Source organism: Cloacibacterium normanense (genome assembly GCF_003860565.1).
Lineage (GTDB): Bacteria > Bacteroidota > Bacteroidia > Flavobacteriales > Weeksellaceae > Cloacibacterium > Cloacibacterium normanense.
On record NZ_CP034157.1, the window covers coordinates 1,325,699 to 1,556,384 of the forward strand.

The following is a 230,686-nucleotide window of genomic DNA, read 5'->3' on the forward strand; positions in this document are numbered from 1 at the left end:
TAAAATCATTAGAATTTCTAGAGTCAATAAAATCAGTTCAATTGCCGATTTTATTTCTTTGAGATACGGAAACAGTAGATCTTTTGGCGCACTGATTTCCATCGTTTGTATTCTCGCGATTATTCCATATATCGGAATCCAAATTAAAGCGATTTCTGATACTTTTCATCAGATTACCCTTTCTGAAAATTCTGACAATGTTTTTACCGATACTGCAACGTATGTGGTGATTCTCATTGCTATTTTTTCATCTTATTACGGAACGAGATATGTAGATGCTTCAGAAAAAAGATTGGGAATTATTTCTGCTGTGGCTGTAGAAAGTTTCTTAAAATTGATATTCTTTGTAGTCCTCGGTTTATTTGTAACGTATGGCGTTTTCAATGGTTTTGAAGACATCTATGAACAAGCTCAAAAATTTGAAGATTTCGTTGCTAAAAATACTTTTAACGGATTAGAAGGTAGCATTAATTTTGCGATTACTTCTCTCCTTTCCATGTCTGCCATTTTCTTATTGCCAAGACAATTTCACACCACAATTGTAGAAAACAGAAAGGAAAAACACTTAAAAACAGCCATTTGGTTATTTCCACTTTACCTTTTGATTTTTAATTTTTTTGTATTCCCAATTGCATGGGGCGGAAGAATTCTGTTTGAAGGTCAAAATGTAAATCCAGAGCTTTTCCCCATTCTTATTCCTCAAAAATTTGGAAATATATTGGTTTCTGTAATGGTATTTTTAGGTGGATTGAGTGCCAGTGTTTCTATGATTATTATTTCGAGTATTACGCTTTCTGTCATGCTTTCGAACAACGTGATTATTCCTTACGGTTGGATTGATACTTTCAAGAAAAATCCAGAAAATTTCAACACCAAAAACATTGTCAACATCAGAAAAGTGAGCATTTTCATGTTGATTATTTCTGCGTTTTTATTCTACAAATACCTCATCATTAAATCCAGTTTATTCTCAGTAGGTTTGGTTTCATTTGTACTCATTGCACAATTGGCACCTTCATTTTTTGGAGCTATATTTTGGAGAAGAGGAAGTTATTACGGTGCAGTAACGGGAATTATCGCGGGAGTTATTATTTGTTATGTGAATTTGATTATTCCACAATATATCCAGACCATTAACACAGAATTCTCATTGGATAATTATAGAATTCTTGAATTTTTTAAAATACCCTATTTATCTACCATTGCACAAGTTTTTTTCTGGAGCATTTTAGTCAATTCTTTCCTTTTTGCCGTAATTTCTGTAAGTGTAAAAGGCAATTACAGAGAGCGAAATTTTGCAGAAATTTATATTGATATAGACCAATACATTCAAAATCATGAAGGAGCTTACATCTGGAAAGGAAAAGCGAATATTTCTGATATTGAAAAAATTCTGGTAAGATTTTTAGGCGAAAAAAAAACCAAACAAGCGCTGAAAATCTTTAACACAAAATATAATATTACCGATGAAACCGATACTGCTGACTCACGTTTGATTAAATTTTCAGAAAACCTTTTGGCGGGAAGAATCGGTACTGCTTCTGCTAAAATTTTAGTGGAAGGCGTCACCAAAGAAGATAAAATTTCTTTGCCAGAAGTACTCAATATTTTAGAAGAATCTAAAGAAAACATCACCCTCAATAGAAAACTCACCGAACAGTCTAAACAACTCAGAAGACTTTCGGAAGATTTGCAAGTTGCCAACACCAATTTGATTGAAAAAGACAAACAAAAAGATGATTTCCTAGATTCTGTTGCCCACGAACTCAGAACGCCCATCACCGCAATTAGAGCTGCCAGCGAAATTCTGTTAGATGATGACGAAATCCCTACCGAAATTAAAAAAGAGTTCTTAGGAAACATCATTTCTGAGTCTGACCGATTGAACGAAATCATCAATGATATTCTGTATTTAGACAAGTTAGAATCAGGAATTATTCAACTTAATATCCAGAAAAATAATATTGTAGAAACCTATCACAAAGCATTGAAACCTATTGAGCATTTGATTCAACAGAAAAATATTCACCATTCTGAAATTGATTTATTGAACCAAAAAGAATACGAATATGATGAAGCCAGAATGATTCAAGTTTTTCAGAATATTTTAGGAAATGCCTACAAATTCACGGATGAAAGTGGAATGATTCAGACTAAATTTATAGAAAAAGATGGTCAACTGAACATCAGCATTTTCAACACGGGTAAAAAAATCCCTGAAGAAGATATAGAACTTATTTTCGATAAGTTTTATCAATCCAAAAATCAAAACATTAGAAAACCCATAGGAACAGGATTAGGATTAGCCATTTGCAAAAAAATTATTGAAGCGCATAAAGGCGAAATCTCCGCAGAAAATAAAGAAATTGGAGTGGTTTTTAACATTAAACTAAATTCGTAAAAATGAAAAAGATACTTATAGCAGACGACGAACACAAAATCATCATGACCTTAGAATACACCTTCCGAAAAGCAGGTTATGAAGTCTTCATCGCAAGAGATGGCTCGGAAGTTTTAGAATTATTAAAAGAGGAAACTCCAGATATTATTTTACTCGATATCATGATGCCCAATGTTGATGGTTACACCACGTTGCAAGAAATAAAAAAACAAGAAAAACTTAATCAGTGTAAAGTCATTTTCTTATCTGCAAAAACCAATCCTGCAGACATCGAAAAAGGATTGAGTTTGGGAGCTGATGCTTATGTTACCAAACCTTACTCTATCAAGAAACTGGTTCAGCAAGTAGAAGAATTGTTAGCTTAAAATTTAAAAAAATCTACAAAATATTAATTGTTTCAGTGTAAAATCTGAAATCTAAATTCAAAAAATCTAATGTTATGAAAGCGCATGAAATGTTCTTGAACAGTATTGAAAACAAGGAACAATTTTGGGCAGAACAAGCCGACCAAATTCATTGGTTCAAAAAACCTCAAACGATTCTTTCTCAAGGAGAAAACAACTATCCTGTATGGTTTGCAGATGGAGAGTTGAACGCATGTTATCTCGCCATAGACAAGCACATAGAAGATGGTTATGGTGACCAAGTTGCCTACATTTATGACTCACCTGTTACGGATACGAAACAGAAAATTACTTTTAATGAGTTAAAAGAAAATGTATCAAAATTCGCAGGAGGTTTGCAATCGTTAGGATTAAAAAAAGGTGATAATGCCATTATTTACATGCCTATGATTCCTCAAGCAGCTTATGCTATGCTCGCTTGTGCCAGATTAGGAATCACTCATTCTGTAGTTTTTGGAGGTTTTGCGCCTCATGAATTAGCCATTAGAATAGATGATTGTAATCCAAAAGCAATTATTACTGCAAGCGCTGGTGTAGAAGTAAAAAAGAGAATTCCTTATTTGCCTTTCGTGAAAGAAGCTTATGAAATGGCTGCCCATAAACCTGAACATATTGTGGTTTTTGACCGTCAACTTTGGGGCAATAAAGTAGATTGGGAAAATGAACCTCAACTGACTAATTTTCAAGAATTGTTAGAAAAATCAGAACCTGCAGATTGTGTCCCCGTAAAATCTACGCACCCACTTTATATTCTTTATACCTCAGGAACTACAGGAAAACCGAAAGGTGTAGTTCGTGATACAGGTGGTTATGCTACCGCACTTAAATTTTCCATTGAAAAAATTTATGGAGCAAAACCCGGCGAAGTTTTCTGGGCTGCTTCAGATATTGGTTGGGTAGTTGGTCACAGTTACATTATTTACGGACCGCTCATCAACAGAAATACCTCTATTATTTTCGAAGGAAAACCGATTATGACGCCAGATGCAGGAACTACTTGGAGAATTCTCTCTGAATACAAAGTTTCTGTGATGTTTACCGCGCCTACTGCTATTAGAGCGATTAAAAAAGAAGATCCAGATGGTGAATTCATCAAGAAATATGATTTATCCCATTTCAGAACCCAATTTTTAGCGGGTGAAAGATGCGATGTAGCCACGTTAGACTGGTACGAAGAAAAAGTTGGCATCACTCCTATTGACCATTGGTGGCAAACAGAATCTGGTTGGCCTATGTTATCACTGATGCGAGGCGTAGAAGACGATGGCGTAAAACGTGCTTCCGCTGGAAAACCAATCCCAGGTTATGACATTAAAATCTTTGACGAAGAAGGTTACGAACTAGAAGCACACCATGAAGGTTATTTGGTGATAAAACTACCGCTTCCTCCAGGAGCTTTAATGGGAATTTGGGGAGATTATGAAAGATTCCACTATGGTTATTTAGCAAAATTCCCAGGATATTATTTTTCTGGAGATGGCGCCATCAGAGATGAAGACGGATATATTTTCATTACAGGAAGAGTAGATGATATCATTAATGTAGCAGGACACCGACTTTCTACTGCAGAAATGGAAGAAGCCGTTTCTGGGCACAAAGATGTTGCAGAATGCTGTGTAGTAGGAATAGAAGATGATTTAAAAGGTCAAATTCCTTTCGGGTTGGTGGTTTTAAAATCTGGAACTCAAATTTCTGAAACCGAAGTGGAAAAAGAAGTCGTAGCATTGGTTAGAGAAAAAATTGGAGCAGTTGTCGCATTGAAAAACATTGTCGTGGTAAAACGTTTACCCAAAACCCGAAGTGGGAAAATTTTGAGAAAACTTATCAGAACCATGTTAGACGGAAAAGAATTCCAAATTCCTTCTACCATAGATGATGAAGCAATCATTGATGAACTTAAAGAAAAATTCGATGAATATAGAAAATAAAGATACTTTCCTTACAAAAGGAATATAAAAAAATTAAATTTGATATGAAAAATTATGTAATTCACGATTTGCCTGATTATTTCAAGCAGTACAAAAAATCAATCAAGAATCCTAAAAAATTCTGGGACAAAATTGCGGATGAAAACTTTGTTTGGTATCAGCGCTGGAACAAAGTGGTAAAATTTGACATGGAAGAAGCCAAAATCGAATGGTTTAAAGGTGCAAAACTCAATATTACCAAAAACTGTTTAGACCGACATTTAGCAGAAAGAGGTGATAAAACCGCGATTATCTGGGAATCTAACGATCCAAATGAAGAAGCACAATATATTTCTTATCGAGAACTTCACGAGAGAGTTTGCAAAATGGCGAATGTGCTAACAGAATTGGGCGTAAAAAAAGGAGACAGAGTTTGTATTTATTTACCGATGATTCCAGAATTGGCGGTTACCATGTTGGCTTGTGCTAAAATGGGTGCTGTACATTCTGTTATTTTCGCTGGATTTTCTGCTTCTGCGGTAACTTCTAGAGTGAATGACTGCGAAGCAAAAATGATTATCACTTCAGACGGAAGTTACAGAGGAAACAAAGCTATTGACCTAAAAGGAATCATCGATGAAGCCGTAGAAAAAACACCTTCAGTAGAAAAAGTATTGGTGGTAAAAAGAACCAACACCGAAGTAAAAATGAAAGAAGGAAGAGACGTTTGGTTAGATGATTATTATCCAAAAGCTTCTGCTGATTTCGTTACCAAAATCATGGATGCAGAAGACCCATTATTCATTCTTTACACTTCTGGTTCTACAGGAAAACCAAAAGGAATGTTGCACACTACTGCTGGTTACATGGTTTACACCGGTTATACTTTTAAAAATGTTTTCAATTATAAAGAAAATGATATTTACTGGTGTACTGCAGATATTGGTTGGATTACAGGTCACTCTTACATTCTTTACGGACCTTTAACTAACGGAGCAACTACGGTTATTTTTGAAGGCGTTCCTACTTATCCAGAGCCAGACCGTTTCTGGGCTGTGATTGAAAAACACAAAGTAACACAATTCTACACTGCTCCTACTGCGATTCGTTCTTTGGCTAAAGAATCTTCTTCTTGGGTTGAAAAACATGATCTATCAAGTCTTAGAGTGATTGGTTCAGTTGGTGAGCCTATTAATGACGAAGCTTGGCACTGGTATAATGACCATGTTGGCAAGAAAAAATGTCCAATAGTAGATACTTGGTGGCAAACAGAAACAGGCGGAATTATGATTTCTCCGCTTCCTTTTGTTACGCCAACTAAGCCAACTTACGCTACGCTTCCACTTCCGGGAATTCAACCTGTTTTAATGGATGAAAAAAGAAATGAAATTACAGGAAATCAAGTAGATGGAAACCTTTGCATCCGTTTTCCTTGGCCGGGAATTGCCAGAACAATTTGGGGCGACCATCAAAGATACAAAGAAACCTATTTTACCGCTTTCCCAGGGAAATATTTCACAGGTGATGGTGCATTAAGAGACGAAACAGGATATTATAGAATTACTGGTCGTGTAGATGATGTGATTATCGTTTCTGGTCATAATTTAGGAACTGCACCAATTGAAGACAGCATCAACTTACACCCTGCTGTTGCAGAATCTGCAATTGTAGGTTTCCCTCATGATATTAAAGGAAATGCATTGTACGGATTTGTCATTCTAAAAGAAACTGGTGAAAGCAGAGACAAAGACCACTTGAGAAAAGAAATCAATATGCTGATTTCTGACACCATCGGTCCAATCGCTAAATTAGATAAAATACAGTTTGTTTCTGGCCTGCCAAAAACACGTTCTGGAAAAATTATGCGAAGAATTTTAAGAAAAATTGCCGAAGGAGATTTTTCTAATTTTGGAGACACTTCTACCCTACTCAATCCAGAAATTGTAGACGAAATAAAAGATGGAAGGATCAACTAATGATTATTGTTAATTTTTGGTCAAACGAAAACCTCTCATTTTTGGGAGGTTTTTATTTTCCGTTCAAAATTTTTACATTTGTACTATGAAAATCGCTTTCCTCGGACCACAAGCTAGTTTTACACAGCTTGCAACTTCACAAATTTTCCCCAATGAAGAACTTCTGCCACAGTCTAATATTTTAGATTGTTTCAAGGCAGTTCAAGATGATTGGGTAGAAAAAGCCGTAGTTCCCTCGAAAATTCTATCGAAGGAACAGTTTCTATGACGCTGGATTATCTTTATGATTTTGACGGAATTTTTGTGGAAACAGAAGTAGTGATGCCCATTTCTCATCAACTGATGATTCATCCAGACAATACAGAAATTGAGAAAATTTATTCTCATCCTCAAGCTTTGGCACAATGTTATCATTTTTTGGACAAAGAATATAAAGATGTGATTAAGCAAGAATTCGGTTCTACTGCTGCTGCTGCAAAAAGAGTGGCCGAAAATCCTGAAAAAAAATACGCTGCGATTGCCAATTCTTATGCCGCAAAATTATACGGACTGAAAATCATTCACCAAAATATTCAAGATATAGAGCAAAATCACACCAAGTTTATTGTGATTTCTAAAAAAGGAGAAAGATTGAACCTTTCCCAAAATAAAATTACCGAAAAAACCTCTCTTATCATTACTTTGCCAGAAGATCATGCAGGAGGTTTGCATCAAGTTCTCTCTGTTTTTGCATGGCGAAAAATGAATTTAACCAAAATTGAAAGCCGAACCCTGAAAACTGGATTAGGAAATTACTTTTTCTTCATTAATGTGGCGAATGAATGGCATCCTGTCTTGTCTAATAACGCCTTAGAAGAACTGAAATCTCTAGGTACAGAAGTGAAATTTTTAGGTCACTATAACGAATACTTACTAGAAATTTAAACCATTGATTTTTAGCATATTAAATTTATAAATTATAGAAATTTTCAATCTAAATTTATCTAAAAACACTTTCTAAAATCTTTAAATCGCTGTAATTTTGTTTTGAAAATTCAGCGATTTTTTATTGCTGTTTCATCACGGAAGTTTAACCTTAAAACTTAAAAAAATGTCAACTTTAATGAAAAGAAATCCAATGACAGGGTTAAATAGTTTCTTTGATGATTTTTTTACCAAAGATTTATTTAACTGGAATGAAAAAAACCTTACAGAAATGGGATTTACCATGCCTTCTGTAAACGTGAAAGAAACCGAAACCCATTACGAAATTGAAATGGCGGTTCCAGGATTGAAAAAAGAAGATTTTAAAATTAACATCGATCGAAACATTCTTACCATTTCTTCGGAATCTCAAACCGAAAACGAAGAAAGAGATGAGAAGAAAAACTACACCAGAAGAGAATTTAATTATCAATCATTCACCCGTTCATTTACCATGCCTTCTGATATTGTAGATGTAGAACACATCGAAGCAAAATATGACAATGGCATTCTGAAATTGGCGGTTCCTAAAAGAGAAAACGCCAAAAAAGAAGTGAAAACCATAGAGATTAAATAACAAATGAAAACGGTGAGAAAATTTCTCACCGTTTATTTATTCTTCTAGAAGTTTCTGAATATCTTCTATCAATAATTTTCTGTCTGGCTGGAATTTGCCTTTTAAACTCGCATTTTTTCCTTCTTGATCATCATAATTCAGTCCAGAATAATAAAGAATCGGCATGCCATCTTTTCCAAATCTGCATCTCACATTGCCTTCTTTGTCTACCAAAGCCAGCATTCCGCTGTGATTAAGACTTTCTGACTGGTCATCTTTATCGCCTACATAAATATCAAATTCATTGGCTAAATCACCGATGTAATCTCTATTTCCCGTCAAAAAATGCCAACTGGGATTGGTAACTCCAAGTTTTTTGGCATGTGCTTTTAAAAATTCTGGCGTGTCATTTTCTGGATCTATAGAAATGGAAATAATCCCAAAATCTTTGCTCTTAATCGCTTTATCTACGAATTTCAGATTGTTATTCATAATCGGACAAATTGTAGGACATCTCGCATAGAAAAACTCTACTACAAAGACTTTTCCTAGCATATCTGTATTTGAAATTCTACGATTATTTTGGTCGATTAATTCAAAATTTGGCGCCTTCATTACCGTATGAAGACTTTTCTTGAAAAAGTAATTTCCTGCGATAAATGCCAGAACAATAACCACTAAAGCTATCATTTGGTACACCAGCATTTTATTCATTCCAAAACCAGACGCTTTTTTAGGTTTCGTCATGTTCAGAAATTATTTTGCGTATTTTTTAGGATTTTTTTTGAATTCTTCTTTGCAAAGTTTATTACAGAAACCATAGGTTTTTCCTTTATAAACAGCAGTATCTTTTAAAAACTGTGCTGTTTTCATTCCACAAATTGGGTCTTCTTCGTTCACCACTTTTACGTCTAATTTTTGGGTCGTTTTTTTATGGTCATGAACTTTTTTGGTTTCTGGAGTTTGTTGACAAGAAGATAATATAGAAATTGCTACAAAAGCAATGGTTAATATAGATTTCATTTTTTGATTTTTTTAAAGTTAAAATTAATTGAATAAAAGTACGAAAATTAATTTCAAACTAAAGGTGGATGAAAAAAATCAGGGTAAAAATCTTGAAAAGTAAAATTAAAGTGATGGATGAAAACTTTCGTTTTTGAAAAATCCTGATGCTCTTGTTCTTGTATCGCTAAACTTTCCGTAGGAAGAAATAATTGTAAAAACTCCACTTTCTGAATTTTAGTTGACTGATTTTCAGAAGATTTTGCCATTTCGTGTTTCAAGTAGCATTTTCCGTTGCATCGCAAATCAGGTTCAGATTGGTTTTCGCAAAGTTGAGTAGAAATATAGTTGTAATTCACCGCATAATCTAATAATGGCAGCACAGAACGCACTGACATCACCAAAAATAAAAATATGGCAATTACAATTCTCATTTTTTAAAGAATGACAAATTTAAGGAATTTTAAATATAACTCTTTGTGATTTTTGTAACTTTGAAGTGCTACACACATAGCGTTCCTACGGAACGCCTTTCTAGGTGTTCATTATTTCTACAAACCTTTCGTTCCTATGGAACTTTATTTTATTTGGGGAAATTTTCTACACATATAACGTTCCTACGCAACACTTCATAGAAATCCAATCTTTCATCATCTAGCTTCCAACATCCTTACTAAGAATATTTTCCCTTCCATTTTTTCTGCAATTCTTCGCGGATTTTCCTTTCTGTAGCGTTTTCGCCAGGAACATAGAATTGCGTTCCAGAAATTTCATCGGGCAAGAATTCTTGGTTTACAAAATTTCCTTCGTAAGAATGCGCATATTGATATTCTTTGCCATAATCTAAGTCTTTCATCAGTTTGGTTGGTGCATTTCTCAGATGCAACGGAACTGGCAAATTCCCGGTTTGTTTTACGACAGCAAGTGCAGCATCAATCGCTTTATAAGTAGAGTTAGATTTCGGTGAACAAGCCAAATAAACGGCTGTTTCGCTCAAAATAATTCTAGATTCAGGATTTCCAATGACATTTACCGCTTGAAAGCAATTATTAGCAACCGTCAAAGCATTTGGATTCGCCAAACCAATATCTTCAGCTGCTAAAATGAGCATTCTGCGTGCAATAAATTTCACATCTTCTCCACCTGCAATCATTCTGGCAAGCCAATACACCGCTCCATTTGGGTCAGAACCGCGCATAGATTTGATAAACGCCGAAATAATATCATAATGCTGTTCTCCATTTTTATCATAAAGCGCCATCGTTTCTTGCAAAACAGAAAGCACATCTTCGTTGGTGATTTCTTTTTCTTTTACATTTTTGAATTGATTGAGAACCAATTCTATAGAATTAATGAGTTTTCGAGCATCGCCACCAGAATATTGAATCAGCGCTTCTTTTTCTTTGAGTGTAAAATGCGTTTGTTCTTCTTCATTATATCTGGAAAGGGCTATTTCTGCGAGTTCTTCTAATTTTTCAAAACTTAGAGACTTCAAAACATACACTTGTGAACGAGAAAGCAACGCCGAAACCACTTCGAAACTCGGATTTTCTGTAGTAGCTCCAATTAATACAATCCAACCTTTTTCTACCGCATGAAGCAATGAATCTTGTTGAGATTTGTTAAAACGGTGAATCTCGTCTATGAACAAAATCGGTGATTTCCCCGTGAAAAGATTCTGTTTTTTGGCATCTTCTATCACTTCTCTCACTTCTTTTACTCCAGAAGAAACCGCCGAAAGCTTGAAAAATTTCCTTCCAGAAGTAGAAGAAATAATTTCTGCCAAAGTAGTCTTTCCAGTTCCGGGAGGTCCCCATAAAATGAGAGAATTGAGCGTGTCATTTTCTAGCATTTTACGGATAGTTCCGTTGTTTCCAGTAAGATGTTCTTGCCCTAAAACTTCGTCTAGTGTTTTAGGTCTGAGTTTTTCGGCTAAAGGAATATTTTTGTACAAAATTTTGGGGTTTGAGATACAAATTTGAGAAAATTTTTAGGATTTTCTATTTGAATTTGATTTTAAATTCCGTTAAAGTATAAAATCTTTAAATTTCGGCTAAAGCCGAATGGAATTTTCTAAAAAAAGAAACGGGCTAAAGCCCGTTCCTATTGATATTTTTAAAATTCGCAAATTTATTCTTTTTACTATTTCTAAAATTTGAAACCTATTCTTTTTAAGAAAGTGAAAAGAAGAAAAATGGTGAAAAATAGCCGTGATGCTGCCATTGTTTGAGCTCTTTTTTATGTTGGCATAAGCTTTGGGAAAAAAAAGCGAGTGGCTGCAGCACGAAGACAAGTGAAAAAATACTGAAAACGTGTGCTTCTAAAAATTTTAACCCATAATGTGAAAACCACCGTCTACATGACGAATTTCGCCTGTAATTCTAATGTCTTTTCTGAATAAATGCACTACTTCGTGGGCTAAATCTTCGGGATGTGCATTTCCTAGAGGGCTGATTCTATTGGCTCTTTCTACATCTTCAATTTTTAGCGTAGCATTTCCTGCTTTACTTCCCATATATGGTGAAAAACGAACACAATTTGCTCTAATGCCGAAATCTCTTCCTAATTCATAAGCCATTTCAATCGTGAGTCTTTCTAATGCTGCTTTTGCAATACTCATATTGATATAAGGAAAGAATGAAACCTTCTCTGCTGCAATGTAACTTAAAGTAACTATAGAAGAACCATTTTGTAAAACTTTGCTTTTCAATAATGCGTGAGAAAGGCTTATTAAAGAAAATGCAGACACCGTCATGGTATCATTAAATTCATCTGCTGTAACTTCCAGCATGGGTTTTACAGATTTCTGACGAATGGTTTTGTCCATAGCAATCGCATGAAGAAAACCATTAAGCTTAACATTCTTTTCATTTAGAAAATCTGTGAGAGCCTCTAAACTTTCTGGCAAGGTAATATCTAATGGAAAAGTTAGCACATTTTCTCCTAATAATTTTTTACAAGCATTTTCAAAATCATTGTAAGATTTATTAAGAAAACTTTCTGCTTTTTCTGAAAGATTTTTATGAAATGGAGTTACGCCTAGACCTGTACACACTACGTTTCCGTTATTTTTGATGATTTTTTTGGCAACGTACATAGCGAGTGAATTTTCGTCTGCGATTCCTGTAATTAAAAAGGTTTGATTAGTAAACATAATAAAATAGGAGGTTTGAAATAATTGATAAAATTTTAATACACGTCTGAAATTCTAGACTTTATATAAGGCTGCTCCCCAAGTCCAACCAGAACCTACGGCTGCAAAAAGTAAGGTATTCCCTTCTTTTATTTTTCCGCTTTTATAGGTTTCGTCTAAAACTATTGGGATGGTTCCCCCAGAAGTATTGGCATATTTATCCATATTGGTCATTACTTTTTCAAACGGAATATTTACTTCCTCAGCTACTTTTTGTAAAATTCTAACACTTGGCTGATGTGGAATCACCCAGTCAATATCATTTGCCGTTAAGTTATTATCTGCTAAAACTTCGTGAATTACTTCTGGCAATACTTTAGTCGCTGTATTAAAAACTTCTTTGCCATTCATCTGGAAATAGTGAAGCCCTTGTTTAATGGTTTCTTCACTTGCCGGAATTTCACAACCACCAGCTGGAATATTAAAATGATATTTTCCTTTACCATCAGCATGAAGTTTAAAATCTATAAACCCTTTGTCTTCAGTAGTTGCCGATAATAATACCGCTCCTGCTCCATCTCCAAAAAACACAGAATCTTTACGTGACCAATCTGTAATACTCGAAAAAACATCAGCTCCTATCACCAAAACATTTTTATACATTCCAGTTTGTATAAATTGGCTACCAATGGCTAAACCATAAATTCCGCCCGAACAAACTGCCGAAATATCAAAAGCGACAGCATGAGGTGCATTTATTTTTTCTTGTACGAAACAAGCCGTAGAAGGCGCTTGTCTGTCTGGTGTAGAAGTAGCTACGATAATGAGGTTCACTTCTTCAGCTGTAATTCCAGCATCTTCTAGTGCAATTAAAGCCGCTTTAGAAGCCAAATCGCTGGTTACTTCACCTTCCACAATCCTGCGTTCTTTAATTCCTAAATTTTTAAAAATCCATTCATCATTAGAACCTACTGCTTCAAAAAAATCATTTTTTATCACTTTTGGCGGAGTATAAGAACCCGTCCCTTTGATATACGCTCTCTTCATAATCTTATTATTTTATAAACAAATGTCATGATAAAAACTGTAAATAAAAAACATTAACGCATTTTTTTATCATTTTAAAACCTAATTAAACAAATTTTTATAAAATTCATTGCTAATACTCTAAATTGAAATAAATAATTTAAAAATCAAGTTTCAGGAAAACTTAAAAAAAACTTACATTTGTATTTTATACCTCATGCTGAATAAAATTCTCATATTTCCGCTCATTGTATTGATAAAAATTTATCAATATGGAATTTCTCCATGGTTGGGAAAAAATTGCAGATATGAACCTACTTGTTCGCATTATACGGTGGAAGCATTAAAAGTTCACGGACTTTTTAAAGGAATTTATCTAAGTGCAAAGAGAATTTCTAGCTGTCATCCTTGGGGTGGAAGCGGTTACGATCCTGTACCGCCCAAAAAAGAACATCAACATTAAAAAAAATACTAACAAATCAATAAAAATATATGAATTTAGCTACGCTATTATATTTCACTTGGGATCCTTCTAAAGGAATAGAAATCGGGACTTTTACCTTACATTATTACAGTTTAATGTTTGTTTTAGCCTTCGGAATTGGTTACTATTTATTTGTAAAAATGTTCAAAATAGACCACGAAAGCGAAAAAAGTTTAGACACCATTTTCACTTGGACTTTAATCGGAACGATTCTCGGCGCAAGATTAGGTCACGTAATTTTCTATCAACCAGAATTATTTAAACAAGATTTCTGGAGTGTTTTCTTGCCAATTCAGACGGTTCCAGAATTCAAATTCACGGGATTTTCGGGACTTGCAAGTCATGGAGCTGCAATAGTTTTGGTTATTTCTACCATTATTATTGCGATAAAAGTTTTGAAGAAAAATCCACTTTGGTTATTAGACAGATTAGCCATTACCGTGGCTTTAGCTGGATTTTTTATCAGAATGGGAAATTTTTTCAACTCAGAAATCGTAGGAAAACCAGCACCAGATTCACCATTTGCCGTATTATTTCCTCAACAAAGTATGGAATACGGAGAAATTGTTCCACGGTATCCTACTCAGTTGTTCGAAGCATTTTCTTATTTAGCATTATTTTTTGTAATGTGGGGAATTTATCTTTACACGAAGAAAAAATACAGTCAAGGTTGGCTTTTCGGGTTTTTCTTTGCTGTACTTTGGACCATCAGATTTTTAGTAGAATTCTTAAAAGAACCTCAAGGAGAAGAAAAAATCACCCTTGGAATTCTCAATACAGGTCAGGTTTTATCAATTCCATTAGTCATTATAGGATTAGCGGTAATGCTTTATTCTAAAAATTTCAAATACGAAGATAAATTCTAATATCATAAAAAAGGGAAACAGTAAATTGTTTCCCTTTATTTTTGTAAATATTTAAAAACTTCGCCAATGTGCTGAATGACATCTGAAGCAAGCATCGCTTCTTTAGAATGTTTTTCTGCGGTGAAATCCGCAGCTTTCCCATGAAGCCAAACTCCAAAAATCGCTGCATTTTCAGGCGAATAACCTTGTGCTAAAAATGAGGTAATAATTCCCAATAAAACATCTCCACTTCCACCTTTTGCCAAGCCAGAGTTTCCTGTAATGTTATAAAATACGTTTCCTTCAGGAGTGATGATTTGGGTGTGATGACCTTTGAGAACGATATAAATACCCAATTCCTTTGCCTTTGATTTGGCCAATTCTAATCGTTCAAAAGAATCTTTGGATTCTCCAAAAAGTCTAGAAAACTCTTTAGGATGAGGCGTGATAATTGAATTTTTTGGAATTAAATTTAAATTTTCTGAATTTTTAGAAATCAAATTTAACGCATCTGCATCTAAAACCAATGGCTCATTATAATTTTTGAGAAAATGCATTAATTTTTCCTCAGTTTCGTAATCTGTTCCCAATCCAGGACCTATTCCATACGTGAAATCATTCTCTACTGTAAAATTTTTAATAAAATCTTCTCCTCCGTATAAATACATCGCTTCTGGACAAGTGGTTTGCAGAATTTCGTAACCGCATTTTGGCGCCAAAATATAAGTTAAACCGCTCCCGGAAAACAAGGCTGATTTCGTGGCCAGAACCGCAGCTCCAATTTTCCCAAAACATCCCGCTACAATGCATGTTTTGCCATAATTTCCTTTGTGAGAAGTATCTTTTCTTTTTTTATAAATTTTTCTTACGATTTCTTCGTCTATAATATAATGTGGCGTTTCAGTATTTTCTATATATTTTTTACTGATTCCGATTTCTAAAATGTGAATTTTACCGCAATATTCGCTGATTTCTGGATGCAAAAATGATTGTTTGCAGAACTGCAAAGACAAGGTTTCATCTGCTTTGAAAACAACCGCATTTTCGGGAATATTCTCATCGGCAAAGACTCCTGAAGGAATATCAATCGCTATTTTATGAACATGAATTGGGTTGAGTTTTAGAATAATTTTGGCTATTTCACCTTCGATTTTTCTGTTCAATCCTGTCCCGAACAAAGCATCTACAATGATGGAATCTTCATTAATGAAACCCTCATTAAAATCTGTAAAATCTAGAATTCTGATTCCTAAAAATTCTTTTAATCTATGGTAATTGATTTCCGCATCTTTCGAAAAACCTTTCTTACTTTTATCAATGAATACATCTACATCAAAACCTTTTTGATAAAGCAATCTGGCCATTGCGAAACCATCTCCTCCATTATTTCCGTTGCCACAAAAAATAAGAATATTCTGCGTTTTAAGATATTTATGGTGAATAAAATCTGTGCAAGCCATCGCTGCTTTTTCCATTAAATGAACAGAAGCAATGGGTTCATTTTTGATGGTAAATAAATCTCCATTTTTAATTTGAGCAGCTGAAAAAATTTTCATAACAAGGATTGTGTTTTACAAATTTACAACAAAAACTAATCAATATAGAGACTGTTTTTATCTAAAATTTTGAACAAATTTCAAAGAATATTTAGATTAAATTTTTACATTTGTTAAAATATAAATTATAAAACTATGGGATTAATAAAAGAATTTAAAGAATTTATTGCTAAAGGAAATGCAATGGATTTAGCAGTAGGAGTAATCATAGGTGCTGCTTTCGGAAAAATCGTTAGTTCATTGGTAGATGATGTCATCACTCCTGCTTTACTAACACCAGCTCTAAAGGCTGCAAACTTAGAAAAAATCCAAGAATTAAAAACTGATGGTGGAATTTTATATGGTAATTTCCTTGCTGCTGTACTCAGTTTCTTGATTATTTCTTTTGTCATCTTTTTATTAATAAAAGTAATTAATACGATGAAAAAGAAAGAAGAACCAGCTCCATCTGCACCTGCAGGACCAACACAAGAAGAACTTTTAGCAGAAATAAGAGATTTATTAAAAAACAAATCATAAATTTCATAATAAAGAAACTCCGAAAATTTTCGGAGTTTCTTTATTATGAAATTTTTAATATACTTGCAACCTGCATCGCCAATTCTTCACCAATTCTGTCTTGCGCTTCTAAAGTAGACGCTCCAGTATGAGGTGTTAAAGAAATTTTAGGATGAATAAGAATTTTTTCTGATGGTGTAGGTTCATTCACGAAAACATCTAATCCCGCAAAAGAAACTTTACCAGCATCTAAAGCTTCTATTAAGGCTTCTTCATCTATTACGCCACCTCTTGCACAATTGATTAACGCTACTCCATCTTTCATTTTAGCGATTTCTTCTTTGCCGATAATCGCAGATTTTTGAGCAGGAACATGAAGCGTTATAAAGTCCGCTTGTTTTATCACTTCTTCGAAAGATTCGGTTACAATTTCTATATCGATATATTGATTGTTATAGAAATCTACTCTTACACTTGTTTTATCGATCATTACGTCAGAAGCGATGACTTTCATTCCCAATCCAAGCGCGATTCTTGCGACTTCTTGACCAATTCTACCCAAGCCAACAATACCAATCGTTTTTCCTCTTAATTCTAACCCTTTTTCGTAAGATTTTTTAAGTTTCGCAAATTCTGTTTGCCCCGAAACTGGCATTTTTCTATTAGAATCTTGTAAAAATCTGCATCCTGTAAATAAATGTGCAAAAACCAATTCTGCAACGCTTTCAGAGGAAGCAGCTGGTGTATTGATTACATGAAGTCCTTTTTCTCTAGCGTATGCTACTTCTATGTTATCCATTCCTACTCCACCTCTTCCTATGATTTGTAGAGATGGGCAGTTGTCTATGATTTCCTTAGTCACCTTAGTTGCACTTCTTACCAAAAGTGTTCTGATTTTTTCTGCATTAATGTAAGAAACAAGTTCTTCTTGAGGAACTTTTTCTGTAATTACAGTAAAACCTTTTTCTTCTAAAGCATTGATTCCTGACAGCGTTAACCCATCATTTGCTAATACCTTCATTTATATTTTTTTTTTAGATTAATCATTAAAATTTTAGAATCTATAAATTCTTGTTGCTCAAAAATTTTGTCTTTAACAAGAATTTCAGCAGCAGCATTTGTATTTAATGCTCCAATATCTGATTTTCAAGTTGCAAAGTTAGAGAAAATTATAGATATTAAATCCCTAATTAATAAAGGTTTTTTAAAAATTTTACGCACAAAAAAAGCTATGTAAAGTATAAAGAATTCAAATTTCTAAAATCAATTCTTTATCTCGTAGATTATCATTAAATTTGAGAATTCGAACAATTATGGAAGAAAAAGTAGTTTTAGTTACCGAAAATGATGAAGTTCTAGGCTTGATGGAAAAACAACCAGCACATATCAATGGTTTGTTGCATAGAGCATTTTCTGTATTTTTATTTAATTCAAAAGGCGAAATGCTTCTGCAGAAAAGAGCCGCCGAAAAATACCATTCTCCCAATCAATGGACGAATGCATGTTGCTCCCATCCTAGAGCGAAGGAAACCTATGAAGAAGCAGCCAAAAGAAGATTAAAAGAAGAATTGGGAATAGATACCGAAATTTCAGAAAAATTCTATTTTATTTATAAAGCAGATGTAGGTGGAAATCTCTGGGAACACGAATTAGACCATGTTTTTGTAGGAAATTATGAAGGAGATTTTCAATTGAATTCAGAAGAAGTAGCCGAAGTAAGATACATTTCTATGGAAAAATTAGACCAAGAAATGAAACAAAACCCTGAATATTTTACTGAATGGTTTAAAATAATTCTAGAAGAGTACAAGCATCATCTTTAAGGTAGAGGTAAAGGTAAAGGCAAAGGTTAAAAATTAAAAAATATCTTTTATCAAGTTAAAAAAATAAAAAATGGATAAAAAAACAGCGCTGTATAATAAGCACGTTTCTTTAGGAGCTAAAATGGTTCCTTTTGCAGGTTTCGAAATGCCTGTACAATATTCTGGCGTTACGGAAGAGCATTTTGCCGTACGCGAAAAAGTAGGAATTTTTGATGTTTCACACATGGGACAGTTTTATGTAGAAGGTCCAGAAGCTAAAAACTTACTCCAATTTATCACATCTAACAATGTAGAAAAACTGACGAACGGACAAGCACAATATTCTTGTCTACCGAATGGAAAAGGCGGAATAGTAGACGATTTAATCGTTTATAAAATGAATGACGAAAAATATTTTGTAGTCGTTAACGCTTCTAACATCGAAAAAGATTGGAATCATTTTTCTCATTATAATGAAAAATTCGGGGCTCAATTAAGCAATATTTCAGATGAAACTTCTCTTATCGCGATTCAAGGTCCGAAAGCTGTAGAAACCCTTCAAAAACTTACCGACACCAATCTTTCTGAAATTCCTTATTACCATTTTACGGTGGGAACTGTTGCTGGCGTAGAAAACGTAATTATTTCAAACACTGGCTATACTGGTAGTGGCGGTTTTGAAATTTATTTCGGAAATGAAAATGCAGAAAAACTTTGGGACGAACTGACAAAAGCAGGTGAAGAATTCGGACTAATTCCTTGTGGATTGGCTTCTAGAGATACTTTGAGATTAGAGAAAGGTTTTTGTCTTTACGGAAATGATATTGATGATACTACGTCTCCATTAGAAGCTGGATTAGGCTGGATTACTAAATTCGACAAAGAATTTGTAGATAAAGAATTCCTTTTAAAACAAAAAGAAGAAGGCGTTTCTAGAAAATTAGTAGGTTTCGAAATGCAAGAAAAAGCCATTCCTAGACATGATTATTTGGTGGTAGATGCAGAAGGAAATGAAATCGGAAAAGTAACTTCTGGAACGATGAGCCCTTTGAAAAAAGTGGGAGTTGGTCTTGCTTATGTAGCTAAACCTTACTTCAAATTAGATTCTGAAATCTTTATTCAAATCAGAAATAAAAATATTCCTGCTAAAGTGGTAAAATTACCTTTTGTATAAGGAAGTTTTTATAACATACTCAAAAAGCAGTTCTTTCCGAACTGCTTTTTTATTTTAATTTTTATGGTTGATGTTGATAGCAATAATCATTTCCTATCCTCGTGAAATGTTTACATCTTTTTCCCGCTTTGGTAATTCCTTTGCACTGATTTTTAGAATTTACTCCATTAACCGTCTTAGGTTTAGAAACCAAATGGTAAGCAGATGAAATTGGAGGTTTACAAATTTTACAAGGAGATAATCCAAGTTCTATTGCTTTACTCAAAGAAACTCCAGAAGATACATTTTTCACCATTCTACATGATGACATATGGTATTTATTTCCTGAAGGTGTTTTGTAAACCGTTTGAGCATTCAGATTTAAGCTAAAGAATAATATTAATAAAAGAAATTTATTCATTTATATTTTAAAAAACTATTTAATTCTTCAATATTTTTCTTGTCACTTCCTATAAAAATCTCTTGATTGATAATAAAAACGGGGCGTTTTAGAAAACGATAATCCTCTAAAATCAATTTTTTAAAATCTTCTTCTTGTAAAGATTTCACCTCTATATTTCGCTCCTTGATTTGAGTAGATTTTTTGCTGAAAAGTGCTTCATAAGATTTTGACAAGGCATACATTTCTTCCAATTCTTCTTCAGATACAGCTTTTGACTTGATTTCTCTTTGTTCAAAATCCGTTAAATCAAATTCAGACATGATTCTTTTGCAAGTGCTGCAAGTCTTTAAAAAATATACTTTTTTCATCTTTCAAAAATAAGATTAATCTCTATATTTCAAAAATTATTGAATATCTTTATTCAAATTTTAGAGCAAATGAGCAACAAGACTATTTTTCAGTTTATTTCTGAGCCTGGAGATGTAAATTATGGCGGAAATGTACACGGTGGAAGCGTAATGAAATGGATAGACCAAGCTGGCTACGCTTGCGCAAGTTCTTGGAGTTCTAGTTATTGTGTCACGGTTTATGTAGGTGGAATCAGATTTTTTTCACCTATCAAAATTGGTCACATTGTAAAAGTAGAAGCCGAAGTGATTTACACCGGCAAAAGCAGTATGCATATTGCCATCAATGTATTTTCTAGAAATATAAAACGCAAAGAGTTTGAGAAAAAAACGCACTGCATCATCGTTTTTGTGGCAGTAGATGACGAAGGAAACACCATAGACGTTCCAAAATTCATCCCTGAAACTGAACAGGAAAAACAAATGGAACAATACGCCATCAAACTGATGGATCTGAGGAAACAAATCGAAGACGAAATGAAACCGTTCTTGTAAAAAAAACTCCTTTCAAAAATTTGAAAGGAGTTTTAATTTATTGTTTTGAAGAATAATTATCTTGCGATATTTACAGCTCTTGTTTCTCTAATTACCGTCACTTTTACTTGACCAGGGTAAGTTAACTCATTCTGAATTTTTTCAGAAATGTCATAAGAAAGTTGATGAGCCACTTCGTCTGTTACTTTTGCAGACTCTACCATCACTCTCAATTCTCTACCTGCTTGAATCGCAAATGCACTAGACACTCCATCAAAGCTTAATGCAGCAGCTTCTAAATCTTTTAATCTTTGGATATAAGATTCTAAAACTTGTCTTCTTGCTCCTGGTCTTGCTCCAGAAATTGCATCGGCTACTTGAATAATTGGTGATAATAAAGAAGTCATTTCAACTTCGTCATGGTGCGCTCCAATCGCATTTACTACTTCTGGATTTTCTCCAAATTTCTCTGCCCACTGCATTCCTAAAAGTGCGTGAGGAAGTTCTGATTCTTGCTCTGGAACTTTACCAATATCGTGTAATAAACCTGCTCTTTTTGCTAGTTTTACGTTTAAGCCTAATTCAGCAGCCATAGTAGCAGCGATATTTGCCACTTCTCTAGAGTGCTGTAGTAAGTTTTGACCATAAGAAGAACGGAATTTCATTCTACCTACGATTTTAACCAACTCTGGATGTAAACCGTGAATTCCTAAATCAATGATGGTTCTTTTACCTACTTCAATGATTTCTTCTTCAATTTGTTTACGCGTTTTTTCTACTACTTCTTCTATTCTCGCTGGGTGAATTCTACCGTCTGTTACCAATCTGTGAAGTGATAATCTAGCCACTTCTCTTCTTACTGGATCAAAACAAGAAAGCAAAATTGCTTCTGGAGTATCATCTACAATGATTTCTACACCTGTTGCAGCTTCTAAAGCTCTGATGTTTCTACCTTCTCTACCGATGATTCTACCTTTTACCTCATCCGATTCTATATTAAATACAGAAACTGAGTTTTCAATTGCTTGTTCCGTACCGATTCTCTGAATGGTTTGAATCACAATTTTTTTCGCTTCATTTTTAGCGTTTAATTGCGCTTCTTCCATGATAGATTGTACGTGAGCCTGAGCTTTGGTTTTCGCTTCGGCTTTCATAGACTCTACGAGTTCTGCTTTTGCTTCTTCTGCCGAATAGTTAGAAATTTTTTCTAACATTTCTACTTTTTGAGCAATCGCAACGTCTAATTCTTGTTGTTTTTTCTGTACGATTTCGTGTTTTTTATCGTACTCTGCTTTTTGTCTTTCTAAATCTTTTTCTAGTTTTCCAGTTTTAGAAAGTTCGTCATTTAGTTTTTGTTCTTTGTCTCTAATTCTTTTCTCAGCTTCTTGCATTTTTTTCTCACGACTGTTAATGTTTTCGTCATGCTGAGATTTGAGTTCTAAGAATTTTACTTTTGCTTGAGCTTCTTTTTCTTTTTTTATAGCTTCAGCCTTTACATTCGCGTTTTCTATAATGTTTTCGGCGCTTTTTTTAGCATCTTTCACGATGAATTTAGCTTTAGAGTTTAGGGAACTTTTTGCGAACAACGTTCCTGCAACCAAACCTAAAATCAGGCAAATAGCACCGATAATAATAGTGGTTAAATACATATATATCGAGTTTTAATTGTCAATATTTTGTAGGAAGCTGGAAGTTAGATGCTGGAAGTTTTTAAACTCATCTATAATTCCATTTTCCAAATTTTATAAAATTCTAATAAACATCCATCATCATTACATCCTACATCCATCAAAAATAAAAAAACCTACAACAGTTCAGTGATATAGAGTAAACTCCTAATCAACACGATTTGAACTGTTTTCTATGCTCTGTAATCTGCGTAAAGCAGCACGCCATTGCAAAGACATTCGTTCGGTAATTGTTTAGCGTTGAGTTTACCTGTAATGTGTTAGAACTATTGTAGGCAAGTTTTTATAGAAAAGTTTTTACTTTTCTAGTTCGTCTAATTGCTGATTAATTTGCATTAATCTATCATTAGTATTTTTTATAATTTTTTCTGAGTTAAGTTGATGTACTTCTGCATTAGCTCCTAATTTTAGGGCGCACATTGCGAGTGCATCTTGTTTATCCTTAACATCAAAATTAGCTTCAAATTCTCTAATCATTCCTTCTATCTGTTTCCCTACTCTACGAAGCGTTTCTTCTTCGGCAGCAGGAACATTAAGAGGATAATTTCTTCCGGCAATGTTTATGGTAATTCTTCTTACTTCCATTACAAGCCACTATTTTGAAGTTGTGCAATACAAGCGTCTATTTCTTTGACCAATCTATTGATATGATTTTTCATCAATCGATTGTGGTCTGGATTGCCAGATATTGCTGAGATTAATTTTATTTTTTTTTGCTCTTCTGTTAACTCCTGATTTCTCTTATGCTCTTCTTCATATTTAACTTTCAGATTTTCAAAGTCTTCTGAGAGAATAGCATGCTTTTCTAAAAGATTTTGATAACTTTTATTCATCTCAAAAATCTTTTTTTCAAGTAAAGAAAAATTATTCTCTAATTCTTTAAGCATTTCAGGTGTTAGTTCTAACTTATGCAAAAATATAAAAAAAATAATCAGTTAAACAGAAATTTAATAATAATTTAAAGCAAAACTTTAAATAAAAAAAGAAGACTCCTTAGAATCTTCTTTAAATCAAATATTTAGAATAATTGTTCTTATTCAAATTTCAATACAAACATGAATGCTCTGGTTTGCATCGTAGAGATTGCTGCCGTCCAATAAGGCGGTGTTCCAGCGTTATCTGCTACAATTTCGTTATTAAAGGCAAAGGTTCCTCTAAAAGCTGGTGTTAACTTAAATCTAGAGAAATAAAACTGGATTCCTGCTTCTGCGCTCCATGCAAAATTATGGGTAGTACTTCTGAAAATTCCTTGTTGATTGTCATCTGTAGAACTAGAATTAGACTGTAAGTTCACCATATAATTAAGTCCAGCTGCTGCATAAGGTCTAGAATTATACCATCTGTCTGCATGAATTTCTAGCATAATCGGGATGTCTACATACGTAGATTTCACTCTTCTTACCATATCTGCTTCAGTAAGCGTTTTTGGTGTAAAAGGATTACTAGCATCTGCAGCATATTGGTCGTTTGATTGTGTATTAAAAGTAAGTTCTCTTTCTACAAATTGTAAACCTGGCTCTATTCTTAAATCAAAGTTGTCATTCAATCTCATTCTCCCAATTAAACCAGCTCCAAAACTGTAAGTAGGTTTGGTTTGAACAAGATTTACTTTATCTTCCATTCCATATTTCGTGTCTAGAACGAGTTTATAATCAAATTGGTTAAGATTTAAATAAAAACCATAACTGTATTGATAAGAATCTTGCTCTTGCCTTCTGTCTTGTCTATCTCGGTTTCTAAATTGAGCTTGAGTAAACAAAAACATTCCTAAAAAAAGGAGCGAGAATGTTTTGATTAACGTTTTTTTCATGGGTGATTATTTGGTCGCTTTATAAATGGTAGCTATCCCTAAACTTAGTTTTTTATATTCTACTTTCCTGTATCCTGTGTCTAGTAAAATTTGTTTCATTTTTTCACCAAAAGGAAAAGCATTTACAGAATCTGGTAAATACGTATATGCTCTATTATCTTTAGAAACTAATTTACCGATTTGAGGTAAAATATTTTTGAAATAAAACATATAAAATGGTGCTAAAAACCCTTCTACTTTTGAAAATTCTAAAATGTAAACACTTGAATTTTCTTTCACTACTCTTCTTAGTTCAGCTAAACCTTTTTCAAAATTTTCGAAATTTCTTACTCCAAATGCAACGGAAACTGCATCGAATTTATTATCCTCAAAAGGAAGATTTTCTGCATCTCCTTTTTGCATTGATATTTTTTGGTCTAGATTAAGTTTTTTAATTTTATCAATTCCTACGTTCAGCATTTGCTGAGAAAGGTCTAAACCTACAACATCCGCTCCTGTTCCTTTTTGTACAGCTATGGCAAGATCACCTGTTCCTGTCGCTACATCTAGTACGAGTTTAGGAGCATCTTTATTCATCCATTTTACTAAAGTATTTCTCCAAAGTACGTCTATTTTCATCGATAAAACATGATTTAATAAATCATATTTTGGAGCGATGTTGTCAAACATATCTTCTACTTCAGTTTTTTTACTTTGATCGGTATTGTATGGTTTTACTTGCATCTATTTATGTAATAAGTATTGAGTAATATTTTTAGCTAACTTTTTCTTGAATGTTTTATTGATAATTTTCTTTGTAGAACAGTTTAAAATCTTCTTTTCTATAAATTTTAGTTCTGGATTCTAATTTATCAATATTTTTAATGACTTTATCATAATCTTCGTCTACATTATAATAAAAATCTTCTATGTATAATTTTTTATGCTTGGTAACATGGCCAGGAAGTTTTACGCCGTCCATTTCAAAAGTACTCGCCATTAAAAGGGAATCTTTATTCGGAATATAGCCATAAAACTGACGGTGTACAAAATATTCTTCTCCGGCAATATTCAATAAACCTCTGTATTGTGAAACATTAAAAGCTGAATCAAAAAGAAGCTTCTTTTTATCATCAAAAACCTTAATGCTGTTTTGTTTCCCTCTGTTAAGGTCTACTTTTACAAACTGACCAGAAGTAATGATTTTTTCTTCGCCGTTATTAATCTTAAAATAAAAGGTTTTAGTAGTAGGATTATCTACTAAATATTCATTTTTCTTTGCTAAAAATAAATAATAAATTCCGAAGGCAATCAGCATTACACTTGCCGAGACAATAAGCCCAATAAGAGGAGCATTTTTTTTCATATTTAAAAAAATATTGAGAATTGCAAAGTTAATAATTATTTTCTATGCGTTTGTTATGATTTAATTTATAAATTTGCCCCTTAATTATAAATGTAATATAGAAATTATGCCAAGTTCAGTAATTGTAGGTTCAGGTAGTTGCATTCCAGAAAGAGTAATTGATGGCTCTCATTTTATCAATTCTAAGTTTTATACAGACGCAGGAGATTTTATTGATAAACCCAATGAAGAAATTATTAAAAAATTTGTAGACATCACAGAAATTGAAGAAAGAAGATATCTGAGAAATGACCAATTTAACTCTGACTTAGGTGTACAAGCTGCTAAAGAAGCCATTTATGATGCTAAAATAGAAAAAGAAGACCTAGATTATATCATTTTCGCGAGTAATTTTGGAGAAGTTTCTGCTAACGGAATGGCGAATTTCATGCCGAATATGGCGGCAAGAGTAAAACACAAATTGGGCATTAAAAACAGAAAATGCATCACTTATGATATGATTTTCGGTTGTCCAGGTTGGGTAGAAGCGATGATTTTAGCAGACGATTTAATTAAACTAGGAAAAGCAAAAACCATTTTAGTTATCGGTGGGGAAACATTAAGTCGTGTTACTGACCCATTTGACAGAAATAAAATGATTTTCGCAGATGGAGCTGGAGCCGTAGTTTTACAAAAATCTGAACAAGAAAACGTGGGAATTATTGCTACCAATACCGTTTGTGATAATGCAGAAGAACTTTTGTATTTAGAAAATTCTCATTCTCTTAATCCAGAAGCAGATCAAGAAAAAATGTACATCAGAATGCATGGTCGTAAAATTTACGAATATGCCCTTAAAAACGTTCCTGCTGCGGTAAAAGAAACAATTGATAACGCAGAAATTGGCATAGAAGACATTGATAAAATCTTAATGCACCAAGCCAATGCAAAAATGGATCACGCTATGGTTTCTAGATTGTATAAATTATACGGAAAATCAGAATATGACGAAAATGTGTCACCTATGACCATTCAATATTTAGGAAATTCTTCAGTAGCCACTATTCCTACCATGTTTGATTTAATTGCAAAAGGAGAAATGAAAGGTCATTCTTTCAAAAAGGGAGGTTACGTAGTAATGGGTTCTGTAGGTGCAGGAATGAACATCAACTGTATTGTTTACAAGATGCCTTAATCAGAATTTTGAAACAAAATATAAAAAACTTCGACTACTCTACTTGTCGAAGTTTTTTTATGAAAAATTATTTATGAAAACAAATTTTATAATATTACTCGCTGTATTTTTCATCATCGAAATATATGTTTATCAAGCGATTAGAAATATTACTACCAATAATTACATCAGAATCGGGTATTGGGTTTTTACACTTTTGGCTTACGGAATCATCTTATATTGGATTTTAACATTTAATAAAGCTTCTAGAGACCACCAACAAATTCAACTAATGGTTTCTGCGATGATGATTTTCGTTCTTCCGAAACTATTGTCTGTAATATTTTTATTGATTGGAGATTTTACCAGATTTGTAGAATTTGGTTTTAAATATTTCACCGCTAAAGAAAACTATTTCCCAGAGCGCAGAAAATTCATTTCTACCACCGCTCTTGCAGCTGCAGGAATTTTCTCAGCATTGGCAATAGATGGCATAATTTTCGGAAAATACAGACACACGGTAAGAAAAGTAAAATTGAGATTTAAAAACCTCCCCGAAAGTTTTAAAGGTTATAAAATTGTACAAATCTCGGATGTTCACAGTGGAAGTTTTTTCAATCCTCTAAAATTACAAAAAGCAATTGACCTGATTAACGAACAAGATGCGGATGTGGTTTTATTCACCGGTGATATGGTGAATAATTATGCAGATGAATTCAAACCATTTATTCCGCTTTTTAAAAACATTAAAGCCAAAGACGGAAAATTTTCTATTTTAGGAAATCATGATTATGGCGATTATGGTGCTTGGAATTCTCGAGAAGAAAAAGCGCAAAACATCCCAAACCTGAAAAACTATCAAGCCGAAGCAGGTTTTAAACTTCTGCGCAATGAAAATATTGCTTTAGAAAAAAATGGAGAGAAAATTTATCTTTTGGGTGTAGAAAATTGGGGAATTAAACCTTTTCCACAATATGGTGATTTAGACAAAGCTTTGTTGGGCGTTCCAGAAGATGCGATTAAAGTTTTGATGAGCCACGATCCAACTCACTTTGACGAAGTGGTAAAAAAGCACAAAACCAATGTTCACCTAACCCTTTCTGGTCATACTCACGGAATGCAATTTGGTTTAGATTTGAAAAACATCAAATGGTCGCCCGTAAAATTCAAATACAAAAAATGGGCTGATTTATATGAGTCAGAAGGAAAATATCTCTATGTAAACAGAGGTTTCGGAGTTATTGCTTATCCTGGAAGAGTGGGCATCAACCCAGAAATTACCGTTATAGAATTGGTATAATTTATTTTGAAACGCAAAGTTTTATCTATCCATTGTTTTTTTGAAGAAATCAAAGGAGCGAATAAATTCGCATAAAGCTCTCGCTTAATCAATTCGCTAAAGCGAATAATTCTTTGCTTACTTATTCAGTATAAAAAGGGTATAAATCTTTGCGTTTTTTTTAGTTGAATTTTAGAAAAAGAAATCCTTCATTCTGGTAATGGCCAAATCATTTTCTTCTACAAATTTTAGAAACCGATCAAGTTTTTCTTCCATTTGTACGCCAAGATTGTATTTTCTGTAAAAAGACAATCCAAACTTTTTATCATTGAGCTCTACAAACTGCCAAGAATTTAGATAAATCATCACATATTCTTCTTTTTGCAGCGTTTCCGTCACCATATTTTGATAAAATTTCATGGGAATCATCTGAAACGTAAAATCATTATACGGAAGTCTGGAATAAGGCGAAACACTTTCTGGTATCACCATAATTTCATGTTCTTCATAGGCAATTTTTCTTTCTAAAGTATTCTTAAAAAAGAAAATATTAGAAAAATCCATCGGTGAACGATAAATAAATTGCATGGATTTCAGTTTTTCAGAACTTAGCCTTTTTTCTGGAAACTGTCTCATTCCTCTGATGGTTTTCCCTGTCAGTTCTTCTAAGAAATCTTTAGCCGTTTCTATCTCTTTTTGATAAGAATATTTATTAAGCAAGCCCAATTCATGACCTTTTTTAGCAATGGTTTTTAAAAGTTCTGGTAACTTTTCCGCCAAAGAAATTTCCACAAAAAAAGTAGTGTGAACTTGATATTTTTCTAGAATTTCAAGAATTTTCTGTGTTCCATCAGTTGTAATCTTTAATAGTTCTTCTTCTGTAACTATTTTTTGGTAAGAAACTGGAATTTCGGGAGCGATGATGTTAAAAGTAAGTAAAACCATATCGTAAAAATAAAAAACTTTGTCTACAATCCGCAGACAAAGTTTAAAATTATTTTGTGGTGAAGAATTTAAGTTCTCTAAAACTCTACCATTCTAAAATCCTATCACTTGATTATTTTCCCAATTTCACTTTCAGGTTTTTAATCATATCTTTGGTCATTTCTGTAATGCCAAAATCATAGGTTAATCCCCAATCTTTTTTCGCCACAGAATCATCTATAGAAGCCGGCCAAGAATCAGCAATAGCTTGTCTGAAATCTGGCTCATAAGAAATCTCAAATTCTGGAATTTCTTTTTTAATTTCTGTTGCCAATTCTTTTGGTGTAAAACTCATTCCGCCTAAATTATACGAACTTCTTACCGTAAGATTTTCAGATGGAGCATCCATTAATTGCAATGTTGCATTTATCGCATCATCCATGTACAACATTGGCATGGCTGTATTTTCAGAGATGAAAGATTTGTATTTTCCTTCTTCAATTGCTTCGTAGAAGATTTCTACTGCATAATCTGTAGTTCCACCACCAGCTGGAGTTTTCCAAGAAATTAAACCTGGATATCTGATACTTCTAATATCTACTCCATATTTTTCATGGTAATATTCGCACCATTTTTCTCCTGCCATTTTAGAAATTCCGTACACCGTTGTAGGATTTAGAACCACATCTTGGCCCACATTTTCCTTAGGAATTCCTTTCCCGAAAACCGCAATAGAACTTGGCCAAAAAACTTTTTTTATCAAACCTTCTTTCGCCAATTCCAGAAAATTAAGAAGCGGTTCTACATTCAGTTTCCAAGCAAATTGGGGCTGTCTTTCTGAAGTTCCAGACAATAAAGAAGCCAAATGATAAACAGTAGTAATTTCGTAATCTTTACAAACTTGTCTTACCAATTGCGTGTTAGAAACGTCCATTCTTTCATAAAATCCCGCAGAAGTAAGCTTTTTGTCCCATCTATCCAATCCAGAAGCAATCACATTTTCTGCGCCATGAATTTCCACTAATCTATTGGTCAGTTCGGTGCCTATTTGCCCTAAAGCACCAGTAATAAGAATTTTTTCCGTGTGCGTATCGGTTTCCATTTTTAAATTTTAGGATTTTCACAAATTTAGAAAAATTAAAGGGTTATTAAAAATATTATGCCTAAAATATTTTGGGCCAATTTTGTTGTCTTTTGAAAAACATTTAAAATTTTCGATTATTTTTGATAAAAATATTTCACAATGAAAAATCTACTTTTCCTTATACTCTTTTTAGCGCAAACTGTTTCTGCTCAGTTCACTAACATTTCTATTGTCAAAGAAGTCAAAGCAAAAGAAAAAGGTTTGGTAGTTTCTGCGCATCCATTGGCAAGTGAAGCAGGTGCTCAAATTCTAAAAAAGGGTGGAAATGCCTTTGATGCTGCGATTGCTACGCAATTTGCTTTGGCAGTAGTTTATCCACAAGCTGGAAATATTGGTGGTGGTGGATTTTTGGTAGGTTATACCAAAAAAGGTGAAAAAATCGCATTGGATTATAGAGAAACCGCTCCAAAAAATGCATCTAGAGATATGTATCTCGATGAAAAAGGAAAAGCCAATACCGATTTATCACAAAACGGAAGATTGGCAGTCGGTGTTCCTGGTTCGGTTTCTGGGATGTTTTACACGCATCAAAAATTCGGGAAATTACCAATATCAGTTTTAATTCAACCTGCCATCGATTTAGCACAAAAAGGTTTTGCCATTACAGAAAGAGAAGCGAATTTACTTAATGACACCCGAGAAGATTTTCTAAAACACAATTCACATCCAACAGCTTTTACCAAAGAAATTCCTTGGAAAAAAGGAGATATTTTAGTTCAAAAAGAATTGGCTCAAACTTTAAAATTAATTCAAAAACAAGGTCAAAAAGCTTTCTATGAAGGAAAAAACGCTCAACTTTTAGTTTCCGAAATGAAGCGAGGAAACGGAATTATTACCCTTGAAGACCTGAAAAATTATAAAACCAAAGAAAGAATAGCATTACAATTCGATTATAAAAATCACGAAATCATTTCGATGCCGCTTCCTTCGAGTGGTGGAATTCTTTTGGCTCAAATGCTTAAAATGAGCAGTTTTGAAAATTTAGAAAAATATCAACAAAACTCTCCAGAAGCAGTTCAAGTTATGGTAGAAGCAGAACGCAGAGCTTTTGCAGACCGTGCAGAATTTATGGGAGACCCAGATTTTATAGAAGACAAAACCCAAATGCTTATTTCTGAAGAATATTTAAAAAATCGTTGGAAAAATTTCAGTTTTGAAAAAGCTACCCCAAGTGCAGAAGTTGGGAAAATTATTGCTCAACCCAAAGAATCTACCGAAACTACGCATATTTCTATTATTGATAAATTTGGAAATGCAGTTGCTGTGACAACTACTTTGAACGGTTTATACGGAAGCAAAGTCGTGGTAAAAGGTGGCGGATATTTCTTGAATAATGAAATGGATGATTTTTCTGTAAAACCGGGCGTTCCTAATATGTTTGGCGCAGTTGGTGGTGAAGCCAATAAAATTGAGCCCAATAAAAGAATGCTTTCTTCGATGACACCAACTATCATTCTAAAAAACGGAAAACCATACATCGTGGTGGGAACTCCAGGAGGAACTACGATTCCTACTTCTGTGTATCAAAGCATCGTAAATGTGATTGATTTTAAAATGACTCCCAGTTCAGCGGTGAATTCTGCAAAATTTCATCATCAATGGTTGCCAGAAATGGTTTTTGTAGAGAAAAATTTTCCTGAAAACACTTTGAAAATTTTAGAACAAAAAAATTACAAATTTGAAAAACGTGGCGGAATTGGCAGAACAGAAATGATTGTTATTGATGAGAAGGGCAATGCTACTGCTGTTGCAGACAGTCGTGGTGATGATTCTGTTGCCGTAGAATAATTATTTTCCCGCCAATTTTCTCAACATTCCATTGAAAATTAAACCATGGAATGGTAAAACCGAGTACCAATATAATCTTCCCGATAAACCTAAAGGACGAAAGGTTGCTTCTTGGTACAACTCTCCATTTTTAATATAGAATTCTAACCAAGCTTCACCAGGAACTTTCATTTCGGCGAAAAGTAAAAGGCGTTTTTCTTCTTTGTTGGCATATAAAACGCGCCAAAAATCTACAGAATCTCCTGCTTCTAATTCGTTTTGGTTTCTTCTTCCTCTTCTCAATCCTACTCCACCGATTAATTTATCTAAAAAACCTCTGATTTTCCAAAGAAAATTAGCATAATACCAACCTGTTTTTCCACCAATACTGAAAACTCTTTCCAACGCCAATTCCTCATTGTCTACTTTCATAATTCTGAAATCTGTAAAACAACCTTTCTCTGGAACTTCTAAATATTGCCAAACATTTCGCTTGTGAAACTGATTCGTGAACGAGTCATACCAACTACTCAACACGTCATTTTGCTTGATTTTGTCAAAAGCCATGTTAATTGCTTCTTTGTAAGAAAATAAATGAATTCCTAAGTCCGAAGCCAAAGAATTTTGTCTTGCAATGACATCAATCTTCATGCTGTCTACCAAATTCACCGCCAAAGAATAAGTGGTAGAAGTAATAAAGTATAACCAATACGAAGACAATTTAGGCGTCATCACCGGAACGGTATAAATCCACCGTTTCAGACCTCTAACTTCGGCGTATTGAAGCAACATTTCTTTATAAGTAAGAACATCTTGACCTGCAATATCGTAGTTTTGATTGTAGGTTTTTTCTACACCGATAACTTTGGTTAAAAACTGAATCACATTTCTGATGGCAATCGGTTGACATTTTGTTTTCAACCATTTTGGAGCCACCATAATCGGCAGTTTCTCTACCAAATCTCTGATAATTTCAAAAGAAGCACTACCAGAACCTACAATAATTCCAGCTCTGAGACAAGTTAAAGCATACTTCTCACTTTTAAGCGCTTGTTCTACATTTTTTCTGGATTGAAGATGTTCTGAAAGTTTTTCTTCATTGATAATTCCAGTGAGGAAAACGACTTGCTTTACTGAAGTTTTTTCTAATGCTTTTCTGAAATTTTCGGCAGAAATTCTCTCTTTTTCTGAGAAATTTCCACTACCAGAAGACATAGAATGCACCAGATAATAAGCAAAATCTATATCTTGTGGAATATTTAGTAAAGAATTTTCATCTAGAAAATCATTTTCTATAATTTGAATTTTTTCAAGATGATTTTGATAGAGTTTAAGGCTTAATCTTTTTTGGTCTCTTACAGAACACACCACATCATGACCTTCTTCTAACAACTGAATGAGAAGTCTTTTCCCGATATAACCTGTGGCTCCTGTAAGAAAAATTTTCATAATTTAAAGATTTCTTCTAAAATTTTAAAACGACTTTCAAAAATAAATTTCACTTTATTTTTCACATAAAAACCTGCCAATAAATCACCTAATATTCCCATTGGTAATTTGAAATTGACAATATCCGTCATTTTCACTTTTCCATCTTCTGTAGCTTCGAAATGATGTTCGTGATGCCACATTGCATATGGTCCAAATCGCTGTTCATCTACGAAAAACTTTTGGTCTTCAAAATGCGTAATTTCTGTAATCCAATTGCTTTTTACCATTGGTAAAATTCCAATTTTATAGGTAATTATTTGACCAAGATACGTTTTATCTGGCGGATTATTGGTGATTTCAAACTGCATTTCTTTCGGCGTAATTCTGTCTAAATTATTAGGATGAGTAAAGAATTCCCAAGCTTTTTCTAAAGAAATAGGAAGAATCTGTTCCGAAGTAAGTGTATAAATTCCTGACTGCTTTTTTATATTGATTTTCATCTTTGAATTTTATTTTAAATTAAGATTTTACAGACATTGATAATGAATAGTTCCATTTTCTTCTAAAATATTCAAACAATAAAACGCTTCCGTAAAGCATCGAAAAACAGTAAAAACTGTCTTCTAAAGGCATGGTTCCCACTCTAATTCCTAGGTTTTCATTATTATCATAAAAAACCACTGGATTTTCTGAATAACTTCCCGTCAAAGCGGAATTAACAAAGAAAAACGGCACATAAATCAGCACAAAACTGATGTAAAACTTTCGTGCATATTCCCATTGATAAAAAATTTGGAAAATCATCAATAATGCAAACAAACCAAAACTTGCTGCAGTGTAAATTCTATCTAAATTGGTGGCAAAAACACTTGCACTTACAATTAATAGAAGAACAGAAATCCATTGTGTCAATTTTTTGGTCAACTGCAATTTCGGGAAAAAATATTCTAAAGAATAGTGAATAAAATTGCTGGAATAAGGAATAAGTAAGAAAAATAACCATTCTTCGAGTGGCAATTTAAACCATCTGATTCCCATTAAATATTCATCATTAAATCCCCAAACATTTTGGTACGCAAAATAAATATCCCATAAAATGAAGAAAATCCCTACTGTAATGATTGCCAAAAAATAAGGCTTCCAAAAACGGATAAAATTCATCCATTTTTTCTCAAAACTGAAGATAAAAGGAATGCTGAAACTCAAGATATCTAGAGCTATGTAATAATATTGTTGCAAAACTTTGATTTTAAATTAATGAATAATTAATCAGTAAATTCAATAAGAAAAATGGATTAAGCTATTTTTGAATTCATTGCTTCTCTGAAATATTTCAAAGGCACGAAAAGCATCCCGAAACACTCTCCTTCTTCTTTCCCAAGATGTTTATGGTGCATTTTGTGCGCTTTTCTCAATCCACGTAAATACCAGTTATTGGTTTTATCAAACCATTTAAAACGTCTGTGAATGAGAACATCATGCACTAAAAAATAAGCCATTCCGTACAGTAAAATTCCTAGTCCTATGAAAAAAAGATAGTTGATTCCATTTACCGTTCCGAAATAGAATAATAGAATACTGGGAATCGCAAAAATCACAAAAAAGAAATCATTTTTTTCAAAAACATGAGGGTAACCTGGTTGGTGATGATCTTCGTGAAAATACCAACCTAAACCATGCATAATATACTTGTGCGTGAGCCAAGTAATGCCTTCCATGGTAACGAAAACGCCTAACGTGATGAAAAAATATTGCAATGCTTCCATTTTTTAATTTTAGATTTTTAGATAGTTTTTGATGAATTTCACTAGATTTTCATCGTCTGAATTTTTATAGTTTTTAATAATGAAGTTACGGTCTGCTTCTATATTTTTATTGTAACCCAAAAAACTTGGCGTTTTTTCTTGAGAAATTAATCTCATCAATCTGATTTCTATATTGTTGGGCTCTTTTTTAATTGCATCTTCAAGCAACTTTTTCCCTTTATTAAAATAAGAATATTTATTCAAAGGATTAGATGCGTGTTTTGCCATAAAAAAATTACCTACCGCATAAAATGCCATATAAATAGGCTTTTTAGTTGTATCATACGCATTTTTAGATTTTGAAATAAGGGTTTTACTTACTTCTTCTGAGTTTTCTCCTTTTTGAAGGTAACCTCTTAACTCTACTAAACTTTGCGCATTCACGAAACTGCAAAACAATAAAAATATAAGAACTAACTTTTTCATAGATTTTAAATTTATCTTACGAAGTTAAGATTTTTAAACAAAATCATCTCTCCGAAAAGATAAACTTTTCTCGCATTGGAAACACTGATTCTTTTGTGCATCAATATTTCTGGCTTACATTTTTTAATTTTCTTGAATAAATTCGTGTAGTATTTATACGCCATAAAAACCGCTAATCTAGAAGACATTGGCAACATTTTAATCCCGATTAAAGAATGTTCAAAATCTTTAGCAATGTCTTTTTCGATTTCTAATTTATCTTGTTGAGAAAAATTTCTGAAATTCACATTCGGGAAATAAGTTCTTCCTAAATCTGTATAATCTGCAGAAATATCTCTTAAAAAGTTGATTTTTTGGAACGCCGCTCCTAAACTTTGCGCAAAAGGTTTCAGTTTTTGATATTCTTCTTCATTGCCATCTACAAAGACTTTCAAACACATTAAACCTACTACTTCTGCGCTTCCGTAGATGTATTCATTGTATTTTTCGTCATTCAAATCCTTGATATCACCCAAATCCATTCTCATAGAATGCAAAAACGCATCTACCAAATGCTGAGGAATATTTTTTTCTCTTTGTGTAGTACAAAAAGAATGAAGAATAGGATTGAGAGAAATACCATTATCTAGGGCATCTCTGTAGTTTTTCTCGAATTCATCTAGCAATTTTGCTTTGTCATAATCATGAAAAGTATCTACAATTTCATCTGCAAAACGCACGAAACCATAAATATTATAAATATGCTGACGAATTTCTGGCTTAAACAAAGTAGAAGCTCTAGAAAACGAAGTACTGTATTTTTCGGTAACCATTTTCGAGGTTAATCCAGAAATGTGATTAAAAATTTGAAAATTATTCATTTTTCTTGTGTTTTGTGTGGTTTAAAATTGAGTCTAACAAGATTTTTCAATAGATTAATTATTCTTTAGAATATAATCTGTCACTACTTTTCCAGAAATCAATGCAGGTGGAACTCCAGGTCCTGGAACAGTTAATTGCCCTGTATAAAAGAAATTTTTCAATTTTTTATTCTTAATCGTTGGTCTTAAAACCGATGTTTGTAATAAAGTATTTGCCAAACCATAAGCGTTTCCTCTACAAGAATGATAACGCTCTTTGAAATCTTTTACACCGAATGATTTTTTGAAAACGATGGCATCACTTAAATCTTCTCCTGTGCATTTTTTAATTCTATCGAGAATCAACTGGAAATATTTTTCGTGAATCTCTACGTTGTCTTCTAAATCTACCGCAACTGGAATGAGGAAAAACCCAACTTCCTTACCTTCTCCACAAAGGGAATCATCAGTTTTGCTCGAAAAATTAGCATAAAACAATGGCTGTTTTGGTAATTCTTTGGTGTCATAAATTTCCTTCGCATGTTCTTCAAAATCAGTATCGAAAAACAAATTGTGGTGCAATAAATTTTTGACTTTTCTATTAAAAGCAACGTAATACAAAAACGAACTCGGTGCGAAAGTTTTCTTTTGCCAATAATCTTCGGAGTAGTTTCGGTTTCCGTTCAAGAGTTTTTCGGTGTGAGAGTAATCTGCTCCCGAAATGAAAACATCAGCTTCATAAACTCCGTTTTGAGTTCTGATTTTTTTGGCTTGATTATTTTCATAATCTATTCCAATAACTTCTTCATTCACATGAAATTCTACGCCTAATTCTTTGGCTAATTTCACCATTCCAAGCGCAACTGCATTGAAACCGCCTTTAGGATACCAAGTTCCCAGACCGAAATCTGCATGATTCATAAAGTTGTAGAAAGCGGGAGTTTTATTCGGTTTTGCTCCTAAAAAAAGTACTGGAAATTCTAAAATACTTCTCAATTTAGGATTTTTGATTTCCTTTCTTACTTGCTCAGAAATATTTTTGACAAATAAATTTAGTCTTTTAGCACTTTCTACAGAAACCAATTCTAGCAATGATAAACCTGGATTATACACCAAATCCTGCATCGCAATTCTATAGTTTTCTTGAGCTTCGTCCATGAATTTATTCAAATGTTTTCCGCTGCCTGGTTCAATTCTTTCGAAAGTTGCAATGATTTTTTCTGGAGTATCTTCGATGTCGATGTAATCATTTTCGCCAAAAACCACTCTATAAGCTGGCGAAAGTTTTTCTAGCTCATAATAATCTGAAACTTTTTTACCAAAATCTGCAAAAAATCTCTCGAAAATATCTGGCATCCAATACCAACTTGGGCCCATATCAAACTTATAGCCATCAATTTCCATCATGGAAGCTCTTCCTCCTAATTGTTCATTTTTTTCTAAAACCGTCACTTTGTAACCCGCTTTTGCCATATAACAAGCAGAAGCTAGCGAAGAAAATCCGGAACCAATAATTACTGTTGTTTTCAAGGGTATTTAATTTTTTATATTGATGATAATGCTTCTTCTAATTGATGTCCAAAATAACTTTTTTTGGTTTCTAAATATGATTTATTGATATGATTAGCCTTAATATTCAGTGGAATTCTCTTCACCAATTGAATATTACTGTTTTCCACAAAACTTAATTTTTCGGGATTATTCGTTAAAAGGTTGATTTTTTTAACGCCTAAAATATTAAGAATTTCTATTGCCACATTAAAATCTCTGTCATCTGCTGGTAAACCCAACTGAAGATTAGCTTCTACCGTATCAAGACCCAATTCTTGCAACTGATAAGCCTTTATTTTATTGATAATCCCAATATTTCTACCTTCCTGACGAAGATATAAAATAATCCCTCCATTTTCATCTATATATTTCATAGATGCGTCTAATTGTTGACCACACTCGCATTTTTGAGAATGAAAAATCTCTCCCGTAATACATTCTGAATGAATTCTTACGTTTACCACTCCGTTAAAATCTGTATTATCAGAGATTAATGCAATGTGTGGCATCCAATCTTCTTGTGATTCTGAAAAGGCTACAATTTTGAAATTCCCAAAATCTGTAGGCAATTTTGATTCTGCTTGTATCTTGATCATATTATCTATTTTTTAAATCATAATTATTGTACAAATTTATACTTTATTTTATTAAGTAGTAAAATATTTTACTATTTTTGTCATTAATAAATTCTATTGAATTAAATAAACTCTTGAAATTAAGCACAAAAGCTTGTTAATAAAGGAATACAAACCGATTTAAAAAAAATTGAAATATGAAAAATAAACCAATCAACTCAGAAAAAATTTTATCCGACTACGGAAATTATCTACTTACCCAAGGAGAAAGACCCAAAAACATCTACGTTTTTGCACAAGAAAATCACTTTGATGAAAAAGAATTTTATCAATTCTTTTCAAGCTTCGAACATCTGGAGAAAGAAATTTTAAAGCATTTTTTTCAAAAATCTTTAGAACTTTCTCTAGAAATCGAAGGTTATGAAGACATGAGTGCTAAAGAAAGATTACTGAATCTTTATTTCATCTTTTTTGAAAACCTTACCATGAATAGATCTTTAGTTCTTATGATTTTAGGAAAAAAGAATCTTTCTACACTACAAAAACTCCATGAACTAAAATCTGAACATCAAAAATTTATTAAAACATTAGACTTTAATGACTTAGAAATTTTAGAAAAAGCTAAAGATTCTATTAAAAATTTCAATGAAAAATCTAGAGAAGAAGCGCTTTGGTTACATTTTCTCTCTATCATTGAATTTTGGCAAAAAGACGAATCTCCAAGTTTTGAAAAAACAGATTTATTCATCGAAAAAACCATTGACACAGGCTTTGAATTCTTAAACAATGAACCTTTGAAAAAAATCATTGACTTAGGCAAATTCTTGTGGAAAGAAAAATTTCAAAAATCGTAAAAAATGAAAACCCTCAATAAAATTCCCACGGGAAAAATAGAACGCGCCAGCAATTTACTGAAAGCCGGCGCAAAAGTTGGCGTAAATTACATTAAATATTACGGCAACAAAATCACCAAAGACGAAGAAGAAGCCAAAAAAATTCTAAACGAAGACAATGCTGCAGACATCTATGACAGTTTAAAGGAATTGAAAGGTTCTGCGCTGAAAGTAGCACAAATGCTGAGCATGGAAAAAAACATCATGCCACAAGCTTATGTAGAAAAATTTTCGCTTTCGCAGTTTTCGGTTCCGCCACTTTCTGGAGCTTTGGTTAAAAAGACTTTTAGAAAATATTTTGGTAAAAATCCTGAAGATATTTTTGATGAATTTTCGCCAGAATCAGTCAATGCAGCGAGTATTGGTCAGGTTCATAAAGCCAAGAAAAACGGTCAAGAATTGGCCGTAAAAATTCAATATCCTGGAGTTCAAGAAAGCATTTCCAGCGATTTGAAATTGGTAAAACCTATCGCAATGAAGATGTTCAACATCAGAAAAGAAGGTTCTGAATCCTATTTTAAAGAAGTAGAAGATAAATTGTATGAAGAAACCAATTATGATTTAGAACTCTCTAGAAGTGAGCAAATTGCGCAAGAATGCGCTCATTTAGAAAATATAAAATTCCCGAAATATTATCCAGAATTTTCATGTGAAAAAATCATTACGATGGACTGGTTGCACGGAAAACATTTCTCTGAATTTATCAAAACCAAGCATCCACAGAAAACGCTGAATAAAATCGGACAAACACTTTGGGATTTTTACATGTATCAAATGCACGTACTTAAGCAAGTTCACGCAGATCCACATCCTGGAAATTTTTTGATTTCGGAAAAAGGCGAATTAATGGTGATCGATTTCGGTTGTGTGAAGGAAATTCCAAGTGATTTTTATGAGCCTTACTTTGAATTGGCAAAAGTGGAAAACTTATTGAATCAAGCGTTTTTTGAACAAAAATTATATGAATTAGAAATTCTAAAAGCAGAAGATTCATCTGAAGAAAAAGTGTTTTTCAGTAAACTTTTCCATGAAATGTTAGAATTATTTACCAGACCTTTTAATCAAGAGTTTTTTGATTTTTCAGATGAGAGTTTCTTCCAAGAAATTGCAGATTTAGGTCAGCGTTATGCTAAACTCAGCGATTTAAAAAACATGAATACCAATCGTGGTTCTAGACATTTTATTTATCTGAACCGAACGTTTTTTGGCTTATATAATATGATGCACGATTTAAGAGCTGAAGGAATAGAAATTAATCATTTTAAAAAATTTATGGTAGAAAATGCCTAAAAATTTGCCCTCAAAAATCTGTGAAGTTTGCGGTTTACCTTTTAACTGGCGCAAAAAATGGAAAAAAGACTGGGAAGAAGTGAAATATTGTAGCGAGAAATGCAGGAAAAACAAATCTAAAATTTTCAAATGAAAGAAAATCTAACCATTAAAGATATTGATAGAATTATAGAAATGGCATGGGAAGACAGAACGCCATTTGAAGCCATCACTTTTCAGTTTGGGATTTCTGAAGCTGAAACCATCGCTATTATGAGAACTGAACTGAAAAGAAGTTCCTTCAATCTTTGGAGAAAAAGAGTGAATTCTGGCATTAGTCAAAAACATCTCAAGAAGAGAAATCCAGAAATTGAAAGATTTAAATGTACCAGACAGAGAAGCATTAGTTTAAATAAAATATCAAAGAGATAAATGAGATTTTAGATGTAAGATTTTAGATTTTAGATTTAAAACCTGTGAAAAAAAATAAAACAAAAAATTAAAATAATATGAAAAATATAGTCATTATCGGTTGTGGAAGCGGAATAGGTTTAGCTACCGCAAAACAATTACAAAACGAAGCTCAGGTCATTGGAATTTCTAGAACAGAAACTCCAGAATTGAATAATGTAAAACTTCATTTTTATCAAAAAGACATTCTAACAGACAGTTTAGATGATGTTTCTTTTCCTGAAAAAATTGATGGATTGGTTTATGCACCTGGAAGCATTAATCTGAAACCTTTCGGTAGATTATCTGATGAAGATTTCAAAAAAGACTTTGAAATTAATGTTTTGGGAGCTATTAAAATCATTCAGAAATTATTGCCAAATCTTAAAAAGTCTGAAAGTGCAAGTGTGGTTTTATTCAGCACCGTTGCAGCAAAATTAGGGATGCCTTTTCATTCTTCTATCGCCGCAAGTAAAAGTGCTGTAGAAGGTTTGGTAAAAAGTTTAGCTGCAGAATTTTCGCTTCAAAAAATAAGATTTAACGCAATTGCTCCGTCACTTTCAGACACCAATTTAGCCACTGCTTTATTGGCATCACCAGAGAAAAGAGAAGCCGCTGCAAAAAGACATCCCCTACAGAAAATAGGAAATCCTGAAGAAATTGCAAAAATGGTTGTATTTTTACTTTCTGATTCTTCTTCTTGGGTTACCGGACAAATTTTTGGCATTGACGGAGGAATGAGCACTATTAAATTATAAGCAATATGGAAACCAGTTTTTTAATTAATCTCCTTTTAGAAGTTCAGGAATACGAACATTCTAAGTCGTTTAAAAATCATGCTACGATAGAAGATTTCAGAATTTGGCTCAACGAAAAAAAATATACAACAGAAAGTCCGACCAAACTTTTTAAAAATGAAAACCACGAAGTAAGTTTCACCGAAAATGAAATTTGCAAACAGGTTTTGCTTTTGGGCAGATTTTCTAAACAAATGATTCGCAAAGGTTTAAGCGATTTTCCGACTTTAGCGAATGAAGAATTTACTTACCTCTACAGACTCAAAGACGAGCCTTCTTTGACCAAAATGCAACTCATCGAAAGAAACGGTCACGAAAAACAAACGGGAATTCAAATCATCAAAAGACTTTTAGACGATGGTTTGATTCAAGAAACCGTGGATGAAAATGACAAACGTGCCAAAAGATTGACTTTGACCAAAAAAGGAGAAGAAGCCTTTCATCAATCGGTAGAAAAAGTCAATACCACTTCTAGAATTCTTTCGGCTAATCTTAAAAATGATGAAAAAACAAAATTGCTAGAATTACTGAAAAAAGTAAACGATTTTCATTACACTTTGTACACAGAATACAAAAACTCTGAGATTAAAGAACTCCTTCATTTGATAGAATAAGCATGGATAAAATTTCTATTTTTTGGTTCAGAAGAGACCTTCGTTTAAAAGACAATCACGGACTATTTCAAGCATTAGAATCGGGAAAAAAGGTGCTACCGATTTTTATTTTTGACGAAGATATTTTAGATTTATTAGAAAATAAGTCAGACAAGAGAGTTGATTTCATTGTACAAGCTTTACAAACCCTGAATTCTTTTTTAAAATTAAAGAATAAAGGCATCAAAATCTTCAAAGGAAAACCTCTTGAAATCTATAAAAACCTCTCACAGAACTACGAAATAAAAGCAGTTTACTGTAATGAAGATTATGAACCTTACGCGATAAAAAGAGACCAAGAAATTGCCGATTTTTTGAATTCAAAAAACATTGCTTTTCATCAGTTTAAAGACCAAGTTATTTTTCACAAAGACGAAATAGTAAAAGCCGATAAAAAACCTTACACGGTTTATACTCCGTATTCAAAACTTTGGCTCAATGAAATTCAAAAAGTTGATTTACAAGGATTTCCATCAGAAAAAAAACTAGACAATTTACTAGATATTCCATTTGAAGAACTTAAAATTGAAGACATTGGTTTTCAAAAAACAAATTTAGCATTTGAAATTCCAGAAGCAGATCTTCACATCATCAAAACTTATGAAGAAACTCGAAATTTCCCTGCAGTAAAAGGAACTACACAATTAGGTGTTCATCTGAGATTTGGAACCATCAGCGTAAGAAAATTAGCCAAAATTGCCAAAGAAAATAACCTTACCTTCCTGAAAGAATTGATTTGGAGAGAATTTTTCATGCAGATTTTGTATCATTTTCCGAAAGTGGTCAATCATTCTTTCAAGGCAAAATATGATGCGATTCCTTGGGAAAATAATCCTGAATTTCTGGAAAAATGGAAAGCTGGAAAAACAGGATTTCCTATTGTTGATGCAGGAATGCGAGAACTGAACGCTACTGGTTTTATGCACAACAGAGTTAGAATGATTACCGCGAGTTTCCTCATCAAACATTTGCTTACCGACTGGCGAATTGGCGAAGCCTATTTTGCAGAAAAATTAATGGATTACGATTTAAGTGCGAATAATGGAAACTGGCAATGGTGCGCAAGTTCTGGCTGTGATGCCGCTCCTTATTTTAGAATTTTCAATCCAGATGAACAACAGAAAAAATTCGATCCAGATTTTAAATATATTAAAAAATGGATTCCTGAATTTGGAACAAAATACTATCCAAAACCTATCGTAGAGCATAAAAAAGCCAGAGAAAAAGTACTGAAAGTATACAAAGAAGCTTTAAATAATTTAGACTAAAATTCTTTGTAAAAGACAAAAATTAATAAACCACAAAAGAGACAAAAGATTTCTTTTATTTATAAGCTCTTCAAAAGTAAAAAAAACGAAATGTTTAACTTTTTTTACTTTTGAAATACTTGTTTTCAATCATTTCTTTTGTCTCTTTTGTGGTTTAAAATATAATTTTAAAAAATTGTCATTTATTAAACTAAAATTCTTAAACTTTTTGGGAGCACTTTTACTTTAACAGGAGATGAAATTTGGTTAAATTCTCCGTCGAGATGCCACAAATCTGAATCTACAGAAAATTCAATTTCTGGAACTGACAAATAATGAATGTACTGATTGTGAACCAATTTTTTGGTAAACATTCTGTAGGCAAAAACGCCAGAATGCGAGAAAGGAAACTTCTTTACCAAAGCAATTTCTAACAAGCCATCACTTTTACTTGCATGAGGAGCAATGTAGGCGTTATTCCCGAATTGACGGGTGTTTGCAACGTTGAGCATCAAATATTTTCCGTCAAATTTTTTATATTTTTCTTCGAATTTGATGGAAATTGGTTGGTATTTAAAAAAAGTCTGGATAGAAGTTTTGATATAATTTTTGAAACCTCTGGAAGTCTTTTCAAAAGCTTCAATAACTGCTCCATCAAATCCTACTCCAGCTACATTAATCGAAAATCTTTCGTTTACCGTAAACGTATCTATTTCTTTGAAATTCTTTCTCTGGATTTTCGCTAAAAGTTCGTCTAAATTTTTAGAAAACTTGGTTTCATTAGAAAAACCGTTTCCACTTCCTGCTGGGAAAATCCCGAGAATTTTATCCGTGTGAATTAAATTTTTCGCTACCGTAGAAATGGTTCCGTCACCTCCAATAGCAACGAAAACATCTACTATTTCAAAATTTTCCTTGATGAAATCTTCAGTATCTTGAATGGATTTAGAAATTAAATACAACGGATTTTCAACCTTTGCTTGTAAAGAATTAAGAAAAGGCTGATAATTTTTCTTTGCAGAAAAAGGATTGATGATAAATGCTACGTTTTGCATGGGTGCAAAAGTACGGAATTATACCGATTAGTAATTTATAATTATTTAATTAAAATTAAATCAATAAATTATCTATCGGCATAAAACCAAGTTAAATCTCATTGTATAATTGATTTGGATTTATTTAATGTTATTCCTCGAAATAAATTCTGGTTTTAAATAAGGTTTCAACTCAGAAAACGGAATAGAAATTTCTACTACTCCAGCAGCATAAGCTGTAATTTCGTATTGATTGTACACAAAAGTGATGTTTTGGGAATCAAAATAGAAATTGTTATTTACAGGAATTTTATCGACTAAAAGCATTTCTTTTTGGTCTTGATTTTTAAAATTTTTCATTAAAATTTTATTCCAATCTACTTTATTGATATCCTTAAAAACATCAGAAAGTTGAATTACTGTATTAGTTTTTAAGTCAAAATTTTTGAACAATATATTATAGTAACCATGCGCTCCACCAGAAAAGCCATCATTTTCATAGGAAATAGTAAGAACATCATTTTGATTAGAGAAGACCTTCATATAAGAATTTTCATCCCAAATTTGCTCAAAATCTGGAGTATATTCTTTAGCATCTTCTTGACCTTGAGAAAAATAAGCTTCTTTTTGATTTACCAATTCTTTCTGCAATTTTTCTTTAGAATAAGTCTCTAATCTGATTCCAGATGGACTATAAATACTGTCTAATAAAGTTTTATTATGAAGTGTAGGAAATAACAGAATGGTAGAAGAAGTTCGTAATTTCAAAGTTTTTGCTACAGCAATAGAATCTTGCAATTGAAGAGAATCTACTGCAAAAGGTAAATTTTCAGAAGCCAATTCATTGGCATTTTCTGGAATAATTCCTTTATTTCCTGTAGTTTTTGGGCTGCAAGAAAAGAGTACGAAAGCAGTAGCTAAAGCTAGAAAAATGGTTTTCATGGAATTCATATTTGTGAACTTAAATATAGCAAAAAACCGTCCAAAGATTGAACGGATTTGAAATTATTGATAAAATATTGATTTTAAGCGTCAATATTTGCATAGATTGCATTCTTCTCGATGAATTCTCTTCTTGGTGGCACTTCGTCGCCCATTAACATAGAGAATACGTTATCTGCTTCTGCAAGGCTTTCTATGGTGACTTGTTTTAAGATTCTGTTTTCAGGATTTAAAGTCGTTTCCCATAACTGTTCTGGGTTCATTTCCCCAAGACCTTTATAACGCTGTACTTCTACTCCTTTTCCATCTGGAGCCATTTCTAATGTTTTTGCTTCTCTTTCTTTCTCGTTGTAAGCATACATTTTCTTATTTCCTTTTTTCAATAAATATAAAGGCGGTTGTGCAATGTAAATGTATCCTTGTTCAATGAGTTCTTTCATATATCTAAAGAAGAAGGTAAGAATCAACGTAGAAATGTGAGAACCATCAATATCAGCATCGGTCATGATTACAATTTTGTGATATCTTAGTTTTGCCAAGTTCAAAGCTTTAGAATCTTCTTCAGTTCCTACAGAAACACCAAGAGCAGTATAAATATTCTTGATTTCGTCATTATCATAAACTTTGTGAAGCATAGATTTTTCTACGTTCAAGATTTTACCTCTTAATGGAAGAATCGCTTGGAAATGTCTATCTCTACCTTGTTTAGCGGTTCCACCTGCAGAATCTCCCTCTACTAAGAATATTTCTGAAATTTCAGGATCTTTAGAAGAACAGTCAGATAATTTCCCTGGTAAACCAGAACCTCCCATTGGAGATTTTCTCTGAACCATTTCACGAGCTTTTTTCGCAGCTTGTCTTGCTTTTGCAGCTAGAACTACTTTTTGTACGATTTGTTTCGCTTCATTAGGGTTTTCTTCTAAGAAATTAGTAAGCATTTCGCCTACAATTTTATCTACCGCACCAGAAACTTCTGAGTTTCCTAATTTTGTTTTGGTTTGCCCTTCAAACTGAGGCTCCATCACTTTTACAGAAATAATCGCTGTAAGACCTTCTCTAAAGTCATCACCCGTAATTTCTACTTTTTCTTTTGCAGGAAGACCTAGTTCATCAGCATATTTCTTTAAAGTTCTAGTAAGAGCTCTTCTGAAACCTGCTAAATGCGTTCCACCTTCGTGAGTATTGATATTATTTACGTAAGAGTGTAAATTCTCGTTGAATGAAGTATTATAACGCATGGCTACTTCTACCGGAATATCATCACGCTCACCTTCCATGAAGATTACGTGTTCCATGATTGATTCACGGTTTCCATCAATGTAGGCAACAAATTCTTTTAGACCACCTTCTGAATGGAACGTTTCAGTTGGGAAACTTCCATCTTCATTTTTTCTTCTTTCGTCTGTTAAAGTAATGGTAATTCCTTTGTTTAGGAACGCCAATTCTCTTAATCTAGCAGCTAAAGTATCATAATTGTACACCAATTCTTGGAAAATGCTTCCATCTGGCTGAAAGAAAACTTCAGTTCCTGTAGAAGTAGAAGTTCCTATTTCTTGTACATCTGCTAATGCTTTTCCTTGAGAATATTTTTGTTGGTATAATTTTCCGTTTCTAGAAACAGTAGCGATAAGTGAAGTAGAAAGCGCGTTCACACAAGAAACTCCAACTCCGTGAAGACCACCAGAAACTTTGTAAGAATCTTTATCAAACTTACCACCTGCACCAATTTTGGTCATTACTACTTCTAGCGCAGATTTTTGTTCTTTTTGGTGAAAGTCTACAGGAATACCTCTACCATTATCTTTTACAGAAATTCCGTCTCCTTCGTGAATGGTTACTGCAATGGTATCACAATGACCAGCCAAAGCTTCGTCAATAGAGTTATCAACTACCTCATAAACCAAGTGATGCAAACCTCTAACACCTACATCACCAATGTACATAGAAGGTCTAAGACGTACGTGTTCTATTCCTTCTAATGCCTGAATACTGTCTGCTGTATATTGTTTTTGACTCATAATAAATGCATTCTGCTTTCTGCTTTTGGCTTTCAGCGAGTTTATTTTATATAATTTTTGATTAAATTTTTGCTTTTTTCAAAGACTTACAAATATCGGAAAATTTAACGAGATACGAAAGTAAAACAAAAAGGAAGTTTTCCACAGAAAACCTCCCCTTAAAAAAATATAATTTGATTTAGGATTTAACTCAAAAATGCATCTACTTTTTCGGCGCATTGCAAACCTTCACTAATTGCCCAAACTACCAAAGATTGCCCTCTTCTTGCGTCTCCACAACTGAAAACTTTCTCTTGGTTGGTGGTATATTCTCCTTCTTTGCCTATTAAGTTTCCTCTTGGGTCTAGGTTTATTTCTAAATCTTCTACAATTCCTTTTTGTTCTACGTGCAAGAAACCCATTGCCAAAAATGCCAAATCACATTCTATGGTAAATTCTGTGCCTGGTTTTTCTGCAAATGTGGTGTATCTTTTCGTAACAGGATCTTTGCTCCACTCTATTTCTACGGCTTTTAAACCTTTTAGATTTCCTGCTTCGTCTTTTATAAATTCTTTGGCATTAATCGCCCATTTTCTGGTGCAACCTTCTTCGTGAGAAGTGGTGGTTTTCAGAATCATAGGATACATTGGCCAAGGCATTGTTTCGTCTCTTTGAGAAGGCGGAGTTGGCATAATTTCTATTTGATGAACTTCTGTTGCACCTTGTCTATTGGCTGTACCGATACAATCTGAACCAGTATCTCCACCACCAATAACCAACACTTTTTTGCCTTTCGCATCTATATTATCTTCTGTAAAAGCAATATTGCTCACTTTTTTGTTGTTTTGACGAAGATATTCCATCGCAAAATAAACGCCTTTTGCATCACGATTTGGGATAGGTAAATTTCTAGGAACGGTAGAACCCATCGCTAAAACAATGGCGTGAAATTCTCTTTTGAGTTGCTCCGCAGAATAATCTTTGCCTACCAAAGTATTGGTTTTAAATTCAATTCCTTCTGCTTTCATTAAGTCGGCTCTTCTTTTTACCACAGATTTATCTAATTTAAAATCTGGAATCCCGAACCTCAACAAACCGCCAACTTCAGATTCTCTTTCAAAAACCGAAACAGAATGCCCTAATTGATTCAATTTTTCGGCTGCTGCTAAACCAGAAGGTCCAGAACCGATAACCGCTACTTTTTTGCCCGTCCTTTTTAAAGGAAGCCTTGGTTTTACATAGCCTTTTTGATAAGCAATTTCGATAATATTTTTTTCTACTTCTTCTATGGTTACTGGCAATTCATTGATTCCCAAAACGCAAGAACCTTCGCAAGGAGCCGGACAAATTCTGCCCGTAAATTCTGGAAAAGGATTGGTAGTGCTTAAAATATCGTAGGCTTTTTTCCATTCTTCTTTATACACTGCATCATTAAATTCTGGAATTACATTCCCCAGCGGACAACCACTCATACAGAAAGGAATTCCGCAATTCATACATCTTGCAGCTTGCTTGTTCAATAGTTCTGATGATGGCAAATGCTGAAATTCTTTATAGTGCTGAACTCTATCTGCTACTGCATCTTTAGTTGGTAATTCTCTTTTATATAATAAAAAACCGTCTGTTTTTCCCATTTTTTTTAAATTTTTGTAATTCTGATGATTTGCATTAAATACTTTGGAATAAATTCCAATGCTACGAAATCGTTCGTTTCTAATTTTCATTGGAATGAATTCCAATGCTACGAAATCGTTCGTTCCTACGGAACTCATCAAACGATTTCAGACAATTTCAAACCCATTCAAACTTTATTAATTCTAAAATTCAACACCTTGTTTTTCCAACACTTTTTTGTAATCTCTAGGGAAAACTTTCACAAAATATTTTAAATTTTCTTCAAAATCTTGCAACAAATATTTTCCTAAATCACTATCAGTTTCCTTCACGTGTTCTTCCACTAGATTTTTGATGGTGTTTTTATCTTTTTCCGTCAAACCTTCTAAATCTGCCATATCAGGATTGAAATTTTGTTTCAACGTTTCGTTCACATCCCAAATGTAAGCGATTCCACCACTCATTCCAGCTCCGAAATTTTTACCAACTCCACCCAAAACTACCACAGTTCCACCAGTCATATATTCGCAACCGTGAGCTCCAACTCCTTCTACAACAGCAGTTGCACCAGAATTTCTTACGCAGAAACGTTCTCCTGCCATTCCGTTGATGAAAACTTTTCCACTGGTTGCGCCATATAAAGCTACGTTACCAATAATGCTATTTTCATTGGCTTTGAAAGTAGAACTTCTATCAGGATGAACCACCAATTTACCACCAGAAAGTCCTTTTCCGAAATAATCGTTTCCGTCGCCTTCTAATTTCATCGTAATTCCTTTATTGCAGAACGCCCCGAAACTTTGTCCGGCAGTTCCTTTGAAATTAAATCTCAAAGCATCTTCTGGCATTCCTTCAGATTTATAAATTTTGGTTAATTCGTGAGAAAGAATCGTCCCAACCGTTCTATCGGTATTGATGATATTGAATTCTGCTTCACATTTTCCGTTACTTTCGATGGCATTTTGAGCCGCTTCAATCAACTTCCAAGACAATGAATCTACCAACTCGTCTTCTTGAGGTTCAGATTTCGTAAGAGGCAATTCTGTGTCCATTTTTTGTAAAAATGCACTTAAATCAACGGTTTTAGCTTTCCAGAATTTTAAATCTTCTCTTTTGGTTAAACATTGGTATTGCCCTACCATTTCATCAACCGTTCTAAACCCTAAAGAAGCCATAATTTCTCTGGTTTCCGTTGCCAAAAACGTAAAATAATTCACCAAATGATCGGCATTTCCTGTGAATTTTTTTCTTAATTCACCGTTTTGTGTTGCGATACCAACTGGACAGGTGTTTTCGTGGCATTTTCTCATCAAAATACAACCTTGAACAATGAGTGCAGAAGTGGCAATTCCCCATTCTTCAGCGCCCATTAAAGTTGCCATTACAATGTCTCTACCCGTTTTTATTTGTCCGTCAGTTTGTACGGTAACTCTTTGTCTTAATTTATGTTTAATTAAAGTTTGATGCGTTTCTACCAAACCTAATTCCCAAGGTAAACCAGCGTGACGCACCGAACTTAACGGAGAAGCACCAGTTCCTCCATCATAACCAGAAATCAAAATATGGTCTGCTTTAGCTTTTGCAACACCAGCTGCAATGGTTCCCACTCCTGCTTTTGATACCAATTTTACAGAAATTCTAGCGTGTCTATTCGCATTTTTAAGATCGAAAATCAACTGTGCTAAATCTTCGATGGAATAAATATCGTGATGTGGCGGCGGAGAAATTAAACCAACTCCCGGTGTTGAGTGACGGGTTTTCCCAATCCAAGCATCAACTTTGTCGCCAGGCAACTGTCCGCCTTCTCCTGGTTTTGCACCTTGCGCCATTTTAATTTGAATTTCATCAGCTTCCGCTAAATATCTTGCTGTAACTCCAAATCTTCCTGAAGCAACTTGTTTAATCGCCGAACGAAGATTTTCTCCTTTTTCGTTGAGTTGATAACGGATTTCGTCTTCGCCACCTTCTCCAGTGTTACTTTTTGCACCAATTCTATTCATTGCAATCGCTAAAGTAGAATGCGCTTCGTAAGAAATGGAACCGAAAGACATTGCACCGCTCGCAAAACGTTTCAAAATATTTTCTACAGGTTCTACTTCTTCAATTGGGATAGCAGGTCTATCGTTTTTAAATTCTAATAAACTTCTAAGAGTTGCTGCATTATTGGTTAAATTATTGGCAGCTCTTGAATATTTTTTGAAGGTTTCGTAATCGTTATTTCTTGTGGCTTTTTGTAATAAGTCAACGGTTTGAGGATTGTACATATGGTACTCTCCTTTTCTTTTCCATTGATAAACACCGCCTTCATTTAAGACAGGTTGTTCAAATTTAGGAGCATAAGCATCAAAATGTTTTACCAAAGCTTCTTCTGCTAAATCATCGAAACCAAGTCCTTCAATTCTAGAAATTGCGCCAGTAAAACAAGTATTTACCACTAATTTATTTAAACCAATAATTTCAAAAATCTGCGCTCCTTGATAAGACATCAACGTTGAAATTCCCATTTTTGAGAAAATTTTCAGCAAGCCATCGCCAACAGATTTAATATAATTTTTCTTTGCTTTTGGATAATCTTCGCCTTTAATTTCGCCAGAATTCACCATTTCTCTGATGGTAGCCAAAGCCAAATAAGGATTAATTGCAGTTGCACCAAAACCGAGCAAAGTTGCAAAATGATGAACTTCCCATGCATCGCCCACTTCTACCACCAAGCCAACTTTTCTACGAACTCCCATTCTTATTAAATGATGATGAACCGCAGAACAAGCCAATAAACTTGGGATTGCAGCGTGATTAGAATCTATGGCTCTATCTGAAAGAATGATCACATCAAAACCATCTTGCACTGCATCCATCGCATATCTACAGAGTCTGTCGATACCTTTTTTCAAACTTCCTGGTTTTCCGTCTGCTTTAAAATAGGTTTGTAAAGTTTTCGCTTGAAAATCTCCTGTATCAATACTTCTTAATTTTTCTAACTGAAGATTGTCTAAAATTGGATTATCTAACGTTACACTGTGTGCAAATTTTTTGTCACCCGTTAATAAATTTCCGTTTCCACCGATAATGGTGGTTAGAGACATAACCAATCTTTCACGAATTGGGTCGATTGGCGGATTGGTAACTTGTGCAAATAATTGTTTGAAATAAGAACTTAAATGTTGTGGTTTTTCGCTTAAAACTGCAATTGGAGAATCAAATCCCATAGAACCGATTGGTTCTTTGCCAGACTCTGCCATTACTTTGATTACTTTTTCTATATCTTCTCTAGAATATCCGAACGCTTTTTGGAATTTAAGAACATCTTGCCCTTGAATTCTGGTAAATCTCATTCTTGGTTCAGGAAGCTCATCTAATTTAATTTGCTTTTCTTCTAACCATTGTTGATACGGTTGAGAAGTACAAATTTCTTTTTTCAGCTCATCATCATTAATGATTCTTCCTTTATTTAAATCAACCAAAAACATTTTCCCAGGCTGCAATCTACCTCTTCTTATGACTTTTGCAGGATCTACAGGAAGCGCACCAGATTCTGAAGCCATCACAATGGTATCATCACTTGTTACGCAATATCTAGAAGGACGAAGTCCATTTCTATCAAGAGTTGCCCCAATTACTTTTCCGTCTGTGAAAGAGATAGAAGCTGGGCCGTCCCAAGGTTCCATCACACAAGCGTGAAAAGCGTAGAAATATTTTTTATAATCCTCCATATGCTTGTCTCCGTCCCAAGCTTCAGGAATGAGCATCATCATTACGTGTGGTAAACTTCTACCAGAATGCACCAACAATTCTACCATATTATCTAAATATGATGAATCTGATTGATTGGGTTTGGTTAAAGGCAAAAGCATATCCATTTCTTGTTGAGTGAAATATGGACTTTCTAGATTTTTTTCGCCTGAACGAAGCCAGTTTAAATTTCCTTGAACGGTATTAATTTCGCCATTATGTGCTAAAAAACGGAACGGTTGTGCTAAATTCCAATTCGGGTTGGTGTTTGTAGCAAACCTAGAGTGTATCATTCCGAAAGCGGAAGTGAGTTTAGGATCTGTTAAATCTTTGAAATAATTTCTAATTTGTACACTTCGCAACTGTCCTTTATAGATTAATTTTCTACAAGACATAGAAGCTACATAGAAACCAATTGGGTCGTTTTGGGTAATATTGGCAATTTGGTGAGAAATATAATTTCTAAAAATAAACAATTTTCTCTCAAAATCATCATCTGAAGTTACATCAAATGGTTTTTCAATGAAAATCATTTCCATTACTGGTTCTACAGATTTCGCTGTTTCACCAATCTCGAAATTATTAACAGGCACAGAACGATAACCTAAAATCTTATAATTGAGTTTTTCCGCGGAATTATAAATAACTCTTTTGCATTCATCTCTTAGCGCATCATCTTTAGGAAAAAACAACATCCCTAGTCCATAATCACCTACATCTGGCAAATAAAAACCATTCTCTAGCGCTTTCTCATAAAGAAACTCGTGCGGAATCTGAATTTGAATTCCCGCACCATCACCAGTACTCTTCTCATAACCTGTTGCTCCTCTGTGCTCCATGTTTTCTAACATGGTAATAGCATCAGAAACAATCTTATGGCTCTTCACTCCTTTTAAATTGGCCACAAAACCAACTCCACATGAATCAAAATCAAACTGTGGTAAATATAATCCGTTTTTCATCCCCATTAAATTTTAGGCAATGCTACGAAATACATATTATAATTCATAGCAATTATTTTAATTTGCGAATATTTTAAATAAATATTTCTATTTTAATTAAATAAATTAACATTATTACAGTTAATATTTTTAACTTGATAAAAATAATTTATCTACAAATATAGCAAGTTTAAATAAAAAAAGCACTCCAATTCGGAATGCTTTTAGATTTTTTTTATTGATTTGATATTAAATTAATATGATCATCAATTTTTCGTCAATTTTTTCTACCTTGATTAAATTATTCTTCGTTAAATTTTTTGTGGCTTTATCCCATTTTTTTCCTGATAATTGAGATTTTTCTTTAACTATTGACAAATCCATTGCTTCTGATTGCGAATTCAATATTTCTAAAATCACTTTTTCGTCTTCTCCTAATTCTATAACTGTCACTTTTTTCTCTGGTCTCATTTGTGGGAAAAACAATACTTCTTGAATAGAAGCATTATTGGTAAGGAACATAATGAGTCTATCCATTCCAATTCCTAAACCAGAAGTTGGCGGCATACCATATTCTAACGCTCTTAAGAAATCTTGGTCTATGAACATTGCCTCGTCATCACCACGCTCAGAAAGCGCCATTTGAGACTCGAAACGTTCTCTTTGGTCAATTGGATCGTTCAACTCTGAATATGCATTGGCAATTTCTTTACCACAAACCATTAATTCAAAACGTTCGGTAAGACCTTCTTTGCTTCTGTGTTTTTTGGTTAAAGGCGACATTTCGATTGGATAATCGGTAATGAAAGTCGGCTGAATGAAGTTTCCTTCGCATTTTTCTCCAAAAATTTCATCAATTAATTTTCCTTTCCCCATCGTTTCATCTACTTCAATCCCGATAGATTTTGCAAAATCGCGCAATTCATCTTCAGTTTTTCCAGTGATATCAAAACCTGTGAATTTCTGAATCGCTTCCGTCATCGAAACTCTAGGATAAGGAGCTTTCCAGTTGATGGTATGTTCACCAAACTGAGATTCTGGAGTTCCGTTAACTGAAATCGCACAAAATTCTAACAATTTCTCAGTGAAATCCATCATCCAGTTGTAATCTTTGTACGCCACATAAATTTCCATCGCAGTAAACTCTGGATTGTGGGTTCTATCCATTCCTTCGTTACGGAAATTTTTAGAAAATTCGTAAACACCATCAAAACCACCAACAATTAATCTTTTTAGATACAATTCGTTCGCAATTCTCATATATAAAGGAATATCAAGAGCGTTATGATGTGTAATGAAAGGTCTAGCAGCAGCACCACCAGGAATGGCTTGTAAAATTGGCGTTTCTACCTCAAAATAACCTGCATCATTAAAGAACGTTCTCATCGCATTGAACAATTTTGTTCTTTTTACAAAAATTTCTTTTACGTGAGGATTTACGGTTAAATCAACATAACGTTGTCTGTATCTTAATTCAGGATCATTGAAAGCATCGTGAACTACTCCATTTTCATCAGTTTTAGCTAAAGGAAGCGGACGAAGAGCTTTGGTTAACAATTTGAAATTCTTCACCATCACTGTCATTTCTCCCACTTGCGTTTTAAACAACTCTCCTTCTATACCAATAATATCACCAATATCTAAAAGATGTTTATAGACTTCATTATAAAGCGTTTTATCTTCGCCAGTACAGATTTCATCACGATTAAAATACACCTGAATTCTACCTTCAGAATCTTGTAATTCTGCGAAAGAAGCCTTCCCTTGAATTCTTCTAGACATTAATCTACCTGCGATTTTCACTGCTTTTCCTTCAGCAAAATCGTTCTTGATAGACTTGGTAGTATCCGTAATTTTATATTCATCTGCTGGGAATGCGTTTATTCCCATTTCGGTCAGTTTCTGTAATTTCTCTCTTCTGATGATTTCCTGTTCTGATAAAGACATTGTTTTTCAATTTTTTGGAATTGCAAAAATAAGGATTTTTTTACGAATTTTTAAATTTCTTAAAAATTAGCTTGGTCAAGAAAAAAGCAACCCAAAAAGGTTGCCTTCTGTTAAAATCACAATTGGTACAATTGTTTATTTTTTTAGGGTGAGAATATATTTCACCATTTTTTTAGCATTTTCTTTATCCATTCCAGCGTGAGCAGACATAGGAACTTCTCCCCAAACTCCGCTACCACCGTTAATGATTTTATCTGCTAACATATCAATATCCGCTTCAGTATATTTTGCCGCTACTTCTTGATAAGAAGGACCTACTAATTTAGCATCTTCTTTATGACAAGTAAGACAATCTGAACCTGCGATTAATGCTTTACCTTCTTCTTCAGGAGTTGCAGCAGCTGTAGCAGCAGTTTGCTCTGTAGGTTCTGGCAACATTACATTTGATTCTTTTACTGGCTCTTCTTTTTTAGAACAAGAAACCGCTACTAATGCACCGAAAGCTAGTGTTAAAATAATTCTTTTCATAGATATAATATTTTATTTATTTTAATTTTTTCAAATTTAGTGAATAAAGCCTTCTCTTTTTTCAAAATGCTAAAAATCATATCAGATTTTTTAAAAAATTTATTCAAAGCATAATTATTAAAAAAAACTTATTTTTGTGAACCAAAAATTAGAAATGAACGCTTCACAAAACAAAAAAATAAAATTCGAAGAATTGGGTCTTAAAAATTATCTTGAGGCTTTTGAATATCAACAATCTTTAATGGATAAAATCATTGCCATTAAAATCAAAAATAGAGAAAACGAAGACCAAGAACCCGAAACTACTCCTAATTATTTACTGTTTGTAGAACACCCACATGTTTACACTTTAGGAAAATCTGGTGACGAGCACAATATGCTTGCTAATGAAAGTAAACTAAAAGAAATTGACGCCACTTTCGTAAAGACCAATCGCGGTGGAGACATTACCTATCACGGTTTTGGTCAACTTGTAGGGTATCCGATTTTAGATTTAGACAACTTCAAATCAGATATTCATTTATATATGAGAAATCTGGAAGAAGTAATCATCAGAACCATTGCAGAATACGGTTTAAAAGGCGAAAGAAGCGTGGGCGAAACTGGAGTTTGGCTAGATGTAGGAAAACCTTATGCTAGAAAAATTTGTGCATTGGGTGTTAAAACTTCAAAATGGGTGACTATGCACGGTTTTGCCATCAATGTCAATACAGACTTACGCTATTTCGAATACATTATTCCTTGCGGAATCAAGGACAAAGCAGTTACTTCCCTAAAACGTGAACTAGAAAGAGAATTTACACCGGCAGAAGTAGAAGAAGTAAAAGAAAAAATAAAGAAACATTTTCAAGATGTTTTCGAAGCGGAACTTTTTTAAGTTTCGCTTTTTCTTTTTAAAAAATCTTCGCTCCTCTGTAAACTTCTGTTTGAGATTCCATCAGTGGAGCTGCGCTTTGTCTAAAAGTAAAAAGATGTTCTGTTCCTGCATGTAAATGATGATGTTCTTCGGTTTCCCAAAGTTCAATTAAGAAAAAAGTGCCTTTATTTTCTCGGTCTTCTATTAAATCATATTGAAGACAACCTTCTTCTTTTCTGGTTTCTATTACTAATTTTTTCAATAATTCTATCGCATCAAAAAGATGATTTTCTTTGAATCTAAATAATGCTACAATGTATAAATTCATAACTTCTGAATTATTTTTAATAGGGCAAATGTAGAAATTTGAAACTATAAACTAAAAATTTCAACAATAAAAAAGCCTTCAAATACAAGAAGGCTTTAAAATTCAATTCATATTAAGAAGATTATTTTTCAATAATTATTTTTTGAGAAAAATTAACTCCAATTCCTTCTCCTTTTATAATATAAATACCATTTGAAAGTCTAGAAGTATCAACTGTATTTTGGGATTTAAGATTCTTTTTCTCAGAAATAACCAGCTTTCCAGTAGCATCATATACCGATATAATTGTCTCGCCAATTGCTAATGAATTTGATTTTATAAAAATTTCATTTTTCGCAGGATTAGGATAAATCTGAACCTCTTTATTTAAAGTAACTTCTTCACTAGTAAGCGAAGATGAACATTCTGCTGGATAAGTAAAATCTTCTACTTGATCATTAAGAGCTGCAATCATATTGGTGCTATTAACAGGGGTAATAGATTTCTTAAGTCCTGCACTTGCTTTTACACCTAAACCTCTTTTTGCAAAAACTCCCCAAATCATACATTTATCAGTTCCTTCAGTTGTACTAAGTTCAGCTTGCAAAATAGCATCTCTACCATCAATAAAAGTGGGTGAACAAGCAGTAACCTTCATAGCATCAGTTACCAACTGCAAAACTCTTGCGCTACCAGAATTAGGATTTGCTGTAACATCTGAGCTATAGCCATATTTTTCTACATATTTCCAATGTAAATCCCATAGCATAGTTGCCCACACAAAACCAATAGAATGCACATTACTAGAACCATCAGAAAAAGACATTCCATTGGTTCTACCGTATGTATAATTATTAATTGTAAAATTAGGCGAATATTTTGCAGGGCGAATTCCTAATCCATTAGTAGCTTCTGCAGAAGAAAATGTACCAACTCCTCTTGGAACAGAAGCAGTATCGCCTGGTTGATTAGTCATCATTAAAGCAAGAAAATCTGACCATCCCTCTCCCATTTGTTCATTAGAATTATATTGATTAAGACAAGTTGCTGTTGTCCCTATAAGCCTGTTAGAAACTCCATGTCCATATTCATGGGCTATAATTCCGTTATCTAAATCTGCATCTATGTAAATATGTTTTGTTTCATCATCAGAAATAGTAACATTAACAGGCGTTCTTGATAATTGATTTGCAATTGCTACACCTTCCGAATTTTCAATTAATATTGAAGGAATTGTAACTGTGGTGTCAACTCCTCCCATTTGCCCTATATAAGCAGAAGTGGGTGCATTATAAATAATTGCAGCAACAGCTCCATTATTTTGAGCATTTTTAACCTTTACTGTAAAATTACATGACCCTCTTTGTATTAAAGCTATTTTACCATATAAATTTTCAGAAATCGCAGTACAACCATCCACAGGAGTTGTTAGAGCAACATTAGCTGTAATTCTAGCATTTGTTAAGGCAGGACCGAAAGCTGCATCTTTAGTGTCGGGCTTTCTAGATGCAAATGTAGAAGGCGCATTATACACCAATCTGTTTACACTAGCAGGATCCCAAAGATACATTTGCATTCTTGGTGATGAGCCATCTGCTGGAGTTGCAAAATTAGCATTATTCAATTTCTGAGTAGTAGCTTCGCTAGCATCTCTAGCTTCTGCATTTACAGCATCATTTCCACTTCCTAAAGTTGTAAAATTTGTTGTTTGAAAATTTCTCCAAGTCTCGTTAAACCCAAATTTATACATTATATCATGAATTTTATTATTCATATAAAATAAATTGGTTACTGCAGCATCTTTATATGTAGTATGATACTGAGTTAAATCAATAGGGAAATCGAATATTCTAGAAGCTCCACCATCAGTAGCATTTTCCACAGAAGCAGTATTAGTATTAGTTACATCTGTATAAGCATAAACATTATTACCCCTAGTATAAGTATAATGATTAGTTCCATCAGAATGCCAACCTTCTGGCGAAACTGTAAGATCCCAAGGATTAGTAACAAGAGTTCTTACCCCAAACGAAGGGGCTTCTACTGGCAATGCATATACTCTGTATGAAGCATTATCTGGTGACAAAAAAGATAGTGTAGATTCAAAAGGTTTATTTTCTGGCTTTACAAATTTGTTAATTTCATGTTCCTCATGTTTATCGTGATTACCATCAAAACGACAAGAAAGATTAAGATTTTGCTTTTCAAAAATTTCACCACTAGTTGCATCTGCCACAATACTCCAATAATTAGAAGAACCTTCTTCTTCAAACTGATATAAATATGCTAATTTTAATTCATTGTCGAGTGGAAAATATACTTTTTTAAAAAAAACAGAATTAGGCTTTCCTTTTTCTGACAAACTATATGTGCCTTTTTCAATTGAAGCATTATTTAAAACCTTAGAAAAAATAATCTCTACATTATCTGCTTTTTCTTGTTTTGATACAATAGAAGATTTATAAAAATTTTCGTTTATTGATAATAATTTCTCATTCTTAATCAACACATTTCCGTAAGAATTATACACTGGGACTCCCAAAAAAGTCTGTTGAACTTGCAAAACTGTAGATTTCATACTGGTAGAATAGTCTTCAGTTTTAATTGCAAATTCTTTATTCGCAGATTTTAAACTTCGATATTTGGCAGAATTATTAAAGTAGTTTTTTAGAATTTCTTCATTCTTTTGTGCCGCCAATAAATTACTGCAAAGCAATGCACCAAAAGTTAAATAGTAAATTTCTTTTCTCATAATTTTATATATATTAAGTATAATAGATAAGCATTAATTGATAAAATCATTGTCTTTTTTTTTATTGTGAAATAAAAACTAAATCTCAGTTTATTTAAACTATTAAATAAAAATTAAATCAACAAGGAAAAAAAAGCAATAAATTTTGAAGCTAAAAAAAGCAAAAACAAATTATATCATTTAGTGAATTTAAGAAAAAACACAATAAATTCACAACTAATTTCATCATTACCATGCAATAATATGATTTTTATTTGACAATTTATAGAAAAAAATCAATTTATGAAATTCGCAATTTTTAACAAAAAAAATATTATATATTAAAATTTTTTATCTTTGTGAAAATTCAAAAAGTAAAATGGCAGAATACAAATTAATCCTTCCAAGCATGGGAGAAGGCGTGATGGAAGCTACTATTATCAGTTGGTTATATAATGAAGGCGACACCGTAAATGAAGATGATTCTGTGGTAGAAATTGCTACCGACAAAGTAGACTCTGATGTTCCTACACCAGTTTCTGGGAAAATTGTAAAAATTTTAAAACATAAAGACGAAGTTGCTAAAATTGGTGAAGCAATCGCTATTTTAGACATTTCGACTCCGCTCAATGGAACAGCAGGAGAAGGAGAAGCTGCTCCAGTTGTAGAAACTCCGAAAATAGAAGAGCCTAAAACTGAAGCTCCTGCTGCTGAAGTAGTAAAAGAATTAGAAAAACCTTTAGCTACCACTTCTACTCCTCAAGAATTTTCTGGAGATGTTTATCTTTCTCCACTCGTAAAATCTATTGCTCAAGAAGAAAATATTTCTGAAGCAGAACTTAAAACCATTAAAGGTTCTGGTTTAGAAGGCAGAATCACCAAAGAAGATATTCTAGCTTTTGTAAAAAATAGAAGTGATGAAAAGGTTGAGGCAAAGGTAAAGGTTGAGGAAATTTCTCCATCTCTCCAACTCTCCAATTCTCCCACTCCAACTCTCCCACTTTCTACAAATGAAGGTGATGAAATCATTCCAATGGATAGAGTTAGAAAAATCATTGCAGATGCTATGGTTAATTCTAAGAGAACTTCGCCACACGTTACTTCTTTCATAGAATCAGACGTAACCAATGTGGTAAAATGGAGAGCTAAACATAAAGATATTTTTGAAAAACGTGAAGGCGAAAAATTAACTTTCATGCCTATTTTCGTGAAAGCTGTGGTAAAAGCCATTCAAGATTTCCCAATGATTAATGTTTCTGTAGATGGTGACAAAATCATCAAAAAGAAAAATATCAACATCGGTATGGCAACTGCTTTACCAGACGGAAACCTAATTGTTCCTGTAATTAAAAACGCTGACCAATTATCACTTTCTGGATTGGCAAAAGCAATTAACGATTTGGCTTACAGAGCAAGAAACAAAAAACTTCGTCCAGAAGATACTCAAGGTGCTACTTACACCATTTCAAACGTAGGAACTTTCGGAAATCTAATGGGAACGCCTATTATTCCTCAACCGCAAGTTGCGATTTTAGCAATTGGTGCAATTGTAAAAAAACCTGCAGTTATCGAAACCAAAGATGGCGACATGATTGGCATTCGTCAAATGATGTTTATGAGTCATTCTTATGACCACAGAGTTGTAGACGGTTCTCTTGGCGGAATGTTCCTAAAACACGTTCATGATTACCTACAAAATTGGGACATGAATACAGAAATTTAAGAGCCAAGAAAAAAGGAAAAAGATAAAGGAACCTTCGAAATTTTTCGGAGGTTTTTTTGTGGGTTCCCCTCTTTTAGAGGGGTGTCAATCCGCTTTAGCGAGATTGACGGGGTGTTTTAGAAGCATTTCCCGCTTTCCGCTATATCTTTTTCTTGTAACCGCAATTCCCAATCTAAGAAAAAGGATGTCGCTGCAATCGGGGCTAGTTACATTTTCGTCAAAAAATTGCTATTTTTGAAAAAAAAATAATAAACCATGAAAAAAATAATTACTTTATCATTTTTAGTAATCATTTTAGTAAGTTGTAATAATAGAATTGCCATTAAGTATGATGATAAAAACCATCAATTAACAAGTTTAGAGAAAAATTTTGAAAAAAAAACAAGTCCATTTCTCAATATAACTTTTGAAGACTACTTTAAATCTGATTACATTAAAATATATGTTGATAAAAAATTAGTTTATGACAAAAAAATTAGCACAAGTGATATTTTAGGTGTTGCAGATTCTTATGAATTAGAAAAGGATTTCAAAGAAGTAATTATCTATATCAATAATCAAAAAATTATTTTAACTAAAGAAAAAACTCTTGACTATAAAAATATTTATGTCAATAAACTTCCAAATAATAAAATAGAAATACTCATTTCAAAAAAGTTCCATATTTACAAGTAAAATTTTTCAATATGAATAACTTCCAAATCCGTAAAGCAACACCAGAAGACACACAAACCATCTTTGACTTAATCTACAAATTAGCTGTTTACGAAAAATTAGAAAACGATGTTATCACTTCAGTAGAAGAACTTCGCACCAATATTTTTGAGAAAAAATTTGCAGAAGTGCTCATCGCAGAAGAAGACGAAAAACCAGTTGGTTTTGCACTCTATTTTCATAATTTTTCTACGTTTGTTGGCAAACCAGGAATTTATCTAGAAGATTTATTCGTAGAACCAGAAACTCGCGGAAAAGGTTACGGAAAAGCACTTTTAGTAGAACTCGCAAGAATTGCCAAAGAAAGAAACTGTGGTAGATTAGAATGGAGCGTACTCGATTGGAATACGCCTTCTATAGAATTTTATAAATCTCTAGGTGCAAAACCAATGGATGAATGGACGGTGTTCCGTTTAGACAAAAGTGGAATAGAAAATTTAGCGAAATAAATCTAAATTCAGACATTAACACATCGTCAAATCAACAAATTATCACATCATTATTGTGTATTTAAAAAAGTTTCAATACTTTTGCACCTCGAAATAATTAACAAATATTTTTAACATTATGAACAATTACGAAACTGTTTTCATTTTAACTCCCGTTCTATCTGACGCTCAGGTGGAGGAAGCAGTTAAAAAATTCGAAGACTTCTTAAAAGAGCACAACTGCGAAATCGTTGCTAAAGAAAATTGGGGTCTTAAAAAATTAGCTTATCCTATTCAATTAAAAAAGAATGGATTCTACACTTTGATTGAATTCAAAGGTGAAGGTACTGTAGTTGCAGGTTTAGAAACTGCTTTCAAACGTGACGAGAGAGTAATCCGTTACTTAACTACTAAACTTGATAAGCATGGCGTAGAATACGCAGTGAAAAGAAGAGCTAAAGTAAAAACTGCTAAAGCTTAATTTTTAACCCTTAAAAAATTTACAAAAATGGCAATCGACGACATGGCAAAACAAGCATCAGCTGGAGGTGAATCAGAAGTAAAATTTCTTACTCCACTTGATATCAATACTAAATCTGACAAAAAATACTGTAGATTCAAAAAATTCGGTATTAAATACGTAGACTATAAAGATGCTGACTTCTTATTACAGTTCGTAAACGAACAAGGTAAAATTTTACCAAGAAGATATACAGGTACTTCTCTTAAATATCAAAGAAAAGTTTCTGCAGCAATCAAAAGAGCTAGACACTTAGCTTTAATGCCTTACGTAGCAGACTTATTAAAATAATTATTAACAAAAAATAAATTGTTGGTTTTAGTTTTACTAAACCTAACTTTTTAAAACAAAAAAGGACAACAACAATGGAAATTATCCTAAAAAAAGACGTAGAAAACTTAGGACTTGAGTTTGATACAGTAAATGTAAAACCAGGTTATGCAAGAAACTTCTTAATCCCTCAAGGTTATGCACTTCTTGCAACTCCTAAGAACAAAGCTGCTCTAGAAGCTACTTTAGAAGCTAGAAAAGAAGAAGAAGCTAAATTAATCGTTGCTGCAACTGCAATCATCGAAAAATTAAAAGCTACTACCATTTCTATCTCTGCTAAAGCTGGTGCAGGTGATAAGATTTTTGGTTCTATTAACAATGCTACTTTAGCTGAAGAATTAGCGAAAGCTGGTGTAGAAGTAGACAAAAAATACATCAAAATCCCTGGAAATACTATCAAGAGAACAGGTAAATTCTCTGCTAAAGTAAGACCTCACAGAAACGTAGAATACGATTATGAATTCGAAGTTGTTTCTGATGTAGTTGCTGAAGAAGCAAACCCTGAAGCTTAAAATTCAGACTTATAAATATTAAGAACGCTCTCAAAATTTTGAGAGCGTTTTTTTTATGCTTTTCATTTCACAAATAGATAATATATCTAGACTTTATTGAAAATTTGGCAATTTATAAATTGTTGCTCTCATCACTTTTGATTATTTTTGAGTTTAAACATTCCTTATGAATTTCAACACCGAAAATCTTGATAAAGAAACACTACTCCACCTTTACAAAGCAATGGTTTTACCCAGAACCATAGAAGAAAAAATGCTCATTGCTTTACGACAAGGTAAAATTTCGAAATGGTTTTCTAGTTGGGGACAAGAAGCCACTTCTGTAGGTTCTGCTCTTGCGATGAACAAAGAAGAATACATCTTAACCATGCATAGAAATTTAGGTGTTTTTACTTCTAGGGAAATTCCACTAGATAGACTTTTTTCTCAGTTTCAGGGAAAAATGAATGGTTTCACCAAAGGAAGAGACAGAAGTTTTCATTTCGGGACTCAGGAATTCAAAATTGTGGGAATGATTTCTCATTTGGGTTCGCAAATGGGAGTTGCAGACGGAATTGCTCTTTCTCATTTATTGAATCAGGAAGAAAAATGCACACTGGTTTACACTGGTGATGGTGGCGCTTCTGAAGGAGATTTCCACGAAGCTGTAAATACTGCCGCTGTTTGGAATTTGCCAGTCATCATCGTCGTTGAAAATAATCAGTGGGGACTTTCTACTCCATCTCGTGAACAGTTTAGATGCAAATCATTCGCAGATAAGGGAATTGGCTACGGAATAGAAGCCCATTCAATCAATGGAAATAACATTTTAGAAGTTTACCAGACTTTCAAAAATTTAGCAGAAAGCATCAGAAAAAATCCTAGGCCTATTTTGGTAGAGTGCAATACTTTTAGACTCAGAGGTCATGAAGAAGCTTCTGGAACGGCCTATTATCCAGAAGGAATGATTGAAGAATGGACAAAACAAGACCCAATTGCTAACTATGAACAATTCTTACTTTCTGAAGGAATTTTAAATCAAAATTTGATTGAAGAAATAAAAGAGTCCTATAAAAAACAAGTTGACGAAGCACTTGACCAAACCATCGCAGAACCAGAAATCATTCCGAATAAAAAAACGGAATTAGAAGATGTTTATGCGCCTTTTGATAATCAAGAAATCTTACCACAAAAATTACAAAACAGAGAAATAAGATTTATCGATGCGATTTCTGAAGCCATAGAAATTTCCATGAAAAACCATCCTAATCTTGTTTTGATGGGACAAGATATTGCAGAATATGGCGGCGCTTTTAAAATTACAGAGGGTTTTGTTGAAAAATTTGGTAAAAAAAGAGTGAGAAATACACCATTGTGCGAAGCAGCGATTGTAGGTTCTGGTTTGGGACTCAGCATTAATGGCTACAAGTCTATGGTAGAAATGCAATTTGCAGATTTTGTAACGGAAGGTTTCAATCAAATCATCAATAATTTGGCAAAAACCCATTACAGATGGAACCAAAATGCTGATGTAGTGGTAAGAATGCCAACTGGAGCGGGAACTGGAGCGGGACCTTTTCACTCTCAAAGCAATGAAGCTTGGTTTACCAAAACTCCAGGACTGAAAATCGCTTATCCTGCGTTTCCTGATGATGCAAAAGGTTTATTGATACAAAGTTTTGAAGACCCAAATCCAGTATTGTTTTTCGAACATAAAAAATTATACAGAAGTCTGAAAGGAAACGTTCCAGAAGGCTTCTACACTACTCCATTTGGTAAAGCCAGAAAAGTAAAAGAAGGCGAGGAACTTACGATTATTACTTACGGTTTAGGAGTTCACATTGCTTTAGAATTTGCAGAAAAAAATCCTGAAATTTCTTTAGAAATTATCGATTTAAGAACGCTGGTTCCACTCGATACTGAAACCATTTACGAATCAGTGAAAAAATGCAATAAAGTGATAATTCTGCACGAAGACACTTTAACTTGTGGTTTCGGGGCGGAACTTTCTGCATTGATTTCTGAACATTGTTTTGAGGATTTAGACGCTCCTATTTTACGTGTAGCTTCTATGGATACACCAATTCCATTCAACAAAAAGCTAGAAGACCAATTTATGCCCAATGAAGAATTGGCAGAAGCTGTAGAGAGAATTTTGAAATATTGAGAAGCTAGAAGTTTGATGTTGGATGTTAGATGTTAGATGTTAGATGTTAGATGATGGATGATGGATGATGGATGATGGATGATGGATGATGGATGATGGATGTTGGATGATGGATTTCGGATGTTGAAACTCGGAACTGTTTTGCGTGAGCGATTGCAGCGGAAATCCCACAGTGAAAATGGCGCGAGCGAAGCGAGCGTTAGTTTTCACGAGGAATTGCAGCGAAAAGCGCGGTATTTTTTTGCATGGAAAAAGCAAGGGAAAAATACACGCCCAAAAAATTGTAACTTTGGCTTGATATTTGAAAACTTCCCTTAAAAAGATTATTATGAAAAAATATATTTTAGCAGCAGGATTAGCATTGGGTTCGGTGGGAATTATTGCCACTACCACACAATCTTGTATGACAATTGCCACTACAGTAGGACTTTCGGTTCTTAAAAAGATTTTAATTGGTGGCGTTTCTAAAGGTTTAGGAATTTTTAAAGATAAAAATAGTTTCTTGGGCAATGAATTGATTAATGCTGCACTTCCACAACAACTGAAAGACATTAATTCTACTCTAGAAAAATTAGGATTAAGCAATTTGGTTCAGAAGGAAAAAGGCTACATTGCAGATGCAGCTGCATTTGTTGCACCGATAGCAGAACCTATTTTAATCAATGCGATTAATGATATGACTTCGGCAGAAGCTCAACAAATTGCACAAGGTGGAAGCGGCGCTGCTACAGCTTATCTTAAACAAAAAACCAGTGCACAACTCATGGCCGCGATTGCGCCAAAAGTAGATGCGAAACTCAATGAATACGGTATTGTAAGAAGTGTAAATCTTGCTTTACAAGGAAATAATTTGCTTGGCGGTTTGTTAGGAAATCAAAATTCTAATTCTTCTGCAAGTTTAAGTTTGAGCAATTTAGCAGCTGAACAAATGGTGAATGGACTGTTCAACATTGTAGAAAATTACGAAAAAACCAATCCAGAAAATCCTATGAATATTTTGAAATAGAGGTTTTCAATATCATGATATGTAAAATCAATTGCGAGCTATTGCAATTGATTTTTTTGTGTATTACTTTTGACAAAATTTAAAACACAATGACGGCAAAAGAGCAAGGAAAAAGGCTTCTGAAGTATATAACTAAAGAAAGAAAAGATGTTCTCAATATTTACTTTTATGCCATATTAAGTGGTCTGGTTCAGTTGAGTTTACCACTGGGAATACAAGCCATCATCAGTTTTGCGATGGGTGCAACTATGGTTACTTCTATTTATATTCTCATTGCATTTGTAGTTCTCGGAACTTGGTTGGTAGGATTTTTCAGGGTTAAAGTAATGGAAATAATTGAAAAAATTCAACAAAAAATATTCGTAGAATATGCCATCTCTTTTTCGGAAACTTTACCAAAAATAAAACTCGAAAAGACCAATCAATATTACTTACCAGAACTTATCAATCGTTTTTTTGACACCCAAAATTTACAAAAAGGAATTTCTAAAATTCTGCTCGAAATTCCGACTGCTATTATTCATATTTTATTTGGGATCATTCTACTCTCTTTTTATCACCCATGGTTTTTAGCTTTTGGAGCAATTGTATTGTTAGGAGTCGTTTTGATTTTTAATTATACTTCAGAAAAAGGGATAGAAACAAGTTTAATCGAAAGTGATAAGAAATATTTTGTCGCATCTTGGTTAGAAGATATTGCCAGTTCGGTAAAATCTTTCAAAACCAATAAACACACCAACCTTCACCTTAGAGAAACGGATGACAGACTTCTGGATTATCTAAGTTACAGAACGCATCATTTCAAAGTTCTATTATTTCAATATAAAACCATTATTTTCTTCAAAGTTTTGATTACACTGGTTATGTTAGTAATCGGAACCTATCTATTGGTCAATCAAAAGCTAAATATTGGTGCGTTTATCGCTGCTGAAATTGTAGTGCTTACCATTTTAACCGCAGTAGAAAAACTCATCAAAAGTTTAGAAAGTTATTATGATGTCATTACGGCGCTCAGCAAACTTTCTAAGGTTACAGATTTACCGCTAGAAAATGAAACAAACGACATTATCCATATCAAAGATGATATTCAATCTATTGAATTTAAAAATGTTTCTTTTGGTTTTGGAGATGAAGACATTCTGAAAAATTTAAATTTCAAAGTTCAACCAAGTAGCATCAATGTGATTTCGGGAGAGCTTTCTTCAGGAAAATCACTGCTCATCAATCTGATGTCTGGGATTTACGCCCCTACTTCTGGACATATTTTATACAATGATGTTTCTTCTAAAAATTTAACTCAAGACCAAATCAGAAGAGGAATCAGTATTCACACAGATGATATAGATGTTTTCAAAGGAACAATACTGGAAAATATTCAACTGGGAAATGAAAAAATAACCGTAGAAAAAATCAATCATATTGCTCAAAAAATAGGAATTGATGATTTCGGGACTAAGTTTACCAACGGATTTTTGACCAAAATTCAAGATGGAAACTCTCAACTTTCTTACAGCAATAAGAAAATAATCCTTCTGCTAAGAGCTCTTGCTACGGATAATAAAATCATCATTTTAGAAGATCCTTATGATGGACTTTCTAAAGAAATCAAAGAAAAAATGATAGCGTTTTTACAAGAATTAGCCAAGGAAAAAACCATTATTGTGGTTACTCAAGATGATGACTTTATCCAAAAAGCTCATCAACATTTTCACATGATTAATGGTCAATTAGAAACTAAAAAATAAAACGATGCAACTCAAATCACTCGAAAATATTTATCATATCAATAAGAAATCAAATGTTGCCAAATGGTTTTTATTTACTTTTTTAGCATTTGTTTTCATTATGTTTTTGCCTTGGACTCAGAATATTAAAACTCAAGGAAATGTTAATACTTTATTTCAGGAACAAAGACCTCAAAAACTGAACTCTCCTATTCCTGGAAGAATCATCAAATGGTACGTGAAAAACGGAGATGTCGTAAAAAAAGGCGATACCATTCTTCAAATTTCTGAAATTAAAGACGATTATCTAGACCCACTTTTGGTAGAAAGAACTCAGGAACAAGTTCAAGCCAAAAAAGGTGTGAGAGAATACTATAATGCCAAAATTTCTACCACAGAAAACCAAATTGCAGCCATTTCTACTGCTAAAGATTTGAAACTGAATCAAATTAAAATTAAAATTGCTCAGTTACAGAATAAATTAAAAGCAGAACAAGCCGAACTTACCGCCGTAAACAACGAATTAAAAATTGCTCAAGACCAGCTTAATCGTCAGAATAAAATGTATGAAGAAGGTTTGGTTTCTCTTACTCAGTTGCAACAACGAAATGTAAGTTATCAGAATGCTCTTGCCAAGAAAACGTCTGCGGAGAATAAATTGGCACAAACCCAACAAGAAATCACGGCTCAAAACATAGAACAAAACGCTGTTATTCAAGAATATACAGAAAAATTAAGCAAAACTGAAGGCGATCGTTTCCAAAGTATGGGACAAGTTGCAGGAAGCACTGGTGACATCGCAAAATTAGAAAATCAAGTGGCAACCTATAAAGTGAGAAAAGGTTTGTATTACATTTTGGCAACGCAAGACGGACAAATTACACAACTCACGAAAGCCGGAATTGGCGAAATTGTAAAAGATGCAGAAACCATCGGAATTATTGTTCCGAAAACGATAGATTACATAGCAGAAATTTATGTAAAACCTGTTGACTTACCGCTGATTAGAGAAAATCAAAAAGTAATGCTCACTTTCGACGGATTTCCTGCGATTGTTTTCTCAGGTTGGCCTAATTCTAGCTACGGAACTTTTTCTGGAAAAATTATTGCCATAGAAAATTCCATCAGTGAAAACGGTTTGTTTAAAGCGATTGTTGCCGAAGATAAAACTCAAAAAAGATGGCCTCCCAACATGAAAATCGGAACAGGAGCCAGTGGAATTGCCATTCTGAATGATGTGCCGATTTGGTACGAAATATGGAGAAATATCAATGGTTTTCCGCCAGATTATTATCAAGTAAACACCCAAAAGAATGAGAAAAAATAAAATTTTATTGCTTATTTTTCTTTTCACGTCTTATCATTTTTTCGCTCAAGATTCTATTGCTTTGAGCTATGAAAATTATATTTCTTGGGTTCAAAAAAACCATCCAATTATTAAAATTTCTGATTGGGAAAAAAATATTGCTCAAAATAATATTTTGAAAGCCAAAGCTTTACTTGACCCAAATATTTCTGCAAAAATTGGCGAGAAAAAAATAGACAACACGCTTTATTACAGTCAAAAAAACATAGAACTGAATCTCCCAACTTGGTACGGGATAGATTTCAACATTGGCACCAATGATTTGACTGGAAATAAACTAAATAATGAAGAAACAAAAGGCGTTCTGAATCATGTAGGAATAAGCATTCCGCTTGCGAGAGATTTGGTTTACAATAAAAGAAGAACTGCCATTCAGCAATCGAAAAATTTCAGCAAAATGACCTTTTACGAGCAAGAAATGCTCAAAAATGAAATCCTTTTGGAAGCAAATTTCAGTTTTTGGGAATGGGTGAAAAATTACGAAATTTTAGAATTGAACAAAAAGGTTCTTGACCTCAACAAAAAAAGATATCAATTGGTCAAAAAATCATTTGAGTTGGGAGAAAGACCAGCCATAGATACCGTAGAAGCTTTCACGCAACTGCAAAGTTTCGAAGCCAAAACCATAGAATATCAGAACAAGTTTAATATTTCTACCATAGAACTTTCACAATTTCTTTGGAAAGAAAACGGTGAAAATTACAATCTTCCGTTATTTACCAAACCAAGTGAACAACTGAACACTCAGTTTACCCAAGATTACTTTATCATCACCGAGAAACTTTTACAAAATATTGATACACAATATGCGCTGAATTATTATTTTGAAAAATCTAAATCTTTGGAACTGGAAAGGAAACTAAAATGGCAAAATTTTCTTCCTAAAATCAATTTCAATTACAATTTGTACAATAAAGAGTTTAAAAATCAGGACATTCTGCCACTTTTTGACAACAATTATCAATATGGTATAAAATTGGAGTTACCCATATTCATGAGAGAAGCTCGTGCTGATTATCAAAACATTAAGCTGAAAATTCTCCAGAATAATGAGAATATAAAATTTAAAAATCAAGAATTAAAAACCAAAATACAGACTTACAATGCAGAAATGAGCAATTTCTTATCTTTAACTCAAAATAATGAATCGCTCATTGAGAATTATAAAAGGCTTTTAAAAGCCGAAGAAATTAAATTTTCTAATGGTGAAAGTTCACTTTTCTTAATTAACAGCAGAGAAAACAAACTATTAGAAACTCAAGAAAAATTTCTAGAACTGAAAGCCAAAACGATTAAAACTTATTTTAAACTGAACTGGCTGGAAAACAACACTTTAAAACAATGATAGAAGTAACAGGAAACGAACCATTTGATGAACAAGCAGAATTTTATGCTTCTTTAAAAATAAATTTAGAGAAAAATCACAATTTCCCTGAAGATTATCTTTATAAATTCATCATTGTCAATAATCAAGAAAAGCTTACAGAAATTTATAAGGTTTTTGACGGCACCAAAAATACTTTTTCTACCAGAGAAAGCAGTAACGGAAAATACATCAGTATTACCATACAATGTTTCGTACTGGATGCGGAACATGTGATCAGACTTTATCAGGAAGTTGCCAAAATTGAAGGCGTAATTATGTTGTAATAATAGTGGATGAAGGATGATGGATGATTTATAAATTTTGAAATTTAACTTATGAAAATTTTAGTAACAGGAGCCACTGGTTTAATCGGGAAATACTTAGTTCGAAAACTAAAAGAAATAGGTCATGAAATTGTAATTTTGACCAGAAAAAAAACGGGAAAACCTAATGAATTTCAATGGAATCCAGATCAAAATTTCATAGAAGATGCTGCTTTTGAAAACATAGAAGCCATCATTCATTTAGCGGGTGCTACCATTGCCAAAAGATGGACAAAAGAATACAAAAAAGAACTTTACAGCTCTAGAATTAATGCTGCTAATCTTCTTAAATCTTACTGCGAAAAGCATCAAATCAAACTAAAAAGCTTTATCTCAGCTTCTGGAATTAATTATTACGGAACGTATACCAGCGATGAAATCCTCACTGAAAACTCTCCCATCAAAAAACTAGATTTTTTGGCTGAACTTTCAGTGGATTGGGAAAAATCTGCTTATCAATTTTCTGAAATTTCAGAACGTGTGGTTTGCTTAAGAACAGCAATGGTTTTGGCAAAAGAAGGCGGAAGTTTTGTTCCATTGAAAAAATTGACGGATTTCAACTTGGCTTCACCTGTAGGAACAGGAAAACAATGGATGAACTGGATTCACATAGAAGATTTGGCAAATATGTATGTAGAAGCGATAGAAAACCCTCAATACAATGGAAGTTACAACGCTGTAGCAGATGAAACCGTTACCAATGAAACTTTCATGAAAAGCATGGCTCAAAAATCAAATAAATTTTTCTTGCCTATTCCTGTTCCAGCATTTATGATGAAACTCATTATGGGAGAAATGTCTTCTATTATTTTAGAGGGAAGCAGAGCGTCAAACGAGAAAATAAAATCCACAGGATTTACTTTTAAATACCCGAATTTAAATCATGCCTTGGAAGATTTAATCAACCAATAAAAAACTTTAAATCAAAAAAGCGAACTCTTTCGAGTTCGCTTTTCATTTATTTTATAGAAATTTTTCTAACTTTTCTATTTCTCTTGCGATGATAGCTTTATTATCTTTTATCACAATTGGTCTTTGCAAAAGTTTAGGATAATTTGCCAAAATAGAAACTAAACCACTATCAGAATACGTTGTTTCTGAGAAATTTTCTTTCCACAAATCTTCATTTTTTCTGATAATATTATGTATTGAAGTATCTAATTTAGATAATAAATCTTCTATTTCTACTTCAGACAATGGATTTTCTAAGTAATTTCTTACTTCAAATTGTAATCCTTTAGATTCTAAAAACTGTAAGGCAGCTCTAGATTTTCCGCAGCGATTATTATGTAAGATCGTGATCATAAATTTTGGATATTAGATGTTTAATCAATGTTCTCTAATTCTCAATCATTCTACAACGCTACTGCTTAAAAAAGTCCGTGCAATTCTGCTTCTATTTTCTCTAAAATATACCCGAAATCTTCTGGTCTTTCTACAAAATCTAAATCATCAACTTCTATAATAAGTAGTTTTCCTTCTTTGTAGTTAGAAATCCATTTTTCGTATTTTTCGTTTAGTTTAGATAAATATTCTATGCTAATGCTGGCTTCATAATCTCTTCCTCTTTTGTAGATTTTCTTTACTAAATTAGGAACATCTGACTTCAAATAAATTAGCAAATCTGGTGCCGAAACAAAGGATTTCATCAGATGAAACACAGAAGAATAATTGTTAAAATCTCTTTCGGTAAGTAAGCCCATATCATTTAAGTTTTCCGCAAAAATATACGCATCTTCGTAGATGGTTCTGTCTTGAACTATATTTTTACCACTTTCTCTAATTTCTTTTACCTGGCGAAATCTGCTTCCTAAGAAATAGATTTGGAGCGCAAAACTCCATTTGCTCATGTCTTCGTAAAAGTCTTCTAAATATGGATTATGATCTACATCTTCAAATTGCGCATCCCAACCATAATGTTTTGACAACATGGTAGTTAGAGTAGTTTTTCCCGCGCCTATGTTTCCAGTAACAGCAATATGCATCGATTCTATTTTTCTATTCCGTAAAGATAAAGTTTGTCTTCTATGAAAGCCAAAAAATGATTGCTGTTTTTTTCCACAATGATAAAATTTTCTTTAGAAAATACAGGATAGAATAATTGAGCTGGTGTGTAGAGTGAAATGGTATTTTTTTCTATCACGTAAATTTTATCATTTACGCGTCTTAATCTTTTACCATTTTCTATATCGATAGAATATTTATGAGCACCTTTGAGTTCATAAACGCTGAAACATTTTTCTCTGAGTAAGTATAATTGATTTTGATACACGATAAAATCTACCACAGTACTCAAATCCATGTCAAAAGGAAAGATATTGATAATTTTATCCTCTCGATAATTGTACTGTATCAATTGCTTTCGAGCTGAATCTAACACCCAAATAAACTGTAAATCTTGCGAATAAACCACTTTTACATGTCCAAATTTTTGGTATAGGTTTAGATACTGAATTTCATTAAGATTCTGGTCTAGAATTTTAATTTCCTGTCCGTTTTCTGAGAACAGAAAAATATTCAGAGGATTTTCAACCGATTGTATTTTAAACGGTTGCGGAAACATGACTTGTGCTTTTTTATGACCAAGAGAATCATATTTCAGAATACTCAAATCGCTATTGCGATACACATAAATGTTCTCATAATCATCTATAAGAACATCTCTAATACTATCTTTTATGATAATAGGAAATTCTTTTTGTGCAAAAAGTGCAGCACAAATAAATGTAAAAATAAGTGATAATCGTTTCATGGCATTTGTGTTTGTAAAATGTATTGTCAAGAAAAAACCAGAAACTTTCAGTATGAAATTTACTTTATTTTTACTTCATAAATCTTGTCCCAATTTTTTCCTGTAACAAGCATGTTTTGTCCTTTGAAGGCAATTCCGTTAAGAACATCATCTGTTCCTGTGTTGTGTTTTTTCACAATTTCTGAGAAATCTATTTTTGCCAAAACTTCTCCTGATTTTGGATTAATTTTTAGAATAATTGGTTTTTGCCAAACATTAGCGTAAACAAAACCGTTATCATATTCTAATTCATTTAATTGGTCATACACTTCAGTATTTCCAGCTACAGAGATGTATTTCACCATTTTAGAAGGATCATTTACATCTAAGAAATATAGATTTTTAGTTCCGTCTGAAGCGATAAGATTTTTACCATCATACGTTAAACCCCAACCTTCTCCCATTACATTAGGATAAGGAAATTCTGACAAAAGTTTAAGCGATGATTTATCATAAATAAAACCTTTTTTATTTTGCCAAGTCAACTGATATACTTTGTTTCCTACAATAGTGCTTCCTTCAGAGAAAACATCTGCTGGTTGCGCAGTAAAAGTTGTAGCATTGGTTTCACCTAAGGTATATTTTAAAATTTTAGATTGTCCGGTTTGTCCATCACTTTCATAAATGGTGTTTCCTTCTAACTGAAATCCTTGTACAAAATTAGCCTTATCGTGAGGATATTCTGCTACGATTTCATAAGTCAATTGCGCTTCTGGATTTTTGGCGAAAACATTTATGGTAGCATCTTGAGTCAATACTTTTCCATCTCTGGTAATATTGATGGTTACCGCATTATCTCCTAAAGTAAAAAATGCTGGATCTACTACTAAATCGCTGGTTTCTTTGTCTCCAAAACTGATGCTGATGCTTTCTGCGTTTTCTGTAACTTCTTTGGGTAGGTTTATTTTATCCCCGAAATGATAACCTTTGGTTTCCATTTCTGTATTATAGGTATTAAGAGCGTCTAAAATCTCTTTGTCTTTATTACATGAAGTCAATAAAAATAGGGCAAATATACTTACGAAAAGTGTTTTTTTCATTCTTAAATTATTTAGTTCAAAATTACAAAAAAAGCACCACTCTATAAGAATGATGCCTAATATTTAATAAATTTTAAGAATTTTTAGTTTTCAACAAAATTTTTCAAAGCCTTGTTTAGGATTTCGTCCCAACCGTTTTGGAAATTTTCTTTCTTAAAATCAGCGCCTAGATGATCAAAGTTTTCTAAACCTTTGTGTGTAAGAGTAACCAAGGTTCCGTTGTTTTCTGGCTGAAGTTCCCATTTTACTAACGTTTTATCATGGGTATAATCAGGATATGTCCAAGAATGTTTTAATTTTTTCTGAGGAATAATCTCTACGATTTCGCAGTGATGGTGTAATTTTTTATCTTCTCCTTCAAAGAAATTAAAAGCGGTATGCTCTTTTAATTCGAAGTCTGGTATATTAAAATACCATTCTTTCATCTGTTCTCTATTCGTAATCGCATCCCAAACTTTTTCTATTGGTGCGTTTACTTTTACGCTGATTTTAACATTATCGTGCATAGCGTTATCATTTTTAAGATTGAACAATTATTTATACTCGAATTTACAAAAAATATCTTGATTAATGTTGCTGAATTTTATCAGGGTCATCATAGTTCACCATCCATTGAATACCAAACCTGTCTTCCCACATTCCGAAATATGCTCCCCAAAAAGTATCTTGTAATGGCATCGTTACATTTCCTCCTTCTGAAAGTCCGTTAAATAATTTTTCTGCTTCAGCTCTTGATTGTGCATTGAGTGAAATTGCAAAATTATTTCCTTTGGTAATTGTATGAATTCCTGGCATAGAATCGCTTCCCATCAAAACAGTTTCTGTAGAAATAGGAAGTGTAACGTGCATGATTCTGTTTTTATGTTCCTCAGAAAGTGGTGGCATTCCTTCTTGTGGAGGCATTTCGCCGAATCTATTCCACATAGGAATTTCTCCTCCTAAAACCGATTGATAAAACGTGAATGCCGCTTCGCATTCTCCATCAAAAGTAAGATAAATGTTTGCTGTAGCCATAGTATTAATATTTGTAGATTGGGTTTAAAAAATTAACAAAATAGGATTGACTTTCCCTTTTTTATCTATGTTGGTCTATTAAAATAGAATTTCCATCAGGGTCTGTTAAGACGATATATTCAGGACCTTTTGTGGTTTCATTTGCCTCTCTGTCTACTTTCATTCCCTTTTCTTTCAGTTTTTTCTGAATTTCTCTTACATCAGTAAAAGGATTAACTTCTGATGCTGATTGATCCCAACCTGGATTAAAAGTAAGTGTATTTTCTTCTATAAACCCTTGAAAAAGTCCGATAACTGTACTTCCGTTTTTTAGAACAATCCAATTTTGGTCAATATTTCCAGCTTTGTAAGTGAAACCCAGTTTTTTGTAAAATTCAACAGACTTTTTAATATCTTTTACCTTAAGACTTATTGAAAATGCTCCTAATTCCATATTTTTTTGATTTGAAGTATTATTTTCTTGAGCAAAAGCTAATTGCGAAATCAACTGAAAACTAAATAATATTTTTTTCATGTTTAAACTCCAAATTGTTCTAAATGGTGATTGAGATGTTTCGCAAACATATTATTCCAACATTGAGCCGTCATTTTTCCGAAATTAATATTTTCTTTTCCTTCAAAAGCTTCTCTTCCCAATTGTTGCACACGCTGAATATTGCCAATCAATTTGGCTTTTTCTTCTTCAAAGTTTCTTTCATCTGCAATGATAAAAACTGGACTTGTTGGCAAACTCTGTTTATAAGGAATTTCGTTGGTGATTTTCGATTTTACAAATCTCGAAAGTAAAAATTTAGCAATAAAATTAGGCTTTGGAAATTTTTCAGGCGTAAAAGTTAGGTCATAGGCTACATTCAAATGTGCTAAAACTTGGTCTACACTCATTTTGCCCCATTTTCTTTGGGTTTCTGGTGTTAAATTATTGATTCTATTGATGTACTCTTGTGCATCTTTTGCATCAAAAACGTTTTGCATGGATTTTATTTTTAAAGAATCTCAAAGTTAATTGAAATTTCTAAAACGCCTACCAAAAGAATCTTAAAAATATGATAAAATTTAGAAAATAAAAACCGTTTTTGACTTTAAATATCACTTCTGATGCGGCTTAAAGTCTCCTGAGAAATTCCCAAATAAGACGCAATCATTCCGAGTGGAGCTCTTAGAATGATATTAGGATTTTCTTCAAGCAATTGAATGTATTTTTCTTTTGCCGTCATATATTGCAGCGAAGAAATTCTGCGCGACATCTCTATCATTAAGTTTCCTAGAATATATCTGCTGAAATTTGCCGCAGTAAGCGAAACCGAACATAATTCTTCTAATTTATTGAAATTACAAGTGGTAATTATAGATTTTTCTAACGTTTCTATGTTATTTCGAGTAGGTTGGTTTTTAAAAAGAGTATCTATATTAGCCGTAATCTTTCCTTCTGAATAAAAATTAGTGGTAATATCTTTTCCGTTTTCGTAGTAAAACATTCTTAGCAAACCTTCATCTACAAAGAAAACAGTATGATTGTATTGATTCTGCTTGCTCAATATTTCACCTTTTTCAAAGACTTTCGTTTCACATTCTTCATTTAAAAAACGCTCTATTTCTGCATCTACCTTAATGTGCTTATTAAGTTCTTGAATTAATTTCATGAAAACCAAATTTCTGGCAAAATTACACAAAAAAGGCGTTTCAGTAAACTGAAACGCCTTCGAATAAACATTAATAAAAAAACTATATGGATTAAACGAACCTCTGGTCGTCATAATCTTCAGAGAGATGATATTCTTTGAACAGCATTTTGATTTTGATTTTCAAAGCTATCCAACCTAAAAGGAAATAAACCCAACCTAGAATAAACAAGTGCCAGAAATATTTTTGGGTTAAATAATCGGAACCTTTTTCTACCACCATAATTTTCAAAGCTTCTAAATATGGTGTTAAAGGAATAATTTTAGTGAAATAAGTAATGAAATCTGGCATCGCATAATTTGGCCAAGTAAATCCACTGATGATAAACGCAGGAGAAGCAATTACCATTAAAATCTGAGTCGCTTTGAGCGCATCTGGAACCATAATACTTACCAAAACGCCTAAATTGGTTGCTGCTACTACAAAAATTGCTGTTATCAAAAAGAAATTCATAGCGTTTTCTGGAGCTGGAATTTTAAAATACAAGCTACACAAGTAAAAGAATAAAATATTTAAATTGGAAAAAATCCAAACGGGTAAACATTTAATCGCCATTACCAAAATCGCATATTTGTGTTTCCCTGCAAAATCTTTTATAAAAGAATCTCTTTTAAATTCCTCGGAAAACGTAACTGCCATCGCCAAAAGAATAACTTGCTGTAAAACCACCGCCATCATTGCTGGCCACATAAAAATTAAGTAATTACTCGTGGTGTTAAAAAGCGTAATATAATTGGCTTTATAAGGTTCTATATTGGCTTTTGCTTGGTCTGCATTCATTCCTTTTTTCTGCAAAGCTTTCATTTCGGCACCTGCTGAAAAAGTTCCTAAGGTTAATTGAATCGCTTTTGAAGCAAAATTAGCGGTTAACACATTCGAAGTATTGAGATAAACGTTAATTTCTGGATATTTCTTTTGCAGCATATTCGCCTCGAAACGCTCCGGAATTATAACAACTGCTCCTGCTTCTGTTTTGATGATCTCATCTTTCAAAATCGCTGGTTCATCTACATAATTCAGCACTTTAAGCGTTTGATTATCATCTAACATGTCAACAATTTGGTTAGACAAAGGAGTTTGGTCATGATTAATCACAATTACAGGAATATCTGTCACTTTTCCCTTTTCGTAGGTAAAACCTAACAAAAGCGCGTAGAAAATGGGAGCCATAAAAAATACAGAAAGCATTGTTTTGTTCGTGAAGAACAAATGAAACTCTCTTTTTAAAAGGTATCTTAACTGTTTCATTTTTTCTAAATTTTATTTTTTTTAACCACAAAAGAGACAAAAGCTTTTCCGTTTTAAAGTTTTCCAAAAGAAAAAAAACTTTTTTTACTTTTGAATTGCTTATTTTCAAACATTTCTTTTGGAGCTTTTGCGGTTTTTAGTTAAGATTATTTTAAAGTTACGCTAGAATTCACCAAAATATTATTCACTTTTGCTCTATCTGTAGGAATTACTTTAATTTCGTAAACCGCATCTTCTGGTTGATAATCAGGGAATGCTGTGGTAATATCTGCATATTTTGTCAATTGTTTGATGGAAACTATTTTTCCTGAAAACTCTTGATTTCCGTAAGTAGATTTCATATTAACGGTCATTCCTTTTTGATATTTAGAAATTTTACTTTCTGGAATGGTAAAACGGAAATAAGTAGAGTTCGGAATGTAACCGTTGAACAAAGCATAACCTGCAGTTGCCAATTCGCCTACATTTAAAGAAATGGTTTCAATTTCCATATCATTGGTTGCGATAATATATCTTTCAGAATAGGCAACATTGGCTTCTTGGAGAACACCTCTCGCTTGGTTTTCTTGACCGATTGCCATTTCTATTTTTTCTAATCTTGTACCGATTTCTACATCATGTAATTCTGCATTCACTGCGTCATATTGAGCTTTTGCGCCTTGTAATTTTGCGAAAGCCTCATCATAATTTTGTGGAGAAAGCAAACTGTCTTTGTACATATTTTGCGCTCTTTTAAAAGATTTTTGAGCATATTCATATTGTTCTGCTAACCCTTTTTGTTTGGCTTTTAACTGACGAAGTTGATCTGCGGTTGCGCCGTTTTTCGCCATTTGTGCTTGTGCAGTTGCTGCAGCAGTGGCTCCTTTTGCTTGAGCAATTTTCGCTGAAACTTCGGGAACGTCTAACATTGCGAGGGTATCTCCTGCTTTTACGGTTTGTCCTTCTTCTACATAAATTTTTAAAATTCTACCGGTAACTTTTGGCGCGAAAGAAACAACTTCTTTTTTAGTTTTTCCTTCGGTTAATTGTTGTGGAGTTTCGTTTTTACAAGCTCCTAGAGAAAGTAAGGTTACTAAAAATAAAGATTTTACAATATAGTTTTTCATTGGATTAAAATATTTAATTGATTAATGTTTATCGTTTTATAGTTTTTCTAAGTTTAAATTTTGAGTAGATTTCATTAGTTCTACTGCTGCTCTTCTTTGGTTGAAAACAGCAGTTTGATATTCTAATTCTGCGTTTTCTAAATCATTTTCTGCCTCTATCAATTGCGTAGATTTAATCAAACCATATCTGAATTCTTTTTCGGCTTGTGTCATTGCATTTTTAGCAATTTGTTTCGCCTTCGCTTTTAAGTCTACTTGCGCATTTGCAATGTTATAATTGGTTTGATTATTGGCTAAATTGAGTTGTAATTTTCTTTCAGCATCAGATTTTTTACTTTCTAAAATCTCTCTTTCTATTTTTGCTTTTTCTACTTCGTGTTTTCCTTCATTTCCATCAAAAACATCCCATTTAAAACCAATTCCCGCTTGAAAAATTGGCAATAGATTAAGATTAGTCAAGTCATAATCTAGCTTTGCGCCAGTTCCCGGCATTAATTCTTTTGATGAAGAAAGATTGGTATTATAAAATCCCATGTAGGAAAGCGAAGTCATGGCTTGAACTTTCGGAATCCACCACGTTTTTTCTGCTTTTATTTTGGCATCAATGGCTTTAATCCCAAAATCCAAAGCTTTTAATTCTGCTCTATTTTCGATGGTTTCATTGGTAAGCAAATAGTCTATTTTTTCTAAATCAGGATGGATGAGAGCAATTCTCTCTTTGTCAATTCCCGTTAAAACATTTAATTGCGTAATCAGCAATTCCTTTTTGCCTTCGTATTCTACCATTTTAGAATCCAAAGTAGCTTGTGCCAATTCTATTTTTTTGTAATCATAAGGAGTGATTAAGCCATAACCTAAAGCTTTTTCTGCTGTTTTTTTATTGGCATCGAGACGTTTTTTGCTTTCATCTAAAACTTTTTTAGATTCTATTACAAGTGCAAATTGATCATACGCTTTAGAAATCTGAGTAATGACTTCGTCTTGATTTTTGACTTGTAAAGCTTGAGTGGCATTATTTTTCTCGGTCAAAGCTTGTTTCAGATATTTTACTTTTCCGCCAGAATAAAGAAGCGCTTTTGCTTCAACTTTTGCGGCTGCATCAAAACCCGACAAAGTAAAATTATTATCAAAAGTTCCTTCTGGAAAAACCGCACCCGGAAAAATAGGTTTAATCGCAGGAATGGCAATTTCTGGTGAAAGGAATTTTGCCGTAGCATTTAAATATTCTCCTTTTCCTGAAATTTCAACTTTGGGTAAGAAAATGTCTTTTAATTTTTGTTGGTCTAATCCATTTGCTTTAGACTCTAAGTTTTGTTGTTCTATGGCAGCATCTTTGGTCATCGCTGCGTCTACTAATTCCTTGAATGAAGGAGCAGTTTGCGCAGAGAAGGACAAGGGAAAGCCCATCATTGCTGTAAAAATTAATGTTTTATAGTTTTTCATTTTTAATGTTTGTTTACAGATGCAAAGTTGCGACGATTGAAAAAATATTCCTTTGACATTTGTCAAAAAATAAAATCGCCCACAAAAAATTTTTGGGCGATTTCATTTTCAATTATTCATTAATGGAAACCTTCGTTCCCTGTGTATGCGCATTCATTTGTGGCGCGTAATAATTCTGCATCGTAGTAATTCCGTTGCTGAACGTTCCCGCTGCATTACAAATATAATCATACTCAAAAACGTATTTTCCTTTCGGCATGTATTCGATGTAGAAATTGGTAGATGCATCCTTAGTTACCTGGTAATAACCCAAATTATTCTTCCATTGATAGCCAGAAAGTACGTCAACCGGCTCAAAACCTGCGGCTCTCATATCTTTCAAATGAATAAATTCCATATTTCTATCGGTGTTCAGAATCATTCTGACCGTTACTTTATCCCCTATTTTTAGTGGCGAATTTTCTGTAATTTTCTGCAATTCTTCACCGTTTACCGTTTTCACTTTTTTGTACAATTCTTTGGTGATGGAAATATAACTTTCAGAAGATTTAATTTTGTCTAAATACTCATAATATTGCCAGAATAAACCACCTTGAACAATTCCAGCTCCTGGTTTTGTAATGGTTACTGTGGCTAAATTTTTATCTAATTTATCTGAATTTACCGCAGATTTTACATAACCAGTTGCTTTTGTATCAGGATTTACCAAATCTTTTCCTCCCCAAATTATCGTGGCTTTATCATTTTCCGCAGAAGTCCAAGATTTTCCAGAATTGAGAATCGTATAAATCACTTCGGCGGTACTTCTAGAAGTATCCCAATTCGAAACTTCTTTCTGTGTAATCAGCCAAATTTTCATTTCTTCTACAAAATTTTGGTCGGTATTCAATTTATTGAACGCTTCCAAAGCACCAGCGTGATTTACGGTTTTTGAGGAATACCAACCCCAATCGTTGAGATTTTGTTTCCAATACACCCCTTGAGTTTCGCTTTGTACAGAAGTTTCTTTCAGATAAGTCATTAATTTTTTAGAAACATCTTTTAAATTATACGCATCAAAAATCAATGCCGCTCTATGTAATCCAAAGAAAGTAAAATCAGTAATTTTAGCTGTTTTAGCTTTTGAAATCAATAAATCTTTCATTTTCTTGCCATCACCTTTAAACGGAAATTCTTTTTCCCAATAATGACGAGCATCCAAATAATCTAAAACATAATTACTCCAAACATTGCTTCGACTACGCTCAGCAACCGCCTTTACATCGAAATATCTGCTCACTTCATTATCCACAAATTTCACCAATTGAGAAACCATTTCTTTTTGTTCCGAAGACTGATAATCTGCTAAATTCCCTTTCAACCATTCATTAATTCTACCTAAATTTTTCAAAATATACAGCGAATTGTAGTAGGAACTTGGGTAACCAGCGTACCACGAAAAACCGCCATCAGGATTTTGCAATTTTTTCAGTTCGCTCCAATCCTCATTGATGGAATTTCGCATGGTATTGGCATCAAATAATCTTGCCAATTTCGCCATTTGTTCGGTTTCGTTTTTAGCATCTAAAACCCAAGGCGTTTCTTCTAACAATAATTGTTTCAATTCTTGGTTTTTCTCCAAATTTGAATTGAGTAAACCTTTGGCTTGATACTCATCAAAAACAGTTTTCAGTTTTGGATTGGCTTTGAAAATTTCAGACGCCAAAACATCAGCAAACCATTTATTGAAAACCACATCGGCAGAAAGATTATTATCATTCTTGAGACTTGGCAACGCAAAAATCACTTCCCAAATTGGGTTCGTAGTTAATTCTAAAGTGTTTGAAACATTCGTTGCTGTTTTAGAAGAATTATTTTTCAGATTTTCTAAAACAAAGGTCTTGGTTTGACCTTCTTTCACAAAAACCGGAACTGCATCTGTTACCAACATTCGGTTTGGCAAAACTGCGATTGCTTTTTGTTCACCATCAGAAAATTGACCAGCTTTCGCAACATTTTTAATGATAATAGAAGAAACTCCATTCGGAACTTTTACATTCCATTGAACGGTTGTGCTTCCATTTGCATTGAGTGTAAATGATTGTTCTACGTTGTAACCAGCAGCTGCATTTAACTGGTTAATTCCAAATTTTTCAGTAATATCTTCATTGGTAAAAGCGTCTAATATTTGCAAATTCGCAAAACCTTTGAGTTGTTGAGTCGTTAAGTTGCTCAATTTAGCTTTGAAAACCAATTCATCACCTTCTCTCAAAAATCTAGGATAATTAGGTGTTACCGAAAATTCTTTTTGGGTAACCACCGTTTTTTCTAAAGTGGCAACTTGCGCATCTTTGGTATGAGCTAGAAACATCAATTTCCATTGTGTAAGAGCTTCTGGAGATGTAAATTCAAACGATACATTTCCGTTTTTATCCGTCATTAAATTTGGATAAAAAAATGCGGTTTCATTGAGATTGGCACGAACTTTAACATTTTCTAAGTTTTCTTTTTTCTTTGCATAGCCAAGTGAAACCACTTCTTCTATATCCTTAGTTTTTACGGAATCTGTTACAGCTTCTGACTTCATTGAAGCCATTCCTCTAATTTTGACATTTGAGGAAGGAACTGCACTTTCAGTTATTATGAGACCAGCTGCTCTTCCTCTTAACTGATAAGTAATTCCTCCATCAAACCAATCAAAATCCGGTCTATTCACACCGAAATTATCAAAATATTTTAGTCTTTTGCTGTAATATTTTTGGTCTAAACTTTCATTGATGCCGTATTGAGAAATCCAGTAAGGTTTGCTGTAAAGACTTTGCCAAGAATAAGTATTTACCGCAAATTGGTCTAAAGATTTATCATACATATTTGCCAAAACTTCGGCAGTAATCTGATCGGTGAACGAAGTCGAACTGCCAGAAATTTTCACACTCCATTTTTCTTTAGAATTCGGTTGTAATTTATCTCTAAACGTTACCAATTCTATTTTAAAAGGCTTTTTATCCGAAGAAATTTTCACATCTTGCGAAACAGTTTGCACATCATTGAAAGCAATCATTTGAAACTGAACATTCAGATTTTCTATGCTAATATCTTTCGGAAGTGGAACTTCGTAAACTAAAATTCCGTTTTTAATCGGTAATTGCTCAAATTGCGTTTTTCCATCACCGTTTTGAACATATACATTGACCATAGCATCTGGAATGGCTGAATAAACGTAGAATTTAGCCTTTTCAGTTCTGTTGTATTCTGCTTTTGCAAGTAAAACTTTTAAAAATGGTTTTTGATTTTCTGCAAGTTTGGTTTTATCAAAAACTTCAAAAATTTTCTCCGTTTTGATGGTATCTTTTCCTTCGATGTTAAAGAGTTCTAGTTTGTATTTTCCAGCGGAAAGTTTTCCTAAATCTAAATTGGTAATTGGTAATTGGTCATTAGTATTTGGACTTTCTATTCGTTCAAATATTTTGCTTTCAACTTTCTGTTCTTTTTCAGATTTTTCAAAATAATCATGTGGGAATTTCTGTACAAAAACTTCTTTGCTAAAGAAAGGCGCATTCTGAATTTCACTCTCAAAATTGGTTCTAAAAACTCTTTCTTGAGGTGATAATTTTGACAATTTTGCGGTGTAACTTTTCTTTAAAATCTGGTCATTGTAATTTTTAGTTTCAACTTTAAATTTTATATTTTCGTCTGTAAAATAATCTGTCACACTGAGCGGAGTCGAAGTGTTGGCTTCTGAAAGTGAAATATAATGGGAAACCGAAGCCACTTTTAGATTGGTTTGGTCAGATTGTGTTTCTCCGTTAATATCGGTAACAGAAGCATTGATTTGATAATTATCAATCTGTATTCCTTCTAAAGTTTCATCTTTTTTGAGGTCAATTTTTATGGTGAATTCCCCTTTTTCATTGGTTTTTACTTCACCAAGAATTGAGTTCTCGTTATCATTTCCACGAGGATACCACCAGAAATATCTCCAACGAATATTCTGTTTTTTGATTTCATAATTTACGGTAGCATTATTGAGCGGAACTCCCGAAAACATCATCGCTTTTCCTTGTAATTCTATGGTTTGTCCGTACTGATATTCTTGTTTTACCGGTTCAAAACTTACTTCAAATTTCGGACGTTTATATTCCTCTACTCGGAAACTTTTATAGCCGTCCATCACATAATCTGTGACTTCTTCATCGTCATTATCAACTTCTATAGAAAATTGTCCGTTCAGTTTTCCTTGTGGAAGCGTAAAACTTCCGTTCACAGAACCAAATTCATTGGTAGTTAAAGTTTGCGTAGAAATTTCTTCGCCATTTGTATCTTTCAAAGTGATATTTAATTTCACTTTTGGTGTTACTTTTTCTTTATTGGTTTCACTGCTAAAAGCGGTTCCAATTACTTTAAAATAAACAGTTTGTCCAGGTCTGTAAATCGCTCTGTCTAAGAAAATTTGCGCTTGTTCTACTTCATTTCTAGTGTTAAAAGAGGTATCATACTGATTGCCATAAACTTGCAAAAGATTCACATCATTGGTAGAAGGTTGACGAACCATAACATAGCGATAATAGCGTTTTTTATCATTTTCTGGAATTTTGAAACCAGCTTTATCATCTGTAACTCCCGCAGATTTTTCTATATTTTGTTGAGCAACATATTCATAAAATTCTAAGTTTTCTTTTGGCAAAATTTTCCCATTTTTTCTGAGCACCAATTGCAATTCATTTTCGAAAATTTGTTGGTCTGATTTATTTTTAAAAATAATTCTAGAATTAGCGGCAATAAAATAAAAATGGTCTTGAACATTGCCATCTACCAAATATTCTCCCACGTAAATTCCCGAAGGAAGTGGCGCAATTTCCAGCGAAGTTTTATGAGAAGTGTAATCTTTAAAATTTTTCAGCGGAAAAGTTTCTTTTTTTACCAAAGTTTTCTTGAGTTGAGAAAAATAATCTTTGTTCCATGAATTATAAATATACTTCAAAAAGCCTTGATAATCAGATTTCACTTCATAAATATTGAGCGAAAACTGTGACGTATTTTTGTATTCTGCAACCAAATGAATCGGTTGGTTCGGCAAAGTGGACGTTTCAAATTTTATATTAACAAAAGGCTGTTTGATTTGATTTTCTTGATTTTTGATGTTTTCTAAAAATTTAGATTTTGGATAGGCTTTTTTCACTTTTTCAATCCAAGAAAGCGCTTCATCAAATTTTTGTTCTCCTTGAAGACTGGAAATGATTTCTTGAGCAATTAAAACCTTATACTCGTCTTCTGTTGCTGAATTATAAAGAGAAATTAATTGTTCTTGTTTGTTTTTACAGTTGGTAAAAGCACATTCATCATTCAGTTTTTGATGTTTGAAGTACAATTGCGCATTTCCTGAATTTATAGCAATTAACGCATCATAAATTCCTAAAATTTTAGGCTGATTTTCTTTCAGTTCATTTTTAGTAAAATAACTATTATCTTGAAGATAATCAATATATTGCATTGATTTATAATCAAAAAATGTAGGGAAATAAGCAATATCTTCTACTCCATCAAAAATCTCTGCATATTTTGAAATCGTGATTTTTTGTAACGCTGCATCTTGTTTTGAAATTTCAGAAAAATATTGGACAAAATAATTTTTAAAATCTAATTTGCTCCATGTTTCGATTTGAGAAAAATCTTGCTTTTCGCCAGTATTTACATTCGTTCTTTGGTTAATTTCCCATTGATTTTCATCGTAATAATCTTGAAAAAAGTCTCCCAACAATACTTGAAAAACCAATTTTTGTTCGCCTTTTAATTTCTGGTCAAAAGATTCTAATTTTTTAAAAAATTGAGAAGCGGTGTCATTTTGAGTATCATCTTCGGTAAGGTCTGTCACGCTTAATTCCGCTTTCAAAGATTTAATCAATTGAATCGCGTTGTCTTCTGAAATCGCACGTTTCTGAATGTCTAAAATGAGCGGAAGATTAGATTTATAAGTTCCTTTCTTATAGTTTTCAGAAATTTTCTTCCATTGTTGGTCATAGTATTTTTGAGCTTTCATAGGAGTTATATTCCAAATGAGGAATAGTAAAATGAAGATTTGGGTTAGTTTTTTCATAATCAAAAAAGATTTTTATTGCATTAGAATAAAATGTCACGAAAAATCAAAAATAGATTCTTCATTTCGCTTTGCTTCATTCAGAATGACAAAGTGTTTTTATATTTGCTTAATGAACGTTATAAATTTACTAAAAAATATTCTACTAAAGTCGCAGATTTATGTTTCTCTTTGCGCAACGCTATTAGGCGTTTTCATCTTGCAAGAGCAAGAATCTTACCAAAATACTTTAGCATTCATCCTTTTCCTTACATTTTGGAATGGATATTTTTTCACCGTTTATCACAAAAGAAAATTTGCAAAAATTTGGAATATTTTAGGATTTGTTCTTATCAGTTCCATTCTTTTGAAATATTTTGACCTGAATTTTTACTTGAAATGGCTGATTGTTTTAATTCTTGGTTTTATTTACAACGCAGATTTTTTGAACATTAATCTTCGACAATTTTCTTTGGTCAAAACTTTTTATGTGGGATTTATTTGGGCGCTGACTTTGGTCTGGTTTCCTCTGAAAGAAATGAATTGGGCGTGGTTTTTTATTATTTTTTTCTATACTTCTGCCATTACTTTTCCATTCGAAATTAGAGATTTAAAACGAGATGATTTCACAACTTTACCTATGAAAATCGGCATTCAAAACACCAAATATTTGAGTTATATTTTTTTATGTTTGAGTTCAGTTTTGACAATATATTTCCTGAAATTTGAATTTGCATTTTCGCTGTTCTTAACCTTTACCTTTGCCTCCATCTTAATTTATTTTTCACATCAAAAACGTGCAGATTGGTATTATTCTTTTTTAATGGAGAGTTTAAGCCTAATGCCGTTTTTAATTCTCGTTTTATTGAAGTAATTTTGCTACATGATCATCAAAAATCTGAAAATATTCAATTTCAAAAATCACAGTGAAAATTCATTCGATTTTTCGCCAGAAATCAATTGTTTCGTGGGAAATAACGGCGCTGGAAAAACCAATATTCTGGATGCACTTCATTATCTTTCGATGGCAAAAAGTTTTCTGGGAAATCTTGATGCTCAAAACATTTTACAGGACAGTGATTTTTTTGCGATAGAAGCAGAAATTCAAGGAGATGAAAAAAATGACATCATCAAAGTGCAATTGCCCAAAGAAGGTAAAAAAATCATTAAAAAAAATGATAAAACCTACGAAAGAATTGCAGACCACATTGGATTTTTGCCAAGTGTAATGATTTCTCCCTATGATGCAAATCTCATTTCTGATGGCAGCGAAAGCAGAAGAAAGTTTCTAGATGCCATGATTTCTCAGACCGATTCTGATTATCTTTTTGCTTTGATTCAATACCAAAAAACGCTTCAACAAAGAAATGCATTACTCAAATATTTTGCTAAAAACAGAACTTTCGACCTCGATTCTCTAGAAATATACAACGAACCTTTGACCAAATTTGGAACTCAAATTTTTGAAAAAAGACAACGATTCGTTGCATCAATTCTTCCTACAATTCAGCATTTTTACGAAATTATTTCAAAAGGAAACGAAAAAGTTACCGTGATTTATGATAGTAATTTGAATGAACAAAATTTTGAAGAAATCTTAAACGAAAACCTCGAAAAAGACAGAGTTCTCACTTATACTTCACGAGGAATCCATAAGGATGATTTGCGCTTCGAAATGAACGGAAATTTGATTAAAAAATTCGGAAGTCAAGGTCAACAAAAATCTTTCCTTATTGCTCTGAAATTAGCTCAAATCAAAAGAATTAAAGACATCACGAATAAAAATCCTATTCTTCTTTTGGATGATATTTTTGATAAGTTAGATGACAATAGAGTTTCTCAGTTGATAGAATTGGTAAACCAACAGAATTTCGGACAGATTTTCATTACAGATACACATAGAGAACGTACAGAATCTGTGGTGAAAAGGATTAATGAAGAAAGTAAGATTTTTCAGATTTAAGAAGTGACTCAAAAATGAAAAAGAAAAGAGAATATCAAAGTTCTGAATTGGTGAAAAGTTTTGCCAAGTTGTATGGTTTTGAGGATAAATTATTGGCTTTACAAGTCAAGGATTTTTTGAAAAACTATTTAGACGAAGCATTTTTCAAAGAAATAGAAAGCGTAAATCTGAATGAAAAAATTCTAGAAATCAGAATAAAATCTCCACTTTTCAGAAATGATTTTAGAATGAAAAAGTCATTTTTCCTCAAGAAATTTCAAGAAGAATTTGGCGCCGACCAATTTATGGATGTGTATGTTTTGTAGTATCGGAAATTAATTTTTTGGCTCTTTCGTCTAACACAGAACGAATTGGGAAAAAGAAAATCAGCGGATTTTTGAAGAAATATTTAATGATGCTTCGGTTAAGGTTTCTCACCTCACCAAAGTTCACTTTTCTAGAACGGAATGCTAAAACCATAGACAATCCAAAGCTTACTATAAAGTTTAAGAAACCAATCAAAAATACCGTTACAAAAGCAATAATAAACGTTTGGGTATCGATGGAAAATTCTTTTCCGTATAATCCTAATGCAAAATTTCCTGCCGCGAAAGTAATGTGACGAATATCTAAATCCAGTCCAAAAAACTTACCGATGGTAGCTGTAGAACCTAAGAAAATCCCTAACCAAAGGTTAGACATAATTCCCGCCCAATTTTTAGAATAATATTGTGAAAGATTTTCGGCAAAATTTCTTCCGAAAAGGTAATGGATATAAGGATTTTTGGCAATTCTCTCTGGTATTTTATAGAAAACAGAGGTGTTTCCTACATTTCCTGCAATAATCCCCGAAATGAAAAGATAAACTCCCGCTAAAGCAGCATGCAATAAGGCTTTAGAATGAAATGGGTCTAAATCTTTGAGCAAAGTAGAAGATTTTTCGATGGCAAAATTCTGTCCAAAAAGAATTTCTAAACCATAAATAATGGCCAACGCAATCGGGAAACTCAACAATACATTTCCTACAAACGCAATGAACTGACTCCTGAATAATTTGGAAACCAAATGGGCAAAATCTAGATAATTTTTAGAATTATTTTTTCCTTCAGAAAGCACTTTAGCCATCGTTGCAGCAGTCATGGCCGGTTGTTTTGTAGCCAGCGTGAAATTCATTAAATAAATCATAATGAAACCCATCGCATAATTAAATGAGTATAAAAATGCATGGTAAAATTCACTACCTGGAACATAAGCATATAGCATTTTTATTACACAAAGCGCACCTACGATAATTCCGCCACCACTTGCTTTTTTGAACATTTTAAGATATTCTTTTGGCGAAGTCGTAATGTAATTGGTTCCTGTTTCTGCGGTATGTGTAGTAATGAGATGCGAAAGCAATGTGGTGCTATCATTGAATAAATCTCGGATGTTATTACGGTGAGATTTATAATCTAAAATATTGATAACCAAATTTTTAGACTTTCTTATTACGTCTTTTTCATCATCAATGACTAGAAGTTCTAAAATTTCTGAAATACGTTGTAATTGTTGACGAATTTTCAGCAAAGACTGATTGGTTTTACCAGAAATTCCGTATTTAGAAGCATTTTTGAACGCTTTGCTGATGAAAGCAAAACATTGCTGAAGGTAAATTTTAATTTGCTTATAATGACTGTCTTTAGAGGTAAGAACGATGGCTTGATTCTTTTTGAAATCGCTGATAAGAATGTCTAATTCATCTTGTAATGCCAAAAATGGATTGTCGAAATTTTTATATTCTGGAGCCATTTTCAGCACATCTACATCTAAAGCGTTTCCAATAGCTCTCCACGCCAAAATATTCATCGAAAAAAGAAGTTCTTTTTTCACTTTTGGCTGTAGAATCATGCGGTCGATTTCTAACATTCTGAAAAGTTCGTCAGATTCTTGTCTAGAAACTTTTTTGATGAATTTAAAATCAGCATTATCTCTAAAAAAGACGTTTGAAATAATGTTAGAAATAGTATTATCATCTTCTACTGGCGGTAGAAATTTCGACAAAATTCTTTTTCTTAATTCCGGAAAAAATGCGTCTTCTGAAAGAATATTGGCTTCGGTAAGAGAAAGGTTAAAAGCTCTTCCCATAAAGACAGTATTGATGTAATACACCAAGTTTTGTCTTATTTCTTCGTGTTCTTTAAGAAAAGTTAAAAAATTAGAGAAATTTTCTTTTTGTAGAGAATGAAAAAGCTCTGTAAGAGGTTTTAAATCACGCGTTTCGTTCTTGATAGAAAAATATTTATCAAGAATCTCTGCTGAACTTTGCGATGTATTGAATTGAAACCTCACGAATTGTCTTTATTTATTCCAAATTTACGTAATTCATTTGTCTCATCACCCAAGAATGTTTTCTAGAAAGATAAGAACTCGGATTTTTCGGGTCATATTTTTTAGGATTTGGAAGACAAACTGCAATCCAAGCTGCTTCTGACTTGGTTAAATCTGCCGAAGATTTCCCAAAATAGTAGTGACTTGCTGCTTCTACACCGAAAACACCTTGTCCCATTTCTATGGAATTCAGGTAGCGTTCTAAAATAATGTCTTTGCTCCAAACTTTTTCTATGATAAAGGTGAAAATAGCTTCCAGACCTTTTCTTACGTAACTTCTGCCGTTCCAAAGGAAAACATTTTTTGCGGTTTGTTGAGAAATGGTACTTCCTCCTTTTAATTTTTTTCCTTTTTGATTATCGGCAAATGCTTTTTGGATGGCTTGAAAATCAAAACCATTATGTCTGTAAAAATTCTGGTCTTCGCTAGCAATGACAGCCTTTTTTACGTTTCTTCCCATTTCATCAAAGCTGATGTAATCTCTGTCTAGTTTTTGATATTTCACCAAACCTTCTATTTGCGTAATGGTAATAATCGGATTAAAAAATCTTCCCCAAATAATAGAAAAAATGCTGATGATGGCAATGGTATAAAATAGTTTCTTAATAAATTTCCACATAAAAATGTAATCTATAATAGTTGATTTAAGTTGCAAAAATAACGACTAATTCAGTTTTTTCATATACAATAATGAATCTTTTGGAAAAATCTCTGGATGAAAAATTTTTATATAATCTTTCAAAACTAAATCTGCTCTCACTACTCCACTTTCGAAATAATCATTGGCAGAGCCTTTTTCTCTACCAGAAATCGTGTAAATATCGCCTTTTTGGTAGACTTTCATCTTCGCATAATTAGGATTGATTTGGAGTAAATCTTTCTTGTTTTTATGATTTCCTACATTTACCCAAAATTCTGCATTTTCGGCTCTAGAAAAGACTTCTTCGAAGCTTTTTGGGGTAGATTTAGATTCTGAATTATCCCCGAAAATATATTGGGCATTTGCATCTTTTATAAAATGTGCGATTTGAGAGTTTCCACCTGCTACAAACCATTGATTTCCGTAGATTTCATTGGTTAAAACTTGCAGTTTATTCGTAGATTTCGCTGCTAAATTCTTATACGAATTATAATATTTTTCAATTTCTGAATATTTTTCTAATGCTTCTTTTTCTTTACCGAGAAGTTTACCGAAAACCTCTATTATTTTTGCTTTTTCTAAAGGTTTCTCTTCTAAATATTCATCAATAAAGATAATTTCTATTCCGTTTTTCTTTAAAACTTCGTAAGTATTCTCGAAACTGGCAACGTAATTGGTGAAAATAGCATCTGGTTGATACGCGATGATTTTTTCTACGTTGTATTTCTGTTCGTTTCCGATGTTTTGAATTTTATTTTCTTGGATTCTTTTCTGTATTTTCTCTGAAAAAATATATTCTGGACTAGAAACCCCAATGATTTTTTCTTCTGCGCCTAATTCTGTAATGTATCCCACTAAACTTGCGTTGAGCAACATAATTTTTTGGTACGGCAATTTAGAATGAGGAATTTTATACTGATGTTTTCCTGATTTTAAGAGTAAAAAATCGCCATTTTCTTTGAACTGAATGTTTTTAGAAATGACAATCCAATCTGTGGACAATTGATAAGTTTCTTTTTTACAAGAAATTACCATCAATAACGCAAAAAAAGCAAAAAAATATGATTTCATTCTTCAAAGAAAGCAAAAAAGCATTATATTTGCAAACCGAATTTCGGCCTCGTGGCGCAACTGAATAGCGCATCTGATTACGGCTCAGAAGGTTACAGGTTTGAATCCTGTCGAGGTCACAAAAATCCCAAGAAATTTCTTGGGATTTTCTTTTTGGAATTAATTCCAATTTTATAAAATCAATCGTTCTTACGGAACTCTATTTTCAAAATATTATCTCTATTTTTGCGTTAACAAATTACTATTTCTTATTACGGATTACTTATGTCTTTAGAAATCAAAAATCTTACAAAAAAATTTGGCGAACAAACTGCGCTTCACAACATCAATTTAGATATTCACAAAAACGAAATCATAGGACTTCTAGGACCGAATGGTGCAGGAAAGTCTACCTTGATGAAATCTATTGTTGGTGCTCTAAAAATAGAGGAAGGAGAAATTATTTTTGATGGAAAAAACATTACCGAAAACGAAACAGAAGTAAAGAAAAACATCGGTTTTTTGCCAGAAAATAATCCACTTTATTTGGAAATGTATGTGAAAGAATATTTGCAATTCGTGGCAGATATTCACCAGATTTCTAAAGAAAAAGTAGATGAAATCATAGATTTAGTAGGCATTACTCCCGAAAAATCAAAGAAAATTTCTCAGTTATCGAAAGGATACAAACAGCGTGTTGGCTTAGCTCAAGCGATTCTTCATGCTCCAGATTTATTGATTCTAGATGAACCTACCAATGGTCTTGACCCGAATCAAATTCTAGAAATTAGAAATGTCATCAAAGAAATTGGCAAAGAAAAAACCGTAATTCTTTCTACTCACATTATGCAAGAAGTAGAAGCACTCTGTACCAGAGTGATTTTGATTCACCAAGGAAACATTGTTCAAGATGCTGATATTGCAGATTTCAAAGGGAAATTCAATAATTTAGAAGAAGCTTTTGCTCATTATACCAGCGTAAAAATAGAAGACTAATCGTTTTCTATTTTTCTTTTGTGTGCAAATTTCAGCATTTTCACACTCGATTGTCTGAAAAGCAATACACCGATGGAAATTCCGACTGCCAAACAAAACAATAAAGAAGCGGTAAGAACCAAATTGTGAAAAGTATTATCTAAATCTTGAGGATTTCTGACTAATCCGCTTTCGTCTGTCAATCGAATGAAACCCAACATGGTTTTATATGCGTACATTCCGGGAATCATAGTAATACAAGCTGGCATGGTAAAAACAATTGGCGGAGTGTGAACTCTATGCGCCAAAACAATTCCCAATAAACCTATAAGCACTGTTCCGGAAAGTGTAGAAGTTATTAATCCTAAACCAACTCCTTCGTACAAAGTAAAACGCAAAGCATGACCTAACCCACCAAGCAACCCTGCGATTAATAAAACTCTGTTTGGAGTGTTAAACAAACTTCCAAAACCAATGGCTACACAAAATGCGAAGCTAAAATCTTTTATGATCAGTAGAAAAAAATCCATTTTAGTAAAAATTATTAATTCCAAAAATAAGAATGCTCAAAGCCATTCCTGCAGCAATACACAATAAAAGAAATCCCGAATAAAAACCTCTTGCAATAGCTGTAGCGACGTATCCTTCGATTAAATCTATAACAGCATTCACCAATTGAACACCCGGAACCAAATACAGCACTGAAGTAGCCAAGGCTTTTTCGGGGAGTGCTCCTATTCCGTAAAAAACATTGATGGAAGCAATAAAACTGGTAACAAATGCTCCTCCACTAATTGCTAACATCACATTAAATTTTCGTTTTGAAATTTCTTGTCTCGCAAGTATTCCTAGCATAGAAGCAAAAAATGCAAAAGTGGCATCTATAAAATCTCCTTTGGCTAAAATACAAAGAGATGCACAAGCAATTCCTACTCCTAGAACAATTTGAATTCGTTTATGATGAGAAAGTTTCTTAATTTTTTCAAACTCTCTTTTCACATGTGGATAATCTAGATGATCGCTCACCACCTTCCAAGAAAGCAAACTTATTTCGTTGAGAATCCCGAAATGAACACCATGACTTGGTAATCTTTTATAATGAGTGGCGGTTTCAGAAGGGTTGTTTCTCATTTTAGTAGTGAGAATAATACCATTGAAAGAATAAAAGATTTCTATATCTACCCCGAAAACATCTGCAATACGTTTTATATTTCGGTCTATTCTACCACAATGCGCACCTGCAACCATCAATGTAGAGCCTATATCTAAGAGTAAATCATTATATTTTTCGATTAAAGGTTTCTCTTGCAACATTCCTGATTTCATCTTTAAGTTTTTACCGCGCAAAGTTAGGAATTCCTAAAACGAAAAGATTAAAATTTAAACCTATTTTATATCATAAAAAAACAGTTGCAATTTTCATTGCAACTATTCTGCTAAATCAATAGCGTATTCAAAGAGTTGTTTTTTTTATTATAATTGTTTTTATAATGTAATATTAACTACACCATAGTCTATGGTGAGAACTGGTTCATAAAAATTTAAAGGAGAGTTATCACCACTACCAATGTAAAGAATAATTCCATGGTCTATGATTTCTTGTGTAACGACTATTGGTGAAAGTACCAATTCGTCTCTTACATAAGGAAAACTACTTGTTTTGGTTTTTTTAAACATTAAATCTTTAATTTTTCTTCCTCCTGTATAATTTCCTGTGGAAGTATTGACTACAGCATTACCTGTATATGCTACAAATCGAGAAGCTTCTGAGTTAGAGGTAGTTTGTTGGTATTTTAAAGAAATATTAACGGTAATAGAATAGCCTAATAATTGCTGTGGAACATTAATTTTTTTATTGACATTATCCCAAATCACAAAATTATTTGGAGCGCCAGACAATGGATTATTGATAATAATATCATCACCTAGAGCAGAGTAATCGCAATCAAAACGTCTTAGTCCAGGAGAAGAAGGAGCAACCATTGCATTAATAAGATAAGGAAAAGTATCCATATCATTTAGTACTGCATTAAGTGGCTTAATCACACTATTGTAAATATTTGTGAAATTCACTTGACCTAATCCAGACCATTTGGTACCATCCCAATAATAAATTCCTTTTCCTGTAGTTGTATTGGTATTATAAGCAAGTAAACCCTCTGCAATAGTTGGGGAAATTACGGGTGACTTAAGATTCAAATCTGTAATATTAAAGTAAGGTAAAAGAAAACCTTTATCACTAGAATTGAGATGAAGTACTGAAGATTCATGAGGCTCTGTAGTGTTAATTCCTACCTGTGAGAATGTGAGAATAATGGAAAACACTCCCATTATAAACATGTAGAGTTTTGTTTTCATCTTTGTGTTTTTTGTACCTTAAAGTTACCCTCATTTACTAACAATTAAAATACTACATTCTACGTATTTTAAAAAAAATTCCCACCAAATAAATTGGAGGGAATTTTCAAAATAAACTATTAAAACAAAACTATGACAGTAAGAATTTTCAGAATTTAATCTTCAATTCTTTATCTGTATATTTTTAATCTAAATGTTTTGGCGTAAAACCATCTTCACTTAGTTCTTTGTGTACATATTCTGCTTTCATTTCTGCTTCGTAATCTATCTTTTCGTGCTTGCCCATTCTTCTAAGAATAGAATCAAAAATAGAATATACTACTGGTACAATAATTAGCGTAAGGAATAAAGATGATGTTAAACCACCAATAATTACCCAAGCCAAACCTTTATTCATCTCTGCACCTGCGCCGTTTGCTAATGCAATTGGCAACATCCCGAAAATCATCGCAATAGTTGTCATCAAGATAGGACGAAGACGTGCGTGGTTGGCTTGTATTAAAGCATCGTGAGTATTAACTCCTGCTGCTTTTCTGGCATTGGTAAAGTCAACAATCAAAATTGCATTTTTCGCTACCAAACCAATCAACATAATCATCCCCAACATGGTGAAAATATTCAATGAATTACCTGTAAGTGCTAAAATGAGCATTACCCCAATCATCGCCAACGGAATTGAAAACAATACTACAAATGGATATACAAAAGAGTCGTACAACGATACCATTACCAAATAAACTAAGACAATAGCCGCTAACAAAGCAATACCTAATGTACCAAAACCTTCTTGTTGGTTTTCCATATCACCACTCCAGATGTAATCTACTCCTGCAGGTTTATCTTTACCATCCATAAATTGGTTTGCCCATTCGTTTGCAACATCTCCTACAGGTCTTCCTACCGCTTTAGCTTTCACTTTTACAGACGGAGATTTGTCTCTACGTTCTAGTAAACTAGGCCCTGAACCCATTTTAACATCAGCAAACTGACTCAAACGAATTTGCTGTCCTTGAGAATTAGTAAAAATTAAATTCTTAACATCTTCAATAGATTTTCTGCTATTATCAGCAAAACGAATATTAATATCATATTCATATTCTCCAGCTTTAAATTTTCCGTCTGTATTACCGTTGAATGCTGTTTGCATTGCTTGTCCTACACTCGAAAGATTTAAGCCCAAAGACGCCATTTTATCTCTATCTAAATTTACCTGAACTTCTGGATTACCTGTATCCGTAGATAACTCTGCATCTACGGCACCCGGAACTTTTTTCAATAAATTTAAAATTCTTGTTGCTTCTTTTACAGCCGTAGCATTATCAGGAGCGGTAACTACCATTTCTATAGGAGCATTTTCTGCACCCATTATACCAATAGGAGCTGTTTTAAATTCAACTCCTGTAAATTTTTCTTCTAAAGCTCTTTTTACTTTTGCAGATTTAATATCTGTGCTTTCAGAACGCTCAGATTTATCTATTAAATTTACCTGAACTTCAGATTGATAAGTAGTAGCTTGTGCTCCACCAAAACCAGTAGATTGTTGACCAACAGTGGTAATTAAATCTACCACATCTTTATCTTTTCTTAAGAATTTTTCGACTTCTAAAGTAATTTGGTTTGTTTTCTCGATGGTTGCATCTTTTGGCAATTCCATTTGAACCAAGAACTGTCCACGGTCTGTTTTCGGGAAGAATTCTCCACCAATATAACCGAATTTCACTAACATGAAAGACATAATCAAAACAACAAAAGTAATTACTACGGTAAATATTCTTCTAAAAGTAGTTCTAAGAGACCATTCTAACAAGCCTGTAATCCAATGTGTAAAGTTATCTAATTGTTTTTCGAACCAAAGAATGAATTTTTCAAAAGCATTTTTACCTGTAAGATGTTGTAATTTTCCAAATCTTGATGACAACCAAGGTATAATGGTAAAAGAGGCCAACAATGATAATAATGTTGCAATAACCACGGTTACACAGAATTGTGCCAAGATATTAGCTACAAGACCTGTACTCATCGCAATTGGCAAAAATACTACCACAATTACCAAAGTAATAGCAGCAACGGTAAAGCCAATTTCCGCAGCACCATCATACGCTGCTCTAATTTTGCTTTTTCCCATTTCCATGTGACGATAGATATTCTCTAGAACCACAATCGCGTCATCTACCAAAATCCCCACAACTAACGAAAGTCCTAATAAACTCATCAAGTTTAAGGTATATCCCATGAGATACATGCCGATAAAAGCTGCAATTAATGAAGCCGGAATAGAAACCATTACAATAAATGCATTTCTAACACTATGCAAGAACAACAACATTACAATAGCCACCAAAACAATAGCTAAGAATAAATCGAAAATAACGTGGTCTGCAGATTCTAATGTAAAATCTGTAGTATCATTTACTACTTTTAATTTTACCCCTTGAAGTTTATATCCATCTTCTACTGTTTTTATTGTTTCTTGAATGCTTTCTGAAACCGCTACAGCATTAGCATCAGACTGTTTTTTAACCTGCATTAAAATAGTAGGAAACTGGTTGAATCTCGCTAATTTTTCAACATCTTTTTGAGCATCAAAAACAGTTGCTACATCAGAAAGACGAACTTGGGCTCCGTTTTTATTCGAAACCACAAGATTGCTCATTTCTTCTACAGATTTATATTTACCAGATAATCTAATGGTAGATTTATTAACTCTGGTTTTTAAACTACCTGTAGGGAAATCTAAGTTTGAAGTAAGGATTGCCTGTTGCACTTCCCCAATAGAAAGTCCGTAACCTTGTAATTTTTTATCATCAATATTTACCTGAATTTCTCTCTCTTGTCCACCAACAAGGTCAACTTGCGCCACACCATTTACACGAGAAAAAATAGGTTCTATTTTTTTGTCTAAAAGGTCATAAAGTTCTTTATTATTTAATTTATCAGACGAAATACTCATGGTGATAATAGGCAAATCATCCAAAGAGAATTTATTAAGAGAAGGCGCATCTACATCATCTGGAAGGTCTGCCAATATTGCATTTACCTTACGCTGTGCATCATTAAGCGCATAATCTACATCTGCACCATTATTAAGCTGAACCATAATAACAGACAAACTTTCGTACGAAGAAGATTCTACTTTTTTTACGTTTTCTAAAGAACCTACCGCATCTTCAATTTTTCGGGTAACAGATGTTTCTACTTCACTAGGAGAAGCTCCTGGATAAACGGTAGAAATAGTTACTATATTGGTTTCAAATTTTGGAATGAGCTCGTATCCCATCATAGAATAGCTCAAAAGTCCTCCTAACGTTAGCAATGTAAATAATACAATAACCAACGATGGTCTTTTAATCGATATTTCTGCTAACTTCATACTACTTTATGATATTAATTTTAGAACCATTATCTAGGTTAATTTGTCCACTGGTAATCACTTGGTCTCCATTTTTAAGACCGTTTAAGATTTGAACTTTATCGCCGTACACTTTTCCAGGCGTTACTTTAATCAATTTAGCAACTCCGTTTTGAGCTACAAAAATTTGTCCAGAACTCACTCCGTTTACGAATGCAGTAGCTGGTACCGTTAACATATTTTGAGTTTCGGCACCATTATTCGTTTGGAAAATTGCAGTAGCATACATCCCAGCTTTTAAGTTTCCTCTGTTTTGAACTTCAATTTCTACAGGGAAATTAAGTGAAGCATCACTTTTTGGAGCAATAAATGTAATTCTACCACTGAAAGAATCTTCTGGTAAAACATTTACATTAATAGCAACTTGTTGTCCTAATTGAATTTTCCCAACCTGACTTTCATCTACTAAAACAGAAAGTTTCAAACTGTTGATATTTACAATCTCAAACATTGGAGTGCCAGGAGAAACCACAGTTCCCGGTTCTACCATTTTTTTATTAATAGTTCCGCTAATTCCTGCGCGGATGCTGGTATCACTAATTCTAACGCTTTGAGCTCTTACAGCAGCTTGAGCATTTTTAAGTTGCAATCTTGAATTATCTAATTGCTGCTTAGTAACACCACCAGTTTTATAGGCATTTTCGTAACGTTGATTGTCTATAATAGCGTTTTGCAAGTTGTTCTGAGCCTGAGAAACATCTACATCTATAGCATCTCTTTTGATGGTTGCCAAAGTTTGACCAGCACCTACTCTAGTACCTTCTTTTACCAAAACACTTACAATTCTACCAGAAATTTCAGAAGATTGATTCATTTCTTGTTTTGGAAGAAAAGTTCCGTTTGCTGTATAATCTGTATTAATGCTTTCGTATTGAACGGTAATAACATTTACGTTAATTTTATCAACTTCTTTTGCTACTTCCGCTACTTCCGCTTCTTGTTTACTCTTATTACTTGAAATTTTATAAGCAGCCAATCCTACTAAAACCGCTGCAATAACAATATATATTAAAGTTTTTTTCATTATAGTTTATTTTAAATAATTTTTAAGTTCTCCTTTTGATTTGTAGTATTGTACTTCGGCAATTTTATAATCTAAAATCGCTGTTGTGTAGTTATTTTTAGCTTGTACCAAAGAATTTTCGGCATCTAATAAATCTGTAAGCGTTGCCAAACCGTATTGATAATTACTTTTTGTATCTGCTAAAACATCTTCTGCTAATTTCACATTCGCTTTTTGGCTTTCTAAAGTTGCAAGGCTATTTTCAATCTGAGCTTTTGCGTTTTGATAAGCTTGGTCTAGCCCAAGTTTGGTATCTTTAATATCTATTTCGAGTTTATCAATATCAATTTGATTCTGCTGAACTTTTGCTTTTGTAGCAAATCCATTAAAAATAGGAATATTAATACCCAATCCTATTGCAGAATAATCTGACCACATTACTCCTTTTGAACTCCCATTCGTTAGAGGAAACTTCTCTCCTAATCCTTGCCAATTATAGTTAGCCGTTAGATTAACTGTAGGATAATAATTTGCGATAGTTGCTTTTTTCTGATATTCAAGAAGTTCTTTATTTTTTAGCAAAACCTTTACTTCTGTTCTTTCGTCAGTATTTACAGTTTCGTCTAAAAGATGTGGAGTTACAGCCATATCTTCTTGCACCAATTGTATTTTGGTTTCAATAGGCATTCCCATGTAGAATTTCAAAGCATTTTCGGCTTGCGTAATTCCATTATTACTTTGTTTTATGTTAGTTTCTATGTTGGTAAGGTTAACATTAGTTCTATCTAAATCTATTTTTTTTGATAAACCGTTATCATACAAACTCTTAATTACATTTCTTACTTTCTCTGTACTGCTATAGCTGCTTTCTAAAGTATTTTTCTGCTCTTGAGCAGTAAAAACCTGAAAATACGCGTTAGAAACCCTTTCAATAATCTGCTCTTCGGTAAGATTGGCATTCAATTGATAAAATTCTTTGGTAGATTTTGCCGCTTTTAAACCAATAAAAACTTGTTGATTAAAAAGCGCTTGTTGCAACTGAACTCCCGCCACAGCAACCCAAGGCTGTCCCATTTTGAAAGTTTGCCCTCCAAGTGCAATCTCTTGGATTATTGGATTGTATGTAATATTAGCATTCCCTGTTACTTTCGGGAGCGCACCTGCCTTTGCTTCTAGAATTTTTGCATCTGCATTGGTAATATCTAGCCTAGATTTTAGAGCATCTGCTTTATTTTGCAAAGCAAATTCTATAGCTTGTTTTAAGGTAACAGTCTGCTGAGAGTACGCTAAAGTACTTGCAACAGAAAAAATACCTATAGCTAATTTTTTCCACTTTATCATTTTAAATGTCATAATTTATTTTTAACTTTTTAGACGTTTGTTTACAATTTTTACTTTATTTTTTTCTTTCTTTTTTCAGATTACGAAAATCTTCCTTAATAAACCTCTTGCTTCATTATTTAAATATTACTGTATTGATATTTTTCTTTTAATTCATTTAGTCTTTGTTTGCCTTCATCCGTAACTATTGCATCTAAGTATAATAATTTCATAGCTACAGAAAGTTTCTTTTTATTTTTTTCTTCTGTAAAAAGTGGAGAAATTTCTGCTGAAAAAAAGAGTGTAATTAAGAATTTAATGTATAAATCTATGGAAATACCTCTCCTAAAATAACCAATTTCAACACCTGTTTCATAATCTTCTTTTAAAATTTTAATAATCCTTACAGAAATAGAAATTTGGTGAGAATGAAAAATATCCGGATAATACTTTAATAATTGTATATCGAATATATTCTTTTCTTTACAAGTTATTTCATCCATTCTAGCACCAGAAACAAGAAGAGATTCAATAGGACATTTATATTCTTGTCTTATTCTATCTACCTCATCAAGTCCTTCTTTTGACATAAAATCTAAAACATCACAAATTAAATTTTCTTTATGGCTATATTTCTGATACAAGGTTTTCTTAGAGATAGAAAACTCTTTTGCAATATCGTCCATTGTTAATGTTTTCACGCCATATATATGAAACATCTCAAACAATTTTTCTAAAAAATATTTTTTATCATCCATAATCGGGTGCAAAGATAGAAAACGGAAACTAAAAAACAAAAAAAGTTTCCAAGTTTTTATCTATTTCGTTTTAGATAAAATCTATCACAAAAAAGAGTGAATCCTAATTAAACATGATTAAAGTTAAACTTCTTATCACCGAAAACAGTGATATTATTAAAATAACAATTTTTGATGAAAAAAATGATATTTATCATGTATACATTTGTATCGCTAACCAAAAATATTTAATCATGAAAAAAATTATTTTAAGTGCTTTTGCACTTGTTGCTTCTGCAACTTTATTCGCACAAGCAAATTCTGATGTAACCACTCAAGTAGGAAATCTTAATTTAGCTACAGTAAATCAAGTGGGCTTTTTAAATGGCAATGTACTAGATCAATACGGAGATGAAAACACAGCCGCTGTTGGTCAAAATGGAGCATTAAATTCTAATTATACGCTTCAGTGGGGAAATAAAAACGACGCTATTATTTCTCAAGTGGGGCTCATGAACAGCAATCAATCATACTCAATTGGAAATAGAAATTCTGTAAATGTAGACCAATTTGGCTGGTTTAATGAAAGTTTAATCATTCAACAAGGTAACAGAAATTCTGCAGAAGTAGACCAAGTAGGTATTGCAAATTCTAGTGAACAATACCAAACTGGAAATAGAAACTCTGCTTCTACCAACCAATGGGGAACTGCAAATTACAATATGCAAGACCAATGGGGAAATAGAAACAAAGCTGTGACATTACAAGTTGGATTATCTAACTCTGCCGAACAATGGCAATACGGAGATGACAATAACGCTAGAAGCAAACAAACAGGAACCAACAACATGTCTCAACAACAACAAATGGGCAATGATAACGTTGCAAGAGTAGTTCAAGATGGTTCAAATAATTACGCTGGACAAGGGCAATACGGTAATGCTAATTTTGCTAGATCAAAACAAGTAGGTGATGCAAACTATAGTTTACAGCTACAATATGGAGACAATAATGAAGCTAGAGTAAGACAAACTGGGGATGATAATATGGCATTCCAAACTCAGCTTGGTTTTGGAAATTATGCAAAAGATATTCAAACTGGTAATGATAATCTTTCTGTAGTAAATCAAACAGGTGGATTCCACTATCATCTTGGAACACAAATTGGCAATTCTAATGCTATGTTTATTAATCAATCAAACTAAATTTAGCACATTTATAATTGAATATGAGAGACAAAAGTCTCTCATATTTTATTTAAAATAGATATTTATATTATATTTTTTATTATATTTACATTAAACAAAAACACAAACCATGAAAATTATAATTTTAGCTTTCATCCTAATATTTGCATTATCTGTTCCCGCTCAAAATCTAAATTTTGACAATATGGATAGTGCTAAACTACTTTCATTATTACAATCTGAAAATTTAGACAGTAAAAACACTATTAGTGAACCTAATATTGTGAGTAAAATCTTACAAATTGGTGATAAAAACATTGTAGATGTAACTTTATACCCTGATAACAAATTAAATTCTACGCAAATTGGAGACTATAACACTTTAATTTATCAAGAATTTTACCCACAAAAAAATAATTTCGAGCTAAACGTTACCACTCAAGGTAACGGGAACTACTTAGATATTCTAGGAAGAAACAGTATTTCTGATGGTATGATCATTAAAACCTTTGGAAATAATAAAATGATTTTCATAAGAAACTTCTAAAAATTAAACTTATGAAAAGGTTAATTTTATTTTACATATTCATTAATATGATTTTATTTCAAAAAATATCTGCTCAAGAAAATATAGAAGCAAAAATAAATCATGAAGAAATAAATAATTTCATCAAAATAGAAAATGTAGCCATCAATAATTCTGAACTCCATAAAGAGTTAGAATATTTATTTATTGGTATTAGAAAAAATAAACAAGGGAATATTTCATCTAACAAACAAAGCGGAAAATTCTCTATCCCCCCTAAAAGCACAAAAAAACTATCTGAAACAACCATCAATATTGATCCCAGTGATGAACTGAAATGCTATCTTTACCTAAAAGATGAAAACAGCAAAGCTTTAATTAGCAAAGACAGCCTAATGTTTAATGTAAAAAAAAAACTTTAGAACTCGATAGCAGCGACCCGAAAATATTTTTACAAAATCTTACAATAGACGAAACTAAAACAAGAGCGGGAAAAGATTTTTATGATAATTTCTACATAAAAATCAATCAAATGAATAAAAAATACAATAAGACAATCTCCATTGTAGAGCTGCCTACTTTTGCAAGAAATACCCAAATTCAAATTTTTGTAGAAGATAGATTAATCAATCAATTTATTGTAAATCCATCTGAAGAGTTTTTAGAGAATCAAGTAAATTTTACAATCAATATACTTGATGAGCTTTTTGCCAATGACCAAAATTTCAAAAAAGAATTTTCCTACTAAAAATTAAACAAAATGAAAAAAATTATCGCCTTATGTTTTGTTTTAGCATTTGCCGAAAATAATGCTCAACAGTTTGTCTATAAACCTTTAAACCCTAATTTCGGAGGAGAAACATTTAATTATCAAATGTTACTAAGTTCTGCTAATGCTCAAAATCAATTTGATAATAATGATAACACTTTACGTGATTTTAATATCAATAGTTTAGATAATTTTACAGAGTCTCTTAACCGTCAATTATTAAGCCAATTATCTCAAAAAATTTTCCAAGAACAATTTGGCACAGGAGATTTAAAACCTGGCGTTTACAATTTCGGTTCACTTTATATTGAGATTACCAATGGTTCTGGTGGTCTGTACATTAATATTCTAAATACAACCACTGGTGAACAATCACAAATCTTTATACCTCAATAATATGAAATGGACACATCAATTTTTATTTTTATTTGCCACAGCTTTTATTACAAGTTGTGCCACTTTACTTAAAATACCCGATGGTAAATCTGATCCAAAGCTAGGAGAAAAAACAAATCTGCAATTTCCAATTAAAAAATTACCACCTCCAAAAGAAAAAATTGTGGTAGGAGTTTATAAATTCAGAGACCAAACTGGCCAATACAAACCTACAGAAAACGGCAGCAGTTTTAGTACAGCAATTCCGCAGGGAATAACTTCTATTCTTATAAAAGTTCTAGAAGACAGTAATTGGTTTATCCCTATAGAAAGAGAAAATGTAGCCAATTTATTAAACGAAAGACAAATCATAAGAACTACAAAACAAGAGTATAGCCAAAATAATAAAAACAATAGCAACCAACAGTTGCCCCCATTACTCTTTGCGGGTGTTTTGTTAGAGGGCGGTGTAATTTCTTATGACACCAATGTTTTAACTGGAGGATTAGGCGCTAGATACTTTGGGATAGGCGCCTCTACACAATACAGACAAGATAGAATATCTGTTTACCTAAGAGCGGTTTCTACCATGAATGGAAAAGTTTTAAAATCTGTGTATGTAGATAAAACTATACTCTCTACCACTTTAAACGGAAGTATTTTTAAATACGTAGACACAGAGAAACTTCTAGAATCAGAAGTAGGAATCACCCAAAACGAACCCGTACAAATTGCAGTAAAAGAAGCTATTGAAAAAGCAGTACAAGCACTAATCATCGAAGGAATTCAAGACAAAATATGGGAGCCAGACCCTAATTCCATAAAAGAAACAGATGCGGCAATAAACGCAATTAAAGAAGAACAAAAACAAGTGGACTTTTTAGCAAACAAAGCTAAATATTATGATGTAAAAGGAAAACACTACTCTATCATTGGAATGGTAGAAGCAAATACTCTTCAAGGAGATTACGAATCTCCCACCACTACTCCCGGTCTACGATTTGGCATAAGATATAATTTTAATAGATTTTGGAACATAAATCTTTCATCTGCTTTTATAACCTTGGAAAACAAAGAAATCGTAAGACGCAGATACCAAGCTACTGACCTAAATTTAGAATATCTAATGCTTCCTGCCAATAAATTCTCACCATTTCTTTTTGCAGGAGGAGGTTTTATAGTTAATAGAGAACCAATGAAATTTAAGTATCAATTAGGTGGAGGTTTTGAATATTTCTTAAAAAATTTCTCTATAAGATTACAGTCACAATATGATTTAGGTTTTGATGATGATTGGGATACTAAAATAAATGGAGACTTAAACGATAGAGCTTTACGATTTGGACTAGGAATCTCCTATCACTTCAGAAAAAAATAATAATTATGAAAAATTTCTTAAAATTAACCATATTTCTGGTTGCATTATTTAGTTTATTTTCTTGTAGAGAAGATTTAATTTCTAAGACTAAAACAGCCACACTAAGAGGTGTAGTAACGGCAAAAGAATCAGGAACTCCGCTTTCTAATGTTAGAATCACCACTTCTCCCATTACAGAAGCAGTGACAACGGATGCTAGTGGAACCTTTGAAATTAAAGATATTCCACTTGGAGATTATTCATTAAAAGCAGAAGCTGATGGTTACGTTACAAAAGCAATGGGGATTTCTATAAAAACTGAAGGGCAAATATCTTCTGTGGCAATAGAATTATTAGATGACAAAACCCTCAATTCATCACCTGCTATTCCTGATTTAATTACTCCTGCTAATAATACGGTAGATCAACCTTTAAGTATTAACTTTTCATGGAACTGCTCAGATCCTGACACCAAAGATATTTTGAAATACACACTTATTTTAAAGAATAGCAGCAATACAGATGTAATTGAAATCAATGATATTAAAGAAAAAAATTACGAAGTTAAAAATCTAAAATATGGAACCACATATTTTTGGCAAGTTATTGTAAATGATGGAGTAAACACCCCTGTTTATAGCGTTAGTAATAAATTCACCACCTCTAATTCTCCTTTAAATAGGCTTCATTATGTACAAAATAACAACGGAAAACTCACTTTAGTTTCTAATAACTTAGAAAACAACAATCTTTTTACTTTAAAAGAAAATGCGTGGAGGCCAAGAAAAAACAATAGCGCTAACTTAATCGCTTATCTCAAATCCGTTGCAGGAGATATCCATATATTTACAAGCAAACTAGATGGTTCTGCAGAATTTCAAGTAACTAAAATTCCTATAGGAGGATTTAATTCTAAAGAATTAGACTACTCTTGGAACCAAGGTGGAACACAATTAATCTATGGCAGTTTTGACAAATTGTATAAAATAAATAAGGATGGAACGGGAACCACTTTAATTTACACAGCGCCTGTAGGAGAATTCATTACTGAATGTGATTGGAGTTACGACGAGGCTAAAATTGCAGTTAAAACCAACAATATTAATGGCTACAATTCTAATATTAGAATCTTAGATATGGTAGGAAATGTGTTGACAACCATAGTTAATAATAGTATAGGTGCAGTAGGCGGAATAAACTTTTCGGTAGATGGAAAAAAATTCATTTTCTGTCAAGATGTTTCTAATTATCAAGATTCCAGTTATAGGCAACTAGACACTAGAATTTTCTTATATGAATTTACTACATCTACCCTTACAGATTTGTCTGATTTAAGTAAAAAAACATTAGGAACCAATGATTTAGACCCTAGATTCTCTCCTAATAATGCAGAAATAATCTTCACCAACACTTCTAATGATGGTATTTCACCAAAAAATATACAAAAAATATCACTAGACTTGTCTCTTCAGAATTTACAAAGAACTACATTGTTTACTAATGCAGAAATGCCAGACTGGCAATAAACTCAATAAAAAAAGCCTTTCTATCATGTGACAGAAAGGCTTTTATATATAGAGTGAGTGTGTTTCTAAATCATATTATTCTGCATTGCAAATCTTACAATACCAATTGAATTTTTCACATTAAATTTCTGAATAATTTTTTTTCGATGTGTTTCTACAGTATTTATACTTATGAATAACTCTTCTGCAATTTCTTTACTATTATAACCTTCACAAATAAGTCTCATAACATCTTTTTCTCTAATTGTTAGTAAACCTTGAACCATTTTTACCGAATTTTTACATGGGCTATTATCAAAATATTCTGAAAAAAAACGCTCTCTTATTTTTACATCTAAATATATTTTACCACTCACCACAGAATCTATAGAATTAAGAAGTTCCCCGTTATGAGATTTTTTTTCTAAAAAACCATGTACCCCACTTTTATAGAGTCTTCTAATCTCTTTAATATCTAAACCATCATTTAGAACAATAATTTTAAGATTTTTAAATTCATTTTTAATTTGTTCTATCAAAAAGTGAGAATTAGGACTCATCATACTAATGCCAAATAAAATAATGTCAGCATTTACTCCATAAAGACATTCTAGTAAAGAACCTTCATCACTATGAGAACCTACAACACTATAATTTGGCTGTGAATTAATAAAAAACTGCAAGGCTTCATTAAAAAGCTGTTGTTCTTCAAAAAGAAAAATACGAGTCATCATTTTGTGTTTTTATGTTTGGTCAAATTTATATTTAAATAACCAACAAAAAAAATGAAAACCCTCACAAAATCTTAAAATCATACAAAATACGTATACAAATTTAACATTTCATTAAGATTACTGCTTTATTTTTTTTGTTCAAAAAAACACTTTTTCTAATTAAAAAACCGAGACAAAATCTCGGCTTTATGTTAGTTTAAATAAATTTCAAATTTTCCAAATTCATGAATTTTTTCAAGCAATTGATTATTAATATTAATCGTTTGATGCAAGGCTCTCGCTTCTACAAAAGTATTGTCTAAAGGATTCTGGAGAAAAACATTCAATTTATGTTCTCCTTTTTCTGCCAACAATTGTGTTTTGAAAAATTCTATATCTGTTTTATTCAGTTCATTTACAGGAATAATCAGCGACAAGGATTTAGCATACTTTTCGAAAGCATCTTTCAAATCCATAATATCTGTAACATTGGTAAAAACTCTGCCTTCACTTCCTTGTGTAAATTTCATTTTTACGATGACAAATCGGTCTTTGGCAATTTTTTCACGCAACTTCATATAATCTCTATCACCTAATCTGAAACTGTAACTTCCCGTGTAATCTTCTAAGGTCAAGAAACATATTTTTTCACCAGAATTTTTCCCATCTCTCAAAATCATTTCGGTAATCAATCCAGAAACCGTGTATTCTCTAGCATTATCAAACATTTTTTGTCTTTCTTTCCAATCTTTTGGCGCTTCAAAAAGACTTCCTGCAGGAAATAATTGTTCTTTGAACGCATCAATTTCGTCTAAATTCAAGAAATTGAAGTTTCCTTTTGGTTCAGCTTTTTTAGCAGAAGATTCTTCTACCAATTCTTCATCTTCTGAAACATCTAAACTTATATCAATGCTTTCATCATCGTCTGATTCCTCATCTAAAATTTTGGCTGACAAGTCATTTGGAGCAATTTCATCTTTTTTATTGTCTTCTAAAACGAAATTTTTAGAAAATTCTCCATTGATAAACTTATACTGGAATTTATATTCATCTAAAGGATGCGCCGAAAGATAGAAACCGATGATTTCTTTCTCACGATTGAGTTTATGCATATTTTGCCATTCTGCACAAGGTAAAAGTTTCGGTCTTTCAATCTGAACCTCATCTGCAAAATCAGCAAAAAGTGAATTCTCCACCGAGTTTTTATTATCTTGAAACGATTGTCCGTAACGCAAAAGCTTTTCAATATTGGTTCTACCAACATTATCCACATCGAAATATTGCGCTCTATGATAAGAATCTAATTCGTCAAAAGCACCTGCAATCACCAAACTTTCCACCACTCTTTTATTAACTTGCGAAGAAGGCATTCTTTCAAAAAAGTCATAAATATCTTTGAATCTTCCGTTTTGTCTTTCTAAATATATGGCTTCAGAAGGGGCTTCTCCCATTCCTTTAATCGCTCCCAAACCAAATCTGATTTGTCCTTTTTCGTTCACCGCAAATTGGAACTGAGATTCATTAACATCTGGCCCTAAAACATCTACCCCAATCGTTCTACAATCTTCCATAAAAAGTGTAATTTGCTTAGTATTGTTAATGTTATTACTCATCACACTCGCCATATATTCCGCAGGATAATTAGCTTTGAGATAAGCAGTGTGGTACGCAATTAAGGCATAACAAGTGGAGTGAGACTTGTTAAACGCATATTCTGCAAACGCTTCCCAGTCTTTCCAAATTTTATTGAGTTTTTCTTCGTTAAGATTATTCTTTTTTCCACCTTCTATAAATTTCGGGTACATTTTATCCAGAACATCTTTCTGTTTTTTACCCATTGCTTTTCTTAGCGTATCAGCTTCACCTTTGGTGAAATTCGCCAATTTCTGAGAAAGCAACATTACCTGCTCTTGATAAACCGTGATTCCGTAGGTTTCTTTTAGATATTCTTCGGTTTCTGGTAAGTCGTAAACAATTTCTTCCAAACCGTGTTTTCTGTTGATGAAATTTGGGATGTATTTAATCGGTCCAGGTCTGTACAAAGCGTTCATCGCAATTAAATCCGCAAAAACCGTAGGTTTCAGTTCGCGCATGTATTTTTGCATTCCCGCACTTTCATACTGGAAAATCCCAATCGTTCTCCCTTCTTTGAAAAGTTCGTAGGTTTTTTTATCATCCAACGGAATTTCATCCGTATTGATTTCAATTCCGTGACGTTGTTTAATAAGTTTTATTGCATCTTTAATGATGGTTAAAGTCCTTAAACCTAAAAAGTCCATTTTCAACAAACCAGCACTTTCTGCCACCGAGTTATCAAACTGAGAAACCAAAATTCCTGCATCTTTTGCAGCAATAGAAATCGGAACTAAATTTGAAATATCTTCTGGCGTAATAATCACTCCACAAGCATGAATTCCAGTATTTCTGATGCAACCTTCCATTTTCTGTGCCGAAGCCAAAACTTGATGACGAGAATCATTCGGATTCGCTAAAATCGCCTTCATTTCTTCGGCCAAAGGTTTATCTTCTGGTTTTAATTTTTCTGGTTTATTGAGTGCTTTTGCAATATTCATTCCCGGAGTTTCAGGAATTAATTTCGCAATCGCATTCGTATCAGGAATCGAAACATCCAGAACTCTTCCTGCATCTTTAATCGCTGATTTCCCTCCCAAAACCGAGTAAGTAATAATCTGCGCCACGTTCATTTGTCCATACTTTTCAATTACCCATTTGATAATAGCATCTCTACCTTCATCATCAAAATCGATATCAATATCGGGCATTGAAATACGCTCTGGATTCAAGAAACGCTCAAAAAGTAAATCATATTTAATCGGATCTACATTGGTAATTCCTATGCAATACGCAACTGCAGAACCTGCTGCAGAACCTCGACCAGGACCAACTGAAACGCCCATTTTTCGGGCTTCATTACAGAAATCCTGAACAATCAAGAAATAACCTGGATAACCTGTATTTGCAATTACTTCTAGCTCAAAATCTAATCTTTCTCGAATTTCATCGGTAATTTCTTCGTATTTTTTCTTTGCACCTTCATAAGTCAGATGTCTTAAATAAGCATTTTCGCCACGTTTTCCCCCGTCTTTTTCGTCTTCTTCACTTTGAAACTCTTCGGGAATATCAAATTTCGGAAGCAAAACGTCTCTTTTTAAAGTATAAGGTTCAAATTTTTGTAAAAAGTCTTTGTATGCTTCAAAAGCATCAGGAAACTGACGAAAAGTTTGTTTCAATTCTTCTGCATTTTGCACAAAATAATGGTCATTCGCTAAACCTTTTCGTTTCCCAAAACCTTTACCAATAGGCGTAGAAACTCTTTCTCCGTCTTTGATACAAGTAATAATATCCTGAATTTTAGCATCTTCTTTTTTGGTATAAAAAGTTTCATTCTGTGCTAAAATTTTTACATCATGTTTATCGGCTAGTTCTAATAAAACTTCGTTTAAGTGCTCTTCTTCTTCTATGTCATGATTCTGAATTTGCACATAGAAATCTTCTCCAAACTGCTCTTTCCACCAAAGAAAAACTTCCTCTCCTTTTTGTTCCCCGAAATTTAAAATCGCATTTGGAACATCTCCGTAAATCCCTGCTGTAACAGCGATAAGATTTTCTTTATATTCGGCAATTTGTTTCTTAGAAATCCTTGGTACACCAGCATAATAACCGTTGGTATAACCTAAACTCGATAGTTTTGCTAGATTTTTATATCCTTGAAAATTTTTCGCCAAAAGAACCATGTTTGTTCTTCTGTCTGGATCATCTTTGGTAAATTGTTTTTGCTCTGGTCTTTCTGAAATATAAAATTCACATCCCAAAACTGGAACCAAAGGTGTTTTAGTAAACACTTCACCTTTTTCTTCGGCTTCTACTTTCTTTTTTTTGAGGTCGCCGTTGTATTTTTCGACTTCGGAAACAAACTTAAAAGCACCCATCAAATTCCCTAAATCTACCATTCCAACTGCCTTAAAATCGTTTTCGGAAGCTACTTTTATCAGTTCATTAAAATGTGAAGTTGCTGCAAGAGTGGAATAAATGGTGTGATTATGAAAATGGAAATAATCGCCAATTTCCACTTCTTTGGTATCTCCAAAATCAACAGTAGATTTCTTTTTCTTAGAATCTGCAACTTGTCTTCTGATGACAATATCAAACGGTTTAATTGGCTCACTCCAAATTTTCTGAAATTGCTGAAACTGAGCATCAGTCCATAGCATTTTCTCTGCAGGAATAATGCGTTGTCTCGCCATTTCGAAGAAAATCTGCGCCGTCGCATTTACGTCTGCCGCAGCATTGTGCGCTTCATCAAATTGGTAACCGTATAATTTTTCGAAAAGTTCACCTAATTTTGGAGATTTGAACCTTCCTCCTCTTCCTCCTGGCAAAGCACAGAAATCGGTTCCCAATTCCATGGTATCAGCCTTTGGAATTTCTTGAAGATTATTTTCGATTTCTTTTCTAAAAAATTCTGCACCTACAATTTTATAATCAAAATCAATGTTGTGACCAACACCAACTTTTGTTTTCTCTAATGCTTTTTTAAATTCTTCTAAAACCCATGCCAAATCCTTTCCTTCTTCTTTGGCCATTTTGGTAGAAATACCGTGAATTCTGGTCGCGTTAAAAGGAATATCATACCCTTCAGGTTTAATGATATAATCCTGATTTTCAATTAATTTACCTTCATCATCATGCAATTGCCACGCAATCTGAACCATTCTAGGCCAATTATCTGAATCTGAGATGGGTGCGTTAAAATTTTGGGGTAAACCAGTAGTTTCCGTATCAAAAATCAAGTACATTCTTTAGAAAATTTGTTCAAATTTAATCGAAAAAAAATTAAAAAAAATATATTTATTTATAATTTCTATTGACTAACAAAATTAGAGTCTTAACAATTTATATCTTTGCAAAAACTACGAATTATTATGAAAAAAAATATATTTATTTTAACTTGTCTTTTCCTAATCAGCAATTATTACGGACAAAACACAAGATTAAATTCTATTTTAGCTAAGGATAGAATAGAAAATAATAATAGGCTTTCCTCTTTTCTAAAAAATTCTTCTCAAAAATTTTCAAAGAGTCAATTAAAAGAAATTATTTCCACTCATGCTGGATTTGCAGGCAACATTCCTCTTTTTTGGGAATCTGAAGATATGCGTGCCAATAAAAGCGCCAATATTCTTTCCCTACAAAATGGAACCCTCACTGGTTTAAATAATATTTCGATCAATGGTAGCGGTCAGAAAATTCTAGTTATGGATGGAGGCAGAGTTTTCGAAAAACATAACGAATTTGGAGGACCAACTAATGGAGGAAACAGAATCTTTGATCAAGAAAATGGAGAAATAGCCTATGCAAGTCACGCAACAAACGTTGCTGGAATCATTGGAGCAATTGGGATAGGAGATCTTTCTAATCCATATGGAACTTCTGGAGCAAAAGGCGTACTAACTAATGTAATGATTGACAGCTATAGCTTTAACAATACTACAAAAGGAAACAATTATCAAAAACTTGCTGCTTCAAATGCTAATATCTCCAATCATTCTTATGGTGTAAATGTAGGATGGAACTATGTGTCCACTCCATTTTCTATTTACACTACTAAAGGCTTTTATTGGGTTGCTAATTATGAATTAAATACTGAAGATACATATTCTGGAGCTTACAGTTTGAGAGATAAAAGTTTTGATGAAATTGTTTATACAAATCCCAATCAAATCGTCATCAAATCTGCTGGAAATTATTATGGGACCCATCCTAGCCAAAATACTTTTCTTCCAAAATTTAAATATGATAATTTATCCAATACTTATGTTCCATTTGACGCAGCAGATGTAATTCCCGCCGCAAATTGTAGCCAAGGGTACAACTGTATAGGTGAAGGATCTTTAGCAAAAAATATTATAGTCGTTGGTGCAACTAACCAATTAACCACTGCTGATTACCAATATACCACTTCCAATGATGTAGCCAAAGCAAGCTACAGTAGTGCAGGACCTAGAAAAGATGGAGCGATAAAACCTGACATTTCAGCAGTAGGAAGCACTATGGCACTTGCAAGTTACTCAAACGCAACCACTTATAACACTTATGGATTAGGCGGAAACGGAACATCATATTCCGCGCCAATAGTTACTGGAATTGCTGGAGCTTTAACAGAGGTAAATAGAATGTTATACAACAATAACAGCTTCATTTTTAAAGCAGATGAAATGAAAGCTTTATTAACCCATACTGCAAATGAAGCAGGAAATCCTGGACCTGATGTATGGTATGGTTGGGGATTTGCGGATGCCACAAAAGCAGCTCAACTTCTTATAGACAAAAAAGACAATAAAGCATTTTTTGAAAGAAATGTATTAAACTCTGGGGCTAAATTTACTAAAACAGTAACTGCTAAATCTGGAGAGCCATTAAAAGCAACAATATCATGGATAGACCCAGCTGCAACTCCTTTTTCTACAGATTACGAACTTCAAAATAATCATTCTTCTATGATTATTAACGACTTTGACCTGAGAATTATAGATACAGTAACCAATACTATTTATTATCCTTGGAAATTAGATATTAGCAATCCTATGGCACCTGCTACCCAAGGTGATAACACTGTTGATAATGTAGAACAAATTATTATTCCAACTCCAATTGCTGGTAGAATGTATAGATTAGAAGTTTCTCAAAAAGGAAATTTAGTAGACAACAACCAAAATATTTCTTCTCAAAATTACGCTATCATCATTACAGGTTTTGATTCTTCTGCATCTTTACAAACCTCCGAAAATTCAAAAGAGAAATTAGTGACTGTTTATCCTACAAAAACTAAAGATATTGTTAATATACTTATTCCAAAAGGTGCTAAAACAATTGATATTTTTGACTTATCAGGAAAATCTGTTCTAAAAACAGAAGCAAAAAGTTTCCAAACCATTGATGTAAGCCAATTGCCAAAAGGTACTTACATTATCAATGTGAAGACCGACAAAAATGTAAGCTCTCACAAGTTTATTAAAGAATAATTTTGAGTCATAAAAACTCCTAAATCATTGAAAACGCTAACTTTACGAGTTAGCGTTTTTTATTTTCAATCAAAAGAGAGAATGCTTATATTTGTTTTCTATGGAATCTGACTTTACAACAAAAGAAATTATTTCAAAAGAAATTTTGCTCAAGGCATACACTCAAATGATGCTGGCAAAATCAATGGCCGATATTTACGAAGAAAACAGAAATATTTGCAAGTACGTACACAGTACTTCTAGAGGCCACGAAGCCATACAATTGGCTACGGCTTATCAATTATCCAAAGAAGATTGGGTATCTCCTTATTACAGAGACGAATCTTTATTATTGGGAATAGGCTTCACTCCTTATCAATTAATGCTCCAATTATTAGCAAAAGCAGAAGATCCTTTTTCAGGAGGTCGTTCTTATTATTCGCATCCAACCAGTAAATTAGAAGGACTTCCTAAAATTATTCATCAAAGTTCTGCTACAGGAATGCAAGCTATTCCAACCACTGGTGTTGCTCAAGGAATCAAATATATTGAAGATTTCAAACTTCAAAACTTTGAAAAAAATCCTGTTGTCATTTGTAGTTTAGGTGATAATTCTGTTACAGAAGGAGAAGTAGCCGAAGCTTTTCAATTTGCAGCACTTCATCAACTACCTATTATCTTTTTGGTTCAAGATAATGAATGGGGAATAAGCGTAACCAAGGAAGAAGCCAGAACTTCTGATGCTTATGATTATGCAGCAGGATTTGTAGGACTGAATAGAATGAGAATTGATGGAACTGATTTTGTAGAAAGTTTCATTCAGATGCAAAAAGCGGTACATTTTGTAAGAGAAGAAAGAAAACCTCTTTTGGTTTGTGCTAAAACGGTATTGATTGGGCATCACACTTCTGGAGTAAGAAGAGAATTTTATCGAGATGAAGCAGATTTAGCCAAGCATAGAGCAAAAGACCCGGGAATTATTCTCAAAAAATATTTATTAGAAGAAGGTTTTAACGAAGAGACCTTATCTCAAATAGAAATTGAAGCCAGAAAACAAATAGAAGAAGACTTTAACAAAGCCATTCTCGCGCCAGACCCAAAACCAGAAACCGTAAAAGAGCATGTTTACGCTCCTACTCCTATCACCGAAGAAAAAGGAACCAGAATTCCTGAAAATGGAGAAAAAATTCCAATGGTAGATGCAGGAATTCATGCCATACAAGAATTAATGCACAAACATCCTGAAGCATTACTTTATGGTCAAGATGTAGGCGGAAGAATTGGGGGAGTTTTCAGAGAAGCGGTAACACTTCAACAAAAATTTGGGAACAAAAGAGTTTTCAACACCGCCATTCAAGAGGCATACATCATTGGTTCTACTGTAGGAATGAGCGCAGTAGGTCTTAAACCTATCGTAGAAGTACAGTTTGCCGATTATATTTATCCAGGGATTAATCAATTGGTGACAGAAGTTTCTAAATCTTGCTACCTCAGCAACGGAAAATATCCTGTTTCGAGCATCATCCGAGTTCCGATTGGAGCTTATGGTGGTGGCGGTCCTTATCACAGCGGAAGCGTAGAGACCATGTTGGCACAAATCAAAGGAATTAAAATCGCTTATCCAAGTAACGCTGCAGATTTTAAAGGCTTGTTTAAAGCTGCTTTTTACGACCCAAATCCTGTCATTTTCTTAGAACATAAAGGTCTTTATTGGAGTAAAGTTCCAGGAACAGAAGAGGCAAAAACCGTAGAACCTGCAGAAGATTACATTTTACCTTTCGGGAAAGCCAATATTGTAAAATTTGCCAATGAAGAAGAAATACAGAAAGGCCGAACTCTAGTTGTTGTTACCTATGGAATGGGCGTTTATTGGGCCAAAGAAGCCGCTAAAAATTTTGAAGGAAGGGTAGAAATCATCGATTTGAGAACCATCAAGCCGATAGATGAGGAATTGGTTTTCGAAAGGGTTAAATTACACGGAAAATGTATTCTTTTAACGGAAGAAGCTCTCAACAACTCTATGATGGAAGCTTTCGGGGCAAGAATTTCTAAAAATTGCTTTAAATACCTCGATGCTGCAGTAGAAATCATGGGTTCACTGGATTTACCTGCTGTTCCCATCAATTTGATTTTAGAAAAAGAAATGCTTCCCAATGCAGAAAAACTAAGCCTTAGAATCAATGAGCTTCTCCAAAACTAACATTATGGACATATCAGATAATTTTTTACTCGATTTTTTTAAAGATATTCCTAAAACGGAACTTATTAGTATTTTCGGATTGATAAATAGAAAAAAACTCAAAAAGAATGAAATCTTTATAGAAGAAGGCACATTTTATAACAAGTTTTTTTATATCAATAAAGGATTGGTGAGAGGTTTCTACAGCAATGCTGATGGAGAAGAAAAAACCATTTTCTTTCGTTGGGAAAAAGAATTTGGCGCTGACCCAGAAAGTTACTTTAACCATAAACCCTCTAAACTGACTTGGTGCGCCATGGAAGAAACAGAAATTTTTGAAATCAATTTTCAAAAATTCGAAGAATTAAGCAAGAGAAATGTTGGCCTATTAAAACTCAGAATAATGGCGAGCAAAAAATTACTGAATAGAATGTATGAAAGATTAGAAAGTTTTATTCTATACAGTCCTGAAGAAAGATTCCAACATTTATTGGAGACTCATCCTGATTTATGCGAAAGAATTCCTGATAAATATTTAGCCTCATTTCTAGGCATTACACCTGTCTCTTTGAGCAGAATTAAAAAAAGATTAGAAAATTAACATTTGTTAATTTTTATTTTATATTAATCATTTACTTTTGCAGAAAGGAGAAACACAAATGACTGAAAAACAATCCTTTACAAGAAAGCCTTCTGTTATAGCAGAAGGCTTTCTTAGTTTTATATAGATTCATTGTGTTGCGAAATATCCAATCCTAATTCTTCGGAGGTTTCTTCTACTCGAAGTGGAATAATAAAATCTGTAATTTTATAAATCACCAAGGCTCCAAAAAAGGTAAACACAGACACCAAAAGTAGCGCAGTCATGTGATGTGCAAAAACGCCTACTCCACCATGCAGAAGACTCGCGTTCTCTCCTCGAGCAAAGATAGCGGTGAGTATCATCCCCATAATTCCTCCGATTCCATGACAGGCAAAAACATCTAAGGTATCATCTACGCTTTTCAGTTTTTTCCAGTTGACCGCCATATTAGAAACAATTGCCGAGATAAAACCAATAAATATACTTTCTGCAATGCTTACGTAACCACAACCTGGTGTAATCGCCACCAATCCTACTACTGCACCAATACAAGCTCCTAATGCTGAAATCTTTCTTCCATTAATTCTGTCAAAAAATATCCAAGTCATCATCGCAGAAGCAGAAGCAATGGTGGTAGTTCCAAAAGCCATCGCTGCAGTGGCATTAGCAGCTAAAGCTGAACCCGAATTAAACCCGAACCAACCAAACCACAACATTCCTGTTCCTAAAATCACATACGTAATATTGGAAGGTTCATGGTGGTCATTTTTTCTTTTACCAATCATCAAAGCGCCTGCTAAAGCTGCAAAACCAGCACTCATGTGAACTACAGTTCCGCCCGCGAAATCTTTAATTCCAAAAAATTTAACCAAGAATCCGTCTCCGCTCCAAACCATGTGAGCCAAAGGTGCATAAATGAACAGTGAAAACAGCACAATAAATAAAAGGTAACTTACAAATCTTACTCTCTCTGCAAAACTTCCTGTGATAATAGCAGGAGTAATCACTGCAAATTTCATTTGGAACAATGCAAAAAGGATGAAAGGAACAGTAGGAGCCATTTTAGAATGTGGCAAAACGCCTACTTGGTTAAAAAAAGTAAAACTAAAAGGATTGCCTATGATTCCGTAATGTTCTTTGCCAATATAAAATCCTAGAGAATCTCCGAAAGAGAGCGAAAAACCAACCACTACCCAAACTAAACTAATGACTCCCAGTGCAATAAAACTCTGCAACATGGTAGAAATTACATTTTTTTTGCCCACCATTCCGCCATAGAAGAAAGATAAACCCGGCGTCATCAAAAGGACTAAACCCGATGAAGCCAATAACCAAGCAATATCTGCTCCTACTAAATTATTTTCTTCTAAAAAAACTCCCGAACTAGCATCTGGCAACTTTGTTGGCCAGAATAAACTTACCATTGCTACTATCGCTGTAATGATAAAAGCAATAACCCAACGTTTTTCTACTTTCAATAACATATTTTTCTGTTTTAACCCCTACAAATGTAAACATTTTATTTAAAAAAATATATCTTTTGAAACACAACCCATATATTTTTATATTAATTTTTAATATTTATACATTTTAAATACACTATACCCCTATAATAACATCACAACAAAAAAATAATTTTCTTTATAAAAAGATTCTTGGCTTTGCTGCGCTTCGTTCAGAACGACAGGAGTCTATGAAACGGATTATTTTTATCACAAAGTTCACTAAGTATTGGTGAAATGATTTCGTTTTTAAGTTCTCTAAGGAACATCATAGATGTTCTATGAAGTTCACAGGTTTTTCTATTTACACTTTAAAAAAAATTTTTCTCTTCATAAAGATATTCTTCACTATGCTGCGCTTCGTTCAGAATAACAAGGTTCTGTTTTGTAATTATGAATTATAAATCTATGAGTACAGAATAATGTCTACATAAAAAAGCCACAGCACTTCCTGTAAAGAAAGCGTTGTGGCTTTGTGAATAGCATCTAATAGAAAGAAGCTTAATGGTCTTTAGAAAAAATCTTTCTAATATCATCGGCGTTTATGCCCAGATAAGCACCTACTTCTTCTACAGTTACTTTCTGATGCTTGAGTTTTCTCTTGGATTTTCTTATTTCCCTCAAGATTCTTCTGCAATGCCCGATACTGTAATCAGTAATTGCTTGAACGTCATTAGCGTTCATAATCAATTTTACTTTCATTGTGTTCTACATGGCTATTAAGCTCTATTATTTACATAATGGAGCGGTTGATATTCCGTGATGACAGTTAAGAAAATAAAATAGGCTAAATGCTAAGAAGTAAGCAAGAAATAAAACGAAGCAGTAGAAAGAGGTTTATAGTTAGTGTTTTTCATAATTAAATTTTTCAGTTTTGTAAATGTCTTATGACATAAAAAGGGTTTAAGGATTATGTATCACCTGCTCTTTGTTGTACACATTATTTTACAACGGGTAGTATAAATTATTAAGTTTTATAAAAATAAATTAGTGCATAATCTTTTCCGTGCATAGGTATTTTAGAATACTTGCACGATTTATTAAAAATCTACAATTTGTTTTATTTCCGTTACCTCAAAGAACTTATACTACAGTACATTCTCTACTGTTCTTTCAAAGGTAAAAAGAAAAATCTAAAATATGGCGATGTATTTTTCCACAATTACATAGAAGTAGCATGAATAAAGGGTTTTCTAAAAATTAGGATAAAAGCTGATTGCTTTACAGCACTTTACAAATCTCTGTAAACCACGATAAACACTGGGCAAACCACGATAAAAGACCTCACCATTAATTAATTAAACTACTGTTTAAACACACCGTTTAAACCCCTATGGATAAAGGATTACTCGAAAAATGAGCACTCCGTAAAATGATGCGAAAAAACCCTATTTACAGCCTCTATTTTCATAGAAGAAGACTTCTTTTCTACTTATTCTTTCTCTAAAGTAAGGATGCCCCAATCAACAATTTTTAAGCTAAAGAAATATCCCCCATAGTGACAAGATATTCTTATAAAACCACTGGTTCTATACCCCAATTTTTAGTCCTTGTAAAAATGACGAATCCATGCTCATTAAAAACTTCACCATATTCTATTTTTTTGACACGAGATTGACACGAGATTGACACGGGATTGACACGGGACTGACACGAGACTAGAATAAGGAAGAATTGAAGTGTTTTTTAAATAGCCTATTGTCTTGTTAGGTTATGAGACAAAACAGACTTAAACGAACATTTTGAAACAAAACGAACTATAAGTTTTTATCTGCACAAAATGCACTTATTAGAATAAAAAGAATCAAAAAAAACAAAGACGAACCAAACGAAACATGGCATTTGGAGAGGGTTTATTGCTTATCTATCTTTGTGGAGTAATGCATTGGCCAATGGTTACCCAAATCATTTATTAACACCCAAAAAACAAGTATTATGGCAAGAGAAATGTCCATTTTAAAACTTCGAGGGAAACTCGATGGAATGAGTTTCTACAAGAACTCAGAAGGCCACTTTGTAAGAGCGAAAGGTGGCGTAGAACGCAACAGAATCATGAATGACCCTAACTATGAAAGAACGAGGGAAAACATGAGTGAATTTGGCACTATTGCCAGTAGTGGTAAATTACTAAGAAACAGTATTTCTATACTGATGAATCGTGCAAAAGATACCAGAACCAGTAATAGAATTGTAAGTCTGATGTCTACTATAAAAAATTTAGACAACCAATCTCTAAGAGGACAACGCAAAGTTGCTGAGGGGATAAAAAGCGTAGAAGGAAAAAGAGTTTTAGAAGGTTTTGATTTTAATAAAAACTCACCTCTTGGCATTTTATTTAAAGCTCCCTACACGCTAGATGTAGAGGCTGGCAGTGTAAATATAGCCCTTTTTAATCCTAAAGAGCATTTATTACTCCCTGAGTATGCAACACATGTTTCCTTAAGCATCGCTTGTGCGAGTTTAGATTTTGAACTGCAACAATCTGAAGTAGCGTATAGTGAAGTGCATACCATAGCGATAGATGCAGATGCCGCCCCTCTGGAAATAGGATTAGAAAATCTTCCTACCCTAGAAGGAACTTTATTTTACCTGTTACTGGTAGAGCTGATGCAGGAAATAAATGGGCAATTGTATCCTTTGAAAAATGGTACTTACAATGCGCTGAATCTTATTAAGGTAGTATAACCTATCTGTAAGATTTTTCATAACGAATTAAATAAAATGAATTAAGCAGACCTATGGTCTGCTTTTTTTGTGAGATCATAACTTTCTTTTCCCTGCGTTCTACAAGTTCAGGCACTGGGCTTCGTGAACTACGTTCGCAGACCTTTGGTCTGTGCTCAGGCAAGGAGTTGGAAATAAAAAATCTTTTTCCCCGACCCTAAAGGGAGAGATTTTTCTTGGTATTTTTGGGTGGAAATTATTAACCATAAAAAGCACGAGGTTCGTGCTTTTTTTATTTTTTATGGGGTGTATTTTTTTAGCGTGAGCTCACGGATTACAAATCCGGGAGATCGGGTGATGTGTTTACTCTCAACTTCGGCAAAGTTTGGAACTTTTTTAACTTCTTCAACTTCGGCAAAGTTTAAAACTTTGCCGAAGTTTTCTTTGCCGAAGTTTTCTTTGCCGAAGTTCTCTTTGCCGAAGTTCTCTTTGCTGAAGTTCTCTTTGCTGAAATTCTCTTTGCCGAAGTTTTCTTTGCCGAAATTCTCTTTGCTGAAGTTCTCTTTGCCGAAGTTTTCTTTGCCGAAGTTCTCTTTGCCGAAGTTTTCTTTGCCGAAATTCTCTTTGCCGAAGTTCTCTTTGCTGAAGTTCTCTTTGCTGAAGTTCTCTTTGCTGAAGTTCTCTTTGCCGAAGTTAAATTTCCACAATTCTCTGGTGACAAAATTTAAAATTATCAATGTCTGCAAAGTTGGAACTCTTTTTTAACTTCTTAAACTTCGGCAAAGTTTGGAACTTTTTTAACTTCTTCAACTTCGGCAAAGTTTAGAACTTTTCTTAACTTCTTCAACTTCGGCAAAGTTTAAAACTTTGCCGAAGTTCTCTTTGTTGAAGTTCTCTTTGCTGAAGTTCTCTTTGTTGAAATTAAATTTCCACAATTCTCTGGTGACAAAATTTAAAATTATCAATGTTTTCAAAGTATGAAATTACTTCTTCTCTTTTTAATTCTGTTTTAGAGTTTGATAAAATAATTTTATAGGAAGAAAAATCATACTTTTCTAATTGCTCATTAATATCTAAAGAATTTTGATGAATATAAATTATACAGTTTCTAAGATAAACCTCATCCGTTATTCTTATTCTTTTAAAAGGGGTCTCAAATAGACTACCATGTCTATTATAATATTTATTAAAACCTTGTGTATAACTACTCATTAATTTTGCAAATTGCTTGCTAACAATAGAATGTAACGCATGAATTCCCTCAGTTCTTATTTTAGTGTTTTTATTCTGAGAATCAAAAAAAGTTTTTAATTCTACTTCTGGTTTTATTCTTACCAACAAGTGAAAATGATTTTTCATAAGGCAATAAGCATAAATATCAGCAACTGGCAATAAAAATTCTTTTGCCTTTTTTAAAAAATACAAATAATTATCTTTGTTTTTATAAACATCTTCACTGTTAATTCCTCTGTTATAGATGTGATAAAAAAATTCTGGCTCAAGATGGTCTCTTCTTATTTCCATTTTAGTTTTATGATTTTAGTTTTTTTTAATCAACTTCGGCAAAGTTTGGAACTTTTTTTAACTTCTTCGACTTCGGCAAAGTTTGGAACTTTTTTTTAACTTCTTCAACTTCGGCAAAGTTTTAAACTTTGCCGAAGTTCTCTTTCCCGAAGTTCTCTTTGCTGAAGTTCTCTTTGCCGAAGTTCTCTTTGCCGAAGTTCTCTTTGCCGAAGTTCTCTTTGCTGAAGTTCTCTTTCCCGAAGTTCTCTTTGCTGAAGTTTTCTTTACTAAAGCTATTTAAGTTTTAAACTTCGGTGAAGCAAATATCATCTATTTTCTTCATCAGTTCATCTGTTTTGGTAAGGGCGTAGATGATTTTTTGGTAATGAAGAATGTCTTCATAAGAAAGTTCTCTTTCTTTACGGTCTTTTAGCCATTTTTGTGCAGGTTGATAGCCTCCGATGTAGAAATTCCATGCGGTTTCTGGTACGTTGTCGAAATACTGGGTTTCGTTGATGAAGACTTTTCCTGTGAGGTTTTCAACTTCTGGAGCGCTCTTAACTTCGGCAAAGTTTGAAACTTTGCCGAAGTTTTCTTTGCCGAAGTTCTCTTTGCTGAAGTTCTCTTTGCTGAAGTTCTCTTTGCCGAAGTTTTCTTTGCCGAAGTTTTCTTTGCCGAAGTTCTCTTTGCTGAAGTTTTCAGTTTTTACAAAAGTAGGTTTTGCTACTACGTTATTTCCTGCAATAGGATATTTGGTTTGTAGGTCTTTATTGGCTATTTCTTCTAAAAGATGGAGTTTTCTAATTTCTGAACCTAGTTGTACTAAATCCCAAAAATTCTTTTGAATAGTGGACAAGTCACGACTTGTACCTACAGCATCTGGAAAAGGTACTCTAGGGAAATCTATTTTTAAAAATTCTTTATAGGTTTCTCTGTATTTTGGGGAGTGTAAAACGGCGTAGATGTAATCTAAAAGATTGAGTGGAGAAAAGTTTGTTTTTTTACTCTCAGCTTTTGAGGCGTTCTCAGCTTTTGAAGCGTTCTTAGCTTCAGGAGTGTTCTCAACTTCTGAAGTGTTCTCAACTTCGGCAAAGTTTAAAACTTTGCCGAAGTTCTCTTTGCCGAAGTTCTCTTTGCCGAAGTTCTCTTTCCCGAAGTTCTCTTTGCCGAAGTTCTCTTTCCCGAAGTTCTCTTTCCCGAAGTTCTCATCATCTATGCATTTCATTCCGAGTTTTGCTTCTATCTCTGCCAGAATTTTAGGATTGAAATTAGGGATTCTTTCTCGCTCATCAAATGCAGTCGGTTCTTGGTAAATGTAAAGTGGAAGAATAAAAGGTGACCTTTTCATTGCAGAAAAAACACTTTGGTCTGTAATAAATTTTGAAATAAATAAATCTGAATAAAAATCTGGTCCACCTTGTGCTGGTTTATTTGAAATCAAAGCAAGATTTTCTCCAATTAAAAAATGTTTCATTGTATCAAATCTTGGATAGCAATGGAATCCTTTAGATTTACCAGTATAAAATGTCCATCTATCATCAAAAGGGCGATATGATATTTTCAAAAACTTGCCTTTATTTGGATAGTTATCATTTAAATCTTTTTTAGCAAAATTTACTTGCCAATCTCTTACATCTTTTCCTAAATTAAATCTTCTTCTTGCAGATTCATCATCTAAACTTAAAAATTCTTCAATTGTATTTTGAACTTATTCTTTTTTAGAATGTATTGTAAAATTATCTCTAGCTGTTACAATTCCTACATTGTTTAAAGTAAAAAAATCAACAATAGAAAATCCTTTATTATATATGTTTTCTGCATCAAAATCTTTATTTACCATAAAATACATAGGTGCTTTATTAGGTAATTCTTTATAATCAATAGTTTTAATAGAATTTTGATTTAAAAAATCATACTTATCATTTCGCTTTCCATATAAATCAAAATGAAAAACTTTTCCTAATTCATTTTTAGCCTTTTTATTGGTTTTTACAAAAAGATTAATGGAAACACCTTGCATAATATCAAATACATTTTGGTCTGCACTTCCATCTGGTGCAGTTTCTTTTTTCTTGCTGTTTCCATGCAAATCGATGGTGTAAATTTTATCAAAAGTTTTTAGCAAATTCCAACGCATACCTCTAAAAGTTGGGTTATCTAAAAAACCATGAGGATTGATAAAAGCAACGATTCCTTCTCCGTTTTTTTCTACTAAATATTGAGCAAAACGAATGAATTTCACATAATCATCATTTATCCATTTCGGATTTCTTTCTTTCAATTTTTCTTTTCCGCCTGGTTCTTTTTTGTAATCTTCCATCAAATCCATAATCCAATCACTTTTATTAGAACTTTCGCCAGAATACGGCGGATTTCCAATCACGCACATTACAGGGGTGTCTCGCTTAATTTGGTTTGCCAAAGTAGATTCATCAGAAAGCCAACTGGCGAAGAGTGTTCCTGTATCTTTGTGGTGTTCTTCCAGAGAATTGGTGAGAAAAATATTAAAACGCTGGTCTTGGTTGGTTTCGTAACCTGTTTCAGAAAGCAGCATATCTAGTTTAAGATGCGCCATAGAATAACTCGCCATCAAGAGCTCAAAACCATTAATTCTAGGAATGAGGTCTTTTTCTACATATTGAGGCCAAATTCCCTCATTAATATTTTTAAAATTCTCTTCGTAGATGTGTTTTATGGTTTCGGCTAAAAAGGTTCCGGTTCCTGTTGCTGGGTCTAGAACTTGCACTCTGTGGAATTCTTTATTATCTTGTATGTATTTCTGTGTACGTTTATCAAAATTTTGTGTATCTACTTTTTTCTTAATTTTAGAAGTATCTGCCAAACCTTGAGACAATCCAAATTCAGATTTCAGCAAATCATCTACTGCACGTACAATAAATTGCACCACAGGTTGTGGAGTGTACCAAACGCCACGAGATTTACGGAGTTTTGGGTTGTATTTTCCCAAGAACGTTTCGTAGAAATGAATAACGGGGTCTTCTTGTCTGGTAGATTTACCGAAGTTTTTCATAATGTCCTTCACATCAGAAGCGAGGAAAATCTGCACCAATTCTTCCACAATCCATTTGAGACGTATATCTAAATCAAAACCTGCAATATGCTGAAAAAGTTTCCTCAAAAAAGGATTAGATTTCGGGATAAGATTGGCGGCTTCTATCCTATCAAACGTAGGCAAAGTAGGGTCGTGATAACGTGCCACGAAAAGTCCGTAAGCAATGGTTTGAGAATAGAGGTCTGCAAACAACTGATTGTCTATATCATGAATCAGCATATCTTTAAACGCTGTTCTTTGCTGTACCAATTCTGTGTTTTTTTCCGCCAAATCGTCTTCGTCTAAAGCATTGTGAATGACATCTGCCATTAACAAAGCTTTATTAGCCATCATTTCTGCTAGTTTTTCAGAATTTTTGATGGTTTGCGAGACTTCTTGTCCAAAATCTTTGATGAGATGAATGAATGTTTCAAAGTTTTTCTCATGTGGAACGATTTCGTTCATCAAGATTTCGCCAAGAGCGATTTTGGTTTTCAGTTCGCCATTTTTATAGAATTCAAAATGTAGATAATCTGTAATAATTAGATTTTCGAGTGCGTTTCTATAACGGTCAAACTGTGGTTTATTTTTCTTATGGTCTATTCCTAATTTTAAGTCTTTGGCTTCTATGTAACCAATGGGCACTTCTTTTTTGGAAACAATATAATCTGGAGCGCCACATTTTTGGCGGGTTGGCTCATTAATTACGGCAAATTCTTTGCCTAGAATCTCCTGAAGCAGAATTTGTAAATCTCCACGATAAGAATGTTCGGTTGCATTTCCTGCAAAATATAATTGAGAAAGTTTAGAAAGGTATTGATTAATCATAGTTATTATTGAAGTGCATAAAATTAATGAAAAGTTTTTAAAAAATGTTATTAGAACAAGAAAAAGCACAGCGTAGATTGCTGTGCTTGTATTTATATGCTCATGGATCGGAAGTTTGTATTACATATAAAACATTTTGTCATTTTGAGCGGAAGAATGAAGCGAAAAATCTTTTTCATAATGTAGAGATTCTTCACTTTGCTGCGCTGCGTTCAGAATGACAGGGTTATGTTTTCAACATTCGGATTATAAATCCTAGACACTTGCTAGATACTTACAGGATAAAGGCAGGACACTTGCTCTTTTCGGTAACTCAATTTCCAACTATTTTAGTTATTTTTGCTAAAATCTTTCTACAGAAAATGCCTGAACATATCCTACAAAGAATAGAAGAATTAAGAGAAGAACTGCATCAGCATAATTACAATTATTATGTGTTAGATGAGCCTACGATTTCGGATTTTGAATTTGATGCCAAACTCAAGGAACTGCAAGAACTAGAAGCAGCGCACCCAGAGTTTTATGACCCGCATTCTCCTACCTTGAGAGTAGGTGGAGAAATCACCAAAAATTTCCCTACCGTTCAGCATCAGTTCAGAATGTATTCTTTGGACAACTCTTATGATTTCAATGACTTACAGGATTGGCACACCAGAATTTCTAAAATTTTAGAAACCGAAGATATAGAATTTGTCGCCGAACTGAAATATGACGGCGCTTCTATTTCCATTTTGTTTGAAAACGGAAAGCTTTCTCAAGCGGTAACCAGAGGTGATGGTTTCCAAGGCGATGAAATCACTGCCAATGTGAAGACCATTAAAGACATTCCGCTTCAGTTGCAGGGAAATTTCCCAGAAAGATTTTACATGCGTGGCGAAATTTATCTTACGCACAACAACTTCAACAAAATTAATGAAGAGCGATTGGCAGAAGGTTATGACGCTTTTATGAACCCTAGAAATACTGCTTCTGGAAGTCTGAAACTGCAAGATTCTGGTGAAGTGAGAAAGAGAAATCTTTCGGCGGTGCTCTATCAATTTGTGAGCGAAAACAGTCCTGCAGAAACGCATTTCGAACTACTTCAACAGGCAAAAACTTGGGGTTTCAAAATTTCTGAAAACGCCAAACTCTGTAAAAATATTCAAGAAGTACAAGATTTCATCAATTTCTGGGACGAAAAACGCAAGAACCTGAATTTCGACATTGACGGAATTGTGATCAAAGTAAATTCCCTAAAACAACAGCAATTATTGGGTTACACTGCCAAATCTCCCCGTTTTGCAATGGCTTATAAATTTAAAGCCGAAAAAGTAGAAACAGAATTGCTCAGCATCGATTATCAAGTGGGAAGAACTGGTGCAGTAACACCTGTTGCGAATTTGGCTCCCGTTCTCTTGGCTGGAACCATTGTAAAACGCGCTTCTCTGCACAATGAAGATATTATCAAAAAACTGGATTTGCATGTAGGCGATTTTGTCTATGTAGAAAAAGGCGGAGAAATTATTCCGAAAATTGTAGGCGTAAATCTAGAAAAACGAAATGTTTTTGCTACAGAAATTCAGTATGCAACGCATTGTCCAGAATGTGGCAGTGAGCTGATTCGTTTAGAAGATCAGGCTGCTCATTTTTGCCCTAATGAAACGCATTGTCCACCACAAGTTGTGGGAAAAATGATTCACTACGTTTCCAGAAAAGCTTTGAATATAGAAAATTTAGGCAGTGAAACCATAGAACAACTCTACCGTGAAGGTTTACTGACCAACATTGCAGATTTTTACACTTTGCGCAAAGAGCAATTGCTTCCGCTGGAAAGAATGGCGGAAAAATCTGCCCAAAACATCATTGACGGCATAGAAAAATCTAAACAAATTCCTTACGAAAAAGTATTGTACGGAATCGGTATCAAACATGTAGGAGAAACGGTTGCCAAAAAACTAGCGAAGAATTTCCCAAGCATTGATGATTTAAAAAATGCCACAGAGGAAGAACTTTGCCAAGTTGAAGACATTGGTTCTAAAATCGCGGAAAGCATTGTTTCTTATCTTCACAATTCAGAAAACTGGGAGATGATAGAACGATTGAGAAGTTATGGCGTTCAACTGGAAAAAGGCGAAAACACCACAGAAGTTTTGAGTACTGTTTTAGAAGGTAAAACTTTTCTTTTCACTGGGAAACTTTCGCTTTTCACGCGTGAACAAGCCGAAGAAATGGTAGAAAAACATGGCGGAAAAAATATTTCGGCGGTGTCTAAAAACCTCAACTATTTGGTAGTTGGAGAAAAGGCAGGAAGCAAACTCAAAAAAGCGCAAGACATCGGCACGATTACGATTTTAGATGAACAACAGTTTTTGGATTTGATTGAAAGTTAATAACAATCTTTTCTATCACAAAGTTCACGAAGAACAGTTGATGTGTTTGTGTTTTTGAGAACTCTAAGCAACATCAAAGATGTTGTTCAATATTCTTCAATCGCAAAGATTTTTTATTTTGCTTAATCTTTTAAGATAGCAAAGTTGGCGAAATTCATTCGCTGTGAAGCGATATGTGAAGCAGATAATTTTCTATCACAAAGTTCACGGAGAACAGTTGATGTGTTTGTGTTTTTGAGAGCACTAAGCAACATCATAGATGTTGTTCAGTATTCTTCAATCGCAAAGATTTTTTATTTTGCTTAATCTTTTAAGCAAGCAAAGTTGGCGAAATTCATTCGCTGTGAAGCGTGCGCTTTTTACATTCGCTAGCGAATTTACTCTTTGGTTCCTTTGATTTTATTTTTAGCTGTGAAAAAATTTGCTTTTTTAAAATTCTACAAAAAAATTGCATTTGAAAATAAATAAAAAGCTCAAGAAAATTCTTGAGCTTTTGCTTTTAAATAGAAACTTTAACGGCTAATTCATAAAAATGAGAATTGGCAAGTTTCTTTAATCTTTCTTTTAAACAAGGAGAATTATGATAATCTCCATTAAAAATAATCACGTTTTGAGCATTGAGTGTGTTTTGATTTTCGCAATCATAATTTTGTTCATGTTCGGCTGGAGTGTATTTTTCAAAAAACTCATCATTAGAATAAAAAACCGTATAATCCTCTGAAAGTTCTACATTGAACGGCATTTTCTTTTCTACTAATTTTGCTTTATCTGAAAATTCTGGCTCTATTTTTCCGTCATGATATACAATCTCTGTGAGTTCGCCATTGGTTTTTTGGGCAAACTCTTCTGCTTGTTTGTAGTTTCCAAAACCCGTATAGATTTTGAAATTTCCTACCATAAATTCTAATATTTTTTTCCCGTAGTGCATTTAATTTTTAATTTTTTAAATCGTTATACTCAATATTTTTAATTTTTGCTTCTATTTTTTCGGCTTTTAGGTTTTGTCTCAGTAAACAAAATAAGCTCATGTAAATATTGGCTATCCAAACCAATGAAAATCCTGCAATGAGATATCCTCGCCAATCTTCAAAAAACAAGGTGAAATTTGTGATCAACAAGAAAAATATCGTTACATAATGACTAAAACAATACTCACAAGTAAAGAGATAAAAAAACTTTTTCTCCCAGAGTGAAGTTGCGTTTTTTACTCTTTTTTGACAATATTCTCGCGGTTCTCTGAAAATTTCTTCATGCGTAACTGTCCACGCAATACAAGCAATAGGTATCGCCAGAATAAACAGTTGCAGTATGTGATTAAAACTAAGCATGATTCTACAGTACAAAATTAGATTAAACAAGCACTTAGTATTTTATAATATTTTCTTGATTTTATATAGAATTAACATTTGACAATAATCATAAAATTCCTGCACTAGTTTGTAGTAAATTTGTACAAATATTTACCTCATGGAATTGCACATTGATAGAACGTTTAAGTATTATTGGCTCATGTTTAAAAAGCATGATTTTGCTTCTGGATTAACGGTTTTTCTAGTTGCACTTCCCTTGTGTTTGGGCGTAGCATTAGCTTCTGGAGCTCCCCTTTATTCAGGAATTTTATCAGGAATTATCGGTGGAATTGTAGTAGGAGTTTTGAGCGGTTCAGATTTAGCGGTTTCTGGTCCTGCTGCTGGTTTAACAACTTTGGTTTCCGCTTCTATCATTAGTCTAGGAGATTTTCAAACCTTTTTATTGGCGGTAATTATTGCTGGACTTTTCCAAATAATATTAGGCGTTTTAAAACTAGGCGTTTTTGCCAGTTATTTCCCAAGTTCTGTGATTAAAGGAATGATGGCTGCTATAGGAATTATCTTGATTTCTAAACAAATTCCATTGGCTTTAGGATATAATCAACCTGATTTTTGGACGAGTGGTTTTGTACAAATCTTCACTTCTAAAAATTTCTTTGGAAACTTAGTAGAATTTAATTCTCATATTACCAGAGGTGCGGTTTTTATTTCTGTGATTTCTTTGGCGATTTTAATTCTGATGAAAAAGCCACAGTTTCAAAAATTCAATAAAATTCCTGCTCCACTTTTGGTGGTTATTTTTGGAATATTTATCAATTTTTTAATGAATTATTTCGGTTCTTCTTATGCTTTGAAACCTAATCAATTGGTGAATATTCCAGAAAATATGTTTGCAGAAATTAAATTTCCTGAATTTTCAAAAATTCTGAGCAATCAAGAAATCTGGAAAGACGGAATCCTTATAGGAATTTTGGCAACGCTAGAGACTTTGCTTTGTATAGAAGCGATGGATAAACTAGACCGTCACAATAGAATAACCCCTGTAAATCGTGAATTGATTTCACAAGGAATTGGCAATTTTCTCTGTGGACTTTTAGGCGCGATACCTATGACTGCAGTAGTAGTAAGAGGTTCTGCAAATATAGAAGCTGGCGCAAAAACTAAAGTTTCAGCCTTCATGCATGGAATATTTTTATTGCTCTCTGTATTGCTGATTCCGTTTCTGATTAACATGATTCCGTATGCTTCTTTATCTGCTATTTTGATTATTACAGGTTTTGGATTGACAAGAATTGAGATTTATAAACACCTCTTTAAACTCGGTTTAAAACAGTTTATTCCGTTTATCGCAACCATTATTATTATTCTTGTAACAGACTTACTCATTGGAGTTTCTATCGGTTTATTGATTTCTATTTATTACATCATCAAAGAAAATTTCAAAGAAAACTACGAAATAGAAAAAACACATTTTCAAGGTATTGACCAATATAAATTGAAACTTCACAGCAATGTAACCTTTATCAATAAAGTGAAAATTAAAAATGCTTTGGATAAAGTTCCTGCTTATTCTGTATTAACTATTGACGGCTCCGAAGTTCATTTTATAGATCATGATGTTTTAGAAATTATTTCAGATTTCAAAAATAAAGCACATGACAGACACATCCAGCTTCAAATGATAAATATAGAAACCGTAGAAACTGCTGCAATTTCTCACTAAAAAAGCCTCCAAAAACTGAAGGCTTTCTGTCTAAAAATCAAATACTGAAAATATGAAGTAATTTTGTCTGTTTAAGTATGGTTAGTTTTTACAGCAAGTTCGTATACATTTCCTCGCATTAAAAACTTTATTCTTTCTCTAGTCGTTACGGTATTTACACCGCTTTCATCTGTGATAATGATTCTATCTCCTGGTGCAATATTTTGGTCAGACAAAATATCTTCTGGCAGCATGTCATTTTCTGCTTTTTTCATGTCAAAAAGAATTTGGTCTGCCATTTCTTGAAATCCTTCTGCATCAGAATAAAGCACTCTATAATTGGGATGATCTGGTAATTCTACTTTAAAAGGTTTTTTACTTTCCACCAACTTCGCCGAATCATTCGGTGTAGGATTATCAGAACCATCTGTAAAACCTACTTCTACCAATTCACCTTGGTGTTCATTAGCATAATTTACCGCATCTTCAAAAGTTGCAAAATTGGTGGTTACTGTATATTGGTCAAATTCATAATGCTGTAATCTATCTTCGGTGTGATGTGTAGTCATTTTGTAAAAATTTTGTGATTTGGTTAAGGCAAAGATAGATGGACACGTCTCCAAATTTTTATACAATTATGTTAAATACTTTCAAAATTGTGAGATGATGATATTTTTTGATTAATTTTAGGCTCTCATTTTAAAAATATGAATTAATGCTTAAGAAAACGTTTATTATAGCGACATTATTTCAGGCTGCTGCTTTTTTTGGTCAGCAATACGGTGGAATGTGGATTCCAACTGAAATTAATGAAAAAGAGATGAAATCTCTGGGAATGAAAATCAAAGCCCAAGACATTTGGAACACTGAAAAACCGAGTATTAAAGACGCTGTAGTTCAGTTTGACGGAGGTTGTACTGCAGAAATTATTTCACCGAAAGGTTTATTATTAACCAATCACCACTGCGGTTATGATAATATCCAAAGCCATTCTACCGTAGAAAATGATTTATTGACCAATGGATTTTGGGCAAAAAACATGGACGAAGAATTGCCAAACCCTGGCGTTACCGTAGATTTTGTTACGGATATTAAAGAAATTACTCAAGATATTTTAGGCAATACTTCTTCATTAAGCGGAGCAGAATTGACTAAAAAAATCAATGAAAATATAGACGCTTACAAGAAATCTCAAAAAATAGAATCTTACCAAAGTATTATTGTAAGACCTATGTTTGCAGGTAATAAATATTATGCATTTGTAGTAGAAACCTATAAAGACATCAGATTAGTAGGAGCACCACCACAAAGCATTGGTAAATTCGGTTCTGATACGGATAACTGGGTTTGGCCAAGACATACTGGAGATTTTTCTATGTTTAGAATTTATGCTGACAAAAACAACAAACCAGCGGAATATTCTAAGGACAATGTTCCTTTTACGCCAAAACATTTCTTACCGATTTCTGTAAAAGACATTAAAGAAAATGATTTCACTTTCGTTTTCGGATTTCCGGGCAGAACCAATGAATATTTGCCAAGCGTAGCGATTGAAAAAATCATCACAGATACCAATCCAGCGAGAATTGAGGTAAGAGACATCGCGCTAAAAACGCTAGACGAAAAAATGCGTGCAGACGATGCTACCAGAATTAAATATGCTTCTAAATACGCTTCTGTAGCCAACTATTGGAAAAAATGGATTGGCGAAACAAAAGGTCTTAAAAAATCAAATGCTGTTGCCAAAAAACAAGCTTATGAAAGTTCATTAGTAGCTAAAAATTCAGAAATTAAATCGTCTCTTGATGAATTTAAAAAACTGTATGACCAACAAGCGCCTTATGCTTTAAACAATGCTTATTACAGCGAAATTCTAAGAAATGCTGAAACATTAACGTTGGCAAATCAGTTTTATGCTTTTGTACAAAATTATGAAGCAGGAAAAGTAGATGATAAAGCTGTAAAAGGTTTTAAAAACAGACTTTCTGGCTTCTACAAAGATTATGACGGCGAATTAGATGCTAAAGTTACTGCTAAACTTTTGGCTTTATATGCAAATAAAACCGCACCAGAATTTTTACCAGAAGGTTTTACTCAATTCAAAGATGTGAACCAAAATCTTCAAGTTCTTGAAAACTGGAGCAGAAATTCTGTGATTTCAGGAAGAAATTCAGTAAACGGAGCTACCGTTTATTCTAATATTGACCAAGTTTTCTCAAATCTTCCAGAATTGGTAAAAACTCTGAAAGCTGACCCTATTTATCAGACTTTAACCAAAATGAGAGAAACTTATGTAACTAAAGCAGATGCTCAATATGTAGGTTTACAAAGCAAAATAGACGCTTTACAAAAGAAATATTTAGCGCAAATGATGGCTACAGATACCGAAAGAAAATTTTTCCCAGATGCCAATTCTACACTGAGAGTGACTTACGGAAAAGTGAAAGGTTCTAATCCTGCAGATGCGATTTCTTACCACTACGAAACTACTCTAGATGGTGTAATGGAAAAATATGTTCCGGGCGATTATGAATTTGATGTTCCACAAAAATTAATTCAGTTGTACAACACCAAAGATTATGGCGATTACAAAAATGCAGCTGGAAAAATTCCATTAGCATTTACGGCAACCAATCACACCACTGGTGGAAACTCAGGAAGTCCAGCTCTTGACAAAAAAGGAAACCTTATCGGTTTAAATTTTGATAGACAATGGGAAGGTACGATGAGTGACATTAATTTTGACCCTAGATTCAGCAGAAATATTATGGTTCAGACCAAGTATATTTTATTTATCATCGATAAATTTGCAGGAGCAAGATGGTTATTAGACGAAATGAAAATTGTAAAATAGTTTTCGATAAATATTTTAGTAAGAACGCGCCAAAAGGTGCGTTCTTCTTTTTTTTAAATCTAGACATAAAAAAAGCCTCAGAATTTCTTCTGAGGCCAAACACAAATGATGAAATTTACTCTTACCTCTGTAGAGTTATACAAATGTAAGTCTATTAAATTTTTTATTTGTTACACTATAATTAATTGATTTTATAGAATTTACAGTTTTAATATCCAAAAATTTCTTCTAAACTCAGTTCTTGAAAATCTCCTAAGTTTTCAATCGCAGAATGGTCTAAATTTTCTTTTTTACCCATTATCGCAACGTTATAAGAGATGGGTTTTATTTCTTGATTGTAAAATTGAGTTAAATCTTCCAGCTGTAAACTTTCTATTTCGTGGTAAATTTTTTCTCTAATATCATAATCTATTCCTATTTTTTTAAGATTTAAAAAATTAAAGAAAATATTGGTTCTGGTAATTCGGGTAGATGCAATTTGTTTCAGCGCAGAATTTTTAGCATTATTAAATTGCGTAGGAATTTGAGGCAAATCTTGCATTAAATCCGCCATCGCCTCTACTGCTAAATGCAATTTATTGGCTTGTGTCCCAATGTAACTTACTACATAATTATGTCTATCCAAATAAGTTGCGGTAGAGTAATTTACATACGCAGAATACGCTAAACTCTTGCTTTCTCTGAGCTCCTGAAAAACAATAGACGACAAACCTCTGCCAAAATATTCATTAAAAACATTGATTTTTCCGTAATTTTTGGTATTCAGTTGAGAAGCCCTACCAATTTTACTCATTTCCATTTGCACCATATCATAATTGGTAAAGAAAACTTTTCCTTGAGTTTCCAGTTCTTGATAAATTTTCGGCTTTGGAATGGTGAGTGTTGCTTTTTCTAACAAAGGTTGAATTTTTTCCTTGAACCCATCAAAATCTTTACCGTAGAAGAAAATTTCATAAGGTAATTGTGTCAAATTTTTCACTTTTTCTGTGAGATTTTCAATTTTAATCGCTCTTAATTTTTCTTCAGAAATCACATCTCTGAATCTAGAATTTTCACCAAATTTAGCATAATGACTTAATGCCGTCATGATTCTTGACTTGTCTTTTTTAGCCACATTTCTGCTTTCTAAAATCAATTCTATCGTACTTTCATAGACTTCATTATCAGGTTTTACTTCGGTAATCCAATGTTTTAAAAGTTCAAAACCTTTGATTAGATTTTCCTCAAAACCAGTGAGCGAAATAATCATTTGGTCGTCATACGTTTTGAAATCATTGCTGATTCCCAATTTAAAAAACTCTTGACTTAATTGATCCGCCGAAAAACGAGAAGTTCCCAAATATTGCAAAACTTGCACCGCTAAGAAAAGCTCTTTATCATGGTCAGTTCCGATTTTATAAATCAAATGCAACTGCGCAATGTGATTGTACTTATTTTTGACAAAACTGATTTTTTTATCTCCTATTTGAGTTTCTTCGATGATGCTTTTATAATCAATAAATTTCGGAGTAATTTCTGAAGATTTTTGGCGAAGAATTTCGGTCAAAAACTCAGATTGTGCTTTTCTATTGATTTTAACAGGTGTAATTCCCGGATTTTCTACTCGGATAAGATTTTCGTTTTCTCCACGTAATTTTTTAACGATAACATAATTTTTTTGGAAGAATTTTTGTGCAAAATCTACCACTTCTTGCTTGGTAATTTTCTCAAATTTCTCAATTTCTGAAAGTTCTTCTTCCCAAGTTCTGTCATTGATATAAATTCCGTAAAGCGCTGTTGCTAAACCATCTGCAGTTTCCAGATTTCTGATTTTTTGCAATTTCATATCATTGATAATCGCAGGAATAAGCCAATCTGGGAAATCACCATTTTTCACTTTTTCTATCTCTGCCAAAAGCAATTGTTCTGCCTCTTCTAAAGATTGATTTTCCTTCGGAACAATCATGAGCGAGAACAATCCGTACTGCTTAAAACCCAATTCATAAGCATAACTTCTGAGTGCTTTGTGTTTTTGGTTGATATTTAAATCTAGCAAACCTGCTTCGCCAGAATTGGAGAGAATTTGAGCCACCATTTCTGCCAAATGCTCTTCTTTGGTTCCATAAGAATCTGTTCGCCAAGCAATGTTTAATCTAGGCGCAGAAGGACTTTTTACAATTCTTTCTACAATTTCAGTTTGAGGTTCTTCTATAATTTTTTCTTTCTTCGGAAGTTCTTTGTATTCAAATTTTCCAAAATATTCATCGACCAAAAGAATGGTTTCTTCGAAATCTAAATCTCCCACCAAAACCATCGCCATATTATTAGGCACATAAAAATCATTGAAATATTGATGAATAGCCTTCATAGAAGGATTTTTCAAATGCTCAGATTTCCCCAAAGTGGTTTGTTGACCATTAGGATGCTTCGGAAAAAGGGCTTCCATGAGTGCATAATTTACCAACCTCACATCATTGTCTTGTGCACGATTAAATTCTTCATAAACCGATTCTAGCTCAGTATGAAAAAGCCTTAAAACAAGACCAGAAAAACGCTCTTTTTCTATTTTGAGCCATTTTTCCAATTCATTATTCGGAATGTTATTTTTATAAACGGTTTCGTCTAACCAAGTGTGAGCATTGGTTCCTGTTGCACCCAGAGAAGAAATGACTTTATCATATTCATTCGCAATAGCATATTGACTGGCTTCTTGAGAAATTTCGTCGATTTTTCTATAAATTTCCTTCTTTTTTTCTGGGTTTTGTTCTGATTTGTGTTGTTCGTACAAATCAGAAATTTGGTCTAATAAAACTTTTTCTTTTTCCCAATCCAGCGTTCCTAATCTGCTCGTTCCTTTGAACATCATATGTTCTAAATAATGCGCTAATCCTGTATTGTCTGATGGATCATTATTGCTTCCTGTTCTTACTGGAATATAGGTTTGGATTCTAGGAGCATCGTCATTTTGAGCCAAATAAACCGTTAATCCATTGTTTAATTTGTAGATTCTTACACCCGTTTCGTCTCCTTCTACTTGTTGGTAAGTGTACCCATTTTTATCTGTAAAATTTTTAGTTTTTAATACTAATTTCGTCTGCATTAATTTCTTATTTCTTAATTATTTATTCGGATATTTCTGAATGAGAGCCTGTAAAATCGCCCAAGTTTCTATATCTATTTTTCCATCGTAATTTTGTGGTCTAAAATGATATTGGAAAGCCTCTATAGTCTTCTTAGTAGCATCATCCCAAACTCCAGTTTCTGTAATTCCATAGCCAAATTGTTTTAGGGCAATCTGCACTTTCATCACAAAAGCCATTTCATTGATTTTTGCATTAAATTCTTCTGGAATAATTTGAGATTGGAAACTCTGCACTGTAGCATCATCATACCACATTCCTATTCCGTATTCGTCATATAATTTTTTCCAAGGAAATAATGGACCTGGATCTTGTTTACGAGTTGGCGCAATGTCTGAATGCGCTAAAACATTCGTAGGCGGAATTTGATAACGCATTACAATATCTTGAACCAAAGCCGCTACTTTTTTCACTTGATGCTCAGGAAACGGAACGAAAACTCTTTTTCCGTCAACTACTTTAAAACCTTCATTCACGATTTCTATCCCGATAGAAGTATCATTAAGCGTTGCATCTTTTCTCCATGAACTGATTCCTGCGTGATAAGACCTTTTATTTTCGTCTACCAACTGATAAATTTCTATATCGGTAGAATCATTCACCAAATAGTGAGAACTTACGGCTTGAGTGGTTAAAACCCTCACAGATTTATCATGATCTAAAGCTGTGTAATGTAAAATCACATATTTCTGTCTAAAATTTTGTGCAACGGCAGGAAAATGATTTCTGGTTACTTTATAACCTTCTGGTTTTGCTCCTACCAAAGAACCATAACTGATGGTGTTATCATTTTTAGTTGGGTCTGCTATATTTACTGTAAAATAATCGCCATGTACATCATGTTTTATCTCTGATTTGGGAGGATTTGGTATCGTAGATGTCGCAGGTTGAGGTAAATTATTGGGTTTTGCAATTTCTTTTTGTGAACCACAAGAAATTATTAAAGATGCTAAACCTATGAAATATAATGAATTACGCATTTTATTGATTTTTTAAAAGATTATTTATTCAAAAATACGAAAATTTTTAGCATTTTTTTTTGGTTATTAAGGAAAACTGTCCTATATTTGCACTCGCAATTACGGAAGAGAAGTTCTTAAAAGAATTTGCAAGGAGGGTTGCCGGAGTGGTTAACGGAGCAGTTTGCTAAACTGTCGACTCGCAAGGGTCGCAAGGGTTCGAATCCCTTACCCTCCGCAACCAAGAAATTCGGGGTGTAGCGTAGTCCGGTCATCGCGCCTGGTTTGGGACCAGGAGGTCGCAGGTTCGAATCCTGCCACCCCGACAAAAAAAATCGAAAATTTTAAGAAAATTAAGGTTCGTAGCTCAGTTAAATTGAGCATTCCGATTTTAATCGGAACGGTCTCGAGAGAAACCTTTTTAAAAACTTCGGGTGCGTAGCTCAGCTGGATAGAGCATCTGCCTTCTAAGCAGACGGTCTCAGGTTCGAATCCTGACGCGCTCACGAAAGAGAAATCAGAAATGGTTTCTCTTTTTTTTTGTTCTTAAATCAAAAAAATAACCAAAATCTCTGCTAGATAAAGAATCCCGATTTAGAAAATCGGGACGGTCAAAAATTATTAATCCATTAAACACTCATCAAAGAGAAATTAGTAATAGTTTCTCTTTTTTTCTTTATATTTACTTCATGTGTTTTACTTATATTCTTTATTCTGAATCTTTAGACAAATTCTACATCGGTCATACTTGCGAAAGTATTGATGAAAGATTAAGAAAACACTTGTCTGATCATAAAGGCTATACTTCTAAAGTCAAAGACTGGAAAATAATTTACTCTGAAATTTTTGAAAATAAATCTGACGCTTACAAAAAAGAATTAGAAATAAAATCTTGGAAAAGTAAAACCAAAATCAAAAAATTAATCGAAAATTCAGCTGGATAGAGCATTCCGATTTTCTAAATCGGAACGGTCTCAATTCAAAATAAAAATTACGCTCACGAAAGAGAAATCAGAAATGGTTTCTCTTTTTTTTGTTCTTAAATCAAAAAAATAACCAAAATCTCTGCTAGATAAAGAATCCCGATTTAGAAAATCGGGACGGTCAAAAATTATTAATCCATTAAACACTCATCAAAGAGAAATTAGTAATAGTTTCTCTTTTTTTCTTTATATTTACTTCATGTGTTTTACTTATATTCTTTATTCTGAATCTTTAGACAAATTCTACATCGGTCATACTTGCGAAAGTATTGATGAAAGATTAAGAAAACACTTGTCTGATCATAAAGGCTATACTTCTAAAGTCAAAGACTGGAAAATAATTTACTCTGAAATTTTTGAAAATAAATCTGACGCTTACAAAAAAGAATTAGAAATAAAATCTTGGAAAAGTAAAACCAAAATCAAAAAATTAATCGAAAATTCAGCTGGATAGAGCATTCCGCTTTTCTAAATCGGAACGGTCTCAGGTTCGAATCCTGACGCGCTCACGAAAGAGAAATCAGAAATGGTTTCTCTTTTTTTTGTTCTTAAATCAAAAAATAACCAAAATCTCTGCTAGATAAAGAATCCCGATTTAGAAAATCGGGACGGTCAAAAATTATTAATCCATTAAACACTCATCAAAGAGAAATTAGTAATAGTTTCTCTTTTTTTCTTTATATTTACTTCATGTGTTTTACTTATATTCTTTATTCTGAATCTTTAGACAAATTCTACATCGGTCACACTTGCGAAAGACTTGATGAAAGATTAAGAAAACACTTGTCTGATCATAAAGGCTATACTTCTAAAGTCAAAGACTGGAAAATAATTTACTCTGAAATTTTTGAAAATAAATCTGACGCTTACAAAAAAGAATTAGAAATAAAATCTTGGAAAAGTAAAACCAAAATCAAAAAATTAATCGAAAATTCAGCTGGATAGAGCATTCCGATTTTCTAAATCGGAACGGTCTCAATTCAAAATAAAAATTACGCTCACGAAAGAGAAATCAGAAATGCTTTCTCTTTTTTTTGTTATTAAATCAAAAAAATAATCGAAAATTCAGCTTGATAGAGCATTCCGATTTTCTAAATCGGAACGGTCTCAATTCAAAATAAAAATTACGCACACAAAAGAGAAATAAGAAATGGTTTCTCTTTTTTGTTTTATATTCGTTTTGTTTTCAATATTTTTGAAATATGAAAAATTTGATAATCATTGGCAAGGTTTTTCCAGAGCCTAATTCTACAGCTGCCGGTTCTAGAATGATTCAATTGATGGATTCATTCTTAACTCAAAATTATCAAATCACCTTTCTTTCCACGGCTTCTATTTCAGAAAACAGTTTTGATTTGAGTTCAAAAAATATTCAGTTTCAAAACATTATACTCAATGAGAACAGTTTTGACGAACTCATCAAAAATCAAAATCCAGATGTAGTTGTTTTTGACAGATTCACTACCGAAGAACAATTCGGGTGGAGAGTTTCCGAGCAAGTTCCGAATGCCGTAAAAATTCTTGACACTGAGGATTTACATTTCCTAAGAAACGCCAGAGAAAAAGCTTTTAGACAAAATAAATTTTTAGAAAACTCAGATTTAATCAATGATGTTTTCAAACGTGAAATGGCTTCCATTTTAAGATGCGACCTTTCCCTCATCATTTCCGAATTCGAGATGAATTTACTCATCGAAAAGTTTAAATTTGACGAAAATATTCTCTTTTACCTTCCACTTTTTGGAGAAGTTAAAAAACCTAAAACTTCTTTTCCAGAAAGAAAAAATTTTATCAGCATCGGTAATTTTTTGCACGAACCGAATTGGCAAACAGTTCTTCAATTGAAAAAAATTTGGAAAAACATTAAAAACCAACTTCCAGAAGCCGAAATTCATATTTATGGTGCTTACGCAAGTGAAAAAGTCTTTCAGTTGCACAACGAAAAAGAAGGTTTCATCATCAAAGGAAGAGCCGAAAATGTGGAATATGTTTTTAACCAAGCAAAAGTTTTACTTGCACCCATTCCTTTTGGAGCTGGGATTAAAGGAAAATTGTTCGAAAGCATGCAATTTGGATTACCCAATGTTACTTCAACAGTTGGCGCAGAAGCAATGCAAGGAAACCATGACTGGAATGGTTTTATTACCAATAACGAAACAGAATTCATAGAAAAAGCAGTTCTACTCTATCAAGATGAAAATCTTTGGCAAATATCCCAAGAAAACGGATTCAAGATTATAAAAAACAGATTCAAAAAAGAATTTTTTGAGCCCCATTTCATTCAAAAAATCCAAGAAATTTCTGAAAATTTAGAATCACACAGAAACCTAAATTTCTTAGGTCAAATTCTTCAACATCACACTTTACAAAGCACTAAGTACCTGAGTAAGTGGATTGAAGAAAAGAACAAAAAATAATCCCACAAAATTTCCGTATTTTTACGCATTAAAGTGAAAATATGCCGCAAAAAATCACAGAATTAGCTCAAGAATTGGGAGTTGCCACAGAATCTCTTAAAAACTTCATCGAAGATTTTGATTTAGACCTTTCAGAATGTCTTTTTCCAAACCTTGAAGTAAAGGATGATTTTGCCAAATTCGCTAGAGAAAACGTTAAGTTTTTGAAGAAATACGAAAAAGACTTAGTTGAGGAAAAATCTTCTACTCAAATTGCTTCAGAAATTCAACAGCCCGTAGAAAAAGTAGAAGCCATTATCAAAAAAAATAAACCCAATTTATTTGAAAACGGCTTGTATAAATCATCGGTTTCTAGCTTTGGTATAGACAATAAATTAGGCGGAAATTACAGTTTCGTTTATGATTATTTCGGGCATATTACCTCATTAACTCAGCGAGATTTCATTGGCTATAGAGATTTATATTTCTACATCACAGAAATGCTGAATCCTTTTATTGATGAGACTCAGACCAAAGATTGGGGCATCCAAAAACCTGCCGGAATCATTTTATACGGTCCACAAGGAAGTGGAAAAATTTTCTGGGCAAGAAGAATCGCCGAAATCATCAATTATGAGTTCAAAGAAGTCATGAATTCTTATTTGAGAACCAGTTTTATCAACGGAAAAAGAAGTGATTTCAATGATTACTTAACGGCAATGATGAAGGAAGATAAAGTCTTGCTATTTTTAGAAAACTTCCACGAAATTGCTCAAGAAAAACCCATTGACGACAGCATTTTCTCTGAAAATAAATCTACCAAAGACATTATTCTTCATTCGATTCATAAATTTGTAAACGAAGATTTATTGATGGTAGTTGCCGCTAATAATTTAGTTGGAATAGACAATGAAGTTTTTGCACCAGGAAGATTTGACATAAAAATTCCAGTTTTCCCACCTAATGAAGATGAAAGAGCACAAATGATTATGCAATACATGACGCTCAACTTATCTGAAGACGCTATTCTGATGAAAATTTTAAAACACAATGGTGCGGACAAAAAACCATATTGGAGTGACTATGCAAAACGCATGAAACTCTTTAGCAATACCATGATGATTGATTTCACCCAAAGTGTAAAAAAACGTCTCAGAAATGTATATTTGCGTAAGAAAACTCATGCTTGCAAAATTGAAAAATCAATTCTAGAAGCCAGTTTCATAGAATGCGCCAGTAAATTGACCGATGAATATTTAAACGAAGTTCAGCAGTTCATCAGAGAAGTTTCAGCCAATGATTATGATGTCTTTGCAGCCAGAATTGAAGCCATGAAAAAAGAATTTCAAGCTTATATTATTAAAGAAAAACCACACAGAAAAATAGGTTTCAACGTAGAAGAAGATTAAAATGGATACAGAAAATTTAAAAATTCAGATAAAAACATTTTTTGGTTTAGAAGAAGTTCTTGCCGAAGAAATTAAAAAGTTAGGTGGAAGAAAAGTAGAGGTTAAAAACCGCGCTGTAAACTGTGAAGGCGACCTTGGTTTTCTATACAAAATCAATTATTCAGCAAGAACCGCTGTTAAAATTTTGGTTCCTATTGCAACTTTTAAAGCATGGAATGAGAATAAATTTTATGACAAAGTTTTCGATTTTCCTTGGGAAACCGTGATGAGTGTAGACCAAAGTTTTGCTATAGATTCTACGGTCTATTCTGAAACGTTCACACATTCACAATTTGTAGCCTTGAAAATGAAAGATGCGATTTGTGATTATTTCGTGATGAAAGAAAGACGCAGACCAGATGTAGACCCTAAAAATCCTGACATCAAATTTCACCTTCATATTGACAGAGAATTAGTAACGATTTCTTTGGATTCTTCTGGAGACCCTTTATTTAAGCGTGGTTACCGAAAAGAACAAGGTGAAGCTCCGATTAACGAAGTCTTGGCTTCGGGAATGTTGCAATTGGCTGGTTGGGACGGAAAAGGAAATTTTCTTGATCCAATGTGCGGAAGTGGAACACTTTTGATAGAAGCAGCGATGCTCGCAATGGATTTACCTGCGCAAATTTTCAGAAAGAAGTTTGCATTCCAAAATTGGAAAAATTATGATGCTGAGTTGTTTGCAAAAATCAAAGAATTTAGAATCAACAGAATTAAGGAATTTACAGGAAAAATCGTAGGTTATGATATTGATGCAAGAATGCTCAACGCTGCTAGAATCAACATAGAAGCCGCAGAAATGGAAGATATAATTGAAGTAAAAAAACAGAATTTCTTTGAATCTGAAAAAGATATGTTCCCGCTGTTAATGGTTTTCAATCCGCCTTATGATGAGAGAATTGCGATTAACCAACCCGATTTTTACAAGAAAATTGGTGATACTTTTAAACAAAAATATCCAAATACTTTGGCTTGGATGATTTCTTCTGATTTAGAAGGTGTGAAAAATGTAGGTTTAAGACCTTCCAGAAAAATAAAATTGTTCAACGGAAAATTAGAATGCCGTTTCTTGCAATACGAGATGTACGAAGGCACGAAGAAAATTCATAAATTGGAAAAATAGCATCTCGCAGATTGAGCAAATTTGGCTGATTTAATCTGCTTAATCTGCAAAATTTGCGAGAGAAACAAAATTATTAAATTTCTTTTTTTGAGGTAAATCCTTATCTTTACACAACAATTTTCAAAAAATTCCATGCAAAATACAGCTTTACAATTTAGCGAAGTTATTCATCAATGTCGTGATTTATTTTCTAAAAAATTACAAGATTACGGTGCAGCTTGGCGTGTTTTAAGACCGAGTTCTATTACTGACCAAATTTACATTAAAGTCAATAGAATCCGTACTTTACAGATGACAGACGTAAAAATGGTAGATGAACACGAAGAAGATGAATTTATTGCGATTGTGAACTATTCTATTATTGGTTTGATACAATTAGAGAAAGGTTTTTCTGAAAATTTAGACGAAGACAGAACCGAAATTCTGAAATTATATGATGATTACGCTCAAAAAGCAAAAGATTTAATGCTTCGCAAAAACCACGATTATGGTGAAGCATGGCGCGAAATGAGAATTTCATCCATCACCGATTTAATTTATCAAAAAGTTCTTCGCACGAAACAAATTGAAGACAATCAAGGAAAAACTCTGGTTTCTGAAGGTTTAGACGCTAATTATTATGACATGCTGAATTATGCAGTTTTCTGTCTCATTAAAATGATGGAAGAGAAAATTTGAAAACGTTTGTCATTTTGAGAGAAACAAAGTGAAGCGAAAAATCTATTTTAAAAAGATTCTTCATTTCGTTACACTGCATTCAGAATGACAAAAAAACCAAACTAAAAAAAATGAAAAGAATTTTAAGATACATTATTGCCATTATTTTCATTGCATCTGGCTTTGTGAAAGCGATAGATGTGAAAGGTTTTTCTTTTAAACTCGAAGAATATTTTTCGCCAGACGTTTTTAATTTGACTTTTTTACAAAATTTCACGTTAGAAATTGCAATTTTAGTAGTCGCATTAGAATTGATTTTAGGATTAATGCTTTTGTTGAAAATGAAGCTAAAATGCACACTTATTTCGTTAATTGCATTGTGCGTTTTCTTTGCATTTCTCACGTTTTATTCGGCTTATTATAACAAAGTGACAGATTGCGGTTGTTTCGGAGATGCCATCAAATTCACACCATGGCAAAGCTTCTGGAAAGACATTACGTTACTTTTCGGTTTAATTATTCTTTGGTTTTTAAATAAAAAATCAGACACATTAAATAATGAAAAAGGATTTCTAAAAATACCATTCCTTGGGATTGGAATTTTAATTTCCGCTTTCATCATTTACTACGGAATTGCACACGAACCTTTGATTGATTTCAGAGATTATAAAATTGGGACTGATTTAAATCTTGAGAAACAAAAAATCGCGGCTAATCCTTCGGAATACAAAACTTCTTATACTTTAAAAAATTCAAAAACTGGCGAAGAAAAAGTGGTAGGACAAGACGATTTCGTGAACCAAAAAGAATATTGGGAAGAAGGAACGCCTTGGCAAATTCAAAAAGGGAAAGAAGTTTCTGTTTTGGTAAAGCAAGGTTATCAGTCTTCTATTGATAAATTTAAATTAGAAGACGAAAACGGAAATGATGTTTCTGACCAAATTCTTCATTTACCGAAAGTGTATTTGATTTTTAGTTATAAACCAAAGGAAATTTCAAAAGAAGATTTTCTAAAATATGAAAGCTACATTAAAGCTAATGAAAAGGCTTTTGGAATAACAACCGAAAAAGGTATTTTCAAAACAATTCCTAATTTAACAATGGACGGAACTGCCATCAAAACCATTGCAAGGAGCAATCCTTTCGTTTTGGTTTTAGAAAATGGTAAAATAGTAGAAAAGAAAAGTCTGGAAGATTTTTTAAAACATTAAAATTATAAATAAAAAATTTTGCGCTCACTGCGAAAAACTTTGCGACTTTGCGTGAAAAAAAATAAATAAAATAAAATGAGAAAAACCAACAAATCCATCGCAGGATATCATTTATTGATGATTCTTTCGGCTGTAGATTATAAATTTCATTCAGGCGAAGAAAAAGTCATCAGAGAATATCTAGAAGAAGAATTTCCGTTCCATGTGAATTTGGATAACGAGTTAGAAGTGATTTCTGCACTTCAACCTAGCGATTGGAAAGACCATTTTGAGTTTCAAGCACATTGTTTCCTAGACGATTCTACCGAAAAAGAACGTAAAGAATTTAAACAATTTGCAAAAAAACTCATCAAAGCAGACTCAACTGTTTCAGAAAGAGAGCATGATTTCTACTCTTTGATGAAAACCATTTGGAAAATGTAATTGGTAATTAGTAATTGGTAGTTGGTAATTAGATTCTAGATTTATTTTAAGTAAATCTCCGAAAATCAATAAAATCTACGAAAGAAATTCATTAAAACTGATTCAATTCATACCCTCAAATTTCTGTAAATCTTTAAAAATTCAGAAATTTGTAAAAATTTAAATTTAACCTCAACACTTTATAAAAATGAGAAAAAACATCGTAGCAGGAAACTGGAAAATGAACAAAAATGTGATTGATGCTCAGCAATTAATGGCTCAATTATTAGATTATAAAAAAGCAAACGCTACCAACTGCGAAGTTTGGATTGCACCGCCTTCATTGTACTTAATGATGGCAAGAGATATTTTCGAAAATAACGAAGTTGGTGTTTTTTCACAAGACATGAGCGAATACGAAAGTGGCGCTTACACCGGTGAAATTTCTGCAGATATGTTGCAATCTATCGAAGCGGACGGTTCTATCATCGGACACAGCGAAAGAAGACAATATCATGGAGAAACCGATTCTCACTGCAATAGAAAAGTAAAATTGGCTTTAGATAAAGGTTTAACTCCTATTTATTGCAACGGAGAAACTCTAGAACAAAGAAAAGCTGGTCAACATCTTGAAGTGGTGAAAAACCAAACTGAAACTGCTCTTTTCACGCTTACTGCTGAAGAAATTAAAAAAGTGGTAATCGCTTACGAACCAGTTTGGGCAATCGGAACTGGCGAAACAGCTTCTCCAGAACAAGCGCAAGAAATTCACGCACACATCAGAAGTTTAATCGCTGCGAAATACGGACAAGAAGTAGCTGATGAAATCTCTATTCTTTACGGAGGTTCTGTAAAACCAGACAATGCGAAGGAAATTTTCTCTCAGCCAGACATTGACGGTGGTCTAATTGGTGGAGCGGCTTTGAAATTAGAAGATTTTTCTAAAATTATTGAAGGTTTTAATCAATAAGAGCCAAGTAAAAATAGCCAAGTAAAAAGTAGAAGTCGGGAATTATTCTCGGCTTTTTTTGTAGCACACGTTTTGGGATTTTTCCACTTTTCTACACGCTGTCCGTTGCAATCTTTTTAAAAATTTTGCCAGCACACAACCCTTTCTGCGTTCAAACGCAAAAAGGGTAACCTTACAAAAATTTTAAAAAAGGATTTCCACTACCATCGTGGCTAAAATTCACGGGCAGTTTATCTTTTCACTTTTCTAAACTACCCCGTCTTCAAAAATTATAAATTTTTGAATCCACCCCTTCAAAGAAGGGGAATTTTGTGAACGTTCAAAACTTTGAAAACAATCGACGCTCGCTTCGCTCGCGCCGAAAAAAAACTTCCAAAAGCGAAGCGTCTCAAAAATCTCAAAACTTTTTTGTGAACTTTGTAAAAATCTTCGTGAACTTTGTGTTACAAAAAAATCATTTACTTTAAAAACATAAGACTTCCAAAAGCAAAGCGTCTCAAAAATTTAAACAAACCTTATCCACGTTGTGACAAACTTGGAAAACTTGGTGTTACAAAAAATTTACGAAAAAACTTTACCCTATTACGTAAAACAAATTCCGTAGATTTGCAAATCTCGTAACCCGAATCTCGTAACTCGAAACAATAAACAAATGCAAAACTATACAGAATTCAACTTCAAAATACAACCGCTAGAACCTTGGAATGAAATCTTAATGGCAGAACTTATCGAAATAGGTTTTGACAGTTTCACCGAAGAATTAGAAGGCATTTTGGCTTATATTCCAACGGATTTGGTCAACGAAGAGAATTTCAAAACTCTAGAAATTTTCAATAACGAAAATGTGAAGATTTCTTACACTTTCCAAGAAATGCCGAACATCAACTGGAACGAAGAATGGGAAAAAAACTTCTCTCCAATTAATGTAGAAGACAAAGTTTTAATCAGAGCAGAATTCCACGAACCAAATCCTGCGATGGAAGAAATCATTATTCAGCCGAAAATGTCTTTCGGAACGGGACATCACCCAACTACGCATCTCATGATTCAGCAAATGCTGGAAATGGATTTCAAAGACAAAAAAGTTTTGGATATGGGTTGCGGAACATCCGTTTTAGCGATTTATGCCAAAATGAAAGGCGCAAAAGATGTTCTCGCAATTGATATTGACGAATGGTCAGTTGAAAATTCTAAAGAAAATGCTGAAAGAAACAACGTAGAACTCAGAATAGAATTGGGAACGGTTGAAAATTTAGGCAAAGAAAAATTTGATATTATTTTAGCGAATATCAATAGAAATATCTTGATTTCAGACATCCCAACTTACGTAAAAGATATGAACCAAGGCAGCGAATTATTGCTTTCTGGCTTATGTTTCTTTGATGTAGCAGATATTTTGGAAGTTTGCACAGAACAAGGTCTTAAACTCAAAAACAAACAACAGCGCGAAGAATGGTGCAGCTTGCTTTTGGAAAAATAAATTTTTAGAAAAACGCTCAAATGAATTTGAGCGTTTTTTTATTTCCACATCATGTTCAAAATCATTAAATTTGCGTTTTTACAAAACATATATAGAAAGCATTATCAATATGACTTCACAAGAAATACGCCAACAGTTTTTAGATTTTTTCAAAAGCAAAGGACACTTAATTGTTCCTTCTGCTCCAATTGTGCTGAAAGATGACCCTACTCTGATGTTTTCCAACTCTGGAATGACGCAGTTTAAGGAGTATTTCCTTGGTTACAAAGAACCAAAAGCACCTAGAATTGCCGATACTCAAAAATGTTTGAGAGTTTCCGGTAAACACAATGATTTAGATGATGTAGGTCGTGATACGTATCACCACACCATGTTCGAAATGTTGGGAAACTGGAGTTTTGGAGATTATTTCAAAAAAGAAGCCATCGATTTTGCTTGGGAATTACTGACAGAAGTTTATAAAATTCCAAAAGAAAACCTATATGTAACCATTTTTGAAGGAGACGCTTCAGAAAATTTAGAGCGCGACCAAGCTGCTTATGATTTCTGGAAAGCACACATTTCAGATGACAGAATTATCAATGGAAACAAGAAAGATAATTTCTGGGAAATGGGCGAATCTGGACCTTGTGGACCTTGTTCAGAAATTCACATAGACCTACGTTCTGAAGAAGAAAAAGCAAAAACTCCAGGAGTTCAGTTGATTAACCAAGATCATCCTCAAGTTGTAGAAATTTGGAATAACGTATTCATGGAGTTCAACAGAAAAGCTGATGGAACTCTAGAAAAACTTCCTGCGCAACATGTAGATACAGGAATGGGATTTGAGAGACTTTGTATGGCGTTGCAAGGTAAAAAATCTAATTATGACACCGATGTTTTCACTCCGCTGATTGCAAAAGTAGAAGAACTTTCTGGCAAAAAATATGAAGGAATTTTAGAAAACGAAAAAGATATTGCGATTAGAGTTGTGGTAGACCATATTCGTGCGGTTGCTTTTGCCATTGCAGATGGTCAGTTGCCTTCTAATGGTGGTGCTGGTTACGTAATTCGTAGAATTTTGAGAAGAGCGATTTCGTATTCTTACAGATTTTTAGATATGAAAGAGCCTTTCTTATATGAATTGGTGGCTGTTCTTAAAAATCAAATGGGCGCTTTCTTCCCAGAAATTGTGAAGCAAGAAAAATTGGTGACCGAAGTGATTAAAGAAGAAGAAAATTCTTTCTTAAAAACCATCGAACACGGTTTGGTTCGTCTAGATCACATTATCAAAGATACCATTGCTAAAAACGAAAAAGTATTACCTGGAGCCGAAGTTTTTGAATTGTATGATACTTATGGTTTCCCTGCCGATTTATCTAGAATTATTGCAGAAGAAAAGCAATTAACAGTTGATGAAAAAGGCTTTGATGAAGAAATGGAGAAACAAAAACAACGTTCTAAAAAATCATCTGCGCAAAAAGTGTATGACTGGGTAATTTTAGAAGAAAAACCAGAAACGTTCGTAGGATATGACCAAACTTCTTCTGAAACTTATATTACAAGATATAGAAAAGTAGAAAATAAAGACGGAGAATTCTTCCAAATTGTACTGAATAAAACGCCTTTCTATCCTGAAGGTGGTGGTCAGGTTGGTGACAAAGGAATTCTTATCCCAAGTTATGCAGAAGGTTTTGACCTTACTAATCCTGCTGCTTTTGACAGAGAAAATTCAACTGAAATTTTAGAAGTTTTAGAAACTAAAAAAGAAAATAATCTGATTATTTCTTTGGTGAAAGAATTGCCAAAAGATGCTGGAGCGCTTTTCTACGCAGAAGTAAACACCGCAGACAGAAAAAACACTCAAGCGAATCACTCAGTAACACACTTGTTGCACGAAGCTTTGAGAGACGTTTTAGGAACTCACGTAGAACAAAAAGGTTCTTATGTAGGTCCAGAATATTTGCGTTTTGACTTCTCGCATTTTTCTAAAATGAACGAAGAAGAATTAGCTTTGGTTGAGGAAAAAGTAAATGCTAAAATCAAGGAAAACATTCCATTACAGGAATTCAGAAATATCCCGATTCAGGAAGCGCTAGACAAAGGAGCGATGGCACTTTTCGGGGAAAAATATGGTGACAATGTAAGAATGATTCAATTCGGAAGTTCAAGAGAATTATGTGGTGGAACTCACGTAAAATCTACTGGCGAAATTGGGCATTTTAAATTGGTTGCAGAAAGTTCTACTGCTGCTGGAATTAGAAGAATAGAAGCAATTTCTGGTGATAAAGCATCGGAATATTTCAAAAATTTAGAAAACCAACTGAAAGAAATTTCTGTATTGTTAAAATCTAAAGATTTAGTAAAATCTATCGAAAAATTGCTGGAAGAAAACGCAGCTCTAAAATCTGAAGTTGAAGCTTTGAAAAAAGAAAAAGCAAAAGGCGAAATTAATGATTGGAAAAACGCTTTCGTACAAAAAGGCGACAAACAATTATTGGTAAAACGAACTTCTCTTGACGCTGGTTCTGTAAAAGATATTGTATTCCAATTGAAAAAAGAAATTCCAAATTCTGTAACGATTGTGGTTTCTGACGCAGGCGAAAAACCAATGATTACCGTTGGTGTTTCTGCAGATTTAGAAGCAAATTATCATGCAGGAAATATCGTAAAAGAACTCGCAAAAGAAATCCAAGGTGGCGGTGGTGGAAACCCAGGTTTCGCAACTGCCGGTGGAAAAAACCTTGCAGGAATTGAAAATGCTTTGAATAAAGCAATGGAAATTTAATTTTACGAAAATTTAAAATATTTTAACCCTTTCAAGAAAATTGAGAGGGTTTTTTAATAAAAATTTGTGATTTTATGAGCCTTTGTGTAACATTTTAATCCATAGTTTTGTCTTATTAGAAAAAACCAAATGAAAAAAACTTTATCGGCGCTATTTCTCCTTATTTTTACTTTATATTTTTCTCAAAATCAACTTCAAGTTATCAATGCTAAAAATCAAAAAGCGGTGTACAATGCTGCTGTATATTGTGATGATGATTTGCTTGGAAAAACTGATGCAAATGGGAAATTAACTTTCAAAACCAAATGTAAAAAAGTAGAAATTTTTGCCAATAATTTTGAAGATAAAGAAGTGAGCGTACAAAAAGAAATGAAAGTTTCTTTGGCGCCAAGTAAAGAAAAAACGGGAAACATAGACAAAGTTATTCTCACCGATAAAAGCGACGCAAAAGCACTAAAAATCCTAGACGAATTCAATAAAAATTACAAAAAAAACAGTCCACAAGCATTAGATTCTTATCAATTCAAATCATACAGTAAAATTTCGATTGATGTAGATAAAGATTCACTTTCTACTTACAAAGAATTTTTAGCAAAAAGAGAAGATTCTCTGGCTAGAATTGAGAAAAGAACATTCAAACAAAAAGACAAAGAAAAGAAAGATTCTCTTCTAGGAGAAGATTTTGTGAATGCAACCAAAGAAAGTCAGTTTTTCCTTTGGGAAAAAGCTTCTGAACATAAATTTTCTAAAAAATATGGCGAAAAAACCAATATTTTAGACAACAGAATGTCTGGTTTTCCGAACCCAATTTATGAAGCTTTGGCATTGAACATTTCTTATCTCAATCGTATTCCAAGACAGTTAAGTCCAGAAAATCGCAACATTTATCGTTATTATCTTTCAGACACTATTGAAATTGACAATAGAAAAACTTATGTGATTAAATTCAAAGAAATCACCAATAAATTGAAGCAAAATCCGAGAAAATACAATGGTAAAATTCACATTGATGCAGAAAATTATGCTTTAAAAAAACTGGAAACCAGCAGTAAAAAACGAAACGAAGGAAGCGGAACCATCATTTGGAAACCTATTAACAATAAATGGTTTTTGGTTTCTGAAAACCTGAAAGTAAAAATGGGCGACTCTCGTTTTGAAACAGCCAAAAAAGACAGTGTGAAAAAAGACGAAAAGCAAAAGTTCAAAACCAAAAAATTTGGTAATTTTCTGTATGTAAAAAACCAATATTTTGATTTTGAAACCAATATTACTCAACAAAAAAGTGATTTTTCTGGCTATTCTTTAGAAGTGAAAAATGCTGACGGAAGCTTGCTTTCTCAATACAGAACCGATTCTCTAACTACAAGAGAAAGTGCAACTTACAACAAAATAGACACCCTCGTAAAAAAAGCAAATATTGAAAAGAAAGTGAGCCTTTTCACCAATTTAATGAAAGGAAATTTCCGTTATAAAATGCTGGATTTTGATTTAACAAAACTCATAAAATTTGATCAATACGAAGGTTTACGATTAGGAACTGGTGTAAAACTCAACGAAAAATTTTCTAAAACTTTTTCTCCCGATGCTTATTTTGGTTACGGTTTCCGAGATCACACTTGGAAATATGGAGCAGGTTTAGATTTCAAAATTTCACAAAAAAGAACTTCTATTTTCAGAATTCAATATTTTGATGATGTTTTTGCGGCAGGAAGATTTAGCAATAATTTGTGGGATAATTTCACAAAAATGCAAGATTTGGATTTAGATTTACATAACGCTAATTTTTATAAAAATCAACAAATCAGCACTTCATTTTTATATGATGTCACCAATTCATTAACTTTTAAATTAGCTTTAAATAAAGAAAAACAAAAAGCACTTTTCGATTATCAATACAAAAATTTTGCAAATAATTTCGAGAATTTCAGCACTACTCTATCTCTGAAATATTCGCCAAATGACAAAAATATAATGACACCTGGTGGAAAATATACTTATGAAAAAAAATTCCCACAATTTTTTGTGAATTTTGAAAAAGGACTAGAATCTTTCGGTGGAAAATTAGATTACCAAAGACTTGATGCTCTTGCTATTCATCAATTCAGAAGCAAAATAGGCGTTACCAATCTTAAATTTTTTGGTGGAATTTCTTCAGGAACAGCTCCTATTTGGAAAAATTTTGAATTGGCAGGACAAACAGACATTTCAACAGAAAAATTGCGAGGTAGAATTAATACGCCTTCTAATTTAGGTTTCGTAACGATGCCTTCTGGAACTTTTTACGCCGATAAATTTGTGGCTTTTCAGGTTTCTCAATTGCTTCCTTTCAAATTTAGAACTTTGGGGAAAAATCTATCTTCTTTGCAAATAGAGTATCAATCTGCGGTTGGAAATTTCAAAAATCCTGAAAATCATCAGTTTAATTTCCAAGTTTTAAATCATAATTATCAAGAAGTTGGATTGGTTTGGAATAGATTTTTGGGAACAGGTTTAGGTTTAGGATTTTCCTATAGATTAGGCTATTATCAAACTTCGGAGTTTAAAGATAATTTTGGATTACAGTTGAGATTTGTAAGTTTTTAGTTTAGCAAAATTTTTAAACCACAAAAGACACAAAAGAAATTATTTTAAATTTTAGTATTTCAAAAGAACAAAAAGACTTATTTGTTCTTTATTTGTTTGGAATTTTACTTCTTTAAAATTGGTTAAAAACTTTTGTTCCTTTTGTGGTTAATTCATTTTCCACAATCCCAATTTTTTATTTCTGGCAGATTTTTCAGCTTTGGTAAAAACTTCTACAAATTTTACATTTGGTGGAAATGTAGAAACCACAGCAAAACCATTTTCTACTAAATATTGATTGAGAAAAACTCCATTTTCTAAATAAACATAAGCTAAAACTCTTCCGTATCTGTCTGTTTTTTGAACATCAAAAGTCAGTTTCACCTTTTTGTTTTTTAAAAGTTGTGTAACGAAAATTTTAGCTTCGGTTCCGAAATATTCTTTACGAACTTTCACGCCTAGGTTTCTAGTTTCTGGCGCATCAATGCCAATTAATCTGATTTTATATTTTTCTGATGATGAAGTAGTGACTTAAAAAGTATCACCATCTGTAATTTTAGAAACTTTGTACCAAGTGTTTTCTTGTAATTGAGCTTGAGCAAAGAAAAACAGAAAAGTAAAAAGGAAAATGAGTTGGGTTTTCATTCCACAAAACTAGAAATTTTAAAAATAAAAACAGTGGCCTACAATCTAAATAAAACCTTATTTTTGCACATCTAAAGATTTTAGTTTTGATTACAACAGACCAACTTAAAGATACACAAAAACGCATCGAAGATTTGCATAAATTTCTTCAAATTGAAAAGAAGAAACTAGAAATCATCAACGATGACGAAAAAACGGCTGCTCCAGAATTTTGGGACAACCCAAAAGAAGCGGAAGGCTTCCTAAAACAACTGCGTTCTAAGAAAAAATGGGTGGAAGAATATGAAGAAATTCATACTCAGTTTGAAGATTTACAAGTTTTGGTAGAATTTGCCAAAGAAGATGCGGATTCTGAACAAGAATTAGATGAGCAATTCCCTCAATTAGTTGAAAAAATTGAAAATCTAGAGTTCAAAAACATGCTGTCTAATGAAGGCGATGAACTTTCTGCCGTGCTACAAATTACTGCAGGAGCTGGTGGTACAGAATCGTGTGATTGGGCTTCTATGCTCATGAGAATGTATCAAATGTGGAGCGAAAAACAAGGCTATAAAATCCGTGAACTGAATTACCAGGAAGGCGATGTAGCTGGTGTAAAAACCGTGACTTTAGAAATTGACGGAGAGTATGCTTTCGGATATTTGAAAGGCGAAAATGGAGTTCACAGATTGGTGAGAATTTCACCATTTGACAGCAATGCAAAACGTCATACCAGCTTTGTTTCGGTGTATGTTTATCCTTTGGTAGATGATTCTATAGAAATTAATATTAATCCAGCAGATATTAGCTTTGAAACCATGAGAGCTTCTGGAGCGGGTGGACAAAACGTAAACAAGGTAGAAACTGCAGTACGTCTTCGTCACGCTCCTACTGGAATTATTATTGAAAATTCAGAATCTCGTTCTCAGCTTCAAAACAAAGAAAAAGCGATGCAACTCTTAAAATCTCGTCTCTATGAAATGGAATTGGAAGAAAGAATGAAAGCCAGAAACGAAATAGAAGCAGGAAAAATGAAAATTGAATGGGGAAGCCAAATCAGAAACTACGTAATGCATCCTTATAAATTGGTAAAAGACGTGCGTTCTGGCTATGAAACTTCGGATGTTGATGGCGTAATGAACGGAAATCTCACTCCATTTTTGAAAGCTTACTTAATGAACGAAGGAACTGCGGTTTCTGATGATGATTTTGACTTGTAACATTTCTTCTGAAAAACAATGATTTATAAAAATTATTTTCTAATTTAGTAGCAAATTAAAGAAAGATGAAAAAATTGTATTTACCATTATTGTTGGCAATTTCATTTGTTTCTAAAGCTCAAATTTTAGATTCTACAAAAGTTGAAAAAGCAGCAGTTTATTCTTTAAAAATAGCAAATCCTATTGTAAACAAATCTTTGTTTTTTAAAGAAACTCAAAATGAAGGGAATGACATCCAAAGAAATTTGAATCAACTTAATTCAAGATTTACCGTTAATCCTTATCAAATTCCAAAAACCATTACCAATCCTAATGGTGTTGCAACGCCCAAACAAGCTATTATTTCGGGATTATTAAAAGGAATAACAAGATAAAAAAAAGGAAGTTTAAAAATTTAAACTTCCTTTTTCTTTGAAAAAAATATTTGTTTGATAAGCGGAATATTCGCCAAAATGATGATTCCCCAAATCATTAAATCTAAATTTTCTTTTACCCATTCTATTTTCCCTAAGTTGTAGCCTAACAATCCTATTACACCTACCCAAAGAAATGCTCCAATCATACTAAAACTTAGAAAAGTAGAATATTTCACTTTGGTAGAACCACATAAAAATGGAACGATTGTTCTAATTACGGGAACAAATCGGGCAATGATGATAGAGTTTTTTCCGTTTTTATCAAAAAAATCTTTGGCTTTTTCTAGATGTTTTTTCTTAATGAAAAAATCTTTTTCGCTGTTCATGATATAATCACCAAAGCGTTTTCCCACGTAATAGTTTAGATTATCTCCTAAAATCGCCGCGAAAATAAGCAAAGGAATCACCAAATATATATTAAGAGAACCTTCTTGAGCCAATAAACCAATGGTAAATATCAATGCATCACCAGGTAAAAATGGCATGAGAAAAGAAGCAATGATAAGACCTGTTTCTGCAAAAATGATTAAAAACAAGAAAACATACACCCAATTATGATACTTTTCGATAATCGCTAAAAGTACCTGATCAGGCTTGGAAACAAAATCTAAGAGGAAACTCCAAATGCTTTCTAACATCTATGCTATTTTCTTTTAATTGCTTTAAAGATAATAGGTAAAACTGAAATAAACACAATTCCTAAAACAAATTTTTCAAAATTTAATTTCACCCACTCAATATTTCCTAGAAAATATCCAAGCAAAGTAATAGAAGTCACCCAAATAAAAGCACCAGTAATACAGTACAATAAATAAGTTCTGTACTTCATTTCTCCCGCTCCTGCTACGAAAGGAGCGATGGTTCTCACAATTGGGATAAATCTTGCTAGAATTACTGTTTTTCCCCCATTTTCCGCAAAATATTTCTCGGTGTCTTCAATATGAGATTTCTTTAAAAAGAGTATTCTTTCTTTAGATTGAATAAAATCCCCGAATTTTTTCCCGATAAAGTAATTCAAATTATCTCCTAAAAGCGCAGCTAAAACCAATAACGGTATAATGGTATAAATATCTATTTGACCTGTTGTAGAAGCAATTAAACCCACTGCAAAAAGTAGAGAATCGCCAGGCAAAAATGGCATTACTACCACACCTGTTTCTACGAAAATCACTAAAAATAAAAATAAGTAAATATAAATACCATAGTCTCTAATAATTTCGGTAAGCACTAATAAGGGATTTCCTAAAAAATCTAGGATAAATTGTAATAATTCCATTCAGTTAATTTATATGACGACAAAGATAATATTTAAAAACAAAAACATCTGTTAAAGAATTCTAAAAAAATCAACAAAAAGCCATTAAAAAAGCTTAACTTATTTTTGTAATTTTACAAAATGATTTCTCAGAAGACCATAGATAAAATTTTCTCTACGATTCGAGTAGAAGAAATTATCGGTGAATATGTTCAGTTAAAACGTGCAGGCTCTAATTTTAAGGGCTTGAGTCCGTTTCATGAAGAAAAAACGCCGAGTTTTGTGGTTTCTCCCAGCAAACAAATTTGGAAGGACTTCTCCTCTGGAAAAGGTGGAACTGCCATCACTTTCCTCATGGAAATAGAAGGATTTACCTATCCTGAAGCGCTAAGACATGCTGCCAAAAAGTACGGCATAGAAATAGAAGAAGACCAAGTAGAATATTCTGAAGAGCAAAAAAAAGCTCAATCCGAAAGAGAAATTCTTTACAAAATACATGAAGTAGCCAACACTTTTTTCCAAGAAAACCTTTGGGAAACCGAAGAAGGAAAAACCATTGCACTCTCCTATTTCAAGGAACGTGAACTGCATGATGACATCATCAAAAAATTTCAATTAGGCTATTCTCCAGAAAAGAAAAATGCTTTTACAGAATATGCTTTAGCAAAAGGTTATGAAAAAGAAATTTTAGAAAAATCTGGAATTTCAATTTTCCCAGAAAATTCACCATCAGGAATTGACCGATTTCGTGAACGTGTAATTTTTCCAATACATAGTTTTTCGGGAAGAGTTTTAGGTTTCGGAGCCAGAATTCTGAAATCCAATGTAAAAACTGCCAAATATCTCAATTCACCAGAAACCGAAATTTACCATAAATCTAACGTTCTCTATGGTTTAAACCAAAGCAAACAAGCCATTTCCAGAGAAAATTTATGTTTATTGGTAGAAGGTTATATGGATGTGATTTCGCTTCACCAAAGCGGAATTGAAAACGTGGTAGCAAGTTCTGGAACTGCGCTTACAACGGAACAAATTAAACTCATCAAACGTCTCACCGAAAACGTAACCATACTTTTTGACGGCGATGCTGCAGGAATTAAAGCCAGTTTCAGAAGTATAGACATGTTGCTTTCTGAAGGAATGAATATTCGTGTGGTATTATTTCCTGATGGCGATGACCCTGATAGTTTTGCTAGAAAAAATCCTAGAGATTTTGTAGAAGATTTCATTAAAAATCAAGCGAAAGATTTCATTGATTTCAAAGCTGAAATTCTTTTAAAAGAAGCCAATAACGACCCTATCAAAAAAGCGGAAGCGATTAGAGATATTGTAAAATCTATTGGTTTCGTTTCTAATGCGTTAAAACAAGAGGTTTACCTAAAACAAGTTTCTACTCATTTTGGACTTTCGGAACAGTCGCTTTTTAATGAATTAGGCGTTCAGAAACAAGTGGTTCAACAGCAAAAACCTGCTGAGAAAAGAGAAGCAAATGTTGTAAAACTTGAAAAAGTTCAAGAATTTACAGAAACCATCAATCCTCTTTTGGTTTTAGAAGAAAAATTGGTAGAACTCATGTTGAAATTTGGTCAATTTAAACTGTTCAGAAAAACACCAGACAACGAAAATTACGAAACCACAGTCATTGAAGAAATCATTAATCATTTAGAAGAAGACCAATATCAACCTATTTCTCCTTTGAATAAAAGAATTATTGAAGAAATAAAAGCAGGAATCCAGCAAAATGAACTTCGTTCTAGTGATTTTTTCAAAACTTTCATGGATGAAGAAGTGGTGACAAAAACTGCAGATGCATTAATTAACGCTCATGAAACCAGCAATTGGGAAAAACATAATATCTACTTCAGCAAAGAAGAAGAATTGGTAGACAAAATTGTAAAAGATGTCATCATAAGACACAAAAGAGAATTTGTAGTAAAAATCATAAACGATTTAAAACACCAAATTTCAGAGGAAAATTCAGCAGAAACTTATCTAAAAATCATCAACCTCACAAAACTTAAAAACAAAATAGACGAAAATTTATTTAGAATTTTGTGACACTTTGGCTAAATTTGTAAAAAGGAACAGACTTTGAATAAAAAGAAGTATGAAGAAAATACAAATACATCAAAATGCAATCGCTCAACTTTGTAAAAAATACAATGTTGAAAAATTATATGTATTTGGTTCTATTCTTACAGAAAAATTTAATGACAATAGTGATATAGATTTTATTGTAAAATTCCATCAATTAGATTTATCAAAATATGCAGACAATTATTTTGATTTAAAATTTTCATTAGAAGAAATATTGAAAAGAGAAATAGATCTATTGGAAGAAAAATCCATTAAAAACCCATATTTTCTTGAAGTAGTTAATCATCAAAAGCAGCTAATATATGGATAAGGAAATACAAGTTTGGCTCTTTGATATTCTAAATTCAATTTTAGAAATTGAGAGTTTTGTAGATTTTGAAGAAACCAATTTTCAAGATTATTCTTCAGACGTTAAAACCAAACGTGCAGTAGAAAGAAATTTAGAAATAATAGGAGAAGCAGTAAATAGAATTTCTAAAAAAGATGAAAATTTAGAAATTACTGATAAAAGAAAAATCATAAGTGTAAGAAATAAAATTATTCATGGATATGATCAAGTTTCAGATGAATTAATTTGGTCTATTATTACACAGTATTTACCTGTTTTAGAAAAAGAAGTTAGACAATATTTAAACGAATAACAAATTTATGGACATAAAAAAAGAATTCAGAGATTTCTCTGTAAAACATTTAGGAAATAGCGGATTAGCAACTGACCAATACATGGGAATTTTTAACCCAACCAATCTTACGCCTTACATCATGGAAGAACGTAGAATGAACGTAGCTCAAATGGACGTTTTCTCTCGTCTCATGATGGATAGAATCATCTTCTTAGGAACAGGGATTGATGACCAAGTTGCCAATATTGTAACCGCTCAGTTATTATTTTTAGAAAGTTCAGACCCTTCTAAAGACATTCAGATTTACATCAATTCTCCTGGTGGAAGCGTTTACGCGGGATTAGGAATTTATGACACCATGCAAATCATCAAACCAGATGTAGCTACTATTTGTACAGGTATGGCTGCTAGTATGGGCGCTGTTTTATTAGTTGCTGGTGAAAAAGGAAAACGTTCTGCGCTTAAACATTCTAGAGTGATGATTCACCAGCCAAGTGGTGGCGCTCAAGGTGTGGCAAGTGATATGGAAATCAACCTAAGAGAGATGCTAAAGCTTAAAAAAGAGTTGTATGACATTATTTCTGCACATTCTGGTCAGTCTTACGAATGGGTAGAAAAAGCATCAGACCGTGATTATTGGATGACTTCTTACGAAGCCAAAGAATACGGAATGGTAGACGAAGTTTTAGAGAAAAAATAAAATTTTCCGAAATTTTTTAAAATATAGAGAACGTGCTTTTAGTGCGTTCTTTTTATTTTTTTATGGCAATTTTCGCAAATTTTCCTTTGCAAAATCCATTTCAAAAAATTTGCAAAACCAGGCTGTCCGTTGCAATTCCTCGTCTCGTCTTTCAGACGAGACTGCGGGATTTACACTTCCATCCTTATTGCAAGACTTCGTTACAAATTCACTATTTTTACCAAAAATTTAAGATTTTACCCAAAATGAAAGTTATCCAAATAAAAGCCAAAGATTTTTTTGAATTTATAAAACTGAAAGACACTTCTATGTGGGAAATTTTCTCACAAATGATAGACGGAGAAGAAAAAGAAATCATCTTCCTAGACGAAAACGAAAAAATACTTTTCAATTACATTCTTCCCCAAAATTTAGAAAAATTAGAAGAAGACCGAAAAACCTTTGCCAAAGAATACACAGATAAAATCTCTAATTTGAATTAAAAAGATAGCGCTCCTACGGAGCGCCCTTTTTTTTCACCATTTATTTTCTACACATATATCATTCCTACGGAATGTAAATTCAAAATTAATTCTCTAAATTCGTGAAAACTTTCGGTTATGAATTTAAAAAAATCCTTTCTAATATTAAGTATTCTATCGCTTAATCTTTTCAACGCTCAATCTTACAAAAAACCTTTGGTTTCTGCTATTACAGAAAAAGATTTAAAAACTGATATGTACCAAATGGCGGCAGACCAATTTTGGGGAAGAGAAGCAGGAACTTTAGACGAACTGAAAGTTTCGATGTGGTTTGCTGATAAAATGAAAGAAGCAGGCATGAAACCAGCAGGTGATAACGGAACATTTTTTCAGTTTTTTGACATGTATCGTCATCAAGTTTCACCGCAGAGTTCTGTAAAAATTGGAGATAAAAACCTCAAAATTTGGAAAGACATATTGGTGCAAGATGTTACCGATAATAATTTTACCGCTCCAGTTTTGTATTTAGGAAAAATAGAACCTCAAGATTTGGCCTCTAAAAATATTGCAGGTAAGGTAGTAGCTCTGAAAGCTTCAGACCTCAACGTATCTAAAGAAATGACTCTTTTTGAAAGAAGATATCCTGGATTTATCAGAACAAAATATTACAAAACCATTTCTCAACTTGGCGCAAAAGGAATTATCTTCATCACAGATGATATTTCAGACAAAAGTTGGATAGAAGTTCTGCCACAAATGACCAGAGGAACTTACGGTGTAGAAGGACTGAGAGAAAAAGTAGATGTAGGAATTCCCGTTTTTTGGATTAAACAAGAAAACGAAAATTGGGTAAAAAACAATCCTGAAATTACATTAAACATCCAAACCGAAACCTATAAATATCCTTCCGTAAATATCATCGGAAAAATTGAAGGAACAGATCCTCAATTGAAAAAAGAATATGTTCTTTTGAGCGGCCATCAAGATCATGATGGCATTCGTCATCCTGTAAAAAATGACACGATTTACAATGGTGCAGATGATAATGCAAGTACTTGCGTAGCAATGTTGGCAATGGCAAGAGCTTATAACAAACAACCTTCTAAACGCAGTATTTTATTCGTAATTCACGGCGCTGAAGAAAGAGGTTTATTGGGTTCTCGTTGGCATGCTGCACATCCTGTAGTTCCGAAAGAAAGCATTGTTGCTGTGCTAAACGGAGATATGATTGGAAGAAATGACAACAACGAAGCAGCACTTTTGGGTAGCGAAGTTCCTCACAAAAACTCTGAAGAATTGGTAAAAATGGCTCTTGACGCTAACAATGAAAGCACGAAATTCAAATTTTTGAAAGCTTGGGATTTGCCAGAACATCCAGAATATTTCTATTTTAGAAGTGATCATCTTCCGTATGCAAAAGCAGGAATTCCTGCGTTATTTTTCACCAGTGTTCTGCACTATCAATACCACACTCCACAAGATGAATCCGAAAATATTAATTTCAAAAAATTATATAAAATGACGGAATGGATGTACAGAACTTCTTGGAAAGTTGCCAACGAACCAGAAAAACCGAAGTTGATTAAAGATTTTAAACTAGAAAGATAATTCCTAAATGGGAGAATTGGAGAGTTGTAGAATTGTAGAGTGGGAGAATTATTGTAGAAAGTTTTAATTATATGAGAATATGGCTATTATAAAATATCATACTGAATTAAAAGTTTATCAAAAATCTTTTGATGTTGCAATGGAAATTTTTAAGATTTCCTTTAAATTTCCAATTGAAGAAAAATATTCACTAACTGATCAAATTAGACGCTCTTCTCGTTCTGTTTCTGCAAATATATCAGAATCTTGGGGAAAAAGGAGATACCCTAAATCATTTGTTTCAAAATTAACAGATGCAGAAGGAGAAGCAAGAGAAACACAAACTTGGCTGGAGTATTCATTTCATTGTAACTATATTACAGAAGAACAATTCAGAATATTTAATGAAAAATACAACGAAATCATTGCAATGATAATTTATATGATTAACAATGTAGAAAAATGGACAAACTTCACCTCTAAATAATAAAAACTCTCCGATTCTACAACTTTCCAACTCTCCCACTCTACAACTCTACAACTCTCCGATTCTACAACTTTCCAACTCTCCCACTCTACAATTCTCCCATTCTACAACTCTACAATTCTCGCACTAAATTTCTCGTTTCAGCAACATCGTGAACTCTTAAAATTTTCGCACCTTTTTCTAAAACTTTTCGGTGCAGATTTTGGGTTTCTTCGTTAATTTCTGTTGGGTGTTTCCCTAGAGGTTTGTAGATAAAAGATTTTCGAGAAATTCCGATTAACAAAGGAAATTTCTCGAAACCAATATGTTGAACTTCATCAATCATTTTGTATTGATCTTCAATGGTTTTTCCAAAACCAAAACCTGGATCTAGAATCACATCATAAATCCCTAATTTTTGTAATTCATTAATTTTCTTTGAAAAAGAATAATTCAAACTTACAATTATATCTTCGTAATGAATTTTTTCGTGCATATTTTGGTAAGTAGAATTGCTATGCATCAAAATATAAGGCAATTTTGTTTCTGCTACCGTTTTCAACAAATTATCATCAAAATCACCGCCAGAAATATCATTCACCACATCCATTCCTTCATTATATCCGAATTTCACTACGTCTGCATAAAAAGTATCAATAGAAATTAAAGCTTCTGGAAATTCTTTTTTAATTAAAGAAATAACATTACCAATTCTTCTGATTTCTTCTTCTGCAGAGAGATATTCAGCATTCGGACGAGTAGATTGCGCTCCAATATCTATGAAATCTGCTCCATCTTTAAGCAATTTTTCGGCATGAAGAAGTGCTGATTTTTCGTTGTTAAACTTTCCACCATCCGAAAAAGAATCTGGAGTAAGATTAAGAATTCCCATAATTTTGGGAGTGTTTAAATCTACTAATCTACCATTGCAATTGATAGAAAAGTTAGTATGTTGAATGCTTGATGCAGGAATGATCATTTTGCAAATTTATAGAATTTCTTGGTCTAAATTTATTCAAATACGTTTGAAACCACTATTTTTGTTGAATGCAAAAAACCATTTCCATTGTAGTCGCAATTTTCAACAGAAAAGACGAATTATTCGAGCTTTTGAACTCTCTTATTGCTCAAACCGATAAAGATTTTGAAGTCATCATCGTAGATGATGGTTCGTTCGTAGATTTAGTGCCTACTGTGGAAACTTTTAAGGAAATGTTGAATATTCAATATTTCAAAAAAGCGAATTCTGGACCTGGTTTATCTAGAAATTACGGAGCAAATCGTGCCAAAAATGATTGGTTGGTTTTCGTAGATTCTGACGTCATTGTAGAAAAAGATTACATAGAAAATATCAAAAAAAATCTAGAAAAAACAGATTGTGCAGCTTTTGGTGGCGCAGACAAAGCTCACAAAGGTTTCAATCTTTTACAAAAAGCCATCTCCTACTCTATGACTTCGGTTTTTACAACTGGTGGAATTAGAGGAAGCAAAAAAGCAGTGACCAGATTTCAACCAAGAAGTTTTAATATGGGCGTAAATAAAGAAATTTTCCTAAAAATTGGAGGTTTCTCTGAAATGAGAATTGGCGAAGATCCAGATTTATCGATGACGATTTGGGAAAACGGTTACCAAACTGCTTTTTTTGACGATATTGGCGTTTATCACAAACGCAGAACAGATTTAGGAAAATTCTCAAAACAAGTGTATCAATTTGGTTGTGCAAGACCTATTCTAAACCAGAGACATCCCAATTATGTAAAACCAACTTTTTGGTTCCCTACATTATTTTTATTGGGTTATGTCGCAGGAATTTTAGAATATTTCCTTTTACAAAAAGGTTTTGTTTTGGCATGTTACGGTTTTTATACTTTGGTCATTTTTGTTCATGCTTTGTATTTGACTAAAAACATTGCTATTGCTGCACAAGCGATTATTACCACTTACATTCAGATGTTTTCTTACGGTTACGGATTTTTAGAATCTTGGGTTAAGCTGAATGTATTGAAAATGAAACCAGAAGATGCTTTCCCGAAACATTTTCATCAAAAATGATTTTTAACACTTCTTCGGATTCTAAAATTTTTATCCCTACCTTTGATTCCCTTTTTAAAAAAATTAAAGTATGGATATTATCTCTTATATCAAAAAAGTTCCAAAAGCAGAATTGCACTTGCACATCGAAGGAACTTTCGAACCTGAATTGATGTTTGAAATCGCTCAAAGAAATGAGGTTAAAATTCCCTACAATAGTGTAGAAGAAGTAAAAAAAGCATATCAATTTAACTGTCTTCAAGATTTTCTGGATATTTATTACGCAGGAGCAAGCGTTTTGCTCTACGAACAAGATTTCTATGATTTGACCATGGCTTATTTCAAGCATTGTGCAGAAGAAAACGTAGTACACACCGAAATTATGTTTGATCCTCAAACCCATACCAAAAGAGGGGTTTCTTTTGAAACGGTAATTTCTGGAATTAAGAGAGCTCAAGATGATGCAGAGAAAAATTTCGGGATTACTTCTTATTTGATTATGAGTTACTTAAGACATTTATCAGAAGAAGACGCTTTCGAAACTTTAGAGCAATCATTGTCTTATAAACATTTGATTAAAGCGGTAGGATTAGATTCTTCGGAGAAAGGAAATCCACCTTCTAAATTTCAGAAAGTTTTTGCTGCTTCAGTGAAAGAAGGTTACAAAATTGTAGCTCATGCTGGTGAAGAAGGACCTGCAGAATATGTTTGGGAAGCGCTAGATTTATTAAAAATTGACAGAATAGACCACGGAAATAATAGTTTAACGGATGAAAAATTGGTTAATTATTTAGTGGAAAACAAAATGGCTTTAACGGTTTGTCCGCTTTCTAACACTGCTCTTCGGGTGGTAGATGATTTGAAACAGCATCCGATTAAAAAAATGCTTGATTTAGGAATAAAAGCAACCGTAAATTCTGATGATCCGGCTTATTTTGGAGGTTACATTACTCAAAATTACACCGAAATTATTGAAGCGCTAAACCTATCTTTAGAAGAGGTAAAAACATTGGTTAGCAATTCATTTGAGTATTCATTTTTAGACGAAGAAACGAAAAAGAAATACTTACAAATGGTTCATGAGAATTAAGAAAAATATTAAATAAAATCTGATATAAAAATTCCAGCGAAGCCTTTCGTTGGATTTTTTTTCTAGTAAATGATAAAGTTTTTGATAAATTTGCAATATGAGTTGGTTCAAAGAATGGTTTAACACACCTTATTATCATATTCTCTACAAAGACAGAGATTTTGTAGAAGCAGAAAATTTCATTAGAAATCTTACCCAAGATTTACAACTTTCTAAAGATTCTAAAATCATTGATTTAGCTTGTGGCAAAGGCAGACATTCTGTTTTTTTGCAACAATTAGGCTATGAAGTTTTAGGAGTAGATTTGTCCGAAGAAAGCATAGAACACAATAAACAGTTTGAAACCTCGGCTAATGAAACTCCAAAATTGACGTTTAAAGTTCACGACATGAGAAATGAACTTTATCCCAATGTTTCTTCTGAAAAAGTAAATGCAGTTTTCAATTTATTCACCAGTTTTGGATATTTTGATGATGATGAAGATGACAGAAAAGTGTTTTCTTCAGTGAAAAATGTTTTACAGAACGATGGAATTTTCGTTTTGGATTTTCTCAATGAAAAATTTGTAAAAAATACTTTGGTTGATGAAACTACTGTTACCAAAGACGGAATAGATTTTCTTATCAAAAAAAGAATAGAAGAAAACCATGTCATCAAAGATATTTTCTTTGAAGATAAAGGAGAGCCATTTCATTATTTCGAAAAAGTAAAACTTCATACTTTAGAAGAAATAAAAAACATCGCCGAAGGTTTCGGTTTTGAAGCAGTAAAAATCTGGGGAAATTATCAGTTAGAAGATTTTGAAAGAGAAACTTCCCCGAGATGTATTTTCCAATTCAGAGTTAAAAATTAAAATTTATAAAAGCTGAAAGCGTTCTGCTGAAAGCCAAAAAGCAAAGAACATGATTATTATTCTATTGATCTTAAGCGTTATCATTGGTGTTTTTCTGGGAAAATATTTCGGAAAGAGCCAATCATTTGCTAAAAATTTATTGATTCTAAGTGCTGGTTTTTTGATTACGGTTTGCGTAAGCGAAGTTTTTCCAGAAGTCTATGAAGCCGAAGACCATAATATTGGAATTTGGATTATTGGTGGCGTTTTGCTGCAAATGATTTTAGAAAGTCTTACCAAAGGTTTCGAACATGGGCATTTTCATCATCACCACGAAGAAAAAAATATTTTGCCTATTGCTTTGATGGCAGGAATGTTTGTTCATGCGTTTTTAGAAGGAATTCCTTTAGCCAATATTACAGATGTAACTTCTCCTTATTTATTGGGAATTGTGTTCCATAATTTACCAATTTCATTTATTCTCGGAACATTTTTACTGAGAGAAAAAAATAATATTTTTTCTTGGTTTATTATCACATTATTTGCATTAGCATCACCATTAGGAATGGTTTTTGGCGATTATTTTAATCCAGAATGGCAACCTTATTTCTTGGCATTAGTTGGCGGAATTTTCTTACATATCTCATCAGTAATTATTTTCGAAAGCAATAAAAATCACAAAATGGATTGGCAAAAACTTTTTTTAGTGATTGCTGGAGTTGGACTAGCTTTAGTAAATCATTTGTTTCACGCTCATCATTAAAAAATTTGATTTCAAATAAAACAAAAACTCCCGAATTTCGGGAGTTTTTTATATGTTTTAAGAGGAAATATTTTAGAATTTCCAACCCAATGTAAGCGTTACATTGTTCTTAACATCTTCTAATTTAGAAGTAAAAGTATTAGGATTATTCGTAAAGAATTCTACATCTCCGTTATTTGCTAAACTGTAATAATTACCATCTCCGTAAACATTGGTAGAATTGGTGGTAATTTTATTGTAAGCTGCATCAATATAGAATGATTTAAAATCAAATCCGAATCCTACACCTAAAGTTTCTCTTTTACCAATAAAATTATTTTTACCATATATATTCTCGAATGGTGAATTAGAAATTCCGTAACCACCTCTTAATCTGAAGTTGTTATAACGGTATTCACCTCCTACTCTAAGTTCTGATAAGTTTTTGTATTCAGATTGGAAGAAATCATTCAGTTGAGTTTCTGCAGGACCTTGAACTTTATATTTTGGCTTGGTTAAACCTAACGAATAGTCAACGTTGAAAGCGAAATTCTTATTCATTACGAAAGCTCCACTCAAAGTTGCTTTCATAGGTGAAGTGAATTTTCTGTCTTCATCATAATAATCGAAGTAATACCCTAAATTATCTTCGTTTACTTCGCTGTAAGTTCTGTATTGAGTCCACCAAGTTGGCGATTCAATAGACGCTCCTAATCGTATATTATTATTAATTTTTCCAATAATACCGGCAGAAACCGAGAATCCATTAGCATCTTCAGTATAAGGCGTTCCTTGTTTATTTAAAACGTAGCTGTTATTATTGTCTACATCTAGTGAGAGTCTAGAAGAATCATATTGCTCAATCGTAGCTCCTTTGAAATTAAGGGAACCTCCCACATAGAATTTATTATCATAATTTCCACCAAAAGCGATGTTCATATTGGTAAGATTTCCGGTTCTGTCATAAGCATGACCTAGAGAAGTAAAAGTTCCTGTAACAGGATTTCCATTGGTATCAACCAAATTGCTATCTTGAAATTTATAGCTAGAATTCGCTGGTGTTTCTATGTATTCTTCTAAATTTTGATTGGTGTAATTCACTCCAAAATTTACAAATTTCCATGGTGTATTTCCACTGGTTTCAAAAACGGCTACTCCACCTAATTGACCTATATCTGCATTGTTTAATTTATAGGTGTTTGCAACATTAGAAAAAGAAGATGTGGTTTTAGAATTATTAATCGCTAAAGTTCCACTGATATTTCCAGTGATGAAAACTCCCACACTTGCAGGATTGGTGTTAATTGCAGAAAGATCTCCTCCTAAAGCTCCCATAGAACCTGCCATTGCATTAAATTTAGCAGAGCCTGTTAATGGATTGGCTGAATAAACATCTACAGAATTTCTGATAATCGAAACATCTTGCGCTTGAAGATAAAATGCAGATGCAATACTTAATATTGTTAAAGATTTTTTAAACATTTTTTCAAAAAATTATAGTTTATTATTTCTTATCTAAAACCTCCTGATCTGAAACCGCCGCCAGAACTTGAGCTTCCGCTAGAGCTACCACCTGATCTGAAACCGCCGCCAGAATTAGAACTTCCTCCCCAATCATTTCTTCTAGGCTCTTGTCTTGGAGCTTCGTATTGTCTTGGTTCTTGTCTTGGAGCACTTCTAAATCTTGAAGGATTAGAATTTTGTGGTGGCTGAGTCATATTTGGATTAGTATTTCTAGGTGGTGTAGTTCTAAATCCAGAATTATTAGAATTATTGGTATTCATTCTATTATTAAAACTTCTGTTATTAGAATTTTGGAAACCATTTCCTCTGGTAATAGCATCAGCTCCACTTCTCTTATAATTATTTCTTGGATAATAATAACCTCCATAATAGTAAGGATTATATCCGTAGTAACCTCCATAATAAGGAGAATAATATCCATACCAAGGATTATAATAACCGTAACCACCATAACCAAAGTAAGGATCCCAATAAGGATTCCAGCCCCAATTGTTCCAACCCCAGTTATTCCAACCGAAACCAATTCCTATATTCCAGCCATTTCCCCAACCGTAATAAGGAGAATAATATCCGTAAGGATTCCAACCCCAAGTATTATAATTGTTATAATAGATGTTTTGTTCAGTTCCTGCGTAAGTTCCCCAGTCAGATTCTGTTCCGTTCCAAGTTTGATATTTGTTTTTTTGAGCCGCTTGGTTTTGTTGATTTTGCTCTATAATACTAGCAGAATCAGACTCATAAGCATATACTTCATCCACTTGATTAGGTTCTGGCATTACAATACCTTCTGGTATCACATCTTTATTAGGGTCATAATACACCCCATCAGTTTCTGTATAACCTCCCATTTGAGAGCCACATGAAACCAAAAGCAAACCAGCTGCAACCCCTAGAACACCTTTTGTTCTAAGAATTTCTGATAAGTTTTTATAAGTAGAATTTTTCATGATAGATGTAATTAAGTTTATTTATCTTTGCAAAATATTAATACCAAAATTATACCAATATACTCGGTATTTATATTTTTCATCAAAAATACAATATAACATTAGATATTCTCAAAATTAAAAAGTTAAATTTTAATAAAAAATGGCAAAATTAACAACAAGGAGTGAAGATTATAGCAAATGGTATAACGAACTTGTAGTGAAAGCAGACCTTGCTGAAAACTCAGGTGTAAGAGGAAGCATGGTGATTAAACCCTACGGTTATGCAATTTGGGAAAAAATTCAAGCAGAATTAGACAAAAAATTCAAAGAAACTGGTCACCAAAACGCTTACTTCCCACTCTTTGTCCCGAAAAGCTTATTCGAAGCTGAAGAAAAAAATGCAGAAGGATTTGCCAAAGAATGTGCTGTTGTAACGCATTACAGACTAAAAACAGACCCTAATAATCCACATAAACTAATTGTAGACCCAGAAGCAAAATTAGAAGAAGAACTGATTGTTCGTCCTACTTCTGAAGCGATTATTTGGAACACCTATAAATCTTGGATTCAATCGTATAGAGATTTACCAATTCTTATTAATCAATGGGCAAATGTTGTTCGTTGGGAAATGAGAACCAGACTTTTCCTTAGAACTTCTGAATTCCTTTGGCAAGAAGGTCACACTGCTCATGCCACTAAAGATGAAGCCATCGAAGAGACTGAAAAAATGCTTGAAGTGTATGCTGATGTCGTAGAAAACTTCATGGCGATTCCAGTAATCAAAGGTTTTAAAACACCTACTGAAAGATTTGCAGGTGCAGATGAAACGTATTGTATTGAAGCGATGATGCAAGACGGAAAAGCACTACAAGCAGGAACTTCTCACTTTTTAGGACAAAATTTCGCTAAAGCTTTTGATGTAAAATTCACCAATAGAGAAGGAAAACAAGAATTTGCTTGGGCTACTTCTTGGGGAGTTTCTACCAGATTAATGGGTGCATTAATTATGACACATTCAGATGATTTTGGTTTGGTACTTCCTCCAAAATTGGCTCCAATTCAGGTAGTAATTGTTCCTATTTTCAAAGGAGAAGAGCAATTGGCTGAAATTTCTGTGGTAGCTAATGACATTTTTGACAAATTAAAAGCAAAAGGAATTTCTGTAAAATATGACGACAGAACGGAGTACAAACCAGGTTGGAAATTTGCAGAATACGAATTAAAAGGAGTTCCATTAAGAATTGCAATGGGTGCCAGAGATTTAGAAAACAACACCGTAGAAATTGCAAGAAGAGATAATTTAACCAAAGAAGTTCGTTCACTAGAAAACATCGAAGATTACATCGAAGAACTATTGGTTACCGTTCAAAATGATATTTACAAAAAAGCAGAAACATATAGAAACGAACACATTACCAAAGTAGATTCTTACGAAGAATTCAAAAAAGTGTTAGAAGAAAAAGGAGGTTTTATTGCTGCACATTGGGACGGAACTGCTGAAGAAGAAGAGCAAATCAAAGAAGAAACCAAAGCTACCATTAGATGCATTCCTCTAGATGCAGAAGAAGAGCAAGGAGTTTCTTTAATTACAGGAAAACCTTCTAACAAAAGAGTTCTTTTTGCTAAGGCCTATTAAGATTTCAAGGAGAAGATTAATTTCTCATCATATTTTTTAAGAATTAACGAAGTAAAGGAAAAAATTTTTAACTTTAACTTCGTTAATTTTTTATACCAACACCATGTCACTCATTGACCTTATAAAACACCCATTAAACCCCGAATTAATTTCCGAAGCCGCTATTCAGTTAGGAGAAAGCGAATCAAATGTTTCAAAAGCTTTAGGAAGTCTTTTTCCAGCGGTTTTAGGAGTTTTTGCCCAAAATTCTAAACAAGATGATGTCATCAACGCACTTCTTAAAACTTCATCTCTCGATTTCTCTGAAAATCTACTAGAAAAAGCCAACAATAGCACAGAAATTCAGAATATTATTTCTAAAATTTTAGGAGAAAAAAGTGAACACATCCTTTCTCATGTCTCTGAGTATGCTAATATCAATAAATCTTCGGCTGAAAACCTTTTAAAAGTTGCAACTGCTGCCACACTCGAAGGCATAAAGAAATGCGCGCATGAAAACGGATTAGATGACCAAGGAATTCTTTCAAAATTAGCCGAAAACAGATGCTTAATTCCCGCTTTATTACCAGCAGGAATGTCTTTAGAGCATTTAGGTTTAGAAAATTTACTAGAAAAAAATACAGAAACTCCGGTTGAAACTTCTGCTCCAATTACTCATAAAACCAAAGAAGAAGTTAAAATCTTAAATCAAGAAAACTCAGAAAAAAGTTCTTTCTGGAAATGGCTTCTTCCCTTACTTATTCTTGGCATCGTTGCTTGGTTTTTATGGAATCAATTAGCTCAAAAAGAAGTTCTTAAAACCAAAACCGCAACAGAAAACGTTACTTTAATTCCAGAACCTATTCCAGCTGATTCTTTATCTGATGCTCAGAAAAAAATTGAGTTCAAGGGAAATTCTCTGCAAGTGGTTTCTGATGGTTTAGAAGATAGAATGATTACATTTTTAAAAGCGGACAACTATAAAAATGCTAAAGATGACGATGCCCTAAAATCTACTTGGTATGAATTTGACCAAGTAACTTTTGCTTCTGGGAAATCAGACCAATTAACATCTGGAACAGAACAAATTGCAAATCTTATTAAAATTTTAAAAGCGTATCCCGATGTCAAAATTAAAATCGGTGCTTACACTGATAAATCTGGAACAGAAACTGAAAATTTAGCACTTTCTCAAGCAAGAGCAGACTTTATAAAAAATGAATTGACTAAAGCTGGCTTGGAAAAACAAATTGTAAATGCAGAAGGTTACGGAAGTAAATTTGCTACTTTACCTGCTACTGCAACCGATGAAGAAAGAGCCATCGACAGAAAAATAGCATTAAGATTTGCCAAATAATTATTAAAATAATTCCTTCAATAATAGACGCTTAGAAAATTTTCTTAGCGTTTTTTTTATATTTATTTTCAGAATAAGAAATATTTAACTAATTTTGTTAGACCAATCTAACATTTATGAAAAAACCTTGGAGAAGAAATAATGACCAAAACTCCTTATCAGAATCTTTTGCTTCTATTCACATTCCTACTGATGGCAGTTTCTGGAAGAAACTTTTTGCATTTGCAGGTCCTGGTTTGATGGTAGCTGTAGGTTATATGGACCCAGGAAATTGGGCAACTGATATTGCAGGAGGTTCACAATTTGGTTATACTTTATTATCCGTCATTCTTTTATCCAATATTTTTGCAATTATCCTTCAACATTTATCTTTAAAACTAGGAATTGCAGCCGAAAGAGACTTGGCACAAGCTTGCAGAGACCATTTTTCGCCAACGGTAAATTTTATTTTATGGGTTTTATGCGAAATTGCCATTATTGCTTGTGATTTAGCAGAAGTTATCGGTTCAGCAATTGCTTTAAATCTACTTTTCGGAATTCCGCTTCCTGTTGGGATTTTAATTACAGGAATTGATGTTTTGCTTATTCTGATGCTTCAATCCAAAGGTTTTAGGTGGCTCGAAAGTTTTGTAGCAGGACTTATTTTCGTCATTTTTGCTTGCTTTTTATACGAAATCTTGGTAAGTCAACCAGAAATAATGCCTATTTTAAGCAACCTACTTCCGAAGAAAGAAATTATTTTTAATCCATCAATGCTTTACATCGCAATCGGAATTTTAGGCGCGACAGTAATGCCTCATAATTTATATTTGCACAGCAGTTTAGTACAAACCAGAGCTTATCCTAGAACTTCTGAAGGAAAAAAAATGGCGATAAAATTCGCAACCATTGACAGTACTGTTTCGTTGCTTTTCGCCTTTTTTATCAATGCAGCCATTTTAATTGTTTCGGCGGCAACTTTCCATTATTCTGGTTACAAAGATGTAGCAGATATTCATGATGCATACAAATTACTTTCGCCTATTTTAGGCACCAGTTTAGCCAGTATTTTATTTGCCGTAGCCTTATTAGCTTCCGGACAAAACTCTACACTTACAGGAACTTTAGCGGGACAAATCGTGATGGAAGGTTTCCTAAATCTTAAATTAAAACCTTGGCTCAGAAGATTAATTACCAGACTTTTAGCAATCGTTCCAGCGTTTATTATTGCTATTATTTATGGCGAAAAAGGAACCACTGATTTATTGGTTTTAAGTCAAGTTGTTCTTTCAATGCAACTCAGTTTTGCGGTAATTCCTTTAGTCATGTTTACGAGTGACAAACTAAAAATGGGGGAATTTGTGAATAAACCCGCTTTGAAAATTCTTGCTTGGATTATTTCCATCATCATCGTTGTTCTAAATCTTTACTTACTGTATCAAACTTTTACTTCGTAATGATGAAAAAAGCAATAACAACAGTACTTTTCGCCAATTTTTTGAACGCTCAAGAAACCATACAATTGGATCGTCCGGACCAAACAGAATCTGTGTATGTAGTTCCCAAAAATTATCTACAAACAGAAATGGGATTTATGTTTGAAAAAACAGATAAAGAAAACAATCATTTTCACCTCCCCACTATTCTTTGGAAATATGGATTCAATGACAAAGTTGAACTAAGAGTGATTACAGAATTCTCGCTTTCTACTACTCCATCATCTAGTGTTTATGAGCTACAACCCGTAAGTTTAGGTTTCAAAACAAGTCTTTTAGAAGAAAAGGGAATCTTTCCAAAAGTTTCTTTTATTGGCAAAGCAGAAGTGAGAAAAAGTGAAGCTCTTCAAAGAAAAACAGTAACTCCATCATTTCGTTTTACTTTTCAAAATAATCTCAATCCAAAAACTTCTTTGGGTTACAATCTTGGAATGTTTTGGAACGAAGATTTACACGAAACCTATCTCTATACTTTAGCTCTTGGGAAAAGCATTTCGCCTAAACTGAATTATTTCGTAGAAATTTATGGTTTTGTTTCTCCAAATCAAACCGCAGATACAAGATTAAATGGTGGCTTCACTTATTTAATCAATGACAATTTTATGCTCGACACTTCTTCGGGAATGGGACTTTCCGAAATTTCCGCTAAATATTTCTTTTCTTTTGGACTTTCTTATCGATTGAAGTTACAGCAGTAAAGATTTCTGCTTTTACAAAATTCTGCCAATTTTTCCTAAACTGCTCTTTGGCAAAATCTTTGAAATATTGCAGTAGAAAATTCTAATGAAATGAGCGAAAACAAAGAACTACACGAAGAAAATTTAAACAAAGAAGGTCAAGAAAATCTACAAAACGAACAAAACACTACAGAAAGTGTGACAGAACAACCTACTGCAGAAGAACTTTTGGCAGAAGAAAAAGACCGTTACGTTCGTTTGTATGCAGAGTTTGAAAATTATAAAAAGAGAACCTTGAAAGAAAAAATGGAGTTTGCACAATATGCAAATACCGAAATGATGATTGCTATGCTTTCTGTATTAGATGATTTCGAAAGAGCCATCAAAGAAATTGCAAAAAGTGGCAATGAATCAGACTTGAAAGGCGTAGAATTGATTTATCAAAAATTCAAAAACACATTATCAGACAAAGGTCTAAAAACGGTAGAAGTAAATGTTGGTGATGAGTTTAACGTAGATTTCCATGAAGCAATTACTTCTATTCCTGCTCCATCTGAGGAACTAAAAGGAAAAATTGTAGATGTAGTAGAAACGGGTTATCAGTTACACGATAGAGTAATTAGATTTGCAAAAGTAGTTACAGGAATTTAATTTTTAGTCTGGATGCTGGAAGTCAGAAGTTGGATGAATTAATTCCACTCAAAAATAACTTCAAACACCCATCATCCATTATCTAACAACATAAAAAATGTCAAAAAGAGATTATTACGAAATATTAGGCGTATCAAAATCAGCCAGCGCAGACGAAATCAAAAAGGCTTACCGTAAATTGGCCATCAAATATCACCCAGATAAAAATCCGGGAGATAAATCTGCAGAAGAAAAATTTAAAGAAGCTGCAGAAGCTTACGAAGTATTAAGCGATGCCGATAAAAAAGCTCGTTATGACCAATTCGGTCATGCTGGAGTTGGCGGAGCTGCAGGTGGTGGTTACGGCGGCGGTTTCGGCGGTGGCGGAATGAACATGGAAGATATTTTCTCACAATTTGGAGATATTTTCGGCGGACATTTCGGTGGCGGCGGTTTTGGTGGTGGCGGAAGAAGCCATCAAATCAAAGGTTCTAATTTAAGAGTTAGAATTAGATTAAATCTCGACGAAATGGTGAATGGCACCACTAAAACCATAAAAGTAAAAAGAATGAAAGTAGCGGAAGGCGCTACTTCTAAAACGTGTACCACTTGTAACGGAAGCGGAGTTCAGATTAAAGTGATGAACACCATGTTCGGTCAAATGCAAACGCAAACCACTTGTGGAACATGTAACGGTTTAGGTAAAATTGCAGATAAAATTCCTGCAGGAGCTAATTCTGAAGGACTCATCAAGTCAGAAGAAGAAGTTTCTATCAAAATTCCTGCGGGAGCTAGAGACGGAATTCAATTAAACGTTCGCGGAAAAGGTAATGACGCTCCTTTTGGTGGAATTCCTGGAGATTTATTAGTGGTCATCGAAGAAGAACAAGATGCTACTATAAAACGTGAAGGCGATAATTTACACCAAGAACTTTATATTTCTTTTGCAGAAGCTGCTTTGGGAACTACTAAAGAAATTAATACCGTTGGTGGAAAAGTTAAAATTAAAATTGATGCAGGAACGCAATCTGGTAAAATTCTAAGATTAGCAGGAAAAGGATTACCAAGCATAGATTCTTACGGAAAAGGTGACATGTTTGTACATGTAAACGTTTGGACTCCTCAAAAACTCACTCCAGAACAAAAAGAGTTCTTCGAAACACAAATGAGAACCGGTCAAATGCAAGCAGAACCTTCTGGAAAAGAAAAATCATTTTTTGACAAGGTAAGAGACATGTTCTCTTAAAAAATTAGGGATAAATATAGAAATCCAACTGATAATTCAGTTGGATTTTTTTCATACTATTTTGGCAAAAAAATTGTTTAATAAATAGTATGAAAAACCAAATCCTCAAAAATATAATCTTTTTCATTGGCTTTATTTCGCTCTTGAGTTTTTCTTTTGTGAAAGATAATTTTATTCTTTGGCAAGAAAATAAAAAATTGAAAATTCAAGATTTTAAAGCGGAAAATAAAGACACGATAAAAGTAAATCGACAGCAATTTTTAGGCGCAATAAGTGCCATTAGAATAGAATATTCATCATTTCAAAGAAATAAAAATTCGGTACCTGACTTTTCTATTAAAACGTATTTTGACCCTAATGAATCTTGGATGCTTCTCAAAAACGATTATGTTTTACAACACGAGCAGATTCATTTTGACCTCACCGAATTATATGCTCGAAAAATGAGAAAATCCGTAGAAAGTCTCAGACAAAAAAACGTAACTAATATTTCTATTTACCGAAAGAAAATTCAGCATTGGAATGTAATGAAAGAAAAAGCATCCAACCAATTTGACGCAGATAATCAGGATTATTACATTAAAATTGGGCAAAAAATTCTCTTCCAAAAAAATCCAAAACAAGAAGCTTGGAAGAAAAAAGTAGACCGAGAATTATTTCAATACAGTCTATTTAAAAATGCTGATTAATCAAAAATAGTGCTTAATTTTTTCTAAATTTGAGCCACACGAAATTATATCTCAACATGAAAAAATTAGCTTTACTTTTCGGATTGTTCTTTTCTTTATTTCTAATGGCTCAAAAAAAATACGTAGTCGTTATTCACGGAGGTGCAGGAACCATCATCAGAGAAAAGATGTCTCCCGAGTTAGAAGAAGAATATTTAGAAAAACTCACCGAAGCGCTTCAAAAAGCATATGCAGAAATTAAAAACGGTAAAACTTCTGTGGAAGCGGTAGAAGCAGCCATCGTAGTGATGGAAGATTCTCCATTGTTTAACGCTGGAAAAGGAGCCGTTTTCACGCATGATGGAAAGAATGAACTCGATGCCGCCATTATGAATGGAAAAGATAAAAAAGCAGGTTCCATCGCAGGAGTTCACACCATCAAAAATCCTATAAAAGCAGCGATTGCAGTAATGGAAAAATCAGAACACGTGATGCTTTCTGGTAACGGTGCGGAACAATTTGCTAAATTACAAGGTTTAGAAATCGTAAATCCTAAATATTTCTGGACAGAAAACCGTTGGAAATCCCTTCAAAAAGCAAAAGAATTAGAAAAATTAAAAAATCCAAAAGCAGAAAATTCAAAACCTAATTATTTCATCATTGACCAGAAATTTGGAACCGTAGGTTGTGTTGCTCTTGACCAATTCGGGAATTTGGCAGCAGGAACTTCTACTGGCGGAATGACCAACAAAAAATATGGAAGAATTGGCGATGCACCGATTATTGGTGCGGGAACTTACGCAGATGAAAATGTAGGAATTTCTGCAACAGGTTGGGGAGAATTTTTCATTCGTTCTACCGCAGCCAGAACCATCGCAGCCAAAATTCAATATTTGAATAAAGATGTGAAAACCGCAGCACAAGAAACCATAGACGAAATCGAAAAAATGGGTGGTGATGGTGGTTTAATCGCACTAGACAAAAACGGAAATATCGCTATGCCATTTAACACTTCTGGTATGTACAGAGGTGCCATTACAGAAGATGGAGAAATAGAAGTGGAGATTTATAAATAAGTTGGATGTTGGATGTTGGATGTTGGATGTTAGATGTTGGATGTTGAAAAATAGAAGATTTAAATTTTAACTATTTTCATTAAAGTGATTTAATTTTTTTAAAATTTAAAAAGTGAGTTCCGTAGGAACGAAACGTTTGTAGTAAAATTCAGACAAAACAAATAAAGTTCCGTAGGAACGACAGAGCATATGAAACAAATAATTGTATTATTAGTATTGCTTTTAAATCTTCTTTTATTTCGTAACAATTCCGTAATTTCGCAACTAATTCTTTAGAATTTAAACTATAATGCTACAAGCAAATCACGTTACCAAAACATATAGTACTGGAAAAAAAATTGCATTGCAAGATTTCAGCATTCACGTTCCTAAAGCTTCTGTTTATGGACTTCTTGGTCCAAATGGAGCCGGAAAAACCACTTTCATCAGAATTATCAACCAAATTACACAAGCAGATTCTGGCGAAGTTTTCATCAATGGAGAGAAACTAAATCCTCATCATATCAAAGATATCGGTTACATGCCGGAAGAAAGAGGTTTGTACAAAAACATGACTGTTGGAGACCAAATTCTCTATTTCGGAGCGCTCAAAGGAATGAAAAAGCAAGATGCACTATCTCAAGCGAAATATTGGTTTGACCGTTTAGAAATTGACCAATGGTGGAACAAAAAACTTTCTGAACTTTCTAAAGGAATGGCGCAGAAAATTCAGTTTGTGGTGACGGTTTTACATCAACCCAAACTATTAATTCTCGATGAGCCTTTTTCTGGATTTGACCCTGTAAATGCAAATTTAGTAAAAGACCAAATTCTTCAATTGAAAGAACAAGGAACCACCATCATTCTTTCTACTCACCGCATGGAAAGTGTAGAAGAACTTTGCGATAGTGTGGCTCTCATCAATAAATCCAGAAAAATTCTAGACGGAAAAGTCTTTGAAGTAAGAGAAAAATTCAAGCAAAATTTATTCAAAGTAGTTTTGTCTGATGTAAATGCTGAAAATTTAGAAAAGCTGAAAAACCAGTATCAATTGGTCAATATTCATGACCAACATGGTTTAATTTCATTTGACTTAAACTACAATGAAGACCAAAATCTTTTGCTCAATGATTTAATGAAAGCAGGAAAAATCAGAAGTTTTGACGAAAAAATCCCGAGCATGAATGAAGTATTTATTACAGCAGTAAGCTCTCCGCAATCAGCAATCAGCAGTTTATAATTATTAATTTTTCACAAAAAATATAAGGCAGAATGCGTATTGCAGAAAGCCCAAAGCAACAAAATGAAAAATATCTTCATCATAACCAAAAGAGAATTTTTAACACAGGTTAAAAAGAAATCTTTTATCATTCTCACGCTTTTAGCCCCAATTCTATTGATAGGTTTTGGTGCTTTAGTTGCTTTTATGCTGAAAGCGAATGAAACCGAATATACTTTTAATGTCATCGATAAAAGTGGTGTGTTTCAACAAAACATGAAAACGCCAAAAGATGTGAAGTTTATTTATCTGCCAGAATCTACAGAACAAGCTTTGACAAGTACGCTTCCAGAAATGGTAGACAATGTAGATGGACTGCTCATTATTCCCAAATTGCAAGACCAAAATTTTGAAAATTTACAAAAACAAACCCAACTTCTGGTCAATAAAAACATCGGTTTTGATGTGAAGCAAAACATCGCTTTTTCGATGTCTGAAGTCATTAAGAAAGAAAAAATCAAAAATCTAGGACTTACAGAAGCTCAAATCGAAAATATTGATAAAAACTTCGAAATCAACACCAAAAATGTGGTGGACAATAACAAACAAGATAGCACACTTGCTTTTGGGGTAAAATCTGGTTTGAGTATGGGATTAATGTATGTGACTTTTATGTTCATCATTATTTACGGAGTTCGTGTAATGCGCAGTGTTTTAGAGGAAAAAAACAACAGAGTGGTAGAAATCATCATCTCTTCTGTAAAACCTTTTGAACTGATGATGGGCAAAATTCTAGGGGTTACATTGGTCGCATTAACCCAATTTGCGATTTGGATTACCATGACCATTTTGGGCGCTATTTTCTTTAACCAAGGTTTTTCTAAAATTTCTGGAAATCTTCCTCAGCAAGAAGAAATTCCGTTGGATAAATTAGATATTCAAAGCGTTTTCGCAGAAATTTCTCATTCTCTGTTAGACATGAATTTCGGAATTATCATTTTTGTATTCATCGTTTTCTTTTTGTTGGGCTACATTTTTTACAGTTCTATGTATGCAGCGATAGGTTCTGCCGTAGACAATGAAACCGAAACCCAACAATTTACCATGATTGGCATTTTACCATTGATGCTGGGAATGTACGGAAGTTTTGGGCTAATCAATAATCCAGAAGGACCGATGGCGTTTTGGTTATCAATTATTCCGCTTACTTCACCAGTGGCGATGATTGCGAGAATTCCTTTTGGCGTTCCTGTTTGGCAAATTGCACTTTCTATTTTCTTATTGGTGATTTCTACGCTAGGAATGGTGTATTTGGCTGCCAAAATATACAGAGTAGGAATTTTAATGTACGGCAACAAAGCGACTTTTAAAGAACTTTGGAAATGGATTAGAACAAGCTAAACTCAGTGATGAGTGATGAGTTATGAGTTATAAATGATAAAATCGTTGCAGTGATGTGACGATTTTTTTGTTAAATTAGTTAAAGAAAAATTCTATTTTATAATTAAGAATTGAAACAATAATAAAATTCTAAAATGAAAACTTATTTATTCATTTGGAATCCCAAAAATTTTTATTGGGAATCCCTTGAACAAGATATTAAAGATGTTAATTTAAGAGAAAAAAGTTCTCAAAGATGGAGTTGTGGAAATACAAAATCAATTAAACCTGGTGATAGAATTTTTTTATTAAAACTTGGCACACAACCTAAAGGAATCATTGGATCGGGTTATGCAACAACTGAACCTTTTATAGAAGAGCATTGGAACGATAATAAAAAAAGTGCTTTATATATTGATATTGATTTTGAAATTTTGCTCAACCCAAATAAAGAAAAAATTTTAAGCCTAGAAATTTTACAAAACTCAAATAATTTATCAAAACAAAATTGGACACCTCAATCTTCTGGTATATCAATTAGAAATGAAATCGTTGATGAACTTGAAACTTTATGGTTTAATTTTCTAACAAGTGAAAATAAAAATAACAATCCTTTTATTCCATCAGAAAATGAAATTCAAAGAACATACACAGAAGGAAGTCCAAACCAAATTATTGTTACTAAATACGAAAGAAATCCTCATGCAAGAAAAGTTTGTATTTTACATCATGGGCTTTCTTGTATTGTTTGCGGTTTTAATTTTGAAAAAACTTATGGACAAATTGGAAAAGATTATATTCATGTTCATCATCTCAATCAAATATCAAATATTGGCGAAAAACATGAAATAAATCCATTAGAAGACTTAGTCCCAGTTTGTCCAAATTGTCATTCAATTATTCATAAGAGAAAAATTCCAATAACAATTGAAGAAATGAAAGAAATTATAAAAAATAGAATTTAAAATTTTAATATATGCAAATTCTCTCTACCATTTTAGTCGCATTAGTAGCCCTAGAACATCTTTACATTTTATATATGGAGATGTTTGCTTGGGAAACTTTGGGCAAGAAAACTTTCAAAGGTTCTTTGCCAAATGAACTCTTTAAACCTACCAAAAAATTAGCCGCCAATCAAGGTTTGTATAATGGATTTTTGGCATCAGGTTTAATTTGGAGCTTTTTTATAGAAAATCCGGAATGGCAAAAGAATATTCAACTGTTCTTTTTGGGATGCGTCATTGTGGCGGGAATTTATGGTGCACTTTCTGCTTCTAGAAAAATATTTTTTGTACAAGCATTACCAGCGATTTTAGCTTTGATTTTTGTACTTTTAAGATAAAACAAAAAACCTCAAGGAATGTTTCTTGAGGTTTTTTTAATATTTTAAATTTTTAATTTTAATCAAAAATATAGGTAATTCCTGCGCTTAAAACGTGTTGTCTTTTGGTAGAATTGGTAGCGCCATCTTGTGGTTCTTTTCCCATTAAATCTGGTAAATTATTGCTTACTCCAAAATCAAATCTTCCTACAATTTCTAATTTTCTTTTGTAGCTAAATCCTAAACCTGCAGAAATGGCTAAATCAAAAGCTGCTGCTTTACCAAATTCTTCTACATTATAGATACTTCTGGAAGGATTTTCCACTTTTTGACTGAGTAAAAAACCGAATCTAGGTCCTAATTGGCCAAAAAATTCTGATTCTGCCTCAGAAAAATAAGCTTTAAAATAAACAGGAACACTCAGATAATTATTCGCGTAAACGGTTTCTCCGTCCCCTTTTTCACCTGCACTTAAATATTCTACTTGTGGCTGCAAATAAAACATATCATCTCCCCCAATTGGAATGATTGCCAATGCTCCTCCGTAAAACGAAATTCTAGAAGAAGAAGGGTTGTGTGCATTTTGAATTCTTGAATACGTAGGTCCTGCAATGAGACCAAATCTGGTAGAAGAAAAATCTACTTGCGAAAAAATAGGGGTAAAAATGAAGCCCACAGAAATGATCAATAATTTCTGAAGCCAAGTGTTAACATTTGTTTTCATTGTGTTTTATTTAAATAAAAACTTCATAATAAAGATTATTATGAAGTTTAAAATATTTGTAATATCAAAGATAATGATTTATCCTAATACTTTAGCAATAGTTTTACCGATATCAGCTGGAGAAGCTACTACGTTGATTCCGCATTCTTCCATGATTTGCATTTTTGCTTGAGCCGTATCTTCAGCACCACCTACAATTGCACCAGCGTGTCCCATAGTTCTACCTTTAGGAGCAGTTTGACCAGCGATGAAACCTACTACTGGTTTTTTAGAACCAGAATCTCTGTACCATCTTGCTGCTTCAGCTTCTAGAGAACCACCAATTTCACCAATCATCACTACAGCATCAGTTTCTGGGTCGTTGATAAATAATTCTAAAGCTTCTTTGGTAGTTGTTCCGATGATTGGGTCACCACCAATACCAATTGCTGTAGAAACACCGAAACCAGCTCTTACCACTTGGTCTGCAGCTTCGTAAGTTAAAGTACCTGATTTAGAAACAATACCTACTCTACCTTTTTTGAAAACAAAACCTGGCATAATACCGATTTTAGCTTCGTCTGAAGTGATAATTCCTGGGCAGTTAGGACCGATTAATCTAGCACCTTTATCTTTAATATATTCTTTTACTTTTACCATATCAGCTACCGGAATTCCTTCTGTAATACAAACAATTACTTTAATTCCAGCTTCTGCAGCTTCCATTACAGCATCTGCAGCAAATGCAGGTGGTACAAAAATAATAGAAACATTAGCTCCTGCTTTAGCAACTGCGTCTGCAACAGTGTTGAAAACTGGCTTGCCAAGATGTTCAGTTCCTCCTTTTCCTGGAGTTACACCACCTACTACGTTGGTTCCGTATTCAATCATTTGAGTTGCGTGGAAAGTTCCTTCGTTTCCTGTAAATCCTTGTACGATTACCTTTGAATCTTTATTTACTAATACTGACATGATTTATTTTTTAATTTTTGTAAAAATACTATTTTTATGATTTCACACAAAGTAAAGACCTATAAATTTTTTAATTTGACTTCTTTTTTTAGATACTCTCTAAATTCTTCAGCTAAGCTACCGAAATAAGTTTTGCCTCCTTCTAAGTCTCTGTTCACTCCAGTTTTACCTAAAAGTACCGCTCCTTTTCCTACTCTTTTGCCAGAAGCCATACCAACTTGTCCCCAAACTTGTACATCATCTTCTATGATACAACAGCCTGCAATCATTGCTCCAGAAGCTACTAAAGTTCTTTCGCCAAGTACAGTATCGTGACCTATTTGGATTAAATTATCAAGTTTTGAGCCTTTTTTGATAATCGTAGAATCTGTAACACCACGGTCTATACAACAGTTTACCCCGATTTCTACCTCATCTTCTAAAATCACATTTCCTACGGAAAGCATTTTTCTGTAACCTTCGGCATTTTTGTTGTAATAGAACGCATCACCTCCTAAAACGGTTCCTGCCTGAATGATACAATTATTGCCAATGACTGTTCTGTCACCTATAACTACATTCGGGAAAATCATACAATTATCCCCTATTTTCACATCATTTCCGATGATTACAGAAGGGTGAATTTTACAATTTTCGCCAATAGAAACATTGTTTCCCGTGGTTTCAAAAGTCTGAATACCTGTAAAATGGTCGTTGATTTTATTAAAGTCTCTGAAAGGATCATCAGAAACCAAAAGTGCTTTTCCTTCTGGACAAGCTACTTCTTTGTCTATCAAAATAATGGTCGCTTCGGAATGAAGCGCTTTGTCATAATATTTAGGATGATTGACAAAGACTATTTCTCCTTTTTTTACGCGATGAATTTCATTGGTTCCAAAAATTTGAAAATTTTCGTCGCCTACATATTTCGCACCGATGAGTTCGGCAATGGTTTTAAGGGTTTGTGGAGATTTGAAAGTCATATTTTATAGAGATACGAGATACGAGATACGAGATACGAGAAAAACTCGCAACTCGTTTCCCATTTCTCAAATTATTTTACTCTTTCTAGGTAAGAACCGTCTTCTGTGTTTACTTTAATTTTGTCACCAGCTTCAATGAAAAGTGGAACCAAAACTCTAGCGCCCGTTTCTACGATGGCGTTTTTAAGTGCATTCGTTGCAGTGTTTCCTTTTACACCTGGATCTGCTTCTATTACTTCTAGGTAAACAGTTGGTGGAATTTCAGCAGAAAGTGGAGTTTCATCTGCTTCTTTCATAATGATGGTTACTTCTTCACCAGCTTTCATGAATTGAGCGTTTTCAATCATTTCTTTGTTCAAATACATTTGAGAGAAATCTTCATTATTCATGAAATGGAAACCATTCTCATCATCATATAAATATTGAAATTTACGAGTAATTACTTTTACTTCGTCTATTTTATGACCTGCAGAAAAAGTATTATCAATTACTTTTCCATTGGTTACAGATTTAAGTTTAGTTCTTACGAAAGCAGGACCTTTTCCTGGTTTTACGTGTAAAAATTCGATTACTTTATAAATGTCATTGCTGAATTCTATACAAAGACCTTTTTTAATATCATTACTTGTTGCCATTAATATTTATTATTTTTTAAAATATGTTTTTATTCTTTTCCTGTTCCGTATCCTTTTACAATTCCACGAGGTGAATTTTTGATAAATTCTAAAATCTCATCTCTTTCTTCCGTAGGTGGCATTTCGTTTTCGATGAATCTTGTTGCTTGAGAAACATTCATTTTAGATTGAAAAAGATATTTGTAGATTTTTTGAATTTCAAAAATTCTATCATTACTGAAACCTCTTCTTCTTAATCCCACAGAATTAATTCCTGCATAAGACATAGGTTCTCTCGCTACTTTTACATAAGGTGGAATATCTTTTCTTACGAGTGTTCCTCCAGAAATCATCACATGTTTGCCGATTTTACCAAACTGGTGCACCGCAGAAAGACCTCCCATTACAGTGAAATCTCCTATTTCTACGTGTCCTGCTATTCCGCAACCGTTTACAATGATGACATGATTTCCTAGAACACAGTCGTGAGCGATGTGAGAAGTAGCCATAATAAGGCAATCATTCCCTACTTTGGTATAGCCTAATGCTTTGGTTCCTCTGTTAACGGTTACACATTCTCTGATGGTAGTATTGTCTCCAATAATGGTCAATGTTTGTTCACCATCAAATTTCAAATCTTGTGGAATTGCAGAAATTACCGTTCCGGGAAAAATTCTACAGTTTTTACCAATTCTTGCACCATCCATAATGGTAACATTGGGACCAATCCAAGTTCCTTCTCCTATTTCTACGTCTGCAGCAATGGTGGTAAAAGGTTCTATGGTAACATCTTTGCCAATTTTGGCACGTCTGTCTACAGCGGCTAATTGATGAATCATGAGTCTAATTTGGTTTTAGCAACTTGAGCCATCAATTCTGCTTCTACTACTACGCTATCTCCTACGTAACCGTAACCTTGCATATGAACAATGCCTCTTCTTATAGGTTCTATTAGTTCTATTTTAAAAATAAGGGTATCTCCAGGAATTACTTTTTTCTTGAACTTTACCTTATCTATTTTTACAAAATAAGTGGAATAATTTTCTGGGTCTGGAACATTTGCCAAGACTAAAATACCTCCAGCTTGAGCCATCGCTTCGATTTGTAAAACACCAGGCATCACTGGTTCTTTAGGGAAATGACCTACAAAGAAAGGTTCATTCATCGAAACATTTTTAAGACCTACCACATGAGATTCTGACAATTCTAAAATCTTATCAATCAATAAAAATGGTGGTCTATGTGGTAAAAGACGCATAATCCCGTTAATATCAAAAACAGGTTCTGCTTTTAAATCAAAATCTGGCACGTTTTTCTTTTTTTGTAATTTCCACTGTCTGTTTAGTTTTTTCGCAAATTGTGTATTCACGAAATGTCCAGGTTTAGTAGCAATTACTTTTCCTTTAATTTTTACACCTGTTAATGCTAAATCGCCGATTACATCTAGCAATTTATGACGCGCGGCTTCATTAGGATAATTAAGGGTAAGATTATCTAAAACACCATTTGGTCTGATGGTAACTTCTTCTTTACCGAAAGCTTTTTTGAGTTTTTCAGCGGTTTCAGGAGTTAATTCTTTGTCTACATAAACAATAGCGTTAGAAATATCGCCTCCTTTAATAAGACCACTGTCTAAAAGCATTTCTAGTTCGTGCAAGAAACTGAAAGTTCTCGCTGAAGAAATTTCATCTTTAAAATCTGTAATATTTTTAAGAGAAGCATTCTGAGTTCCTAATATTTTAGTCCCGAAATCTACCATTGTAGTAATTTCGTAGTTTTCAGAAGGAATAATGGTAATTTCTGAGCCTGTATTAGGGTCTACATAGTTCATCACTTCTTTGATGACTAAATATTCTCTGTTTTGGTCTTGTTCTACCACTCCAGCTTCTTCTATTGCTTCTACGAAAAATTTAGAAGAACCATCCATAATTGGTGCTTCTGCACTGTTCATTTCTAAGATAGCATTATCAATATCCATTCCTACTAAAGCAGCCAATAAATGCTCACAAGTATGGATTTTAACTCCTAATTTTTCTAACGTAGTCCCTCTTTCTGTAGTCGTTACATAATTTACATCTGCTTCTACTTGAGGATTACCTTCTAAGTCTGTTCTTACAAATACAAAACCTGTATTTTCTTTAGCAGGTTTCATGGTAAGGTTTACTTGTCTTCCTGTGTGAAGTCCAATCCCAGAAAGTGATACTTCTTTACCTAAAGTCTTCTGTTTTTCACTCATTAGTATTTTCTTTTGAGTTTTTTTCTAGATTATTTATTCGTTCAACAATTTCAGGGAATTTTCTGAAAAGTACATAGCTTCTTCTGTAATCACCAGCATTGAAAGCAGGGGTTCCGAAGAGTGTTTCGCCGTCTTGTACATCTCTATTTATTCCGCTCTGAGCTTGTACTCTAATCTGGTTACCTATTTTGAGATGACCAGCAACACCAGTTTGTCCGCCAATCATATTCCAATCTCCTATAACGGTAGAACCAGCAATACCAGCTTGTGCTGCGATAACGTTATTTTTACCAATTTTCACGTTATGAGCAATCTGAATCAGATTATCTATTTTGGTTCCTTCACCAATAACAGTAGAACCGATAGTTCCTCTGTCTATACTGCAATTAGAACCAATTTCTACATTATTTTCTATAACTACATTCCCTAATTGTGGGATTTTTTGATAGCCATCTTTCGTTGGTTGAAAACCGAAACCATCACTTCCTACCACTGTATTAGAATGAATGATGCAATTATCACCAATCACACAGTAATCATAAATTCTAGCACCGCTATAAATAATAGAGTTTTCGCCAATTTTTACATTTTTTCCGATGTAAACTTGAGGGAAAATCTGTGTTCCGTTACCGATTTTTGATTTATCTGAGATATAAGAATGTGCACCCACGTAGACATTCTCGCCTATTGTAGCGCTGTCTGCAATGGTAGAAGGTTGTTCAATTCCTGATTTTTTTTCTTCTCTCATCTGTTGATAGAGATTCATTAAAACCTGAAAAGCCAAATAAGCGTCTTCTACTACAATAAGTGTAGGTTTATAGTTTTCTTCTTTAACAAATTTTCCAGAAACAATGATAACAGAGGCTTCTGAAAGTGAAATAAATTCTGCAAATTTTTCTTGAGAAACAAAAGAGAGTTGACCATTTTGCGCATTCTCTATGGGCGAAACACCTGTAATTGAGGCATTTTCGTCTCCCAAGATTTTTCCATTGATAAAACTTGCAATTTGAGCTGCAGTAAATTCCATATCGTGCAAAGATACGAAAATCTTATTACACTCATACAATTTTTAGTTTTTTGAAAACTTAAATTTCTCTAGGGAAAAACAGAATGTTTTTGGTGGTTGGTTGGTTGATATGCGCTGATAGAATTTGAGTTTCTGCGTCTTCCAACTTTATCTTTCTTCCGTCTCTTTTGAGCAAAAAAATCGGTTGTTTTTGATTATCATAAGGTAGCAAAGTTCTGCTGATTTGTTCCACCAACTGATCCCCGTTTTCGATGCCAAATTTCTGATTGGCTCGTTCTATTTTTTCTAAAATTTCTGATTCTTCAAATTTTTGAGAAGAAAATACCGTTTTTGGGAATTTTCTCTGAACCACCGCTTTACAGAAATAACTCAACACAAAATCATCCGCATTTTGCCAAGTTTTTATTGCGCTCAGTACATCTGTATCATCCAGTTGTGTAAAACGATTCACATCTTCTTCTGTCGCTTTTTCGAAATCAGTTTTGTACAAGAAATATTTTAAATTTCCGTAAGCTTCCACTTGTTTTCCTTCAGAAATGAGCTGTTTTGCTCTGCTCAAGATTTTGACTAAAAGATGTTCTGCCAAAGCCGAAGTTTTATGATAGTAAACCTGCCAATACATAAACATTCTTGCCGTGAGGAAATTTTCAATAGAATAAACCCCTTTTTCATCAATCAGAAGTTCATCATCTTTTACATTCATCATCGAAATAATTCTCTGCGTGTTCACACTTCCTTCTGAAACTCCCGTAAAGAAACTGTCTCGCTTCAAATAATCTAATCTATCTACATCTAACTGCGAAGTAATCAATTGGTTAAAGAATTTACGATGGTATTTTCCTTGAAACATTTCTATCGCCAAATCTAACTCACCATTAAACTCATCATTCAATTTTTTCATCAATAAAATCGAGAGTTTCTCGTGATGCCAATCTTCCATCAAAAGACTTTCTAAAGCGTGAGAATACGGACCATGACCTACATCGTGCAATAAAATAGCGAGAAGCGCCGCTTTTTCTTCTTCGTCTGAAATTTTTACATTTTTCAGTTTCAAAGTTTCTAGCGCTGTAAACATGAGATGCATTGCACCTAAAGCATGATGAAATCTGGTATGAGTAGCTCCCGGAAAAACTAAACTCAACAATCCTGTTTGAGAAATTCTGCGCAATCTCTGAAAATAACGATGCTCTAACACATCATACAAAATTTCGTAAGGAATTTTTATAAAACCATGAACTGGGTCGTTGATAATTTTGAGTTTATTGGTGCTCATTTGTATAGATAAATGATGATTGATAAATGATTTTTCAAATTTACGGAAATTTAGTTTAACAGATTTTTAATTCATCTCATGCTTTACGACTTCTTCTGTCACAAAAAATAAAATAAGTTTTTTAGTTATAAAATTTAGAGTTCTTACAATAGAAGTTTTACACCATTTTTTCCGCATTGTCTGTTTATGGTTTTTCTACCTTTTTTTGTCTTTTTTGAGACATTTGTTCGAATCAAGTTCGAATCAAGTTCGAATCAGCTTCGGAAAAAGGGTACTTTTTGCGAACAAAACTCGAGTTTGACTGCCACTTGATTCAACTCAAACCCTTATTTGTTTTCTTCAAAACGCCATATAAAGTTCTGGTATAATAAGAAGCAAGTATCTTGCCTTTGTCCTGCAAGTAAAATGCAAGCAGACATTAACTACCCTTTCCTTTGACTTTCCTTTGACTTTCCTTTGACATTGCTTTGGGTAGGGTTTGTGTCTGTGTCGTCCTAAAATTGTGTCGTCCTAAAATAACTATACAGGTTATTTAATAAATCCTATTTTAGTTATACAAATATAATTCTTAATCCTAAATTTACTATACCATTGTTTTTTTATCATTAAATTTTTTATTGTATTTTTTCCATCTTTTCTTTAATTGTTCAGATTTTAGATGGGCTTGATGAGGGGTTAAATAATCACAACTTGCATGAGGCCTGAGTTGGTTATATGACAAAATGCTTGCATTCACCTGTCTCTTCGTTTGTTCAAAACCTAATGCGCTTGTATAAAGATTAAATTCTTTCTTTATAATGCCATTTACTCTTTCTGCTAATGCGTTTTCATAAGGATTACCATTTTCTGTCATACTGATGGCAATATTATTTTTTAATAATAAATCTACATAATTCTGGGAACAGTATTGCGAACCTCTATCGGAATGATGTATGAGAGGATGATGATACAATCGATTATGAAGTGCCATTTTCAAAGCATCAATACATCCTTCTGCCGATAGGTCTTGACGAAAACTGTAGCCCATAATTTTTCGAGAATAGGCATCGGTAATTAAACTCAAATAGCCCCATTGATGGGTTAATCGGATATAGGTAATATCACTTACCCATACTTGTTCTGGCCGATTTATGACCATTCCTTTGATGAGATTACTGTATTTTCGCATCCAATGTCTTGAATCTGTTGTTATGACTTTACGTTTCCGTTTTCTAATCAACAATTGATGCGCTGCCAATAAATCAAATAAATAGTCTCTGCCAAAACTGATGGCATGAGATTTTAGTTGATTTTGAAGCATATAGTGTAGTTTACGGGTCCCTACTTGTGGCAGATCCCGACGAATAGTACGAACTTCTTGAAGGATTATGTCTTCTTTTATCAGACTGTTTTCTTTTCGCCAAAGCCCATCGTAATAGGCATGTCTTGTTTTGCCAAACAATCTACACAAGAACCCTATTCCCAATTTAGGATAGAATTCTTTCATTGTTATGACTGCTTGGCACCAGACTTTTTTCTAATATCTATTTTGAGCTGTTCTTCGGCTACATCAATAAGCGTATTGAGGGCTTTAATTTTAAGCTCCGCTTCTTTTAATGCTTTCTCCAAAGACTCTTTTTCTGGTTCTTTCCTAGGTGTGGTTTTATTTCCCATTATAGAACTATTTCCAATACAAAGTTCGACTTTTTCTGATTTGTACTGTGTTATCCAATTACGAATTACTTTGTCTGTCTTTATGTTATAGGCTATCTTGGCTTCTTGTATCGTTAATAGACCTTGTTCTATCGCTGTAACTATTGTACGTTTTTCTAGTCCTGTGTACGTTCGACGTTTCAAATTTTCTAGGTAGTTAGGCGAACCAAAATCTCGCATCCAACTATCTAAGGTGGATTGGCCTAAATTATAGAGCCGAATCGCCTCCTTTCTCGGTAATCCTGATTCTACCTCTTGAACAATTTGTTTTTTTAATCGTTTGTCGTAATGACTCTGTTTACTCTCGCGAGCTAAAAATCTCTCTTCTTTTGATTGCATATACTCTATTTTTGTGTATAGCTATTTCAGGACAAGACAAATAACTATACAACCGTTTAGTTATATTTTAAATTGCGCATTTTGTGTAGATTATAAAAATAGAGCGCAATAAATTCTAACCATCTCTATACGAAATACGAAACAAAATTTACGCAAAAAACACTGAATATATAGCATGCAGGCAAAATTTATCAAAAAATTTGCACTTTCGCAAAACTTTCGTATATTTGGGTGTTGTGCGTCAGCTTAAAAGACAAGACCCCGATAATGGAAATACCACCTTAATATAAAAGAATTGATTATGAAGGGTGGAACTTTTCAGGAACAACTTTCAGCATTTCAAAAAAACAATCTTCCCATTGACTTGGAGATAGATTCACGATTTTTAAGTTCAAATTAATCCCAAATTTTTCGGAAATCTCATTAACCTGACTTTTTCTGAATATTAATTTTAAAGCCGTTCTGACAGGTAAATTAGGTTTTTGTAACAGAAAGGATAGAAAATTTAAATATTTGACTTTCTGATTAAAATCAATATGTAAAGATTTTCGTTCAATTTTAAGAAAAGCAGACTTAACAGTTGGAGGAGGTATAAAACTATTAGGATTTATTTCGTAAACTATCTTCAAACTATAAAATGTATGATATAGGATAGTGTAAGGATTAAAGATTTTGTCTGCAAATAACTTTTTAGCAGGTTCTAATTGCAGGAAAATTGAACCGCCCTGAAAACTTTCCATATTTTCAAACATCAATATTTTTAAAATTTCTGATGTTATACCAAATGGTATGTTAGAAACAACCTTAAACGAAAAATTAGGAATTTTATAATTTCTGAAATCACATCCAAAAACTTGAATGTTTTGAGTTTGTTTAAATTTGTGTTTTAGATGCGTTATTAACTCAAAATCATTCTCAATCGCAATGACTAATTTTGCTTTTTGTAGTAGATGTACAGTTAGAAATCCTTTTCCTGCACCAATATCTAAGACCGTATCGTTTTGATTAATTCTTGATTGTTTAATTGCATCTTCAATTAGCACTTTGTCAATTGTAAAGTGCTGACCCGTATATCTTACAGGCAATCTATTTTTATTCATTATGACTTCTTACAGGTGAATAATTGACTGCAAAATTAGTAACTTTGCTCCAATTTACAATAAGAAGATGAAAAAAATAAAAGCCGAACGCACAACATCGTATATAAAACATTTGGCAGTCAGTGCGTTATCGAGCATTTCAACCCGTGTCAAAAGTGCTTGTAACTTGACAGGAAAGTGCTTCGAAGTGCCAAACGTTTCATATACGTAACCGTTAGCTGTAACCCGTTTTGACCGACCGTTATAAAATAATATAAAATGGAAATCCGATTTATTTTTGACAAAAAAGAAGTAATTAGTGAATTAGTTGAGCTAAAATCAAAATATAACTTTGATGACAGAAATGGTCTTAACTATATAATCGTTGGTGAGCATTGGAGTGAGATTGAAGATGAACACCGCCTAATTTATCAAATTGAGCGTATTCTAAATATTGATTTGTCTTTACTTGATTATTGGAATCCAAAAGTTTTTGAAAAAGAGTTGAAAATTGACGATGTTCAAAAAGTTCTCGAAAATTTGAAAAATAAAATAGAACAGAACCCAAATTTCTATGAAAAAATAAATTATGGATTTAATTTAAAAGAAAATTATTTTAGAAGTCAATTTTTAAGTGATGTATCTTTTTTAATTGAACGTATGAATTTAAACAAAACAAACGGAGCTCAAAAAGTAAGTTACGAAACTGAATAACAAAGCTAAAATATTCGGGCTACAGCTAACAAGGGTTTGGCGCAATGGCGGGTTAAGGATAAAATTGAAAGTTTCGGCTTTCTATTCCGCAAAAGCCAATTGAATTGACTTTTTTCTTAAATTTAATCAATTAATTGGCTTTTGCTTACTGTGTCGCTAAATTGAAACTTTTCGCTTCAATTTCCGCCACTGACGCCAAGCCCCGAAACGTTAGCAGAAATAGTTACAAACCTTCGCTAACTATTTTAACTGGAGTAAAAAAAATATGTTTAATAAAGTGGTCGTCAGCTACAGAACCACTTATTCCGAAGGTTGCTTGCACGCCTTCCGAAAATTTCACAGTTATTTTCGTTTCTTCAATTTTTGTAGGAAATCCTTTTCCTAAAAAAGGGTGGTAAATTGGAGTTTCCAATGTTATTTTCTTTAAATCTTTTTGTTCCATTTTTTTTGAATTTTATATTGAAAACTACTTCTGCTAACATCGGTTTGGTTTCAGCGGTGTCGAATGTTATCAGTAGTACTATTTGTTGTTTAATTTAATTTTTGTGTTTATACTCTGTTTCCGCTTCTAATCACCGCCGAAAACCAAGCCGTTTAACGTTAGTGGCAATGCCAAGCCAAAACAAGGAACAATGAAACCTGAATTGAAAAGGATAAGAAAAGTAGAATATGATATAGATCCAAATAGATACGAATTACGTAGTGGAAGCGAAACAAATGCTCCATTGTGTCCATATGGAAACATTTACAAATGGGTAGTATTTGACTTAAAAGCAAATGAATATGTTAGATTTGCGAAATCTGTGTTTAAATTACTTATAAATAAAAATGGTAAATGAATAATAAAAAATATGGTATAGAGGGATTTGATGCCCCAGAACTGGAAAAATTTAAATGGATTGATGCAAATGGAAAAGATACTGAACCTATACAATTATCTAATTTTAAAGGAAAGTTTATTGTTTTGTATTGTTTTCAAAGTTGGTGTCCTGGCTGTCATAAAATAGGCTTGCCTTCGTTACAACAAATGGTCACTGCATTAAAAAACAACCAAGCTATTAAATTCTTTGCTATTCAATCAGTGTTTGAAGGTAAAAATCAAAATACTTTTGAAAAGCTAAAAGAAACACAAAAGCAGTATAAGTTGGAAATTCCTTTTGGACAAGATGAAGGAGATGAAAGCACGCAAAATATTTCAACAGTAATGTATCATTATAGAACAGGAGGAACTCCTTGGTTTATTTTTATAAACCAAGAAGGAAAAGTAGTATTCAATGATTTTCATTTGAATACCGAAAAAGCAATTGAATTTTTACAAACAATTAAATAAATTTTATATGCAAAAATGGATAGATGTAATAAGATTAGCCAATAATGGCAATCTTAACCCAGACCAAAGAATAGAAAAATCGGAAGAGGAATGGAAATCACTTCTTACCGAAGAACAATTTTACGTAACTCGTAAAAAAGGAACAGAAAGAGCTCATAGCTCCGAAATGTGCAATTTGTTTGAACCCGGCAAATATGCCTGTGTTTGTTGTAACACTGTACTTTTTGACAGCGAAGAAAAATTTCAAAGTGGAACTGGGTGGCCTAGTTTTACACAGCCGATAAAAGAGAATACAATCAATTATATCAAAGATGTTACGTTTGGTATGTATCGAATAGAGACAACTTGTAGCACTTGTGATGCTCATTTAGGTCACGTGTTTCAAGATGGTCCTATGCCAAGTGGATTGAGATTTTGCATAAATGCTGTTGCTCTGAAAAAAGTAAAATCTGATGAGAAAAAAGTTACATTTGGTGGTGGTTGTTTTTGGTGCACAGAAGCTATGTTTCAGCAATTAAAAGGAGTTGTAAATGTAGAGAGTGGTTATAGTGGTGGTGAAATTATAAATCCTACATATAGAGAAGTCTGTTCTGGAACTACTGGTCACGCTGAAGTAATTGAAATTACTTATTTACCTTCTGAAATTAGCTTTGAAGATTTAGTGAAAATCCATTTAACTACTCACAATCCTACGACTATAAATAAACAAGGTGCTGATAGAGGAACACAATATCGTAGCATTATTTTTTACAGAACAGACGATGAAAAAATGCAAGCATTAAAGGTCATTGAAGATGTTCAATCTGCCTACGATGATATGATAGTAACAGAAGTGAAAATGTTTGAACATTTCCATAAGGCAGAAGCCAATCACCAAGACTATTACAATCGCAATAGCGAAACTGGTTATTGTATGGCAGTAATAAATCCAAAATTAGCAAAATTAAAATCTCTTTATCAGGATAAACTAAAGAAATAATGGACGAAGACATAAATTTTTAATGAAGCAATTTAAAAAATAAAGAATGAAAAATAGTCTTGATAAAAATGCAAAATGGCTCTTGCTTTTTGGTATTTTATTAACATTTTTATTTCCATTACTACTTCCATTGCTCAATAAAACAGGCATTGGTAATTTTGGCGTTGTTGGCGATGCGATTGGCGGTATAACAAATCCTATTTCTCAACTCATTGGCTCTATACTTCTATATTTAGCGTTAAAAGCTCAACTTTCAGCAAATGGCATAGTGCAAAATCAAATAGAAAAAGACAATATAAAGGAAGAACAACAACACAAAACAGAACAAATACGGACTTTTTATTCTTTCTTTCAAGAAACAATAAAAAATTTCAGTTATGAGTTTTCTGATGCAAATGGAAAACAACTGTTGTATGGAAAAAGAGCCATAAAATGTTTCTTAAATGATTTGGAACAAATGAAAGTAGATATTCATAATACAGATGATGTACTTATGTATGATGGAGTAAGAGAATTATTAAGTATTTTGAAAAGTGCAGAAGAATTATTCAATCGCATTGATACTATTTCTTCAAAATCACAACATATTTTATTTTATAGAAATCTTTTGCAACACGAATTATTATTCAATATTTTTCCTTATCAAGACCTTGATGACGATATTAATATTAAAACTGGAAAATGCACTATTTGTGCAGATGCACATTCATATTATCCTCCTATTATATTTGATAAAATTAAACTTTTAGAATCTAAATTTATATAAAAATGGCAACAGTAATTAAAATTAAAAACATTGAAGAAGGCTTCCAAAGTATTATCACTAATGGTAAGCACACCATTATTGGTGACGAACCTATCACAAGTAAAGGAACAGATTTAGGTTTAGCACCCTCAGAACTTGTTTTAAGCGGTTTGGCAATGTGCAAAGTCGGAACTGTCCGTTTTATTGCTCGCAAAAACAACTGGGAGATAGAGAATGTAACAGCCGAACTAGTGCAAGAAGTAGCAAGAGGGGAAGGAGGGCTAAAAACCACTATTCAAATTAAAATGATTATTGAAGGTAATCTTTCCGAAGAGCAGAAAGAAGAATTGATAAAACAAGCCGACCGTTGTTATATCCACCGTTTGTTAAATAGCGAATGGGATATAATGCCTATAACGCTTTAAATCAAATGCACTGCCACTAACAAGGTATTGCCAAAAGCGGGGCTGAAGGAATTCTAATCAACTTTTCTGTAATATTTGAACTGCGGTATTTCTATTGAAGTTCTGTGCAAAAAAATCCCCGCCTTCGGCAATACCCAAACCGTTATAGCCAATGCTAAAAGACGACCCGACACAGAATGACAGTTACAGAAAATGGAGTTAACGAAAGAACAATATGATATCATCAACTCGACTGGAAACATCAAAATAAATGCTGTTGCCGGGTCTGGGAAAACTACGACCGTAATTGAATACGCCAAGACAAGACCATCGACAAGTAAAATTCTTTATTTAGCTTTCAACAAATCCGTAAAGCTTGAAGCAGCCAAAAAATTTGCCGACAAAGGACTTAATAATGTGAAAGTTGAGACAGCACATTCTTTGGCTTATCGACACATTGTATTTAAAAATGGATACAAAGTAAGACCACAAGGTTACAAGACAAATGAAATTGCCGAACTTCTAAATCTGCAAGGCAACGGAGAAAAGCATACGGAATATGTCATTGCCAATCACATTAACAAGTTCATTGCCTATTTCTGCAACAGCGCCAAGCAAAAAGTTCAAGACTTAAATTATCTTGACACAGTAACAGACCCAAAAGCAAAAACTTTTGTTTCATCATTTTACGACTATATCGTTTCTCAATCACGACTTTTATTATGCAAAATGGACAAAGGAGAAATCGAAATCACCCACGACTTCTACCTTAAAAAATTCCAACTTTCAAACCCAAAACTTGACTACGATTACATACTTTTTGACGAAGGACAAGACGCATCTCCTGCAATGCTTGATGTGTTCTTTAATCAAAAAGCGACCAAAGTAATCGTTGGCGACACACACCAACAAATTTACGGGTGGCGATTTGCGGTAAACTCGTTAGAAAAAGCCGACTTTAAAACCTATCATCTTTCGACAAGCTTTCGATTTAGTCAAGACATTGCAAATCTTGCAATGGAAGTTTTAAAATTCAAAAAGCACCTTGACGAACACCAAACCATTCCTATCACAGGAAAAGGCAACAGCAAAGAAATTAAAACCAAAGCTGTTCTTGCAAGAACCAATCTCGGTCTTTTACTAAAAGCAATAGAATATGTAACTGAAAAGAAAAAGGTAAAACAGATTTACTTTGAAGGTAACATCAACTCATATACATACGCAGACGAAGGTGCTTCCCTTTATGATGTTCTAAATCTTTACAACGAAAAGCATCACTTAATTAAGGACAAACTAATCAAGGCTATGAAAGACCTTGACGAGTTAGAAGATTATATTGAAAAGACAGAAGATGTTCAGCTTGCAATGATGGTTGAAATAGTTAAAGAGTATGGAAATAAAATTCCTGACATCATAAAAGCCATTAAAGAAAAACACGTTGACAATGATGACAAAGAAAAGGCAGAAATGATTTTCTCGACAGTTCATCGTTGCAAAGGAATGGAGTATGATGCCATTCAACTTGTAAATGACTTTATTTCTGAAGAAAAATTACAGAAATTGAAAGAAGATAAGAAAGCCGAAGAAATCAACGCCACAAAACTAAATGAAGAAATCAATTTGCTTTATGTTGCTGTCACTCGGACAAAAAATAGTATTCATATTCCCGAACCTTTAATGCCTTCTGAATTTCCAAAATCATCACAAATTCACGTTATGAAAGTTGTGAGTGAAGAAGAAAAGGAACAGCAAAGAAAAGAAGAATTGAAACAAAAAACCGACAAGGCAGAAAGCAAAACAGAAAAAGCTTATTCGGTTGAAGAAGTGAGAACCAAACATAAGGACGCATACAAACCGTGGACACCTGAACTTGACAACGAACTAACAGTAATGTATTGTGAAGGAGTAAATGTAAAAGATATGGCTAAACATTTCGGTCGGACAAGGGGTGCAATAACATCAAGAATTAAAAAACTAGAACTTGAAGAACTTTACGGATAAACAGAAAATAACAGGAAGCACTGGCTATAACAGGCGTTTGGCTCAATGGCGGGTTAAGTGGTTAATTGAACATTCTACCTCGCATCAACTTTTGTGGTGTATTGACAGTTTTGAGCTCCGAAATCCGCCACTGCGCCAAGCGCCAAACCGTTAGCTGACATTTTATAAACCAAACGTATCAAAATGAACTTACCAAAACTGATTTCAATTTTAGTTATTTTTCTAATTATCAACTCTTGTGCTACGAAAAACAATGAAAACGAACTAAAAAATAAAATTGAAAAAATCATCTCAACCGAAAATGGTGACTTTGGTGTCTCCATCATTGACGAAAATAATAATATCGTTGAAATTAATGGTAAAAAACATTATCCTTTATTAAGCACTTTCAAATTTCCAATTGCTTTGACAATCCTACACAAAGTTGAAAAAAGAGAACTTTCAATGCAACAACAAATCTTCATCAAAAAAGAAGATTTGCTAGAAAATACTTGGAGTCCATTTAAAGAAAAACACCCAGATGGAAACATCTCAATTTCATTAGAAGAAGCAATTAATTGGATGATTGTTTACAGTGATAATAATCTAACTGATATTTTATTACGCTTATTAGGCGGAACTGAAACAGTACAAAAATTTATTGATGACGAAAATTTTGTCATAAAAAACAATGAAGATGAAATGCACAGAGATTGGAATTCTCAATTTATAAATAAATCAACACCAAATTCATTTGCCCAACTTTTGAAGAAATTTTCCGAAGGAAAAATATTAAACTCTGAAAATACTAAATGGCTATATCAATCTATGGTTAAAAGTGAAACAGGTGTAAAACGATTAAAAGGAAAACTACCAAATGTTAAAATTGCGCAGAGAGCAGGAACTTCTTTCACAAATGACGAAGGAATTACAGGCGCGATAAACAATGTAGGAATTATGGAGCTTCCAAATAATCAAAAAATTTATATTGCTGTATTCGTCCACAATACTTCCGAAGAATTCAGTAAAGGAGAGGAAATAATTGCTGATATTGCTAAAACCACCTATGAATTTTACACAAAAAAATAAAAACGTCAGCTAACAGTGTATTTGCAAAAGGCGGGGTTGAATATATTTTGTGAAAATAAGTTAGCAGCATCCGCAAAATATTTTTCCACTTCCCGTTTTTTTGTAATTTAGTCAGTGGAAAAAACATTTTGCTCAAGGTGGTTTTTCTTCCGACTTTTTGTTCAAAGTAGCCCGCCCTTCGCAAATACTTTTTCCGATGTGGTCGAAATCCGCTCCGCTACTTCCGACCACATCGACTCGGCGGCTCACACCGCCTGATGTGCTCTCCGCTTCGCGGACTTCGCACATCATGCGCTTTTGCAAAATTTTCTCATGGAAGCAAAGCTTCCTGTGAAAACTTCGCAAAGCCGCCGAGTCGTTGGCTGCAATAAAAACCAAGTTTGCGTTTTAAGAGTCTAATTATTCTGAAAATCAATACATTAAAAATTTTTTAAATCATAAAATTGGAAATCTGAGAAAAATTCTGCAAAGTTTTTACTGAAAAAATAATTTCATGAAAAGCAAGCTTAAAATTGAAATTTTTGAAAAAAAATTAGAAAAATACTGGACAATTTTCTGCAAAATTTTGCGCCTAAAGTCTTTTGATTGAAAATTAAAAGATAATCAAGAAAGTTTTAAATGTTTGTGCTAAACTTCATGCAGAAAGTCTTTTTATTGGAAAAGTTTCTGATAATCAAGAAAATTTAAAAATTTGCGCTAAACTTCATGCAAAAGTCATTTCTTTGAAAAAGTCGCATCCGTAGAAAATGCTAAATGTTTGGACTTTCCGGAACGCTAAATTCCTACTCTACTCTGCGTAAAAAATTTTACTGCAGCCAACAATGTATTTGCAAAAAGCGGGGTTGAATTCATAATTTGAGAATTCAGTCTTTTTTTGTCGCAAAAATCTTTTTCGTTTTCCAAAAATTAACTAAGTTTGAAAAAAGAAAAAAGTTTTTGCTTTTTGCGGTAATTGTTGAAAATTTAGGAGATTTTTGCCCGCTCTTCGCAAATACTCACTCGTTATGCACAATTTTACCACAGAAGCGAGTAAGAAACTTCATACTTTATTTTAATGCAAAGGATAAGTCAAATTATCGGAATTTCAATTGGAGTAATTTTAATTTTAACTGTTTTAGTTTCTACACTATTTAAGCAGAATATCAATGTGCCCGAAATCAAAAGTGAAAAAGGAAAAATTATTCATATTGAAAGATTCAAACCTAAAAACAAATGGAGTATTTCTTATAATATTAGGCTTCAAAATGACAACCGATTATTAAAAATATTACCAGAATATTATGAATGTTTTGACTTTGAAAATTTCAAAAGAGAAATAACTATTGGACAAGAAATTGAATTCAAAATCGACCCTAATAAGGGAATTAGAACTACTGAAAACATAGTTTCTATCACTAAAGATGGAAAAGAATATCTTAATATTAACTGCATAAATCAGAAAATAAAAAAAGACAAAATACAATTACCATTAATTTTATTTGGCTTAATAAGTTTATTGACTTTAATCTATTTTGTACAAAAAAGAATAAAAAATAAAAACTGTGCATAACATCGCATTGGCAAAATGGCGGGTTAAGTGCAAAATAGAAACTTTCTGCATATTTAGCCGCCGAATGTGTTCCACATTCAGCTTTTTTTAATAATTTAGCTTCTGTGGAAACACATCGTCTACGTCACTGCTAAATTGAACTTTTAGCCCAATTTATCCGCCACTTCGCCAATGCGTTTCCCGTTGTAGGCAATGCGCTCACGACACGCCAAAAAAATGAAGCAATTATACAAGCCATAAAAAACAACTATATTTGAATCTAAAATAAACAAAGTTATGACAGTAAAAACATTAAAATTATCAGCATTTGTTATTGCAACAACCTTATTAACTTCTTGTTCGCACAGAATGGTGGGAACTTGGACAGTACAACGCTATGAAACGACAACACCAGGACAACAAGGCGTGGCATTAAGCAACATTGGAACTATGCAATTTAAAGGAAACGGAAGTGGCGAAAAAAATCTAAACTATTCCGTTCTCGGTATTCAAAGAGACGATAAACTACCATTTAACTGGACTTGGAACGACGGAAAATATATTTCAATAGAAAGTAACGGTTCTGATTTTTCTAAAACTTGGATTATTATGACCAACAAAAAGAAATTCCAAAAATGGAAATCAACCGATGGCACAAATAACGTGCAGATTATTGAACTTAAAAAATAAATCAAATGAAAAATGTCTCAACTCGTCAAATCATTGACATCGTTTTACTTATTGTACTTTTAATTTTCATTGGTCAAAATCTTGAAAGTGTAAAGGTAAAATTTATTGCATTTGGCTTTGAAATGCCCTTAGTCATTCTCATAGCCATCGTATTTTTCATTGGATATTACACCGCAAAAGCATTTAACAAAAACAAATAAAATAAACAATAGTATGGCATTAAAAGAACAGCTACAAAAATTAGCAACCGAAAAAAACACACCTTGTGTAACCATTTCTTTAAACACACATCGTGCACATCCAGACAATGCAAAAGATGAAGTACTTTTAAAAAATCTTCTAAAAGAAGCAGAAGATAGAGTAATTGCAGAATTTGGAAAACGACCAGTAGCTTCACTTTTAGAAAAATTAGAAAGCATTTCCGCAGAAATCGACGTAAATTATAACTTAGATAGTTTACACCTATTTCTATCAAACGATACAAAAGAAATTGTAAAATCAAGCTGGAAAACTAACAACGAAGGAGTACATATTTCTGACAGCTTTGCGGTTCGTCCCATCATCAAATCATTCAACAGAAGCGAAAGCTATTTAGTAATGTTGCTTTCTCAAAGTGGTGTACAATTGTACGAAGCTTTGAATGATGAAATTATTGCCGAAGTTAGAAATGATGATTTTCCGTTTTCAGAAAACCGTCATTATAACACACATTCCGACAAAGGAAGCGACCCGAAACATTTAGACGATTTGGTGCGAGAATTTTTAAACAAAGTAGATAAAGCTTTGGTAAAAGTTCACAATGAAACTGACTTAAATTGTGTTGTAATCTGCACAGAAGACAATTATAGTAGACTACAACAAGTGGCAGACAAACCATCGGTATATCTTGGTTACACAGCTATTGATTATAACAACACCGCTACACACCAAATAGCAAAACAATCGTGGGAAACCATTCAAGGTTTGCAACATCAACGCAGAACAAATGCCATTCTAGAAATGAAAGAAGCAGTTGCACAAGGTAAAGTACTTACGGATTTGCAAGAAATTTATCAAGCATCTATTGACGGACGTGGCGAACTTTTGATTGTTCACCAAGATTTTTCCCAAGCTGTCTTAATAAAAGACGAAAGAACTTTTGACATTATAGACGATGCAACAACGCCTAATGCAATAGACGACATTACTAGCAACATAGCTTGGGAAGTAATTTCTAAAAAAGGTAAAGTGTTTTTCACAACACAAGATGAATTAAAAGACCTTGGAAAGATAGTGCTGAAAACAAGATACTAAAATAGCACTGCCTACAACATAGTATTTGCAAAAGGCGGGGTTGAATATATAATAGAAAAACCCGATGCATTCAGTCGCAACTTGCTTTTCATATTGTATTTTTTTGTAATTTAACAATCTGAAAAAGCAATTTGCTTCGTTTGGTCGAAATTGAACTTTCAGTTAAATTTAGCCCGCCCTTCGCAAATACTTTTTCCGTTATGTGATATGGCATCAAAAATCACGCTCCGAAATAAACTCCACGATTTTGAGTGAATAAAAAAGAAACTGAATCCAGACCAAAAATGCGTGAAAACAAGGTCTGAATTCATTTTCAAACATGACTGACTGAATAAAATTCGGACTTGACTTAAAAAACTGATTTCTGACACCATATCACTAACGGAAAATGTGCGTGAAAACAATTTAACGCGTCAAAATCACTCTGGTGAAAAAATTCTGACTGAAAATCCTACGCAAAATCTTTCCGAAAAAATTTTTGAATTTTAGCGTTCTGAAATTTTAACTGTGTGAATAAATTCGTGCTTGAGTTTTAAAACTGACGCTGAATTTTAAAAACTTTGCTGAATGAAACTTCTGAAAACTGAATCTAACTGAATAAAAAATTATGGAAAATTGCCACATCACATAACATCGTATTGCTAAAATGCGGGACTGAAGGCTCTTGCGTTGAAAATTTTGTGAAATTTAGTCGCAAAAAATGTTTCCGCCTCCATTTTTTTATTAATTTAGTCAGCGGAAAACATTTTTTGCTTCGTGCAGTTTTTAGTAGAAATTTCAGGTGTAAAAGCCCGCACTTCAGCAATACGTTTCCCGTTAGCGGTAATGGCAGGACGACCGTCATCACAACAACAAACAGGACAACAACAATGACTGAAATAATTAGAAATAGAACTATCAGACCTTCGACCAGACTTGAAAAATCGAAGAGTTATAAAATCGACACCAAGACAGTTTATCGGGGCGACATTTTAGTGGTTAACATTGACCACGAGACAAAATCATTTCGTAAGTCATACAAGTTTAACGGTTCAGACGTTGCACATAAAGACAGTATTAGTTTTAGAGTAAATGACTACGGGACTACAATTGACATTAGTTGGAGCGGTGCGACACCAATAGGAACAGCATCAAAAGCAACAACACCTGCACCAAAACCATTGACAAAAAAGGTTGTGGACAAAGCTCCTGTTTCTAAATCAGTCTCGACACATACAAAAACATCATTCGACCCAATTTCAAATGCGGACACGACTATTTTGATTTTAGGAACAATGCCGGGTGACAAATCACTTGAACTTGGCGAGTATTACGGACATTCAAGAAACAGATTTTGGAAAATCATTTCGACAATTACAGACAATGATTTGCCAATAACCTACACCGACAAAAAAGCACTTTTACTCAAAACTAAAATTGGAATTTGGGATGTAGCACACAAAGCAAATAGAAAAGGTAGCCTTGACAGTGCAATTGAAGACGAAGAACCAAACGACTTGGACAACTTTATCGCCAAACATAAGAATTTAAAAGTTATCGGTTTCAACGGGACAAAATCCCAAGCTCTTTTTGACAAGTATTTCGACAGAAAAAGTGATTTAAAATATATTTCTTTACCAAGCACAAGTCCTGCAAACACAGGCATTGACTTTGACAGCATTTGCAAATTATGGCGACAAATATTGACCAAATAATTGACGGACGACCAAGAGCCACTACTGCTAACAGCCGTTTGCCGCAATGGGGGCTGACGTGGTTAAATCAAGTGCAGTGCTTCTATCAGCATTTGTGCTTGGTTGACAGTGAAGTGCTCCGAAATCCCCCACTGCGGCAAGCGGCAAAACGATGTGGCAAAATCCGCTCCGCTCCTTTTGCCACATCGGTTCGGCGGATTACATCCGCAGATGTTGCTCGTCGCTACGCGAACTTCGCACATCTGTGAATTTGCTAAATCCCAAGAACGGAAGCAAACTTCCTTCTCGGGACTTCGCAAATCCGCCGAACCGTTATGCGAGATTGCATAAAAACACCGTCAAAAAAAATTCACCAAAATTTTAATGAAATATTTATTAACAAACGTAGAAACTGATAGATTAAAGTTCAGAAAATTAGAAAACGCTGATTTTGAAACTTGGCTTGAATTATTTAAAGACGAATATGCAAGCAAAATGCTTGGAATGGACGAATACAAGACACCATATCACCACTGCGAAAAATGGTTTGAATGGACTTTCAATCGATATGAAAATAATTTAGGTGGACAAAATGCTTTGATTTTAAAAGAAAACAACGAATTAATTGGACAATGCGGACTTTTAGTTAGAGAAGTTGAAAATGAATTTGAACTCGAGGTTGCATATTCAATTCTTCCAAAATATAGAATGCAAGGTTTTGCAATTGAAAGCGCAAAAAAATGCAGGGATTTTGCTTTTGAAAACAATTTTAGCGATAGATTAGTTTCAATAATTATATCCGAAAACAAAGATTCTAAAAATGTCGCGCTGAAAAATGGAATGAATTTTAATAGAAAAATACAATATAATAACAAAGAAATGGAATTGTTCCAGATATCTGAAAATGAATGGAAAAGTCGCAACCTCGCATAACATAGTATTTGCAAAAGGCGGGGTTGAAGTTATAATAGAACTACCAGTTGCATTTAGTCGCGCCTGCTTTTTCGTTCCACATTTTTTTTGTAATTTAGTTCCACGAAAAAAAGCATTCGCTTCGGACAGGTCGAAATTGAACTTTTCGTCCAATTTAGCCCGCCCTTCGCAAATACTTTTTCCGTTAGCAGCAAGGCTAGCGGAACGGTAGTGCTAAAATCAACATTCCCAACTTAAAAAGTCCGTTAGACTTTGTTGCCCGAAACGGGAAACAAATGGCGGCAAAATTAAATCGGAAACTTACCGAAGCAAAAAACAATAAAAAAGATGAGTTTTATACTCAACTTTCTGACATATCAAACGAACTCAAACATTACAGAAATCACTTTAAAGACAAAGTGGTTTATTGTAATTGTGACGACCCAAGAATTAGTAATTTCTTTCAATTCTTTGCACTCAACTTTGAGAAATACGGACTGAAAAAACTTATTACAACTTGCTACAAAAATCAAGAACGAGATTTGTTTAGTACAAATAATTCCGAAAGTGCAATTTATCTTGAATACAACGGAGATAAAAACGGAAACAATCTTCCCGATATTGAAGAAATCGGAATAAAACCACTACAAGGCGATGGAGATTTTAGAAGTAAAGAAAGTATCGACTTGCTAACGCAAGCCGATATTATTGTTACTAATCCGCCATTTTCTTTATTCCGTGAATATGTCGCTCAACTTATTGAACACGATAAAAAGTTTGTAATCATCGGACATCAAAATGCAACGAAATACAAAGAAATTTTCAGACTTATAAAAGACAATAAAATTTGGTTAGGTAATGGTTTTAAAGGTGGTGCAGGTCATTTTATCAATCAACATTACGAAGATTACGCAACTGCAACTGACAGAAAAGAAGGAATGATTAGAGTTTCGGGAGTTCATTGGTTTACCAATCTTGAAATTTCTAAACGACACGAAGATTTAATTTTGTACAAATCGTACAACGAAGAAGAATATCCGAAATACGACAATTACGATGCAATCGAAGTGAGTAAAACAAATGAAATTCCACTCGATTATAACGGAGTTATGGGAGTTCCGATTACTTTTTTAGACAAATACAATCCTGACCAATTCGAGATTGTAGGAATGACTTCGGGAAGAGATGAATTTGAGGCAAGACCAACAAAAAGATATATCAATCCAAAACAACATAACGAAAACGGAACTATCACAAACGGAAGTAAAGTAAATACAAGTTCAACTATTCTGTACAAAACTAAACCCGATGGAGTTTACTACACAGCAGATAATGCAGACGGATATTTAAAAGTGCTTTACACTCGATTTCTAATACAACGAAAGCAAAAATGAAAATAGAACTCAAAGAAATAACGATAAGAGAATTAACAAACAGCTACCAAGATAACGAGGAAAACGGAGTTGTTGGATATGGTGGAAAATTAGACATACGTCCACCCTACCAACGTGAATTTATCTACAAAGACAAACAACGTGAAGCTGTAATTGATACCGTTACAAAAAACTTTCCATTGAACGTAATGTATTGGGCTGTTCGTGAAGATGGAAATTTTGAAGTCATTGACGGACAACAACGAACCATCTCAATTTGTCAATTTGTAACAGGAGAATTTGCTCATTTATTTAGGTTTTTTCACAATCTTCAAAAAGACGAACAAGACCTAATTTTAGATTACAAACTAATGGTTTACTTGTGTTCGGGAACAGACAGCCAAAAATTAGAATGGTTCAAAACCATCAATATTGCAGGAGAAAAACTAACCGACCAAGAACTGCGAAACGCAGTTTATTCGGGAAGTTGGGTTTCTGACGCAAAAAGATATTTTTCTAAAAATGGTTGTCCGGCTTATGGTTTGGGAAGCAATTATTTAAACGGTTCACCAATTCGACAAGATTATTTAGAAACAACAATCAATTGGATTTCTAAAGGAAACATAGAAGTTTATATGTCGAATCATCAACACGACCCGAACGCAAACGAAATTTGGTTATATTTCCAGTCAGTAATCAGTTGGATAAAAGTAACTTTCCCAAAATATCGTAAAGAAATGAAAGGTTTGCAATGGGGATTTTTCTATAACGAGTTTAAAGACCAAAACTTCGACCACAAAAAACTCGAAGAAGAAATCTCAACTTTGATGCAAGACGAAGATGTAACCAAAAAATCAGGAATTTATGAATACGTTTTAACTCGCAAAGAAAAATTTTTGAATATCAGAGCATTTACCGACAACCAAAAACGTGAATCCTACGAAAGACAAAAAGGAATTTGCATAAAATGTGGAGAACATTTTGAACTTTCAGAAATGGAAGCCGACCACATTACACCTTGGCACGAAGGAGGAAAAACATCAGCCGAAAACTGCCAAATGTTATGTAAACTCGACAACCGAATGAAAAGCGGAAAATAAACGCTTTCGGTAGAAAGCGTTTAAATCATTTGTTACTTAACGACAACATTGCTTTAGCAACACTCGTTGTACTGTCGTCATATTGCTCGTGTCCATATCCGTGTTTCTCATTCAACTCATAAAAATCCTTGTATAAATCGAATGGGTTTTGAGATTCACCTATCCACTTTATAATAACCTCTAAAATTTCATTCATCACTGGTTGGTAAGTCATTCTTCCGTCTGACTTTCGTATTCCGTTATTATCAGATTTCTTTTTACCCAAATTCAGAAAAACATTTTTCTCATCGTAAATAATATCACGCAACTGTTTATAATCTTTACCTTTAGGCAGAAAATCCATCAATAATTTTCTAATTCCATTATAATACAACTGGTATTTTTCTTCGGGATTTTCAAATTCTTTTCCTACAAGTTGTCTTAACTCATCAAATTCTTCAAGATTACCAGTTTCAGAATTGATAGTCAACTGTTTTCCTGTCTTTTCGTTAGCTTTTTGCAAAAGTTCTAATCTTTCTAAATCGGATTGAGAAAGTCCCTCCTGTTTTTTTATATCTTTTTTTGCCATAATAATTCAAATTAATTTAGTTCTAAAACTGATTTTATTTTTTCACTTGCTTCTTTAATACTTAATTCGTTCCAAGTTATTGGATTTAATTTTGCAATTGCGTTACTGTAATCGGGATAAAATTGTTTAAAGGCAGCGTGATAATTTTTACCATAAAGTTCTTTTTGATACCAAGTAAAAAATGTATAAACAATTGATGGATGTACTTCAATTTCATTCGCAAATTTTGAAACCAAATATGGGTTATTAATGTATTTTTTTATGTACTGAAATTTTTCCTCTGATAGAAAAAAATTCCTTGCAAAAGCATTGGCTTGGTCTTCTATCAAAAATAAATCATTATCATCTGACAAATGATAACTGCTTTTCTCAATTGTATCATAATCAAATAAAACGTGATTTAGCTCGTGTAACAAGGTAAACCATAAAGTCGGATAATTTTTATTAAAATCCGTTATCACTATACAAGGTTTGTCATCAATAATGAATGTCGCTCCTCGAACTTGTGTTGTAGTTAAATAATTCTGAAAAATAACCGTAACTCCAATATTGTATAAAGCTCTACAAACAGTTAGTAGCCCATTTCCTACATCTTGACTATAAGGTTTAATTTTGACAATCAAATCTTTTAATCTTTCCCGATTATACTCATTAGGGTTATTTATTATTTTAAAAGTTTGATAAGCAGATTTTATCCAAAAATCTTTCATCTTATCTGAATGATTTTTTTTGACTCTGCTATACAGAGGTTCATCTAATTGCTCTTCAAAATCGTTAATAGTAGAATAACCAAAGTAATTTAAAACTTTATTTACAAGTTCTTCTGTTGTGTAATTAGAATCAAAAAAACCAAGTTTAGTAAGAGCTTTTACATCAAAATTCTTAACTATAAAAGTCGCCTTTCTTGCACTATCAATAGCTGAAATGTTTTCAGAACTTTGATTTTTTAAGACTATGTTTATGAAACTATTTACTTCAAACCCTAAAAACTCTGCAATCTTAACAATATGAATTAAGTTTGGTTGCTTTGCAGTACCATTAAGAATTTCATCAAAAACATCTTTGTCAATATTTAGAAGTTTTAAAGCCTTTGTCTTACTTAAATTATATTCAGATAGCTTTTGTTCAAAAACATCCTTAATATTGTAATTTGTGTCTGAAAATATCGAATTTAATAAACTTTCAATATTCATATTTTAAAAATTAAGGGAATTTACCCTCGCAAAAATACAAATAAAAACCATAAAAACAAATAAAAAGGGAATTTACCCTCAAAAAAACAAGCCCAGCTGCTAACATCGGTTTTGCAAAAGAGCGGGTTTAAGTCTAAATTGAAAGGTTTGTACGTTTTAATCCGCAAAAACCATTTTTCTTTTGCTCTTTTTTGTAATTTAGCAAAAAGAAAAAATGGTTTTGCTACGTTGGTGCAAAGTTGAAAGTTCCGTCTTTCTATTCCGCTCCTTCGCAAAGCCGTAAACCGTTATCGGCAATTTCAAAAAAAATCCTATTAAAAGAATGAAAAATTATTTTTTTTTACTCCTTATACTATTGTTAACTTCTTGTAAATCAAAAATAATTGAAACAACAAGTCCAGATTATTATTTTACTTTTGGAAACATTGACTTTATACCTTCAACAAAATGGACAAAAGTAGATAATAATATAGCAACTTTCAGTTTGGGATTTGTAAAAGGAGATTGTTGTGGAAGTGTGCCAAATCCTGAAGTGATGAAATCAAAAATTATTGGCGATACGATATTCTATACAAGTGGCAAAAATTATATTGTAGATTGTGAAAGAAGATTTGGCACTTGTGGAGCAAATCCAAAATTTGTAATTAACATAAAGAAATATCCAAATTATCAAAAATTAAAATGGAAATTAGTTAATGAAAGAGAATTTTATAATTTAAGATAATAAAATTTAAAAATAATATAACAAAAATTAAAAAATGAATAAAATAATTTTTATACTTATTTTACTAATTTCTTATACAGAAATTTTTTGTCAAAGTGCAAAAGATACTTTGTCTTTGCCTGAAAGATATGAAAGAAGGATTCAGGAAGAAGGAAGAAAAAGAAGAAAGGAAATATTACAAAATTTTGAAGATGTAGAATATAATAATCTAATAAAGCTAATTGTGAAAGATATAGATTTCACAAAACTAAAAGAAAACAATCTTGTTTTTTACTTTAATTCTAACTGCATATTGACTAGAGACTATGGTTATGGAACAATTTTATTCAACAAACATATTTGTGAAACTGATGGTCAAAATCCAGCATTTAATCAAATTAATTTTTGGAGTTTAGAAAACATACATTTTATTCAAAAGAAATATAAAAAAAATATGATTCCTTTTCTAGAGTTAATTAACGATTTTGTAACTGATGGAGATGATTTTGAAACATTTGATGAGAAGATAGAATACACTTATTTTGATGATTCTAAAGTTTTAATAGATGATGTTAAAAAAGAATTAAAAGGAACATATAAAGAAAGGGATAAAACAACACAATTTTATTTTTTCCCAATAAATAATAAAAGTAAAGAATTAACCTTAACTAAACTTAATGATGTTAAAAATTATAACACTCTATTTTTAAGTTTTATAAACTATGTTGATAAAATTGTTGCAGTAAAATTTGCATATGATTATCCTGACAACCAAAAAGTTTATTATCAAGCATATCAATTTAAAAATAATAAATGGATTAAAGTTCCTTATCCAAAAGGAGAAGATTAGATTCAAAATTAAATTATAGAAACTGCCGATAACATAGGTAACTGTTGCACAACTCCTTTTTTTTAGAAAATAGTTTTCAAAAACATATATTTTGACCTCTTTAGAAGCAATTTTAGAGAGGTTTGTTTTTAAAATGTTAAAATTTAGAGCGCTTACAATGGAGTTATTGAAGTTGTAAAGCATGGTTTTTATAAAAGTTTTAGTAAATTTGAGTAGTGCAACTTGCACTATGAATTTGCAAAATCCCACGAACGGAAGTAAACTTCCTTCTCGGGACTTCGCAAATCCGCCGAAGCGTTAGCGGTAAGTTTTACGGACGACACAACAAAACGAAAATGAAATTAAAAAACAACTCTCTTCCGACATTTTTGACAGCAGTTACGCTGACATTTTTGTTTGCTTGCGGACAAAGAAATTCCGACAAAAGTGCAACACAAACGACCAGCATAAAACCTGACGAACTCACATTGTCCATTGACACGTTTTCGACTTTTCCACCCGAAATTGACGGTTGTTCTTGTTATTTTTCTAACGACTCGACAGAATTTAAAAAAGGTGAATACATTTATATGAATGATTACGCTCAGACTTCATTTTTAAAAATCAATGGCGTTCTGACAAAGTTCACCCAAACTGACTTTAAAGAAGTTGATTCATTAAACGTAAAAGCAAAATACAAAAGTGACCATTACGAAATGACAATTGAATCTAGAGACGGAATACAAAATGGTGACGAAACTTGGCTAAAAACAGGGACAATTAAACTGACAAATAAAAAAGGCAAAACAGTTACAAAGACATTTTATGGTGAATGTGGTTGCTAACTCGAAAGACAGAAAACCTACCGCTAACTTAGGTAGCTGTTGCACAACTCCTTTTTTTTTAGAAAATAGTTTTGAAAAACATAATATTTAGACCTCTTTAGAAGCAATTTTAGAGAGGTTTGTTTTTAAAATGTTAAAATTTAGAGCGCTTATAATGGTGTTTTTTCATGTTGTACAATATGGTTTTTATAAAAGTTTTAGTATATTTGAGTAGTGCAACTTGCACTATGAATTTGCAAAATCCCAAGAACGGAAGTAAACTTCCTTCTCGAGACTTCGCAAATCCGCGCGAACGTTAGGCGACATTTTATCCAAACTTCTGTCAATAAAGAAAATTTTCAAAAAATGAATTATCGTAATCATTTGATTAAATCAGTGCAAAATTTAATAGAAACAGAGCAGATATTATTTACTAACGCTTTAAATCTTTGTATGTTTGGAGAGTTAAGAGATTCTGATGATGCTTTTGAAGAAAATGATGAATTCAGTTTTAATCTTGAATTACTGAAGTCTGTTGATGATTTAAATGTTAAAAAAATTGTAGAGATTATAGAATCTTTACAAATTAAAACAGAGTATCTAATAAACGTAAACAAAATAACAGAAACCGAATTAAATAATGAATACAATCTCTAATTTAATTTTAAACGATGATGATTTTTTGAATTTGGAATATAACTTTCAACCGGAATTAACTTCAAAATTGGATGAAATTGACTCTGATTTTACGCAAGAAATTATAAATGAAATTGTTTTGTGGAAAGTAAATAGATATTCTAATTTTGATTCTGAAACGCTAAATCTTCTCAATAAAATAGATAAAAATGAAAAAATTCTGAATGAAAATTTAACTATAGAAGTTTTGGGGAAATTGCTAAACAGAAAAGGTGTTCAATTAGCAATGGCTTCAACAATATTGAGATTCAAAAACCCCAATATTTATCAAATTATTGATCAAAGAGTTTATAGATTTATTTATGGAGAAAGTTTACCGAGTTATTATTCATCAATTGAAAAGCAAATTGAAACTTACATTAAATACTTAAAAGAACTTAAATCAATCTGTGAAGAAAAGAATATTGATTTTCATATTTCAGACAGAATTTTATATGAATTGGATAAAAAGTATAATAAAGACAAAAAAATAAAATATTAAAAAAAACGTCGCTTAACATAGGTAGCTGTTGCACAACTCCTTTTTTTTAGAAAATAGTTTTCAAAAACATTTATTTAGACCTCTTTAGAAGCAATTTTAGAGAGGTTTGTTTTTTTAGGTAAGATTAAAAATGCTTAAAATTGGAGTGCTAAAAATTGAGTTATTGATGCTTTGAAAGGTTGTTTTTATAAAAAAAATACTTAAATAAAAGGACAAAAGCTCATTTTGAAATGAATAAAACAGTTTTAATTTCTCAAGGCATAAAAGAACCTCAGCTTTATCAGTAAACTCAAGACTCATTTTCAGTTTAACAGATTTTTAACCATATTCCAATTATTTTATACAATATTTAAGACAGTTTTGGCGTATTTTTGGGAGAGATAATTTGGAGTAGGAAGTCAGAAGTTGCAAGATGAAACTTATAACTTCTTAACCTTATCCTTTACCTCAACCTATATCTTAACCTAAAAAATAATTTATGTCAAAAATAATTTGGATTGATGATGAAGTAGATTTACTCAAACCACATATCGTTTTTCTAGAAAACAAAGGCTATAACGTAACGCCAGTTAACAATGTGAACGAAGCGCTAGAATTGATAGAAAACGAAAAATTTCAACTCGCACTTTTAGACGAAAACATGCCTGGAATTTCTGGTCTGGAAGCCATTCCTATGCTTAAGGATTTAGATTCTTCTATAAAAATCGTGATGGTGACCAAAAACGAAGAAGAACACATCATGGAACAAGCCATCGGTTCGCAGATTTCTGATTACATTCTAAAACCGGTAAATCCCAATCAGGTTTTGCTTTCGCTGAAGAAAAATCTTCAAGAAGACGATTTGGTAGAGCAAAAAACCAAATTAGAATATCAACAAGGTTTTCGTAATCTTTCGATGGAACTCAGCTATGTAAACACTTTTCAAGAATGGGCAGAATATTATAAGAAAATCTTGAATTGGGAAATCAAATTCGATAAAGTTTTTGACAATGAGTTTGCAGATTTATTACAATCTCAAAAAGAAGAAGCCAACATTCAGTTTTCTAAATTTATAGAAAAAAATTATGAAGAATGGCTTCACAGCACAGAAAAACCGATTATGTCTCACACTGCTTTTAAGGAAAAAGTAAAACCCGTTTTAGAAAAAGACAAAGTTTTACTTCTGATGGTTGATAATTTGAGATATGACCAATGGAAAGTGATAGAACCGCTTTTCGCAAGGTTTTACAACAAGGTTTCAGAAGACGAATATTTCAGCATTTTACCTACTGCCACTCAATATGCCAGAAATTCATTTTTCGCAGGTTTAATGCCTTCGGAAATCGAAAAACGTTTTCCAGACAAGTGGTTTAATGACAACGAAGAAGGCAATAAAAACGAGCACGAACGCGAATTTTTAGAAGACCAAATGAAAAGAATTGGACTACAAAACAAGTCCATGAAATATTTGAAAGTTCTGAATGCAGATTTTGAACGCAAGATTTTAGATGATTTTAACCAACATAAAAACAATGATTTACTGGTGATTGTCTATAATTTCATCGATATTCTTTCGCATGCCAAAACAGACAATCACATTGTAGACCAATTGATTAGAGACGACAAAACTTTCAGAAGTCTTACTGTAAATTGGTTTGAAAATTCTTCAATTTTAAAAATTATTAAACTTGCTGCGGAACAAGGATTTAAACTCGTGATTACGACTGACCACGGAATGGTTTATGTGAAAAAACCTTCGCAAGTTGTAGGCGATAGAGAAACCAGCACCAACATTCGTTATAAAACAGGAAAATCACTTACTTATGACGAAAAAGATGTTTGGGCAATTACGAATCCAGAAAAATTGTTTTTACCTAAAGGAAATCTCAGCAGCAAATATATTTTTGCGAAAAACAACATCTTTTTGGCGTACCCAAAAAATTACAACCACTTTGTCAATTATTACAAAGACACGTATCAACATGGCGGAATTTCACTAGAAGAAATCATTATACCTATCAGTATTTTAGAACCTAAGTAGTTTTTTCATAGTTTATTATACTTAGGCATGGAGCGGAAAAAATCTGTAGATTTTTTCCGCTTTTTTACACCATAACAATTCCGTATTTTTGAAAAAATTTTCAAAAAACATGTCTCAAACATTCCAAATAGAAAAAATTGAAGATTGGCAAAAAGTAGTAGATGAAATTTTGCCCAATTTGCAACACAATATTCTTTTGCTTAAAGGAAACTTAGGCGCTGGTAAAACCACATTTTCTCAGTTTTTGATGAAAAGTTTAGGAAGCACAGACGAAGTTTCTTCGCCAACTTACGCTATTGTAAACGAATACCATTCACCAAAAGGAAAAGTTTTTCATTTTGATCTTTATCGACTCAAAAAAATAGAAGAAGCTTATGATTTTGGGATTGAAGAATATCTAGACAATGCTTTTCTCTGCATTATAGAATGGCCAGAAATCTATGAAGAAGAATTGGCAGATTTACCTCATCATGAAATGACAATTACCAATCATGGAGATTATAGAGAAATTGTTTTCCACTAAAATTTTCCTTAGAAAGAATCCATGATTTCTAAGGTTTTACCTATCCCATTTTTCGCTATCTTTGTAGATTAAAATTTAAAACAATGAGTTCTACCATATTTACACCTTTTACTGAAGAACAACTCATTCCTAAAGAGGAAAAATTAGAAGTTCTAAAAAAAGGAAAAAAATTTAGCATTGGTATCCCAAAAGAAACCTGTTTACACGAAAAAAGACTGTGTATTACTCCAGATGCAGTACAAGTTTTGGTAGAACATGGTCATGATATTATTTTAGAAGCTGGCGCTGGTGAAGGTTCTTTTTTCACCGATTTACAGTTTTCTGAAGCAGGAGCACAGATTACAACCAGTCAAGCAGAAGTGTACGGACAAGATTTGGTTCTTAAAATCAATCCGCCAACCGAAGAAGAAATGGAATTTTTAAAACCAAATGCTTATTTGGTTTCTGCACTTCAAATTAACTTAAGAGACAAAGATTATTTTAAAAAATTAGCAGAAAAAAAGGTAAATGCCATCGCTTTTGAATTCATTATGGATGAATACCGTCAGTTGTCACTGATCAGACTCATTGGCGAAATCGCAGGTGGAATTTCTATTTTGTACGCATCAGAATTATTGGCAAAATCAAATGGTTTAATGCTCGGTGGAATTACTGGAGTTCGCCCTACAGAAGTAGTAGTATTAGGAGCTGGAATTGTAGGAGAATCTGCGACAAAAGCAGCCATCGGTTTAGGTGCAAGTGTAAGAGTTTTTGACAATTCTTTATCTAAATTAAGAAGATTACATACACTTATAGACAGTAGAGTTCCTACATCAATTATAGACCCGAAAGAATTAAAAAAAGCATTAATGAGAGCTGATGTAGTGATTGGCGCATTACCTAGACTCAATATGCCTTTCATCGTAACAGAAGACATGGTAAAAGCCATGAAAAAAGGCTCTGTAATTATAGATTTGACCATAGATTATGGCGGTTGTATAGAAACTACAGAAGTAACCACTCACGAAAATCCTGTCATCATTAAACACGAAATTCTTCACTGTGGATTACCTAATTTATCTTCTAGAATGCCTAGAACCACTACGAAAGCTATTTCCAATTTCTTCCTAAGTTATCTCCTAAATTATGACGAAGAAGGTGGTTTCGAAAATATGCTTTTAAAAAGAAACGAGATGAAACAATCGCTTTACATGTATAAAGGCAGACATACCAAAAAAGTGATTTGCGACAAATTCGACCTTACTTATCACGACATCAACCTTTTAATTTTTTAAAATTTCAACTTACTTTTTACATCACATTCAATGAGAAAACTGAAATTCTTTTTCATCGGGTTAATTCCAGGATTACTAATTGTATTCTTTATTTTGAACAAAAAAGGGGTAAGTTGTAGCGGTTATCTTCCCAATTCTAGAGTAATTGCCGAAACTTTATCGAAAGATTTCACCTATTCTGAAGCTTTTCAAGCAGAAATGAAAACCTTGAAAATAGACGAAAAATTTCTGAAAGACAGCATTATTACCAAAGGAGAAATTAACTTTGATAAGAGCGATGCACAGAAAAAACCTTGTCCAAGTTATTTACTTACCGCTCCAGAAGTAAATCCTACCTATGAAATTACTTTTGAAAAATGTAAAGAAAATGCCCATTTCATCAGTCTTAAAAAGCTAAAATAACAAAATATGCAAAAGAAAAAATACACAGACCTGAGTGTTCCCGAATTAAAAAAACTACAAAAAGTTTTCTTAGGAATCTTTTTAGGATTGGTTATTCTTTGGATTATTGTACTCAGCATGATGTATTACAACGGAAAATCTTTTGCAACCTTTATTGCAGTAGCAGTGGCTACGTTGATTCCCAATTTTATTAATATTCTTAATATTTCTAATCAAATCAAACAAAAGGAAAAAGAACTCTAAAAATTAATTTCAAAATGAAGATTGCTATTATTGGTGTAGGTTTAATTGGTGGTTCTATCGCCCTAAAACTCCGTGAAAAAAATTTCGGAGCAGAATTTATAGGAATTGACAAATCAGAAATTCACCTTCAAGAAGCCCAAGAATTAGGAATTATAGACCGTTTCGAAGATTTTGAAAACGGTGTTAAAAACGCAGACCTTATCATCACTGCTATTCCAGTTGATGCTACGGTTAAAATTTTACCACAAGTTCTAGATTTAATTACCGATAAACAAACGGTAATGGATACCGGTTCTACCAAATCTGGAATTGTAGAAGCCATCAAAAATCACCCGAACCGAAAAAGATTTGTAGCATTTCACCCAATGTGGGGAACCGAAAATTCTGGACCTAAAGCTGCGCAGAAAGAAAGTTTTGCAGGAAGAGCAGCCGTAATTTGCGACCGTGAAGATTCTGATCAAGATGCATTAGCATTGGTAGAAAATATTGCCAAAAATCTAGAAATGCACCTGATTTACATGAATGCAGACGCTCATGACGTTCACACTGCGTACATTTCTCACATTTCTCACATCACTTCTTACGCTTTGGCAAACACGGTTTTAGAAAAAGAGCGAGAAGAAGATACCATTTTCCAATTGGCGAGTTCTGGTTTTTCGAGTACGGTTCGTTTGGCGAAATCTCATCCAGAAATGTGGGTTCCTATCTTCAAACAAAACAAAGAAAATGTATTAGACGTTCTTAATGAACACATTACACAGCTCAGAAAATTCAAATCTGCTCTAGAAAAAGAGAATTTTGAACTTCTGGAAGAACTCATCAAAAACGCCAATAAAATCCGAGGCATCTTAAAATAATTCGTCATGAAAAATTTCTTTCGCTTTCTGTTTATCATCAGTTGTACTTTTTTATGGAGTCAAGAAAGAAAAAGCACGGCGACAGAAAATGTGAAGATTATTTCTGAAAATTTCGACGTTCCTCAACTTAAAACCACACGAAGAATTTGGATTTATTTGCCTAAAGATTACGAAACTTCACGCAAAAAATATGAAGTGATGTATCTTCAAGATGCGCAAAATCTTTTTAACGATGCTACTTCTTATGCTGGAGAATGGCAAGTAGATGAAACGCTGAACAAAATTTTCGAAAAAACCGGAAAATCTGTAATTGTTATAGGAATAGATAACGGTGGCGAAAAACGAATTGAAGAACTTTCTCCTTTCAAAAATGCAAAATACGACGGCGGAAATGGAGAAAACTACGTAAAATTTATCGTGGAAACATTGAAACCTTATATCGATAAAAATTACAGAACAAAATCTTGTAAAAAACACACCACGATTGGTGGAAGTTCACTCGGAGCGCTAATCTCTGTTTATGCCGCGGTAAAATATCCTGAAACTTTCGGGAAGGTTTTGGCTTTTTCTTCTGCTTTTTGGTTTAATGCTGAAGATTTGAATGCATTTATTAGCCATTCTAAAGTCAATTTAAAGCATCAGAAATATTATTTTGTTCAAGGAAAACACGAAGATGAAGACATGGAAGCACAAACCAATCGTGTCATCGAAAATCTGAAATCTAAAAACGTGAAATCTAAAAATATTTTCCTAAAAATAGACGAAGACGGAAAACACAATGAAATGTATTGGCGTAGAGAATTTGAGGGAGCTGTTTTGTGGTTAGATTAGATTTATTTCCCGCAGATTACGCAGATTTACAGATTATTTTAACAGCATTTTTGTCATTCCGTAGAAATCTTTATATAGTATTAAAAATTTTGGAATTTAGATTCCTACGGAATGACAAACTTCACACAAACAATTAAAATGAAAAAAATTTTAGAATATTCAAAATGGGTAATTATTTCAAGTATATTACCCGTAATACTAATTTTTGTATTGAGCATTCACATAAACAATATCAGAAAAAATAAATCCGAATTTAATCTTTCATCTGGAAATATTCATATTATTGGATTTACAGAAAAGATTTACCAAGGTAAAAGTTATCGTTCATTTCCGTTTCCAACTAAAACTAAAGTTCTTTATGTAAAATTAAAAAACGACAATAATTTATATTCTTTCTTCTCTAAAGACACAATGGAATATACTAACTTACTTTCACAATTAAATGAAAATGACTACGTAAAAATATATAATGAGGGAATTAAGAAAACACAAAACACAATTGATATCATTCAATTAGAGAAAGGAAACAAAATTATTATCAATAAAGAAATTTATAACAAGAAGGAACGAGGTGATGCAATATTTATTTTAATTATTCTAATTTTATATTTTTCATTTCCAATATTATTCATAATTAAGTCTAAATACGAAGAGAAAAAAAATCACAAGTCAAAAATTAGAAAGCGATGATTTATTTAGTTTTATTCCAGAAACTAAACAAAAATCCTAGCCCTGATTGAGCAATTGTTTGAGCTCTTTTTGTTTTTTTTGTCATTCTGAGCGGAGTCGAAGAATCTAAAAAAACAAAAAAGCGAGTTGCGAAAGCAGGACTGAACGTGAAAAGAAGCAAAAAACATCTTGCTCCTAATCGTAAGAATTCGGGTGTTCTTTTTTGATTTCTTCGATGGTAGAAAGCACTTTTTCTTTCAGGCTCAATTGATAAATTTCTAATTTTGCAGAAATTTCTTCGTCTGAACTTCCTAGAATTTTAGCAGCTAAAATCCCAGCATTGGTAGCTCCGTTCAAAGCAACAGTTGCCACAGGAATTCCTGAAGGCATTTGCAAAATAGACAATACAGAATCCCAACCATCAATAGAATTGCTGCTCAAAATAGGCACGCCAATCACCGGCAAAGTAGTACAACTCGCCACCATTCCTGGCAAATGTGCAGCACCTCCTGCTCCTGCAATGATGACTTTTACGCCTCTATTTTTGGCAGATTTTGCAAAATCAAACATGCGTTCTGGCGTTCTGTGCGCAGAAACTACGGTAAGTTCGTAAGGAATTTCTAGAGATTTTAAAAAATCAGCAGCTTGTTGCATAATTGGCAAATCGCTCTGACTGCCCATGATAATTGAAACCATTTTTACATTTTTACTCCTTCAAAGATAGAAAAAAATATCGTTTCCTTTTGAAGAGAATGCTTCTATTATTATCAATGCTTAATACAAAGAAATTGTGAATAAGATAAAACGCAAAGACGCTAATTCACTTTACCAGCAAAAACGTTTTTAAGACGCAAGAAAATCAAAAATTTTCAATTTTAACGAAGTTAAAAGTTGCGTCTTAAAAGCATAAAGATTTTAAAATTTAGATTTGCGCCATTGCGATGAAAAAAATTTTGGTGAAAGATTAAGTTTTTTTCATAAAATTAAAAATTTAGAAAGACTCTTTGTTCAGAATTGAATATCTTCGTGGAGCGAAAATCATTATGAACACAGAAAAAGATTTCAAACTTATTTTAGCCATTCTTACGGTTGCAATAGTTTGGGGAACTACATATTTAGGAATTAGAATTGCTGTAGAAACCATACCACCTTGGTTTGTTACCGGAATCAGACAAAGCATTGCCGCACTTTTATTGTTGGGTTTTTTGGTCTATAAAAAACAACTGAAATGGATTGGTTTGAAAAATCTGAAAACTCAAATCATTCTTTCTACATTAATGATTATCATTGCTAACGGAATGACAACCATTGCCGAGAAACACATCAATAGCAGCCTCGCTTCGGTTCTTACTGCTACTTCGCCGATAATTGTATTTCTGGGAAGTGTATTCATTGGTTTAGAACAATTCAAACTGAAATCTGTTTTAGGATTAATCTTAGGTTTTAGTGGTGTTCTGTTAATTTTTTCTGATGGTTTACAAGAATTGCTAAATCCTGATTACAGATTGGGACTTATTGTTTTATTTATCGGGATTTTAGGTTGGGCTTCTGGAACACTTTTCACCAAAAAAATCACGATTCATTCTGATAATATTTTATTGAATTTATTCTATCAATTTGCTTTTGCTGGAATTGTTCAACTTATTTTCGCCTTTGCTTTTACCAAAAATTATGATTTCGAAAAATGGAGTGCAGAATCATTTGCTTACGTAGTTTATTTGGGTGTTTTCGGCTCGGTGATTACTTATTATGCGTTTCTTTATGCACTAAAAAGGGTAAATCCATCACAAATTTCAATGCTGAATTACGTGAATACGATTATCGCCATTTTCTTAGGTTGGCTGATTTTAGATGAAAAAATAACCACAAAATTTATTTTTGCGGCTATTCTTATTATTTCTGGAGTCTTTATTATGAACCTAAAAAAGGAAATGTTTAAAAAGTCTGAAGCTAGAAGTCTGAAGTCCGAAGATTAATGACGAAAGTTTAAAACTCTACAACTCTCCCATTCTAAAACTCTTCCATTTAAGAAATCACTCTTACCAAAGTTTTAATATAATTCAGTTTTTCTAGTAATTCTTCTCTGGAATTGGCTAAAACATTGATGTGTCCCATTTTTCTACCCGGTTTGGTTTCTGTTTTTCCGTAGAGATGAACATAAGTTTTTGGAAGTTTCAAAACCTCTTCTAAACCTTCATATTTAACTTTTCCGCTGTAGTTTTGTTCACCAACTAAATTCAGCATTCCTGAAAATCCAAAAGCATCTGTATCTGCTAAAGGAAGATTTTTCAAAGTTCTATAAAATTGTTCGAACTGAGAATTCGCGTTTCCTTCTTGCGTTTGATGACCAGAATTGTGCAATCTAGGCGCTGTTTCATTTACCCAAACTTTTCCGTTTTTATCAAGGAATAATTCGATGGCAAAAAGTCCAGCAGAATTTGCCGCTTTGATGAATTTTTCGGCAATGGCATCAATTTGAGATTGAACTTCTGATGAAATATCGGCAGGACAAATATTGAAATCCAAAAGGTTCAATTTTTCATCGGCAACCATTTCTGTCACAGGAAAGGTTTTGGTTTCGCCATTTTCATTTTTAGCAATGATAATGGAAAGTTCTTTGTCTATATCCACCAAATTCTCTAAAACCGAATCTTCTGTCCAAAGATTTTTTAAGTCTTCGGCATTTTTGATGATTTGAACTCCTTTTCCGTCGTAACCTCCAGTATTTAGTTTTTGAACGAAAGGAAATTTGATTTTAATTTCGTCTGAAGTTCCGTCAAAAATTTCGAAATCAGGACTTGGAATGTTGTGTTTTTTATAAAACTCTTTTTGTAGAATTTTTTGTTGAATGGTTTTGATGATTTCCGCATTGGGAATCACTTTTTTGCCTTGTTTTTCCAATTCGAAAAGTGCATCTACATTTACATGTTCTATTTCTATGGAAATCACATCTTTATCTTGACCGAAAGCCAAAACATCTTCATAATTATTAAAATTTCCTTGAGAAAAATGTGAAATATACGCACAAGAACAATCAGAGTTGGGGTCTAAAACGTGAAATTCATCGTCGTAGTTTAATGCATTTTGAATGAACATTCTTCCGAGTTGGCCTCCACCAAGAATTCCAATTTTCATAATTTACTTTTTATTTTATTAGATTTTCAGATTTACTGCGTAAAAATACGGAAAATGAATAATTTAGCATAAACTTTAAAGGCAAATGATAGAACTTCTCTGTTTTCTCTCAATCTTTCTTTTGATATTGAGCGTTTTACCGTTCAGTAAAAACCAGCATTGGATTTTTAGAGTTCCTGAATTTTTGATGCTTCAAATCACCATTTTACAAGTCATTGTTTTTGGAATTTCTTGGTTTTGGGCAAAAGGAGAGACCTTACTTTTTGTTTTACAAATTTTTCAATTAGGATTTATCATTTATCATATTTTTACTCTTATTCGATTTACTAAATTTTATAAATACAAAGACCATCGAAGACCAAAACACGCTTCAAAATTGGTAAGAGGAATTGCTGTAAATGTTTATCAATTCAATA

The 230,686-nt window shown here is 33.1% G+C and carries 216 protein-coding genes, 4 tRNA genes and 2 pseudogenes (2 of these 222 cut by a window edge); 128 read left to right on the plus strand and 94 right to left on the minus strand.

The genetic code is table 11. The features are described 5' to 3' along the window. The 6 genes and pseudogenes from EB819_RS06070 to EB819_RS06095 all read left to right on the plus strand — a co-directional run. A protein-coding gene (locus EB819_RS06070) for an ATP-binding protein (RefSeq protein ID WP_069796558.1) crosses the window boundary here: on the plus strand, window positions 1-2,401 show its 3' portion. The gene continues 254 nt to the left of window position 1, outside the view; the window shows 2,401 of its 2,655 coding nt (coding positions 255-2,655); its start codon lies beyond the left edge, outside the window; it ends in the stop codon at window positions 2,399-2,401. A 2-nt stretch (window positions 2,402-2,403) separates the two neighbouring features. Next, window positions 2,404-2,766, plus strand: a complete 363-nt coding sequence (locus tag EB819_RS06075) for a response regulator transcription factor (RefSeq protein ID WP_069796560.1) — start codon at window positions 2,404-2,406, stop codon at window positions 2,764-2,766. 74 nt (window positions 2,767-2,840) lie between these two features. Next, window positions 2,841-4,733, plus strand: a complete 1,893-nt coding sequence (locus tag EB819_RS06080) for an acetate--CoA ligase (protein ID WP_069796561.1) — start codon at window positions 2,841-2,843, stop codon at window positions 4,731-4,733. Between the two features lie 44 nt (window positions 4,734-4,777). Next, entirely contained in the window at window positions 4,778-6,688 is a 1,911-nt protein-coding gene (gene acs / locus EB819_RS06085) for an acetate--CoA ligase (RefSeq protein ID WP_069796562.1), read from the plus strand. 85 nt (window positions 6,689-6,773) lie between these two features. Continuing rightward, a pseudogene (gene pheA / locus EB819_RS06090) lies at window positions 6,774-7,612 on the plus strand (prephenate dehydratase). Window positions 7,613-7,778: 166 nt separating this feature from the next. After that, complete coding sequence (locus tag EB819_RS06095; RefSeq protein WP_069796781.1) at window positions 7,779-8,228, plus strand: Hsp20/alpha crystallin family protein; 450 nt, start codon at window positions 7,779-7,781, stop codon at window positions 8,226-8,228. 36 nt (window positions 8,229-8,264) lie between these two features. On the opposite strand, the gene EB819_RS06100 is transcribed toward EB819_RS06095, so the two are convergent. From EB819_RS06100 to EB819_RS06125, 6 genes are all read right to left on the minus strand, one after another. After that, window positions 8,265-8,954 (minus strand): SCO family protein, encoded by a 690-nt coding sequence (locus tag EB819_RS06100; protein WP_069796567.1) that lies wholly within the window; start codon window positions 8,952-8,954, stop codon window positions 8,265-8,267. A 9-nt stretch (window positions 8,955-8,963) separates the two neighbouring features. Further along, complete coding sequence (locus EB819_RS06105; protein WP_069796568.1) at window positions 8,964-9,230, minus strand: YHS domain-containing protein; 267 nt, start codon at window positions 9,228-9,230, stop codon at window positions 8,964-8,966. Between the two features lie 53 nt (window positions 9,231-9,283). Next, on the minus strand, window positions 9,284-9,643 hold the full coding sequence (locus tag EB819_RS06110; RefSeq protein WP_069796570.1) for a hypothetical protein: 360 nt from the start codon (window positions 9,641-9,643) through the stop codon (window positions 9,284-9,286). Between the two features lie 239 nt (window positions 9,644-9,882). Beyond that, window positions 9,883-11,163: a replication-associated recombination protein A gene (locus EB819_RS06115; protein WP_069796572.1), complete on the minus strand. Its 1,281-nt coding sequence runs from the start codon at window positions 11,161-11,163 to the stop codon at window positions 9,883-9,885. A 375-nt stretch (window positions 11,164-11,538) separates the two neighbouring features. Then, window positions 11,539-12,363: an SDR family oxidoreductase gene (locus EB819_RS06120; RefSeq protein ID WP_069796574.1), complete on the minus strand. Its 825-nt coding sequence runs from the start codon at window positions 12,361-12,363 to the stop codon at window positions 11,539-11,541. 54 nt (window positions 12,364-12,417) lie between these two features. Continuing rightward, a complete protein-coding gene (locus EB819_RS06125) occupies window positions 12,418-13,389 on the minus strand; it encodes a 3-oxoacyl-ACP synthase III family protein (RefSeq protein ID WP_069796577.1) in 972 nt (323 codons plus the stop codon). Between the two features lie 196 nt (window positions 13,390-13,585). On the opposite strand from EB819_RS06125, the gene yidD reads away from it, so the two are divergent. Both yidD and lgt read left to right on the plus strand, forming a co-directional pair. After that, the gene (gene yidD, locus EB819_RS06130; RefSeq protein ID WP_069796578.1) at window positions 13,586-13,831 is read left to right on the plus strand and encodes a membrane protein insertion efficiency factor YidD; all 246 of its coding nucleotides are present in this window, start codon (window positions 13,586-13,588) and stop codon (window positions 13,829-13,831) included. A 29-nt stretch (window positions 13,832-13,860) separates the two neighbouring features. Further along, a complete protein-coding gene (gene lgt / locus EB819_RS06135; protein WP_069796581.1) occupies window positions 13,861-14,718 on the plus strand; it encodes a prolipoprotein diacylglyceryl transferase in 858 nt (285 codons plus the stop codon). Window positions 14,719-14,753: 35 nt separating this feature from the next. Here lgt and EB819_RS06140 read toward each other — a convergent pair whose 3' ends face one another. After that, window positions 14,754-16,253 carry a bifunctional ADP-dependent NAD(P)H-hydrate dehydratase/NAD(P)H-hydrate epimerase gene (locus EB819_RS06140; RefSeq protein ID WP_069796583.1) on the minus strand — a complete coding sequence of 500 codons (1,500 nt, stop codon included), beginning with the start codon at window positions 16,251-16,253 and terminating at the stop codon, window positions 14,754-14,756. Between the two features lie 135 nt (window positions 16,254-16,388). On the opposite strand from EB819_RS06140, the gene mscL reads away from it, so the two are divergent. Next, on the plus strand, window positions 16,389-16,772 hold the full coding sequence (gene mscL, locus EB819_RS06145) for a large-conductance mechanosensitive channel protein MscL (RefSeq protein WP_069796585.1): 384 nt from the start codon (window positions 16,389-16,391) through the stop codon (window positions 16,770-16,772). Window positions 16,773-16,815: 43 nt separating this feature from the next. Here mscL and EB819_RS06150 read toward each other — a convergent pair whose 3' ends face one another. Further along, entirely contained in the window at window positions 16,816-17,772 is a 957-nt protein-coding gene (locus EB819_RS06150; protein ID WP_069796587.1) for a D-2-hydroxyacid dehydrogenase, read from the minus strand. 66 nt (window positions 17,773-17,838) lie between these two features. Here EB819_RS06150 and EB819_RS12745 point away from each other — a divergent pair, with 66 nt between their 5' ends. The 3 genes from EB819_RS12745 to gcvT all read left to right on the plus strand — a co-directional run bounded on the left by EB819_RS12745 (window position 17,839) and on the right by gcvT (window position 19,727). Next, on the plus strand, window positions 17,839-17,988 hold the full coding sequence (locus tag EB819_RS12745) for a hypothetical protein (protein WP_158005939.1): 150 nt from the start codon (window positions 17,839-17,841) through the stop codon (window positions 17,986-17,988). Window positions 17,989-18,064: 76 nt separating this feature from the next. Then, window positions 18,065-18,574, plus strand: coding sequence for an isopentenyl-diphosphate Delta-isomerase (gene idi / locus EB819_RS06155; protein ID WP_069796589.1), 510 nt, complete (start codon window positions 18,065-18,067; stop codon window positions 18,572-18,574). A 70-nt stretch (window positions 18,575-18,644) separates the two neighbouring features. Then, window positions 18,645-19,727: a glycine cleavage system aminomethyltransferase GcvT gene (gcvT, locus tag EB819_RS06160; RefSeq protein ID WP_069796591.1), complete on the plus strand. Its 1,083-nt coding sequence runs from the start codon at window positions 18,645-18,647 to the stop codon at window positions 19,725-19,727. A 61-nt stretch (window positions 19,728-19,788) separates the two neighbouring features. Here gcvT and EB819_RS06165 read toward each other — a convergent pair whose 3' ends face one another. After that, window positions 19,789-20,127 (minus strand): hypothetical protein, encoded by a 339-nt coding sequence (locus tag EB819_RS06165; RefSeq protein WP_069796593.1) that lies wholly within the window; start codon window positions 20,125-20,127, stop codon window positions 19,789-19,791. Then, entirely contained in the window at window positions 20,124-20,477 is a 354-nt protein-coding gene (locus EB819_RS06170; RefSeq protein ID WP_069796595.1) for an arsenate reductase family protein, read from the minus strand. The genes EB819_RS06165 and EB819_RS06170 overlap by 4 nt, the downstream gene beginning before the upstream one ends. Window positions 20,478-20,546: 69 nt before the next feature. On the opposite strand from EB819_RS06170, the gene EB819_RS06175 reads away from it, so the two are divergent. Further along, entirely contained in the window at window positions 20,547-21,011 is a 465-nt protein-coding gene (locus EB819_RS06175; RefSeq protein WP_069796597.1) for an acyl-CoA thioesterase, read from the plus strand. A 56-nt stretch (window positions 21,012-21,067) separates the two neighbouring features. Here the strand turns inward: EB819_RS06175 and rny are convergent, their stop codons facing one another. The 6 genes from rny to EB819_RS06205 form a co-directional block, all read right to left on the minus strand. Then, entirely contained in the window at window positions 21,068-22,639 is a 1,572-nt protein-coding gene (rny, locus tag EB819_RS06180; RefSeq protein WP_069796598.1) for a ribonuclease Y, read from the minus strand. A gap of 336 nt (window positions 22,640-22,975) precedes the next feature. Beyond that, window positions 22,976-23,263 (minus strand): cell division protein ZapA, encoded by a 288-nt coding sequence (locus EB819_RS06185; protein ID WP_069796600.1) that lies wholly within the window; start codon window positions 23,261-23,263, stop codon window positions 22,976-22,978. Then, window positions 23,263-23,565, minus strand: coding sequence for a hypothetical protein (locus EB819_RS06190; protein ID WP_069796602.1), 303 nt, complete (start codon window positions 23,563-23,565; stop codon window positions 23,263-23,265). The genes EB819_RS06185 and EB819_RS06190 overlap by 1 nt, the downstream gene beginning before the upstream one ends. A gap of 146 nt (window positions 23,566-23,711) precedes the next feature. Beyond that, a complete protein-coding gene (gene porT / locus EB819_RS06195) occupies window positions 23,712-24,488 on the minus strand; it encodes a type IX secretion/gliding motility protein PorT/SprT (RefSeq protein WP_069796604.1) in 777 nt (258 codons plus the stop codon). Window positions 24,489-24,494: 6 nt separating this feature from the next. After that, a complete protein-coding gene (gene ubiE, locus EB819_RS06200) occupies window positions 24,495-25,211 on the minus strand; it encodes a bifunctional demethylmenaquinone methyltransferase/2-methoxy-6-polyprenyl-1,4-benzoquinol methylase UbiE (protein ID WP_069796606.1) in 717 nt (238 codons plus the stop codon). Between the two features lie 55 nt (window positions 25,212-25,266). Then, the gene (locus EB819_RS06205; RefSeq protein WP_069796607.1) at window positions 25,267-25,833 is read right to left on the minus strand and encodes a hypothetical protein; all 567 of its coding nucleotides are present in this window, start codon (window positions 25,831-25,833) and stop codon (window positions 25,267-25,269) included. A 106-nt stretch (window positions 25,834-25,939) separates the two neighbouring features. Here EB819_RS06205 and EB819_RS06210 point away from each other — a divergent pair, with 106 nt between their 5' ends. Both EB819_RS06210 and EB819_RS06215 read left to right on the plus strand, forming a co-directional pair. Continuing rightward, on the plus strand, window positions 25,940-27,007 hold the full coding sequence (locus tag EB819_RS06210; RefSeq protein WP_069796609.1) for a 3-oxoacyl-ACP synthase III family protein: 1,068 nt from the start codon (window positions 25,940-25,942) through the stop codon (window positions 27,005-27,007). A gap of 73 nt (window positions 27,008-27,080) precedes the next feature. Next, on the plus strand, window positions 27,081-28,286 hold the full coding sequence (locus tag EB819_RS06215; protein ID WP_069796611.1) for a metallophosphoesterase: 1,206 nt from the start codon (window positions 27,081-27,083) through the stop codon (window positions 28,284-28,286). A 171-nt stretch (window positions 28,287-28,457) separates the two neighbouring features. On the opposite strand, the gene EB819_RS06220 is transcribed toward EB819_RS06215, so the two are convergent. Further along, window positions 28,458-29,210 carry a polysaccharide deacetylase family protein gene (locus tag EB819_RS06220; RefSeq protein ID WP_069796612.1) on the minus strand — a complete coding sequence of 251 codons (753 nt, stop codon included), beginning with the start codon at window positions 29,208-29,210 and terminating at the stop codon, window positions 28,458-28,460. A gap of 112 nt (window positions 29,211-29,322) precedes the next feature. Then, on the minus strand, window positions 29,323-30,291 hold the full coding sequence (locus tag EB819_RS06225) for an NAD-dependent epimerase/dehydratase family protein (RefSeq protein ID WP_069796614.1): 969 nt from the start codon (window positions 30,289-30,291) through the stop codon (window positions 29,323-29,325). Window positions 30,292-30,432: 141 nt separating this feature from the next. Here EB819_RS06225 and ggt point away from each other — a divergent pair, with 141 nt between their 5' ends. Beyond that, window positions 30,433-32,121 (plus strand): gamma-glutamyltransferase, encoded by a 1,689-nt coding sequence (ggt, locus tag EB819_RS06230; protein WP_069796616.1) that lies wholly within the window; start codon window positions 30,433-30,435, stop codon window positions 32,119-32,121. On the opposite strand, the gene EB819_RS06235 is transcribed toward ggt, so the two are convergent. The 8 genes from EB819_RS06235 to ribA are packed head-to-tail and all read right to left on the minus strand — an operon-like array spanning window position 32,122 to window position 38,748. Next, on the minus strand, window positions 32,122-33,549 hold the full coding sequence (locus EB819_RS06235; RefSeq protein ID WP_069796618.1) for an SDR family oxidoreductase: 1,428 nt from the start codon (window positions 33,547-33,549) through the stop codon (window positions 32,122-32,124). It abuts the gene before it with no gap. Continuing rightward, complete coding sequence (locus EB819_RS06240; RefSeq protein ID WP_069796620.1) at window positions 33,546-34,031, minus strand: SRPBCC family protein; 486 nt, start codon at window positions 34,029-34,031, stop codon at window positions 33,546-33,548. The genes EB819_RS06235 and EB819_RS06240 overlap by 4 nt, the downstream gene beginning before the upstream one ends. A 19-nt stretch (window positions 34,032-34,050) precedes the next feature. After that, window positions 34,051-34,770 carry a lycopene cyclase domain-containing protein gene (locus EB819_RS06245; RefSeq protein ID WP_069796622.1) on the minus strand — a complete coding sequence of 240 codons (720 nt, stop codon included), beginning with the start codon at window positions 34,768-34,770 and terminating at the stop codon, window positions 34,051-34,053. A gap of 56 nt (window positions 34,771-34,826) precedes the next feature. After that, window positions 34,827-35,297 (minus strand): sterol desaturase family protein, encoded by a 471-nt coding sequence (locus EB819_RS06250; protein WP_069796624.1) that lies wholly within the window; start codon window positions 35,295-35,297, stop codon window positions 34,827-34,829. Between the two features lie 9 nt (window positions 35,298-35,306). Further along, window positions 35,307-35,762, minus strand: a complete 456-nt coding sequence (locus tag EB819_RS06255) for a hypothetical protein (protein WP_069796626.1) — start codon at window positions 35,760-35,762, stop codon at window positions 35,307-35,309. An 11-nt stretch (window positions 35,763-35,773) separates the two neighbouring features. Beyond that, entirely contained in the window at window positions 35,774-36,622 is an 849-nt protein-coding gene (locus EB819_RS06260; RefSeq protein WP_069796628.1) for a phytoene/squalene synthase family protein, read from the minus strand. Between the two features lie 54 nt (window positions 36,623-36,676). Then, the gene (locus EB819_RS06265; RefSeq protein WP_069796630.1) at window positions 36,677-38,131 is read right to left on the minus strand and encodes a bifunctional phytoene desaturase/3,4-desaturase; all 1,455 of its coding nucleotides are present in this window, start codon (window positions 38,129-38,131) and stop codon (window positions 36,677-36,679) included. A 14-nt stretch (window positions 38,132-38,145) separates the two neighbouring features. After that, a complete protein-coding gene (ribA, locus tag EB819_RS06270) occupies window positions 38,146-38,748 on the minus strand; it encodes a GTP cyclohydrolase II (RefSeq protein ID WP_069796632.1) in 603 nt (200 codons plus the stop codon). 176 nt (window positions 38,749-38,924) lie between these two features. Here ribA and EB819_RS06275 point away from each other — a divergent pair, with 176 nt between their 5' ends. From EB819_RS06275 to EB819_RS06305, 7 genes are all read left to right on the plus strand, one after another. Then, the gene (locus EB819_RS06275; protein ID WP_069796633.1) at window positions 38,925-39,581 is read left to right on the plus strand and encodes a TetR family transcriptional regulator C-terminal domain-containing protein; all 657 of its coding nucleotides are present in this window, start codon (window positions 38,925-38,927) and stop codon (window positions 39,579-39,581) included. Window positions 39,582-39,584: 3 nt separating this feature from the next. Beyond that, on the plus strand, window positions 39,585-40,910 hold the full coding sequence (locus EB819_RS06280; protein ID WP_069796635.1) for an ABC1 kinase family protein: 1,326 nt from the start codon (window positions 39,585-39,587) through the stop codon (window positions 40,908-40,910). Beyond that, window positions 40,903-41,043 carry a DUF2256 domain-containing protein gene (locus EB819_RS06285; protein WP_074650833.1) on the plus strand — a complete coding sequence of 47 codons (141 nt, stop codon included), beginning with the start codon at window positions 40,903-40,905 and terminating at the stop codon, window positions 41,041-41,043. Before EB819_RS06280 ends, EB819_RS06285 begins: the two co-directional genes overlap by 8 nt. Beyond that, window positions 41,040-41,321: a TIGR03643 family protein gene (locus EB819_RS06290; protein WP_069796636.1), complete on the plus strand. Its 282-nt coding sequence runs from the start codon at window positions 41,040-41,042 to the stop codon at window positions 41,319-41,321. The genes EB819_RS06285 and EB819_RS06290 overlap by 4 nt, the downstream gene beginning before the upstream one ends. A gap of 77 nt (window positions 41,322-41,398) precedes the next feature. Continuing rightward, a complete protein-coding gene (locus tag EB819_RS06295) occupies window positions 41,399-42,097 on the plus strand; it encodes an SDR family NAD(P)-dependent oxidoreductase (protein ID WP_069796638.1) in 699 nt (232 codons plus the stop codon). Window positions 42,098-42,102: 5 nt separating this feature from the next. After that, the gene (locus EB819_RS06300; protein WP_069796640.1) at window positions 42,103-42,750 is read left to right on the plus strand and encodes a MarR family winged helix-turn-helix transcriptional regulator; all 648 of its coding nucleotides are present in this window, start codon (window positions 42,103-42,105) and stop codon (window positions 42,748-42,750) included. Window positions 42,751-42,752: 2 nt separating this feature from the next. Next, window positions 42,753-44,057: a cryptochrome/photolyase family protein gene (locus tag EB819_RS06305; RefSeq protein WP_069796642.1), complete on the plus strand. Its 1,305-nt coding sequence runs from the start codon at window positions 42,753-42,755 to the stop codon at window positions 44,055-44,057. Between the two features lie 185 nt (window positions 44,058-44,242). Here the strand turns inward: EB819_RS06305 and EB819_RS06310 are convergent, their stop codons facing one another. The 7 genes from EB819_RS06310 to EB819_RS06340 all read right to left on the minus strand — a co-directional run bounded on the left by EB819_RS06310 (window position 44,243) and on the right by EB819_RS06340 (window position 56,768). Continuing rightward, complete coding sequence (locus tag EB819_RS06310; RefSeq protein ID WP_069796644.1) at window positions 44,243-45,091, minus strand: diacylglycerol/lipid kinase family protein; 849 nt, start codon at window positions 45,089-45,091, stop codon at window positions 44,243-44,245. A 120-nt stretch (window positions 45,092-45,211) separates the two neighbouring features. Beyond that, window positions 45,212-46,012: an RsiV family protein gene (locus EB819_RS06315; protein ID WP_158005940.1), complete on the minus strand. Its 801-nt coding sequence runs from the start codon at window positions 46,010-46,012 to the stop codon at window positions 45,212-45,214. A gap of 83 nt (window positions 46,013-46,095) precedes the next feature. Beyond that, window positions 46,096-48,030, minus strand: a complete 1,935-nt coding sequence (gene gyrB, locus EB819_RS06320) for a DNA topoisomerase (ATP-hydrolyzing) subunit B (RefSeq protein WP_069796649.1) — start codon at window positions 48,028-48,030, stop codon at window positions 46,096-46,098. Window positions 48,031-48,215: 185 nt separating this feature from the next. Next, on the minus strand, window positions 48,216-49,643 hold the full coding sequence (locus EB819_RS06325) for a glutamate synthase subunit beta (RefSeq protein ID WP_069796783.1): 1,428 nt from the start codon (window positions 49,641-49,643) through the stop codon (window positions 48,216-48,218). Between the two features lie 183 nt (window positions 49,644-49,826). Continuing rightward, window positions 49,827-54,314, minus strand: a complete 4,488-nt coding sequence (gene gltB / locus EB819_RS06330; RefSeq protein ID WP_069796785.1) for a glutamate synthase large subunit — start codon at window positions 54,312-54,314, stop codon at window positions 49,827-49,829. Window positions 54,315-54,542: 228 nt separating this feature from the next. Further along, window positions 54,543-56,240 carry a lysine--tRNA ligase gene (lysS, locus tag EB819_RS06335; protein ID WP_069796651.1) on the minus strand — a complete coding sequence of 566 codons (1,698 nt, stop codon included), beginning with the start codon at window positions 56,238-56,240 and terminating at the stop codon, window positions 54,543-54,545. Window positions 56,241-56,375: 135 nt separating this feature from the next. Next, a complete protein-coding gene (locus tag EB819_RS06340; RefSeq protein WP_069796653.1) occupies window positions 56,376-56,768 on the minus strand; it encodes a c-type cytochrome in 393 nt (130 codons plus the stop codon). A gap of 154 nt (window positions 56,769-56,922) precedes the next feature. On the opposite strand from EB819_RS06340, the gene lipB reads away from it, so the two are divergent. Continuing rightward, entirely contained in the window at window positions 56,923-57,645 is a 723-nt protein-coding gene (gene lipB / locus EB819_RS06345; RefSeq protein WP_069796655.1) for a lipoyl(octanoyl) transferase LipB, read from the plus strand. Window positions 57,646-57,661: 16 nt separating this feature from the next. Here lipB and EB819_RS06350 read toward each other — a convergent pair whose 3' ends face one another. Both EB819_RS06350 and EB819_RS06355 read right to left on the minus strand, forming a co-directional pair. Continuing rightward, window positions 57,662-57,952: a putative quinol monooxygenase gene (locus tag EB819_RS06350; RefSeq protein ID WP_069796657.1), complete on the minus strand. Its 291-nt coding sequence runs from the start codon at window positions 57,950-57,952 to the stop codon at window positions 57,662-57,664. Between the two features lie 121 nt (window positions 57,953-58,073). Next, complete coding sequence (locus EB819_RS06355) at window positions 58,074-60,683, minus strand: T9SS-dependent M36 family metallopeptidase (RefSeq protein ID WP_069796659.1); 2,610 nt, start codon at window positions 60,681-60,683, stop codon at window positions 58,074-58,076. Window positions 60,684-61,041: 358 nt separating this feature from the next. Between EB819_RS06355 and EB819_RS06360 the strand changes: the two genes are divergently transcribed. The 13 genes from EB819_RS06360 (at window position 61,042) to EB819_RS06420 (ending at window position 73,732) form a co-directional block, all read left to right on the plus strand. Further along, window positions 61,042-62,385 (plus strand): dihydrolipoamide acetyltransferase family protein, encoded by a 1,344-nt coding sequence (locus EB819_RS06360; RefSeq protein WP_069796661.1) that lies wholly within the window; start codon window positions 61,042-61,044, stop codon window positions 62,383-62,385. Between the two features lie 255 nt (window positions 62,386-62,640). Further along, window positions 62,641-63,060 carry a hypothetical protein gene (locus EB819_RS06365; protein WP_069796662.1) on the plus strand — a complete coding sequence of 140 codons (420 nt, stop codon included), beginning with the start codon at window positions 62,641-62,643 and terminating at the stop codon, window positions 63,058-63,060. A gap of 11 nt (window positions 63,061-63,071) precedes the next feature. Next, the gene (locus EB819_RS06370) at window positions 63,072-63,548 is read left to right on the plus strand and encodes a GNAT family N-acetyltransferase (protein ID WP_069796665.1); all 477 of its coding nucleotides are present in this window, start codon (window positions 63,072-63,074) and stop codon (window positions 63,546-63,548) included. Between the two features lie 118 nt (window positions 63,549-63,666). Further along, the gene (rpsF, locus tag EB819_RS06375) at window positions 63,667-64,008 is read left to right on the plus strand and encodes a 30S ribosomal protein S6 (RefSeq protein ID WP_069796667.1); all 342 of its coding nucleotides are present in this window, start codon (window positions 63,667-63,669) and stop codon (window positions 64,006-64,008) included. Window positions 64,009-64,035: 27 nt separating this feature from the next. Then, on the plus strand, window positions 64,036-64,338 hold the full coding sequence (gene rpsR / locus EB819_RS06380) for a 30S ribosomal protein S18 (protein WP_069796669.1): 303 nt from the start codon (window positions 64,036-64,038) through the stop codon (window positions 64,336-64,338). Between the two features lie 74 nt (window positions 64,339-64,412). After that, window positions 64,413-64,889: a 50S ribosomal protein L9 gene (gene rplI / locus EB819_RS06385; RefSeq protein WP_069796671.1), complete on the plus strand. Its 477-nt coding sequence runs from the start codon at window positions 64,413-64,415 to the stop codon at window positions 64,887-64,889. A 166-nt stretch (window positions 64,890-65,055) separates the two neighbouring features. Next, a complete protein-coding gene (locus EB819_RS06390) occupies window positions 65,056-67,035 on the plus strand; it encodes an alpha-ketoacid dehydrogenase subunit alpha/beta (RefSeq protein WP_069796673.1) in 1,980 nt (659 codons plus the stop codon). Between the two features lie 328 nt (window positions 67,036-67,363). After that, window positions 67,364-68,041: a DUF4197 family protein gene (locus tag EB819_RS06395; RefSeq protein ID WP_069796674.1), complete on the plus strand. Its 678-nt coding sequence runs from the start codon at window positions 67,364-67,366 to the stop codon at window positions 68,039-68,041. Window positions 68,042-68,130: 89 nt separating this feature from the next. After that, window positions 68,131-69,786, plus strand: a complete 1,656-nt coding sequence (locus EB819_RS06400; protein WP_069796676.1) for a peptidase domain-containing ABC transporter — start codon at window positions 68,131-68,133, stop codon at window positions 69,784-69,786. A 4-nt stretch (window positions 69,787-69,790) separates the two neighbouring features. Then, window positions 69,791-71,092 (plus strand): HlyD family secretion protein, encoded by a 1,302-nt coding sequence (locus EB819_RS06405; protein WP_069796678.1) that lies wholly within the window; start codon window positions 69,791-69,793, stop codon window positions 71,090-71,092. Further along, the gene (locus EB819_RS06410) at window positions 71,079-72,476 is read left to right on the plus strand and encodes a TolC family protein (protein WP_069796680.1); all 1,398 of its coding nucleotides are present in this window, start codon (window positions 71,079-71,081) and stop codon (window positions 72,474-72,476) included. Before EB819_RS06405 ends, EB819_RS06410 begins: the two co-directional genes overlap by 14 nt. Continuing rightward, on the plus strand, window positions 72,473-72,781 hold the full coding sequence (locus EB819_RS06415) for a DUF493 domain-containing protein (protein ID WP_069796682.1): 309 nt from the start codon (window positions 72,473-72,475) through the stop codon (window positions 72,779-72,781). The genes EB819_RS06410 and EB819_RS06415 overlap by 4 nt, the downstream gene beginning before the upstream one ends. A gap of 51 nt (window positions 72,782-72,832) precedes the next feature. Then, window positions 72,833-73,732 (plus strand): TIGR01777 family oxidoreductase, encoded by a 900-nt coding sequence (locus EB819_RS06420; RefSeq protein ID WP_069796683.1) that lies wholly within the window; start codon window positions 72,833-72,835, stop codon window positions 73,730-73,732. Between the two features lie 51 nt (window positions 73,733-73,783). Here the strand turns inward: EB819_RS06420 and EB819_RS06425 are convergent, their stop codons facing one another. The 13 genes from EB819_RS06425 to EB819_RS06485 all read right to left on the minus strand — a co-directional run bounded on the left by EB819_RS06425 (window position 73,784) and on the right by EB819_RS06485 (window position 89,215). After that, complete coding sequence (locus EB819_RS06425) at window positions 73,784-74,125, minus strand: ArsC/Spx/MgsR family protein (protein ID WP_069796686.1); 342 nt, start codon at window positions 74,123-74,125, stop codon at window positions 73,784-73,786. Between the two features lie 65 nt (window positions 74,126-74,190). Then, entirely contained in the window at window positions 74,191-74,805 is a 615-nt protein-coding gene (locus EB819_RS06430; RefSeq protein WP_069796688.1) for a deoxynucleoside kinase, read from the minus strand. Window positions 74,806-74,810: 5 nt separating this feature from the next. Then, window positions 74,811-75,572: a hypothetical protein gene (locus EB819_RS06435; protein WP_069796690.1), complete on the minus strand. Its 762-nt coding sequence runs from the start codon at window positions 75,570-75,572 to the stop codon at window positions 74,811-74,813. A gap of 59 nt (window positions 75,573-75,631) precedes the next feature. After that, on the minus strand, window positions 75,632-76,651 hold the full coding sequence (locus EB819_RS06440) for a glutaminyl-peptide cyclotransferase (protein ID WP_069796691.1): 1,020 nt from the start codon (window positions 76,649-76,651) through the stop codon (window positions 75,632-75,634). An 83-nt stretch (window positions 76,652-76,734) separates the two neighbouring features. Beyond that, window positions 76,735-77,157, minus strand: a complete 423-nt coding sequence (locus tag EB819_RS06445; protein WP_069796787.1) for an SRPBCC family protein — start codon at window positions 77,155-77,157, stop codon at window positions 76,735-76,737. A 61-nt stretch (window positions 77,158-77,218) separates the two neighbouring features. Then, window positions 77,219-77,665 carry a VOC family protein gene (locus EB819_RS06450; RefSeq protein ID WP_069796693.1) on the minus strand — a complete coding sequence of 149 codons (447 nt, stop codon included), beginning with the start codon at window positions 77,663-77,665 and terminating at the stop codon, window positions 77,219-77,221. Window positions 77,666-77,726: 61 nt separating this feature from the next. Further along, a complete protein-coding gene (locus tag EB819_RS06455) occupies window positions 77,727-78,179 on the minus strand; it encodes a VOC family protein (RefSeq protein ID WP_317126152.1) in 453 nt (150 codons plus the stop codon). Window positions 78,180-78,181: 2 nt separating this feature from the next. Further along, window positions 78,182-78,637: a DUF1569 domain-containing protein gene (locus EB819_RS06460; protein ID WP_069796695.1), complete on the minus strand. Its 456-nt coding sequence runs from the start codon at window positions 78,635-78,637 to the stop codon at window positions 78,182-78,184. A gap of 107 nt (window positions 78,638-78,744) precedes the next feature. Next, entirely contained in the window at window positions 78,745-79,305 is a 561-nt protein-coding gene (locus EB819_RS06465) for a Crp/Fnr family transcriptional regulator (protein ID WP_158005941.1), read from the minus strand. A 91-nt stretch (window positions 79,306-79,396) separates the two neighbouring features. After that, window positions 79,397-80,593 (minus strand): ABC transporter permease, encoded by a 1,197-nt coding sequence (locus EB819_RS06470; RefSeq protein WP_069796698.1) that lies wholly within the window; start codon window positions 80,591-80,593, stop codon window positions 79,397-79,399. 146 nt (window positions 80,594-80,739) lie between these two features. After that, on the minus strand, window positions 80,740-81,699 hold the full coding sequence (locus EB819_RS06475) for an HlyD family secretion protein (protein ID WP_069796700.1): 960 nt from the start codon (window positions 81,697-81,699) through the stop codon (window positions 80,740-80,742). A 36-nt stretch (window positions 81,700-81,735) separates the two neighbouring features. Beyond that, on the minus strand, window positions 81,736-83,142 hold the full coding sequence (locus EB819_RS06480; protein WP_069796701.1) for a TolC family protein: 1,407 nt from the start codon (window positions 83,140-83,142) through the stop codon (window positions 81,736-81,738). A gap of 112 nt (window positions 83,143-83,254) precedes the next feature. Beyond that, window positions 83,255-89,215, minus strand: coding sequence for an alpha-2-macroglobulin family protein (locus EB819_RS06485; protein ID WP_069796703.1), 5,961 nt, complete (start codon window positions 89,213-89,215; stop codon window positions 83,255-83,257). Window positions 89,216-89,327: 112 nt separating this feature from the next. Here EB819_RS06485 and EB819_RS06490 point away from each other — a divergent pair, with 112 nt between their 5' ends. From EB819_RS06490 to EB819_RS06500, 3 genes are read left to right on the plus strand one after another with little or no spacing between them, the layout of a single operon-like run. Further along, on the plus strand, window positions 89,328-90,068 hold the full coding sequence (locus EB819_RS06490; RefSeq protein ID WP_069796706.1) for a UbiA prenyltransferase family protein: 741 nt from the start codon (window positions 89,328-89,330) through the stop codon (window positions 90,066-90,068). Window positions 90,069-90,077: 9 nt separating this feature from the next. Beyond that, window positions 90,078-91,157, plus strand: a complete 1,080-nt coding sequence (gene recF / locus EB819_RS06495; RefSeq protein WP_069796708.1) for a DNA replication/repair protein RecF — start codon at window positions 90,078-90,080, stop codon at window positions 91,155-91,157. 14 nt (window positions 91,158-91,171) lie between these two features. Continuing rightward, window positions 91,172-91,462, plus strand: coding sequence for a hypothetical protein (locus EB819_RS06500; protein ID WP_069796711.1), 291 nt, complete (start codon window positions 91,172-91,174; stop codon window positions 91,460-91,462). Here EB819_RS06500 and EB819_RS06505 read toward each other — a convergent pair. Genes EB819_RS06505 through EB819_RS06515 form a run of 3 tightly spaced genes read right to left on the minus strand, consistent with a single transcriptional unit; the run spans window position 91,440 to window position 95,217 of the window. Next, window positions 91,440-93,467, minus strand: a complete 2,028-nt coding sequence (locus EB819_RS06505) for a transporter-like protein (RefSeq protein ID WP_069796713.1) — start codon at window positions 93,465-93,467, stop codon at window positions 91,440-91,442. The genes EB819_RS06500 and EB819_RS06505 overlap by 23 nt on opposite strands. A 13-nt stretch (window positions 93,468-93,480) precedes the next feature. Then, window positions 93,481-94,125, minus strand: a complete 645-nt coding sequence (mtgA, locus tag EB819_RS06510) for a monofunctional biosynthetic peptidoglycan transglycosylase (RefSeq protein WP_069796715.1) — start codon at window positions 94,123-94,125, stop codon at window positions 93,481-93,483. Between the two features lie 45 nt (window positions 94,126-94,170). Then, a complete protein-coding gene (locus tag EB819_RS06515; RefSeq protein WP_069796717.1) occupies window positions 94,171-95,217 on the minus strand; it encodes an ABC transporter substrate-binding protein in 1,047 nt (348 codons plus the stop codon). Between the two features lie 45 nt (window positions 95,218-95,262). Between EB819_RS06515 and EB819_RS06520 the strand changes: the two genes are divergently transcribed. Further along, window positions 95,263-95,336 (plus strand) — tRNA-Arg (locus EB819_RS06520). Between the two features lie 145 nt (window positions 95,337-95,481). Next, complete coding sequence (locus EB819_RS06525) at window positions 95,482-96,192, plus strand: ABC transporter ATP-binding protein (RefSeq protein WP_069796719.1); 711 nt, start codon at window positions 95,482-95,484, stop codon at window positions 96,190-96,192. Here EB819_RS06525 and EB819_RS06530 read toward each other — a convergent pair. The 7 genes from EB819_RS06530 to EB819_RS06560 form a co-directional block, all read right to left on the minus strand. Further along, window positions 96,189-96,701, minus strand: a complete 513-nt coding sequence (locus tag EB819_RS06530; protein ID WP_069796791.1) for a threonine/serine exporter family protein — start codon at window positions 96,699-96,701, stop codon at window positions 96,189-96,191. The two genes, EB819_RS06525 and EB819_RS06530, sit on opposite strands and share 4 nt — an antisense overlap. 1 nt (window position 96,702) lies before the next feature. After that, window positions 96,703-97,497 carry a threonine/serine exporter family protein gene (locus EB819_RS06535; RefSeq protein ID WP_083250116.1) on the minus strand — a complete coding sequence of 265 codons (795 nt, stop codon included), beginning with the start codon at window positions 97,495-97,497 and terminating at the stop codon, window positions 96,703-96,705. Between the two features lie 159 nt (window positions 97,498-97,656). Further along, window positions 97,657-98,529, minus strand: a complete 873-nt coding sequence (locus EB819_RS06540; RefSeq protein ID WP_124878690.1) for a phage tail-like protein — start codon at window positions 98,527-98,529, stop codon at window positions 97,657-97,659. A 184-nt stretch (window positions 98,530-98,713) separates the two neighbouring features. After that, window positions 98,714-101,899: an efflux RND transporter permease subunit gene (locus tag EB819_RS06545; protein ID WP_069796723.1), complete on the minus strand. Its 3,186-nt coding sequence runs from the start codon at window positions 101,897-101,899 to the stop codon at window positions 98,714-98,716. Between the two features lies 1 nt (window position 101,900). Then, window positions 101,901-102,962, minus strand: a complete 1,062-nt coding sequence (locus tag EB819_RS06550; protein ID WP_069796725.1) for an efflux RND transporter periplasmic adaptor subunit — start codon at window positions 102,960-102,962, stop codon at window positions 101,901-101,903. Between the two features lie 6 nt (window positions 102,963-102,968). Beyond that, entirely contained in the window at window positions 102,969-104,282 is a 1,314-nt protein-coding gene (locus EB819_RS06555) for a TolC family protein (protein ID WP_069796795.1), read from the minus strand. 119 nt (window positions 104,283-104,401) lie between these two features. Further along, on the minus strand, window positions 104,402-105,019 hold the full coding sequence (locus EB819_RS06560; RefSeq protein WP_069796727.1) for a TetR/AcrR family transcriptional regulator: 618 nt from the start codon (window positions 105,017-105,019) through the stop codon (window positions 104,402-104,404). A gap of 233 nt (window positions 105,020-105,252) precedes the next feature. Here EB819_RS06560 and EB819_RS06565 point away from each other — a divergent pair, with 233 nt between their 5' ends. The 7 genes from EB819_RS06565 to EB819_RS06595 all read left to right on the plus strand — a co-directional run bounded on the left by EB819_RS06565 (window position 105,253) and on the right by EB819_RS06595 (window position 110,738). Continuing rightward, on the plus strand, window positions 105,253-106,203 hold the full coding sequence (locus tag EB819_RS06565; protein WP_069796799.1) for a hypothetical protein: 951 nt from the start codon (window positions 105,253-105,255) through the stop codon (window positions 106,201-106,203). Between the two features lie 112 nt (window positions 106,204-106,315). Continuing rightward, entirely contained in the window at window positions 106,316-106,732 is a 417-nt protein-coding gene (locus EB819_RS06570) for a hypothetical protein (RefSeq protein ID WP_069796729.1), read from the plus strand. 11 nt (window positions 106,733-106,743) lie between these two features. Beyond that, entirely contained in the window at window positions 106,744-107,133 is a 390-nt protein-coding gene (locus tag EB819_RS06575) for a hypothetical protein (protein WP_143331763.1), read from the plus strand. Window positions 107,134-107,177: 44 nt separating this feature from the next. After that, window positions 107,178-107,459, plus strand: coding sequence for a CsgE family curli-type amyloid fiber assembly protein (locus tag EB819_RS06580; RefSeq protein ID WP_245993252.1), 282 nt, complete (start codon window positions 107,178-107,180; stop codon window positions 107,457-107,459). Window positions 107,460-107,471: 12 nt separating this feature from the next. After that, window positions 107,472-107,876 (plus strand): curli production assembly/transport component CsgF, encoded by a 405-nt coding sequence (locus EB819_RS06585; protein WP_069796734.1) that lies wholly within the window; start codon window positions 107,472-107,474, stop codon window positions 107,874-107,876. Between the two features lies 1 nt (window position 107,877). Further along, the gene (locus EB819_RS06590; protein ID WP_069796736.1) at window positions 107,878-109,233 is read left to right on the plus strand and encodes a CsgG/HfaB family protein; all 1,356 of its coding nucleotides are present in this window, start codon (window positions 107,878-107,880) and stop codon (window positions 109,231-109,233) included. Between the two features lie 5 nt (window positions 109,234-109,238). Beyond that, window positions 109,239-110,738, plus strand: coding sequence for a carboxypeptidase regulatory-like domain-containing protein (locus tag EB819_RS06595; RefSeq protein ID WP_069796737.1), 1,500 nt, complete (start codon window positions 109,239-109,241; stop codon window positions 110,736-110,738). Between the two features lie 65 nt (window positions 110,739-110,803). On the opposite strand, the gene EB819_RS06600 is transcribed toward EB819_RS06595, so the two are convergent. Continuing rightward, on the minus strand, window positions 110,804-111,451 hold the full coding sequence (locus EB819_RS06600) for a response regulator transcription factor (RefSeq protein ID WP_083250119.1): 648 nt from the start codon (window positions 111,449-111,451) through the stop codon (window positions 110,804-110,806). Window positions 111,452-111,642: 191 nt separating this feature from the next. Then, window positions 111,643-116,247, minus strand: coding sequence for a DNA polymerase III subunit alpha (gene dnaE / locus EB819_RS06605; protein WP_069796740.1), 4,605 nt, complete (start codon window positions 116,245-116,247; stop codon window positions 111,643-111,645). Window positions 116,248-116,373: 126 nt separating this feature from the next. Here dnaE and EB819_RS06610 point away from each other — a divergent pair, with 126 nt between their 5' ends. The 3 genes from EB819_RS06610 to EB819_RS06620 all read left to right on the plus strand — a co-directional run bounded on the left by EB819_RS06610 (window position 116,374) and on the right by EB819_RS06620 (window position 121,232). Next, a complete protein-coding gene (locus tag EB819_RS06610; protein ID WP_069796743.1) occupies window positions 116,374-118,473 on the plus strand; it encodes a S8 family peptidase in 2,100 nt (699 codons plus the stop codon). Window positions 118,474-118,573: 100 nt separating this feature from the next. Beyond that, the gene (locus EB819_RS06615) at window positions 118,574-120,652 is read left to right on the plus strand and encodes an alpha-ketoacid dehydrogenase subunit alpha/beta (protein WP_069796745.1); all 2,079 of its coding nucleotides are present in this window, start codon (window positions 118,574-118,576) and stop codon (window positions 120,650-120,652) included. 4 nt (window positions 120,653-120,656) lie between these two features. Next, window positions 120,657-121,232: a Crp/Fnr family transcriptional regulator gene (locus EB819_RS06620; RefSeq protein WP_069796747.1), complete on the plus strand. Its 576-nt coding sequence runs from the start codon at window positions 120,657-120,659 to the stop codon at window positions 121,230-121,232. A 119-nt stretch (window positions 121,233-121,351) separates the two neighbouring features. Here EB819_RS06620 and EB819_RS06625 read toward each other — a convergent pair whose 3' ends face one another. Together EB819_RS06625 and EB819_RS06630 are read right to left on the minus strand one after the other, a co-directional pair. Continuing rightward, window positions 121,352-122,692: an ammonium transporter gene (locus EB819_RS06625; protein WP_069796803.1), complete on the minus strand. Its 1,341-nt coding sequence runs from the start codon at window positions 122,690-122,692 to the stop codon at window positions 121,352-121,354. Between the two features lie 525 nt (window positions 122,693-123,217). Then, window positions 123,218-123,418: a hypothetical protein gene (locus tag EB819_RS06630; protein WP_069796750.1), complete on the minus strand. Its 201-nt coding sequence runs from the start codon at window positions 123,416-123,418 to the stop codon at window positions 123,218-123,220. A 1,233-nt stretch (window positions 123,419-124,651) separates the two neighbouring features. On the opposite strand from EB819_RS06630, the gene EB819_RS06635 reads away from it, so the two are divergent. After that, window positions 124,652-125,401 (plus strand): hypothetical protein, encoded by a 750-nt coding sequence (locus tag EB819_RS06635; protein ID WP_069796752.1) that lies wholly within the window; start codon window positions 124,652-124,654, stop codon window positions 125,399-125,401. 278 nt (window positions 125,402-125,679) lie between these two features. Here the strand turns inward: EB819_RS06635 and EB819_RS06640 are convergent, their stop codons facing one another. From EB819_RS06640 to EB819_RS06660, 5 genes and pseudogenes are all read right to left on the minus strand, one after another. After that, window positions 125,680-126,117 carry a hypothetical protein gene (locus tag EB819_RS06640; protein WP_245993095.1) on the minus strand — a complete coding sequence of 146 codons (438 nt, stop codon included), beginning with the start codon at window positions 126,115-126,117 and terminating at the stop codon, window positions 125,680-125,682. A gap of 184 nt (window positions 126,118-126,301) precedes the next feature. Beyond that, the gene (locus tag EB819_RS06645) at window positions 126,302-126,904 is read right to left on the minus strand and encodes a transposase (RefSeq protein WP_069796756.1); all 603 of its coding nucleotides are present in this window, start codon (window positions 126,902-126,904) and stop codon (window positions 126,302-126,304) included. A gap of 121 nt (window positions 126,905-127,025) precedes the next feature. Next, window positions 127,026-127,094 (minus strand): annotated as a pseudogene (locus EB819_RS13020) (hypothetical protein); the annotation flags it as partial. A gap of 93 nt (window positions 127,095-127,187) precedes the next feature. Then, a complete protein-coding gene (locus EB819_RS12750; protein ID WP_159429372.1) occupies window positions 127,188-128,579 on the minus strand; it encodes a type ISP restriction/modification enzyme in 1,392 nt (463 codons plus the stop codon). Between the two features lie 12 nt (window positions 128,580-128,591). Further along, complete coding sequence (locus tag EB819_RS06660) at window positions 128,592-130,763, minus strand: N-6 DNA methylase (RefSeq protein ID WP_069796761.1); 2,172 nt, start codon at window positions 130,761-130,763, stop codon at window positions 128,592-128,594. A 362-nt stretch (window positions 130,764-131,125) separates the two neighbouring features. On the opposite strand from EB819_RS06660, the gene ligA reads away from it, so the two are divergent. After that, on the plus strand, window positions 131,126-133,132 hold the full coding sequence (gene ligA / locus EB819_RS06665) for an NAD-dependent DNA ligase LigA (RefSeq protein WP_069796763.1): 2,007 nt from the start codon (window positions 131,126-131,128) through the stop codon (window positions 133,130-133,132). A gap of 499 nt (window positions 133,133-133,631) precedes the next feature. Here the strand turns inward: ligA and EB819_RS06670 are convergent, their stop codons facing one another. Beyond that, window positions 133,632-134,060, minus strand: a complete 429-nt coding sequence (locus tag EB819_RS06670; RefSeq protein WP_069796765.1) for a hypothetical protein — start codon at window positions 134,058-134,060, stop codon at window positions 133,632-133,634. A 7-nt stretch (window positions 134,061-134,067) separates the two neighbouring features. Continuing rightward, window positions 134,068-134,460, minus strand: a complete 393-nt coding sequence (locus EB819_RS06675; protein WP_069796767.1) for a hypothetical protein — start codon at window positions 134,458-134,460, stop codon at window positions 134,068-134,070. A 139-nt stretch (window positions 134,461-134,599) separates the two neighbouring features. On the opposite strand from EB819_RS06675, the gene EB819_RS06680 reads away from it, so the two are divergent. Beyond that, the gene (locus EB819_RS06680; RefSeq protein ID WP_083250121.1) at window positions 134,600-136,165 is read left to right on the plus strand and encodes a SulP family inorganic anion transporter; all 1,566 of its coding nucleotides are present in this window, start codon (window positions 134,600-134,602) and stop codon (window positions 136,163-136,165) included. Window positions 136,166-136,236: 71 nt separating this feature from the next. Here the strand turns inward: EB819_RS06680 and EB819_RS06685 are convergent, their stop codons facing one another. Further along, a complete protein-coding gene (locus tag EB819_RS06685) occupies window positions 136,237-136,713 on the minus strand; it encodes a hypothetical protein (protein ID WP_069796769.1) in 477 nt (158 codons plus the stop codon). A 146-nt stretch (window positions 136,714-136,859) separates the two neighbouring features. Between EB819_RS06685 and EB819_RS06690 the strand changes: the two genes are divergently transcribed. Beyond that, window positions 136,860-138,998: a S46 family peptidase gene (locus EB819_RS06690; RefSeq protein WP_069796771.1), complete on the plus strand. Its 2,139-nt coding sequence runs from the start codon at window positions 136,860-136,862 to the stop codon at window positions 138,996-138,998. A gap of 208 nt (window positions 138,999-139,206) precedes the next feature. On the opposite strand, the gene EB819_RS06695 is transcribed toward EB819_RS06690, so the two are convergent. Beyond that, entirely contained in the window at window positions 139,207-142,077 is a 2,871-nt protein-coding gene (locus EB819_RS06695) for a M16 family metallopeptidase (RefSeq protein WP_069796772.1), read from the minus strand. Window positions 142,078-142,095: 18 nt separating this feature from the next. Continuing rightward, the gene (locus EB819_RS06700; RefSeq protein ID WP_069796775.1) at window positions 142,096-143,097 is read right to left on the minus strand and encodes an N-acetylmuramoyl-L-alanine amidase; all 1,002 of its coding nucleotides are present in this window, start codon (window positions 143,095-143,097) and stop codon (window positions 142,096-142,098) included. A gap of 132 nt (window positions 143,098-143,229) precedes the next feature. Between EB819_RS06700 and EB819_RS06705 the strand changes: the two genes are divergently transcribed. The 16 genes from EB819_RS06705 (at window position 143,230) to EB819_RS06780 (ending at window position 159,096) form a co-directional block, all read left to right on the plus strand. Next, window positions 143,230-143,314 (plus strand) — tRNA-Ser (locus EB819_RS06705). Window positions 143,315-143,327: 13 nt separating this feature from the next. After that, window positions 143,328-143,402: transfer RNA gene (locus tag EB819_RS06710), tRNA-Pro, on the plus strand. A gap of 106 nt (window positions 143,403-143,508) precedes the next feature. Then, window positions 143,509-143,582 (plus strand) — tRNA-Arg (locus EB819_RS06715). Between the two features lie 183 nt (window positions 143,583-143,765). Next, window positions 143,766-144,020, plus strand: coding sequence for a GIY-YIG nuclease family protein (locus EB819_RS06720; protein WP_069798759.1), 255 nt, complete (start codon window positions 143,766-143,768; stop codon window positions 144,018-144,020). Between the two features lie 238 nt (window positions 144,021-144,258). Beyond that, the gene (locus tag EB819_RS06725; RefSeq protein ID WP_069798759.1) at window positions 144,259-144,513 is read left to right on the plus strand and encodes a GIY-YIG nuclease family protein; all 255 of its coding nucleotides are present in this window, start codon (window positions 144,259-144,261) and stop codon (window positions 144,511-144,513) included. 236 nt (window positions 144,514-144,749) lie between these two features. Beyond that, window positions 144,750-145,004, plus strand: a complete 255-nt coding sequence (locus EB819_RS06730) for a GIY-YIG nuclease family protein (protein WP_124878696.1) — start codon at window positions 144,750-144,752, stop codon at window positions 145,002-145,004. 257 nt (window positions 145,005-145,261) lie between these two features. After that, entirely contained in the window at window positions 145,262-146,476 is a 1,215-nt protein-coding gene (locus tag EB819_RS06735) for a glycosyltransferase (protein ID WP_069798001.1), read from the plus strand. A 41-nt stretch (window positions 146,477-146,517) separates the two neighbouring features. Beyond that, window positions 146,518-147,864 carry an AAA family ATPase gene (locus tag EB819_RS06740; protein ID WP_069798003.1) on the plus strand — a complete coding sequence of 449 codons (1,347 nt, stop codon included), beginning with the start codon at window positions 146,518-146,520 and terminating at the stop codon, window positions 147,862-147,864. Window position 147,865: 1 nt separating this feature from the next. After that, window positions 147,866-149,026, plus strand: a complete 1,161-nt coding sequence (locus EB819_RS06745; RefSeq protein ID WP_069798005.1) for a THUMP domain-containing class I SAM-dependent RNA methyltransferase — start codon at window positions 147,866-147,868, stop codon at window positions 149,024-149,026. A 132-nt stretch (window positions 149,027-149,158) separates the two neighbouring features. Then, a complete protein-coding gene (locus tag EB819_RS06750) occupies window positions 149,159-149,704 on the plus strand; it encodes a DUF1599 domain-containing protein (RefSeq protein ID WP_069798007.1) in 546 nt (181 codons plus the stop codon). Window positions 149,705-149,814: 110 nt separating this feature from the next. Then, window positions 149,815-150,894 carry a BT_3928 family protein gene (locus tag EB819_RS06755; RefSeq protein WP_069798009.1) on the plus strand — a complete coding sequence of 360 codons (1,080 nt, stop codon included), beginning with the start codon at window positions 149,815-149,817 and terminating at the stop codon, window positions 150,892-150,894. 75 nt (window positions 150,895-150,969) lie between these two features. Then, window positions 150,970-151,317 (plus strand): hypothetical protein, encoded by a 348-nt coding sequence (locus tag EB819_RS06760; protein WP_069798011.1) that lies wholly within the window; start codon window positions 150,970-150,972, stop codon window positions 151,315-151,317. A 187-nt stretch (window positions 151,318-151,504) separates the two neighbouring features. After that, window positions 151,505-152,266 (plus strand): triose-phosphate isomerase, encoded by a 762-nt coding sequence (tpiA, locus tag EB819_RS06765; RefSeq protein ID WP_069798013.1) that lies wholly within the window; start codon window positions 151,505-151,507, stop codon window positions 152,264-152,266. Between the two features lie 652 nt (window positions 152,267-152,918). Beyond that, window positions 152,919-153,746, plus strand: a complete 828-nt coding sequence (gene prmA, locus EB819_RS06770; protein ID WP_069798016.1) for a 50S ribosomal protein L11 methyltransferase — start codon at window positions 152,919-152,921, stop codon at window positions 153,744-153,746. Between the two features lie 109 nt (window positions 153,747-153,855). Beyond that, a complete protein-coding gene (gene alaS, locus EB819_RS06775; RefSeq protein ID WP_069798018.1) occupies window positions 153,856-156,513 on the plus strand; it encodes an alanine--tRNA ligase in 2,658 nt (885 codons plus the stop codon). A 129-nt stretch (window positions 156,514-156,642) separates the two neighbouring features. Next, on the plus strand, window positions 156,643-159,096 hold the full coding sequence (locus tag EB819_RS06780; protein ID WP_069798020.1) for a DUF5686 family protein: 2,454 nt from the start codon (window positions 156,643-156,645) through the stop codon (window positions 159,094-159,096). A gap of 147 nt (window positions 159,097-159,243) precedes the next feature. Here the strand turns inward: EB819_RS06780 and EB819_RS06785 are convergent, their stop codons facing one another. Next, window positions 159,244-159,531, minus strand: coding sequence for a thermonuclease family protein (locus EB819_RS06785; RefSeq protein WP_074650969.1), 288 nt, complete (start codon window positions 159,529-159,531; stop codon window positions 159,244-159,246). 275 nt (window positions 159,532-159,806) lie between these two features. Between EB819_RS06785 and prfB the strand changes: the two genes are divergently transcribed. Then, a complete protein-coding gene (prfB, locus tag EB819_RS06790; RefSeq protein ID WP_069798022.1) occupies window positions 159,807-160,919 on the plus strand; it encodes a peptide chain release factor 2 in 1,113 nt (370 codons plus the stop codon). 65 nt (window positions 160,920-160,984) lie between these two features. After that, entirely contained in the window at window positions 160,985-161,293 is a 309-nt protein-coding gene (locus tag EB819_RS06795; RefSeq protein WP_069798024.1) for a hypothetical protein, read from the plus strand. Between the two features lie 20 nt (window positions 161,294-161,313). On the opposite strand, the gene EB819_RS06800 is transcribed toward EB819_RS06795, so the two are convergent. Together EB819_RS06800 and EB819_RS06805 are read right to left on the minus strand one after the other, a co-directional pair. Beyond that, complete coding sequence (locus tag EB819_RS06800; RefSeq protein WP_069798026.1) at window positions 161,314-161,973, minus strand: VTT domain-containing protein; 660 nt, start codon at window positions 161,971-161,973, stop codon at window positions 161,314-161,316. A gap of 5 nt (window positions 161,974-161,978) precedes the next feature. Further along, a complete protein-coding gene (locus tag EB819_RS06805; RefSeq protein ID WP_069798028.1) occupies window positions 161,979-162,611 on the minus strand; it encodes a VTT domain-containing protein in 633 nt (210 codons plus the stop codon). 120 nt (window positions 162,612-162,731) lie between these two features. On the opposite strand from EB819_RS06805, the gene dnaG reads away from it, so the two are divergent. The 7 genes from dnaG to EB819_RS06840 all read left to right on the plus strand — a co-directional run bounded on the left by dnaG (window position 162,732) and on the right by EB819_RS06840 (window position 168,545). Further along, complete coding sequence (dnaG, locus tag EB819_RS06810) at window positions 162,732-164,648, plus strand: DNA primase (RefSeq protein ID WP_069798030.1); 1,917 nt, start codon at window positions 162,732-162,734, stop codon at window positions 164,646-164,648. A gap of 49 nt (window positions 164,649-164,697) precedes the next feature. Then, complete coding sequence (locus tag EB819_RS06815; RefSeq protein WP_069798032.1) at window positions 164,698-164,997, plus strand: nucleotidyltransferase family protein; 300 nt, start codon at window positions 164,698-164,700, stop codon at window positions 164,995-164,997. Continuing rightward, window positions 164,990-165,328 carry a HepT-like ribonuclease domain-containing protein gene (locus EB819_RS06820; RefSeq protein WP_069798034.1) on the plus strand — a complete coding sequence of 113 codons (339 nt, stop codon included), beginning with the start codon at window positions 164,990-164,992 and terminating at the stop codon, window positions 165,326-165,328. The genes EB819_RS06815 and EB819_RS06820 overlap by 8 nt, the downstream gene beginning before the upstream one ends. 7 nt (window positions 165,329-165,335) lie before the next feature. Further along, window positions 165,336-166,010 carry an ATP-dependent Clp endopeptidase proteolytic subunit ClpP gene (clpP, locus tag EB819_RS06825; RefSeq protein WP_069798035.1) on the plus strand — a complete coding sequence of 225 codons (675 nt, stop codon included), beginning with the start codon at window positions 165,336-165,338 and terminating at the stop codon, window positions 166,008-166,010. 245 nt (window positions 166,011-166,255) lie between these two features. Then, window positions 166,256-166,492 carry a hypothetical protein gene (locus EB819_RS06830; protein WP_069798037.1) on the plus strand — a complete coding sequence of 79 codons (237 nt, stop codon included), beginning with the start codon at window positions 166,256-166,258 and terminating at the stop codon, window positions 166,490-166,492. A 117-nt stretch (window positions 166,493-166,609) separates the two neighbouring features. After that, window positions 166,610-168,079: a M28 family metallopeptidase gene (locus EB819_RS06835; protein WP_069798039.1), complete on the plus strand. Its 1,470-nt coding sequence runs from the start codon at window positions 166,610-166,612 to the stop codon at window positions 168,077-168,079. Between the two features lie 79 nt (window positions 168,080-168,158). Further along, window positions 168,159-168,545, plus strand: coding sequence for a four helix bundle protein (locus EB819_RS06840; RefSeq protein ID WP_069798040.1), 387 nt, complete (start codon window positions 168,159-168,161; stop codon window positions 168,543-168,545). A 112-nt stretch (window positions 168,546-168,657) separates the two neighbouring features. On the opposite strand, the gene folP is transcribed toward EB819_RS06840, so the two are convergent. Next, a complete protein-coding gene (gene folP / locus EB819_RS06845) occupies window positions 168,658-169,503 on the minus strand; it encodes a dihydropteroate synthase (protein WP_069798042.1) in 846 nt (281 codons plus the stop codon). 68 nt (window positions 169,504-169,571) lie between these two features. Between folP and EB819_RS06850 the strand changes: the two genes are divergently transcribed. The 4 genes from EB819_RS06850 to EB819_RS06865 all read left to right on the plus strand — a co-directional run bounded on the left by EB819_RS06850 (window position 169,572) and on the right by EB819_RS06865 (window position 173,240). Beyond that, a complete protein-coding gene (locus EB819_RS06850; RefSeq protein ID WP_069798044.1) occupies window positions 169,572-170,576 on the plus strand; it encodes a glycosyltransferase family 2 protein in 1,005 nt (334 codons plus the stop codon). Window positions 170,577-170,646: 70 nt separating this feature from the next. Further along, entirely contained in the window at window positions 170,647-171,645 is a 999-nt protein-coding gene (locus tag EB819_RS06855) for an adenosine deaminase (protein ID WP_069798046.1), read from the plus strand. Between the two features lie 97 nt (window positions 171,646-171,742). Next, window positions 171,743-172,498: a class I SAM-dependent DNA methyltransferase gene (locus tag EB819_RS06860; protein ID WP_069798048.1), complete on the plus strand. Its 756-nt coding sequence runs from the start codon at window positions 171,743-171,745 to the stop codon at window positions 172,496-172,498. 49 nt (window positions 172,499-172,547) lie between these two features. Then, window positions 172,548-173,240, plus strand: a complete 693-nt coding sequence (locus EB819_RS06865) for a ZIP family metal transporter (RefSeq protein ID WP_069798050.1) — start codon at window positions 172,548-172,550, stop codon at window positions 173,238-173,240. A 72-nt stretch (window positions 173,241-173,312) separates the two neighbouring features. Here the strand turns inward: EB819_RS06865 and EB819_RS06870 are convergent, their stop codons facing one another. Further along, the gene (locus EB819_RS06870; protein WP_069798052.1) at window positions 173,313-174,701 is read right to left on the minus strand and encodes an OmpP1/FadL family transporter; all 1,389 of its coding nucleotides are present in this window, start codon (window positions 174,699-174,701) and stop codon (window positions 173,313-173,315) included. A 29-nt stretch (window positions 174,702-174,730) separates the two neighbouring features. Continuing rightward, window positions 174,731-175,690 carry a hypothetical protein gene (locus tag EB819_RS06875; RefSeq protein WP_069798054.1) on the minus strand — a complete coding sequence of 320 codons (960 nt, stop codon included), beginning with the start codon at window positions 175,688-175,690 and terminating at the stop codon, window positions 174,731-174,733. 142 nt (window positions 175,691-175,832) lie between these two features. Between EB819_RS06875 and proS the strand changes: the two genes are divergently transcribed. The 12 genes from proS to EB819_RS06935 all read left to right on the plus strand — a co-directional run bounded on the left by proS (window position 175,833) and on the right by EB819_RS06935 (window position 188,336). After that, window positions 175,833-177,308, plus strand: a complete 1,476-nt coding sequence (gene proS, locus EB819_RS06880; RefSeq protein ID WP_069798056.1) for a proline--tRNA ligase — start codon at window positions 175,833-175,835, stop codon at window positions 177,306-177,308. A 103-nt stretch (window positions 177,309-177,411) separates the two neighbouring features. Beyond that, complete coding sequence (locus EB819_RS06885; protein ID WP_069798058.1) at window positions 177,412-178,644, plus strand: OmpA family protein; 1,233 nt, start codon at window positions 177,412-177,414, stop codon at window positions 178,642-178,644. A gap of 116 nt (window positions 178,645-178,760) precedes the next feature. Beyond that, window positions 178,761-180,080 carry an Nramp family divalent metal transporter gene (locus EB819_RS06890; protein WP_069798060.1) on the plus strand — a complete coding sequence of 440 codons (1,320 nt, stop codon included), beginning with the start codon at window positions 178,761-178,763 and terminating at the stop codon, window positions 180,078-180,080. Continuing rightward, complete coding sequence (locus tag EB819_RS06895) at window positions 180,080-180,817, plus strand: transporter (protein WP_083250148.1); 738 nt, start codon at window positions 180,080-180,082, stop codon at window positions 180,815-180,817. The genes EB819_RS06890 and EB819_RS06895 overlap by 1 nt, the downstream gene beginning before the upstream one ends. A 90-nt stretch (window positions 180,818-180,907) precedes the next feature. Next, entirely contained in the window at window positions 180,908-181,447 is a 540-nt protein-coding gene (locus EB819_RS06900; RefSeq protein ID WP_069798064.1) for a nucleotide exchange factor GrpE, read from the plus strand. A gap of 97 nt (window positions 181,448-181,544) precedes the next feature. After that, window positions 181,545-182,672, plus strand: coding sequence for a molecular chaperone DnaJ (gene dnaJ / locus EB819_RS06905; RefSeq protein ID WP_069798066.1), 1,128 nt, complete (start codon window positions 181,545-181,547; stop codon window positions 182,670-182,672). An 89-nt stretch (window positions 182,673-182,761) separates the two neighbouring features. Beyond that, window positions 182,762-183,361 (plus strand): regulator of G-protein signaling domain-containing protein, encoded by a 600-nt coding sequence (locus EB819_RS06910; protein ID WP_069798068.1) that lies wholly within the window; start codon window positions 182,762-182,764, stop codon window positions 183,359-183,361. Window positions 183,362-183,417: 56 nt separating this feature from the next. Further along, window positions 183,418-184,416 carry an isoaspartyl peptidase/L-asparaginase family protein gene (locus EB819_RS06915; RefSeq protein WP_069798069.1) on the plus strand — a complete coding sequence of 333 codons (999 nt, stop codon included), beginning with the start codon at window positions 183,418-183,420 and terminating at the stop codon, window positions 184,414-184,416. A gap of 289 nt (window positions 184,417-184,705) precedes the next feature. Beyond that, window positions 184,706-185,635: an ABC transporter ATP-binding protein gene (locus EB819_RS06920; RefSeq protein WP_069798071.1), complete on the plus strand. Its 930-nt coding sequence runs from the start codon at window positions 184,706-184,708 to the stop codon at window positions 185,633-185,635. A gap of 63 nt (window positions 185,636-185,698) precedes the next feature. Further along, window positions 185,699-187,015: an ABC transporter permease gene (locus EB819_RS06925; RefSeq protein WP_069798072.1), complete on the plus strand. Its 1,317-nt coding sequence runs from the start codon at window positions 185,699-185,701 to the stop codon at window positions 187,013-187,015. Window positions 187,016-187,149: 134 nt separating this feature from the next. Next, a complete protein-coding gene (locus EB819_RS06930) occupies window positions 187,150-187,959 on the plus strand; it encodes an HNH endonuclease (RefSeq protein ID WP_069798074.1) in 810 nt (269 codons plus the stop codon). An 11-nt stretch (window positions 187,960-187,970) separates the two neighbouring features. After that, window positions 187,971-188,336, plus strand: a complete 366-nt coding sequence (locus EB819_RS06935) for a DUF1304 domain-containing protein (protein ID WP_069798076.1) — start codon at window positions 187,971-187,973, stop codon at window positions 188,334-188,336. A gap of 58 nt (window positions 188,337-188,394) precedes the next feature. Here EB819_RS06935 and EB819_RS06940 read toward each other — a convergent pair whose 3' ends face one another. From EB819_RS06940 to erm, 11 genes are all read right to left on the minus strand, one after another. Beyond that, the gene (locus tag EB819_RS06940; RefSeq protein WP_069798078.1) at window positions 188,395-189,039 is read right to left on the minus strand and encodes an outer membrane beta-barrel protein; all 645 of its coding nucleotides are present in this window, start codon (window positions 189,037-189,039) and stop codon (window positions 188,395-188,397) included. Between the two features lie 78 nt (window positions 189,040-189,117). Next, window positions 189,118-189,990, minus strand: a complete 873-nt coding sequence (gene sucD, locus EB819_RS06945) for a succinate--CoA ligase subunit alpha (protein WP_069798080.1) — start codon at window positions 189,988-189,990, stop codon at window positions 189,118-189,120. A gap of 59 nt (window positions 189,991-190,049) precedes the next feature. Then, window positions 190,050-190,952: a UDP-3-O-(3-hydroxymyristoyl)glucosamine N-acyltransferase gene (locus EB819_RS06950; protein WP_069798082.1), complete on the minus strand. Its 903-nt coding sequence runs from the start codon at window positions 190,950-190,952 to the stop codon at window positions 190,050-190,052. A 71-nt stretch (window positions 190,953-191,023) separates the two neighbouring features. Then, the gene (efp, locus tag EB819_RS06955; protein ID WP_069798084.1) at window positions 191,024-191,587 is read right to left on the minus strand and encodes an elongation factor P; all 564 of its coding nucleotides are present in this window, start codon (window positions 191,585-191,587) and stop codon (window positions 191,024-191,026) included. Between the two features lie 29 nt (window positions 191,588-191,616). Then, on the minus strand, window positions 191,617-192,405 hold the full coding sequence (gene lpxA, locus EB819_RS06960; protein ID WP_069798086.1) for an acyl-ACP--UDP-N-acetylglucosamine O-acyltransferase: 789 nt from the start codon (window positions 192,403-192,405) through the stop codon (window positions 191,617-191,619). Further along, entirely contained in the window at window positions 192,402-193,802 is a 1,401-nt protein-coding gene (locus EB819_RS06965; protein ID WP_069798088.1) for a bifunctional UDP-3-O-[3-hydroxymyristoyl] N-acetylglucosamine deacetylase/3-hydroxyacyl-ACP dehydratase, read from the minus strand. The genes lpxA and EB819_RS06965 overlap by 4 nt, the downstream gene beginning before the upstream one ends. Beyond that, window positions 193,795-194,829: a UDP-3-O-(3-hydroxymyristoyl)glucosamine N-acyltransferase gene (gene lpxD, locus EB819_RS06970; RefSeq protein ID WP_069798090.1), complete on the minus strand. Its 1,035-nt coding sequence runs from the start codon at window positions 194,827-194,829 to the stop codon at window positions 193,795-193,797. The genes EB819_RS06965 and lpxD overlap by 8 nt, the downstream gene beginning before the upstream one ends. A 58-nt stretch (window positions 194,830-194,887) precedes the next feature. Then, window positions 194,888-196,102 (minus strand): HD domain-containing protein, encoded by a 1,215-nt coding sequence (locus EB819_RS06975; RefSeq protein WP_069798092.1) that lies wholly within the window; start codon window positions 196,100-196,102, stop codon window positions 194,888-194,890. A 583-nt stretch (window positions 196,103-196,685) separates the two neighbouring features. After that, window positions 196,686-197,588 carry an IS3 family transposase gene (locus EB819_RS06980; protein WP_069798746.1) on the minus strand — a complete coding sequence of 301 codons (903 nt, stop codon included), beginning with the start codon at window positions 197,586-197,588 and terminating at the stop codon, window positions 196,686-196,688. Window positions 197,589-197,590: 2 nt separating this feature from the next. After that, window positions 197,591-198,133, minus strand: a complete 543-nt coding sequence (locus EB819_RS06985; RefSeq protein ID WP_083250170.1) for a helix-turn-helix domain-containing protein — start codon at window positions 198,131-198,133, stop codon at window positions 197,591-197,593. A gap of 299 nt (window positions 198,134-198,432) precedes the next feature. After that, a complete protein-coding gene (gene erm, locus EB819_RS06990; RefSeq protein WP_069797988.1) occupies window positions 198,433-199,233 on the minus strand; it encodes a 23S ribosomal RNA methyltransferase Erm in 801 nt (266 codons plus the stop codon). Between the two features lie 258 nt (window positions 199,234-199,491). Here erm and EB819_RS06995 point away from each other — a divergent pair, with 258 nt between their 5' ends. Beyond that, window positions 199,492-199,926 (plus strand): hypothetical protein, encoded by a 435-nt coding sequence (locus tag EB819_RS06995; protein WP_069801000.1) that lies wholly within the window; start codon window positions 199,492-199,494, stop codon window positions 199,924-199,926. Between the two features lie 223 nt (window positions 199,927-200,149). On the opposite strand, the gene EB819_RS07000 is transcribed toward EB819_RS06995, so the two are convergent. Continuing rightward, window positions 200,150-200,368: a hypothetical protein gene (locus EB819_RS07000; RefSeq protein ID WP_069797538.1), complete on the minus strand. Its 219-nt coding sequence runs from the start codon at window positions 200,366-200,368 to the stop codon at window positions 200,150-200,152. 190 nt (window positions 200,369-200,558) lie between these two features. Here EB819_RS07000 and EB819_RS07005 point away from each other — a divergent pair, with 190 nt between their 5' ends. The 15 genes from EB819_RS07005 (at window position 200,559) to EB819_RS07080 (ending at window position 215,022) form a co-directional block, all read left to right on the plus strand. Further along, a complete protein-coding gene (locus EB819_RS07005; protein ID WP_069797536.1) occupies window positions 200,559-200,765 on the plus strand; it encodes a hypothetical protein in 207 nt (68 codons plus the stop codon). After that, window positions 200,762-201,256 (plus strand): peroxiredoxin family protein, encoded by a 495-nt coding sequence (locus tag EB819_RS07010; RefSeq protein ID WP_028123737.1) that lies wholly within the window; start codon window positions 200,762-200,764, stop codon window positions 201,254-201,256. Before EB819_RS07005 ends, EB819_RS07010 begins: the two co-directional genes overlap by 4 nt. Window positions 201,257-201,263: 7 nt before the next feature. Then, window positions 201,264-202,235 (plus strand): peptide-methionine (S)-S-oxide reductase MsrA, encoded by a 972-nt coding sequence (gene msrA / locus EB819_RS12955; protein WP_069797541.1) that lies wholly within the window; start codon window positions 201,264-201,266, stop codon window positions 202,233-202,235. A 46-nt stretch (window positions 202,236-202,281) separates the two neighbouring features. Next, window positions 202,282-203,001 carry a hypothetical protein gene (locus EB819_RS07020; RefSeq protein WP_069797534.1) on the plus strand — a complete coding sequence of 240 codons (720 nt, stop codon included), beginning with the start codon at window positions 202,282-202,284 and terminating at the stop codon, window positions 202,999-203,001. Window positions 203,002-203,003: 2 nt separating this feature from the next. Further along, a complete protein-coding gene (locus EB819_RS07025) occupies window positions 203,004-203,405 on the plus strand; it encodes an OsmC family protein (RefSeq protein WP_028123739.1) in 402 nt (133 codons plus the stop codon). 192 nt (window positions 203,406-203,597) lie between these two features. After that, window positions 203,598-205,385, plus strand: coding sequence for a UvrD-helicase domain-containing protein (locus EB819_RS07030; protein ID WP_069797532.1), 1,788 nt, complete (start codon window positions 203,598-203,600; stop codon window positions 205,383-205,385). A gap of 183 nt (window positions 205,386-205,568) precedes the next feature. Continuing rightward, a complete protein-coding gene (bla, locus tag EB819_RS07035; RefSeq protein WP_069797531.1) occupies window positions 205,569-206,453 on the plus strand; it encodes a class A beta-lactamase in 885 nt (294 codons plus the stop codon). 1,054 nt (window positions 206,454-207,507) lie between these two features. After that, window positions 207,508-208,002 carry a hypothetical protein gene (locus EB819_RS07040; protein ID WP_069801002.1) on the plus strand — a complete coding sequence of 165 codons (495 nt, stop codon included), beginning with the start codon at window positions 207,508-207,510 and terminating at the stop codon, window positions 208,000-208,002. Between the two features lie 276 nt (window positions 208,003-208,278). Next, window positions 208,279-208,671, plus strand: coding sequence for a hypothetical protein (locus EB819_RS07045; RefSeq protein ID WP_069798685.1), 393 nt, complete (start codon window positions 208,279-208,281; stop codon window positions 208,669-208,671). Window positions 208,672-208,676: 5 nt separating this feature from the next. Continuing rightward, window positions 208,677-208,871: a LapA family protein gene (locus EB819_RS07050; RefSeq protein WP_069798687.1), complete on the plus strand. Its 195-nt coding sequence runs from the start codon at window positions 208,677-208,679 to the stop codon at window positions 208,869-208,871. A gap of 13 nt (window positions 208,872-208,884) precedes the next feature. After that, entirely contained in the window at window positions 208,885-209,964 is a 1,080-nt protein-coding gene (locus EB819_RS07055; RefSeq protein WP_069798690.1) for a baeRF3 domain-containing protein, read from the plus strand. Window positions 209,965-210,833: 869 nt separating this feature from the next. Continuing rightward, complete coding sequence (locus EB819_RS07060) at window positions 210,834-211,658, plus strand: DNA-deoxyinosine glycosylase (protein ID WP_083250125.1); 825 nt, start codon at window positions 210,834-210,836, stop codon at window positions 211,656-211,658. A gap of 363 nt (window positions 211,659-212,021) precedes the next feature. Further along, a complete protein-coding gene (locus EB819_RS07070) occupies window positions 212,022-212,570 on the plus strand; it encodes a GNAT family N-acetyltransferase (RefSeq protein ID WP_069796943.1) in 549 nt (182 codons plus the stop codon). 275 nt (window positions 212,571-212,845) lie between these two features. Beyond that, complete coding sequence (locus EB819_RS07075; protein WP_074650889.1) at window positions 212,846-213,943, plus strand: adenine-specific methyltransferase EcoRI family protein; 1,098 nt, start codon at window positions 212,846-212,848, stop codon at window positions 213,941-213,943. Beyond that, the gene (locus EB819_RS07080) at window positions 213,940-215,022 is read left to right on the plus strand and encodes an HNH endonuclease family protein (protein ID WP_069796945.1); all 1,083 of its coding nucleotides are present in this window, start codon (window positions 213,940-213,942) and stop codon (window positions 215,020-215,022) included. The genes EB819_RS07075 and EB819_RS07080 overlap by 4 nt, the downstream gene beginning before the upstream one ends. Window positions 215,023-215,047: 25 nt before the next feature. Here EB819_RS07080 and EB819_RS07085 read toward each other — a convergent pair whose 3' ends face one another. Both EB819_RS07085 and EB819_RS07090 read right to left on the minus strand, forming a co-directional pair. Next, window positions 215,048-215,590, minus strand: a complete 543-nt coding sequence (locus EB819_RS07085) for a hypothetical protein (protein WP_069796947.1) — start codon at window positions 215,588-215,590, stop codon at window positions 215,048-215,050. Window positions 215,591-215,601: 11 nt separating this feature from the next. After that, window positions 215,602-216,783, minus strand: coding sequence for an ImmA/IrrE family metallo-endopeptidase (locus EB819_RS07090; protein WP_069796949.1), 1,182 nt, complete (start codon window positions 216,781-216,783; stop codon window positions 215,602-215,604). A gap of 322 nt (window positions 216,784-217,105) precedes the next feature. Between EB819_RS07090 and EB819_RS07095 the strand changes: the two genes are divergently transcribed. The 13 genes from EB819_RS07095 to EB819_RS07155 all read left to right on the plus strand — a co-directional run bounded on the left by EB819_RS07095 (window position 217,106) and on the right by EB819_RS07155 (window position 227,156). Further along, the gene (locus tag EB819_RS07095) at window positions 217,106-217,507 is read left to right on the plus strand and encodes a hypothetical protein (protein WP_069796951.1); all 402 of its coding nucleotides are present in this window, start codon (window positions 217,106-217,108) and stop codon (window positions 217,505-217,507) included. Window positions 217,508-217,541: 34 nt separating this feature from the next. Next, the gene (locus tag EB819_RS07100; protein ID WP_069796953.1) at window positions 217,542-218,336 is read left to right on the plus strand and encodes a hypothetical protein; all 795 of its coding nucleotides are present in this window, start codon (window positions 217,542-217,544) and stop codon (window positions 218,334-218,336) included. A gap of 335 nt (window positions 218,337-218,671) precedes the next feature. After that, entirely contained in the window at window positions 218,672-219,160 is a 489-nt protein-coding gene (locus EB819_RS07105; RefSeq protein ID WP_069796955.1) for a hypothetical protein, read from the plus strand. 345 nt (window positions 219,161-219,505) lie between these two features. Beyond that, entirely contained in the window at window positions 219,506-219,796 is a 291-nt protein-coding gene (locus EB819_RS07110; RefSeq protein ID WP_069796957.1) for a hypothetical protein, read from the plus strand. After that, window positions 219,780-220,316: a hypothetical protein gene (locus EB819_RS07115; protein ID WP_069796959.1), complete on the plus strand. Its 537-nt coding sequence runs from the start codon at window positions 219,780-219,782 to the stop codon at window positions 220,314-220,316. Before EB819_RS07110 ends, EB819_RS07115 begins: the two co-directional genes overlap by 17 nt. A 478-nt stretch (window positions 220,317-220,794) precedes the next feature. Next, a complete protein-coding gene (gene porX, locus EB819_RS07120) occupies window positions 220,795-222,336 on the plus strand; it encodes a T9SS response regulator signal transducer PorX (protein ID WP_069796961.1) in 1,542 nt (513 codons plus the stop codon). A 109-nt stretch (window positions 222,337-222,445) separates the two neighbouring features. Beyond that, complete coding sequence (gene tsaE / locus EB819_RS07125; RefSeq protein ID WP_069796963.1) at window positions 222,446-222,859, plus strand: tRNA (adenosine(37)-N6)-threonylcarbamoyltransferase complex ATPase subunit type 1 TsaE; 414 nt, start codon at window positions 222,446-222,448, stop codon at window positions 222,857-222,859. An 83-nt stretch (window positions 222,860-222,942) separates the two neighbouring features. Beyond that, window positions 222,943-224,133, plus strand: coding sequence for an alanine dehydrogenase (locus EB819_RS07130; protein ID WP_069796965.1), 1,191 nt, complete (start codon window positions 222,943-222,945; stop codon window positions 224,131-224,133). Window positions 224,134-224,163: 30 nt separating this feature from the next. Beyond that, the gene (locus tag EB819_RS07135) at window positions 224,164-224,535 is read left to right on the plus strand and encodes a hypothetical protein (RefSeq protein WP_069796967.1); all 372 of its coding nucleotides are present in this window, start codon (window positions 224,164-224,166) and stop codon (window positions 224,533-224,535) included. Between the two features lie 6 nt (window positions 224,536-224,541). Beyond that, window positions 224,542-224,778 (plus strand): hypothetical protein, encoded by a 237-nt coding sequence (locus EB819_RS07140; protein ID WP_069796970.1) that lies wholly within the window; start codon window positions 224,542-224,544, stop codon window positions 224,776-224,778. A gap of 14 nt (window positions 224,779-224,792) precedes the next feature. After that, on the plus strand, window positions 224,793-225,635 hold the full coding sequence (locus EB819_RS07145) for a prephenate dehydrogenase (RefSeq protein WP_069796971.1): 843 nt from the start codon (window positions 224,793-224,795) through the stop codon (window positions 225,633-225,635). Window positions 225,636-225,641: 6 nt separating this feature from the next. After that, entirely contained in the window at window positions 225,642-226,466 is an 825-nt protein-coding gene (locus EB819_RS07150; protein ID WP_069796973.1) for an alpha/beta hydrolase, read from the plus strand. A 138-nt stretch (window positions 226,467-226,604) separates the two neighbouring features. Beyond that, window positions 226,605-227,156, plus strand: a complete 552-nt coding sequence (locus tag EB819_RS07155) for a hypothetical protein (protein ID WP_124878698.1) — start codon at window positions 226,605-226,607, stop codon at window positions 227,154-227,156. Window positions 227,157-227,330: 174 nt separating this feature from the next. Here the strand turns inward: EB819_RS07155 and purE are convergent, their stop codons facing one another. Continuing rightward, window positions 227,331-227,831 carry a 5-(carboxyamino)imidazole ribonucleotide mutase gene (purE, locus tag EB819_RS07160; protein WP_069796977.1) on the minus strand — a complete coding sequence of 167 codons (501 nt, stop codon included), beginning with the start codon at window positions 227,829-227,831 and terminating at the stop codon, window positions 227,331-227,333. Between the two features lie 347 nt (window positions 227,832-228,178). Here purE and EB819_RS07165 point away from each other — a divergent pair, with 347 nt between their 5' ends. Next, complete coding sequence (locus tag EB819_RS07165; RefSeq protein ID WP_069797072.1) at window positions 228,179-229,111, plus strand: DMT family transporter; 933 nt, start codon at window positions 228,179-228,181, stop codon at window positions 229,109-229,111. Between the two features lie 49 nt (window positions 229,112-229,160). On the opposite strand, the gene EB819_RS07170 is transcribed toward EB819_RS07165, so the two are convergent. Beyond that, the gene (locus EB819_RS07170) at window positions 229,161-230,270 is read right to left on the minus strand and encodes a 5-(carboxyamino)imidazole ribonucleotide synthase (RefSeq protein WP_069796979.1); all 1,110 of its coding nucleotides are present in this window, start codon (window positions 230,268-230,270) and stop codon (window positions 229,161-229,163) included. 127 nt (window positions 230,271-230,397) lie between these two features. On the opposite strand from EB819_RS07170, the gene EB819_RS07175 reads away from it, so the two are divergent. Beyond that, window positions 230,398-230,686, plus strand: partial view of an endonuclease/exonuclease/phosphatase family protein gene (locus EB819_RS07175; RefSeq protein WP_245993098.1) — the start only. It continues 764 nt past the right edge of the window; the window shows 289 of its 1,053 coding nt (coding positions 1-289); it begins with the start codon at window positions 230,398-230,400; its stop codon lies beyond the right edge, outside the window.

Coding starts and splice junctions, on each gene's coding strand:
- EB819_RS06075 (WP_069796560.1), top strand. CDS start 2,404: ATGAAAAAGATACTTATAGCAGACGACGAACACAAAATCATCATGACC.
- EB819_RS06080 (WP_069796561.1), top strand. CDS start 2,841: ATGAAAGCGCATGAAATGTTCTTGAACAGTATTGAAAACAAGGAACAA.
- acs (WP_069796562.1), top strand. CDS start 4,778: ATGAAAAATTATGTAATTCACGATTTGCCTGATTATTTCAAGCAGTAC.
- EB819_RS06095 (WP_069796781.1), top strand. CDS start 7,779: ATGTCAACTTTAATGAAAAGAAATCCAATGACAGGGTTAAATAGTTTC.
- EB819_RS06100 (WP_069796567.1), bottom strand. CDS start 8,954: ATGACGAAACCTAAAAAAGCGTCTGGTTTTGGAATGAATAAAATGCTG.
- EB819_RS06105 (WP_069796568.1), bottom strand. CDS start 9,230: ATGAAATCTATATTAACCATTGCTTTTGTAGCAATTTCTATATTATCT.
- EB819_RS06110 (WP_069796570.1), bottom strand. CDS start 9,643: ATGAGAATTGTAATTGCCATATTTTTATTTTTGGTGATGTCAGTGCGT.
- EB819_RS06120 (WP_069796574.1), bottom strand. CDS start 12,363: ATGTTTACTAATCAAACCTTTTTAATTACAGGAATCGCAGACGAAAAT.
- EB819_RS06125 (WP_069796577.1), bottom strand. CDS start 13,389: ATGAAGAGAGCGTATATCAAAGGGACGGGTTCTTATACTCCGCCAAAA.
- yidD (WP_069796578.1), top strand. CDS start 13,586: ATGCTGAATAAAATTCTCATATTTCCGCTCATTGTATTGATAAAAATT.
- lgt (WP_069796581.1), top strand. CDS start 13,861: ATGAATTTAGCTACGCTATTATATTTCACTTGGGATCCTTCTAAAGGA.
- EB819_RS06140 (WP_069796583.1), bottom strand. CDS start 16,253: ATGAAAATTTTTTCAGCTGCTCAAATTAAAAATGGAGATTTATTTACC.
- mscL (WP_069796585.1), top strand. CDS start 16,389: ATGGGATTAATAAAAGAATTTAAAGAATTTATTGCTAAAGGAAATGCA.
- EB819_RS06150 (WP_069796587.1), bottom strand. CDS start 17,772: ATGAAGGTATTAGCAAATGATGGGTTAACGCTGTCAGGAATCAATGCT.
- idi (WP_069796589.1), top strand. CDS start 18,065: ATGGAAGAAAAAGTAGTTTTAGTTACCGAAAATGATGAAGTTCTAGGC.
- gcvT (WP_069796591.1), top strand. CDS start 18,645: ATGGATAAAAAAACAGCGCTGTATAATAAGCACGTTTCTTTAGGAGCT.
- EB819_RS06165 (WP_069796593.1), bottom strand. CDS start 20,127: ATGAATAAATTTCTTTTATTAATATTATTCTTTAGCTTAAATCTGAAT.
- EB819_RS06170 (WP_069796595.1), bottom strand. CDS start 20,477: ATGAAAAAAGTATATTTTTTAAAGACTTGCAGCACTTGCAAAAGAATC.
- EB819_RS06175 (WP_069796597.1), top strand. CDS start 20,547: ATGAGCAACAAGACTATTTTTCAGTTTATTTCTGAGCCTGGAGATGTA.
- rny (WP_069796598.1), bottom strand. CDS start 22,639: ATGTATTTAACCACTATTATTATCGGTGCTATTTGCCTGATTTTAGGT.
- EB819_RS06185 (WP_069796600.1), bottom strand. CDS start 23,263: ATGGAAGTAAGAAGAATTACCATAAACATTGCCGGAAGAAATTATCCT.
- EB819_RS06190 (WP_069796602.1), bottom strand. CDS start 23,565: ATGCTTAAAGAATTAGAGAATAATTTTTCTTTACTTGAAAAAAAGATT.
- porT (WP_069796604.1), bottom strand. CDS start 24,488: ATGAAAAAAACGTTAATCAAAACATTCTCGCTCCTTTTTTTAGGAATG.
- ubiE (WP_069796606.1), bottom strand. CDS start 25,211: ATGCAAGTAAAACCATACAATACCGATCAAAGTAAAAAAACTGAAGTA.
- EB819_RS06205 (WP_069796607.1), bottom strand. CDS start 25,833: ATGAAAAAAAATGCTCCTCTTATTGGGCTTATTGTCTCGGCAAGTGTA.
- EB819_RS06210 (WP_069796609.1), top strand. CDS start 25,940: ATGCCAAGTTCAGTAATTGTAGGTTCAGGTAGTTGCATTCCAGAAAGA.
- EB819_RS06215 (WP_069796611.1), top strand. CDS start 27,081: ATGAAAACAAATTTTATAATATTACTCGCTGTATTTTTCATCATCGAA.
- EB819_RS06220 (WP_069796612.1), bottom strand. CDS start 29,210: ATGGTTTTACTTACTTTTAACATCATCGCTCCCGAAATTCCAGTTTCT.
- EB819_RS06225 (WP_069796614.1), bottom strand. CDS start 30,291: ATGGAAACCGATACGCACACGGAAAAAATTCTTATTACTGGTGCTTTA.
- ggt (WP_069796616.1), top strand. CDS start 30,433: ATGAAAAATCTACTTTTCCTTATACTCTTTTTAGCGCAAACTGTTTCT.
- EB819_RS06235 (WP_069796618.1), bottom strand. CDS start 33,549: ATGAAAATTTTTCTTACAGGAGCCACAGGTTATATCGGGAAAAGACTT.
- EB819_RS06240 (WP_069796620.1), bottom strand. CDS start 34,031: ATGAAAATCAATATAAAAAAGCAGTCAGGAATTTATACACTTACTTCG.
- EB819_RS06250 (WP_069796624.1), bottom strand. CDS start 35,297: ATGGAAGCATTGCAATATTTTTTCATCACGTTAGGCGTTTTCGTTACC.
- EB819_RS06255 (WP_069796626.1), bottom strand. CDS start 35,762: ATGAAAAAGTTAGTTCTTATATTTTTATTGTTTTGCAGTTTCGTGAAT.
- EB819_RS06260 (WP_069796628.1), bottom strand. CDS start 36,622: ATGAATAATTTTCAAATTTTTAATCACATTTCTGGATTAACCTCGAAA.
- ribA (WP_069796632.1), bottom strand. CDS start 38,748: ATGATCAAGATACAAGCAGAATCAAAATTGCCTACAGATTTTGGGAAT.
- EB819_RS06275 (WP_069796633.1), top strand. CDS start 38,925: ATGAAAAATAAACCAATCAACTCAGAAAAAATTTTATCCGACTACGGA.
- EB819_RS06280 (WP_069796635.1), top strand. CDS start 39,585: ATGAAAACCCTCAATAAAATTCCCACGGGAAAAATAGAACGCGCCAGC.
- EB819_RS06285 (WP_074650833.1), top strand. CDS start 40,903: ATGCCTAAAAATTTGCCCTCAAAAATCTGTGAAGTTTGCGGTTTACCT.
- EB819_RS06290 (WP_069796636.1), top strand. CDS start 41,040: ATGAAAGAAAATCTAACCATTAAAGATATTGATAGAATTATAGAAATG.
- EB819_RS06295 (WP_069796638.1), top strand. CDS start 41,399: ATGAAAAATATAGTCATTATCGGTTGTGGAAGCGGAATAGGTTTAGCT.
- EB819_RS06300 (WP_069796640.1), top strand. CDS start 42,103: ATGGAAACCAGTTTTTTAATTAATCTCCTTTTAGAAGTTCAGGAATAC.
- EB819_RS06305 (WP_069796642.1), top strand. CDS start 42,753: ATGGATAAAATTTCTATTTTTTGGTTCAGAAGAGACCTTCGTTTAAAA.
- EB819_RS06310 (WP_069796644.1), bottom strand. CDS start 45,091: ATGCAAAACGTAGCATTTATCATCAATCCTTTTTCTGCAAAGAAAAAT.
- EB819_RS06315 (WP_158005940.1), bottom strand. CDS start 46,012: ATGAAAACCATTTTTCTAGCTTTAGCTACTGCTTTCGTACTCTTTTCT.
- gyrB (WP_069796649.1), bottom strand. CDS start 48,030: ATGAGTCAAAAACAATATACAGCAGACAGTATTCAGGCATTAGAAGGA.
- EB819_RS06325 (WP_069796783.1), bottom strand. CDS start 49,643: ATGGGAAAAACAGACGGTTTTTTATTATATAAAAGAGAATTACCAACT.
- gltB (WP_069796785.1), bottom strand. CDS start 54,314: ATGAAAAACGGATTATATTTACCACAGTTTGATTTTGATTCATGTGGA.
- lysS (WP_069796651.1), bottom strand. CDS start 56,240: ATGTCTTTATCAGAACAGGAAATCATCAGAAGAGAGAAATTACAGAAA.
- EB819_RS06340 (WP_069796653.1), bottom strand. CDS start 56,768: ATGAAAAGAATTATTTTAACACTAGCTTTCGGTGCATTAGTAGCGGTT.
- lipB (WP_069796655.1), top strand. CDS start 56,923: ATGAACGCTTCACAAAACAAAAAAATAAAATTCGAAGAATTGGGTCTT.
- EB819_RS06350 (WP_069796657.1), bottom strand. CDS start 57,952: ATGAATTTATACATTGTAGCATTATTTAGATTCAAAGAAAATCATCTT.
- EB819_RS06355 (WP_069796659.1), bottom strand. CDS start 60,683: ATGAGAAAAGAAATTTACTATTTAACTTTTGGTGCATTGCTTTGCAGT.
- EB819_RS06360 (WP_069796661.1), top strand. CDS start 61,042: ATGGCAGAATACAAATTAATCCTTCCAAGCATGGGAGAAGGCGTGATG.
- EB819_RS06365 (WP_069796662.1), top strand. CDS start 62,641: ATGAAAAAAATAATTACTTTATCATTTTTAGTAATCATTTTAGTAAGT.
- EB819_RS06370 (WP_069796665.1), top strand. CDS start 63,072: ATGAATAACTTCCAAATCCGTAAAGCAACACCAGAAGACACACAAACC.
- rpsF (WP_069796667.1), top strand. CDS start 63,667: ATGAACAATTACGAAACTGTTTTCATTTTAACTCCCGTTCTATCTGAC.
- rpsR (WP_069796669.1), top strand. CDS start 64,036: ATGGCAATCGACGACATGGCAAAACAAGCATCAGCTGGAGGTGAATCA.
- rplI (WP_069796671.1), top strand. CDS start 64,413: ATGGAAATTATCCTAAAAAAAGACGTAGAAAACTTAGGACTTGAGTTT.
- EB819_RS06390 (WP_069796673.1), top strand. CDS start 65,056: ATGAATTTCAACACCGAAAATCTTGATAAAGAAACACTACTCCACCTT.
- EB819_RS06395 (WP_069796674.1), top strand. CDS start 67,364: ATGAAAAAATATATTTTAGCAGCAGGATTAGCATTGGGTTCGGTGGGA.
- EB819_RS06400 (WP_069796676.1), top strand. CDS start 68,131: ATGACGGCAAAAGAGCAAGGAAAAAGGCTTCTGAAGTATATAACTAAA.
- EB819_RS06405 (WP_069796678.1), top strand. CDS start 69,791: ATGCAACTCAAATCACTCGAAAATATTTATCATATCAATAAGAAATCA.
- EB819_RS06410 (WP_069796680.1), top strand. CDS start 71,079: ATGAGAAAAAATAAAATTTTATTGCTTATTTTTCTTTTCACGTCTTAT.
- EB819_RS06415 (WP_069796682.1), top strand. CDS start 72,473: ATGATAGAAGTAACAGGAAACGAACCATTTGATGAACAAGCAGAATTT.
- EB819_RS06420 (WP_069796683.1), top strand. CDS start 72,833: ATGAAAATTTTAGTAACAGGAGCCACTGGTTTAATCGGGAAATACTTA.
- EB819_RS06425 (WP_069796686.1), bottom strand. CDS start 74,125: ATGATCACGATCTTACATAATAATCGCTGCGGAAAATCTAGAGCTGCC.
- EB819_RS06430 (WP_069796688.1), bottom strand. CDS start 74,805: ATGCATATTGCTGTTACTGGAAACATAGGCGCGGGAAAAACTACTCTA.
- EB819_RS06435 (WP_069796690.1), bottom strand. CDS start 75,572: ATGAAACGATTATCACTTATTTTTACATTTATTTGTGCTGCACTTTTT.
- EB819_RS06440 (WP_069796691.1), bottom strand. CDS start 76,651: ATGAAAAAAACACTTTTCGTAAGTATATTTGCCCTATTTTTATTGACT.
- EB819_RS06445 (WP_069796787.1), bottom strand. CDS start 77,157: ATGCACGATAATGTTAAAATCAGCGTAAAAGTAAACGCACCAATAGAA.
- EB819_RS06450 (WP_069796693.1), bottom strand. CDS start 77,665: ATGGCTACAGCAAACATTTATCTTACTTTTGATGGAGAATGCGAAGCG.
- EB819_RS06455 (WP_317126152.1), bottom strand. CDS start 78,179: ATGAAAAAAATATTATTTAGTTTTCAGTTGATTTCGCAATTAGCTTTT.
- EB819_RS06460 (WP_069796695.1), bottom strand. CDS start 78,637: ATGCAAAACGTTTTTGATGCAAAAGATGCACAAGAGTACATCAATAGA.
- EB819_RS06465 (WP_158005941.1), bottom strand. CDS start 79,305: ATGAAATTAATTCAAGAACTTAATAAGCACATTAAGGTAGATGCAGAA.
- EB819_RS06470 (WP_069796698.1), bottom strand. CDS start 80,593: ATGAAACAGTTAAGATACCTTTTAAAAAGAGAGTTTCATTTGTTCTTC.
- EB819_RS06475 (WP_069796700.1), bottom strand. CDS start 81,699: ATGAAAAACTATATTGTAAAATCTTTATTTTTAGTAACCTTACTTTCT.
- EB819_RS06480 (WP_069796701.1), bottom strand. CDS start 83,142: ATGAAAAACTATAAAACATTAATTTTTACAGCAATGATGGGCTTTCCC.
- EB819_RS06485 (WP_069796703.1), bottom strand. CDS start 89,215: ATGAAAAAACTAACCCAAATCTTCATTTTACTATTCCTCATTTGGAAT.
- EB819_RS06490 (WP_069796706.1), top strand. CDS start 89,328: ATGAACGTTATAAATTTACTAAAAAATATTCTACTAAAGTCGCAGATT.
- recF (WP_069796708.1), top strand. CDS start 90,078: ATGATCATCAAAAATCTGAAAATATTCAATTTCAAAAATCACAGTGAA.
- EB819_RS06500 (WP_069796711.1), top strand. CDS start 91,172: ATGAAAAAGAAAAGAGAATATCAAAGTTCTGAATTGGTGAAAAGTTTT.
- mtgA (WP_069796715.1), bottom strand. CDS start 94,125: ATGTGGAAATTTATTAAGAAACTATTTTATACCATTGCCATCATCAGC.
- EB819_RS06515 (WP_069796717.1), bottom strand. CDS start 95,217: ATGAAATCATATTTTTTTGCTTTTTTTGCGTTATTGATGGTAATTTCT.
- EB819_RS06525 (WP_069796719.1), top strand. CDS start 95,482: ATGTCTTTAGAAATCAAAAATCTTACAAAAAAATTTGGCGAACAAACT.
- EB819_RS06530 (WP_069796791.1), bottom strand. CDS start 96,701: ATGGATTTTTTTCTACTGATCATAAAAGATTTTAGCTTCGCATTTTGT.
- EB819_RS06535 (WP_083250116.1), bottom strand. CDS start 97,497: ATGAAATCAGGAATGTTGCAAGAGAAACCTTTAATCGAAAAATATAAT.
- EB819_RS06540 (WP_124878690.1), bottom strand. CDS start 98,529: ATGAAAACAAAACTCTACATGTTTATAATGGGAGTGTTTTCCATTATT.
- EB819_RS06545 (WP_069796723.1), bottom strand. CDS start 101,899: ATGAAGTTAGCAGAAATATCGATTAAAAGACCATCGTTGGTTATTGTA.
- EB819_RS06550 (WP_069796725.1), bottom strand. CDS start 102,962: ATGAAAAAAACTTTAATATATATTGTTATTGCAGCGGTTTTAGTAGGA.
- EB819_RS06555 (WP_069796795.1), bottom strand. CDS start 104,282: ATGATAAAGTGGAAAAAATTAGCTATAGGTATTTTTTCTGTTGCAAGT.
- EB819_RS06560 (WP_069796727.1), bottom strand. CDS start 105,019: ATGGATGATAAAAAATATTTTTTAGAAAAATTGTTTGAGATGTTTCAT.
- EB819_RS06565 (WP_069796799.1), top strand. CDS start 105,253: ATGAAAAAAATTATTTTAAGTGCTTTTGCACTTGTTGCTTCTGCAACT.
- EB819_RS06570 (WP_069796729.1), top strand. CDS start 106,316: ATGAAAATTATAATTTTAGCTTTCATCCTAATATTTGCATTATCTGTT.
- EB819_RS06575 (WP_143331763.1), top strand. CDS start 106,744: ATGAAAAGGTTAATTTTATTTTACATATTCATTAATATGATTTTATTT.
- EB819_RS06585 (WP_069796734.1), top strand. CDS start 107,472: ATGAAAAAAATTATCGCCTTATGTTTTGTTTTAGCATTTGCCGAAAAT.
- EB819_RS06590 (WP_069796736.1), top strand. CDS start 107,878: ATGAAATGGACACATCAATTTTTATTTTTATTTGCCACAGCTTTTATT.
- EB819_RS06595 (WP_069796737.1), top strand. CDS start 109,239: ATGAAAAATTTCTTAAAATTAACCATATTTCTGGTTGCATTATTTAGT.
- EB819_RS06600 (WP_083250119.1), bottom strand. CDS start 111,451: ATGATGACTCGTATTTTTCTTTTTGAAGAACAACAGCTTTTTAATGAA.
- dnaE (WP_069796740.1), bottom strand. CDS start 116,247: ATGTACTTGATTTTTGATACGGAAACTACTGGTTTACCCCAAAATTTT.
- EB819_RS06610 (WP_069796743.1), top strand. CDS start 116,374: ATGAAAAAAAATATATTTATTTTAACTTGTCTTTTCCTAATCAGCAAT.
- EB819_RS06615 (WP_069796745.1), top strand. CDS start 118,574: ATGGAATCTGACTTTACAACAAAAGAAATTATTTCAAAAGAAATTTTG.
- EB819_RS06620 (WP_069796747.1), top strand. CDS start 120,657: ATGGACATATCAGATAATTTTTTACTCGATTTTTTTAAAGATATTCCT.
- EB819_RS06630 (WP_069796750.1), bottom strand. CDS start 123,418: ATGAAAGTAAAATTGATTATGAACGCTAATGACGTTCAAGCAATTACT.
- EB819_RS06635 (WP_069796752.1), top strand. CDS start 124,652: ATGGCAAGAGAAATGTCCATTTTAAAACTTCGAGGGAAACTCGATGGA.
- EB819_RS06645 (WP_069796756.1), bottom strand. CDS start 126,904: ATGGAAATAAGAAGAGACCATCTTGAGCCAGAATTTTTTTATCACATC.
- EB819_RS06660 (WP_069796761.1), bottom strand. CDS start 130,763: ATGATTAATCAATACCTTTCTAAACTTTCTCAATTATATTTTGCAGGA.
- ligA (WP_069796763.1), top strand. CDS start 131,126: ATGCCTGAACATATCCTACAAAGAATAGAAGAATTAAGAGAAGAACTG.
- EB819_RS06670 (WP_069796765.1), bottom strand. CDS start 134,060: ATGCACTACGGGAAAAAAATATTAGAATTTATGGTAGGAAATTTCAAA.
- EB819_RS06675 (WP_069796767.1), bottom strand. CDS start 134,460: ATGCTTAGTTTTAATCACATACTGCAACTGTTTATTCTGGCGATACCT.
- EB819_RS06680 (WP_083250121.1), top strand. CDS start 134,600: ATGGAATTGCACATTGATAGAACGTTTAAGTATTATTGGCTCATGTTT.
- EB819_RS06685 (WP_069796769.1), bottom strand. CDS start 136,713: ATGACTACACATCACACCGAAGATAGATTACAGCATTATGAATTTGAC.
- EB819_RS06690 (WP_069796771.1), top strand. CDS start 136,860: ATGCTTAAGAAAACGTTTATTATAGCGACATTATTTCAGGCTGCTGCT.
- EB819_RS06695 (WP_069796772.1), bottom strand. CDS start 142,077: ATGCAGACGAAATTAGTATTAAAAACTAAAAATTTTACAGATAAAAAT.
- EB819_RS06700 (WP_069796775.1), bottom strand. CDS start 143,097: ATGCGTAATTCATTATATTTCATAGGTTTAGCATCTTTAATAATTTCT.
- EB819_RS06720 (WP_069798759.1), top strand. CDS start 143,766: ATGTGTTTTACTTATATTCTTTATTCTGAATCTTTAGACAAATTCTAC.
- EB819_RS06725 (WP_069798759.1), top strand. CDS start 144,259: ATGTGTTTTACTTATATTCTTTATTCTGAATCTTTAGACAAATTCTAC.
- EB819_RS06730 (WP_124878696.1), top strand. CDS start 144,750: ATGTGTTTTACTTATATTCTTTATTCTGAATCTTTAGACAAATTCTAC.
- EB819_RS06735 (WP_069798001.1), top strand. CDS start 145,262: ATGAAAAATTTGATAATCATTGGCAAGGTTTTTCCAGAGCCTAATTCT.
- EB819_RS06740 (WP_069798003.1), top strand. CDS start 146,518: ATGCCGCAAAAAATCACAGAATTAGCTCAAGAATTGGGAGTTGCCACA.
- EB819_RS06745 (WP_069798005.1), top strand. CDS start 147,866: ATGGATACAGAAAATTTAAAAATTCAGATAAAAACATTTTTTGGTTTA.
- EB819_RS06750 (WP_069798007.1), top strand. CDS start 149,159: ATGCAAAATACAGCTTTACAATTTAGCGAAGTTATTCATCAATGTCGT.
- EB819_RS06755 (WP_069798009.1), top strand. CDS start 149,815: ATGAAAAGAATTTTAAGATACATTATTGCCATTATTTTCATTGCATCT.
- EB819_RS06760 (WP_069798011.1), top strand. CDS start 150,970: ATGAGAAAAACCAACAAATCCATCGCAGGATATCATTTATTGATGATT.
- tpiA (WP_069798013.1), top strand. CDS start 151,505: ATGAGAAAAAACATCGTAGCAGGAAACTGGAAAATGAACAAAAATGTG.
- prmA (WP_069798016.1), top strand. CDS start 152,919: ATGCAAAACTATACAGAATTCAACTTCAAAATACAACCGCTAGAACCT.
- alaS (WP_069798018.1), top strand. CDS start 153,856: ATGACTTCACAAGAAATACGCCAACAGTTTTTAGATTTTTTCAAAAGC.
- EB819_RS06780 (WP_069798020.1), top strand. CDS start 156,643: ATGAAAAAAACTTTATCGGCGCTATTTCTCCTTATTTTTACTTTATAT.
- EB819_RS06795 (WP_069798024.1), top strand. CDS start 160,985: ATGAAAAAATTGTATTTACCATTATTGTTGGCAATTTCATTTGTTTCT.
- EB819_RS06800 (WP_069798026.1), bottom strand. CDS start 161,973: ATGTTAGAAAGCATTTGGAGTTTCCTCTTAGATTTTGTTTCCAAGCCT.
- EB819_RS06805 (WP_069798028.1), bottom strand. CDS start 162,611: ATGGAATTATTACAATTTATCCTAGATTTTTTAGGAAATCCCTTATTA.
- dnaG (WP_069798030.1), top strand. CDS start 162,732: ATGATTTCTCAGAAGACCATAGATAAAATTTTCTCTACGATTCGAGTA.
- EB819_RS06815 (WP_069798032.1), top strand. CDS start 164,698: ATGAAGAAAATACAAATACATCAAAATGCAATCGCTCAACTTTGTAAA.
- EB819_RS06820 (WP_069798034.1), top strand. CDS start 164,990: ATGGATAAGGAAATACAAGTTTGGCTCTTTGATATTCTAAATTCAATT.
- clpP (WP_069798035.1), top strand. CDS start 165,336: ATGGACATAAAAAAAGAATTCAGAGATTTCTCTGTAAAACATTTAGGA.
- EB819_RS06830 (WP_069798037.1), top strand. CDS start 166,256: ATGAAAGTTATCCAAATAAAAGCCAAAGATTTTTTTGAATTTATAAAA.
- EB819_RS06835 (WP_069798039.1), top strand. CDS start 166,610: ATGAATTTAAAAAAATCCTTTCTAATATTAAGTATTCTATCGCTTAAT.
- EB819_RS06840 (WP_069798040.1), top strand. CDS start 168,159: ATGGCTATTATAAAATATCATACTGAATTAAAAGTTTATCAAAAATCT.
- folP (WP_069798042.1), bottom strand. CDS start 169,503: ATGATCATTCCTGCATCAAGCATTCAACATACTAACTTTTCTATCAAT.
- EB819_RS06850 (WP_069798044.1), top strand. CDS start 169,572: ATGCAAAAAACCATTTCCATTGTAGTCGCAATTTTCAACAGAAAAGAC.
- EB819_RS06855 (WP_069798046.1), top strand. CDS start 170,647: ATGGATATTATCTCTTATATCAAAAAAGTTCCAAAAGCAGAATTGCAC.
- EB819_RS06860 (WP_069798048.1), top strand. CDS start 171,743: ATGAGTTGGTTCAAAGAATGGTTTAACACACCTTATTATCATATTCTC.
- EB819_RS06865 (WP_069798050.1), top strand. CDS start 172,548: ATGATTATTATTCTATTGATCTTAAGCGTTATCATTGGTGTTTTTCTG.
- EB819_RS06870 (WP_069798052.1), bottom strand. CDS start 174,701: ATGTTTAAAAAATCTTTAACAATATTAAGTATTGCATCTGCATTTTAT.
- EB819_RS06875 (WP_069798054.1), bottom strand. CDS start 175,690: ATGAAAAATTCTACTTATAAAAACTTATCAGAAATTCTTAGAACAAAA.
- proS (WP_069798056.1), top strand. CDS start 175,833: ATGGCAAAATTAACAACAAGGAGTGAAGATTATAGCAAATGGTATAAC.
- EB819_RS06885 (WP_069798058.1), top strand. CDS start 177,412: ATGTCACTCATTGACCTTATAAAACACCCATTAAACCCCGAATTAATT.
- EB819_RS06890 (WP_069798060.1), top strand. CDS start 178,761: ATGAAAAAACCTTGGAGAAGAAATAATGACCAAAACTCCTTATCAGAA.
- EB819_RS06895 (WP_083250148.1), top strand. CDS start 180,080: ATGATGAAAAAAGCAATAACAACAGTACTTTTCGCCAATTTTTTGAAC.
- EB819_RS06900 (WP_069798064.1), top strand. CDS start 180,908: ATGAGCGAAAACAAAGAACTACACGAAGAAAATTTAAACAAAGAAGGT.
- dnaJ (WP_069798066.1), top strand. CDS start 181,545: ATGTCAAAAAGAGATTATTACGAAATATTAGGCGTATCAAAATCAGCC.
- EB819_RS06910 (WP_069798068.1), top strand. CDS start 182,762: ATGAAAAACCAAATCCTCAAAAATATAATCTTTTTCATTGGCTTTATT.
- EB819_RS06915 (WP_069798069.1), top strand. CDS start 183,418: ATGAAAAAATTAGCTTTACTTTTCGGATTGTTCTTTTCTTTATTTCTA.
- EB819_RS06920 (WP_069798071.1), top strand. CDS start 184,706: ATGCTACAAGCAAATCACGTTACCAAAACATATAGTACTGGAAAAAAA.
- EB819_RS06925 (WP_069798072.1), top strand. CDS start 185,699: ATGAAAAATATCTTCATCATAACCAAAAGAGAATTTTTAACACAGGTT.
- EB819_RS06930 (WP_069798074.1), top strand. CDS start 187,150: ATGAAAACTTATTTATTCATTTGGAATCCCAAAAATTTTTATTGGGAA.
- EB819_RS06935 (WP_069798076.1), top strand. CDS start 187,971: ATGCAAATTCTCTCTACCATTTTAGTCGCATTAGTAGCCCTAGAACAT.
- EB819_RS06940 (WP_069798078.1), bottom strand. CDS start 189,039: ATGAAAACAAATGTTAACACTTGGCTTCAGAAATTATTGATCATTTCT.
- sucD (WP_069798080.1), bottom strand. CDS start 189,990: ATGTCAGTATTAGTAAATAAAGATTCAAAGGTAATCGTACAAGGATTT.
- EB819_RS06950 (WP_069798082.1), bottom strand. CDS start 190,952: ATGACTTTCAAATCTCCACAAACCCTTAAAACCATTGCCGAACTCATC.
- efp (WP_069798084.1), bottom strand. CDS start 191,587: ATGGCAACAAGTAATGATATTAAAAAAGGTCTTTGTATAGAATTCAGC.
- lpxA (WP_069798086.1), bottom strand. CDS start 192,405: ATGATTCATCAATTAGCCGCTGTAGACAGACGTGCCAAAATTGGCAAA.
- EB819_RS06965 (WP_069798088.1), bottom strand. CDS start 193,802: ATGAGTGAAAAACAGAAGACTTTAGGTAAAGAAGTATCACTTTCTGGG.
- lpxD (WP_069798090.1), bottom strand. CDS start 194,829: ATGGAATTTACTGCAGCTCAAATTGCAAGTTTTATCAATGGAAAAATC.
- EB819_RS06975 (WP_069798092.1), bottom strand. CDS start 196,102: ATGAGCACCAATAAACTCAAAATTATCAACGACCCAGTTCATGGTTTT.
- EB819_RS06980 (WP_069798746.1), bottom strand. CDS start 197,588: ATGAAAGAATTCTATCCTAAATTGGGAATAGGGTTCTTGTGTAGATTG.
- EB819_RS06985 (WP_083250170.1), bottom strand. CDS start 198,133: ATGCAATCAAAAGAAGAGAGATTTTTAGCTCGCGAGAGTAAACAGAGT.
- erm (WP_069797988.1), bottom strand. CDS start 199,233: ATGAATAAAAATAGATTGCCTGTAAGATATACGGGTCAGCACTTTACA.
- EB819_RS06995 (WP_069801000.1), top strand. CDS start 199,492: ATGGAAATCCGATTTATTTTTGACAAAAAAGAAGTAATTAGTGAATTA.
- EB819_RS07000 (WP_069797538.1), bottom strand. CDS start 200,368: ATGGAACAAAAAGATTTAAAGAAAATAACATTGGAAACTCCAATTTAC.
- EB819_RS07005 (WP_069797536.1), top strand. CDS start 200,559: ATGAAACCTGAATTGAAAAGGATAAGAAAAGTAGAATATGATATAGAT.
- EB819_RS07010 (WP_028123737.1), top strand. CDS start 200,762: ATGAATAATAAAAAATATGGTATAGAGGGATTTGATGCCCCAGAACTG.
- msrA (WP_069797541.1), top strand. CDS start 201,264: ATGCAAAAATGGATAGATGTAATAAGATTAGCCAATAATGGCAATCTT.
- EB819_RS07020 (WP_069797534.1), top strand. CDS start 202,282: ATGAAAAATAGTCTTGATAAAAATGCAAAATGGCTCTTGCTTTTTGGT.
- EB819_RS07025 (WP_028123739.1), top strand. CDS start 203,004: ATGGCAACAGTAATTAAAATTAAAAACATTGAAGAAGGCTTCCAAAGT.
- EB819_RS07030 (WP_069797532.1), top strand. CDS start 203,598: ATGGAGTTAACGAAAGAACAATATGATATCATCAACTCGACTGGAAAC.
- bla (WP_069797531.1), top strand. CDS start 205,569: ATGAACTTACCAAAACTGATTTCAATTTTAGTTATTTTTCTAATTATC.
- EB819_RS07040 (WP_069801002.1), top strand. CDS start 207,508: ATGCAAAGGATAAGTCAAATTATCGGAATTTCAATTGGAGTAATTTTA.
- EB819_RS07045 (WP_069798685.1), top strand. CDS start 208,279: ATGACAGTAAAAACATTAAAATTATCAGCATTTGTTATTGCAACAACC.
- EB819_RS07050 (WP_069798687.1), top strand. CDS start 208,677: ATGAAAAATGTCTCAACTCGTCAAATCATTGACATCGTTTTACTTATT.
- EB819_RS07055 (WP_069798690.1), top strand. CDS start 208,885: ATGGCATTAAAAGAACAGCTACAAAAATTAGCAACCGAAAAAAACACA.
- EB819_RS07060 (WP_083250125.1), top strand. CDS start 210,834: ATGACTGAAATAATTAGAAATAGAACTATCAGACCTTCGACCAGACTT.
- EB819_RS07070 (WP_069796943.1), top strand. CDS start 212,022: ATGAAATATTTATTAACAAACGTAGAAACTGATAGATTAAAGTTCAGA.
- EB819_RS07075 (WP_074650889.1), top strand. CDS start 212,846: ATGGCGGCAAAATTAAATCGGAAACTTACCGAAGCAAAAAACAATAAA.
- EB819_RS07080 (WP_069796945.1), top strand. CDS start 213,940: ATGAAAATAGAACTCAAAGAAATAACGATAAGAGAATTAACAAACAGC.
- EB819_RS07085 (WP_069796947.1), bottom strand. CDS start 215,590: ATGGCAAAAAAAGATATAAAAAAACAGGAGGGACTTTCTCAATCCGAT.
- EB819_RS07090 (WP_069796949.1), bottom strand. CDS start 216,783: ATGAATATTGAAAGTTTATTAAATTCGATATTTTCAGACACAAATTAC.
- EB819_RS07095 (WP_069796951.1), top strand. CDS start 217,106: ATGAAAAATTATTTTTTTTTACTCCTTATACTATTGTTAACTTCTTGT.
- EB819_RS07100 (WP_069796953.1), top strand. CDS start 217,542: ATGAATAAAATAATTTTTATACTTATTTTACTAATTTCTTATACAGAA.
- EB819_RS07105 (WP_069796955.1), top strand. CDS start 218,672: ATGAAATTAAAAAACAACTCTCTTCCGACATTTTTGACAGCAGTTACG.
- EB819_RS07110 (WP_069796957.1), top strand. CDS start 219,506: ATGAATTATCGTAATCATTTGATTAAATCAGTGCAAAATTTAATAGAA.
- EB819_RS07115 (WP_069796959.1), top strand. CDS start 219,780: ATGAATACAATCTCTAATTTAATTTTAAACGATGATGATTTTTTGAAT.
- porX (WP_069796961.1), top strand. CDS start 220,795: ATGTCAAAAATAATTTGGATTGATGATGAAGTAGATTTACTCAAACCA.
- tsaE (WP_069796963.1), top strand. CDS start 222,446: ATGTCTCAAACATTCCAAATAGAAAAAATTGAAGATTGGCAAAAAGTA.
- EB819_RS07130 (WP_069796965.1), top strand. CDS start 222,943: ATGAGTTCTACCATATTTACACCTTTTACTGAAGAACAACTCATTCCT.
- EB819_RS07135 (WP_069796967.1), top strand. CDS start 224,164: ATGAGAAAACTGAAATTCTTTTTCATCGGGTTAATTCCAGGATTACTA.
- EB819_RS07140 (WP_069796970.1), top strand. CDS start 224,542: ATGCAAAAGAAAAAATACACAGACCTGAGTGTTCCCGAATTAAAAAAA.
- EB819_RS07145 (WP_069796971.1), top strand. CDS start 224,793: ATGAAGATTGCTATTATTGGTGTAGGTTTAATTGGTGGTTCTATCGCC.
- EB819_RS07150 (WP_069796973.1), top strand. CDS start 225,642: ATGAAAAATTTCTTTCGCTTTCTGTTTATCATCAGTTGTACTTTTTTA.
- EB819_RS07155 (WP_124878698.1), top strand. CDS start 226,605: ATGAAAAAAATTTTAGAATATTCAAAATGGGTAATTATTTCAAGTATA.
- purE (WP_069796977.1), bottom strand. CDS start 227,831: ATGGTTTCAATTATCATGGGCAGTCAGAGCGATTTGCCAATTATGCAA.
- EB819_RS07165 (WP_069797072.1), top strand. CDS start 228,179: ATGAACACAGAAAAAGATTTCAAACTTATTTTAGCCATTCTTACGGTT.
- EB819_RS07170 (WP_069796979.1), bottom strand. CDS start 230,270: ATGAAAATTGGAATTCTTGGTGGAGGCCAACTCGGAAGAATGTTCATT.